217 protein-coding genes and 4 tRNA genes (1 of these 221 only partly in view) are annotated in these 214,382 nt (G+C 69.3%); 64 read left to right on the top strand and 157 right to left on the bottom strand.

The genetic code is table 11. The features are described 5' to 3' along the window. From BR31_RS0108505 to BR31_RS0108530, 6 genes are all read right to left on the bottom strand, one after another. Positions 1-511 carry the 5' end (the start) of a sigma-54-dependent transcriptional regulator family protein gene (locus BR31_RS0108505; RefSeq protein ID WP_231496424.1) on the bottom strand. The gene continues 728 nt to the left of window position 1, outside the view, so 511 of the gene's 1,239 nt are visible here — the first part of the coding sequence; the start codon lies at positions 509-511; its stop codon lies off the left edge, out of view. A 114-nt stretch (positions 512-625) separates the two neighbouring features. After that, on the bottom strand, positions 626-2,119 hold the full coding sequence (gene mftG / locus BR31_RS27940; RefSeq protein WP_051637093.1) for a mycofactocin dehydrogenase MftG: 1,494 nt from the start codon (positions 2,117-2,119) through the stop codon (positions 626-628). Between the two features lie 3 nt (positions 2,120-2,122). Continuing rightward, positions 2,123-3,520 carry a mycofactocin biosynthesis glycosyltransferase MftF gene (mftF, locus tag BR31_RS0108515; protein ID WP_027500589.1) on the bottom strand — a complete coding sequence of 466 codons (1,398 nt, stop codon included), beginning with the start codon at positions 3,518-3,520 and terminating at the stop codon, positions 2,123-2,125. Between the two features lie 25 nt (positions 3,521-3,545). Further along, positions 3,546-4,232 (bottom strand): mycofactocin biosynthesis peptidyl-dipeptidase MftE, encoded by a 687-nt coding sequence (mftE, locus tag BR31_RS0108520; protein WP_027500590.1) that lies wholly within the window; start codon positions 4,230-4,232, stop codon positions 3,546-3,548. Positions 4,233-4,319: 87 nt separating this feature from the next. Continuing rightward, positions 4,320-4,739 (bottom strand): SRPBCC family protein, encoded by a 420-nt coding sequence (locus BR31_RS0108525; protein WP_081830380.1) that lies wholly within the window; start codon positions 4,737-4,739, stop codon positions 4,320-4,322. Further along, positions 4,723-5,337, bottom strand: coding sequence for a CGNR zinc finger domain-containing protein (locus BR31_RS0108530; RefSeq protein WP_027500779.1), 615 nt, complete (start codon positions 5,335-5,337; stop codon positions 4,723-4,725). The genes BR31_RS0108525 and BR31_RS0108530 overlap by 17 nt, the downstream gene beginning before the upstream one ends. Positions 5,338-5,415: 78 nt before the next feature. On the opposite strand from BR31_RS0108530, the gene BR31_RS27945 reads away from it, so the two are divergent. Continuing rightward, on the top strand, positions 5,416-6,021 hold the full coding sequence (locus tag BR31_RS27945) for a hypothetical protein (protein ID WP_156042407.1): 606 nt from the start codon (positions 5,416-5,418) through the stop codon (positions 6,019-6,021). Between the two features lie 23 nt (positions 6,022-6,044). Next, complete coding sequence (locus tag BR31_RS0108540; RefSeq protein ID WP_027500592.1) at positions 6,045-6,614, top strand: histidine phosphatase family protein; 570 nt, start codon at positions 6,045-6,047, stop codon at positions 6,612-6,614. A gap of 6 nt (positions 6,615-6,620) precedes the next feature. On the opposite strand, the gene BR31_RS0108545 is transcribed toward BR31_RS0108540, so the two are convergent. Genes BR31_RS0108545 through mftA form a run of 6 tightly spaced genes read right to left on the bottom strand, consistent with a single transcriptional unit; the run spans position 6,621 to position 13,386 of the window. Then, positions 6,621-8,573, bottom strand: a complete 1,953-nt coding sequence (locus BR31_RS0108545; protein ID WP_027500593.1) for a mycofactocin system FadH/OYE family oxidoreductase 2 — start codon at positions 8,571-8,573, stop codon at positions 6,621-6,623. After that, positions 8,570-10,519, bottom strand: coding sequence for a mycofactocin system FadH/OYE family oxidoreductase 1 (locus BR31_RS0108550; RefSeq protein WP_027500594.1), 1,950 nt, complete (start codon positions 10,517-10,519; stop codon positions 8,570-8,572). The genes BR31_RS0108545 and BR31_RS0108550 overlap by 4 nt, the downstream gene beginning before the upstream one ends. A 23-nt stretch (positions 10,520-10,542) precedes the next feature. Next, positions 10,543-11,718, bottom strand: a complete 1,176-nt coding sequence (mftD, locus tag BR31_RS0108555; RefSeq protein WP_027500595.1) for a pre-mycofactocin synthase MftD — start codon at positions 11,716-11,718, stop codon at positions 10,543-10,545. A 35-nt stretch (positions 11,719-11,753) separates the two neighbouring features. Beyond that, a complete protein-coding gene (gene mftC, locus BR31_RS0108560; protein WP_027500596.1) occupies positions 11,754-12,971 on the bottom strand; it encodes a mycofactocin radical SAM maturase in 1,218 nt (405 codons plus the stop codon). A 41-nt stretch (positions 12,972-13,012) separates the two neighbouring features. After that, positions 13,013-13,303, bottom strand: a complete 291-nt coding sequence (mftB, locus tag BR31_RS0108565) for a mycofactocin biosynthesis chaperone MftB (RefSeq protein WP_027500597.1) — start codon at positions 13,301-13,303, stop codon at positions 13,013-13,015. After that, on the bottom strand, positions 13,288-13,386 hold the full coding sequence (gene mftA, locus BR31_RS30980; protein ID WP_072750957.1) for a mycofactocin precursor MftA: 99 nt from the start codon (positions 13,384-13,386) through the stop codon (positions 13,288-13,290). The genes mftB and mftA overlap by 16 nt, the downstream gene beginning before the upstream one ends. 110 nt (positions 13,387-13,496) lie before the next feature. Here mftA and mftR point away from each other — a divergent pair, with 110 nt between their 5' ends. Both mftR and BR31_RS0108580 read left to right on the top strand, forming a co-directional pair. After that, positions 13,497-14,117, top strand: coding sequence for a mycofactocin system transcriptional regulator (gene mftR, locus BR31_RS0108575; RefSeq protein ID WP_027500598.1), 621 nt, complete (start codon positions 13,497-13,499; stop codon positions 14,115-14,117). 169 nt (positions 14,118-14,286) lie between these two features. Continuing rightward, positions 14,287-15,342, top strand: a complete 1,056-nt coding sequence (locus BR31_RS0108580; protein WP_027500599.1) for a ferredoxin--NADP reductase — start codon at positions 14,287-14,289, stop codon at positions 15,340-15,342. A gap of 52 nt (positions 15,343-15,394) precedes the next feature. On the opposite strand, the gene BR31_RS0108585 is transcribed toward BR31_RS0108580, so the two are convergent. Beyond that, positions 15,395-16,132: a DNA alkylation repair protein gene (locus tag BR31_RS0108585; RefSeq protein WP_027500600.1), complete on the bottom strand. Its 738-nt coding sequence runs from the start codon at positions 16,130-16,132 to the stop codon at positions 15,395-15,397. Positions 16,133-16,254: 122 nt separating this feature from the next. Between BR31_RS0108585 and BR31_RS0108590 the strand changes: the two genes are divergently transcribed. Together BR31_RS0108590 and BR31_RS0108595 are read left to right on the top strand one after the other, a co-directional pair. Beyond that, entirely contained in the window at positions 16,255-16,626 is a 372-nt protein-coding gene (locus tag BR31_RS0108590; protein ID WP_027500601.1) for an SPW repeat protein, read from the top strand. A 133-nt stretch (positions 16,627-16,759) separates the two neighbouring features. Next, the gene (locus tag BR31_RS0108595) at positions 16,760-17,383 is read left to right on the top strand and encodes a TetR/AcrR family transcriptional regulator (protein WP_027500602.1); all 624 of its coding nucleotides are present in this window, start codon (positions 16,760-16,762) and stop codon (positions 17,381-17,383) included. Positions 17,384-17,401: 18 nt separating this feature from the next. On the opposite strand, the gene BR31_RS0108600 is transcribed toward BR31_RS0108595, so the two are convergent. From BR31_RS0108600 to BR31_RS0108610, 3 genes are read right to left on the bottom strand one after another with little or no spacing between them, the layout of a single operon-like run. Continuing rightward, a complete protein-coding gene (locus tag BR31_RS0108600) occupies positions 17,402-18,154 on the bottom strand; it encodes a glutamate racemase (protein ID WP_027500603.1) in 753 nt (250 codons plus the stop codon). A 57-nt stretch (positions 18,155-18,211) separates the two neighbouring features. After that, a complete protein-coding gene (locus BR31_RS0108605) occupies positions 18,212-19,042 on the bottom strand; it encodes an SDR family NAD(P)-dependent oxidoreductase (RefSeq protein ID WP_027500604.1) in 831 nt (276 codons plus the stop codon). A gap of 33 nt (positions 19,043-19,075) precedes the next feature. Beyond that, the gene (locus BR31_RS0108610) at positions 19,076-19,555 is read right to left on the bottom strand and encodes a MarR family winged helix-turn-helix transcriptional regulator (RefSeq protein WP_027500605.1); all 480 of its coding nucleotides are present in this window, start codon (positions 19,553-19,555) and stop codon (positions 19,076-19,078) included. A gap of 100 nt (positions 19,556-19,655) precedes the next feature. On the opposite strand from BR31_RS0108610, the gene BR31_RS0108615 reads away from it, so the two are divergent. Next, a complete protein-coding gene (locus BR31_RS0108615; RefSeq protein ID WP_037176043.1) occupies positions 19,656-20,513 on the top strand; it encodes an alpha/beta fold hydrolase in 858 nt (285 codons plus the stop codon). 14 nt (positions 20,514-20,527) lie between these two features. On the opposite strand, the gene BR31_RS0108620 is transcribed toward BR31_RS0108615, so the two are convergent. From BR31_RS0108620 to BR31_RS0108645, 6 genes are all read right to left on the bottom strand, one after another. Further along, a complete protein-coding gene (locus BR31_RS0108620; protein ID WP_027500607.1) occupies positions 20,528-21,631 on the bottom strand; it encodes a thiolase C-terminal domain-containing protein in 1,104 nt (367 codons plus the stop codon). Continuing rightward, positions 21,628-22,065, bottom strand: coding sequence for a Zn-ribbon domain-containing OB-fold protein (locus tag BR31_RS27950; protein ID WP_051637094.1), 438 nt, complete (start codon positions 22,063-22,065; stop codon positions 21,628-21,630). The genes BR31_RS0108620 and BR31_RS27950 overlap by 4 nt, the downstream gene beginning before the upstream one ends. A gap of 9 nt (positions 22,066-22,074) precedes the next feature. Continuing rightward, positions 22,075-23,274: an NAD(P)/FAD-dependent oxidoreductase gene (locus BR31_RS0108630; protein ID WP_037176045.1), complete on the bottom strand. Its 1,200-nt coding sequence runs from the start codon at positions 23,272-23,274 to the stop codon at positions 22,075-22,077. Positions 23,275-23,431: 157 nt separating this feature from the next. Continuing rightward, positions 23,432-24,133, bottom strand: coding sequence for an SDR family NAD(P)-dependent oxidoreductase (locus tag BR31_RS0108635; protein ID WP_027500609.1), 702 nt, complete (start codon positions 24,131-24,133; stop codon positions 23,432-23,434). A 55-nt stretch (positions 24,134-24,188) separates the two neighbouring features. After that, the gene (locus tag BR31_RS0108640) at positions 24,189-24,677 is read right to left on the bottom strand and encodes a hypothetical protein (protein WP_027500610.1); all 489 of its coding nucleotides are present in this window, start codon (positions 24,675-24,677) and stop codon (positions 24,189-24,191) included. Beyond that, positions 24,674-25,222: a hypothetical protein gene (locus tag BR31_RS0108645; RefSeq protein WP_027500611.1), complete on the bottom strand. Its 549-nt coding sequence runs from the start codon at positions 25,220-25,222 to the stop codon at positions 24,674-24,676. Before BR31_RS0108645 ends, BR31_RS0108640 begins: the two co-directional genes overlap by 4 nt. Positions 25,223-25,320: 98 nt before the next feature. Between BR31_RS0108645 and BR31_RS0108650 the strand changes: the two genes are divergently transcribed. Genes BR31_RS0108650 through BR31_RS0108670 form a run of 5 tightly spaced genes read left to right on the top strand, consistent with a single transcriptional unit; the run spans position 25,321 to position 27,805 of the window. Then, the gene (locus BR31_RS0108650) at positions 25,321-25,782 is read left to right on the top strand and encodes an Asp23/Gls24 family envelope stress response protein (protein ID WP_027500612.1); all 462 of its coding nucleotides are present in this window, start codon (positions 25,321-25,323) and stop codon (positions 25,780-25,782) included. After that, entirely contained in the window at positions 25,779-26,093 is a 315-nt protein-coding gene (locus BR31_RS0108655) for an Asp23/Gls24 family envelope stress response protein (RefSeq protein WP_027500613.1), read from the top strand. The genes BR31_RS0108650 and BR31_RS0108655 overlap by 4 nt, the downstream gene beginning before the upstream one ends. Beyond that, positions 26,090-26,269, top strand: coding sequence for a hypothetical protein (locus BR31_RS0108660; RefSeq protein ID WP_027500614.1), 180 nt, complete (start codon positions 26,090-26,092; stop codon positions 26,267-26,269). The genes BR31_RS0108655 and BR31_RS0108660 overlap by 4 nt, the downstream gene beginning before the upstream one ends. Further along, positions 26,262-27,245 (top strand): DUF6286 domain-containing Asp23/Gls24 family envelope stress response protein, encoded by a 984-nt coding sequence (locus tag BR31_RS0108665; RefSeq protein ID WP_231496418.1) that lies wholly within the window; start codon positions 26,262-26,264, stop codon positions 27,243-27,245. The genes BR31_RS0108660 and BR31_RS0108665 overlap by 8 nt, the downstream gene beginning before the upstream one ends. After that, positions 27,242-27,805, top strand: a complete 564-nt coding sequence (locus BR31_RS0108670; protein WP_027500616.1) for a hypothetical protein — start codon at positions 27,242-27,244, stop codon at positions 27,803-27,805. The genes BR31_RS0108665 and BR31_RS0108670 overlap by 4 nt, the downstream gene beginning before the upstream one ends. Before the next feature lie 194 nt (positions 27,806-27,999). Here the strand turns inward: BR31_RS0108670 and tuf are convergent, their stop codons facing one another. From tuf to BR31_RS0108755, 13 genes are all read right to left on the bottom strand, one after another. Beyond that, the gene (tuf, locus tag BR31_RS0108675) at positions 28,000-29,193 is read right to left on the bottom strand and encodes an elongation factor Tu (protein WP_027500617.1); all 1,194 of its coding nucleotides are present in this window, start codon (positions 29,191-29,193) and stop codon (positions 28,000-28,002) included. 108 nt (positions 29,194-29,301) lie between these two features. Then, on the bottom strand, positions 29,302-31,404 hold the full coding sequence (gene fusA, locus BR31_RS0108680; protein WP_027500618.1) for an elongation factor G: 2,103 nt from the start codon (positions 31,402-31,404) through the stop codon (positions 29,302-29,304). 134 nt (positions 31,405-31,538) lie between these two features. Beyond that, positions 31,539-32,009: a 30S ribosomal protein S7 gene (rpsG, locus tag BR31_RS0108685; protein ID WP_027500619.1), complete on the bottom strand. Its 471-nt coding sequence runs from the start codon at positions 32,007-32,009 to the stop codon at positions 31,539-31,541. Then, a complete protein-coding gene (rpsL, locus tag BR31_RS0108690) occupies positions 32,009-32,383 on the bottom strand; it encodes a 30S ribosomal protein S12 (RefSeq protein ID WP_027500620.1) in 375 nt (124 codons plus the stop codon). Before rpsL ends, rpsG begins: the two co-directional genes overlap by 1 nt. A gap of 300 nt (positions 32,384-32,683) precedes the next feature. Continuing rightward, on the bottom strand, positions 32,684-33,313 hold the full coding sequence (locus BR31_RS0108695; RefSeq protein ID WP_027500621.1) for a TetR/AcrR family transcriptional regulator: 630 nt from the start codon (positions 33,311-33,313) through the stop codon (positions 32,684-32,686). A 371-nt stretch (positions 33,314-33,684) separates the two neighbouring features. After that, complete coding sequence (locus tag BR31_RS0108705; RefSeq protein WP_027500623.1) at positions 33,685-34,485, bottom strand: enoyl-CoA hydratase family protein; 801 nt, start codon at positions 34,483-34,485, stop codon at positions 33,685-33,687. A gap of 2 nt (positions 34,486-34,487) precedes the next feature. Continuing rightward, positions 34,488-35,648, bottom strand: a complete 1,161-nt coding sequence (locus BR31_RS0108710) for an acyl-CoA dehydrogenase family protein (RefSeq protein ID WP_027500624.1) — start codon at positions 35,646-35,648, stop codon at positions 34,488-34,490. Beyond that, positions 35,645-37,657, bottom strand: a complete 2,013-nt coding sequence (locus BR31_RS0108715; RefSeq protein ID WP_037176103.1) for an acetyl/propionyl/methylcrotonyl-CoA carboxylase subunit alpha — start codon at positions 37,655-37,657, stop codon at positions 35,645-35,647. The genes BR31_RS0108710 and BR31_RS0108715 overlap by 4 nt, the downstream gene beginning before the upstream one ends. An 11-nt stretch (positions 37,658-37,668) precedes the next feature. Next, complete coding sequence (locus BR31_RS0108720; protein ID WP_027500626.1) at positions 37,669-39,267, bottom strand: acyl-CoA carboxylase subunit beta; 1,599 nt, start codon at positions 39,265-39,267, stop codon at positions 37,669-37,671. Continuing rightward, positions 39,264-40,412: an acyl-CoA dehydrogenase family protein gene (locus tag BR31_RS0108725; protein WP_027500627.1), complete on the bottom strand. Its 1,149-nt coding sequence runs from the start codon at positions 40,410-40,412 to the stop codon at positions 39,264-39,266. The genes BR31_RS0108720 and BR31_RS0108725 overlap by 4 nt, the downstream gene beginning before the upstream one ends. After that, positions 40,409-42,151: an acyclic terpene utilization AtuA family protein gene (locus BR31_RS0108730; RefSeq protein WP_027500628.1), complete on the bottom strand. Its 1,743-nt coding sequence runs from the start codon at positions 42,149-42,151 to the stop codon at positions 40,409-40,411. Before BR31_RS0108730 ends, BR31_RS0108725 begins: the two co-directional genes overlap by 4 nt. Beyond that, a complete protein-coding gene (locus tag BR31_RS0108735; protein ID WP_027500629.1) occupies positions 42,148-42,942 on the bottom strand; it encodes a TIGR03084 family metal-binding protein in 795 nt (264 codons plus the stop codon). The genes BR31_RS0108730 and BR31_RS0108735 overlap by 4 nt, the downstream gene beginning before the upstream one ends. Positions 42,943-44,138: 1,196 nt before the next feature. Then, positions 44,139-44,621 (bottom strand): DUF309 domain-containing protein, encoded by a 483-nt coding sequence (locus tag BR31_RS0108755; protein WP_027500630.1) that lies wholly within the window; start codon positions 44,619-44,621, stop codon positions 44,139-44,141. Positions 44,622-44,737: 116 nt separating this feature from the next. On the opposite strand from BR31_RS0108755, the gene BR31_RS0108760 reads away from it, so the two are divergent. Continuing rightward, positions 44,738-45,199, top strand: a complete 462-nt coding sequence (locus tag BR31_RS0108760; protein WP_027500631.1) for an SRPBCC family protein — start codon at positions 44,738-44,740, stop codon at positions 45,197-45,199. 104 nt (positions 45,200-45,303) lie between these two features. Next, positions 45,304-46,380, top strand: a complete 1,077-nt coding sequence (locus BR31_RS0108765) for a class I SAM-dependent methyltransferase (RefSeq protein WP_027500632.1) — start codon at positions 45,304-45,306, stop codon at positions 46,378-46,380. A gap of 77 nt (positions 46,381-46,457) precedes the next feature. Here BR31_RS0108765 and BR31_RS0108770 read toward each other — a convergent pair whose 3' ends face one another. Further along, a complete protein-coding gene (locus BR31_RS0108770) occupies positions 46,458-47,702 on the bottom strand; it encodes an acyl-CoA dehydrogenase family protein (protein WP_027500633.1) in 1,245 nt (414 codons plus the stop codon). 264 nt (positions 47,703-47,966) lie between these two features. Here BR31_RS0108770 and BR31_RS0108775 point away from each other — a divergent pair, with 264 nt between their 5' ends. After that, a complete protein-coding gene (locus BR31_RS0108775; protein WP_231496419.1) occupies positions 47,967-48,590 on the top strand; it encodes a class I SAM-dependent methyltransferase in 624 nt (207 codons plus the stop codon). A 24-nt stretch (positions 48,591-48,614) separates the two neighbouring features. On the opposite strand, the gene BR31_RS0108780 is transcribed toward BR31_RS0108775, so the two are convergent. Further along, positions 48,615-49,004 carry a hypothetical protein gene (locus tag BR31_RS0108780; RefSeq protein ID WP_051637095.1) on the bottom strand — a complete coding sequence of 130 codons (390 nt, stop codon included), beginning with the start codon at positions 49,002-49,004 and terminating at the stop codon, positions 48,615-48,617. A 178-nt stretch (positions 49,005-49,182) separates the two neighbouring features. Here BR31_RS0108780 and BR31_RS0108785 point away from each other — a divergent pair, with 178 nt between their 5' ends. Beyond that, positions 49,183-49,620: a PaaI family thioesterase gene (locus BR31_RS0108785; protein WP_027500636.1), complete on the top strand. Its 438-nt coding sequence runs from the start codon at positions 49,183-49,185 to the stop codon at positions 49,618-49,620. Continuing rightward, positions 49,617-50,555, top strand: a complete 939-nt coding sequence (locus BR31_RS0108790) for an FAD-dependent oxidoreductase (protein WP_037176049.1) — start codon at positions 49,617-49,619, stop codon at positions 50,553-50,555. The genes BR31_RS0108785 and BR31_RS0108790 overlap by 4 nt, the downstream gene beginning before the upstream one ends. Here the strand turns inward: BR31_RS0108790 and BR31_RS0108795 are convergent, their stop codons facing one another. Together BR31_RS0108795 and BR31_RS0108800 are read right to left on the bottom strand one after the other, a co-directional pair. Beyond that, entirely contained in the window at positions 50,556-51,029 is a 474-nt protein-coding gene (locus tag BR31_RS0108795) for a MarR family winged helix-turn-helix transcriptional regulator (RefSeq protein WP_081830382.1), read from the bottom strand. Next, positions 51,016-52,134: an LLM class flavin-dependent oxidoreductase gene (locus BR31_RS0108800; protein ID WP_027500639.1), complete on the bottom strand. Its 1,119-nt coding sequence runs from the start codon at positions 52,132-52,134 to the stop codon at positions 51,016-51,018. The genes BR31_RS0108795 and BR31_RS0108800 overlap by 14 nt, the downstream gene beginning before the upstream one ends. A 272-nt stretch (positions 52,135-52,406) precedes the next feature. Between BR31_RS0108800 and BR31_RS31440 the strand changes: the two genes are divergently transcribed. Then, on the top strand, positions 52,407-52,547 hold the full coding sequence (locus tag BR31_RS31440; protein WP_156042408.1) for a hypothetical protein: 141 nt from the start codon (positions 52,407-52,409) through the stop codon (positions 52,545-52,547). Between the two features lie 104 nt (positions 52,548-52,651). Here BR31_RS31440 and BR31_RS0108810 read toward each other — a convergent pair whose 3' ends face one another. Beyond that, complete coding sequence (locus BR31_RS0108810) at positions 52,652-54,175, bottom strand: DHA2 family efflux MFS transporter permease subunit (protein WP_027500640.1); 1,524 nt, start codon at positions 54,173-54,175, stop codon at positions 52,652-52,654. Further along, on the bottom strand, positions 54,172-54,588 hold the full coding sequence (locus BR31_RS0108815) for a MarR family winged helix-turn-helix transcriptional regulator (protein ID WP_051637256.1): 417 nt from the start codon (positions 54,586-54,588) through the stop codon (positions 54,172-54,174). The genes BR31_RS0108810 and BR31_RS0108815 overlap by 4 nt, the downstream gene beginning before the upstream one ends. A 204-nt stretch (positions 54,589-54,792) precedes the next feature. Here BR31_RS0108815 and BR31_RS0108820 point away from each other — a divergent pair, with 204 nt between their 5' ends. Further along, positions 54,793-55,281: a SixA phosphatase family protein gene (locus BR31_RS0108820; protein WP_027500642.1), complete on the top strand. Its 489-nt coding sequence runs from the start codon at positions 54,793-54,795 to the stop codon at positions 55,279-55,281. Positions 55,282-55,299: 18 nt separating this feature from the next. On the opposite strand, the gene BR31_RS0108825 is transcribed toward BR31_RS0108820, so the two are convergent. Next, on the bottom strand, positions 55,300-56,265 hold the full coding sequence (locus BR31_RS0108825) for an NADPH:quinone oxidoreductase family protein (protein ID WP_027500643.1): 966 nt from the start codon (positions 56,263-56,265) through the stop codon (positions 55,300-55,302). Positions 56,266-56,399: 134 nt separating this feature from the next. Here BR31_RS0108825 and BR31_RS0108830 point away from each other — a divergent pair, with 134 nt between their 5' ends. After that, positions 56,400-57,158 carry an acyl-[acyl-carrier-protein] thioesterase gene (locus tag BR31_RS0108830; RefSeq protein WP_027500644.1) on the top strand — a complete coding sequence of 253 codons (759 nt, stop codon included), beginning with the start codon at positions 56,400-56,402 and terminating at the stop codon, positions 57,156-57,158. 18 nt (positions 57,159-57,176) lie between these two features. Here the strand turns inward: BR31_RS0108830 and BR31_RS0108835 are convergent, their stop codons facing one another. The 17 genes from BR31_RS0108835 to rplJ form a co-directional block, all read right to left on the bottom strand. Beyond that, positions 57,177-58,847, bottom strand: coding sequence for a 4Fe-4S binding protein (locus BR31_RS0108835; RefSeq protein ID WP_027500645.1), 1,671 nt, complete (start codon positions 58,845-58,847; stop codon positions 57,177-57,179). Between the two features lie 218 nt (positions 58,848-59,065). Then, positions 59,066-59,269: a hypothetical protein gene (locus BR31_RS0108840; RefSeq protein ID WP_027500646.1), complete on the bottom strand. Its 204-nt coding sequence runs from the start codon at positions 59,267-59,269 to the stop codon at positions 59,066-59,068. Between the two features lie 119 nt (positions 59,270-59,388). Further along, a complete protein-coding gene (locus BR31_RS0108845; RefSeq protein ID WP_027500647.1) occupies positions 59,389-63,348 on the bottom strand; it encodes a DNA-directed RNA polymerase subunit beta' in 3,960 nt (1,319 codons plus the stop codon). A 119-nt stretch (positions 63,349-63,467) separates the two neighbouring features. Further along, the gene (gene rpoB, locus BR31_RS0108850; RefSeq protein WP_027500648.1) at positions 63,468-66,974 is read right to left on the bottom strand and encodes a DNA-directed RNA polymerase subunit beta; all 3,507 of its coding nucleotides are present in this window, start codon (positions 66,972-66,974) and stop codon (positions 63,468-63,470) included. Between the two features lie 418 nt (positions 66,975-67,392). Then, positions 67,393-68,244 (bottom strand): hypothetical protein, encoded by an 852-nt coding sequence (locus BR31_RS31445; protein ID WP_231496420.1) that lies wholly within the window; start codon positions 68,242-68,244, stop codon positions 67,393-67,395. A gap of 117 nt (positions 68,245-68,361) precedes the next feature. After that, positions 68,362-68,964, bottom strand: coding sequence for a hypothetical protein (locus tag BR31_RS0108860; protein WP_081830384.1), 603 nt, complete (start codon positions 68,962-68,964; stop codon positions 68,362-68,364). Positions 68,965-69,018: 54 nt separating this feature from the next. After that, the gene (locus tag BR31_RS0108865; RefSeq protein ID WP_027500651.1) at positions 69,019-70,266 is read right to left on the bottom strand and encodes an MCE family protein; all 1,248 of its coding nucleotides are present in this window, start codon (positions 70,264-70,266) and stop codon (positions 69,019-69,021) included. After that, a complete protein-coding gene (locus BR31_RS0108870; protein WP_027500652.1) occupies positions 70,263-71,540 on the bottom strand; it encodes an MCE family protein in 1,278 nt (425 codons plus the stop codon). The genes BR31_RS0108865 and BR31_RS0108870 overlap by 4 nt, the downstream gene beginning before the upstream one ends. A 14-nt stretch (positions 71,541-71,554) precedes the next feature. Further along, the gene (locus BR31_RS0108875; protein WP_027500653.1) at positions 71,555-72,841 is read right to left on the bottom strand and encodes an MCE family protein; all 1,287 of its coding nucleotides are present in this window, start codon (positions 72,839-72,841) and stop codon (positions 71,555-71,557) included. After that, positions 72,841-73,836 carry an MCE family protein gene (locus BR31_RS0108880; protein WP_027500654.1) on the bottom strand — a complete coding sequence of 332 codons (996 nt, stop codon included), beginning with the start codon at positions 73,834-73,836 and terminating at the stop codon, positions 72,841-72,843. The genes BR31_RS0108875 and BR31_RS0108880 overlap by 1 nt, the downstream gene beginning before the upstream one ends. Beyond that, positions 73,833-74,900 (bottom strand): MCE family protein, encoded by a 1,068-nt coding sequence (locus BR31_RS0108885; protein WP_027500655.1) that lies wholly within the window; start codon positions 74,898-74,900, stop codon positions 73,833-73,835. The genes BR31_RS0108880 and BR31_RS0108885 overlap by 4 nt, the downstream gene beginning before the upstream one ends. Then, positions 74,897-76,261, bottom strand: coding sequence for an MCE family protein (locus tag BR31_RS0108890; RefSeq protein WP_027500656.1), 1,365 nt, complete (start codon positions 76,259-76,261; stop codon positions 74,897-74,899). Before BR31_RS0108890 ends, BR31_RS0108885 begins: the two co-directional genes overlap by 4 nt. Then, positions 76,258-77,118 carry an MlaE family ABC transporter permease gene (locus BR31_RS0108895; protein ID WP_027500657.1) on the bottom strand — a complete coding sequence of 287 codons (861 nt, stop codon included), beginning with the start codon at positions 77,116-77,118 and terminating at the stop codon, positions 76,258-76,260. Before BR31_RS0108895 ends, BR31_RS0108890 begins: the two co-directional genes overlap by 4 nt. 3 nt (positions 77,119-77,121) lie before the next feature. Further along, on the bottom strand, positions 77,122-77,916 hold the full coding sequence (locus BR31_RS0108900) for an MlaE family ABC transporter permease (protein WP_027500658.1): 795 nt from the start codon (positions 77,914-77,916) through the stop codon (positions 77,122-77,124). A gap of 9 nt (positions 77,917-77,925) precedes the next feature. Further along, positions 77,926-78,972: an ABC transporter ATP-binding protein gene (locus tag BR31_RS0108905; protein ID WP_027500659.1), complete on the bottom strand. Its 1,047-nt coding sequence runs from the start codon at positions 78,970-78,972 to the stop codon at positions 77,926-77,928. A 306-nt stretch (positions 78,973-79,278) separates the two neighbouring features. Continuing rightward, complete coding sequence (gene rplL, locus BR31_RS0108910; protein ID WP_027500660.1) at positions 79,279-79,665, bottom strand: 50S ribosomal protein L7/L12; 387 nt, start codon at positions 79,663-79,665, stop codon at positions 79,279-79,281. A 120-nt stretch (positions 79,666-79,785) separates the two neighbouring features. Further along, the gene (gene rplJ / locus BR31_RS0108915) at positions 79,786-80,322 is read right to left on the bottom strand and encodes a 50S ribosomal protein L10 (RefSeq protein WP_027500661.1); all 537 of its coding nucleotides are present in this window, start codon (positions 80,320-80,322) and stop codon (positions 79,786-79,788) included. Positions 80,323-80,736: 414 nt separating this feature from the next. Here rplJ and BR31_RS0108920 point away from each other — a divergent pair, with 414 nt between their 5' ends. Then, positions 80,737-82,365, top strand: coding sequence for an MFS transporter (locus tag BR31_RS0108920; protein ID WP_051637096.1), 1,629 nt, complete (start codon positions 80,737-80,739; stop codon positions 82,363-82,365). A 62-nt stretch (positions 82,366-82,427) separates the two neighbouring features. Here BR31_RS0108920 and rplA read toward each other — a convergent pair whose 3' ends face one another. The 11 genes from rplA to BR31_RS0108975 form a co-directional block, all read right to left on the bottom strand. Further along, positions 82,428-83,144: a 50S ribosomal protein L1 gene (gene rplA / locus BR31_RS0108925; RefSeq protein WP_027500663.1), complete on the bottom strand. Its 717-nt coding sequence runs from the start codon at positions 83,142-83,144 to the stop codon at positions 82,428-82,430. A gap of 72 nt (positions 83,145-83,216) precedes the next feature. Beyond that, entirely contained in the window at positions 83,217-83,651 is a 435-nt protein-coding gene (gene rplK / locus BR31_RS0108930; protein ID WP_027500664.1) for a 50S ribosomal protein L11, read from the bottom strand. Between the two features lie 53 nt (positions 83,652-83,704). After that, complete coding sequence (nusG, locus tag BR31_RS0108935; protein WP_027500665.1) at positions 83,705-84,508, bottom strand: transcription termination/antitermination protein NusG; 804 nt, start codon at positions 84,506-84,508, stop codon at positions 83,705-83,707. Positions 84,509-84,548: 40 nt separating this feature from the next. After that, positions 84,549-84,953 carry a preprotein translocase subunit SecE gene (gene secE / locus BR31_RS0108940; RefSeq protein ID WP_027500666.1) on the bottom strand — a complete coding sequence of 135 codons (405 nt, stop codon included), beginning with the start codon at positions 84,951-84,953 and terminating at the stop codon, positions 84,549-84,551. 31 nt (positions 84,954-84,984) lie between these two features. Beyond that, positions 84,985-85,057 (bottom strand) — tRNA-Trp (locus BR31_RS0108945). 180 nt (positions 85,058-85,237) lie between these two features. Beyond that, on the bottom strand, positions 85,238-85,666 hold the full coding sequence (hadB, locus tag BR31_RS0108950) for a (3R)-hydroxyacyl-ACP dehydratase subunit HadB (protein ID WP_027500667.1): 429 nt from the start codon (positions 85,664-85,666) through the stop codon (positions 85,238-85,240). Further along, positions 85,666-86,121 carry a (3R)-hydroxyacyl-ACP dehydratase subunit HadA gene (gene hadA, locus BR31_RS0108955; protein ID WP_027500668.1) on the bottom strand — a complete coding sequence of 152 codons (456 nt, stop codon included), beginning with the start codon at positions 86,119-86,121 and terminating at the stop codon, positions 85,666-85,668. The genes hadB and hadA overlap by 1 nt, the downstream gene beginning before the upstream one ends. Positions 86,122-86,207: 86 nt before the next feature. After that, positions 86,208-86,372, bottom strand: coding sequence for a 50S ribosomal protein L33 (rpmG, locus tag BR31_RS0108960; protein ID WP_027500669.1), 165 nt, complete (start codon positions 86,370-86,372; stop codon positions 86,208-86,210). Between the two features lie 66 nt (positions 86,373-86,438). After that, positions 86,439-86,511, bottom strand: a tRNA-Met gene (locus tag BR31_RS0108965). Between the two features lie 40 nt (positions 86,512-86,551). Beyond that, a tRNA-Thr gene (locus BR31_RS0108970) sits at positions 86,552-86,624 on the bottom strand. A gap of 146 nt (positions 86,625-86,770) precedes the next feature. After that, positions 86,771-86,853: transfer RNA gene (locus BR31_RS0108975), tRNA-Tyr, on the bottom strand. Between the two features lie 152 nt (positions 86,854-87,005). Here BR31_RS0108975 and BR31_RS0108980 point away from each other — a divergent pair. Then, on the top strand, positions 87,006-87,497 hold the full coding sequence (locus BR31_RS0108980; protein WP_027500670.1) for a YajQ family cyclic di-GMP-binding protein: 492 nt from the start codon (positions 87,006-87,008) through the stop codon (positions 87,495-87,497). 144 nt (positions 87,498-87,641) lie between these two features. On the opposite strand, the gene htpX is transcribed toward BR31_RS0108980, so the two are convergent. Together htpX and BR31_RS0108990 are read right to left on the bottom strand one after the other, a co-directional pair. After that, positions 87,642-88,514: a zinc metalloprotease HtpX gene (htpX, locus tag BR31_RS0108985; protein ID WP_027500671.1), complete on the bottom strand. Its 873-nt coding sequence runs from the start codon at positions 88,512-88,514 to the stop codon at positions 87,642-87,644. Between the two features lie 114 nt (positions 88,515-88,628). Next, the gene (locus tag BR31_RS0108990) at positions 88,629-89,660 is read right to left on the bottom strand and encodes a polyprenyl synthetase family protein (RefSeq protein WP_027500672.1); all 1,032 of its coding nucleotides are present in this window, start codon (positions 89,658-89,660) and stop codon (positions 88,629-88,631) included. Between the two features lie 195 nt (positions 89,661-89,855). Between BR31_RS0108990 and BR31_RS0108995 the strand changes: the two genes are divergently transcribed. Beyond that, positions 89,856-91,064, top strand: coding sequence for a geranylgeranyl reductase family protein (locus tag BR31_RS0108995; protein ID WP_051637258.1), 1,209 nt, complete (start codon positions 89,856-89,858; stop codon positions 91,062-91,064). On the opposite strand, the gene BR31_RS27955 is transcribed toward BR31_RS0108995, so the two are convergent. The 9 genes from BR31_RS27955 to menD form a co-directional block, all read right to left on the bottom strand. After that, a complete protein-coding gene (locus tag BR31_RS27955) occupies positions 91,057-91,398 on the bottom strand; it encodes a Zn-ribbon domain-containing OB-fold protein (protein ID WP_037176055.1) in 342 nt (113 codons plus the stop codon). The two genes, BR31_RS0108995 and BR31_RS27955, sit on opposite strands and share 8 nt — an antisense overlap. Positions 91,399-91,597: 199 nt before the next feature. Continuing rightward, positions 91,598-93,913 (bottom strand): ATP-binding protein, encoded by a 2,316-nt coding sequence (locus tag BR31_RS0109005; protein ID WP_027500674.1) that lies wholly within the window; start codon positions 93,911-93,913, stop codon positions 91,598-91,600. Between the two features lie 67 nt (positions 93,914-93,980). Further along, the gene (locus tag BR31_RS27960) at positions 93,981-94,382 is read right to left on the bottom strand and encodes a Zn-ribbon domain-containing OB-fold protein (RefSeq protein ID WP_051637098.1); all 402 of its coding nucleotides are present in this window, start codon (positions 94,380-94,382) and stop codon (positions 93,981-93,983) included. Next, entirely contained in the window at positions 94,379-95,263 is an 885-nt protein-coding gene (locus tag BR31_RS27965) for an alpha/beta fold hydrolase (RefSeq protein ID WP_051637099.1), read from the bottom strand. Before BR31_RS27965 ends, BR31_RS27960 begins: the two co-directional genes overlap by 4 nt. 193 nt (positions 95,264-95,456) lie before the next feature. Next, positions 95,457-97,805: an ATP-binding protein gene (locus BR31_RS27970; protein ID WP_037176057.1), complete on the bottom strand. Its 2,349-nt coding sequence runs from the start codon at positions 97,803-97,805 to the stop codon at positions 95,457-95,459. An 87-nt stretch (positions 97,806-97,892) separates the two neighbouring features. Next, on the bottom strand, positions 97,893-98,591 hold the full coding sequence (locus BR31_RS0109025; RefSeq protein WP_027500675.1) for a demethylmenaquinone methyltransferase: 699 nt from the start codon (positions 98,589-98,591) through the stop codon (positions 97,893-97,895). A 59-nt stretch (positions 98,592-98,650) separates the two neighbouring features. Further along, positions 98,651-99,793: a glycosyltransferase family 4 protein gene (locus BR31_RS0109030; protein ID WP_027500676.1), complete on the bottom strand. Its 1,143-nt coding sequence runs from the start codon at positions 99,791-99,793 to the stop codon at positions 98,651-98,653. Between the two features lie 86 nt (positions 99,794-99,879). Continuing rightward, positions 99,880-100,326: a hypothetical protein gene (locus BR31_RS0109035; protein ID WP_037176062.1), complete on the bottom strand. Its 447-nt coding sequence runs from the start codon at positions 100,324-100,326 to the stop codon at positions 99,880-99,882. Continuing rightward, entirely contained in the window at positions 100,323-101,945 is a 1,623-nt protein-coding gene (gene menD, locus BR31_RS0109040; RefSeq protein WP_027500678.1) for a 2-succinyl-5-enolpyruvyl-6-hydroxy-3-cyclohexene-1-carboxylic-acid synthase, read from the bottom strand. The genes BR31_RS0109035 and menD overlap by 4 nt, the downstream gene beginning before the upstream one ends. Positions 101,946-102,044: 99 nt before the next feature. Between menD and BR31_RS0109045 the strand changes: the two genes are divergently transcribed. After that, a complete protein-coding gene (locus BR31_RS0109045) occupies positions 102,045-102,875 on the top strand; it encodes a siderophore-interacting protein (protein ID WP_027500679.1) in 831 nt (276 codons plus the stop codon). A 68-nt stretch (positions 102,876-102,943) separates the two neighbouring features. Here BR31_RS0109045 and BR31_RS27975 read toward each other — a convergent pair whose 3' ends face one another. The 5 genes from BR31_RS27975 to BR31_RS0109070 form a co-directional block, all read right to left on the bottom strand. Beyond that, positions 102,944-104,125, bottom strand: coding sequence for a GDSL-type esterase/lipase family protein (locus tag BR31_RS27975; protein ID WP_197023576.1), 1,182 nt, complete (start codon positions 104,123-104,125; stop codon positions 102,944-102,946). A gap of 229 nt (positions 104,126-104,354) precedes the next feature. Next, positions 104,355-104,801, bottom strand: coding sequence for a DUF6918 family protein (locus BR31_RS0109055; RefSeq protein ID WP_027500680.1), 447 nt, complete (start codon positions 104,799-104,801; stop codon positions 104,355-104,357). A gap of 66 nt (positions 104,802-104,867) precedes the next feature. Then, complete coding sequence (locus tag BR31_RS0109060) at positions 104,868-105,896, bottom strand: o-succinylbenzoate synthase (protein WP_442970207.1); 1,029 nt, start codon at positions 105,894-105,896, stop codon at positions 104,868-104,870. Beyond that, the gene (locus BR31_RS0109065) at positions 105,893-106,681 is read right to left on the bottom strand and encodes a 2-phosphosulfolactate phosphatase (protein WP_027500682.1); all 789 of its coding nucleotides are present in this window, start codon (positions 106,679-106,681) and stop codon (positions 105,893-105,895) included. Before BR31_RS0109065 ends, BR31_RS0109060 begins: the two co-directional genes overlap by 4 nt. A gap of 22 nt (positions 106,682-106,703) precedes the next feature. After that, positions 106,704-107,360: a PaaI family thioesterase gene (locus BR31_RS0109070; RefSeq protein ID WP_027500683.1), complete on the bottom strand. Its 657-nt coding sequence runs from the start codon at positions 107,358-107,360 to the stop codon at positions 106,704-106,706. A gap of 93 nt (positions 107,361-107,453) precedes the next feature. Between BR31_RS0109070 and BR31_RS0109075 the strand changes: the two genes are divergently transcribed. Then, positions 107,454-108,347: a 1,4-dihydroxy-2-naphthoyl-CoA synthase gene (locus BR31_RS0109075; protein WP_027500684.1), complete on the top strand. Its 894-nt coding sequence runs from the start codon at positions 107,454-107,456 to the stop codon at positions 108,345-108,347. 2 nt (positions 108,348-108,349) lie between these two features. Here the strand turns inward: BR31_RS0109075 and BR31_RS0109080 are convergent, their stop codons facing one another. After that, positions 108,350-109,489 (bottom strand): alpha/beta hydrolase, encoded by a 1,140-nt coding sequence (locus BR31_RS0109080; protein WP_051637100.1) that lies wholly within the window; start codon positions 109,487-109,489, stop codon positions 108,350-108,352. A gap of 188 nt (positions 109,490-109,677) precedes the next feature. Between BR31_RS0109080 and BR31_RS0109085 the strand changes: the two genes are divergently transcribed. After that, complete coding sequence (locus tag BR31_RS0109085; RefSeq protein ID WP_027500686.1) at positions 109,678-110,127, top strand: hypothetical protein; 450 nt, start codon at positions 109,678-109,680, stop codon at positions 110,125-110,127. Between the two features lie 2 nt (positions 110,128-110,129). Continuing rightward, positions 110,130-110,519, top strand: coding sequence for a VOC family protein (locus BR31_RS0109090; protein ID WP_027500687.1), 390 nt, complete (start codon positions 110,130-110,132; stop codon positions 110,517-110,519). Positions 110,520-110,628: 109 nt separating this feature from the next. Here BR31_RS0109090 and BR31_RS0109095 read toward each other — a convergent pair whose 3' ends face one another. Genes BR31_RS0109095 through BR31_RS0109115 form a run of 5 tightly spaced genes read right to left on the bottom strand, consistent with a single transcriptional unit; the run spans position 110,629 to position 116,168 of the window. Then, entirely contained in the window at positions 110,629-110,985 is a 357-nt protein-coding gene (locus BR31_RS0109095) for a hypothetical protein (RefSeq protein ID WP_027500688.1), read from the bottom strand. 2 nt (positions 110,986-110,987) lie between these two features. Beyond that, positions 110,988-111,698: an ABC transporter ATP-binding protein gene (locus BR31_RS0109100; RefSeq protein ID WP_027500689.1), complete on the bottom strand. Its 711-nt coding sequence runs from the start codon at positions 111,696-111,698 to the stop codon at positions 110,988-110,990. Continuing rightward, complete coding sequence (locus BR31_RS0109105; RefSeq protein WP_027500690.1) at positions 111,695-112,444, bottom strand: ABC transporter ATP-binding protein; 750 nt, start codon at positions 112,442-112,444, stop codon at positions 111,695-111,697. Before BR31_RS0109105 ends, BR31_RS0109100 begins: the two co-directional genes overlap by 4 nt. After that, positions 112,437-114,713: an ABC transporter permease gene (locus BR31_RS0109110; protein WP_027500691.1), complete on the bottom strand. Its 2,277-nt coding sequence runs from the start codon at positions 114,711-114,713 to the stop codon at positions 112,437-112,439. The genes BR31_RS0109105 and BR31_RS0109110 overlap by 8 nt, the downstream gene beginning before the upstream one ends. Before the next feature lie 33 nt (positions 114,714-114,746). Further along, positions 114,747-116,168: an ABC transporter substrate-binding protein gene (locus BR31_RS0109115; RefSeq protein ID WP_027500692.1), complete on the bottom strand. Its 1,422-nt coding sequence runs from the start codon at positions 116,166-116,168 to the stop codon at positions 114,747-114,749. Between the two features lie 361 nt (positions 116,169-116,529). Here BR31_RS0109115 and BR31_RS27980 point away from each other — a divergent pair, with 361 nt between their 5' ends. Genes BR31_RS27980 through BR31_RS27985 form a run of 4 tightly spaced genes read left to right on the top strand, consistent with a single transcriptional unit; the run spans position 116,530 to position 118,802 of the window. Next, positions 116,530-117,768: an inorganic phosphate transporter gene (locus BR31_RS27980; protein WP_051637101.1), complete on the top strand. Its 1,239-nt coding sequence runs from the start codon at positions 116,530-116,532 to the stop codon at positions 117,766-117,768. A 13-nt stretch (positions 117,769-117,781) separates the two neighbouring features. Then, complete coding sequence (locus tag BR31_RS0109125) at positions 117,782-118,057, top strand: hypothetical protein (protein ID WP_027500693.1); 276 nt, start codon at positions 117,782-117,784, stop codon at positions 118,055-118,057. Positions 118,058-118,088: 31 nt separating this feature from the next. Next, on the top strand, positions 118,089-118,403 hold the full coding sequence (locus tag BR31_RS0109130; RefSeq protein ID WP_027500694.1) for a DUF3349 domain-containing protein: 315 nt from the start codon (positions 118,089-118,091) through the stop codon (positions 118,401-118,403). A gap of 12 nt (positions 118,404-118,415) precedes the next feature. Further along, positions 118,416-118,802, top strand: a complete 387-nt coding sequence (locus BR31_RS27985; protein ID WP_081830386.1) for a DUF3349 domain-containing protein — start codon at positions 118,416-118,418, stop codon at positions 118,800-118,802. Here the strand turns inward: BR31_RS27985 and BR31_RS0109140 are convergent. Next, complete coding sequence (locus tag BR31_RS0109140; RefSeq protein WP_027500695.1) at positions 118,799-119,404, bottom strand: TetR/AcrR family transcriptional regulator; 606 nt, start codon at positions 119,402-119,404, stop codon at positions 118,799-118,801. The two genes, BR31_RS27985 and BR31_RS0109140, sit on opposite strands and share 4 nt — an antisense overlap. A gap of 129 nt (positions 119,405-119,533) precedes the next feature. Here BR31_RS0109140 and BR31_RS27990 point away from each other — a divergent pair, with 129 nt between their 5' ends. Next, positions 119,534-120,979, top strand: coding sequence for an MFS transporter (locus tag BR31_RS27990; protein ID WP_051637102.1), 1,446 nt, complete (start codon positions 119,534-119,536; stop codon positions 120,977-120,979). Between the two features lie 5 nt (positions 120,980-120,984). Next, positions 120,985-121,668, top strand: a complete 684-nt coding sequence (locus tag BR31_RS27995; protein ID WP_037176065.1) for an SGNH/GDSL hydrolase family protein — start codon at positions 120,985-120,987, stop codon at positions 121,666-121,668. A 254-nt stretch (positions 121,669-121,922) separates the two neighbouring features. On the opposite strand, the gene BR31_RS0109155 is transcribed toward BR31_RS27995, so the two are convergent. From BR31_RS0109155 to BR31_RS0109165, 3 genes are all read right to left on the bottom strand, one after another. Continuing rightward, positions 121,923-122,261, bottom strand: coding sequence for a hypothetical protein (locus BR31_RS0109155; RefSeq protein WP_027500696.1), 339 nt, complete (start codon positions 122,259-122,261; stop codon positions 121,923-121,925). Between the two features lie 335 nt (positions 122,262-122,596). After that, positions 122,597-124,120: an HNH endonuclease signature motif containing protein gene (locus tag BR31_RS28000; RefSeq protein ID WP_081830387.1), complete on the bottom strand. Its 1,524-nt coding sequence runs from the start codon at positions 124,118-124,120 to the stop codon at positions 122,597-122,599. A 74-nt stretch (positions 124,121-124,194) separates the two neighbouring features. Next, on the bottom strand, positions 124,195-124,542 hold the full coding sequence (locus tag BR31_RS0109165; protein ID WP_027500697.1) for a DoxX family protein: 348 nt from the start codon (positions 124,540-124,542) through the stop codon (positions 124,195-124,197). A gap of 90 nt (positions 124,543-124,632) precedes the next feature. Between BR31_RS0109165 and BR31_RS0109170 the strand changes: the two genes are divergently transcribed. From BR31_RS0109170 to BR31_RS0109185, 4 genes are all read left to right on the top strand, one after another. Continuing rightward, the gene (locus BR31_RS0109170; protein WP_027500698.1) at positions 124,633-125,091 is read left to right on the top strand and encodes a MarR family winged helix-turn-helix transcriptional regulator; all 459 of its coding nucleotides are present in this window, start codon (positions 124,633-124,635) and stop codon (positions 125,089-125,091) included. Positions 125,092-125,095: 4 nt separating this feature from the next. Next, on the top strand, positions 125,096-126,256 hold the full coding sequence (gene menE, locus BR31_RS0109175) for an o-succinylbenzoate--CoA ligase (RefSeq protein ID WP_027500699.1): 1,161 nt from the start codon (positions 125,096-125,098) through the stop codon (positions 126,254-126,256). A gap of 193 nt (positions 126,257-126,449) precedes the next feature. After that, positions 126,450-127,448 (top strand): daunorubicin resistance protein DrrA family ABC transporter ATP-binding protein, encoded by a 999-nt coding sequence (locus BR31_RS0109180; protein ID WP_027500700.1) that lies wholly within the window; start codon positions 126,450-126,452, stop codon positions 127,446-127,448. Beyond that, positions 127,445-128,278: an ABC transporter permease gene (locus BR31_RS0109185; RefSeq protein ID WP_027500701.1), complete on the top strand. Its 834-nt coding sequence runs from the start codon at positions 127,445-127,447 to the stop codon at positions 128,276-128,278. The genes BR31_RS0109180 and BR31_RS0109185 overlap by 4 nt, the downstream gene beginning before the upstream one ends. A 60-nt stretch (positions 128,279-128,338) precedes the next feature. Here BR31_RS0109185 and BR31_RS0109190 read toward each other — a convergent pair whose 3' ends face one another. Further along, positions 128,339-131,563 (bottom strand): AfsR/SARP family transcriptional regulator, encoded by a 3,225-nt coding sequence (locus BR31_RS0109190; protein ID WP_231496421.1) that lies wholly within the window; start codon positions 131,561-131,563, stop codon positions 128,339-128,341. Between the two features lie 167 nt (positions 131,564-131,730). Between BR31_RS0109190 and BR31_RS0109195 the strand changes: the two genes are divergently transcribed. Then, positions 131,731-132,600 (top strand): 1,4-dihydroxy-2-naphthoate polyprenyltransferase, encoded by an 870-nt coding sequence (locus BR31_RS0109195; protein WP_027500703.1) that lies wholly within the window; start codon positions 131,731-131,733, stop codon positions 132,598-132,600. 48 nt (positions 132,601-132,648) lie between these two features. On the opposite strand, the gene BR31_RS0109200 is transcribed toward BR31_RS0109195, so the two are convergent. Then, the gene (locus BR31_RS0109200; RefSeq protein ID WP_027500704.1) at positions 132,649-133,035 is read right to left on the bottom strand and encodes a phage holin family protein; all 387 of its coding nucleotides are present in this window, start codon (positions 133,033-133,035) and stop codon (positions 132,649-132,651) included. A 67-nt stretch (positions 133,036-133,102) separates the two neighbouring features. On the opposite strand from BR31_RS0109200, the gene BR31_RS28005 reads away from it, so the two are divergent. Further along, entirely contained in the window at positions 133,103-133,648 is a 546-nt protein-coding gene (locus BR31_RS28005; protein ID WP_037176069.1) for a GNAT family N-acetyltransferase, read from the top strand. 71 nt (positions 133,649-133,719) lie between these two features. Next, entirely contained in the window at positions 133,720-134,025 is a 306-nt protein-coding gene (locus BR31_RS28010) for a hypothetical protein (protein WP_037176071.1), read from the top strand. Between the two features lie 22 nt (positions 134,026-134,047). On the opposite strand, the gene BR31_RS0109215 is transcribed toward BR31_RS28010, so the two are convergent. Together BR31_RS0109215 and BR31_RS0109220 are read right to left on the bottom strand one after the other, a co-directional pair. Continuing rightward, positions 134,048-134,623, bottom strand: coding sequence for a Clp protease N-terminal domain-containing protein (locus BR31_RS0109215; protein WP_027500705.1), 576 nt, complete (start codon positions 134,621-134,623; stop codon positions 134,048-134,050). Positions 134,624-134,627: 4 nt separating this feature from the next. Continuing rightward, positions 134,628-134,843, bottom strand: coding sequence for a hypothetical protein (locus tag BR31_RS0109220; protein ID WP_027500706.1), 216 nt, complete (start codon positions 134,841-134,843; stop codon positions 134,628-134,630). A gap of 115 nt (positions 134,844-134,958) precedes the next feature. Here BR31_RS0109220 and BR31_RS0109225 point away from each other — a divergent pair, with 115 nt between their 5' ends. Further along, entirely contained in the window at positions 134,959-135,261 is a 303-nt protein-coding gene (locus BR31_RS0109225) for a hypothetical protein (RefSeq protein ID WP_027500707.1), read from the top strand. A 38-nt stretch (positions 135,262-135,299) separates the two neighbouring features. Here the strand turns inward: BR31_RS0109225 and BR31_RS0109230 are convergent, their stop codons facing one another. Next, positions 135,300-135,776: a DUF8021 domain-containing protein gene (locus BR31_RS0109230; protein WP_027500708.1), complete on the bottom strand. Its 477-nt coding sequence runs from the start codon at positions 135,774-135,776 to the stop codon at positions 135,300-135,302. A gap of 183 nt (positions 135,777-135,959) precedes the next feature. Between BR31_RS0109230 and BR31_RS0109235 the strand changes: the two genes are divergently transcribed. Together BR31_RS0109235 and BR31_RS0109240 are read left to right on the top strand one after the other, a co-directional pair. Continuing rightward, complete coding sequence (locus tag BR31_RS0109235) at positions 135,960-136,433, top strand: cupin domain-containing protein (RefSeq protein WP_027500709.1); 474 nt, start codon at positions 135,960-135,962, stop codon at positions 136,431-136,433. 143 nt (positions 136,434-136,576) lie between these two features. Beyond that, complete coding sequence (locus BR31_RS0109240; RefSeq protein WP_027500710.1) at positions 136,577-138,466, top strand: ABC transporter ATP-binding protein; 1,890 nt, start codon at positions 136,577-136,579, stop codon at positions 138,464-138,466. A gap of 81 nt (positions 138,467-138,547) precedes the next feature. On the opposite strand, the gene BR31_RS0109245 is transcribed toward BR31_RS0109240, so the two are convergent. Continuing rightward, the gene (locus tag BR31_RS0109245; RefSeq protein WP_197023580.1) at positions 138,548-140,200 is read right to left on the bottom strand and encodes a 2-isopropylmalate synthase; all 1,653 of its coding nucleotides are present in this window, start codon (positions 140,198-140,200) and stop codon (positions 138,548-138,550) included. A gap of 195 nt (positions 140,201-140,395) precedes the next feature. Between BR31_RS0109245 and BR31_RS0109250 the strand changes: the two genes are divergently transcribed. After that, positions 140,396-141,091: a FadR/GntR family transcriptional regulator gene (locus BR31_RS0109250; RefSeq protein ID WP_027500712.1), complete on the top strand. Its 696-nt coding sequence runs from the start codon at positions 140,396-140,398 to the stop codon at positions 141,089-141,091. Between the two features lie 33 nt (positions 141,092-141,124). On the opposite strand, the gene BR31_RS0109255 is transcribed toward BR31_RS0109250, so the two are convergent. Together BR31_RS0109255 and BR31_RS0109260 are read right to left on the bottom strand one after the other, a co-directional pair. Then, a complete protein-coding gene (locus BR31_RS0109255) occupies positions 141,125-142,210 on the bottom strand; it encodes an L-cysteine desulfhydrase Cds1 (RefSeq protein ID WP_027500713.1) in 1,086 nt (361 codons plus the stop codon). A gap of 8 nt (positions 142,211-142,218) precedes the next feature. Continuing rightward, positions 142,219-142,557: a DUF4229 domain-containing protein gene (locus tag BR31_RS0109260; RefSeq protein WP_027500714.1), complete on the bottom strand. Its 339-nt coding sequence runs from the start codon at positions 142,555-142,557 to the stop codon at positions 142,219-142,221. Positions 142,558-142,720: 163 nt separating this feature from the next. Between BR31_RS0109260 and BR31_RS0109265 the strand changes: the two genes are divergently transcribed. Further along, positions 142,721-142,933 carry a BldC family transcriptional regulator gene (locus BR31_RS0109265; RefSeq protein ID WP_027500715.1) on the top strand — a complete coding sequence of 71 codons (213 nt, stop codon included), beginning with the start codon at positions 142,721-142,723 and terminating at the stop codon, positions 142,931-142,933. 19 nt (positions 142,934-142,952) lie between these two features. Here the strand turns inward: BR31_RS0109265 and ligD are convergent, their stop codons facing one another. Next, positions 142,953-143,927: a non-homologous end-joining DNA ligase gene (gene ligD, locus BR31_RS0109270; protein WP_027500716.1), complete on the bottom strand. Its 975-nt coding sequence runs from the start codon at positions 143,925-143,927 to the stop codon at positions 142,953-142,955. 143 nt (positions 143,928-144,070) lie between these two features. Here ligD and BR31_RS0109275 point away from each other — a divergent pair, with 143 nt between their 5' ends. From BR31_RS0109275 to BR31_RS0109285, 3 genes are all read left to right on the top strand, one after another. Beyond that, entirely contained in the window at positions 144,071-144,553 is a 483-nt protein-coding gene (locus BR31_RS0109275; RefSeq protein WP_027500717.1) for a Zn-ribbon domain-containing OB-fold protein, read from the top strand. Continuing rightward, on the top strand, positions 144,550-145,755 hold the full coding sequence (locus BR31_RS0109280) for a lipid-transfer protein (protein ID WP_027500718.1): 1,206 nt from the start codon (positions 144,550-144,552) through the stop codon (positions 145,753-145,755). Before BR31_RS0109275 ends, BR31_RS0109280 begins: the two co-directional genes overlap by 4 nt. Positions 145,756-145,892: 137 nt before the next feature. Then, positions 145,893-146,096, top strand: coding sequence for a membrane protein (locus BR31_RS0109285; protein ID WP_027500719.1), 204 nt, complete (start codon positions 145,893-145,895; stop codon positions 146,094-146,096). A gap of 16 nt (positions 146,097-146,112) precedes the next feature. Here BR31_RS0109285 and BR31_RS0109290 read toward each other — a convergent pair whose 3' ends face one another. From BR31_RS0109290 to hemL, 8 genes are all read right to left on the bottom strand, one after another. Beyond that, positions 146,113-147,735, bottom strand: a complete 1,623-nt coding sequence (locus BR31_RS0109290; RefSeq protein ID WP_027500720.1) for an NTF2-like N-terminal transpeptidase domain-containing protein — start codon at positions 147,733-147,735, stop codon at positions 146,113-146,115. A gap of 176 nt (positions 147,736-147,911) precedes the next feature. Then, positions 147,912-148,967, bottom strand: a complete 1,056-nt coding sequence (locus BR31_RS0109295) for a MinD/ParA family ATP-binding protein (protein WP_027500721.1) — start codon at positions 148,965-148,967, stop codon at positions 147,912-147,914. Positions 148,968-149,068: 101 nt separating this feature from the next. Continuing rightward, positions 149,069-150,052, bottom strand: a complete 984-nt coding sequence (gene ccsB, locus BR31_RS0109300; protein WP_027500722.1) for a c-type cytochrome biogenesis protein CcsB — start codon at positions 150,050-150,052, stop codon at positions 149,069-149,071. A 16-nt stretch (positions 150,053-150,068) separates the two neighbouring features. Further along, the gene (gene resB / locus BR31_RS0109305) at positions 150,069-151,757 is read right to left on the bottom strand and encodes a cytochrome c biogenesis protein ResB (RefSeq protein ID WP_027500723.1); all 1,689 of its coding nucleotides are present in this window, start codon (positions 151,755-151,757) and stop codon (positions 150,069-150,071) included. Next, positions 151,754-152,587 (bottom strand): cytochrome c biogenesis CcdA family protein, encoded by an 834-nt coding sequence (locus tag BR31_RS0109310; RefSeq protein WP_027500724.1) that lies wholly within the window; start codon positions 152,585-152,587, stop codon positions 151,754-151,756. The genes resB and BR31_RS0109310 overlap by 4 nt, the downstream gene beginning before the upstream one ends. 5 nt (positions 152,588-152,592) lie before the next feature. Next, the gene (locus BR31_RS0109315; protein ID WP_037176073.1) at positions 152,593-153,186 is read right to left on the bottom strand and encodes a TlpA disulfide reductase family protein; all 594 of its coding nucleotides are present in this window, start codon (positions 153,184-153,186) and stop codon (positions 152,593-152,595) included. Further along, entirely contained in the window at positions 153,183-153,851 is a 669-nt protein-coding gene (locus tag BR31_RS0109320) for a histidine phosphatase family protein (protein ID WP_027500726.1), read from the bottom strand. Before BR31_RS0109320 ends, BR31_RS0109315 begins: the two co-directional genes overlap by 4 nt. 33 nt (positions 153,852-153,884) lie before the next feature. Continuing rightward, on the bottom strand, positions 153,885-155,216 hold the full coding sequence (gene hemL, locus BR31_RS0109325) for a glutamate-1-semialdehyde 2,1-aminomutase (protein ID WP_027500727.1): 1,332 nt from the start codon (positions 155,214-155,216) through the stop codon (positions 153,885-153,887). A 128-nt stretch (positions 155,217-155,344) separates the two neighbouring features. On the opposite strand from hemL, the gene BR31_RS0109330 reads away from it, so the two are divergent. Continuing rightward, positions 155,345-156,883, top strand: coding sequence for an ATP-binding protein (locus BR31_RS0109330; protein WP_156042410.1), 1,539 nt, complete (start codon positions 155,345-155,347; stop codon positions 156,881-156,883). Between the two features lie 9 nt (positions 156,884-156,892). Here BR31_RS0109330 and BR31_RS0109335 read toward each other — a convergent pair whose 3' ends face one another. Together BR31_RS0109335 and hppD are read right to left on the bottom strand one after the other, a co-directional pair. Next, complete coding sequence (locus BR31_RS0109335; protein WP_027500729.1) at positions 156,893-157,264, bottom strand: hypothetical protein; 372 nt, start codon at positions 157,262-157,264, stop codon at positions 156,893-156,895. Between the two features lie 76 nt (positions 157,265-157,340). Beyond that, the gene (hppD, locus tag BR31_RS0109340) at positions 157,341-158,549 is read right to left on the bottom strand and encodes a 4-hydroxyphenylpyruvate dioxygenase (protein WP_027500730.1); all 1,209 of its coding nucleotides are present in this window, start codon (positions 158,547-158,549) and stop codon (positions 157,341-157,343) included. A 119-nt stretch (positions 158,550-158,668) separates the two neighbouring features. On the opposite strand from hppD, the gene BR31_RS0109345 reads away from it, so the two are divergent. Next, the gene (locus BR31_RS0109345; RefSeq protein ID WP_027500731.1) at positions 158,669-159,136 is read left to right on the top strand and encodes an Lrp/AsnC family transcriptional regulator; all 468 of its coding nucleotides are present in this window, start codon (positions 158,669-158,671) and stop codon (positions 159,134-159,136) included. A 15-nt stretch (positions 159,137-159,151) separates the two neighbouring features. Here BR31_RS0109345 and BR31_RS0109350 read toward each other — a convergent pair whose 3' ends face one another. Next, the gene (locus BR31_RS0109350) at positions 159,152-159,994 is read right to left on the bottom strand and encodes an alpha/beta fold hydrolase (RefSeq protein WP_051637104.1); all 843 of its coding nucleotides are present in this window, start codon (positions 159,992-159,994) and stop codon (positions 159,152-159,154) included. A 78-nt stretch (positions 159,995-160,072) separates the two neighbouring features. On the opposite strand from BR31_RS0109350, the gene BR31_RS0109355 reads away from it, so the two are divergent. The 3 genes from BR31_RS0109355 to BR31_RS0109365 all read left to right on the top strand — a co-directional run bounded on the left by BR31_RS0109355 (position 160,073) and on the right by BR31_RS0109365 (position 162,165). Further along, the gene (locus BR31_RS0109355; protein ID WP_027500733.1) at positions 160,073-160,537 is read left to right on the top strand and encodes a MarR family winged helix-turn-helix transcriptional regulator; all 465 of its coding nucleotides are present in this window, start codon (positions 160,073-160,075) and stop codon (positions 160,535-160,537) included. Between the two features lie 63 nt (positions 160,538-160,600). After that, complete coding sequence (locus tag BR31_RS0109360; RefSeq protein ID WP_051637106.1) at positions 160,601-161,140, top strand: TetR/AcrR family transcriptional regulator; 540 nt, start codon at positions 160,601-160,603, stop codon at positions 161,138-161,140. After that, positions 161,137-162,165, top strand: coding sequence for an SDR family oxidoreductase (locus tag BR31_RS0109365; protein ID WP_027500735.1), 1,029 nt, complete (start codon positions 161,137-161,139; stop codon positions 162,163-162,165). Before BR31_RS0109360 ends, BR31_RS0109365 begins: the two co-directional genes overlap by 4 nt. Before the next feature lie 92 nt (positions 162,166-162,257). On the opposite strand, the gene trxA is transcribed toward BR31_RS0109365, so the two are convergent. The 3 genes from trxA to BR31_RS30990 form a co-directional block, all read right to left on the bottom strand. Then, positions 162,258-162,587, bottom strand: coding sequence for a thioredoxin (trxA, locus tag BR31_RS0109370; RefSeq protein WP_027500736.1), 330 nt, complete (start codon positions 162,585-162,587; stop codon positions 162,258-162,260). A gap of 70 nt (positions 162,588-162,657) precedes the next feature. Beyond that, on the bottom strand, positions 162,658-163,083 hold the full coding sequence (locus BR31_RS28015) for a winged helix-turn-helix transcriptional regulator (RefSeq protein ID WP_051637107.1): 426 nt from the start codon (positions 163,081-163,083) through the stop codon (positions 162,658-162,660). 156 nt (positions 163,084-163,239) lie between these two features. Continuing rightward, the gene (locus tag BR31_RS30990; RefSeq protein WP_081830389.1) at positions 163,240-164,508 is read right to left on the bottom strand and encodes a Ca2+-dependent phosphoinositide-specific phospholipase C; all 1,269 of its coding nucleotides are present in this window, start codon (positions 164,506-164,508) and stop codon (positions 163,240-163,242) included. 239 nt (positions 164,509-164,747) lie between these two features. On the opposite strand from BR31_RS30990, the gene BR31_RS28025 reads away from it, so the two are divergent. The 4 genes from BR31_RS28025 to fahA all read left to right on the top strand — a co-directional run bounded on the left by BR31_RS28025 (position 164,748) and on the right by fahA (position 168,927). Beyond that, on the top strand, positions 164,748-165,428 hold the full coding sequence (locus tag BR31_RS28025) for a TetR/AcrR family transcriptional regulator (protein ID WP_051637108.1): 681 nt from the start codon (positions 164,748-164,750) through the stop codon (positions 165,426-165,428). A 213-nt stretch (positions 165,429-165,641) separates the two neighbouring features. Then, positions 165,642-166,835 carry a homogentisate 1,2-dioxygenase gene (locus tag BR31_RS0109390; RefSeq protein ID WP_027500737.1) on the top strand — a complete coding sequence of 398 codons (1,194 nt, stop codon included), beginning with the start codon at positions 165,642-165,644 and terminating at the stop codon, positions 166,833-166,835. Continuing rightward, positions 166,802-167,722 carry a hypothetical protein gene (locus BR31_RS28030; protein WP_051637109.1) on the top strand — a complete coding sequence of 307 codons (921 nt, stop codon included), beginning with the start codon at positions 166,802-166,804 and terminating at the stop codon, positions 167,720-167,722. The genes BR31_RS0109390 and BR31_RS28030 overlap by 34 nt, the downstream gene beginning before the upstream one ends. Continuing rightward, entirely contained in the window at positions 167,719-168,927 is a 1,209-nt protein-coding gene (fahA, locus tag BR31_RS0109400; RefSeq protein WP_051637110.1) for a fumarylacetoacetase, read from the top strand. The genes BR31_RS28030 and fahA overlap by 4 nt, the downstream gene beginning before the upstream one ends. 4 nt (positions 168,928-168,931) lie before the next feature. Here the strand turns inward: fahA and BR31_RS0109405 are convergent, their stop codons facing one another. Beyond that, positions 168,932-169,909, bottom strand: coding sequence for a TIGR00341 family protein (locus BR31_RS0109405; protein ID WP_027500739.1), 978 nt, complete (start codon positions 169,907-169,909; stop codon positions 168,932-168,934). A gap of 88 nt (positions 169,910-169,997) precedes the next feature. Here BR31_RS0109405 and BR31_RS0109410 point away from each other — a divergent pair, with 88 nt between their 5' ends. After that, positions 169,998-171,917 (top strand): acyl-CoA dehydrogenase family protein, encoded by a 1,920-nt coding sequence (locus tag BR31_RS0109410; protein WP_027500740.1) that lies wholly within the window; start codon positions 169,998-170,000, stop codon positions 171,915-171,917. A gap of 25 nt (positions 171,918-171,942) precedes the next feature. Here BR31_RS0109410 and BR31_RS0109415 read toward each other — a convergent pair whose 3' ends face one another. From BR31_RS0109415 to BR31_RS0109495, 17 genes are all read right to left on the bottom strand, one after another. After that, positions 171,943-173,877, bottom strand: coding sequence for a glycoside hydrolase (locus BR31_RS0109415; protein WP_051637111.1), 1,935 nt, complete (start codon positions 173,875-173,877; stop codon positions 171,943-171,945). A 66-nt stretch (positions 173,878-173,943) separates the two neighbouring features. Beyond that, a complete protein-coding gene (locus BR31_RS0109420; RefSeq protein ID WP_037176076.1) occupies positions 173,944-175,233 on the bottom strand; it encodes a HAMP domain-containing sensor histidine kinase in 1,290 nt (429 codons plus the stop codon). Between the two features lie 29 nt (positions 175,234-175,262). Beyond that, positions 175,263-175,931: a response regulator transcription factor gene (locus BR31_RS0109425; protein ID WP_027500743.1), complete on the bottom strand. Its 669-nt coding sequence runs from the start codon at positions 175,929-175,931 to the stop codon at positions 175,263-175,265. 52 nt (positions 175,932-175,983) lie between these two features. After that, positions 175,984-177,459 (bottom strand): flavin-containing monooxygenase, encoded by a 1,476-nt coding sequence (locus tag BR31_RS0109430; RefSeq protein ID WP_027500744.1) that lies wholly within the window; start codon positions 177,457-177,459, stop codon positions 175,984-175,986. Positions 177,460-177,559: 100 nt separating this feature from the next. Beyond that, complete coding sequence (locus tag BR31_RS0109435) at positions 177,560-179,770, bottom strand: heavy metal translocating P-type ATPase (RefSeq protein ID WP_051637248.1); 2,211 nt, start codon at positions 179,768-179,770, stop codon at positions 177,560-177,562. Beyond that, positions 179,767-179,970, bottom strand: a complete 204-nt coding sequence (locus tag BR31_RS0109440) for a heavy-metal-associated domain-containing protein (protein ID WP_027500746.1) — start codon at positions 179,968-179,970, stop codon at positions 179,767-179,769. The genes BR31_RS0109435 and BR31_RS0109440 overlap by 4 nt, the downstream gene beginning before the upstream one ends. 11 nt (positions 179,971-179,981) lie before the next feature. Next, a complete protein-coding gene (locus BR31_RS0109445; protein WP_027500747.1) occupies positions 179,982-180,263 on the bottom strand; it encodes a metal-sensitive transcriptional regulator in 282 nt (93 codons plus the stop codon). 57 nt (positions 180,264-180,320) lie between these two features. Continuing rightward, complete coding sequence (locus BR31_RS0109450) at positions 180,321-180,566, bottom strand: hypothetical protein (protein ID WP_051637249.1); 246 nt, start codon at positions 180,564-180,566, stop codon at positions 180,321-180,323. Next, positions 180,563-181,099 (bottom strand): hypothetical protein, encoded by a 537-nt coding sequence (locus tag BR31_RS0109455; protein ID WP_231496422.1) that lies wholly within the window; start codon positions 181,097-181,099, stop codon positions 180,563-180,565. The genes BR31_RS0109450 and BR31_RS0109455 overlap by 4 nt, the downstream gene beginning before the upstream one ends. Beyond that, positions 181,092-181,523, bottom strand: a complete 432-nt coding sequence (locus BR31_RS0109460; protein ID WP_027500750.1) for a hypothetical protein — start codon at positions 181,521-181,523, stop codon at positions 181,092-181,094. Before BR31_RS0109460 ends, BR31_RS0109455 begins: the two co-directional genes overlap by 8 nt. 5 nt (positions 181,524-181,528) lie before the next feature. Further along, entirely contained in the window at positions 181,529-182,080 is a 552-nt protein-coding gene (locus tag BR31_RS0109465; protein WP_037176080.1) for a hypothetical protein, read from the bottom strand. 16 nt (positions 182,081-182,096) lie between these two features. After that, a complete protein-coding gene (hemB, locus tag BR31_RS0109470; protein ID WP_027500752.1) occupies positions 182,097-183,071 on the bottom strand; it encodes a porphobilinogen synthase in 975 nt (324 codons plus the stop codon). Between the two features lie 68 nt (positions 183,072-183,139). After that, a complete protein-coding gene (locus tag BR31_RS0109475; RefSeq protein ID WP_027500753.1) occupies positions 183,140-184,711 on the bottom strand; it encodes a bifunctional uroporphyrinogen-III C-methyltransferase/uroporphyrinogen-III synthase in 1,572 nt (523 codons plus the stop codon). A 90-nt stretch (positions 184,712-184,801) separates the two neighbouring features. Next, a complete protein-coding gene (gene hemC / locus BR31_RS0109480) occupies positions 184,802-185,818 on the bottom strand; it encodes a hydroxymethylbilane synthase (protein WP_037176083.1) in 1,017 nt (338 codons plus the stop codon). After that, entirely contained in the window at positions 185,815-187,212 is a 1,398-nt protein-coding gene (locus BR31_RS0109485; protein WP_027500755.1) for a glutamyl-tRNA reductase, read from the bottom strand. Before BR31_RS0109485 ends, hemC begins: the two co-directional genes overlap by 4 nt. Beyond that, positions 187,209-188,036 carry a redox-sensing transcriptional repressor Rex gene (locus tag BR31_RS0109490; protein WP_027500756.1) on the bottom strand — a complete coding sequence of 276 codons (828 nt, stop codon included), beginning with the start codon at positions 188,034-188,036 and terminating at the stop codon, positions 187,209-187,211. The genes BR31_RS0109485 and BR31_RS0109490 overlap by 4 nt, the downstream gene beginning before the upstream one ends. A gap of 168 nt (positions 188,037-188,204) precedes the next feature. After that, complete coding sequence (locus BR31_RS0109495) at positions 188,205-188,465, bottom strand: glutaredoxin family protein (protein WP_027500757.1); 261 nt, start codon at positions 188,463-188,465, stop codon at positions 188,205-188,207. Positions 188,466-188,613: 148 nt separating this feature from the next. Here BR31_RS0109495 and BR31_RS0109500 point away from each other — a divergent pair, with 148 nt between their 5' ends. Continuing rightward, positions 188,614-189,612 (top strand): HAD family hydrolase, encoded by a 999-nt coding sequence (locus BR31_RS0109500; RefSeq protein ID WP_027500758.1) that lies wholly within the window; start codon positions 188,614-188,616, stop codon positions 189,610-189,612. Between the two features lie 61 nt (positions 189,613-189,673). Here the strand turns inward: BR31_RS0109500 and BR31_RS0109505 are convergent, their stop codons facing one another. From BR31_RS0109505 to BR31_RS28035, 8 genes are all read right to left on the bottom strand, one after another. Beyond that, on the bottom strand, positions 189,674-192,031 hold the full coding sequence (locus BR31_RS0109505) for an arylsulfatase (protein WP_027500759.1): 2,358 nt from the start codon (positions 192,029-192,031) through the stop codon (positions 189,674-189,676). A gap of 133 nt (positions 192,032-192,164) precedes the next feature. Then, positions 192,165-193,178 (bottom strand): lysophospholipid acyltransferase family protein, encoded by a 1,014-nt coding sequence (locus tag BR31_RS0109510; protein ID WP_027500760.1) that lies wholly within the window; start codon positions 193,176-193,178, stop codon positions 192,165-192,167. After that, complete coding sequence (locus BR31_RS0109515) at positions 193,175-194,242, bottom strand: NAD-dependent epimerase/dehydratase family protein (RefSeq protein ID WP_051637250.1); 1,068 nt, start codon at positions 194,240-194,242, stop codon at positions 193,175-193,177. The genes BR31_RS0109510 and BR31_RS0109515 overlap by 4 nt, the downstream gene beginning before the upstream one ends. A 245-nt stretch (positions 194,243-194,487) precedes the next feature. Continuing rightward, entirely contained in the window at positions 194,488-194,589 is a 102-nt protein-coding gene (locus tag BR31_RS30995; RefSeq protein WP_003402602.1) for a 30S ribosomal protein bS22, read from the bottom strand. Positions 194,590-194,810: 221 nt separating this feature from the next. Then, positions 194,811-195,044, bottom strand: coding sequence for a helix-turn-helix domain-containing protein (locus BR31_RS0109520; RefSeq protein WP_027500762.1), 234 nt, complete (start codon positions 195,042-195,044; stop codon positions 194,811-194,813). Positions 195,045-195,169: 125 nt separating this feature from the next. Further along, positions 195,170-195,985: a pyrroline-5-carboxylate reductase gene (proC, locus tag BR31_RS0109525; protein WP_027500763.1), complete on the bottom strand. Its 816-nt coding sequence runs from the start codon at positions 195,983-195,985 to the stop codon at positions 195,170-195,172. A 53-nt stretch (positions 195,986-196,038) separates the two neighbouring features. Further along, entirely contained in the window at positions 196,039-196,923 is an 885-nt protein-coding gene (locus BR31_RS0109530; protein WP_027500764.1) for a thioesterase family protein, read from the bottom strand. Beyond that, on the bottom strand, positions 196,920-197,603 hold the full coding sequence (locus BR31_RS28035; protein ID WP_051637251.1) for a MerR family transcriptional regulator: 684 nt from the start codon (positions 197,601-197,603) through the stop codon (positions 196,920-196,922). Before BR31_RS28035 ends, BR31_RS0109530 begins: the two co-directional genes overlap by 4 nt. A 107-nt stretch (positions 197,604-197,710) precedes the next feature. Here BR31_RS28035 and BR31_RS0109540 point away from each other — a divergent pair, with 107 nt between their 5' ends. After that, complete coding sequence (locus BR31_RS0109540) at positions 197,711-198,127, top strand: hypothetical protein (RefSeq protein WP_027500765.1); 417 nt, start codon at positions 197,711-197,713, stop codon at positions 198,125-198,127. Between the two features lie 4 nt (positions 198,128-198,131). Here the strand turns inward: BR31_RS0109540 and BR31_RS0109545 are convergent, their stop codons facing one another. From BR31_RS0109545 to BR31_RS0109555, 3 genes are read right to left on the bottom strand one after another with little or no spacing between them, the layout of a single operon-like run. After that, positions 198,132-199,004 (bottom strand): sugar phosphate isomerase/epimerase family protein, encoded by an 873-nt coding sequence (locus BR31_RS0109545; protein WP_037176087.1) that lies wholly within the window; start codon positions 199,002-199,004, stop codon positions 198,132-198,134. Between the two features lie 12 nt (positions 199,005-199,016). Continuing rightward, entirely contained in the window at positions 199,017-200,402 is a 1,386-nt protein-coding gene (locus BR31_RS0109550; RefSeq protein WP_027500767.1) for a hypothetical protein, read from the bottom strand. Then, entirely contained in the window at positions 200,399-201,352 is a 954-nt protein-coding gene (locus BR31_RS0109555; protein WP_072750314.1) for a Ppx/GppA family phosphatase, read from the bottom strand. The genes BR31_RS0109550 and BR31_RS0109555 overlap by 4 nt, the downstream gene beginning before the upstream one ends. Positions 201,353-201,418: 66 nt before the next feature. On the opposite strand from BR31_RS0109555, the gene BR31_RS0109560 reads away from it, so the two are divergent. Then, entirely contained in the window at positions 201,419-202,210 is a 792-nt protein-coding gene (locus BR31_RS0109560; protein ID WP_027500769.1) for a DUF3109 family protein, read from the top strand. A gap of 66 nt (positions 202,211-202,276) precedes the next feature. Further along, entirely contained in the window at positions 202,277-202,621 is a 345-nt protein-coding gene (locus BR31_RS0109565; protein ID WP_156042411.1) for a hypothetical protein, read from the top strand. A gap of 61 nt (positions 202,622-202,682) precedes the next feature. On the opposite strand, the gene BR31_RS0109570 is transcribed toward BR31_RS0109565, so the two are convergent. The 3 genes from BR31_RS0109570 to BR31_RS0109580 form a co-directional block, all read right to left on the bottom strand. Further along, positions 202,683-203,372: a response regulator transcription factor gene (locus BR31_RS0109570; RefSeq protein WP_027500771.1), complete on the bottom strand. Its 690-nt coding sequence runs from the start codon at positions 203,370-203,372 to the stop codon at positions 202,683-202,685. Continuing rightward, positions 203,369-204,679 (bottom strand): sensor histidine kinase, encoded by a 1,311-nt coding sequence (locus BR31_RS28040; RefSeq protein WP_081830391.1) that lies wholly within the window; start codon positions 204,677-204,679, stop codon positions 203,369-203,371. Before BR31_RS28040 ends, BR31_RS0109570 begins: the two co-directional genes overlap by 4 nt. A 160-nt stretch (positions 204,680-204,839) precedes the next feature. After that, positions 204,840-205,607 (bottom strand): phosphoglyceromutase, encoded by a 768-nt coding sequence (locus tag BR31_RS0109580; RefSeq protein ID WP_197023583.1) that lies wholly within the window; start codon positions 205,605-205,607, stop codon positions 204,840-204,842. Between the two features lie 48 nt (positions 205,608-205,655). Here BR31_RS0109580 and BR31_RS0109585 point away from each other — a divergent pair, with 48 nt between their 5' ends. Then, on the top strand, positions 205,656-206,717 hold the full coding sequence (locus BR31_RS0109585) for a DNA polymerase IV (protein WP_027500773.1): 1,062 nt from the start codon (positions 205,656-205,658) through the stop codon (positions 206,715-206,717). A gap of 72 nt (positions 206,718-206,789) precedes the next feature. Here the strand turns inward: BR31_RS0109585 and BR31_RS0109590 are convergent, their stop codons facing one another. The 5 genes from BR31_RS0109590 to BR31_RS28045 form a co-directional block, all read right to left on the bottom strand. Further along, positions 206,790-208,382, bottom strand: coding sequence for an AMP-binding protein (locus tag BR31_RS0109590; RefSeq protein WP_027500774.1), 1,593 nt, complete (start codon positions 208,380-208,382; stop codon positions 206,790-206,792). A gap of 133 nt (positions 208,383-208,515) precedes the next feature. Next, positions 208,516-209,025 (bottom strand): type III secretion system chaperone family protein, encoded by a 510-nt coding sequence (locus tag BR31_RS0109595; protein ID WP_027500775.1) that lies wholly within the window; start codon positions 209,023-209,025, stop codon positions 208,516-208,518. Continuing rightward, a complete protein-coding gene (mshA, locus tag BR31_RS0109600) occupies positions 209,022-210,350 on the bottom strand; it encodes a D-inositol-3-phosphate glycosyltransferase (RefSeq protein WP_027500776.1) in 1,329 nt (442 codons plus the stop codon). Before mshA ends, BR31_RS0109595 begins: the two co-directional genes overlap by 4 nt. Positions 210,351-210,451: 101 nt before the next feature. After that, positions 210,452-211,276, bottom strand: coding sequence for an alpha/beta fold hydrolase (locus BR31_RS0109605; protein WP_027500777.1), 825 nt, complete (start codon positions 211,274-211,276; stop codon positions 210,452-210,454). An 88-nt stretch (positions 211,277-211,364) separates the two neighbouring features. Beyond that, positions 211,365-212,702, bottom strand: coding sequence for a serine/threonine-protein kinase (locus tag BR31_RS28045; protein WP_051637253.1), 1,338 nt, complete (start codon positions 212,700-212,702; stop codon positions 211,365-211,367). Positions 212,703-212,882: 180 nt separating this feature from the next. Here BR31_RS28045 and BR31_RS28050 point away from each other — a divergent pair, with 180 nt between their 5' ends. After that, positions 212,883-213,800 (top strand): DUF4436 family protein, encoded by a 918-nt coding sequence (locus BR31_RS28050; RefSeq protein WP_051637254.1) that lies wholly within the window; start codon positions 212,883-212,885, stop codon positions 213,798-213,800. Positions 213,801-213,863: 63 nt separating this feature from the next. Here the strand turns inward: BR31_RS28050 and BR31_RS0109620 are convergent. Next, on the bottom strand, positions 213,864-214,382 hold a 519-nt coding region (locus tag BR31_RS0109620; protein WP_027500778.1), incomplete at its 5' end, for a TetR/AcrR family transcriptional regulator.

A 214,382-nucleotide genomic window follows, 5' to 3' on the forward strand; every position in this document is an offset into this window, starting at 1 on the left:
CGCTCATCGGGTCGTGGACAGGAGCCGCGGAGCAGCTCCAGTCGTGGACCGTGCGGCTGAAGTGCTCGGCCTCGAAGATCTGCACGCAGTGGTCGAGCGCGAGCGCGGTCCCCGGGGCATTGGTGCCGACGCGGTCCTCGCTCCAGTCGGCCCCCTCCACGAAGTTCATCGCGAGCGCCCTGTCCTTTGCCTGCGAGTCACCCTCCACCCAGAGCAGGCGCCCCTCGGCATCGCTGATCGCGACGAGCAGGCCGGTGTCGGCGGCGTCGTCGACCAGCAGCTTGCGGACCACGGGACGGATCAGCGCCATCGGGTGCGCGGAGCGGTATCGCTCCAGTTCGACGCCGTCGAGGTCCACACCGTCGCCGACGGCATCGGGGTTCACGCCCTTGTTCCGGCTGCGCAGCCACGAATCGAGGACCACCGACCGGACCGGGTCGTGCCCCGCGGCCGCGGGATCGACGGGTTGCCCCTGGCCACCGTCGACGAACGACCTGTGGGCAGACGACATCAATCGCGCGAGTTGCGCGACATCATCGCCCGGCCGTACGGCAATCCAGGGGTTGCCGTGCGTTGCTCTGGTCAATCGAGTTCCTCCGTGACGTCCCACCAACTGTAACGCCGGTCACACTCTGCCACTCCCCTGGGCGTCGTGTGCGGGACTCGCGTCGCCCTCGATCAGGGCGGACACCCGTTCGGCGATCATCACCGCGGTCGCATGCGGACCGCGCGAGGTGACCACGGGCATCACCGAGGTGTCGGCCACCAGGACCCCGTCCACGCCGATCACCCGGCAGCGGTCGTCCACGACGGCGTCGCGGTCGGCCTCCGATCCCATCCGGCAGGTTCCGGACAGGTGCACGGAGGTGCCGAGGTCCTCGAAGGTCTCGGTCGGCGACGGTCCCGCGCCAGCGGCAACCCGCCCGAACGCCGCCGAGGCCAGCAACCCGCGCGCCAGATCGAGGCCGGACCGCATCGCAGTCCGGTCGGCTGCGGACGCCAGGTACCGGTACCGGACGACGGGCGGGTCCTCCGGGTCTGACGACCGCAGGGCGAGCTCGCCCCTGCTGTCCGGGCGCATCAGCGCCACCCCGAGCCGCGGGTCCGGATCCGCCACGCCGGGAATGATCTCCGCGAACGGTGCGGTGTACGGACGGATCTCGATGCCGTCCACCTCCAGCACCGCTTCCAGGACGGCGGTGTGCTCGTTCCTCGGCAGGCGCAGGCGAGGCCGGTACGCCAGCGTCACCTCGGGATGGTCACCGAAGTCGCGACCGACGCCGGGCCGGTCCGCGACCACCGGCAACCCCAGTCCCGAAAGATGTTGTGCTGAACCTATTCCCGAGTGCATCAACAGATGGGCGGTTCCGATCGCGCCCGCGCACAACACCACCTGATGGGCCGGGAGCAGGCACAGCTCACCCGCGATCTCCGCCTCGACTCCCACCGCCCGCACACCGTCGAACACCACTCGGCGGGCGACGACGCCGGTCCGCACCCGCAGATTCGGCCTGCCGAGAATCGGTTCGAGGTAGGCGGCTGCGGTGCTGATCCGGCGCCCCGCGACCGCGTTGAGCGGTACCGGGCCCGCGCCGTCCGCGTCCGGCGCATTGAGATCCGCCGAGTACCCGAATCCCTCCGTCGCGCAGGCGTCGAGGAAGGCGGAACTGACGGGATGCATGCTCTCGCGACCGATCCGCGTGACCGGCATCGGACCGTCGTCACCGTGCCACCGGGAGTCGCCAGTCCGGTCGGTCTCGAGCTTCCGAAAGTACGGCAGCACTTCGGAATACGACCACATCGCCGGCCAGCTCCGGAAGTCGGACGCGGTGCCGCGGATGAAGTACCCACCGTTGACCGCCCCGGATCCGCCGAGCACCCGGCCGCGGGCGATGGTCGTGCTGCGCCCCGGCCGCAACTCGACCGGATAGCCAACGGCGACGTCGCTGTGCGGTCCGACCGGCAGCAGGCCCAACGGCCCTGGATCGCCCGAACCGGGCCCGGCCTCGATCAGCAGCACCGCACGATCGGGGTTCGCGCTCAGGCGCGCGGCGACCACACAGCCGCTGGACCCGCCGCCCACCACGATCACATCGGCCACCGGATCGGGGGCCGGCACCGGTCAGCCCCGCAGCCGTGGCTTGAGCGCGGCCATGCTGCGCTCGGCAATCGCCCCGCGCCACAGGCCGGTGCCGTAGGCGACGTCGTCCATCCGCTTGAACACGGTGTGCCGCACCGGCCCCAGTCCGCCCGGCTCCCGGTGCGTGAACCAGTCGGCGAGGCCCTCGGCCACGGCCACCGCAAGCAAGGCGCGACGGACACGGGACGAGACCAACGCGGCCAGCAGCGTCACCGGCCAATAGTGCCTGCACATCGCCGAGGCCAGCTGCCAGACCCCGCCCGCGAAGCCCTGCGCGGCGAGGACCACCGAGATCCGGGTCGGCTGGTCGAGCTCCCGGAAGGTCCGGCGCAGGCGGATGACGGTGACGAGCTGCGCGACAAGGGACCCGGCCAGGCCGAGCCTGGTGCAGGTCGCGGCCAGCAGCACGGCCAGCAGCGTCAACGGCGACATGGCGACGGGCGGCACCAGCCCCTCGTGCCGGAGCGCGAGCGGGGCCGCGCCCGTGCCATAGAAGAGCTTGCGGCCGAACCACTTACGGAACGAGACGCGGTGATCATGGGCGACATTGGCGATCGGCTCGTAGCGCAGCCGCCAGCCCGCCGCGTGCAGCCGCCAGCAGAGGTCGACATCCTCGGCCACGTGCATCTCCGCGTCGAACCCGCCGCACTCCTCGAGCGCACGCCTGCGGACCAACATCGCCGCACTCGGCACGTAGGACACCGGGCTCCCCGCCCGCACCGCGCCCTCCTTGCGCCCCAGATCGAGCGAGGATCGAGCGTGCTCGTACCGGGCGATCGCGCCCGCATCGGGCTGGAGAGCGACGATCCGCGGTGCGGCCATCGCGACCGCCGGATCACTGAAGTGACCCAGCATCGCCTCGAGCCAGCCCAGCCGGGGCACTACGTCGGAATCCAGGAAGGCCACGTACTCCGTTGTCGCGGCAGCCATCCCGGTGTTGCGGGCGGCGGCAGGTCCGAGTGCGGTCGGATGGCGGAGCACCCGCACCTCGGCCCGCCCGTCGCAGCACGGCGGGGTTGTCACCGGATCGTCGGAACCGTCGTCGACGACGATCACCGAGAGTCCGCGCAGCGCGGGCAGCAGCCGATTGAGGCCGGCGATGTTGTTGTGGAGCGGGATGACGACCGTGACGTCCTGATTCGACGGCGAACTCATCGGCCGGGGGTTCGCCACCCCTGAATCGAGGAGATGCCGGGCAACCTGCGCGGACTGGGTGTCGACGACCTTCAGGTATCCGTCACCGATCATCGCCGCCGCGGTCGGGGCGAGCTTGAGCATCCGGGTCGGGGAACCCCCGATCAATACCCGTCCACCCGAGAAGGTGCGCACCTTTGGATCGATTCTCACCCCGAATCCGTCGGGTAGTCGAGCTTGGCGCATCAGGTGATCGTATTCGGATCTGCTCTCACCGCAACATGCCTTTGCCATCTGGTTGCCAACGCAACACGGCCGCAACACAGCGCGCCAGCATCTGCTCGAACACCAGTTCACCTTCGGCCGCACTCGCCTCGGTCGGATCGCCGAGCACCCCGTTCGCGCTGACGGACGCGATCCCGCCGGCCCGCAACCGGTCCATCAGCTCACCGATGGGCTGGGTGACGCCCGGTTGTGCCCGGTCCATCCGCACGTCACCTGGCGAAAGGTGCAGCAGCAGGGAGGTTTCAGTGCGCCCCGCGTGGGCATCGGCTCCCGGCACCGCGCAGGGCAACCAGGCGACGTCCCGGCCCTCGTAACGCAGCAGAGCGACCGCCTTCGCGAGGGTGGGTGCGTTGCCGCCGTGCCCGTTCACCAGCAACACACGCGGGGACCAGCGACACGCCGAACGCCCGTACTCGACGACCACCGCCTCGAGAGCGGACGCGCCGAGCGAGACGGTTCCCGCAAAGCCCTCGTGCTCACCGCTGGCCCCGTAGGCGATGGCGGGGGCGAGCGCCATGCCGGGCAGCGACCGCGCCACCGCGACCGCGATCCGGGTGTCGGTGTCCAGCGGCAGGTGCGGCCCGTGCTGCTCGAGTGAGCCGACCGGCACCGCGATGGCGGGCGCGTCGGCGTCGATGTCGGGCCAGGTGGCGGCAGCGAGATCCTCGGTCACCCCCCGATGCTATGCGCGCCCACCGAGGTGAACGGAAACGTTCGCCCGGACAGGTCGAACGAACGGACCATTCACTGCGCCCGAAACCTACTGGGACAGTGCCGCCTCCAGGCGCCCGAGCACGGCACGCCAGTGCTCGCGCTGCCGCTCGCGCTCGCCCTGATCCGCCAGACGCTCCTGATGGAACCGCACCACGGTCCCGGTCGCGGTCTCGCGCATCGCCACCTGGACCGTGCTGTCGTGGGTCCAGTTCCGCGGCCGCCACGTCAGCCGGATCCGGTCGTGCTCGCGCCTGCTGCGCAGTTCCCCACGGGTACCGTCGTCCGCCCGCCAGGCGCCGCCGGTGGCCTCTGGGAGCACCGCCCCGATGCCCAACCACACGGCGGGGTGCCCCGACAGCAGGCGCCAGACCGCCTCCACGGGATACGGCAGCGTCTTCGACACCCCGATCTCCCACCCCGCGTCCCTGGTCAGCCCCACCTGGCGCGCACTACTCGTCTCGGTCATGTCCGGCTTCCCTCCGTCGCCTTGTCCTTGCCTTGTCTCGGTTGCCGCAGCGCGACATGGCGCACCAGCGGCGCGCCCCCGGCCGCGAGGTGTCCACGAACACCAGGGCACAATCGTCGGCCGCGCAGCGCCGCACCCGCGCGGCGAGCGGTCCCCCGGCCAACGCGACCGCGTCGCGGGCAACCGAGGCCAGCACACGTGCCGCCGTGACCGGCGAGGCGACCGCCACCACCCCCGCCGACAGCCGGGGCGCGAGGTCTGGGCGGGCCGCGACGGCGTTGAGCGCGTCGACATCCGCTTCCGCGACCGGCTGGCCGTCGGCGAGCCGATTGATGCTGCGCCACAGCACCTCCCGCAGTGCGATCGCCTCGGCCAGGTCGGCGGGCCCCACCTCGACCCCCTCCGGCGGGACACTCCCACGGATCAGCTGGGAGGCACTCGCCCAGGCCGCGAGGTCACGGGGGCCGTGCAGGGTCTCCCACCGTGCCCGCTCGCCGAGACCACCGGTGTAGAGGAACTCGATGCAGGTGGCGCCGCCGACCACGGAAAATCTTGCGCCATCCGCGGCGACGAGGGTGACGGCATCGGTCCGACTCATTACACCACTTTAACTGGTTACCCCGACTCGTGGTCGAGAATCCGCGGGCCAACGGAATCGGCGGCCTACGATCGGCACGTGGGACAGGACCGAATGCCGCTGCGAGGCTTCGGCACCGTGAACTTCGAGCTGATGCTGCTCCGCCGGATGCACGACCACCAGCCGGCGCTGGTCGGGGCCGCCCTCAAGAACCTCGGCAAGAGCGCCACCGACCTGCGCGCCGCGCACGCCCAGTGGCAGCGCGGCCTGCGGGGCGGATTCCCCGGTGGCGCCACGCGGTACCGTCTCGCCCTCGGCAGGCCCGCCGTGGTGAGCTCACGGCTGCTGCCCGCGGTCGGCGAGCTCGCCATCGAGGCCTGGCCGATGCCGCTGTGGCCCGGACTGCAGTTCCAGGTCACCTTCGGGCCAGGAGGGGACGTCGTCGACGAGCGACTGGCCAGGATGACCGACGGGGCCGCGCCCACCATCGCCTCGGTGGCGGATCTGCGGCCGTGGCTGGTGGTCATAGACGACCTGGAGTCGACCTGCGCCCCCGTCCGCTACCGCATGTCCGCCGGGACCGTCGCCAGCCATGCGGCCGCCGTGTTCGCCACTCCGGACGGCGCCGCGTGCGAGGCGCAGTTCTCCTGGGGCCTGCTCCAATCCGCCACGGCCGTGGTTGCCGTAAACCGACGGGAGGACTGACCCTCGAAGGGCAGGATGGCCCCATGGCCAAGGACGAGGTGACGCGCGCGACGACGATCATGCTGATCCGGCATGCGGAACGACCCGAGGGCGACGAACCGCCCTTCGGGGTGGACCGGGACGGCACCCGGTGCGACGAATCGCTCACCCCCACCGGCTGGCAACGCGCAACCGCGCTCGCAGCGCTCTTCGCGCCCGACGCAGGCGAGCCGCCAGCAGGGCTGGTCCGCCCCGAGGCCCTGTTCGCATCCACACCGAGCAAGAAGGACGGCAGCAAGCGCTCACTGCAGACGATCTCGCCGCTGGCCGACAAGCTCGGCGTCGAGGTGGACACCGACATCGGGCGATCGGAGGTCAAGGCTCTCGCGAAACGGGTGCTGCGCACGCCTGGCCCGGTCCTGATCTCCTGGCAGCGCGAGTACCTCCCCGAGATCGTCGATGCGCTCGGCGAGATCGATTCGACGCCGCCCGACCCGTGGCCGGAGGACCGCTTCGATGTGATCTGGCTGCTCACCCCGGACGGTACGCGCGGCTGGGTGTTCAGCCAGCTGCCGCAACGCCTGCTGCCGGGCGATCGCGCCACCGGAATCTGACGCGCCTCAGAGCGCCACTGCGATCCGATGCCCCTCCCGCACCGCCGCGTCCGCGCGCCGAGGTGTCAGCGCGTCGCCGATCCGATGGACCTCGAACTCGCTGTCGGACAATTGCTTCCAGAGGCCGTCCTCGGGCTGCTGATGCACCGCACACACCACCCAGTCGAACTCCGGCTCTGAGGTCACCCCGGTCGGGTGGTGCAGCAGCGCGACCCGCACCGCCGACCCAGCCGCCGCGACGACCCCCATCGGCACCAGGTCCGTGAGCTGCGCGATGCCCTTGCTGTGCGCCCTGCTCTGCCAGCCCTCCATGTCCAGCGTGAGGCCCAGGTCCTGGCCGACGATCATGCCGTTGGTCGCGACGGTCACCGCACAGCCACGGTCGGCGAGCGATTCGGCGACCGACGTCGCCTGGTGGAAGCCCAGCTCGTCGATCACGAGCACACGGCCACCGGGATCGGCCCGGCCCTCGAGCACGTCCCGCACGTCCACCACCCGCGTCGACTCCCCCGCCCATCGCGGACGCTGCGGCCGGGCCCCGGTCGCGACGACCACCGCGTCGGGCGCCAGTGACCGCAGCAGGTCAGCGTCCACGTCGACACCGGTCCTGACCTCGACGCCGTACCGCGCGCATTCCGCCTCGAGATTCCGCACCAGCTCGCCGAACTCGGCCCGGCCTGCCGCACCTGCCGCGGCTCGGACCTGACCGCCGATGTGCGCGTCCCGCTCGAACAGCGTGACCCGGTGACCACGCTGCGCCGCCGTGGCCGCGGCCTGCAGCCCGGCCGGTCCGCCGCCGACAACGCAGACCCGCAGACCGAGCCGTCGCGGCATCGGCAACGGAACCGATTCCCGTCCGGCCATGGGATTCTCGACGCATCCGAGCCAGCGGCCAAGGCCGACCCGGCCGATGCACTCCTGATTGCAGGACAGACAGGTCCGGATATCGCCGGCCCGGCCTGCCGCGGCCTTGGCGGCGAAATCGGGGTCCGCGATCTGTCCGCGCACGACCCCGATCAGGTCACAATGGCCCTCCTCGATCGCGAGATCCGCATGCTCCGGGTCCGTGAACCGGCCGACGCCGATCACCGGCAGCGTCACCCGCCTGCGGATCGCATTCGGGATGAACAGGGCATACCCGCGCGGCACCGCCATGGAACCCTCGATCAGGTGCAGGGTCTGCGTCGCCATGCCGATCGAGGTGTTGATGTAGTCGACGTGTCCGCAGGCCTCCACCATCGCGGCGACCTCGATCGCCTCGTCGAGGTGGATACCGTTCTCGATCAGCTCCTCGCCGGTCAACCGCACGCCGAGCACCGGCTCTGGCCCGAGCGCCGCGCGCACCGACGCCACGATCTCGAGGAGGAACCTGGCGCGATTCGCCAGCGCGCCCCCGTACCGATCCGTACGTCGGTTGGCGTCGGGTGAGAGGAACGCCCGCACGATCGATGCCTGTGAGCACTGGATCTCGACACCGTCGAATCCGCCGCGCCTGCAGTGCTCGGCGGTGGCTGCGAAACCCGCTACGAGTTCCGCGATCTCGGCCGCGTCGACCGCCTTCGGCACCTCGCGGAACAGCGGATCGGCCACCGGACTCGGCGCGAGAACGGGCCGCCGTGAGTACATCCCGGAGCCCTGTCCGCCGTTGTGATTGAGCTGGGCCACGATCACCGACCCGTGGGCGTGCACGGCGTCGGTGATCTTCCGATAGTGCGGGACCACCTCGGGCCGGTACCCCTGGATCAGCTTCTCGTACGGCCAGTCCGACGGGTGGATGCTGTGTTCCTCGGTGATGATCAGGCCGGCGCCGCCCCCGGCGCGCGCCTCGTAGTACGCGGCGTGCTGTTCGGTTGGCAGGCCGCCGCGGGCACTGTTGGTCAGGTGCGCCGAGAACACCACCCGGTTGCGCAGGGTCAGCCGCCCCAGTGCCAACGGGGTCAGCAGGTGGCGGTAGGTCATGGTCGCCCGTCCCGGACGGCCGCCGCCCGGCCCTCCCGGATCGCTTCGGCGGCGGTTCGCGGCGCCAGGCAATCCCCGACGCGGACCGATGCGGGCCGCTGCCGGAACAGCATCTCGTCGGGAACCCGGTGCGTGCAGTCGATCAGCGTCGCCGCGGCCTGCACCCGCCGCTCGCCGGTGTAGACGTTCTCCAACAGGACCCCGTCCGCGTCGATCGAGCGAACGGTCACGCTCAGGTGGCGGGAGACGCCTGCCCGCTGCAGCCGGGCATTGGCGGCGGAGAGGTCGCCGGTTCGGCCCAACTGAACGCCGACGACCTGGTCCGGTGTCGCGATGGACACCTCGTGGCCACTGGCGGCGAGCCATTCGGCGACCGCGACGGCGACCTGATCCCCCACCGGGTCGAACACCAGGATCGGGCCCTCCCGCAACGGCTTTCCGGCCAGTACCTCCTGCGGGCCCACGATCTCGACGCTCGCGTGGCGGTCACCCGGCCATGGGTTCGGCACGCTTCCGGTCGCCAGGATCACCGCGCGGCCTGCGGATCTCGCCGCGTCGATCTCCTCGGCCGTGATCGCCCGACCGGTCTCGACATGGACGCCGAGCCGGCGACATTCGGACTCCAGCCAGTCCACCAGCGTCGCGAGCGCGGCGCGGCCGCCGCCGACCGCGGCCACCCGCAGCATGCCGCCGAGCCGGGGACCGCGCTCGGCGAGGGTGACCCGGTGACCGCGCAGCGCCAGCACCCGCGCGGCTTCCAACCCTGCGGGCCCGCCGCCGACGACCAGAACGTGACCCGGATCCTCGGCAGGCAACCCCTCGTCGGGGTCGATGCTCTCGTGCCCCGCCGACGGATTCCCGACGCAGGTGATGATCGGATTGCGCGGGTCGCGAACCTGACAGGTCTGGTTGCAGAGCAGGCACGGCCGCGGTGCGGCCTCGGCCGGCCTCCTGGGCCCGCCGCCGCTCCGCGCCTTGACCACCAGGTCCGGCTCGGCGATCTGCGCGCGGGTCATCTCCACCGCATCGGCGGCACCGTCCGCGAGCGCGCGCTCCGCCTGACCGGCCTCGATCACGCTGCCCTGCAGCACGACCGGCACCGCACCCGCAACCGCCGCACGGATCGACGCACACAGTTTCACGTTGAACACCGGTCCCGTGTGTGCGTCCGGCCGGTACGCATCCACCGACATCGGACCGCCGCGAACGACCACAAGCAGGTCGAGAGAATCCGCCAACTCGCGGGCGTGCCGTGCGGCGATCTCTGGGGTGATCCCCGCCCAGGGCGCGAGCTCGTCGCAGCTCAGTCGCAGCGACAGCACCCGGTCGGGACCGAGCTCGCCGCGGACGGCATCGATCACCTCGCGGGTGAGCCGGAGCCGGTCGACGCCGTACCCGTCCTCGCGCAGGTTGGTCAGCCCCGAGTGGAACTGCCGCAGCAGCGCCCGCGGACCCGCGTCGAGTTCGACCCCGTCCATCCCGGCATCCCTGGCCGAGGCCGCGGCAGAACGGAATCCCGCTATCAGCGAGTCGATCTCGCCCCGTTCCATCTCCATGGGCAACTCACGGGTGACGACGTCCGCGACGCGTGAGGGCCCCCACAGCGCCGACTGCGAGTTCGCACTCGAGCCCTGCAGCCCGGTGTGGCCGAGTCCGGCCAGCACCAGTGTTCCGTGCGGCCTGCACGCGGCGGCGATGTCCCGCCAGCCAGGACCGCAGTCCGTGGCGAGCGGCGCCCGCTCGTACGGCCAGTCGTCGGCGTGTACGGAGGCCACCTCGGTGACGAGGACGCCCGCACCGCCCCGCGCGCGTCGCTCGTAGTAGGCGACGTGGCGCCCGGACAGGGAACGATCGCTGCCCAGGTTCGTCTCGTGGGGCCCGAACAACACCCTGGACCGGGCGGTGCGCCCGGCCAGGGTGAGTCCTTCGGTCAACCGCAGCGTCACGACCTGCGACGCCTATTCCTGGCTCAGAGGCCGAGCGGGCGGGCGAATCCCGGCGGGATCACGATGTCCGCGGCGGTCAGGTCCTGCACGGACGAGTGCCCGAGACCCAGTAGCGCCGAATCGATTCCCCCGCGGAGGATGTCGAGCACGTTCTCGACGCCCGCCTGGCCGTTGGCCGAAAGGCCCCACAGGTAACCACGGCCGATCATCACCGCACGAGCACCGAGGGCGACCGCCTTGACGACGTCGCTGCCGCGCCGGATGCCGCCGTCGAGCAGCACCTCGATGTCGCTTCCCACCGCCTCCGCGATCGCGGGCAGCGCCCGGATCGGTGCAGGCGTGCCGTCGAGGTTGTTGCCGCCGTGGTTCGACACCGAGATCGCGGTGACGCCCGCGTCGACCGCGCGCTTGGCGTCGTCGACCCGCATGACGCCCTTGAGCATGAACGGACCGCCCCACTGCTCACGCAGCCATGCGACGTCCTCCCATGACGGCAGCGGCGTGCCCATCCACTCGCCGTACGCGCCGAAGAAGGTCGGGGCCTGCTCGCCGGGGGCGGCCAGGTTCGGGGTGGTCAGGTCCGGCACCCGGCCGGTCTTCGCGAACTCCCACAGCCACTTCGGCCGGGTGATGGCCTCCGGCGCGAACCGGACCATGGCCTTGAGGTCCATCTTCTCCGGGATCGCCGGGCTGCCCCAGTCGCGTCCGTGCGAGAACGACCAGTCCAGGGTCATGATCAGCCCGGTCGCGCCTGCCGCGCGTGCCCGCTCCATGCGCTGCAGGAGCACCTCCCGGCTGCCGACCCAGTACATCTGGAAGAAGGTCTGCGGGTTGGCCGCCGTCACCTCTTCGATCGACTTGCTCGCGAACGAGCTCAGCCCCATCGCGACGCCGCGGGCGGCCGCGGCGCGGGCGACCGCCACCTCACCGTCGGGGTGCACGGCCTGCACACCGGTCGGCGAGATCAGCACGGGCATCGAGATCGGCTGTCCCATCACGGTGGTCGACAGATCACGCTTGTCCGACAGCCCCGCGACGTGCGGGGCGAATCCGAGCTCACCGAAGGCGGAGGTGTTGTCGTCGAGGGTCAGGCCCTGCTCCGAACCGGCGATCAACGCGCCGTACACCGACTTCGGCAGCCGCTTCTTGGCCCGCCGCTGCGCCTCCGCAACGGTCTCGAACCAGGCATTCTTGGCCATCACTGAACCTTTTCTACTGAGGTGAACAAGTCTCGTTAATTCATTCCCGCGAGCGGGTTCTCGTCGCAGACCTTGGCGGGCGGGCGCACCATCAGCTGCAGCGGGACGGGCGCCCGCGGGGTGCGACGGTTCCCGGTACGGGAGTGGTCGACGCTCGACTTGGGGATCTCGCCACGGGTGCCCGCGAGCGCGGTCTCGCCGTAGCCCTGCACGCACTCGGGGTCGGGGCCGTCCATCGGCAGGCCGGTGAAGAACTTGGCCGCCATGCAGCCGCCGCGGCAGGAGTCGTAGTGGTCGCACTTGCTGCACGCGCCGCCGGTCTGCGGGGAACGCAGCTCGGCGAACAGGTCGGAGTGCTGCCACACGTGCTGGAAACCGCCGTCGGCCACGATGTTTCCCGCGAGGAACTGCTCGTGGATCGCGAACGGGCAGGCGTACACGTCGCCGACGGGGTCGATCAGGCACACCACCCGTCCTGCGCCACACAGGTTCAGGCCGGGGAGCGCGTCACCGTAGGCGGACAGGTGGAAGAACGAGTCGCCGGTCAGGACCCCTTCGCCGTTCGCGACGAGCCAGTTGTACAGCTCGCGCTGCTGCGGCTGGGTCGGGTGCAGCTCGTCCCAGACGTCGGCGCCACGGCCGGACGGACGGAGCCGGGTGATCCGTAGCGTCGCGCCGTACTTGTCGGCGAGCGCCTTGAACTCGTCGAGCTGGCCGACGTTGTGGCGGGTGACGACGACCGAGATCTTGGCGTCCTTGAATCCGGCCTCGGCCAGATTCTCGAGGGCACGGACCGCCATCGCGAAGGACCCGGGGCCGCGCACCGCGTCGTTGACCTCCGCGGTCGCGCCGTCGATGGAGATCTGCACATCGACGTAGTCGCTGGCGGCAAGCCGCGCGGCGACCTTCTTGTCGATCTTCACACCGTTCGTGGAGAACTTGACGCCGACCTGGTGCTCGGTGGCGTAGTCGACGAGCTCCCAGAAATCGGACCGGACGGTGGGCTCGCCGCCGCCGATGTTCACGTAGAACACCTGCATCCGCTGCAGTTCGTCGATGATGGACTTGCACTGCTCGGTACTCAGCTCGCGCGGATCGCGCCTGCCGGACGACGACAGGCAGTGCACGCAGGAGAGATTGCAGGCGTAGGTGAGCTCCCAGGTGAGGCAGATGGGCGCGTCGAGTCCGAGTTCGAACTGGTCGACGAGCCTGCCGACCGGGGCGGGTGCGGGGCGATCGAGCATGGAGGTCATGGGCTGTGTCCTCGAGGTGTGGGGTTGCGGATCAGGCGAGCTCAGGCCGCGGACGCGCCGGGCACGATCATCTTCGAATCGGCCAGCGTGGCGAGCGCACGGGCGTAGGTGTCCACCTGCGCCTCGTCGATACCCGCAGCGCGGATGGCGGTCCTGGCGTCGGGATGGTCGGGCAGGGCCCGCACGATCTCGACGATGGTGCGGTTCTTCAGGAACGAGAGCTTCCTGGTCCCAAAGTGGTAGAGCAACGCCCCGAAAGGTTCGGGGCGCAGCGCCACCTGCGGGTGCAGCTTCCACCCGGTGTCGAGATCCACGATCAGTACACGCCGCACATGCCGTCGATCGAGACCTCTTCCACCAGGGCCTCCTCGACGAGCTCGGTTCCGGCAACGACGCTTTCGCGATGCTCAGACATCTACATACCTCCTGTGTCAGGGTTGGCGTCAGTCACGGCGATCGGTTCGCTGTGACTCGGCTCACCACACTAATGGCATCGAGTGCACAATGAAAGGTCCGGAGGGGAAATTGACGCAGGCCGGCAGCAAACCCGCAGGTCGCATCGGTCGTCGACCGTCGACGACGCGCGATCGGATCAGCAATATCGGCATCGAACTGTTTGCCGAGCACGGTTTCGAGGAGACCAGCGTCGATCAGATCGCGGAGGCCGCCGGGATCGCCAGGCGCACCTTCTTCCGCTACTTCCCGTCCAAGAACGCGGTGCCGTGGGGCGACTTCGACCTCCATCTGGCGAACATGCGCGAGCAGCTCGCCGAGCTCCCCCGCGAGATCCCGCTGGCCGAGGGGCTCGCCTCGGCACTGCTCGAGTTCAACAGCTTCCCGCCCGACGTGGCAGCGCTGCATCGCAAGCGGATGGAGATCATCCTGCAAGCTCCCGCGCTGCAGGCGTATTCGATGGTGATGTACGACGGCTGGCGTGGCGTGATCGCCGACTACGTGGCGGACCGGATGGGCTGCCGCCCAGGAGACCACCTGCCGCGCACGATCGGCTGGATGGTTCTCGGCATCGCCCTCTCCGCCTATGAGCAGTGGCTGACCGACGACTCCCTCGAACTGCCGGATCTGCTGCGCGCCGGGAGCGAGGTCCTCTCGCACGGGCTCGGCGCCTCCGCGGCCGAACGCGACTGACCAGCCCGATCGCCGCCTCCGGGTGGCTCGGCCGACCATCCCTGAGCTGCCCCATCCCGATTATCGGGATCGCCCCTCTGCAATTTACGATCCACCTGGTTGCATGTTTTCCTGCTACATTTGGAAACTAGAACACGTTCCAGATTCACCCCCGAGAGGATCCGCCGCGATGACCACCGTTGACATGCCGCACAGCTCCAGGTCGGTTGTCCTCACTGTCTCCGGGGTCGTCGAGGAGACCTCCGACGCCCGGTCGCTGGTCTTCACCGTCCCCGACGAGCATCGCGGCAAGTTCGACTACAAGCCCGGCCAGTTCCTCACCCTGCGCATCCCCAGCGATCAGACCGGTTCCGTGGCCCGCTGCTACTCCCTCGCCAGCTCGCCGTTCAGCGACTCCGAGCCGAAGGTCACCGTGAAGCGGACCGTGGACGGATACGGCTCCAACTGGCTCTGCGACAACGTCAAGGCCGGCGACACCATCGAGGTGCTGCCCCCGTCCGGCGTGTTCACCCCCAAGTCGCTCGACCACGACTTCCTGCTCTGGGGCGCGGGCAGCGGGATCACCCCGGTGATCTCGATCCTCAAGTCCGCGCTCACCGAGGGCACCGGCAAGGTGGTGCTCGTCTACGCCAACCGCGACGAGAAGTCGGTCATCTTCGCCGACGAGCTGCGCGGCCTCGCGGCCCAGTACCCGACCCGCCTGACGGTCGTGCACTGGCTCGAGTCCCTGCAGGGCCTGCCCACGCCCGACCAGTTCGCCACGCTCGCCAAGCCGTTCGGCGGCTTCGAGTCCTTCATGTGTGGCCCCGGCCCGTTCATGGACACGGTCCACAAGGCGCTCGCCGAGGCAGGCGTCCCGCGCACCTCGGTGCACGCCGAGGTGTTCAACTCGCTGGCGGGTGACCCGTTCCAGGACGTCGAGCTCGAAGAGGTCACCGAGGAGGAGGCCGCCGACGCCGCCACCGTCGAGGTGCAGCTCGACGGCGAGACCCACACGATGAGCTGGCCGCGCAAGCAGACCCTTGTCGACATCATGCTGTCCAAGGGTCTCGACGTGCCGTACTCCTGCCAGGAGGGCGAGTGCGGCTCCTGCGCCTGCACCGTGCTCGAGGGCAAGGTCGAGATGGGGAACAGCGAGATCCTCGACCCCGAGGACATCGCCGCCGGCTACATCCTCGGCTGCCAGGCACGCCCGATCACCGACCACCTCAAGATCGAGTTCTAGGACGGCTTCGCCGCCCGTGCGCGGTTACCGAGTCCCCACGCTCGTCGGGCGCTCACGGGCGGCGTAGCCGCCGGTACCGCACACGGACGTCCGGGTCCAGGTGCTCGGTGGCGTAGCTGAGCGCCGTAGCGCCCATCCCGGCTGCGTGTTCGTCGAGGAACCCGGTGAGCAGCTGCCGGTCCACCCGTTTGCCCACCTCGCGCAGCATCCAGCCGAGCGCCTTCTGGGTGAGGTCGCGCCTGTCCTCGAGCAGCCGGGGCGCCAACTCCAGCGTGGTCGTCGCGTCGCCCCGGCGGATGAAGCCGAACGTGGTCAGCAGCGCCACCCGGCGACGCCACAGGTCGGGGTCGGCACCGAGTTCGTGGACCAGGTCTCGCGGTCGGTCGAACAACCAGCCGCCGAGCACGATCACCGCAGAGGTGTCGACCAGATCCCAGTTGTTCACCCGGCCCCGGAGCACCGCGGCCAGATAGAAATCGGCGATCCGTTCGCGCTCGGCCTCGTCGCGCTGTCGCGTCCCCGAGGCCCGCGTGAACCGGCCGTTCAGGATCACCAGAGCCGCCATGCGGTGCTCGTGCACCTCGCTGTCGAGCAAGGCGTCGACCTCGGCCAACGGCAGGTCCGCGAACCGCTTCGCCACCTGCCGGGTGGCGGGCACCCGCACCCCGATGAAGACGTCACCCTCGCCGTACTCTCCCGGGCCGGTCTTGAAGAACCGCTGTAGTTCCACGGCGTCGTCCGGGTTCGCCACCTGTGCCAACGCCCTGGTCACCGCCGCTGCATCGTCCATGCCCCGACCTTGCCAGAAGGCCGGGCGGAACGAATCCGAACCGGCCGGGCACGACTATTGATCGGCCGGTCAATCAGGGTTATACCTGAGGTAGCGGGGTTCCCTCGTCGAGGAGGCAGAAAATGAAGGCAGCAATGGCTCGGTGGCAGGATTGGGCCGCCGTGGTGATCGGCGTGGTCGTGGCGCTGTCCCCGCTGTGGATGGACACGAACGACGCCGCGATGTGGTCGATGATCGTGCTGGGTGCACTGGTGGCGGTCGCCGGGTTGGCGCACATGATGTCGGCAGAGATGCCGGCGCTCCCGTGGGCGATGGGCGTTCTCGGCGTGCTGATGTTCCTCTCTCCGTGGGTGATGGGCTTCGCCGACATGGCCGGTGCTGCCTGGACCTCATGGATCGGCGGAGTGCTGACTGTGCTCACGGCGATGGCCGCGATGCCGGAGGGCTCGAGGCTGCACATCGGACACGGAGGCGGATTGGCGACGCATCACTGACGGACAGTCGATCCCTGACAGAATCAACAACAGTCCCGGACTGGGGCGAAGGCCGACCGCCTCGCTCCATCCGGCCGGAAGCCCAGGCGCGTCGGCCGTTCGCGCCTGACGAAACACGTGTGGAGGCAATCGAATGCCAGGTCCGCGCCAGCGCCGGACCGCCAGCGTGGATGGTGACGCGAGGGAGTTGATCCTCGACGCCGCCGAGGAGCTCATCGCCGAGTCGGGTTTCGACGCGACCTCGACGGCGGCCATCGCGAAACAGGCGGGCGTGCCGAAGGGCCTGGTCTTCTACTATTTCCCGACCAAGTCGGCGATCCTGACCACGCTCATCGCCGAGCGAGTGCCCGCGGAACCGCTGGCCGACGTCGCCGGACTGGTGGTCACCGGCGAACCGGAGTCCACCCTGGTCAACCTCGAGGCCGCGCTCAACCTCAGGGACCACCACTCCTCGGTGATGCGGGTGATCATCTGGCGCGAGGCGGAGACGCACCCGGCAGTCCGCGCGCACCTGCGGCGATTTCGCACCTACCTCCACGATGCGACCGTCGAGGTCCTGCGCGCGAGTTCACCGGTGGCGGTGTCCGCGCGGGTGCTCGATTCCTGCGCGACCACATGGGTGGCCGCGATGTTCTCCGTCGCCAGCATCGACCGGCTCCGCGATCTCGACGGCACCCGCGAGCACCGCGAGGACCTGGGCGGCGTCGCCCGCGTTGTGGCCGCGGGCCTCGAGCAGCTCGGCACGGCCGGTGCATAGCCGTGCGCGTGCCGCGAACTAGCCGAGCAGGCGGCCCGCCTCGAACGCCGCCGCGCCTGCGGGCAACTCCCCCGGCCTGCCACTGAGCAGCACCTTCACCGAGCCGCTCCCGCTCGCGTCGCGGCCGAGCGCGTCGATGCGCCGGAGCGTCTGGGCGGCGACGGCCTCCGCGCTGTCGAAGAGGGTGACCCCGGCAGGCAACTGGTCCGCGATCTCCCCGGCCATCAGCGGGTAGTGCGTGCAGCCGAGGACCACCCCGTCACAGTCGGCCGGGGTACGCGCCACGGCGTCCGCGATCGCCTGCTTCGCCCGGTCGGTGTCGCCGAGGTCGATCGCCTCGGCCAGCCCGTGACACGCCACCCCGACCACGGCGGTGCCATTGGCGAACCGCTCGATCAGATCGGCCTGGTATCGGCTGGCGGTGGTGGCCGCGGTGGCCCAGATCGCGACCGAGCGGCTGGCCGCGGCCGCGGGCTTGATCGCGGGAACGGTCCCGATCACCGGAATCGCGTCGCCCAGTCGGGCCCGGACATGGTCGAGCGCGGTCACGCTGGCGGTGTTGCAGGGCAGCACGACGACCTCGGCACCCAGGTCCACCGCATGCTCCGCCGCCCCGACCACACGGTCGATGACCCACTGCTCGGGCTTGGGCCCCCAGTGCGCACCATCCGGGTCGAGTGAGAGCAGCAGGTCCAGTTCGGGGCGCAGACGCCGCAGCCAGGCCGACGTCGGCAGCAGACCGAGGCCGGAGTCGATGAGCGCAACAATCACCCGACAAATCTATCCCGACGCGGGGGCCGGGCCGTGCGCCGATCCCACCGACCCGCGTCACCCGGCCCTGCCACGCTCCTCGCTCAGGCGCCGGAACATCGCGTTGGCACCGGTCCACGCGACCATCCGCTCCGCGAAACGGGGGGCCAGCGCACCGACGGACAGCAACGGGCGGACCGGCGCTCCGCTCTCGATGACCTCGGGCAGGTCCCGCCGGATCGCCTTGACCACCTTGTCCGCCACCTTCGCGGTTGTGGTCTCGCCGATCACCCGATTGGACCGGAAACCGCGTTCGACCATCCGCTGGTACATGCCGTCACCACCGATGAAGCCAGGACACACCACCGAGAAGCCGACCGGGGACTGCCCGTACTCGGCTCGCAGGGCCTGGGTGAGCCCGATCAGGGCCGCCTTGGTCGCGGCGTAGGGCTCGCAGTACGCGAGCCCGAACTTGCCCGCCATCGAGCTGATGAACACGACGTGGCCGCGCCCGCGCGCCAGCATGCCGGGCAGCACGTGCCTGGTGAGCAGCATCGGCGCCGAGAGGTTGACGTCGACCATCCCCGTCAGCTCCTCGGGGGTGAGCGCGGTGAACGCCGCGACGTTCTCGACGCCCGCATTGTTGACCAGGACGTCGATCGGGCCGAAGGACCGCTCGGCGCGCTCGATCAGGGCCCCTGTCGCATCGAGATCGGTGAGGTCGGCCGGCACCGAGTCCGCCCGCACCCCGATCGCCCGCAGGCCCGTCACGGTTTCGTCGAGGGCATCAACCCGCCTGCCGGTGACCACCACATCCATGTCCTCGCGCGCGAGCGCGCGGGCGATGACGGGACCGAGCCCACCGGTCGCCCCGGTCACCAGGGCGACGCGGCCTCGCAGCCGTTCCATGAACCCGAGCCTTCTCCGGCCACGGACCGGATGTCAACGGCCCCCGTCGGCACCGCCTGCCGCGGAGCCGACCGCCTCGTTCATCGCCCCGAGAAATCTGGTCACCGCGGCCAGTTCTGCCTCGTCGAACTCGCCGATCGAGGCGATCATGCGCCCGATCAGCGGTCCGAAGAACGACCAGCCCAGATACTTCGCCTGTTCCTGCACCCGCAGCAGCACCCGGCGGCGGTCGCCGGGGTCCGGCGTCCTCCCGATGTGGCCCGCCCGTTCCAGCCGGTCGAGCAGGGCGGTGGTCGCCGCCGAGCCCAGGTCCAGCTGCCCGCCCAGCCAACCCGGCGTCGCGGCGATACCGGCCCGGTCGGCGTCGAGCAGCGCGATGAGCGCGCGGAGATCGGTCGCGTGCAGGCCGTTGCGGCTGGCGAACGCGGCACCGAAACGGTCCAGCTCGACCGTCAGCCTGCGCAGCTCGTGCACGAGCTGCAGTGCCGCGCCGGGGTCGTCGGTCGCGCTCACTGCCCTGCTCCCACGATCGACTCCTCGATTCACATCTCTCGATGAACAATTATCTCTATCATCGAGATTATCTGACACCGAGAGAATCCGGGGGCGGTCCATGGACGACGACACGCAGATCCGCACGAAAGGCCGGTTCGACGCCGCCTACGACGCGGTTCTCGCCCGCTGGGACGGCGTGACGGTCCTGGAGACCACCTCCGAGTTCGGCGTCACCCGCGTGCATGCCTGCGGGCCGACCGGCGCGCCGCCGGTTCTCCTGCTCCACGGCGGCGGTGCCACCTCGACCGCGTGGTCCGCGGTCGCGGCCGCGCTCGGCAGCACGCACCGGGTGTACGCCCCGGATCTGATCGGGGACGTCGGACGCAGCGTGCCCGGCGACCGGCGGCCGCGCACCCCGGCGGACCTGATGACGTGGCTCGATGCCGTACGCGCGGAGCTCGGCGTGCCGCGGGCCACGCTGATCGGACACTCCTACGGCGCGTGGATCGCCCTCGCCTACGCGCTCAGCCACCCGGAGCGGGTGAACCGGCTCGCCCTGCTCGACCCGTCGAACTGCTTCTCCGGACTGCGGACCGGCTATGTGCTGCGGGCGCTCCCGATGTTGCTGCGCCCCAACGAGAGCCGGGTCCGGCGTTTCATCGAGTGGGAGACCCGCGGGCGGTCGGTCGACCCGGACTGGCTGACCGTGTACGCGCTCGGTGCCGCGGGATCCCCTCGGCCGCGGGTCGTGCTACCGAAGCGTCCGTCCACGGCCGCGCTCGGCGAGCTGCGTGTCCCGACCCTCATCGCGCTAGCCGAGGACTCGCGTGCGATCGATACCGACCGGGTGGCCGCGGCGGCACGCGGAACCCTCTCGGACGTCCGGATCGAGGTCCTGCCGGACAGCAGTCACCACACCCTACCCGGCAACGAACCAGGTCAGCTGACCAGGATCCTCGCGGAATTCCTTTCCTAGCAACTCTTCTCGGGTCAGCGCACCAGCAGCATGCAGCCGGCGACGGTCGCGCCACCAATGCCGACGACGGCCACCTCGGGCGGGCCGTCGAGCTGGGCGCTCGACTCCCCGCGTAGCTGCGACACCGCCTCGGCGACCAGCTCCAGAGCGGCCGATCGCCCCAGCCCCAGTTGGCCGCCGTGTGGGTTGAGCGGTAGCGCGCCCGCCCGCGAGATCCGCTGACCCCCGGCGACGAACGCTCCCGCCGTCCCCGGCGCACAGAACCCGAGCGCCTCGAGCCACATCAGGGCCAGAAAGCTGAACTCGTCCTCGAACAGCGCGACGTCCACGTCCTCGGGGCCGAGTTCGGTACCTTCCCAGAGCCTTTCACCCGCATCGTGAATCGTCGTCCCCGTCAGGTCGGCGCGCTGTTCCCACAGCGGGCTCACGCTTCGCGCCGCCGCGACGGCCTCGACCGCGACCGCGGGTACGGGCAGATCCTCCGCCGTGTCGCCCTGGCTGATCAGCACGGCCGTCGCCCCTCCCGCGGGGAGCGCGCAGTCGTACAAGCACAGCGGGTCGGCCAGCATCGGGGCGTCGAGGTACTCCCGAAGCCCGATGCCCCGCCCGCCGTTTCGGCCCGCGGTCAGTGCGATCTGGGCCAACTCGACCCGGGTCAGCCCGAACGCCTCGATGTAGCTGCGCGCCGCGAGTGCGGTTGTCACCAGCCCCGTTTCGGCCCCGTAGGGTGCGTGCCACTGCGCCCATCCGGACACCGACGGCCGGCCGGAGAAACGCAGCGCAGCGGCTCGCGCCGGCGACGGCGGCTCACTCGCCTCGACACACAGCACGTGGGTGGCCAGGCCGGAATTCACCGCCGCCACCGCGGCCGAGACCGCAGCGAGTACGCCGAGCCGATCTGATTCCACTGTGCACGAGGCGAGTTCGAGCCCGAGGGCGTCTGCGACGTCGACCACGTCCGGCAGCCCGCAGGTGACGAGGCCGTCGACCACGCCGCCGGTCAGGCCCGCATCGGCCAGTGCCCCTCGCGCGGCCAGCGCGGCGACACGGACATCGGCGGGCTCGGGTCCGCGCGGCACCCGTCCGATCCCGCTGACGACGGCCCCATGGGTGATCACGACACGGCCTCCAGCCGATCCTCCGGCAGCTCCAGCTCTTCGATCTCGGCGAGCGGCAGCCAGATGTCGCCGCCGAGATGCTCGAAGTACAACCGGATGGGCATGTCGACGCGCAGTGCGCCCGGCTCGGTCCCGGTCAGCCCCAGCAGCAGCCGAATCCCCTCCTCGAGCTCGACCACGGCGACGAGGTAGGGGCTCCGCTCCTGCGCACCCGGGTCACGGACCTCGGTCCAGGTGAGCAGCACGCCCTTTCCCGTGACCGGCTCGACGGTGAAGTCGGCGGACCAACAGTGCCTGCAGCACCGCGACGGCGGGAACGACCAACGCAGGCAGCGCACGCACCGCCGCACCGACAACCGCCCGGACGCGCCCGACGTCCAGTGCGCGGCGGTCAGATCCGTCAGCTCCGGCAGGGCCCGCTGGTCATGGGCCATGCATTCACGTTAGACGCCCGCGGCCTCGAGCACCTCGGTGATCGGCACCCCGCTCGCGATCTTCGCTCTGGTCTTCATCACCGCTCCCGCGAGGCCGCCGCCGACCACGGCGACGAGAATGCCGTCGCGCTCGTAGTACGCGAGGAACTTGCGGCCGTCATCGCGGATCAGGTGCACGGTGTCCGTTGCGGACGGCTCGCCGAGCGCCTGGATCTTGACGTTGTACTGGTCGCTCCAGAAGTACGGGACCTGGCCGGGGCCCGCGGGCGCGTCGGCACCGATCAGCGCCAGCGCAAGCGCCTTGGCCTGGTCGCCCGCGTTGGTCCAGTGCTCGACCCGCCGATGTCCGTCGGCGTGGCGCCAGGCGGCGACGTCACCGACCGCCCACACGTTCGGATCGCTGGTCCGGCCGCACTCGTCGGCGAGCACACCGCCGCCAGCGCGCGGCTCGGCGACCTGCACACCCGACCCGTCCAGGAGCTCGGTGACCGGGACGGACCCGATACCGATGACCACGAGGTCGGCCGCGACCTCGGTGCCGTCGGAGAGCACGGCGCCGGTGACCCGACCCTCCCCGAGCAGGGCGGTGAGGCCGACCCCGGTGCGCAGGTCGACCCCCTCCTCGCGGTGCAGGCGGGCCACGAGGCCGCCGATCCGCTCGCCGAGCACGGAGGCCAGCGGGGTGGGCTGGGGCTCGATCAGGATGACGTTCATGCCGCGGGCTCGCATGCTCGCGGCGAGCTCGCACCCGATGAACCCGGCCCCGACGATGAGGGCGGTCCGATCGGGGGCGAGCTCTGAACGCAGCGTCATCGCGTCCTCGAACGAGCGCAGCACGTGCACGCCGCCCAGCTCGGCCAGCCCGGGGATCCGGCGCGGGACGAGCCCGGTGGCGACCACCAGGTGGTCGTAGTCGACGGTCGATCCGTCGGCGAGGGTCACCGCACGGGCGCCGGTGTCAACGCCGGTCGCCGCGACGCCGAGCCGCAGGTCGATGCGCTGCTCCTCGAAGAACTCGGCCGGCTTGAGGGTGACGTCGTCCTGCTCGCCTCGGACGACCTCCTTGGACAGCGGGGGCCGGTCGTAGGGCAGGTGCGGTTCCGCGCCGATCAGCGTCAGTTCACCGTCGAAGCCCGCCCGCCGCAGTTCCTCGGCGGTCCGCAGACCGGCCAGCCCGGCACCGACGACGACGACCCGTCCAACGCTCATCCCGCTCAACCTCTCACCCGATGGATCGTTGTGCGCCCACGTGGGCCACGCACACTTCATACCAAACTGACACGTGTTCTAGATAGCGTGCCCTAAGGGGCCGAGGAATGCCACACCCCCGAGATCGCGCCGGACGACACGGCAGACGCGATGATGCTCAGCCCACCCCGGGAACCGGGACCTGGGCACCGGTCATCGCGGCCGAGGAATCGCCGCACAGAAACGCGATCACCTCGGCGATCGCCTCGGGTGCGACCCAGCCCTTGCGGCTCGACCCGGGTTGGCTCGCCCGGTTTCCCGGGGTGTCGATCACCGAGGGCAGTACCGCGTTCGCCCGGATACCCTCGTCGCGGTACTCGACGGCCAGGGCACTGATGAACGCCCAGACCGCGGCCTTCGACGTGACATAGCCCGATGCTCCCGAGAACGGCGCAAAGGCCGCCTTGGTCGACATCGCGACCACCGACCCGCCGCCCGCGTCGATCAGGAACGGCAGCGCCGCCTGGGTGCACAGGTAGAGCGGGCGCAGGTTCAGCCGCAGCATGGCCTCGAAGTCCTCGATCGGACTCTCGTGGACCCGCGCGCCACTGGCAAAGCCGCCGACCAGATTCACCGCCGCACGCAGCGGCGCCTGCTCGTCGCCTCCCGCCAGAGCGGCCACCTCGGCGACACTCGCCGGGTCGAACAGATCGGCGCGACTGAGGACGAGGCTCGGGTGCGGGTCCAGACGCTCGACCTCCTTCTCCGCGATCCACGGAACCACCACGCGCCACCCGTCCGCGAGCAGCCTCCCGGTCACCGCGACTCCGAGCCCACCGGTGCCACCGGTCAGGAGCACGCTCCGTCCTGATTCGGTCATGATCTGAATCCTTCCAGAGTTGTTGTCGGGCTAAGCGTCTCGCGCGTGGCTCCGATCACCTCGCGTCGAACTCGGAGATCAGCCAGCGACCGTCCACCTTCCGCAGCACCACTTCGGCACCGACGCGCGTGTCGACCGGCGCCTGCCGCTCCGCCGTCGTCGTCGACTGGTCGAGGAACACCAGCACCTCCGCGCTGTCGTCGGTCATGGAGGTCAACCCGGTCGCGGTGACCGTGGCCGTCGCGGTGATCTTCTTGTCCGTAGCAGCAGGCACGATCACCCGCTGGGCTAGCTGGTCGTGATAGTCCTTGAACTCCCCGGTCAGCAGCTCGCGCGCGGCGGCCATGTCCGTGAAGACGGTCTCCGGCGTGTAGGTGAGCAGCGCCTTCGCACCGTCGGCGGCGGCCTGCTGGGCCTCCGCCCTTGCCCGATCATCCACCCGTTGGTCCGGCCGGTACTCGGCGAAGTACAGGAACACGGCCAGCGCCGCCAGCACCAGGACCCCTGCGGTCAGCCCGACCATCAGCCTTCGCTGCGCACTCACGACAGGTACTCCACCCTCGAGATCTTCGACTGTTCCCCATCGACGGTGACCCGGAGCCGCTGGACCCGTTGCTGGTCCTGAGCCCCGGTTCCGTTGCTGACCCGCGAGACGACCTGGACCAGGACCGTGGCGGAATCGGCTGCCTCCGTTTCGATGCCGGCGACGGCGGACTCACCGACCGTGGTCACCTTGGCGTCCCGCACCACCGTGATGAAACCCTGTGAGCGCCGCTCGAAATCGTCGTAGAACTCACCCGTCGCGCCGTCCAACACCCGCTGCACGGCGGCCTCGGCGTCGTTGTGGTCGATGGTGGTCAGGTTCAGCGCACCCTCCCTGGCGACCCGCAGAAAGGTCTCCCGTTGGGACTGCAGCTCCGTCGCCGAACGGTGTTGCCAGAGCATGACTCCGCACGCGGTCGCCAGGAGCACCGCGACCACGGCGAGCAGCGCCGTTCCCGCGGCGAGCGCTCTCCGCGGGCGGGATCCGGCCGCGGCAGCGGGCGACGTGACCCCCGCGGGGTCCGGCGTGCCCGGGTCTCGTGCCATCGGGTTACATCCTTCGTCGACGATGCGTGGACTGCTCCACGTTAGGTGAATCGACGCACGGGCGTCGCGGCGCGCCAGCACTCACTAGAGTTGAGTGCGTGACCACCGATCCGAACAGGGGCATCGCCCCAGTGCACTACGGCACCTCCACCACCGAACTGGTGAGCTCGCAGGGGCGCACGATCATCGCCGACGCGGTCGTGGCGAAGATCGCCGGTATCGCCACCCGGGAGATCAGCGGGGTGTTCGACGTCGGCGGCGGCACCGCCCGCGTCGTCGGGGCGCTGCGCGACCGGATCCCGGGGGCGCGCGTCAACCACGGTCAGGGCGTCGCCGTCGAGGTTGGCGAGAAACAGGCCGCCATCGACATCGGCATCGTCGCCGAGTACGGCGTCGCGCTGCACGAGCTGGCAGCCGGCATCAGGCGCAACGTGATCGCGGCCGTGGAGCGGATGACCGGGCTCGAGGTCACCGAGGTCAACATCACCGTCTACGACGTCGTCCTGTTCGACGAGAACGAGCAGCCGGGCGAGACCGACGGCAGACCGAGAGTCCAGTGACACAGCAGCGGAGTCAGCGCAGCGACCCGGAGGCCGAGCCCGCCGAGCTGATCGCCGACGCGGTGCTCGCGGTACCCGGGGTCGCCGGGCTGCACGGCGGCATGTTCGGTGAGGTCGCGACGTACCTGCCGGGCAGGCGGGTGCTCGGGGTCGCGCTCGGCGAGGACTCCTGCGCCGTCCACATCAGCGTGCGCTATCCGGCACACGTCGTCGAGACGGCGGAGCGGGTCCGCGCGGCCCTCGCCCCGATGCTCGACATCCCGGTCGATATCACGGTCGAAGACGTACTCACGGAGAGGACAGCGCCATGAACAGCACAGTCGTCGGTCTGATCGCCGGTCTACTGGTCGCGATCGCCGTAATCCTCGGCGGTTTCAGCGGTTTCGTGTTCGCAGTGCTGTTGGGTGGTTTCGGCATGGCCATCGGCGCCCACCGCGACGGGCACGTCGATCTTGGCGCGCTGTTGCGGAGCCGGGGCCGTGGCTGAGACCACGAGCGGAACAGGCGCGGCATACGGCGCGGACGCCGACCTGGACGACGAGCGCAGCACCAGGGGCCAGCTGATCATCAAGGACCGAGCGGTCTCACGGATCGCGGTGGCGGCGGCGCTCCAGGTGCCGGGGGTGGTCCGCCAGCGCGGCGGGCTGTCCCGGCTCACCGGCCGCGACCTGCCGCGAGCCGAGGTCTCGATGGGCACCGAATCGGTCGCTGTCACGCTGTACATCGCGGTCGCATGGCCGTGCCCGATCGCCCTGCTCTCCCGCGAGGTACACCGCGAGGTGGGCGATCGCATCGCCGCCCTCAGCGGCCTGCCGATGGACCAGCTACACGTCGTCGTCGCCGCGGCGGTACCGGCCGCGGCACCGGAGGGGGCCGAGGTCGACAGCCAGCAGTTCGCGGCGCCCGGCACCGCCCTGGCACCCCTTGTCCCGTCGAAGGCACCGATCACCCGGCCCGCGGCAGCCCCGGTCGCGCTGATCTTCGCCTGCGCACTGCTGGTGCTGTCGGTGCTGACCGGTCGCGAGTTCCTGATCGCGCACGAGGTCATCGCTCCCGCCGCGTGGCTGCGCAATTCGATCGAGTGGTCCGCACGTCAGCACTGGCAGCCCTGGATGGTGCCTGCCGCGGTCGCGGCCGTGCTCGCCGGCCTGGTGCTGATCTTCGTGGCTATCAAGCCGCGGATCCGCACCCATCTCCCGCTCGGCAACGCTGGATCGGCGGTGGTGTGGATGCGTCCGATCGATGTGGCGCGGATGTGCAGCGCGCACGCGCGCACCGTCGCGGGGGTCCGGTCGGCGCAGACCATCGTCGACGGCAGGCGGACCACCATCCGGATCTCCCCGGACGGTGAGGTCGCGGCCCCCGCGCTCGAATCGGCCGTACGCGACGCGGTGGAGCCGGGGCTGGCCACACTCGCCTCGCCCCGGCCGCTGCGCGTCCGGATCGGCAAGGTGCGATCGTGAGACGCCGCACGTCCGTCATCGACCGGTCGATAGCCCTCGGCGCAGGCCTCGCCCTGGTCGCGACGGGCGCACTTGCTCTCACCTGGAACATGGACCTCGATGTGTCCCAAGAGTTCTGGCGCCGATTCGACCGAGCCGAGTACGCAGCGACACCGACAAGGGACTGGTGGCCGCCGCTGCTCGGCGTGGCGTGCGTCGCCAGCCTCGTCGCCGGGGTGACCCTGCTGGTGATCAACCTCAGGCGCGGCCGGACCTCGACGGTGCAGATAGGGGAGGTGCTCGGCGAATCCGATCTGTCGGTCGACCTCGGGCCGATGGCGGTCGGGCTGGCCTCGGAGCTGTCCACCCTGCAGGGGGTCCGCTCCGTGCGCGCCGCCGCCGTGGATGATCGCGGGCTGCTGACCCTGCGGGTGACCGTGGTCGCCGATCCGGCGGTCGATATCGCCGAGTTCACCCGCGACGCGGAGTCCCTTGCCAGGTCCATGGCCGCCGCCCTGCCCGATGCCCCGGTCGCCACACAGGTGCTACTGCACCTCGACCGCGCCGATCTGCCTGTCTGACCGGCCTCTTCCCCCATCCCCCGGGTACCCCGGCCGCGCCCACAACGGCGACGGCCCGGGTACCCGCACGCCTGGGGGATGAACGATCATCCCTCGGGCCGGATGTCCCGACACAAAAAGCCGAATGGCGCCCACTCCCGAGGGAGTGAGCGCCATTCGGCTTTGGTACTGCTAGATCATCTGGTGATGCTAGATCACTTGATGATCTTGGTGACGCGACCGGCGCCGACGGTACGTCCACCCTCACGGATGGCGAACCGCAGGCCCTCGTCCATGGCGACCGGCTGGATCAGCTTGACGGACATCTCGGTGTTGTCACCGGGCATGACCATCTCGGTGCCCTCGGGCAGGGTCACGACGCCCGTAACGTCCGTGGTACGGAAGTAGAACTGCGGGCGGTAGTTGTTGAAGAACGGCGTGTGGCGGCCGCCCTCGTCCTTGGACAGGATGTAGGCGTTGCCCTCGAACTCGGTGTGCGGGGTGGTGGTGCCCGGCTTCACGACGACCTGGCCACGCTCGACATCTTCGCGCTTGATGCCACGAACCAGCAGACCGACGTTGTCGCCCGCCTGGCCGGAGTCGAGCAGCTTGCGGAACATCTCGATGCCCGTGACGGTGGTCTTGGTGGAGGTCTCCTTGATGCCGACGATCTCCACCTCCTCGTTCACGTTGATGACGCCACGCTCGATACGACCGGTCACAACGGTGCCACGACCGGTGATGGTGAAGACGTCCTCGACGGGCATGAGGAACGGCTTGTCGGTCTCACGGACGGGGTCCGGGATCGAGTCGTCGACGGCCTGCATGAGCTCGAGAACGCTCTCGCCCCACTTGGCGTCGCCCTCGAGCGCCTTGAGCGCCGAGACCTTCACGACGGGAGCGTTGTCGCCGTCGAACTCCTGCGACGACAGCAGCTCGCGGACCTCCATCTCGACGAGCTCGAGGATTTCCTCGTCGTCGACCATGTCGGACTTGTTGAGCGCGACCAGGATGTAGGGAACACCAACCTGGCGGGCCAGCAGCACGTGCTCGCGGGTCTGCGGCATCGGGCCGTCGGTGGCCGCAACCACGAGGATGGCGCCGTCCATCTGCGCCGCACCCGTGATCATGTTCTTGATGTAGTCCGCGTGGCCCGGGGCGTCGACGTGCGCGTAGTGGCGCTTCTCCGTCTGGTACTCGACGTGGGAGATGTTGATCGTGATACCACGAGCCTTCTCCTCAGGCGCCTTGTCGATCTGGTCGAAGGCCGAGGCCTCGTTCAGATCCGGGAACTTGTCGTGCAGGACCTTGGTGATCGCTGCAGTCAGCGTGGTCTTGCCGTGGTCAACGTGACCGATGGTCCCGATGTTGACGTGCGGCTTCGTCCGCTCGAACTTCGCCTTCGCCACTTGATGGCCTCCTGTTGTCTTGCTTGCGGTATGCAGCAGTGCGGTTGTTTGTTATTCGGTCGTGCTCAGCTGGTGAAAACTCGCCAGCGGTCTTGCTCCCAGCCGGTATTACTCGCCGGTCGCCTTGGCGATGATTTCCTTCGAGACGTTCGCGGGAACCTCTGCGTAGGAATCAAACACCATGGAGAAGTTCGCTCGACCCTGGGTCTTCGACCGCAGGTCACCGATGTAGCCGAACATCTCCGAGAGCGGAACCAGCGCCTTCACGACACGGGCACCACTGCGTTCCTCCATGGCCTGGATCTGGCCACGGCGGGAGTTCAGGTCGCCGATCACATCGCCCATGTACTCCTCGGGCGTGGTCACCTCGACAGCCATGAGCGGCTCGAGGATGACCGGACCGGCCTTGCGGGCGGCTTCCTTCAGTGCCTGAGAACCGGCAACCTTGAAGGCCATTTCGGACGAGTCGACGTCGTGGTACGCGCCGTCGAGCAGCGTCAGCTTGAGGTTCACCAGCGGGTAGCCGGCGAGCACGCCGTACTGCATGGCGTCCTGCGCACCGGCGTCGACGGAGGGGATGTACTCACGCGGAACGCGGCCACCGGAGACCTTGTTGTCGAAGGTGTACGGCTCGCCTTCCTCGCCGATGTACGGCTCGAGCGCGATGATCACCTTTGCGAACTGACCCGAACCACCGGTCTGCTTCTTGTGGGTGAACTCGTGCTTCTCGACCGCCTTGGTGATGGTCTCGCGGTACGCGACCTGCGGCTTGCCGACGTTGGCCTCGACCTTGAACTCGCGACGCATGCGGTCGACGAGGATGTCGAGGTGGAGCTCGCCCATGCCGCCGATGACGGTCTGGCCGGTCTCCTCGTCGAGCTCGACGGAGAAGGTCGGGTCCTCTTCGGCCAGCTTCTGGATCGCGGTGCCCAGCTTCTCCTGGTCGGACTTGGTCTTGGGCTCGATCGAGACCTGGATGACCGGGTCAGGGAAGCTCATGGACTCGAGCACGATCGGGCTGGCCTGATCGCAGAGGGTGTCACCGGTGGTGGTGTCCTTCAGACCGATCATGGCGTAGATGTGGCCTGCCACGGCCTCGTCGACCGGGTTCTCCTTGTTGGCGTGCATCTGGAAGAGCTTTCCGATGCGCTCCTTCTTGCCCTTGGTGGCGTTGAGCACCTGGGCACCCGGATCGATCCGGCCGGAGTAGACGCGAACGAAGGTCAGCTTGCCGAAGAACGGGTGCGCGGCGATCTTGAAGGCCAGGGCCGAGAACGGCTCGTCCTTGCTCGGCTTGCGCTTGAGGATTTCCTCCTCGTTGTTCAGCGCGTGACCCTCGACCTCGCCGATGTCCAGCGGGGTCGGGAGGTAGTCGATGACCGCGTCGAGCATGGGCTGAACGCCCTTGTTCTTGAACGCGGAGCCACACAGCACCGGGTACAGCTCGGAGTTGACCGTCATCTTGCGGATGGCGCCCTTGATCTCCTCGACCGTGAGCTCCTCGCCGCCGAAGTACTTCTCCATGAGTGCTTCGTCGGACTCGGCAACGGTCTCGAGCAGCTTCTCGCGGTACTCGGCGGCCTTGTCGGCCAGATCCGCGGGGATCTCCTCGATGGTCGGCTCGGCACCGGTCGGCACAACGCCGCGCCAGGTGATGGCGCGCATCTCGACCAGGTCGACGACGCCGTCGAAGTCGTCCTCGGCACCGATCGGCAGCTGCAGGACCAGCGGCTTCGCGCCGAGGCGGTCGATGATGGTCTGGACCGTGAAGTAGAAGTCCGCGCCCATCTTGTCCATCTTGTTGACGAAACAGATGCGCGGGACGTCGTACTTGGCGGCCTGACGCCAGACCTGCTCGGACTGGGGCTCGACGCCCTCCTTGCCGTCGAACACGGCAACCGCGCCATCGAGCACGCGCAGCGAGCGCTCGACCTCGACCGTGAAGTCGACGTGGCCCGGGGTGTCGATGATGTTGATCTGGTTGTTGTTCCAGAAGCAGGTCACGGCGGCAGACGTGATCGTGATGCCGCGTTCCTTCTCCTGCTCCATCCAGTCCGTCGTCGACGCACCGTCGTGCGTCTCACCGATCTTGTAGTTGACACCGGTGTAGAACAGGATGCGCTCGGTGGTGGTGGTCTTGCCGGCATCGATGTGCGCCATGATGCCGATGTTGCGGACCTTGTTCAGGTCGGTCAGCACTTCCTGTGCCACAGGATTCTTCCCCGCTCGTAGCTCGTGTCGGTCCTTCGCGGACCACGTCTTTTTGTGTTGTCAGCCGGCCCGCGAGGAACCGACACATAGTGGCAACGCCGGTGCGGCACATTGAGTGCCGCCCCGGCGCCAGATCACCAGCGGTAGTGCGCGAACGCCTTGTTGGCTTCAGCCATCTTGTGGGTGTCCTCGCGACGCTTCACGGCTGCACCGAGGCCATTGCTGGCATCCATGAGCTCGTTGGCGAGACGCTCGACCATGGTCTTCTCACGACGTGCACGCGAGAAGGTCACCAGCCAGCGCAGGGCCAGCGTGGTGGAACGGCCGGGACGAACCTCGACCGGCACCTGGTAGGTGGCGCCACCGACACGGCGGCTGCGCACCTCGAGGGCGGGCTTGACGTTGTCCAGCGCGCGCTTGAGGGTGACGACCGGATCGGTGCCGGTCTTCTCACGCGCCTGCTCGAGGGCTTCGTAGACGATGCGCTCGGCGGTGGACTTCTTGCCGTCCAGGAGGATCTTGTTCACGAGCTGCGTGACCAGCGGCGACCCGTAAACGGGGTCGTTGATCAGCGGGCGCTTGGGAGCGGGGCCCTTACGTGGCATTAGCTCTTCTCCTTCTTGGCGCCGTAGCGGCTGCGTGCCTGCTTGCGACCCTTGACACCCTGGGTGTCGAGGGAGCCGCGGATGATCTTGTAGCGAACACCCGGGAGGTCCTTCACACGACCGCCACGGACGAGCACCATCGAGTGCTCCTGCAGGTTGTGGCCCTCACCGGGGATGTACGCCGTGACCTCGACCGAGCTGGTCAGGCGGACACGCGCGACCTTACGGAGCGCGGAGTTCGGCTTCTTCGGGGTGGTGGTGTACACGCGGGTGCACACGCCACGACGCTGCGGGCTTCCCTTCAGGGCAGCGGTCTTGAGCTTCGCGACCTTGTCGCGACGCCCCTTTCGGACCAGCTGGTTGATGGTTGGCATATACCGGCTTTCTTCTGTCGGCCGGCCTGCGCTGGGCAGGCCTGGCCGGTGTGTAATTAGGGATCTAGCAGTTGGAGCAAGAAAACGCTGCTCCTCACCCGTCCCTCGACCCCGAGGTCGGGCGTGTCGCATACCCCCACACAGGCAGCCGAATGCTCGTCTCTGAGGAGAGCGCGCGCGCGGCCTTACCTTGCTAGGCACACAAATCGACCCGGGCAGGCCGGGCACGACCCACAACGATACCCGGCGGCGCGCCTTCAGGTCAAAGCGAGCCGATCGGTGGTAACGGCATGAGCCGGGTCATGGCAGGGCCACCGGTTCCTGCTCCCCCGAACGCCTGCGGTGCAGGACCGAATCGAGGTCGGCGGCCCACTGCTTGATCAGTTCGGCCCGCCGTTTGGAGTCGTCCGTCAGCACGTCGGCCAGGCCGAGTCCGCGCGCCAGGTCGAGCGTGAGCTGGACCCATCGATGCGCGATCAGGTCGCCGTCCTCGACCCCGAGCATGGCGACGGCCGTCCGGTGCGCGACCCGACCGAACTTCTCCTCAAGCGGCAGCACCCGCTCCCGCAGCGCCGGGTCCGAGGCGGCGGCGGTCCACACCTGCAGGGCCGCCTTGAACAGGGTGCCGGTGTAGTACTCCACCAGGCGCGTGACGATCGCCTCGGTGCGGCCCGGCCCGGCGGGCAGGCCGGTGGCCTCCAGGCGGGCGGCCTCCATCCGGCTGTCGAACATGAACTCGAGCGCGGCCGTGATCAGGTCCTCGCGCGTCGGGAAATGGTGCTGGGCGGCGCCGCGGGAGACACCGGCGCGCTTGGCGACCACTCCGACCGTCGTCGCGGCCCAGCCCTGGTCGGCCAGGCAATCGATGGTCGCCTCGAGCAACCGCTGTCGGGTCAGCCGGCTGCGGTCCTGTTGCGGCTCACGCATCAACCACACCCCCGTACACATGCGGACAACTCCGCGGTAACGTTATAATTTTGTTACCTTTCGCACATTTACCTTGTGCACGTCCCGGCGTCGCCGGTACGAAGGTTAGCGGTGCTACTGATGCGCCCCTATGAGAATCAACCGACACCACCAAGGAGCACATCATGGGTTCTGCAGAGATCATTCCGTTCCTCGACTTCGCCTCCGACTTCACCGGCGCGGTCAGCGACCTGACCGGCGCGCTGAGCTTCTTCGCCGGTTCCTCGGACGCACTGCCCAAGTAGTCGTTCACCGAAACCCGACAGGACCCGCGCTCGACTCCTCGAGCGCGGGTCCTGTCGTATCCGGCCACCACTTACTCCTCGACGTCCTTGCTATTCGCTCGGCGCCCAGGCAGGAGGGCGGCGCTGGAAGAAGGCGGTCATGCCCTCGACGGCCTCCGGCGATCCGAACAGTCTCGCCGACTGGGCGGCGAGCTCTTCACCGTAACGGTCGAAGTCGGCGAGCATCCGCGCGGTGGTGAGCCGCTTCGACTCGGCCAGTCCCTGCGGGGACGCCAGCGCGAGTTCCGCGCAGACCTCCGCGACGGTCACCGCGGTGTCCTCCGACGCGATGGTGATCAGTCCGAGTCGCTCGGCCTCGGCCGCGTCGAACTTCTCGCCGGTCAGGAAATACCGACCCGCCGCGCGGGAGGTCATCCTCGGCAGCACCGTGAGCGAGATGATCGAGGCCGCCAGCCCCAGCCGCGCCTCGGTGAGCGCGAAGGTGCTCGACGGTCCTGCGACCGCGATGTCGCACGCGCCGACCAGTCCCATGCCGCCCGCACGAACGTGACCATCGATCCGGGCGATGATCGGCTTCGGCAGTTCGAGGAACTCCCGCAGCAGTTCGGTCATCTGAGCCGTGCGGCCCGCCGCCAGCTCCGCCGGGTCGGCGTCCGGCGCCCCGCCCGCCTCCGACAGATCCGCACCCGCACAGAAGGTGCCGCCGGTGTGGGTGAGCACCACCGCGCGGACCGAGTCGTCGGCCGCCGCGTCCGCCAGCGCCTGCCGGAGTTCGCCGACCAACCGCGAGGAGATCGCGTTGCGGTTGTGCGGCGAGTCCAGGGTGACGGTGGCGAACCCGCCCGCGACCTCGGAGCGGACGTACGGCGCGCTCGTCTCGGGAACCGTCATGATCAGTACGACCTCGGCAGCCCGAGCGAGTGCTGGGAGACGAAGTTGAGGATCATCTCCCGGCTCACCGGCGCCACCCGCGCGATCCGGGCAGCCCCGAGCATGGCGGCCAGTCCGTACTCCTTGCTCAGCCCGGCGCCACCGTGCGTCTGGATGGCCTGGTCGAGCGCCTTGATGCTCGCCTCGGCCGCCGCGTACTTCGCCATGTTCGCGGCCTCGGCCGCGCCGAAGTCGTCGCCGCTGTCGTAGAGGACCGCGGCCTTCTGCATCATCAGCTTGGCCAGCTCCAGCTCGATCTTCGCCTGGGCGAGCGGATGCGCGATGCCCTGGTGCGCCCCGATCGGGGTCTTCCAGACGGTGCGCTCCTTCGCGTACTTCACGGCGGCCTCGATCGCGTACCGGCCGACGCCGATCGCCATCGACGCACCGAGGATCCGCTCCGGGTTCAGGCCTGCGAACAGCTGCATCAGCGCGGCGTCCTCCGATCCGACCAACGCCTCACCCGGCACCCGGACCTCGTCGAGGAACAGCGTGAACTGGTGGTCCGGCTCGATGACGTCCATTTCCATCGGCGTCTTGACGAAGTTCTCGGTGTCGGTCGGCACGATGAACAGGGCCGGCTTGAGCTTGCCGGTCTTGTGGTCCTCGGTCCGCGCCACGATCAGCACCGCGTCCGCCTGGTCCACGCCCGAGATGAAGATCTTGTTCCCGGTCAGGATCCAGTCCGCGCCGTCGCGGCGGGCCGTGGTCGAGATCTGGTGCGAGTTGGAGCCGGCATCGGCCTCGGTGATCCCGAAGGCCATGATCTTGCTGCCGTCGGCCAGGCCCGGCAGCCACTGCTGCTTCTGCTCGTCGGTGCCGTACTTGCCGATGATGGTGCCGCAGATCGCGGGCGAGACCACCACGAGCAGCAGCCCCGCGCCGTGCGCGGCCAGCTCCTCCTGCACCAGGGCGAGCTCGTAGATGCCCGCTCCCCCGCCGCCGTACTCCTCCGGCAGGTTGACCCCGAGGAAGCCGAGCTTGCCCGCCTCGTTCCACAGCTCGGTCAGCGGCTCGCCCCTGCGCGACCGCGGCAGCACGTAGTCGACGTAGTTGAAGCGCTCGCCGAGCTTGGACACCGCCGCGCGCAGCGCCTTCTGCTCGTCGCTCTCGATAAAACTCATGCCGATTCCTCTTCCGTCTCTTCAGGTTCAACAATGGCAAGGACAGACCCGACGTCGACCTGCTGGCCGACCGCAACCGGGAGCTCGACGAGCACACCGGACGCGGGAGCGGTGATGGTGTGCTCCATCTTCATCGCCTCGAGCCAGACGATCGGCTGGCCGAGGGTGACCGAATCACCCTGTGCGGCACCGAGGCGGATGACCGCGCCCGGCATCGGCGCGAGCAGCGAACCCGCAGCGACGATCGTCGCCGGATCCACGAACCGCGGGGTCGCGGTCAGTGCGACGGGTCCGAGCGGCGAGTCGACGAACACCTCGTCGCCGTACCGGGCGACGTCGAAGGTCCGGCGCATGCCCCCCACCTCCAGCACCACCGCATCCGGGGTGGAGGACACCAGCGCGACGTGCTCGAATCCCTCGGCGCGGAGGCCGCCGCGCCCGAGCAGATACCGGATGTCGTACTCCCCCGACGTGCTGGCGTACTGCTTGATCTGCGGCTGCGACGTCAGGTTCCGCCACCCACTCGGGATCCGGCCGTCGACCCGCGCCGCCGCCCGGTTCGCCGCGGCATCGGCCAACGCCGCCGCCAGCGCGGACAGCGCCTCGGCATCCGGATCGGCCAGCGGCCGCGCCAGGGTGTCGAGCCCGTGGGTGTCGAAGAACGCGGTGTCGGTGTCCCCGGCCAGGAAGGCCGGGTGCCGCAGGATGTTCACGAGCAGGTCCCGGTTGGTTCGCAGTCCGTGCAGCGCGGTGCGGGCCAGCGCCCCGGCGAGCAACTGCGCGGCCTGTCCCCGGGTCGGCGCGAACGAGATGACCTTGGCGAGCATCGGGTCGTAGTGCACCCCGACGACCGAGCCGGCCACGACGCCGGAGTCCAGCCGCACGCCCTGCCGGTCGAGGACCGCGAATTCCTCGACGGCACCGGGGATCTCGATGCGGTGCACGGTCCCGCTCTGCGGCTGCCAGTTCTTCGCCGGGTCCTCGGCATAGAGCCGGACCTCGATCGAGTGTCCGCGCAGCGCAGGGGGCTCGGCAGGCAGCGCGACGCCAGCGGCGACCTGCAACTGCAGGTCCACCAGGTCGAGGCCGGTGGTGCACTCGGTGACCGGGTGCTCGACCTGCAGGCGGGTGTTCATCTCGAGGAAGAAGAACTCGCCACGCTCGTCCGCCAGGAACTCGACGGTGCCTGCTCCCTCGTAGCCGATGGCGTTCGCCGCCAGCCGCGACGCCTCGAAGAGCCGCTCACGCATGCCGGGGGTCCGCTCGACCAGAGGCGACGGCGCCTCCTCCACGACCTTCTGGTGCCTGCGCTGGATGGAGCACTCGCGCTCGCCCACCGCCCACACCGTGCCGTGCTTGTCGGCCATCACCTGCACCTCGATGTGCCGTCCGGTCTCGAGGTACCGCTCGCAGAACACCGTCGGATCGCCGAAGGCGGACTGCGCCTCGCGCCGGGCCGCCTCCAACTCGCCCGCCAGCGCCGACAGGTCACGCACCACACGCATGCCGCGGCCGCCGCCACCCGCCGACGCCTTGATCAGCACGGGCAGGTGCGCCTCGGTGACCTCGTCGGGCGCGAGCTCGGCCAGGACCGGAACGCCCGCGGCGTCCATCAGCTTCTTGGACTCGACCTTGGAGCCCATCGACTCGATGGCCTTGACCGGGGGGCCGACCCAGGTCAGGCCCGCATCTTCGACAGCCTGCGCGAATCCCGCGTTCTCCGAAAGGAATCCGTAGCCGGGGTGGATCGCGTCCGCACCCGCGGCACGCGCCGCGTCGATGATGAGGTCGGCGCGCAGGTAGGTCTCGGCAGGGGTGTTGCCGGGGAGCCGGATCGCCGCGTCCGCCTCGGCCACGTGCGGGCCCGCCGCGTCTGCGTCGGAGAACACCGCGACGGTGCCGATGCCGGCCCGGCGCGCGGTCGCGAACACCCGCCGTGCGATCTCGCCGCGGTTTGCCACGAGGACGGACCGGATCGCCGGTCCGAGCGAAGCGATAGGGGAAGTCATCACGGTCTGCCTCACATGCGGAAGACGCCGAAGTTCTCGGTGCCTTGGATCGGGGCGGAGGCAATGGCCGACAGGCACATTCCCACCACCGTGCGGGTGTCACGCGGATCGATGACGCCGTCGTCGTACAGCCGGCCGGACAGGAACATCGGCAGCGACTCGGCCTCGATCTGGTTCTCGATCATGGCGCGGATGCCGGCATCGGCCGCTTCGTCGAACGCCTGTCCGCGGGCCTCCGCGGAGGCCCTGCTGACGATGGAGATGACGCCGGCCAGCTGCGCGCCACCCATGACCGCGGACTTCGAGCTCGGCCACGCGAACAGGAATCGGGGGTCGAAGGCCCGGCCACACATGCCGTAGTGGCCTGCGCCGTAGGACGCGCCGAGCAGGATCGAGATGTGCGGCACCTTCGAGTTCGCGACGGCGTTGATCATCATCGAGCCGTGCTTGATCATCCCGCCCTCCTCGTACTCCTTGCCGACCATGTACCCGGTCGTGTTGTGCAGGAACAGCAGTGGGGTGTTGGACCGGTTCGCCAACTGGATGAACTGGGTGGCCTTCTGGGACTCCTCGCTGAAGAGCACACCCCTGGCGTTCGCGAGGATGCCGATCGGGTAGCCGTGCAGCTCCGCCCAGCCGGTGACCAGCGAGGAGCCGTACATCGGCTTGAACTCGTCGAAATCGGATCCGTCGACGATGCGGGCGATCACCTCGCGCGGGTCGAACGGGATCTTCAGGTCTGCCGGGACGATGCCGAGGAGCTCCTCCGGGTCCGCGAGCGGCTCGATCACCTCCGCGCGGGGAGCCGGCCCCTCCTTCTTCCAGTTCAGCCGCTTGACGATGCTCCGGCCGATGCGGATCGCGTCCTGTTCGTCGACGGCGAAGTAGTCGGCCAGACCCGACTTCCTCGCATGCATCTCGGCGCCGCCGAGCGCCTCGTCGTCCGACTCCTCGCCGGTGGCCATCTTCACCAGCGGCGGGCCTGCGAGGAACACCTTGGAGCGCTCCTTGATCATCACCACGTGATCGGACATGCCCGGGATGTAGGCACCGCCCGCGGTGGAGTTACCGAATACCAGCGCGATGGTGGGGATCCCGGCCGCGGACAGCTGGGTGAGGTCGCGGAACATCCGGCCGCCCGGGATGAAGACCTCTTTCTGGGTCGGCAGATCCGCGCCACCGGACTCGACGAGGGAGATCACCGGTAGCCGGTTCTGCATCGCGATGTCGTTGGCCCGGAATCCCTTCCGCAGGGTCCACGGGTTGCTGGTACCGCCGCGAACGGTCGGATCGTTCGCGACGATCAGGCACTCGACCCCCTCGACCACGCCGATGCCGACCACGGTGCTTGCGCCGACCGGGAAGTCGCTTCCCCACGCCGCGAGCGGGCACAGCTCGAGGAACGGCGAATCCGGATCGATCAGCAGCTCGATCCGCTCGCGGGCGAGCAGCTTGCCCCGCTTGTGGTGCCGCTCCACGTACTTCTCGCCGCCGCCTGCCAGTGCCTTGGCGTGCTCGGTCTCGAGCTCGGCGAGTTTGGCGTTCATCGTCTCCACCGCGGTCGCGTACACCTCCGACCCGGTGTCGAGGGTGGACCTGAGAACCGTCATGACTGATACCCCAATCGCTTTGCCGCCAATCCGGTGAGGATCTCGGTGGTGCCTCCACCGATCCCCAGGATTCGCATGTCCCGGTATTGCCTTTCGACTTCGCTTTCCCGCATGTAGCCGAGCCCGCCGAACAACTGCACCGCCTGGTTCGCCACCCATTCGCCCGCATCGACGGCTGTGTTCTTCGCGAAGCAGACCTCGGCGATGAAATCCTGTTCCGACTCCAGCGAGCGCTCGACGAGCGCGCGGGTGTACACCCGTGCGACGTCGACCCGGCGGGCCATCTCGGTGACGGTGTTCTGCACCGACTGCCTGCTGATCAACGGCCTGCCGAACGTCTCCCGGTCCCTGCACCATTGCAGGGTCAGGTCAAGGCATCGCTGTGCACTCGAGTAGGCCTGGGCGGCAAGCGCGATCCGTTCGGTGAGGAAAGCCTGCGCGATCTGCTGGAAGCCGCTGTTCTCGGCCCCGACGAGGTTCTCCGCCGGAACCCGGGCGTCCACGAAGGACAACTCCGCGGTGTCCGAGGCCAGCCAGCCCATCTTCTCGAGCTTGCGCGTGACCTCGAATCCGGGCGTGCCCTTCTCGATGACGAGGAGCGAGACGCCTGCCGCCCCTTCCCCGCCGGTGCGGACGGCGGTGACAACGAAGTCAGCGCGGCAACCGGAGGTGATGAACGTCTTGGCGCCGTTGACGACGAAATGGTCGCCGTCCCGAACCGCCCTGGTCCGCAGGTGCCCCACATCCGAGCCGCCGCCGGGCTCGGTGATCGCCAGCGAGCCGATCAGCTCGCCTGCGAGGGTGGGCCGCACCCAGCGTTCGATCTGCCGTTCGTCGCCCGCGGCGACGAGGTGCGGCAACGCGATGCCCGAGGTGAACAGGGAGGCGAACAGCCCACCCGACCCGCCCGCATAGTGCATCTCCTCGCAGATGGTCACGGCGTCGACGAGATCGCCGCCGGATCCGCCGACCGACTCGGGGAACCCCGCGCCGATCAGCCCGAGGGCTCCCGCCTTCTTGTGCAGCTCACGCGGCAGCTCGCCGTGTCGCTCCCAATCGTCGAGATGGGGCAGCACGTCCTGCTCGGCGAATCGGCGAACCGTCTCGCGCAACGCCTTTCGCTCGTCGGTGGTCCACACACTCACAGCGTCCCTCCCAGGGGTCGGTCACCGAGTAGAAGTTCTTCCGGGATGTCGATGTGCCTGGCCCGCAACCACTCCCCGAGGCCCTTGGCCTGCGGATCGAATCGGGCCTGCGAGGCGACGCCCGCCCCGAGGATGCCCTCGATGACGAAGTTCACCGCGCGCAGCTTCGGGAACAGGTGCCGGGTCACCGGCAGCCCGGCTGCCTCCGGGAGCAGCCGCCCGAGCTCCTCCACCGTGAGCGTGTTGGCCAGCCATCGCCACTGTTCGTCGGTGCGAACCCAGACACCGACGTTGGCGTTGCCACCCTTGTCGCCGCTGCGGGCGGCCGCGATCGTGCCGAGCGGGACTCGGATCGTCGGCGTGGTCGGCAATGGTTGCGGCAGTTCGGGATCGGCCACCGTGGTCAGTTCCAGAGTCGGCCCGCTCGGGGCGATCGGGATCCGGGTGCCGTCGGGCAGGACCGCGGTGTGCGGCACCTCGGCGGCGTCGACGTAGCCGGGCGTGAACACGGCGTACGGCTGTCCGTTCGACGGCGGTGCGGTCAGGCTGAAGCCCGGGTAGCTGGCCAGCGCGAGCTCGACCGAGACGGACGAGAAGGCTCGACCGACGACGTTCGGATCCGGATCGCGAACGACGCAGCGCAGCAACGCGCTCGCCGTCTCCTCGGTGTCCGCGTCCGGATGATCGGTGCGCGCGAGGGTCCAACTCATCTCGGCTGGTTTGGTGGTCATCCAGGACTCGAACTGTGTGCGGGCGAGCTCGGCCTTCGCCTCGATGTCCAGGCCGGTCAGGATCATCGTGAACTCGTTGCGGAACCCGGCAAGCGCGTTGAGGGAGACCTTCAACGTCGGCGGCGGCGCCTCGCCCCGCACCCCGCTGATACGCACCCGGTCGGGTCCGTCGGGGCTGAGTTCGAGGGAGTCCATCCGGGTGGTGACGTCCGGTCCGGCGTAACGGCCACCGGTGATCTCGTAGAGCAGCTGGGCGGTGACGGTGCCGACGCTGACCGCGCCCCCTGTGCCCGCGTGCTTGGTGATGACCGAGGATCCGTCCGCGTGGATCTCGGCGATCGGGAATCCGGGTCGTCCCATGTCGGCGATCTCGGTGAAGAACGAGTAGTTGCCGCCCGTCGCCTGGGTGCCGCACTCGATCACGTGCCCGGCCGCGACAGCCCCGGCCAGCTGGTCGAAATCCGTTCGCCCCCAGCCGAAATGCGCCGCGGCTGGCCCGACGATCACGGACGCGTCGGTGACCCTGCCGGTGACAACGACGTCCGCGCCCGCGCCGAGGCATTCGACGATCCCCCACGCACCGAGGTAGGCATTGGCTGTCAGCGGAGCAGGCGCGCCCGGCGCCCCCGTCAAGCCCAGCTCCGCCGCCCTTGCGATCAGGTCGTCGCCCTCGACATGGGCGATGACCGCCCCGAGACCGAGCCGGTCGTTCACCTCGCGCAGAGTCTGCGCCAGGCCGGACGGGTTCAGCCCGCCCGCGTTGGCGACGATCTTGACGCCCTTGTCCAGCGCCAGTCCCAGGCAGTCCTCGGCCTGGCGGAGGAACGTCTTGGCATAGCCTCGGGAGGGATCCTTCATCCGGTCGCGACCCAGGATCAGCATCGTCAGTTCGGCGAGGTAATCGCCGGTGAGGTAGTCGAGTTCGCCTCCCTCGAGCATCTCGCGCATCGCCGAGATGCGGTCTCCGTAGAAGCCGGAGCAGTTTCCGATCCGGACGGGGGTTGTCATGCGTCCACCTTCGGGTCACGGCCGGCGCCGGGAGGACCGGCGAAGACCTGGGCGATTGCGATCCACGCGGTGGCATCGGGCCCCACTGCTGTCAGATCCAGATCCGCCGGGTTCGCCCGCTGGGTGACCAGCAGGCAGAAGTCCGCAGCGGGACCGGTGACGCGCTGTGCCGCGTCTTCGGGGCCCCAGGTCCAGACCTCGTCACCCTCAGGGGCCGTCAGCTCGAACCGGAACTCCTCCGCAGGCGGGGTCAGCTCGTTCACGGCGTATGCGAAGTCACGGGTGCGCACACCGAGATGCGCGATGCTGCGCAGGCGATTTGTCGGCGGAGCGTCCACACCGAGCGCCGCGGCGACATCTTGTCCGTGCGCCCAGGTCTCCATCAGCCTGGCGGTGGCCATCGACATCGCACTCATCGGAGGGCCGTACCAGGGCAGCTTGGTCCCGCTCGGCACCGCCGCGAGCGCCTCGGCGAGTGCGGTCCGACCGGCGCGCCAGTCCGCCAACAGTTCGGCGGGCGGCCGGGCTGCCTCGACCTCGGCCGCCTCGTCGACGAAGCCGAGGGGGTTCTTCCATGCTGCGGTCAGTGACTCGGCGAAGGCCTCGGGATCGGTCACCGCCATCAGCGAGGCGCGATCCGTCCAGGCCAGGTGCCCGATCTGGTGGGCGATCGACCAGCCCTTTGCGGGGGTCGGACTCGCCCATTCTTCGTCGGTCAGGCTCGCGACCAGCGCGTCGAGCTGCTCGCCCTCCGCCTGCAGATCGCTGATGGTGGTACTCAGATCGGCCATCGATGCTCCCTCGAGTAGTGCTGCGACCAGCATCACACCGCCAGCCATAAAAATCAAGCACGCTTGCTTGTTATTGACCCGGCCCGACCGCCCCCCGCGCCCGCCCCGATGACTTTCGCGCGATTCTCACACCTCGCACGCCTCGATGAGGTTTGATGCTCGGAAAGCAAGGCGGGCGTCCAGTTTGCTTGCGCTGACCCCGCACCCTCGGCGATGCGCGGCCGCCGCACCCCTCGGCCCCACCCTGCGCTCGACGCCCGTTAGATGATCGAACTACTTTGCGCCACAATCAATTACGCGCCCAGAACGGTCATTCGATTCCGCTCCACCGTAGGCATTCCATGCGGTAGAACTGGTGCGCGCCGAGCACTGGGGTGCACTTTCATCCATCGACCCGAGGAGACATCCATGCCCGCGATCGACTTAGCCACCCTGTTCGCCCCGCAGCCGCAGGACAACTTCACCGGCAGCACCATCGGCCTGCCCTTCGGCTTTCAGCTCCCCATCGGCAGCTGATCCGATAGCACGGGCGCCCCGCGGGCGAGGCTGAACTCAGGGAATGAGACCTAGGTCACGTTGATGCCAATTTGTGACCAGGATGAGATCTCATCCGGTAGAACTACAGCACGCGCGCAATTCTCGGCGCATGACCATCGAGAAGAACACAGGGAGCACTCATGCCGTCTTCGTCCGAACTCTCCACGCTTTTCGGCGCCCTCAGCACCATCTTCGGCATCCTCGGATCGTCGGAGACCTCGGGCGGCGGCTCGAGCAAGTAATCGTGTGAACACACTGTGGGGGCTGCCGGCGACTCGGCAGCCCCCACAGTGCTGTCTCGGGCCGATCGATCCAAGCCTCGAATTCTCACCACGGCAACGCATTTCACCGACGCGCCGAAGCAGCGGACGCGGATCACGGAATCGATCCCACACCTGGGGCGCGTGCGGTAGAACTGGACGCGCGCCCGGTTCGACGGCGCATCCCCGTACATGAGAAGAACACCAGGAGCCGAGCAATGAACCTGAGCGCGTTGATCACCACCCTGCTGGACCTCGTCCCCACCGAGACGACCACCGACGGCGGCTTCGTCGGCAGCAGCACCGGCCCCACCGGTAGCACCTTCCCCTGATCGGGACGCGCGGGTCCGCGCGGTGCGCGCGGACCCGCGCACCAGCCCGATCCGGTCGACGAGCCGATCAGTACCCGCCCCGCAGTAACCGCGGTGGACTCGGCGCCGCGATCGTCGAACCCGCGCTCCCCAGCCCGTCCAGCACGCCCTGCGACCAGGCCACCAGGCCGGCGACGTCGAGTCCGTGCGGAGGATCGAGCTCGAACCCTCGAATCCTGCCCTGGCCGCGCCGCAGCAGCGACTGGGCGCCGATGATATTGCCGCGCAACAGATGCGTCAGGCCCACCGCAAGCTGAGCAAGACCCTGCCAGAGCTCACGCTCGGAATCCGGCGCCGACTTCCACGAACCCTCGAGCACCTCGTGTGCGTGGAACGGCATCCCCGCGTCCAGCAGGCGCTGGGCCTCCGCTATCGCCTCCGCAGGCGTCAGCAGGACCTCCTCCGGCACCCGCGCGACACCCTTGGCGCCGCGTGCCAACGGCCTGCCCAACCCGTCGCGGGGGCGCGCGTTGAGCGGCCTGCCCCGGCCGTCCCGCTCACGCTGCTCCATGCTCTCAACTGTAATGAAGCCGACAGAACCCGAAGTCGAACCCATGTCCAAGTAACTGTGAAACCTAGTACCGTCTATATGTGGCCATCAAGGCCGACGTCAGTACGAGGAGAGACATGGGCACCATTCACATCACCGCGGTCGCGAAGGCTCCGGTGCACGCCGGCTTCGCCTATGTGGACGACTACAAGAATGTGCCCGCGTGGATGTTCGGGGTGACCCGCTTCGAGCCGGTCGGCGAGCAGACCCATGGCCTCGGGGCGACCTTCGACGCCACCATGCAACTCGGCCCCAAATCCCTGAACTCCAGGGTCACGATCACCGAGTGGGAACAGGACCGGCTGATCACGCTGGCCTCGGTCGACGGGATCTCGAACACATCGACGTGGCGCTTCGCCCCGGCGAGCGACGACAGCACCGAGATGACGGTGGATTTCGAGTACTCACTGCCGGGCGGACTCGCGGGCAAGGTGCTCGCGAAGATCGTCGAGCCGATCGTGGGAACGGCCATCAAACACACCGAGTCCACCCTGCGCCGCCGGGTCGAGGAGTTCGCCGGTACCGACGCCGCGGGCTGATCCCGACTCCCCCGCCTGCTCGACCCGTGACAGCGCGCCGCGAGCGGACGACGATGGTCCGGGAGGGACGCATCCGTCGTTTCTTCAGACGCGGGAGAGGGCTCATGTCCACAACGCAACCGGTCGCCACTGCCGACGCTCTCGCCCAACGCATCGTCGAAGCCGCACTCGGCACCGTCGACCTGCTGTCCATCCACATGGGCGACCGCCTCGGCTGGTACCGGAGTCTCCGGGTCGACGGCCCGGCGACGCCGGAAGAACTGGCCGTCCGCACCGACACCCACCCTCGGTACGCGCGGGAATGGCTGGAGCAACAGGCCGTCACCGGTCTGATCGAGGTGGACTCCGACGAACCCCGACGATTCACGCTGCCGTCTGCATCGGCTGAGGTGCTCACCGACGGGTCCAGCCTCGCCTATCTCGCGCCGCTGGCCCGGATGCTCTGTGCCGCAGCCGAACAGATGCCCGCGCTGCTCGAGGCGTATCGATCGGGCGGCGGGGTCGGCTGGGCACAGTACGGAGCCGACGCCCGCGAATCGCAGGCCGAGATGAACCGCCCCTGGTACGAGCGGGCCCTGCCGGAGGCACTGCGGTCGGTTCCCGACCTGGACGCGCTGCTGCGCGAGCCGGACACCCGGATCGCCGACCTGGGCTGCGGCGGCGGCTGGTCGACGATAGCGCTCGCCCGCGCGTACCCCGCGGCCACCGTGGACGGGTTCGACATCGACGCGGCCTCGGTGCGGCTGGCCTCGAGCACCGGCCAGGCGCACCCGGACACGGCTCCCCGCGTCGCCTTCCACTGCGGCGATGCGGCCCGGCTACCCGCGGCCACCTTCCGCTGCGTCTTCGCCTTCGAGTGCGTGCACGACATGCCGAACCCCGTCGAGGTGCTCGCCGCAGCCAGGCGGTCGCTGATCCCAGGAGGCCGCGTCGTCATCATGGACGAGGCGGTCGCCGGCTCCTTCGAAGCCCCAGGCGACGAGATCGAACGGCTGATGTACGGCTTCAGCCTGCTCATCTGCCTGCCGGACGGAATGAGCCACCGGCCGACCGCCGCCACCGGCACCGTCATGCGCCCGGACACGCTCCGCGGCTACGCGCACGAGGCAGGATTCACCGGATTCGAGATACTCCCGATCGACGGTTTCGGGTTCTGGCGCTTCTACCAATTGACGGCCTGACGACCTCGCCGCCGCCACCGAGGACCGGTGACAGCGGCGAGGGAGAGACGGCGGTCGCTCGCCGTCGCAACGCTGTGTCAGGCGCCGAGCAGGCCCTTCGCGATGTGCGTCACCTGGATCTCGTTGCTGCCCGCGTAGATCATCAGCGACTTGGCGTCGCGCGCGAGCTGCTCCACCTTGTACTCGGCCATGTAGCCGTTGCCGCCGAACAGCTGGACGGCCTCCATGGCGACCTCGGTGGCGGCGCGCGAGGAGTACAGCTTCATCGCCGACGCCTCGGCGAGGGTCACCTTGTTGCCCGCGGCGGTGCGCTCGATCGCGTTGAACACCATGTTCTGCACGTTGAGGCGCGCGACCTCCATCTCGGCCAGCTTGAGCTGGATCAGCTGGAACTGCGCGATCTCCTTGCCCCACAGCTTGCGGTTCTTCGCGTAGTCGATGCACAGCCGCTGGCACTCGTTGATGATGCCGAGCGCGAGCGAGGCGATGCCGATCCGCTCCGCCGCGAAGGACTCCTTGGCGCTCTCCTTGCCGTCACCCTTGGCGGGGTTCTCGGTCTCGCCGAGCAGCCGGTCCTTGCTGATCCGGACGTTGTCGAAGAACAGCTCGCCCGTGGGCGAGGAGTTCATGCCCATCTTCTTGAACGGCGGGCTCTGGGTGAAGCCCTCCATGCCCTTGTCGAGCACGAAGCCGAGCACCTTGCGGTCCCGCCGGTCCACGGAGGCGTCGCCCTCGTCGAGCTTGGCGTAGACGATGGTCACGTCGGCGTACGGGCCGTTGGTGATGAAGGTCTTCTGGCCGTTGAGGATGTAGTCCTCGCCGTCGCGCCGGACGTAGGACTTCATGCCGCCGAACGCATCCGAGCCGGAATCGGGCTCGGTGATCGCCCACGCGCCGACCTTCTCCATGGTGACCAACTCGGGCAGCCAGCGCTTCTTCTGCGCGAGGGTGCCGCGGCTGCGCAGGGTGCCGACCGTGAGTCCCAGGCTCACGCCCATCGACGCGACCAGGCCGAGGCTCACGCCGGCGAGCTCGCTGTTGAGGATCACGCCCATGCTGCCCGCACCGCTGAAGCCGCCGCCCTTCTCGCCGGATTCGGGCAGCGTTTCGCCGCGCTCCTTCGCCTCCTCCTTCGCGAACGCCTTTTCCAGTGCCTCGCTGGCCATCTCGTCCATGCCGAAGGTGGCGTACATCTTGCGGATGATCTCGAACGGGGGCAGCTCGCCGGACTCGAGCTTGTCGACGTGCGGCTTGATCTCCTTCTCGATGAAGCCACGCAGGGCGTCGCGGAACATCAGGTCGGTGTCAGACCACTCGTACATGTCGGGAACTCCCCTTGATCGGCGGATCGTGCGCAACGTGCGGCACGGAAGACGGCGCCGCGACTACGCGGACACTCACCCCAAATATAGAACACGTTCTTGTTTTGGGACAGTGTCCTGCCGTCGCGCACCCGGACAGACGGCGACCGCCTGCCCGGCCGTCGACCCTGGACAGACCGATTTTCCGGGGAGCACACTGGCACCGGCGAGAGGATCTGCGATGGCCGAACCCCGAATCGAACCAGCGGCGCCCGACGTCGACGCGTGGGGGCAGCAGAGAAGGCCGTCGTGATCGCCGGGTACCGGCTGGCCTACCGGCTCGGACTCACGCCGTGGGAGTGGGCAGGCCGGTCGATCGGCGCGCAGCTGGCGGCGCTCCTCGACGGTCAGGACGCGTCGGTGCGGCCGCCGGGGAAGGCGCTCGACGCGGGCTGCGGGACCGGCGCTCACACGATCGAATTGGCCCGCCGCGGCTGGCGCGTGACCGGAATCGACGCCGTGCCGCTGGCGGTGGCGCGCGCCCGGGCGCGCGCCGAGGAGGCAGGGGTCGAGGCGACATTCGTGCTCGGCGATGTCACCGAACTCGAGAAATCGGTCGGACGCGGCTATCGGTTCGTGCTCGACATCGGGTGCTTTCACGGTCTCACCGCCGGTGAGCGGGGCGAGTACGCCGACGAGATCACCCGGATCACCGAGCCGGGGGCGAGCCTGCTCATGTTCGCCTTCAGCCCGGGCCGAAGGGGTCCACTCCCCCGTGGCACGGACCGCGCCGAGGTGGAAGGCACGTTCGCCGGGTGGCGGATGATCTCCGACGTCGCGGACACCGGCGCGCTGCCGCCGGCAGTCCTGCGGGCGAACCCGCGCTGGTTTCACCTAGCGCGGTCCTGAGGTGGGCGGGCATCGACCGCGCCGTCAGGCCACCGCGGGCCGGTCTCGCCTGCTGCTCTTCCGATGGTGCTTGCGCCCGGTCAGCGCCCAACGCCGATCGGCCACCCTCGTCGTGCGGTGGTGGCGTTCGATGGTGAATTCTGTGATCGGTAGCCGCTCCAGCAGGCGGATGTCGGCGCACGGGTCGCCGTTCACGCCCTGCTCGAGCAGCGAAAACGCCGTGTGGTTCACCGCGTGGATCGCGAGCCGCAGCGCGTCGAGCGCGGTCGGCCTCGGCCCGAACCTGGCGAGGGTGTGCCTACCCTGCACGGTGGTTCCGACCACCGCGTAGAAGTGCCATTCCCCGGCGTACTCCGAGTCGCCCGAATCCACGGGCTCGCCTGGCTGGTGTGTGGGACCGGATACAGTGCCCATCTTGCGCCTTCTTCCGTCTTCCGGTGTGGCGTCTCTACGACGGTAACGCGGGCCACCGACACCGTCGGTGTGCCTCGCCGGTGCGGGATGCGGGTTTTCCCGACGAACCGCGGAACCGTCGACGTGGCACCATCGCATTCATGCACCGCTTGTGATTCGTCACCGACACCGGGAGTGATTGCTCGTGACCCTTTCTCTCGACGAGGCCGCGGAAACCCTGGCCGCGCAGCCGTTCAGCACCCTGGTCGGCGCCCGGTTGACGGCCTTCACCGACGGCGCCGCCACCCTCACGATCCCGATCCGGCAGGAACTGCTGCAGCAGCACGGGTTCGTGCACGGCGGTGTGCTGTCCTATGCGGCGGACAATGCGCTCACCTTCGCGGCAGGCAGCGTGCTCGGCCCGAGCATCGTCACGTCCGGGTTCACCATCACCTACCTCCGTCCCGCGATGGGTACCGCATTGCGTGCCGAGGCGACGGCGGTGAGTTCGGGCCGCAGGCAGGCACTGTGCCGCTGTGAGATCTATGCGGACACCGAGAACGGGCCGGTGCTCTGTGCCGCCGCCCAGGGCACCGCCTCGGTCATCGACCTCGGCCGGACCGGCACATCCGCATGAGCACCGAGGCCACCGTGATCGGCGGCGGTGTGATCGGGCTGACCTGCGCGCTCGAACTGGCGCGGTCGGGACACGACGTCACCGTGCTGACGGCCGATCCGATCGCCGACACGACATCCGCGGTCGCGGCCGCGATCTGGTTCCCCTATGAGGCCGCACCCGCCGACGCCGTGCTGCGCTGGTCGGCCGAGTCCGCGGCGGTGTTCGCCGGCCTGACGTCGGACCCGTCGGCAGGCGTGACCCTGCGGACCGGCACTGTGCTCGAGCGGTCCGCTGCGCCGGACCGCTGGTGGATCCCCGCCGTCACGGGGCATCGGGTGATCCCGGGCGAGGAACTGCCGTCCGGCGTGACGAGCGGGGTGCGTTGCGAGGTCCCGGTCATCGACATGGGCCGCTACCTGCCGTGGCTGGCCCGCCGGTGCGAAGCGGCGGGCGTCCGGGTGATCCGGAGACGGGTCGACGACCTCACCGACGTCCCCTGCGAGCTGATCGTGGTCGCGGCCGGGCTGCGGTCGGCCGCATTGACCGGGGACGCCCCACTGATCCCGCTGCGCGGTCAGGTGGTGCGCGTGGCCAACCCCGGGCTGACCGACTGGCTGATCGACGACGACAACCCGGACGGGATGACCTATGTGGTGCCGCGGTTCGAGGACGTGGTGTGCGGCGGCACCGCCGAGCTCGGGTCCTTCGACACGGCGGTCGATCTCGACACCGAACGAGCGATCCTCGAGCGGTGCTACGCCCTGGTGCCGGAGCTGCGGGACGCACCGGTCCTCTCGCGCGGCGTCGGCCTCCGTCCGACCCGGCCGTCGGTGCGACTGGAGGCGCTGCCCGGCGCACGCCGGATCATCTGCTGCTACGGGCACGGCGGCGCCGGGGTGACCCTCTCCTGGGGCTGCGCGCGGGAGGTCGCCGCCCTTGCGGGCGGAGCCTGACTATTCCTGCGCCAGTCGCAGTTTCGTCGTCAGTCGCTCGAGCTCCTCGAGCTCCGCACGGTCGAGCGCGGTGCCGACGTGGCGCCGGATCTGCGCGGCGTGCCGCCTGCCGATGCTGCGCTGCACGGCTCGCCCCTGCTCCGTGAGCGCCACAATGGTGCCTCGCCTGTCCTGCGGATCCGGCAGCCGGTCGAGCAGCCCGGCCCGCTCGAGTCGCTCGACCATGCGGCTGAGGGACGGCTGGGTCAACAGGATTTCCCTGTTCAGCTCGTGCAGTCGGGCCCGTGCGCCCTCGCGGCGGCTGAGCGTGAACAGCACGTCGTACTCACGGCGGCCGAGCGGATCCCATGCGTCAGCCGACTCGAACCGGCGCATCAGTGCCACCTGGGCACGGAACAACGCCTCCCATGCATCGGCGGCCAGCTCGGTGGTGCTGCGCGGCCGCCCGCCACCGGCCCGCTCAGTGGGCGGCATCGGTCGTCGCCTCGAGGGTGCCGACGCGACCGTTCCGCTGCGCCAGCAGGCTCGCGTGCGTCGGCGGGTTCTCCGGCACATGTGCCGGGCGCCGGGCCGCGAACTCGCGCCGCAGCACGGGAGCGACCTCGGAGCCGAGGAGGTCGAGCTGCTCGAGCACCGTCTTCAGCGGCAGGCCCGCGTGGTCGATCAGAAACAGCTGTCGCTGGTAGTCGCCGAAGTAGTCAGCGAAGGCCAGCGTCTTCTCGATCACCTGCTCTGGCGTGCCGACGGTCAGCGGGGTCTGCTCGGTGAACTCCTCCAGCGAGGGGCCGTGACCGTAGACCGGCGCGTTGTCGAAGTAGGGGCGGAACTCCGCGACCGCGTCTTGCGAGTTCTTCCGCATGAACACCTGCCCGCCGAGACCGACGATGGCCTGGTCGGCGCTGCCGTGCCCGTAGTGCTCGAACCGCTCGCGGTACAGGTTGATCAGCGCGATGTAGTGCTCCTTCGGCCAGAAGATGTTGTTGGCGAAGAAGCCGTCGCCGTGGAACGCCGCGATCTCGGCGATCTCCGGGCTGCGGATCGAGCCGTGCCACACGAACGGGGCGATCCCGTCGAGCGGACGCGGCGTGGAGGTGAACCCCTCGAGCGGGGTGCGGAATCGGCCCTGCCAGTTCACCACGTCCTCGTCCCACAACCGGCGCAGCAGCTGGTAATTCTCCAGCGCGAGCGGGATCCCCTCCCGGATGTCCTTGCCGAACCAGGGGTACACGGGGGCGGTGTTGCCGCGGCCCATCATCAGGTCGACACGGCCCTCGGCAAGATGCTGCAGCATCGCGTAGTCCTCGGCGATCTTCACCGGGTCGTTGGTTGTGATCAGGGTCGTCGAGGTGGACAGGATCAGTTTCTCGGTCTGAGCGGCGAGGAAGCCCAGCATGGTCGTCGGCGAGGACGGGACGAACGGCGGGTTGTGGTGCTCGCCCGTCGCGAAGACATCGAGGCCAACGTCCTCCGCGTGCTTGGCGATGGTCGTCATCGCCTTGATGCGCTCGTGCTCGGTCGGCGCCCGCCCCGTGGTGGGGTCCGGCGTGACGTCGCCGACGCTGAAGATTCCGATCTGCATGATGACTCCCTCGAGCTGGATTGAACGCGTCCGCTATTTCAATACGTTTGCATGAACTTCGAACCGCGTGGAGCTCCGGGATATTCCGCACCGCACCCCCGGGGCAGTGGATAGGGGGTGCCGGACCGATCGGGGCGGCCGCCGCCGTGCCCCGATCGACATCCCCTAATCGGCCCCTAATCCGCCGCCACTCTCGCCGATCGGCCGATCGTCCGGCGTACGAATGGGACTCGACGCCGACCGGCGTCGCTCACCACGCGACAGGAGTACTCATGTCCTTCTCTGCCCTCTTCTCGTCCCTGTTCTCCTCGGTGTTCGGTGGCCACTTCGACAGCGGCTCGCTCGGCGGCACCGTCGGCGGCGGCGCCGGAGGCGGCGCGAACGGCGGCGGCGCAGCCGGATTCGAGTCCTGATCCGCCCCGCGGCCGCGAACTAGGGCCGAGGGCACGAACGACGATGGCCCGCACTCCCCCTCGGGAGTGCGGGCCATCGTCGAATGAGTCGACTTGTCCCCGACCTAGTGAGCCATCACCTGGGTCGCCTCGACCGGCGCCGCCGGCTTGGTCCTCGGCAGCAGGAACGCCGGGATCAGCGTCAGCAGGATCAGCACGAGAGCCACCGTGAAGGTGTTGCCGAACGCGTCCGCAGCCGCCTCGAGACCCTGCTCGACCGCACCGGGCGGCATCTTCTCCGCGATCGCCGGGTCGTGCGCGGCCGCGGTGGCGGGCCCGGCCAGTGGGCGCGACAACATCTGGTTGGTGAGCACCACCGACATGGTCGCGGTACCGATGGAGCCGGCGACCTGCTGGACGATGTTCATCAGCGTCGAACCCCTCGCCACCGTCTCGTTGGTCAGGGTCTGCATCGCCGCCGTCATGATCGGCATCATGGTGCAGCCCATGCCGAGGCCCATCACGAACAGCGCACCGAGCAGCAGCACGTACGAGGTGTCGGCGCCCACCTGGGTGAACACCGCCATTCCCGCCGCGATCAGCGTGATGCCCGTCAGCACGATCTTGCCGGGACCGATCTTGTCGACGAGCGTGCCCGCCACCGGCATGGTGAGCATGGCGCCGATGCCCTGCGGCGCCAGCAGCAGACCCGCCGCCAGCGTGGTCTCACCGCGAACCTGCAGGAAGTAGCTCGGGAACAGCAGCCCGGCACCCATGAAGGCGATCACGAACATCGTCGAGGTGACGACTGCGATCGTGAGCCTTCGGTTCTTGAACAGGTGCAGATCGATCAGCGGGTGGTTCGCGCGGAGCGCGTGGAACACGAAGCCGATGACCAGCGCCAGGCCGATCACGGCCGGGATCAGCACCCGGGACGCCGCCACGGTCCCGGTTTCCGGGATCGAGGACACGCCGAACAGGAAGAGTGCGAGACCGGGCGAGAGCAGCAGCATGCCGAGGAAGTCGAAGGACTCCGACGGGCTCGGCTCGTCCTTGGGCAGCAGCACGAACGCGGCGGTCAGGGCGACGATGCCGACCGGCAGGTTGATCAGGAAGATCCAGTGCCAGCTCGCGCTCTCGATCAGCCAGCCGCCCAGGATCGGTCCACCGATGGGGCCGAGCATCATCGGGATGCCGAGCACAGCCATCACGCGACCGACGCGGTGCGGGCCTGCGGCGCGGGTCATGATCGTCATGCCGAGCGGCATCAGCATGCCGCCACCGAGGCCCTGCAGCACCCGGAAGCCGATCAGCGACTCGATGTTCCATGCCATCGAACACAGCACCGACGCGCCGACGAACAGCACCAGCGCCGTCATGTAGAGGCGCTTGGTACCGAACCGGTCCGCGGCCCAGCCCGTCACGGGGATGACGGTCGCCAGGGCCAGGGTGTAGGCGGTCATGGTCCACGCGACGGTTGCGTAGGTCGCGTTGAACTCGGACATGAACGTCGGCAGTGCCACGCTCACGACCGTCACGTCGAGGATCGACATGATGGCGCCAAGCACCACCACGCTTGCGACCTTCAGAACTGCGCCGTCGATCTTGTCCGAGGCCGCGGGGGCGCCCGGAGGTGTCGGCGTCGTCATGGGTTCTCCTGACAATTGGCTCGCAGAACATCTCCCGCGAGAATGGGTTTCAGCGACTCGTACAGCCGGTCACGGTCCGAGTCCGACAGACGGGCGGCGAAGGCTCGCAACTCGTCTTTCTTGCTGTCGATGTGGCCGGACGCGATGCTACGACCGGCCTCCGACAACGAGATCCTCTTGATGCGGCGGTCCTTGGGGTCCTCGCGACGATCCACGAGACCCTGGTTCACCAGCTGGTCGATGTTGCGACCCGCGGCCGCGACCGAGAACCGCAGTCGCTCGGCCACCTCGTTGATCGCCACGGGTTCTCCGTGTTGCGCCAGCATGAAAAGAGTTCGCGCCTGCGAGAACGACAGATCCATGGCGATCAATTTGTCCATGGATTCCGACTCCCCCACCCCCAGCAGCCGCATGATGAACTCCTCGAGCGCCTGATACAGGTCATCGGGGGAAGCGGTCACTCGCGCAATAGTAGCGTTCGTGCAACTATTGCCCAAACGTAAGGAATGTGAAGGCCGTCACGCCCCTCGATTCCCCCGGGCGATCCGATCCGATCACGGCCGCAACCGGGCGGCAAACGAATTTCCGCCCGCCGGCCGGGTCGCTACTGTCGGGACATGCACTCCCGGGTCCTGATCCTGCTTCGGCACGGCAAGTCCGCATATCCCGACGGTGTGGCCGACCACGAACGGCCGCTCGCACGGCGCGGGCAACGCGAGGCCGCACTGGCTGGTGACTGGATCCGCCTGACGCAGCCCGCCGTGGACGCCGTGCTCTGCTCCACCGCCACCAGGACGCGACTGACCCTCGAGGCGAGTGGTGTCGACGCACCCGCTCGGTACGTCGACACCCTGTACGGGGCGAGCGCGGCCGAGATCGTGCAGGAGGTCGCGAGCACCGACGAGGCCGTGCGGACCCTGCTCGTCGTCGGGCACGAGCCCGGCATCCCGGACACGGCGCTCGCGCTCGATCCGGGCGGCTCGCTCGCCGACCGGATCGCCGATCGCTTCCCCACCTCGGCCATGGCGACCCTGGCTGTGGCGGGATCCTGGGCCGACATCCTCGGCTCGGGCGCGCACCTGACCGACTTCCACATCCCACGCTGAGCGGCGCGAGCCAACCCGCTACTCGCGGACGAGCACCGCCTTGCCGAGCACCTGTCCGGCCTCGAGGTCCGCCAGCGCACGGGGTGCGTCGGCGAGCGGATAGCTGGCCTTGACCAGCGGCCGCAGACCCTTCGCGACCAGTTCGGTGAGGTCCGCGTGGGTGCGCGCCAGCGCCGACGGGTCGGTGCGCAGGAACTCGCCCCATGCCGCGCCGACGATGCTGATGTTGCGGAACAGCACCCGATTCACCTTCACGGACGGGATACCGCCGCCCGCGAACCCGATCACCAGGAGCCGGCCCTCCGGTGCCAACACCCGGACGGCATCGTCGAAGGCGTCGCCGCCGACCGGATCCACCACCACGTTCGCGCCACGGTTCCCGGTCAGCTCGCCGACCCGGGCTGCCCAGCCCTCCTCGAGTGCCACCACCTCGTCCGCGCCGAGCTCGCGGAGGAACTCCTCGGCCCCCGCCCGCCGGACCACCGCGATCACCTTCGCGCCGTGCGCCTTCGCCAGCTGGATCGCCGCCGTGCCGACCCCGCCCGCGGCGCCGAGCACCACCACCGTCTCCCCCGCCACCAGGCCCGCCCGCCGGGACAGCGCGAACTCCATCGTCTGATAGTTGATGATGAGCGAGGCCGCCTCCTCGAAGCTCAGGTCGGCCGGAATCGGCATCACCCGCGGCGCCGCGATCGCGACCCGCTCCGCGTAGCCACCGAGGTCGGACATCGCCAGCACGCGGTCGCCGACCGCGAACCCACTGTCGTCCGGCGCGGACACCACAACGCCTGCCACCTCGGCGCCGGGGATGAATGGCGGCTCGGGCCGCAGCTGGTACTTGCCGTAACTGATGAGCAGGTCCGGGAAGCACACCCCTGTCGCGCGCACGTCGATCAGCACCTTGCCCGTCGCGTCCGGCTCGGGCACCTCCTGCAGGGCCATCCCGGCGGGTCCGGTCAACTCCGAGACCACAACTGCTTTCACCACAGACCTCCGTGTTCGCGCCATCGCAACTCTGCTGCGATCCGAAGCCCTGACGCTAGTCCTTGTCTCGCCACGCCTGCGCGGGAAAGATACTGTTCGCGTCACGCCGGTGATCACCGCAGAGGAGCGCAGTCTTGGACTTCGATCAGCCGCTTGCCGTTCCCCCTGCCGACGGGCTGGGGTTCGCGACCTCCTGGCCGGTCAGGACGGGCGACGTCGATCCCGACAACCGACTACGGTTCGACGGCATCACCAGGTACCTGCAGGACATCGGCTCCGACAACCTGGATGCCTCGGACCTCACCGAACTCGACCCGCTGTGGATCGTGCGGCGGACCGTGATCGACGTCGTCCGCCCCGCGCTGTGGCCCGACCGGATCCACCTACGTCGCTGGTGTTCGGGTCTGTCGACCCGATGGTCGGCGATGCGCGTGCAGCTCACCAGCGAGAAGGGTGCGCTGATCGAGACCGAGGGCTTCTGGATCAACATCAGCCCCGACACCGGGATGCCGACCCGGATCAGCGACGAGGGCATCGCCCTGTTGTCGCGGACCACGGACGAGCACCGGCTCAAATGGCGCCCCTGGCTCGGCGGCCCGGCACCGGAGGACGACGGTACCGACGCCCGATTCCACCTGCGCTCCACCGACCTGGATCCGATGGGCCACGTGAACAACGCCGCGTACTGGCACGCCGTCGAAGACCACCTCGTCACCAGGCCCGACCTGCTGGCGTCCCCGCACCGCGCCGTCCTCGAGTACAACGCGCCCATCACCTCCGGCGAGCACGTCCACGTCCGCAGCAGGCAGGACGCCGAGTCGATGCGGCTGTGGTTCCTGGTCGGCGGCGACGTGAAGGCCGTTGCCCGGGTCTCGGGCATCGGCCACTACTGAGCCGCCGACCGGCGGAACCTACTTCTTGGCGATCGCCACCATCTCGGCGAGGTCGAGCAGCTTGACCCGCGGCCGACCGGACGCCTTGCCGAGCTCGCGCTCACGAGCGTCGATCGCCTTCCAGCCCGCCCAGTCCAGCGCCTCGGGCTGGCGGTCCGCCAGCAGCGCCTCGAGCGCCTCGCGGTCGCCCTTCGGCGCCGTCAGTCGATCCGCCGCGAGGTCCTCGATGACCAGCGCGATGGTGTCGTGCGCGCACTGCCGGTTGGTGCCGATCACGCCGGACGGCCCGCGCTTGATCCAGCCGGCCGTGTAGGTGCCCGGCATCGGCTCGCCGGACTCCGGGTACGTGACCCGGCCGCCGACGTTCGCGATCGTGCCGCGCGCGTCGTCGAACGGCAGGTCCGCGACCGGCACGCCGCGGTAGCCGACCGAGCGCAGCACCATGCGGGTCTCGAGCAGTTCGGTCTGATCCGTGCTGCTCGCCCGCAGCGTGCCGTCCGGACCCTCGACCATCTCGTTGCGCGCCACGACGACCCCGCTGACGTGGTCATCGCCCTTGATCTCGACGGGCGAGGCCAGGAACCGCAGCACGATCCGCTTCTCGTGGCCCGCCAGGGGGCGCTCCGCGTACTCGCGCAGGATCTCCATCTTCAGCCGCTTGGCCGGGCTCTGCGCGACCTCGGCCTCGCTGTGGCTGTCGAGCTCGAGCTCGGCCGGGTCGACGACCACGTCCACGTCGGCCATCTGTCCGAGCGCCAGCAGCTCCGGGCTGGTGAAGGCGGCCTGGACGGGTCCGCGCCTGCCCAGCACCACGACCTCGCGGATGGCGCTGCCGCGCAGTGCCTCGACCGCGTGCTCGGCCATGTCGGTGCGGGCCAGCTTGTCCGGCTCGGTGACCAGGAGACGGGCCACATCGAGCGCGACGTTGCCGTTGCCGACGATGACCGCGCGCGTGCCGGACAGGTCGAAGGTGTGGTCCGCGTACTCCGGGTGGCCGTTGTACCAGGCGACGAACTCGGTGGCGGCGAGGCTGCCGGGGAGGTCCTCACCCGGGATGCCGAGGTGCCGGTCGCTCGGCGCGCCGACCGTGTAGAGCACCGCGTGATGGTGCTCCATCAGGTCCTCGTGCGTGAGGTGCTTGCCGACCTCCACGTTCAGGTGCAGCCGGAAGCCGGGGCGCCGCGAGACCTCCGCGAACACATCGGTCACCGCCTTGGTCTCCGGGTGGTCGGGGGCAACGCCGGCACGCACGAGGCCCCATGGCGTCGGCAGGCGGTCGAACATGTCGACCTCGATGCCCGAGCGCTTGAAGGAGAGCAGCTCGCGGGCGGCGTAGAAGCCGGACGGCCCGGCGCCGACGATGGCGACGCGGAAGGGTTCCTGGTCCACCTTCGGGAACTTCAGGGAGGGAGCGGGATCCGCGTACTCGATCTCGGTGCCTGCGAAGTAGTCGGCGTTGATCTTCGAGTACCGCGCCATCGTCTCGGGCAGGTCGTCGTCGCGGAAGATCGCGTCCACCGGGCACGCGTCGACGCAGAGCCCGCAGTCGATGCAGGTCTCCGGGTCGATGTAGAGCATCTCGGTCGACTTGAATCCGCGCTCGTCCGGCGTCGGATGGATGCAGTCCACCGGGCACACCTCGGTGCAGCTAGCGTCGTTGCAACAAGGCTGGGTGATCACGAACGCCACTGTCGGCCTCCTCCAAAACTAGAACCTGTTCCTGCGACAATACCCGGCTGGTGCGAGCAAAGTCACAGAGGATCAGAGGATAACCGCACCGCCCGGCTCCCGACCGAATTCGTGCAGGTCGCCGGCGCCCGAACCGGCCGAGTGTGCACCTGCCGGGCAATCGCCCGAGTGCCGCGACGACACCTGCACGCTCGACGCGAAGGGACCGGGCCAGCGCGTCAGCCGAGGAACTTCTTGCCCGCCACCGCCACCGCGCCGAGCACGATCGCAAGGATCAGCGCGGTGCCGAAGCCGACGAGCCACCAGACCAGCCCGAAGATCACGATCGCGGGGGCCGCGGCGACCAGCGAGATGAGGGGGTTCTCGCGGACGACCTCGAGCGCCGACTGCGCCTTCGAACGGTCGATTCCCTTGCCTGCCATCGAATCCTCCGTGGTCGTCACCCGAACCGATGCCGGGGATGTCCCTCCAACAGTAGACGCGAAACGGCCCCCGCACCCATTGCTGGGGGCGGGGGCCGTCTCACAGACGCCGGAGTCGCTTACCGGTAATCGGTGCTGAAGCCGTAGTCGTCCAGCGGAACAGCAGCTCCAGTCCCGGTGCCGAAGCCTTCCGGGCTGTAGTACTGGTCGTCGTAGGACGGCACGGCGTACGCCGCGGCGCGCGCCTCCTCGGTCGGCTGCACCTGGATGTTCCGGTACCGGTTGATACCGGTTCCGGCCGGGATCAGCTTTCCGATGATCACGTTCTCCTTGAGACCGATCAGCTTGTCCGAGCGGCAGTTGATCGCCGCATCGGTCAGCACGCGAGTGGTCTCCTGGAAGGACGCCGCCGACAGCCACGAGTCGGTCGCCAGCGAGGCCTTGGTGATACCCATGAGCACCGGACGACCGGCTGCGGGCTCACCACCCTCGGCGACGACGCGACGGTTGGCCGCCTCGAACTCGGAACGCTCGGTGAGCGAACCGGGCAGGAACTCGGTGGCGCCGGAGTCGATGATCGTCACGCGACGCAGCATCTGACGAACGATCGTCTCGATGTGCTTGTCGTGGATCGACACACCCTGGCTCCGGTACACCTCCTGGACCTCGTTGACCAGGTGGATCTGCACCTGACGCGGGCCCATGACGCGCAGCACCTCGTGCGGATCGGCAGCGCCCTCCATGAGCTGCTGGCCGACCTCGACGTGGTCACCGTCCGCCAGCAGGCGCTCGGAGCCGTCGTCGTGCTTGAAGACGCGCAGACGCTGACGCTTGGACAGCTTGTCGTAGACGACCTCTTCGCCACCATCGTCCGGGACGATGGTGATCTTGTAGAAGCGGTCGCCGTCCTCGAGCTGCACCCGTCCGGTGACATCGGCGATCGGGGCCTTGCCCTTGGGGACGCGGGCCTCGAACAGCTCCTGGACACGCGGCAGACCACCGGTGATGTCCTCGCCTGCGACACCACCCTGGTGGAAGGTACGCATGGTCAGCTGGGTACCCGGCTCACCGATGGACTGGGCGGCGACGATACCGACAGCCTCACCGATGTCCACCAGCTTGCCGGTCGCCATCGAGCGGCCGTAGCAGGTGGCACAGACGCCGGTGCCGGTGGTGCAGGTGAGAACGGAGCGCACCTTCACGTCGGTGATGCCGGCCTCGAGCAGCGCATCGATCGCCGGGTCACCCAGGTCGGCGCCGCGCTCGACGATGACCGTGCCGTTGGCGTCGACCGCGTCCGCGGCCAGCGTGCGGGCGTAGGTGCTGGTCTCCACGTGCGCATCCCGGATCAGCGAGCCGTCGGCCTGCTTCTCCGCGATCGTGGTGACGATGCCGCGCTCGGTGCCACAGTCCGTCTCGCGAACGATGACGTCCTGCGAGACGTCCACCAGACGACGGGTCAGGTAACCCGAGTCGGCGGTACGCAGCGCGGTATCTGCCAGACCCTTACGGGCGCCGTGCGTGTTGATGAAGTACTCGAGAACGGTCAGGCCTTCCTTGAAGGAAGACTTGATCGGACGCGGGATGAACTCACCCTTCGGGTTCGTCACCAGGCCCTTCATGCCGGCGAGCGACCGAACCTGCGTCATGTTGCCGGCGGCGCCGGACTTCACGATCATCGGGATCGGGTTGTCGTCGGGGAAGAAGGCCTCCATGGCCTTTCCGACCTCGTCGGTTGCCTCGGACCAGATCTTCACCAGGGCGCTGTTGCGCTCGGTGTGGTTGAGGGCACCGCGCTGGTACTTCTTCTCGATCTGCTCGGCCTGGCCCTCGAACTTGTCCATGATCTCGGACTTGCTCGGCGGCACGAGGACGTCGGAGATCGAGACCGTGACGCCCGAACGGGTCGCCCAGTAGAAGCCGGCGTCCTTGAGCTTGTCCACGGTCTGCGCGACCACGATCATCGGGTAACGCTCGGCGAGATCGTTGATGATCGTCGCCTGACGCTTCTTCGGCATCTGCTCGTTCACGAACGGGTAGTCCGCGGGGAGCAGCTCGTTGAAGAGCACCCGGCCGAGGGTGGTCTCGGCGACCCAGCCCTCGCCGTAGTTCCAGCCGCCGTCGGGGAACAGCTCGTCCTCGATCTCGCGCGACGGGCGCTGCGTGGTCAGGCGGACCTTGATCTTCGCCTGCACCGCGAGCGCGCCGCGGTCGACCGCCATGATGGCCTCGGCGGGCGAGGAGTACACGCCGGTCTCGGCCTGGTCCTTCGACGCCGCGACGAGCTCACCCACGGCACCCTCGTCCATCCGGGTCAGGTGGTACAGACCGGTCACCATGTCCAGACGCGGCATGGCGAGCGGACGACCCGACGCGGGCGAGAGGATGTTGTTCGAGGACAGCATCAGGATGCGGGCCTCGGCCTGCGCCTCCGCGGACAGCGGGAGGTGCACGGCCATCTGGTCACCGTCGAAGTCGGCGTTGAAGGCCTCACACACCAGCGGGTGCAGCTGGATGGCCTTGCCCTCGACGAGCTGCGGCTCGAACGCCTGGATACCGAGGCGGTGCAGCGTGGGTGCACGGTTCAGCAGCACCGGGTGCTCGGCGATGACCTCTTCGAGGACGTCCCACACCTGGGCGCGCTGACGCTCGACCATGCGCTTGGCCGACTTGATGTTCTGCGCGTGGTTCAGGTCGACCAGTCGCTTCATCACGAACGGCTTGAACAGCTCGAGAGCCATCAGCTTCGGCAGACCGCACTGGTGCAGCTTGAGCTGCGGGCCGACGACGATGACCGAACGGCCCGAGTAGTCGACGCGCTTGCCGAGCAGGTTCTGGCGGAAACGACCCTGCTTGCCCTTGAGCAGATCGCTCAGGGACTTCAGCGGGCGGTTACCCGGACCGGTGACCGGACGTCCACGACGGCCGTTGTCGAACAGCGCGTCGACGGACTCCTGCAGCATCCGCTTCTCGTTGTTGACGATGATCTCGGGCGCGCCGAGGTCGATCAGTCGCTTGAGGCGGTTGTTGCGGTTGATCACGCGGCGGTACAGATCGTTCAGGTCGGAGGTGGCGAACCGGCCACCGTCGAGCTGAACCATCGGACGCAGCTCCGGCGGGATCACCGGCACGGCGTTGAGGACCATGCCCATCGGCGAGTTGCCGGTGGACTGGAAGGCCGCGACGACCTTGAGGCGCTTGAGCGCGCGCAGCTTCTTCTGGCCCTTGCCGCTGCGGATGGTCTCCCGGAGGCTCTCCGCCTCGGCGTCGATGTCGAAGTTCTCCATCAGCTTCTGGATGGACTCCGCGCCCATCGCGCCGGTGAAGTACTCGCCGTAGCGGTCCACCATCTCGCGGTAGAGGCCCTCGTCGACGATGAGCTGCTTCGGGGCGAGCTTGGTGAAGGTCGTCCAGATCTCCTCGAGCCGGTCCAGCTCGCGCTGGGCACGGTCACGGAGCTGACGCATCTCGCGCTCGCCGCCGTCCTTGACCTTGCGGCGCACGTCGGACTTGGCGCCCTCGGCCTCGAGCTCGGCGATGTCCGCCTCGAGCTTCTGGGCGCGGGCCTCGAGGTCGGCGTCGCGCTGGTCGGCGACGGACTTCTTCTCGACCTCCATCTCGGCCTGCAGGGTGGAGAGCTCGTTGTGGCGGAGCTCGTCGTCGACCGCGACGATCACGTAGGCGGCGAAGTAGATGATCTTCTCGAGATCCTTCGGCGCCAGGTCCAGCAGGTAACCGAGACGGCTCGGCACGCCCTTGAAATACCAGATGTGGGTCACAGGAGCGGCAAGCTCGATGTGGCCCATGCGCTCACGGCGCACCTTCGCGCGGGTCACCTCGACGCCGCAGCGCTCACAGATGATGCCCTTGAAGCGGACGCGCTTGTACTTACCGCAGTAGCACTCCCAGTCCCGGGTGGGGCCGAAGATCTTCTCGCAGAAGAGGCCGTCCTTCTCGGGCTTGAGCGTGCGGTAGTTGATGGTCTCCGGCTTCTTGACCTCGCCGAACGACCACTGACGGATGTCCTCAGCGGTGGCAAGGCCGATGCGGAGTTCATCGAAGAAGTTGACGTCGAGCACGTAACTTCCTTTCCCCAGAGGGATTATGGTGTGCGCTTCTCAGCGCCTACCTGTCTGCCAAATTCAAATGTGGGCTACGCCCCCGGGCCGCGGAATCCCACGGCCCGGGGACCAAACACCTAGTTCGCGAGATCGTCCACGGTCGCCGCCTCGTTCCTGGACAGGTTGATGCCCAGGTTCGCTGCCGCACGCTCGAGGTCCTCGTCGTCGCCGTCGCGCATCTCGATGGCCGCGCCGTCCGAGGACAGCACCTCCACGTTGAGGCAGAGCGACTGGAGCTCCTTGAGGAGCACCTTGAACGACTCGGGGATGCCCGGCTCGGGGATGTTCTCGCCCTTGACGATGGCCTCGTACACCTTCACGCGGCCGACCACGTCATCCGACTTGATGGTGAGCAGCTCCTGCAGCGTGTACGCCGCGCCGTAGGCCTGCATCGCCCAGCACTCCATCTCACCGAAGCGCTGGCCACCGAACTGGGCCTTACCGCCGAGCGGCTGCTGGGTGATCATCGAGTACGGACCGGTCGAACGAGCGTGGATCTTGTCGTCGACGAGGTGGTGCAGCTTGATGATGTACATGTAGCCGACCGAGACCGGGTACGGGAACGGCTCGCCGGAGCGGCCGTCGAACAGGGTGGCCTTTCCGTCCGGGCCCACCATCTGCTCGCCGTCGCGGTTCGGCAGGGTCGCGCCCAGCAGACCGGTCAGCTCGTCTTCCTTGGCACCGTCGAACACCGGGGTGGCGATGTTGCTGTCGGCCGGGGCCGAGAGCATCTCCTCGGGCAGGGTCGAAGCCCAGTCCGGACGGGTGCCGTCGCTGGCGATCTGCACGTTCCAGCCGGTCTTGCCGATCCATCCCAGATGGGTTTCCAGGATCTGACCGATGTTCATACGACGCGGGACGCCGTGGGTGTTCAGGATGATGTCGACGGGGGTGCCGTCGGACAGGAACGGCATGTCCTCCTGCGGGAGGATCTTGCCGATGACACCCTTGTTGCCGTGTCGGCCGGCGAGCTTGTCGCCGTCCTGGATCTTGCGCTTCTGGGCCACGTACACGCGGACCAGCTCGTTGACACCGGGGGGCAGATCGTCGTCGTCATCGCGCGAGAACACGCGGATGCCGATGACCTTGCCGTTCTCCCCGTGCGGAACCTTGAGGGACGTGTCGCGGACCTCGCGGGCCTTCTCACCGAAGATGGCGCGCAGCAGGCGCTCCTCCGGGGTCAGCTCGGTCTCGCCCTTCGGCGTGACCTTTCCGACCAGCACGTCGCCATCACGGACCTCGGCACCGATGCGGATGATGCCGCGCTCGTCGAGGTCGGCGAGGACCTCGTCCGAGACGTTCGGGATGTCGCGGGTGATCTCCTCGGCACCGAGCTTGGTGTCGCGGGCATCGATCTCGTGCTCCTCGATGTGGATCGAGGTCAGGACGTCCTCTTCCACGAGGCGCTGCGACAGGATGATCGCGTCCTCGTAGTTGTGGCCCTCCCACGGCATGATCGCGACGAGCAGGTTCTTGCCCAGCGCCATCTCACCGGCTTCGGTGCAGGGACCGTCGGCGATGACCTGGCCGGCCTCGACCCGGTCGCCCTCGTCCACGATCGGACGCTGGTTGGCGCAGGTGCCCTGGTTCGAGCGTGCGAACTTGCGCATCCGGTAGGTCTTGCGGCTGCCGTCGTCCGCCATCACGGTGACGTAGTCGGCCGAGACCTCCTCGATGACGCCGGTCTTCTCGCTGACGACGACGTCGCCCGCGTCGACCGCGGCGCGCAGCTCCATGCCGGTGCCGACCAGCGGCGCCTCGGAGCGGACCAGCGGCACCGCCTGACGCTGCATGTTCGCGCCCATCAGGGCACGGTTGGCGTCGTCGTGCTCGAGGAACGGAATCATCGCGGTCGCGACGGAGACCATCTGTCGCGGCGAGACGTCCATGTAGTCGACGTCCTCGGCCGGGATCAGCTCGACCTCGCCGCCCTTGGTGCGGACGAGGACGCGGTCCTCGGTCAGGCGACCGTCCTTGTCGACCGCGGCGTTCGCCTGGGCCTTGACGTGGCGGTCCTCCTCGTCGGCGGTCAGGTAGTCCACCTGGTCGGTGACCTGTCCGTCGACGACCTTGCGGTACGGGGTCTCGATGAAGCCGAACGGGTTGACCCGCGCGTACACCGACAGCGAACCGATCAGGCCGATGTTCGGGCCCTCAGGGGTCTCGATCGGGCACATGCGGCCGTAGTGCGACGGGTGCACGTCTCGCACCTCGAGGCCGGCGCGCTCACGGGACAGACCACCGGGGCCGAGCGCCGACAGACGACGCTTGTGGGTCAGGCCCGACAGCGGGTTGTTCTGGTCCATGAACTGCGAGAGCTGGGAGGTTCCGAAGAACTCCTTGATCGCGGCCACGACGGGACGGATGTTGATCAGGGTCTGCGGCGTGATCGCCTCGACGTCCTGGGTCGTCATCCGCTCGCGCACCACGCGCTCCATGCGGGACAGGCCGACCCGGATCTGGTTCTGGATCAGCTCGCCAACGGTGCGCAGACGACGGTTGCCGAAGTGGTCGATGTCGTCGACCTCGACCGGGACCTCGACGCCGTCGGGCGCCGTCATCACGGTGTCACCGGCGTGCAGGCGCACCAGGTACTCGATCGTGGCGACGATGTCTTCCTCGGTGAGGGTCGACGCGGTGATCGGCTGGCCGTGGTTCAGGCCCAGCTTCTTGTTGATCTTGTAGCGACCCACGCGGGCGAGGTCGTAGCGCTTCTCCTTGAAGAACAGGTTCTCCAGCAGGGTCTGCGCGCTCTCCTTCGTGGGCGGCTCGCCCGGACGCAGCTTGCGGTAGATGTCGAGCAGCGCCTCGTCGGTGCCTGCCGTGTTGTCCTTCTCCAGGGTGGCCATGAGGATCTCGGAGAAGCCGAAGCGCTCCGTGATCTGCTCGGTGGTCCAGCCGAGGGCCTTGAGCAGCACGGTGACCGGCTGACGACGCTTGCGGTCGATGCGGACGCCGACGGTGTCGCGCTTGTCGACGTCGAACTCCAGCCACGCACCGCGGCCGGGGATCACCTTGACGCTGTGCAGGTCCTTCTCGGTGCCCTTGTCCACGGAGTGGTCGAAGTAGACACCCGGGGAGCGAACGAGCTGCGAGACGACGACGCGCTCGGTGCCGTTGATGATGAAGGTGCCCTTGTCGGTCATCATCGGGAAGTCACCCATGAAGACCGTCTGGCTCTTGATCTCGCCGGTGTTGTTGTTGATGAACTCCGCGGTGACGAACAAGGGCGCCGCGTAGGTCATGTCCTTGTCTTTGCACTCATCGGTCGAGGCCTTGACCTCGTCGAAGCGCGGGTCCGAGAAGGACAGCGACATCGATCCCGAGAAGTCCTCGATCGGGGACAGCTCGGTGAGGATGTCCTCCAGACCGCCGGTGACGCTGCCGTCGCCGCGGGCAGCTGCCCGCTCACGCCAAGCAGGCGATCCGATCAACCATTCAAAAGAATCCGTCTGTAGATCAAGTAGCCCTGGAACTTCGAGAGGTTCGCGAATCTTCGCGAACGAGACCCTCTTCGGGGCTCCGGGGATTCCGGCATTTGCCTTGGTCTGGCTAGAGACTGCCAAGATGCGTCCTTCCAGCACCTCACGCGGGCCGCTCGTGCTGCGCGACCGCCGCTGTATCTGCTTCTTCATGTGGGGCGAATTCGCTGGTCACGACCCGAACGAAACTCGCCAACAGACGCAGGAAGCGAATGCTTCACAGGCGGTGAGGTGGAGAGATGGACAGGAGGCAGCCAGCGCAACGTCCAAAGGTACCCGAAGTCGACGCAGAATACAACTGGACAGGGCAGCCCAAACGGTGCCCAAGCCTGATGTCCGTGCAATCCCTCGCGCCCGGTGCCTCCATTTGCGCCGGCGCGATCTTGCGCGGACCCGCTCCCGCAGAAGGAGCGATCTCGCATGTCTCGCCATTAGAGTGACGCCTGAACCCCGCCGCGTCAAGACACGTCCCGGCGATTTGCCCCGCGGTCGTCGCCGGGACACCCGATCCGGGCCCGGCTCAGCGGTCCCTGATGTCCGTGATCACCCAGTTGTCGCCGGACTTCGCCATGGTCACCGAGAGCGGACCCTGGGCACTCCCCTGCGCGACACCGTCGTTGGTCGCGCTCACGTTCATGCTGGCCACGAGCTCGGCGCGGTCGTCAGAGAGCAGCTTCAGGCCGATATCGGTGACCTCGGCGTTGGTCGCCGTCTTCGTCTGGATCACGGCATCCTTGGTGACCGCGGCGGTCCGGTCGAACTCTTCGCGCATGGCGTCGTCGAGGACCGCCCGCGCCTTGTCGAAGTCCTGCTCGACCGTGTCGAATTTGTACGTGTAGAGGGTCTGGATCGCGTTCTTCGCGTCGGCGGTGACCTTCGAGGTCTCCGCGGTGTCGACCCAGGCCTGGTTCGGTACATCGGCGCCCGGCCGGAACGCGGCGACGAGCGCGAAGACACCGAGCCCCAGCGCCACCAGACCGATCGTGGTGACCCGCTTCCAGCCCGCCCTGACCGCTTCTTCGTCGACCGCGGACTCGGGAGCCGCGGTCACCTCGGCGTCCGGTGCGCCGGTCGCCCGCGGCCGCAGGGAGCTGGTCCGGTTGATCGTCTTCGGCGCCTGTTCCGGCTCCTGCGCTGCGCTATCGCCGCCCGCGTCCTCCGCTGCCGCGGCGGTGGCGGTCGCCGTGGCCTCCACGTCGGCCGCGGCCTCGGCGTCGGCTGCCGCGGGGGCCACGGGTGCCCCTGCGGGCGGGCCGGCGGCTCCTGCGCCTGCCGCCACAACCTCGGTCTCGGTCCCGGCCGAACTCGCGGGCGCGACGGTCTCGGGTTCGCTCGCGGTTCCGCGGGCCGCGCTCGACCCGGTGCCGGCCACGCGGGGGCGACGCCCCTTTGGCTGGGGCGTGCTGGTGATACGACGACGTGGGGGCACTGTTCGATACTCCTTAGCTGTTCCGCTGCCGGATTGCCGGTGGGCGCAGGACCGTCGGCCCTACTGTCCGCCGGACTCCGGAGCGGGCGCAGGGGCCTCTCCGGGCGCGGGGGCGGGTGCGGGGGCCGGTGTGCCGGGGTCCATGGCCAGGGGCTGGCCGACGTTCTCGACCTTCGAGGCCTTCCAGACGCCGCCGACATCGGTCAGGCCGATTCGCATGGTCACCTTGACCTTGCTCGTCGGCTGATTCGGCCAGGTCGTGGTCGTGGTGAGCACGACGAGCGAGTTCGCGGTGCCCTCGTCACGGCTCATCGCGGTGAGCGCGGCGTCGAGCACGTGCGCCTCGCTCTTCGCGCCCGTCTGCTTGACCTGCTCGGTCATCTGGTCCTTGGTCTCGGCCAGCGCGTTCAGCATCTCGTCGCCGGTGATCGACGACTCCATGTTCGCGAACGTCTGGTCCAGGTTCCCCGAGTCGACCGTGTTCAGGTTGATCGCCGCCTGACGGGCGCCGGTCAGCGCATCGTCGCGGGCGGCAGCCGCTGGCTTGTCCGAGAACAGGGCATGACCCCAACCGAACCCGAACCAGACGGCGGCCACGAGGGCCCCGATGGCGAGCACACTCACCGCAGCGAGAACAGGCTTCAGCAGTTTCGTGCTACGCATCACGTTTTCTACCCTACTACTTGGTAACTTCTGCTCGGCTCCGCCGGAACGGCATCACTTCGGGGTGATACCGAGCAACGGCGCCAGCTGCGTCGCGATCGGGTTGAGGTTGAGCTTGTCCGGATCGACCTTCGGCTTGTTGTCCCACGGCTGCGGCGTTGCCGGGTCCGCGTACACGATCCGGTTGGCGCTACGCACGCCGGTGACGCTGCCCAACGGCGTGGTGCAATTGGCCTTCGTGTTCAGTGGGAACTCGTCGCGGGTCGGGTCGAAGTCGGGGTTCTCCCGCTTCATCTGCGCGAGGATCTCGTACGTCCCCTCGTAGCCCTGGGTGCACGGCGGCGGGTTGTTCGTCTCCAACAACAGGCCCTGGTGCAGGGTGCCGTCGCCGGGCGCCGCTGTGCTCGCTCCGGCCGCAAGACCCGGCAGGAACGTCAGCAGGATGTTCAGCGCGAGGGTCCGCGGACCCAGTGCCGCCGTCACCAGCGCCAGGTTGTCCAGGTCGGTGGTCAGGGCCGGACCCGCCGAGTCGATCAGCGCACCGACCTCGTTGCTCGCGGCGGTGCCGGTCTCGATGAGGCGCCGCAGATCCGGATCGCTTGCCCTGAGCTGGGCGGCCACCAGGTCGAGGTCCTTGCTGAACTGGCGGATCGCCGAGGACTGCTCCGACTGGGTGTCGAGCACGGTCCTGGTGTCCCGGATCAAGGTCAGCGTCTGCGGCAGGTTGTCGATCCCGTCCTTCGAGAGCGTGTTGAGCGAGTCCACCAGCACCTGCAGGTCGTCGCCCTTGCCGTTGAACGCCTTGCCCAGCTCGGTGACCGTGGTGTTGAGCGCCTTCAACGGCACCGAACGCACCAGCGCGTTCGTGCTCGAGAGCACCTCCTCGACCGGGACAGGGGTCGCGGTGTCCTGACGAGGGATCACCGATCCGTCCTCCAGGTACGGACCCTCGTCGCTGGTCGGCTGCAGGTCCACGTACTGCTCACCGATCGCAGACCGGTTCGCGACGACGGCCTTGGCCGACGACGGGATCTCCGGGGCGCTGGTGTTGATCTTCAGGTCGACCAGCACGCCGTCGTCGGTCAGGTGCAGGTCCCCCACCGTGCCGACCGGCACGCCTCGGTAGCTCACCTCGGCGTTGGTGAAGATGCCGCCGGAGTCGGCGAAGTCCGCCTGCACCGTGTACTGGCCGAATCCGAGCAGGTTGTCGAGCCGCACGTACTTCGCGCCGACGTAGAGCAGGCCGAGGATCGCGACCAGCGCGAACGCCACCAGCTGCCAGCGCACCAGAGCCGATCTCATCGTCCACCCACCCCCAGCTTGTCGAGCAGCCCGCTGAGCGGGTTCTGCGGCGCCTGATCCTTCTTCTCCTTGACCGGCTCGGTGCCGGGCGGCACCGGGGCCCCCGGCGCGGGCGCGGGCTGCGGGACGATCGGCGGCAACGGCAGGATCGAGACCGTCGGCCAACCGGGCCGCGGGCCGTTGCCGTTGTAGTACGGGTTCGACGGGTCCACCTTCGGCACGTATCCGCCGTATCCGGGCGGCGGCGGGACGTAGACCGGGTCGGGCATACCGACACCGAGCGCCTCGAACTGCTGGCCGAGCCGCATGTCCAGCGAGAGGAAGAGGTTCATCGAGTTGCCGTGGATGACCTTCTCCGCACCGTCAGGGAACGGGAACGTCGGGACCAGCGGGAGGACGGTGACCAGGTCCTCGCTCGAGTCGGCGAGCGCCTGCAGGGTCGGCCGCAGCGCGCGCAGGTCCGCGATCAGGTTGTCCTTGGACTGCACCAGCACGTCGGTGCCCACCTGACCGAGCCGATCCAGCTGGGTGAGCATCTGGATGAACTGCGGTTCCTGCTCGTTCAGGACCTTCACCGCGGTCGGGATCTCGGTGAGGATCTTGTCGATCTGATCGGTCTGCTCGTTGACCCGACCGGTGAGGGTGTCGAGCCCGTCGAGCGCCCGGGTGATGTCGTCGCGCTGCTTGTTGAGCCCGTCGATCAGCGTGTTCGCCTGGTCGAGCAGCGAGCGTGCCTTGGACTCGCGACCGTCGAGGGCCGTGGTGAGCTCGTGGATGATCGGCTGCAACTGAGCCACCCCGCCGCCGTTGAGCAACAGCGACAGCGCGCCGAGCACCTGCTCGATGTCGGTCGCGTGCCGGGTCCGGTCCACGGGGATCGTCGACCCGTCCGTGAGCCGGGCCGCGTCTGCGTTGACGGGCGGGGCCTTGAGCTCGATGAACTTCTCACCGAGCAGGCTGGTCTGCTGCACGGACGCGAGCGCGTTCGCGGGCAGGTCGACCGCCGAGTCGACGACGACGCCGACGGCAGCCGTCCAACCGTCGTCCGGGACGTCGATGCTCTGCACCCGTCCGACGGGGACGCCGTCGACCTTCACGGTGGACTGGGGCACCAGGTCGAGCACGTCATCGAACTCGACCGTCAGGTGCATCGGGTCGCTGCCGATGTCGGCGCCACCGGGCAGCGGAATGCTGTAGATGCCCTTGGACCCACAACCCGCAACCGTCAACGCGACGACGCATGCGCCGACACCGATCGCGACCGAGCGCTTCACTGACCGCTCCTGCATCACTGGCCACCCCGCGGGATGTTCTGGTCGCTGAGGCCGGGGGCCTGCGAGTTTCCGAGTCGGGGCGAGACGTTTCCTGGAACCGTGCCCGGCTGCGAGGGCCGCTGCAGGTTGTCGCCGCTGAGGATGCCGAACGGCAGATTCAACGTCGGCGTCTTCACGCCCGCGGTCACCTGGTCCATGATCACCTTGCAGTTGTCGATGAGCGGGCGCATCTGACGACCGAGCGCGTCGAACTTCGGGTCGCCCGGCATCAGCTTGCCGAGGTCGATCAGCTTGCACAGGGTCCCGAACGGATCCTGCGTCTCCGGGAGGTTCACCCGTGAGGCCAGCGTTCCCGACTCCGCGTCGTACGAGTTCACGACGTTGCTGATGGCGAGCGGCAGGGTGGTCAACGCGTCGACCAGGTCCTGCCGGTTGTCGGCGAGGGTCTGCGTCACCTGGACGAGGCCCTCCGCGTTGCTCGTGACGGCCTCCTGGTTGTCGCGGACGAACACAGCCACGTCACCGAGCGCGAAGGAGAGCTGGTTCAGCGCGTCGCCGAGGTTCTTCCGTTCGCCGGCCAGGAAGCCGCTGAGATCGGAGAGCTGAGAGTTGAACTGGCGTACCTGCTCGTCGTTGGCCGCGAGTGCGCTGACGAAGGTCTGCAGGTTCCTGATCGTCTCGAACAGGTCGCCCCTGTTGAGGTTGAGGGTCTCCGCCGCCTTGGACAGCTCGGTGATGGTGGCGCCGAGCGCCTCACCGTTGCCGTCCAGGTTCTTGGCCGCGGTGTCGACGAACTCGGACAGCGCGCCCTCCTTGTTCGCACCCTCCGGCCCGAGCGCCCTCGCCAGTTCGTCGATGCTCGAGTAGAGCTGGTCGACCTCGACCGGGGTCGCGGTCCGCTCGCGGGGAATGGTGTCGCCGGACTCCATCACCTCGCCGCCCGTGTAGGCGGGGGCGAGCTGGATGTACCGGTCGGACACCACCGACGGCGTGATCTGCGCGGCCTTCGCATCTTCCGGGATCTTCACCCCGCGGTCGACGCGCATGGTGACCCTGACCTGGTCACCCAGCGGCTCGACCTCATTCACCGAGCCGACCTTCACACCGAGCACCCGGACGTCCGAGCCGTCGTAGATGCCGACCGACTTGTCGAAGTACGCGGTGATCTTGGTGGTGCCCGCTCGGGTGATCAGCCACCAACCGCCGAATCCCACCACCAACAGCCCCACCAGCAGCAGGGCGGTGGCCACGACCTGACGCCTGCTGAACTTCTGCATCCTCCCCGAGCTCACGCCGGTCATCAGTTGCCCCCAATGGTTCGAACGGGATCGCGGTAACCCGGGATCAGCGGGAGCGCGGGCGGCGTCAGGTTCACGACCACCTGGTCGAACCAGCGACCGTTGCCGACGATGTTCGCGTACAGCCGGGTGAACGGTGCGTACAGCTTGATCGCCTTGTCCAGGTTGTCGTTGTTGTCCTGCAGGATCTGCACGACGCCGCGGAGCTGCTCGAGCGCGGGACCGATCTGCTCCTCGTTCTCCTTGACCAGGCCGGTCAGCTGCTGCGAGAGCCGCTGGGTGCCGGTGAGCAACTGGGAAATCGCCTGCTGACGGCTGTTCAGCTCGCCGAGCAACAGGCCTGCGCTGCCGATCAGCTTGGTGAACTCGGCGTTGCGGTCGGCGAGCACCTTGGAGGTGTCGGCGGTCGCGGTGAAGAGCTTGCGCAGCTCGTCGTCACGGCTGCCGATGGTCTTCGACAGCCGCGTCACCCCGTCGAGCGAGGCCCTGATGTCCGCCGGGGTACCCGAGAACGCGTCGGACAGCGTCTCCATGGCCTGCGCGAGCTGCGGCGTGTCGATCGCGTCCAGCGTTGTGGTCGCGTCGCCGAACGCGTCGAGCACGTCGTACGGGGAGGTGGTGCGCTCCAAGGGAATTGTGTCCCTCGGGTCAAGGGTGTCGGATCCGCGGGGGTCGAGCGCCAGGTACTTCTGGCCGAGGACCGTCTTGATCTGGATCGACGCGGTGGTCTGGTCGCCGACCCAGGCGTCCTTGACCTTGAACGCGACCTCGACCTTGTCGCCGTCGAGCTCGACGGCGGTCACCTTGCCGACCTTGACACCCGCGATGCGGACCTCGTTGCTCGGCTTGAGCCCGGCCGCCTCGGTGAACTGGGCCCGGTAGGTGGCGCCGGCCCCGATCAACGGCAGGTCGTCGAGGAAGAAGGCCGACACGGTGGCGAGCAGCACCACGACGATGCCGAGCGCGCCGATGGTTGCGGGGCTACGACGTTGCTTCACTGTCCGGCCCCGTTCGCCGAGCACCGCGGTGCGGAGTTGGTGTAGATCGGCTGATTGACCGTCGGGAGCCCCGTCGGCAGGTTGAGGTACGGCGACTCGCCGGGACCCGCGACGATGTCGATGCCGCACAGGTAGAACTGGAACCACGACCCGTAGCTCGCGATGCGGGTCAGCTTGTCCAGCTTCACCGGCAGGGTTGTGAGGATCTTGTTCACCTTGTCGCTCTGCGCATTCAGCGTTCCCGCCAGCGTGTTGAGCGCGGACACCGAGCCCTGGATCGACGGCCTCGTCGGTTCGAGCACGTCCGCGGTGGCATCGGCCAGCCCGGCGAGCGAGGTCACCGCGCTACCGACGACAGCGCGATCGTTGGCCAGCCCCGTGACGAGCTGCTCGGTGTTGACGATCAGCGAGCTCAGTTCGTCGTCGTGCCTGTTGACGGTCTCGAGAACCCCGTTGAGGTTGTTGATCACGTCGCCGATCACTCGATCCTTGTCCGCGATGGTGTTGGTCAGGCTGGCCGTGTTGCGCACCAGCTCCGAGATCGTGCCGCCCTCACCCTGGAACACCTGGATGATCTGGAAGGACAGCTTGTTCACGTCGTCGGCGCTCAGCGTCTGGAACAGCGGCCGGAAGCCGTTGAACAGGGTCGTCAGGTTGACCGCGGGCTTGGTGCGCTCGATCGGGATGGTCGAGCCACCGGACATCTTCATGCCCTGCGCGCCCTCACCCTGCTCCAGCGCGATGTAGCGCTGGCCGACCAGGTTCCGGTAGCGGATCGTGGCGGTCGAGCTGGCCGGGAGCCAGTCGCGGTCGGTCAGCGAGAACTGGACCTGTGCCTCCCGCTCGTTGACGATCGCGATCTTGTCGACCTGCCCGACCCGCACGCCCGCGATCCGGACCTCGTCGCCCTTGTTGAGCGAGGCGACGTCCGTGAAGATCGCGTTGAACTTGGTGCCACCGCCACCGCTGGTGTTCGCGATGGTCAAGGCCAGCGTCGCGGTCGCCAACACGGTGACGACGGCGAAGATGATGAGCTTGATCAGGGGAGCCGCGAGACCTCTCATCGGACACTCACCTCCGTTCCCCTCAGTGCCGGCGCGCCGAGCAGCGTCGCCCAGCCCGGCACCGCCTCCGGCAGCGTGCCGGTGCCCTTGCCGTAGATGACTGCCAATGTGTCCTGCTCGAGTGTCGATCCGGTGTATGCGGCCGGCGTGTTCTGCCCGGCCGCCGGGCTCGGGACCACCGAGTACTGCGGCGCGGCAGGCGAGGGTACGAAGGACGGGCCGGGGTTGCGCGAGGGCACCTGGTAGGAGCCGTCGTTGTACGAGCCGCCCGGGTACTGACCGAACTTGTAGCCAGGTTCCGCCGGCTGGTAGCACTTGGCGCCGCGCTGGTCGAAGAGCCTGGGCTCGTCCTGGTTCGGCAGGTAGCGCCCCTTCGGGTTGGCGAACACCGTGGCCGCGCGTGCACCCGGGTGGTCCTTGAGGCTGCCGTCCGGGTTGAGGCCGAGGATGGCGCTCGCGCTCTCCACGATCGGCACGAACTGCGCGAAGGTGCATCCGAAGGTCGGCGACGCGGCAGCGAGGACCTCGAGAGCCTCCCTCGAGTCCGCCGCGATGGAGATCAGCGAATCCTTGTTGGCCGTGAGGAAGTCCGCGGTGCTGCCCGCGGTCGCGGTGACCGTGGACATCAGTGCCCGGATCTGGTTCTGCTGCTGGACCACGGTCGCGCCGGTGGTCCGCAGGTTGTCGAACGCGTTGATCAGATCGGGAGCGGCGTCCGAGTAGGTCTGCGAGAAGTCCGCGAGACCGCGCAGGCCCTCACGCAGGTTCGGAAGCTCGGTGTTGACCCCGGCGAAGATGGTCTCGAGTCGCTCGATGCTCAACCCGATGTCGTTGCCGCGCCCAGCCAGCGCCTGCGACAGCGCGCCGAGGGTGTTCGCCAGGTCCTGCGGCGGAACGGCCTGCAGCAGCGGCAGCAGCCCGTCGAGCAGTTCGCCGACCTCGATCGCGTTGCCACTCTTGTCCTGGAGCAGCGTGTCGCCCTGCGAGATCGGGGCTGCGGTGTCGCCGGTCGGCACGATCAGCGAGACGTATCGCTCGCCGAACAGGGTCTTCGGCAGCAGCCGCGCCGTCGCGTTGGACGGGATCAGTTCGGCCTTGTCGGGGTCGATCGCCAGGACCGAGGTGACCTTGCCGTCCTCGGTCGAGGCGGAACGCACCTCACCCACGATCAACCCGCGCACCTTCACGTCCGCGTGGCTGGGCAAGGAGTTGCCGACCGAGTCGGTCACGAGGTTGACCTTCACGACCTCCTTGAACGACTTGTTGTACATCCCGATCGTGAACGCGAGGAACAACGCGAGGACGAGAAAGAAAGCAAGGCCAAGAATGCGTCGGCGTAGCGCCGAACCACCGTCGGTCATCCGGCCACCCTCACTGTGGTCGTGGTGCCCCAGATGGCGAGGCTGAGGAAGAAGTCCAGCACCGCGATCGTCACGATCGCCGTCCGCACGGCCCGGCCGACGGCGACGCCGACGCCCGCGGGTCCGCCGGAGGCGTTGTAGCCGTAGTAGCAGTGGATCATGATCAGCACGAACGCGAAGACCAGCACCTTGCCGAAGGACCAGAGCACGTCCGCAGGCGGTAGGAACAGGTTGAAATAGTGGTCGTACGACCCGCTCGACTGCCCGTTGAAGACCGTGTTGATCAGCCTCGACGCCAGGTACGCGGCCATCAGACCGACGATGTAGAGCGGCACGACCGCGACGAACCCGGCGATCATCCGGGTGGTGACCAGGAACGGCACACTCGGCACCGCCATGACCTCGAGTGCGTCGATCTCCTCCGAGATGCGCATGGCACCGAGCTGGGCGGTGAAGCCACAGCCGACCGTTGCCGACAGCGCAAGGGCCGCGACGAGCGGGGCGATCTCACGGGTGTTGACGTACGCGGACAGGAAGCCGGTCAGCACGGAGCTGCCGAGCTGCTCGAGCGCCGCGTACCCCTGCAGACCCACGACGACGCCGGTGAAGCCGGACATCATCACGATGACGCCGATGGTTCCGCCGATGACGGCCAGCGCACCGCTACCGAAGGTGACCTCGGCGAGCAGCCGGAGCACCTCTCGGCCGTAGTGCGTGAGCGTCCGCGGAATCCAACCGATTGCCCTTGCGTAGAAGGACATCTGGTCGCCGGCGCGATCGAGAACGTGCAGCGGCGCGCGGGTCACCTTGCGCGCACGCATCAGTGTCCGGTCGCCGCGACCCTTGGCGATCGTCATGGGTTAAGCCCCCTTGGCAGGAACGACTTGCAGGTACACCATCGTGAGGATCAGATTGGCGAAGAACAGCAGCAAGAAGGTGATGACGACCGTCTGGTTCACGGCCTCGCCAACGCCCTTCGGCCCTGGATTGGGGTGCAGGCCCTTGTAGGCCGCGACCACGCCCGCGATGACGCCGAACACGGCGGCCTTCGCCTCCGCGATGTAGAGGTCGGGCAACTGGGCGAGCGCGGAGAACGAGGACAGGTAGGCGCCGGGGGTGCCGCCCTGGAGGATCACGTTGAAGAAGTACCCGCCCGCGATGCCGACCACCGAGACCAGCCCGTTGAGCAGCACCGCGACCAGGATCATCGCCAGCACGCGGGGGACCACGAGGCGCTGGACCGGATTGATACCGAGCACCTCCATGGCGTCGATCTCCTCACGGATGGTGCGCGAGCCGAGGTCGGCGGTCACCGCCGAGCCGGCCGCACCCGCGATCAGCAGCGCGGTCACGATCGGACTGCCCTGCTGGATCACCGCCAGCACGCTGGCCGCGCCCGTGAAGGACTCGGCGCCGAGCTGCTTGATCAGCGATCCGGTCTGCAGTGAGACCACCGCGCCGAACGGGATCGCGACCAGCGCAGTCGGAAGGATCGTCACGCTCGCGATGAACCAGGCCTGCTCGATGAACTCCCGGAACTGGAACGGCTTCCTGAACGTGTTCCGCACGACGTCGACGAAGAGCTGGAATATCAACCCGGCCTGTGTCAACGCGGCCGTCAGCGGACTGAGCAGCGTGCTCTTGGTACCCCCCATCGGCGCGTGCTACCCGCGTCCCCAGGAAGACGTCTCCATGCCGGAGCCGTCATATGCGGGAATCACCTGAGTGCTGTCCTCGGTGTCAAGGCTCTCCTGAATCGCGACCTGGGCATTGTGCGGCAGCGTGTGCATGATCCGGCGGACGCGATCCTGCCGGCGGGCGACGGCCTGACGGAACGGCATGCCGGGGGTGGCCTTCATCTGCGGGATGATGCCCTCGACGTCGTCGACGCCACCGTGGTGGTGGCCCGCATCGACCATCGCCTGCTCCTGCGCCATCTGCGCCTCGTCCTTCTCCTCGGACATGCCGATCGGGCCGAGCATGCTGCCGTTGAGGAACTGCTTGACCACCGGCTCGTCGCTGGTGAGCAGCACCTCACGGGGGCCGAACATGACGAGCTCCTTGCGGAACAACATGCCGATGTTGTCCGGCACGGTGCGCGCGAGGTTGATGTTGTGCGACACGATCAGGATCGTCGCGTCGATCTGCGAGTTGATGTCGATCAGCAGCTGGCTGATGTAGGTCGTGCGGACCGGGTCGAGACCCGAGTCGGGCTCGTCGACCAGGATGATCTCCGGGTCGAGCACGAGCGCCCTTGCCAGCCCGGCGCGCTTGCGCATACCGCCGGAGATCTCGCCGGGGAGCTTGTTCTCGGCACCGATGAGTCCGACCAGCTCCATCTTGTTCATCACGATGTTGCGGATCTCGGACTCGGTCTTCTTGGTGTGCTCACGCAGCGGGAAGGCGACGTTGTCGAACAGATTCATCGACCCGAACAGCGCACCGTCCTGGAACAGCACTCCGAACATCTTCCGGATCTCGTAGAGCTCTCGGCTGGAGCACTCAAGGATGTCGGTGCCGTCGATGACGATCGAACCGCGCTCCGGGCGGAGCAGGCCGATCAGCGACTTCAGGAACACCGACTTGCCCGTACCGGACGGGCCGAGCAGGGCCGTGACCTCTCCCGGGGGGAGCGTCAGGGTGACGTCCTGCCAGATCTTCTGCGAGCCGAACGACTTGGTGAGTCCCTCGACTACTACCTCTACTCCCACCGAAAACCTCCACGCTTTTCGACACACTGACCCAATGTGGGTTGGGTCACTCTATCGCATCGATGTGGTACCTGTGACGCTGAATGCTACTCATGAGTAGGGTTCGGGGGAAATCGGCCCCCCCCTTGTCCGATTTAGGCACTGTGACCTGCGCAGACACACCCTCAAATCACTGAACAACCGTCCACTTTTGAATCCGGCGGCGACACGGGAAACCGGTCGCTGTCGAACGCAAAAAAGGGCCGCTCCCCTTTCGGGGAACGGCCCTTTTGTCGAGCGCGAGCGCTGCGTTGTTACGCGGCGGTCTTACTTGACGGAGATGGTGGCGCCTGCAGCCTCGAGCTTCTCCTTGGCGGCGTCGGCGGCATCCTTCGCAACCTTCTCGAGGATCGCCTTCGGCGCACCCTCGACGAGGTCCTTGGCCTCCTTCAGGCCCAGGCCGGCGACGACCTCACGGACGACCTTGATGACCTGGATCTTCTTGTCGCCGGCCGACTCGAGGACGACGTCGAACTCGTCCTGCTCGGACTCGGCCTCAGCGGCGGCGGCCGGGGCACCGGCGGCGGCGACGGCGACCGGAGCAGCGGCGGTGACCTCGAAGGTCTCCTCGAACGCCTTCACGAACTCCGAGAGCTCGAGGAGGGTGAGCTCCTTGAACTGGTCCAGCAACTCTTCGGTGGTGAGCTTCGCCATGATGGCGGTCCTTCCTGTAAGTCCCATGTCGCTGATCCGCGACGAGGTGGGAGTGGTTTGTTACGTGATACGCAAGACCTTGTTCGCGCCCGCGAGGGCGCCCGTCCGGTCTCGTGCGGATCAGCTTTCGGCTGCGGAGCCTTCCGCGGCCTTCTTGTCCTGCAGCGCAGCGGCCAGACGGGCCATCTGCGAGGCGGGGGCATTGAACAGGCCAGCGGCCTTTGCCAAGTTGCCCTTCATCGCGCCGGCGAGCTTGGCCAGCAAGATCTCGCGGGACTCGAGGTCCGCGATCTTGTTGACCTCGTCCACGGACAGCGCGTTGCCGTCCATGTAGCCGCCCTTGATGACAAGCGCCTTGTTGTCCTTCGCGAAGGCCTTGATGGCCTTCGCTGCGTCAACCGGCTCGCCCTTGATGAACGCAATGGCGGTCGGTCCGACGAACAGGTCGTCAAGGCCCTCGACGCCCGCCTCTGCGGCGGCGCGCTTGACCAGGGTGTTCTTGGCGACGGAGTAGGTTGCGCCTGCTCCGAGCGCGCGTCGCAGCTGCGTCAGACTGGTCACCGACAGACCACGGTATTCGGTGATCACGGCGGCAGTCGAACCCTTGAACTGCTCAGTGATCTCCGTGACTGCGGAAACCTTTTCGGGCTTTGCCATACTTCGCCTCCTCTCGTGACATCGTGTTGGTGCACCCTCGGGATGCGGCCGTGACAATGCAAAACGCCCCGGTGCAGGCACACGGGGCGTCACGAAGAGATCCGGACCCAGCTCACGCAAGGCCCACCACTCCCCTACCTCGTCCTCCTGCGTGGGCCGTCGGGCTGTGTCCCGAACCTTCAACCAATGCCTCGCGACATCGGTGACCAACGGTCTTGGGTAGAACTTCTTGGGGTGAACTCGAAATAGATCGAACTCTTCCGGAGAGAGTACCCGAACCGGCGCGACCATCCAAAACGAGCCGCCAGAGGAACACGAATCGTGGCGGCCGTCACAAATGACCAGCCGACATGACCAACGCCTCTCCGATTGACTGTTATATGGAGTTACACATAGCTAGTAGCGTCACAACCCATGACCACGCTGGAACGCACCAACCCACCCGACAACAGGGTCGAGCTGATCTCCTCGCGCGCACGGCGATTCGCGGCACTCGCCGTGATCTGCCTCGCGGAACTGCTGGTGGTTCTCGACAACACCATCGTCAACGTCGCCCTCCCCTCGATCGGCGTCGAACTCCACACCGGCGTGAGCGGACTGCAGTGGGTGGTCGACGCGTACACCCTCACCTTCGCCGGCCTGCTGCTGGCCTGCGGCAACCTCGGAGACCGGTACGGCCGTCGCCGCATCATGATCATCGGCCTGATCGGCGTCGGGGTGCTGTCCGTTGCGGGCGCCAATGCCGAGACACTCGGGCAGGTGATCGCCGCACGGGCCGCCATGGGCGTGTTCGCCGCCGCGGTCTTCCCCGCCACCCTCGCCCTGATCATCAACATCTTCACCGACACCCGCGAACGCGCGCTCGCCATCGCGGCATGGACTGCCATGGCCGGCTTCGCCATCGCCATCGGACCGATGTCCGGCGGGTGGTTGCTCGAACACTTCTCGTGGCACTCGGTGTTCTGGATCAACGTCCCCGTCGCAGCGGTCGCGGTGATCGCGACGCTGCTCCTCGTCCCGGAGTCCAAGGCCGCCGTCGTCGGCCGACTCGACATCCCCGGGATCGTGCTGTCCATTGCGGGCATCACGCTGCTGGTCTGGTCGATCATCGAGGCCCCACGCTACGGCTGGCTCAGCCTCGCCACGCTCGGCGGCGTCGCGGTCGCGGCTGTACTCCTCGGCGCGTTCGTCTGGTGGCAGTTGCGCACCGCGACACCGATTCTCGACATGCGCCTGTTCCGGATCCGCAGATTCTCGCTGCCCGCGCTGGCGATCGCGATCGCGTACTTCTCGATGTTCGGCTTCCTGTTCCTGATCACTCAGTACTTCCAGGGAGTGCGCGAGTACACCCCGCTCGAGTTCGGGATCGCCTCGCTCCCCTTCGCGGTGAGTGTTGCGGTCGGCGCGCCCATCGCCACCCTGCTCGCGCAGCGTATCGGCACCACAGCGGTCATCGTCTTCGGTCTGCTCCTGACGGGGCTCGGGCTCTACCTCGGCGGGCTGGTCGACGTCGACAGCACCTACCTCGCCGACGTGTTGCCGTCGATGGTCTCGATGGCCCTCGGCCTTGCGATAGTCCAGGGCCCCGCCACCGAATCGATCATGTCCTCGCTCCCCCTCGACGAGGCCGGTGCCGGCTCGGCCGTCAACGACACCACCCGCGAGATCGGCGGCACCCTCGGCGTGGCAGTGCTCGGATCCATCGTCGCCTCGTACTACTCGACGAAGATCTCGCCGATCATCGACCGGGTGCCCGCGATGCTCATGAACGACGACGAGAAGGGATTCGCGCGGGCGACGGTCCTCAGCGTTCTGGAGATCCGCAAGCGCGAGATCCCGACGATGCTCGAGCCGCAGCGCGAGAACCTCATCACTGCGATGAAGTCGGCGGTACTGCAGGGCTCACACACGGCCTCCCTCGTCGCTACCGGCGCGGTGGTGGTCTGCGCGATCATCGTCGCGATCTTCCTGCCATGGGCGCCGTCGCGGGAGAACGCCGTTCTCCTCGCCTGGCGGAGGGACGAGGCCGACCCGCAGGCGTAAGGGACCGCGGACACGAAGAAGGCCGGTACGGAGATCCGTACCGGCCTTCTTGTCGAACAGTCTTACTCTGCAGCATCCTCGAGGAGGTTGCGGGTGCGGTTCGGGTCCACCGGGATGCCCGGTCCGGTGGTGGTCGTAACCGTAACCTTCTTGACGTACCGGCCCTTCGCGGAGGACGGCTTCGCACGCAGGATCTCGTCCAGCGCGGCGCCGTAGTTCTCCACCAGCTTGGCGTCGTCGAAGGACGCCTTGCCGATCACGAAGTGCAGGTTGGCCTGCTTGTCGACGCGGAAGTTGATCTTGCCGCCCTTGATGTCGTTGACGGCCTTGGTCACATCGGTGGTGACGGTGCCCGTCTTCGGGTTCGGCATCAGGCCACGCGGTCCGAGGACGCGGGCGATGCGGCCGACCTTGGCCATCTGATCGGGGGTCGCGATCGCGGCGTCGAAGTCCAGCCAACCGCCCTGGATGCGCTCGATCAGGTCCTCGGCACCAACCGCGTCCGCACCGGCGGCCTCGGCCTCGGCGGCCTTCTCGCCTGCGGCGAACACGATCACACGGGCGGTCTTACCGGTGCCGTGCGGGAGGTTGACGGTGCCGCGAACCATCTGGTCCGCCTTGCGGGGATCGACGCCGAGTCGAACGGCGACCTCGACGGTCGCGTCCATCTTCGTGGAGGAGGTCTCCTTCGCCAGCTTCGCAGCCTGCAGTGGGCTGTAGAGCTTGGTCTGGTCGACCTTCTCGGCGGCGGCGAGGTACGCCTTGCTGCGCTTTGCCATGTCTTCTGTCCTTACTAACGGTTCAGTTGTGGTTTCGGGCCTGGCCGGCCCTCCCACGCGATCTGGAGGTGCTTAGCCCTCGACGGTGATGCCCATCGAGCGCGCGGTGCCGGCGATGATCTTCGCGGCCTGCTCGATGTCGTTCGCGTTGAGGTCTTCCTGCTTGGTCTTCGCGATCTCGCGCACCTGGTCCATGGTCACCGTGGCAACCTTGGTCTTGTGCGGCTCGCCGGAGCCCTTCTGCACGCCTGCGGCCTTGAGCAGCAGTCGTGAGGCGGGCGGGGTCTTCAACTTGAAGTCGAAGGTCCGGTCCTCGTAGACGGAGATCTCAACGGGGATCACGTTGCCGCGCTGCGACTCGGTGGCCGCGTTGTAGGCCTTGCAGAACTCCATGATGTTCACGCCGTGCTGACCAAGCGCGGGACCCACGGGCGGTGCAGGGTTAGCCTGACCGGCCTGGATCTGAAGCTTGATGAGCCCGGCGAGCTTCTTCTTCTTGGGGGGCATCTTTCGTTCCTAATTTCTTGTGTGTGTCTTGCTACTGCAGTGCAAGTTTGTGGCTAGATCTTCGCGACCTGCGTGAAGGACAGCTCGACCGGCGTCTCGCGACCGAAGATCGACACGAGGACCTTGAGCTTCTGCTGCTCGGCGTTGACCTCGCTGATGCTGGCGGGCAGCGTCGCGAACGGGCCGTCCATGACGGTGACCGACTCGCCGACCTCGAAGTCGACCTCGATGAGGGGCTTCGCGACGGCGGCTGCGGCCTCGCCGGCTCCTGCGGCAGCGGCGACGGGCTTCTTCGCGCCCTCCTGCGGCATCAGGAACTTGACGACCTCGTTGATGGTCAGCGGCGACGGCCGCGAGGTGGCACCGACGAAGCCGGTGACACCGGGGGTGTTGCGGACCGCGCCCCACGACTCGTCGTTGAGTTCCATCCGGACCAGGATGTAGCCGGGCAGCACCTTGCGATTGACCTGCTTGCGCTGGCCGTTCTTGATCTCGGTGACCTCTTCGGTCGGAACCTCGACCTGGAAGATGTAATCGCCGACGTCCAGGTTCTGCACGCGGGTCTCGAGGTTGGTCTTCACCTTGTTCTCGTACCCGGCGTACGAGTGGATCACGTACCAGTCACCGGGGGCGCGACGCAGCGCGGCCTTCATCTCGGCGACGGGATCAACCGGCTCCTCGGAGTCGGCGGCGATGGCGTCGTCTGCGGAAGCGGCTGCCTCCTCGACGGGAGCGTCGGCCTCGGGAGCGTCACCCTCGCCGAGGACTGCCGCGTCAGCGGACTCCGCGGCGACCGCGTCATCGGCAACATGCTCTGCGGCTGCAGCCTCAATTGCGTCGTTCTCGGGGGTGCTCACTGGGGCACTCGCTTCCTCTCATCACGTTCGGTGTCCGGCGTCAGCCGAACAACCAACTGACGCCCTTGATGAACGCCAGGTCCAATCCACTGATGAACGCCACCATGAAGGCCACGAACGTCAGCACAACGGTGGTGTAGGTGATCATCTGCTTGCGGTTAGGCCAGATCACCTTCCGGAGTTCCGCGATGACCTCGCGGAGGAACTTCCTCAGGCGCTTGAAGAGATTCTCCTTGTGCGGCTTCTCCTCCTTGGCCTTCTTTGCCAAGGGAGTGCCTGCGACCTTCGCGGCCTGCGACTCGCTCGCGGCGGCGTGGGTACGACGTCCCGGACGCTTGCCAGTCGGCCGAGAGGCGACGGGAGCCGAATCGCTCGCGCCGGCCGCGGTGGCGTCGACGTCCGGAGACCCCGCCGCGCTGTCGGCCTTTCCGCGATCCTCGCTCACCGTCGTTCCTCTCAGTCGCTGACATCCGGGGCAGGGGCGACAGGACTTGAACCTGCAACCTGCGGTTTTGGAGACCGCTGCTCTGCCAGTTGAGCTACGCCCCTCTGGTTGACCGATGCGTCCGGATCGTCATGATCCGAACCGATCAACCTCTCCGTGACCACACAACACGCGCGCCACCCTCAGCGGCCCAATCGGGCACGTAGGGCAGCGCGCAGCGCTGGTTGATCCCAGAAATCTCAGTGTACTGCACGGTAGTCGAACAAACCGAATCGGCTGGTTACTCAGCCGAAGCGCACGGTCGCGGTGGCGCGACCGAAGATCTTCTTGTCGTCCACCTTGGCGACGATGGCGACCACGGCAGAGCGGGTCTCCTCGTCGACGGACTTCACCTTGCCGGTGAGGACGATCTCGGCACCCTTGCCGTCGTTGGGCACGACGACGGGGCTGGTGAAACGAACGCTGTACTCGGTGACCGCACCCGGATCGCCGAGCCAGGTGGTCACATAGCCGGCTCCGATACCCATGGTGAGCATCCCGTGCGCGACCGCGCAGGGAAGACCGAGCTTCTGCGCCGTCGCGTCATCCCAGTGGATGGGGTTCGGGTCGCCGGAAACGCCTGCGTACTGGACCAGGTCGGACCGGGTCAGGGACACGGTCTCCTCGGGCAGCTCCTGGCCGACGGAGATCTCCGTGAAATCGCGAACGGACATCACTCGCCCTCCTCTGCATGCCGGCCGACCAACGTGGTGTACGTGGTCTGGACCAACTGGCCGTCCTGGTCGGTGATCTCGTTGCGGGTGACGACGATGTCGCTGCCGCCCATCGTGCGGATCGAGTCGACGTACACGTCGCAGTACAGACGGTCGCCGACCTTGATCGGACGGTGGAAGACCAGACGCTGGTCGGTGTGCAGAACGCGGCTGAGATCCAGCTCGACGTCCAGGGCCTTGAAGAACTCTTCCTGCGCGAGGAAGCCGAAGACAGCAATGAAGGTCAGCGGGGCCACGAGCGTGTCGTAGCCAATCTTCTTGGCGGCCGCTTCGTCGCGGTAGACCGGGTCGTCGCTCTTGACGGCGCGCGCATACTCGCGCACCTTCTCACGACCGACCTCGTAGTAGTCGCTGAACCTGTGATGCAGGCCAACGAGATCAGAACTCAACTTCACCTGGAGGAACCTATCTGCTTGGGACGCAGCTAGGCCAGGAAGCCGGGTAACCGACCCCTACGATCTCCGCGTCGACTCGAAGAGTACTAGCGCGACTCGCGGTGCGCCTGATGCGTTCCGCAGTTCGGGCAGAACTTCTTGATCTCGAGACGATCGGGATCGTTCCGACGGTTCTTCTTGGTGATGTAGTTGCGGTGCTTGCATACCTCGCAGGCCAAGGTGATCTTGGGCCGAACGTCAGTCGAGGCCACGGGATGCCTTCTTTCGGATAAATCTGATCGGGGTCAATCAGGGTGTGTGCTATGTGTCCACTTGTGTAGCGATGGCCGGACTTGAACCGGCGACACAACGATTATGAGTCGTTTGCTCTACCAACTGAGCTACACCGCCTCGGTGCATCGGTGCCAGTCTATGGACACCCAATCCAGCGAGCCCCCTAACGGAATCGAACCGTTGACCTTTTCCTTACCATGGAAACGCTCTGCCGACTGAGCTAAGGGGGCATGCTTCCGCGCACTTCGTTCTTGCGCTGAAGCCTCCAAGAGATTACACAGCGGCGGGGCCGAGTACCAAACCCGCAGGTCAGGAGCTCTTTCCATCCGTGTAATCAACGAGCCCCGGCAAGCTTGCGCTCACCGGGACCCGGGTGTGGCAGGTGTAGGATTCGAACCTACGTAGGCATAAGCCGACGGATTTACAGTCCGCTCCCATTGGCCGCTCGGGCAACCTGCCTGGTGTCATCCAGCTCCGATCCGGGGCTTCCCGGCTCTTCACTGGCGCGGACAGAGAATACCTCTACCGGGGCGGGTAAATGCAAACCGTGTGGTTATCGTGGGGTTCTCACGCGCGAGCGCAGGCCCGCGCACGATGAACAAGGAGTTGCCGTGGCGGATTCGTCCTTCGATGTGGTGAGCAAGGTTGACCGACAGGAAGTGGACAACGCACTGCACCAGGCGGCCAAGGAGCTGTCGACGCGCTTCGACTTCCGCAACACCGGCGCGAGCATCGACTGGTCCGGCGAGGAGGCGATCACGCTGACCGCCGACACCGAGGAGCGCCTGCTGGCCGCCCTCGAGGTCTTCAAGGAGAAGTTGATCCGCCGGGACATCTCCCTCAAGGCCTTCGACGCAGGCGAGCCCGCGCAGTCGGGCAAGATCTACAAGCTGAGTGGGACCCTGGTCCAGGGCATCACCACCGAGAACGCGAAGAAGATCTCGAAGAAGATCCGCGACGAGGGCCCCAAGGGCGTCAAGGCGCAGATCCAGGGCGACGAGCTGCGCGTCAGCAGCAAGAAGCGCGACGACCTGCAGGCCATCATCTCGCTGCTCAAGGGCGAGGACTTCGGCATCGCCCTGCAGTTCGTCAACTACCGCTGATTCACCCGACTACGCCGAGAGGGGACCGTGACGGCCGCGAAGGCCGGCGCGGCCCCCTCTGCGTCGGCGGGGTCCGCCGCCGCGACGCCGTCCGGACGCGGTCCCGGATCTACAGCGAAAAACCCTGCCGCACAGCGAGATCCGTCACTCGGGCAGCCGGCGACCGGCCATCCTCTCCAGGCGGTCGATCCGATCCGCCATCGGCGGGGGGGTGGAGAACATCCGGCTCATCTTGTCGCCCGCCCGGAACGGGTTCGCGATCATCATGTGCGACTGCGCGGCGATCTTCGGCTCCGGCGGCAGCGGGGCGGCCTCGACACCGCGCTCCAGCTTGCGCAGCGCCGACGCGAGCGCCAGCGGGTCACCGCTGAGCTCCGCCCCGGACTGGTCGGCCTGGTACTCCCTCGAGCGCGAGACCGCCATCTTCACCACGGAAGCCGCGATCGGACCGAGCAACGAGACGAGCAGCAGCGCCAGCGGGTTCGGCCTGCCCTCCCCGCGGCCGCCGAACATCGACGCGAACATCGCCATGTTGGCCAGGCCCGAGATCACCGCGGCCATAGCACCCGCGACCGAGGAGATCAGGATGTCGCGGTTGTACACGTGTGAGAGCTCGTGGCCGAGCACGGCCCGCAACTCCCGCTCGTCGAGGATCTGCAGGATGCCACTGGTGCAGCACACCGCCGCGTTGCGCGGGTTCCGGCCCGTCGCGAAGGCGTTCGGCGCGGCCGTCGGGCTGATGTAGAGCCGGGGCATCGGCTGGTGGGCCGTGGTCGCCAGCTCGCGCACGATCTTGTAGATGACCGGCGCCTCGACCTCGGTGACCGGCTGCGCGTGCATCGCCTTGAGCGCCAGCTTGTCGCTGTTGAAGTACGCGTAGCCGTTCATCCCGACCGCGAGCAGGATCGAGAAGATCAGGATGCTGCGGTTGTTGAACAGCGCCCCGATGAACACGATCAGCGCGGACATCCCCACCAGCAACGCAAAGGTCTTCAACCCGTTGGAATACCGGTGCACGTTGGGTCCCTTCTCTCGCCGGACACTCAGTTAATCAACGAAAGAGCCCGGAGGGACGTTCCCCTGCACGCAGCGCGTCGGCGAGCCACCTGGACCCGAGCCGAGACGTTACCGTCAGCCGACCCGCGCGATCGTGTAATCCACCAGCCGTCCCAGCGCGTCGTTCGCCGGGCCCTGCGGCAGTTCCGCGAGCTGCGCGTGCGCCGAGGCGGCGTACTCGGCCAGCTTGGCCTTGGCCGCCGCCATGCCGGGCGAACGCTCCAGCAACGCCAGCGCCTCCGCGACGGCGTCGTCGTCGGTGACCGGCCCGTCGAGCAGCACCCGCAGCCGATCGGCGTCGGGGCCCTCCTCGCGCAGCGCGTAGAGCACCGGCAGGGTGTGCACCCCTTCGCGCAGGTCGGTGCCGGGGGTCTTGCCGGACTGCGCGGCAACCGAGGAGATGTCGATGATGTCGTCGGAGATCTGGAAGGCGGTGCCAACCGCGTCGCCGAGCCGCTCGAGGCGGACCACGTCGTCGGCGCTCGCCCCGGAGAAGGTGCCGCCGAACCGACCGCAGGCCGCGATCAGCGATCCGGTCTTCTCCCACACCACCTTCAGATAGTGCTCGACGGGATCCTGCTGCTCCTTGACGCCGATGGTCTCCCGCATCTGCCCGGTGACGAGCTCGGCGAAGGTCTCGGCGATGATCCGCACCGCCTCCGGGCCGAGCGTGGACACCAGCCGGGAGGCGTGTGCGAACAGGTAGTCGCCCGCCAGGATGGCGATGGAGTTGCCCCAGCGCGAGTTCGCGCTCGGGGCGCCGCGGCGCATCGTCGCCTCGTCCATCACGTCGTCGTGGTAGAGCGTGGCCAGGTGCACCAGCTCGACGACGGTGGCCGCGGTGACGGTCGACGGATCCGTCGGATTGGGGCCCAGCTGCGCCGTCAGCAGGGTGAACAGCGGCCGGAACCGCTTGCCGCCCGCCTTCGCCAGGTGCAGCGCCGCCTCGGTGAGGAAGTCCTCGCCATCCGAGAGCTCACTCACCAACAGGCTCTCGACCTCGGCGAGACCCCCACGCACCACCTCGGCCAGCGCCGGATCCCCCAGATCCACGCCGGCAACGACCGTGCCCATCGCTTCGCTCGTGCTCACGATCTCAGTTCCCATCCCGTCTCGCGTGATGCCCAGCAACCGATGCCATAACTGTCACGGTAGTGAACCTATCGGGTTCGCGGCCCGTCGGGCTGACCACAGCGGTCGACCCCGGCCTGAGAAGATACTGGGGTGGTGCCCTCGCCTGTCGACCCCGATCCCTCCGCCGCCCGTTCCGAGGCGCCCGACGACGTCCCCGCACACGCCGAAGTGGTGGTGATCGGCGCAGGTCCCGCCGGTTCTGCCGCTGCGGCGTGGGCGGCACGCGCGGGCCGCGAGGTACTGCTCGCCGACGCCGCCACCTTCCCGAGGGACAAGACGTGTGGCGACGGACTCACTCCGCGCGCCGTGGCGGAGCTCGTCCATCTCGGCCTCGGCGACTGGCTCGCCACCCGCGCCACCAACCGCGGTCTGCGACTGAACGGGTTCGGGCAAGAGCTGGAGCTGCCGTGGCCAGGCGGCTCACTGCCGAGCACCGGCAGCGCCGTCCCGAGGACCGAGCTCGACGACCGGATCCGGCAGGTCGCGCTCGACGCCGGTGCCCGGATGGTGCAGGGCGCCAAGGCCGTCGACGCCGACCGGGACGGAAACCGGGTGCGGTCGGTGACCCTCCAGACGTCCGACGGGCCGCGCACGGTGCGGTGCGAGCACCTCGTCGTCGCCGACGGCGTGCGCTCCACGCTCGGCAAACGCCTCGGCCGCGAGTGGCACCGCGACACCGCCTACGGGGTGGCGGCCCGCGCCTACGTCCGCTCGGCCCGCAGCACCGACCCGTGGATCACCTCGCACCTCGAACTGCGTGACCGCGAGGGAGCCCTGCAGGCCGGCTATGGCTGGGTGTTCCCGCTCGGTACCGGCGAGGTCAACCTCGGCGTCGGCACCTTGGCCACCGCGAAGCGGCCCGCGCCCGGCGCCCTGAGGCCGCTGATCGAGCTGTACGCGCAGCAGCGCCGCGACGAATGGCAGCTCGACGGCCCCGTGCGCGCGGTGGCGTCGGCGCTGCTGCCGATGGGCGGGGCGGTGTCAGGGGTGGCGGGGACCAACTGGGCGATCATCGGCGACGCCGCGGCCTGCGTGAACCCGCTCAACGGCGAGGGCATCGACTACGGCCTCGAGACCGGCTCGATGGTCGCCGAGGTGCTCGGGGCACCTGACCTCACCGAGCTGTGGCCGACCCTGCTGCGGGAGCGCTACGGGCAGGCCTTCTCGATCGCCCGTCGGCTCGCCGGCCTGCTCACCGTCCCCCGGGTGCTGCCCGCCTCCGGGCCGCTGGCGATGCGTTCGCGTGCCCTGATGACGATCGCGGTGCGGGTGATGGGCAACCTGGTGACGGACGCAGACCACGACCTGACCGCGCGGGCGTGGCGGGCGTCGGGTTCGTCCTCACTGCGGCTCGACTCCCGGCCGCCGTTCAGCTGACCTCCTGGCGGACCCGCCGAACCGCGAACACGGGGAACCGCTCCCCCGACTCCGCCTGCAGGAATTCCACCCGCACCGACCGATCCGGATGCACCGGCAGCTCGCCCTCGATCCAGGTGTAGATCCACGGGCCCTCGTCGAGCTCGACGATCGCGAGCGTGCACGGCACCAGCGCCAGCGGGAGGTCTGCGGACGAACAATCCACCACCGTCCACGACACCACGGTCCCCGTGCCCGCGGCCCGCACCCGCTCGAGTTCGTCCCGTCCGCAGGTGCTGCACGCTGTCTCTTCGGGGGCCAGCAGGGTCGCGCAGGCCTCGCAGCGCAGGATCATCAACGCCCGTCGCCGGGTCCGGACACTTCTCGCACCTGTGGACGTGCACTGCACCTCGAACATCGGGGACCTCGGCTTCCTGGGACTGACGAGACGTGTCAAAGTGTCCCTTTTGCCCGGGTCCCCTGCGACGGTGGAACCACCCGGATGGGTACCTGTTTTCGCCGCTGACCGGCCCCCGACGCGACCGTCATGGCGATCAGGTGTCGACCTGCGCCTGCTCGACGACCCACGCGGCGATCTGTGCGCGGGAGGTGAATCCCAGCTTCGCGAGGACGTGCTCGACGTGGCCCTCCACCGTGCGCGGGGCGATCACCAGGTGCTCGGCGATCGCCCTGTTCGTCATGCCCTGCGCGACCAGGTCGGCGACCTGCCGCTCACGCCGGGTCAGGGCAGGGGCGCCGCCCGCGGTCGGCACCCCCTGCGGCTGCTCGTCCAGCGCGTACGCGATTCCGTCGTCGAAGCTCATGCCCGCGCCCTGTCCGAAGGCCGCCTCGTAGGCGCGCTTGCCGAGCGCGGCGCGGACCCGGAGCTCGGTTTCGTCGTGGTACTCGTGCAGCGGCGGTATCACGACCCCGGTGCTCCCGACCGCCCGCCACAGCGAGTGGGCGACGCCGAACAGCACGGCCGCGCGCCGGGCGGGGTGCTCGCCCGCCGCGACCCACGCCATCGCCTCGACGCAGATCGCGGAGCCGAGCAGGTCGTCCACCACGCGGCTGAGCCGAAGGCCCTGTTCGAGCATGCCGGACGCCCGCCGGGGATCGCTCTGCCACAACGCGAGCCCGAGGGTGCACAGCGCGTAGCCCCGGTACACGGACTCGCCGCGAGACTGGGTGATCGCGAGAGCCTCCTCTTGGCAGGCGATCGAGCGCGAGGTGTCCCCGAGCAGCGCGCAGGCCAGCGCGAGACCGAGCACGGTCGCGAGCTCCAGCAGTGTGTTCCCGTCCGCGCGGAACGTGGTGAGGGCCGCGTCGAACGAGGTGACGGCGAGGGGCAGGTCTCCGCTGCACACCGCGAGCTGCCCGACGCCGTGGGTGACGAGTGCGCGAACCGCGGGATCGTCGAGGACCTCGGCGATCTCGCCTGCCTGCTCGATCAGAGCGGCGCCCGCCTCGATGTCGCCCTGGTTCGAGGCCAGCACGCTGTTCGCGTACAGCGCCTTGGCCCGCTCCGCGGTCGGCTGCCCGCCCTGGCGGGCGAGAGCGAGGTCGAGCCAGTGCCTGCCCTCCCCGAGCAGGCCCCTGGACAGCCAGAACAGGTAGACAGCGTTGGCGATGCGCAGGGCCGCCTCCGCCTCCCCAGGCTCGGTCAGGGAGAACTCCATGGCCTCGCGCACGTTCGACTGTTCCCGCCCCAGCCGCGCGATCCACTCCACCTGCGTCGGGCTGATCCACTCGGCCTCCGCGCGCGACACCAGCTGCTGGTACCAATCCCGGTGCCGTCGCCGCATCGACGGGTACTCGCCGGACTCCTCCAGCTTCTCGCGACCGTACTCACGCAGGGTCTCGAGAAGCCGATACCGCACCACGGCACCCGCTTCCTCCCGGATCAGGATCGACCTGTCGACCAGCGCCGCCACCACGTCCAGCAGATCGTCCGGGCTCAGGTCCCCTGCGCAGATGCCCTCCGCCGCATCGAGCTCGAAGCCGCCGGTGAACACCGACATCCGCCGCCACAGCATCCGCTCCCGCTCGGTGCACAGCTCATGGCTCCAGTCGATGCACAGTCGCAACGTCTGCTGGCGCGTCGGCGCGCCGCGGCTACCCCCGGTCAGCAGGCGGTAACGGTCGTTCAGCCGGTCCAGGATCTGCTCCGCGGACATCGCCCGCAGACGCACGGCGGCCAACTCGATGGGCAGGGGCAACCCGTCCAGCCGCTGACAGATCCGGGCCACCGCGACCCGATTGTCCTCGGTGAGCCCGAATCCGGGGACCGCGGCGCACGCCCGTTCGGCGAACAGCGTGACGGCGTCGCCCGATGACGACCCGGCGCGGGACGAGCGCCGCTCCGGATCCGGGACCGACAGCGGCGGCACCCGCAGAAAGGCCTCTCCCCCGATGCCCAACGGCTCGCGGCTGGTGGCCAGGATTCGCAGCTCGGGGCAGCGCCGCAGCAGGGCCTCGGCGAGCGACGCGGCCGCGTCGAGGACGTGTTCACAGTTGTCCAGCACCAGGAGCAGCCGCCGATCGGCGAGGTACTCCGCCAGCGAGTCCAGTGCGGGGGTTGTCGACTGCTCCCGCAGCCCGAGCGTGGCGGCGACCAGGTCGGGCAGCAGGGCCTCCTCCTGCAGCTCGCCGAGCTCGACCAGCCACACCCCGTCCTCGAACACCCTCCTCGAGTCCTCGGCGACCCGGAGCGCGAGCCGGGTCTTGCCGACCCCGCCGATCCCGGTCAGCGTCACCAGTCGCGAGACAGACAGCAGCCGCCTCGTCTCGGTCACCTCGCGGCGACGGCCGACGAAACTTGTCAGCTCGAGAGGCAAGTTCCCGATCTTGCCCCGGACAGCGGTAGCCATCGAACCGTCACTCTCAACTCGCGGTCTCCTGCAATCGACGCTACCCCCGGGGCGGGTCGCAGGGGCGTCAGGCGACTCGCACGGCCGACGCGTGTTGGCAGCCGTGGAACACCGGGTACCGCTCGTCGGAATCGAGATGGTCGAATTCGACCCGGACCGGGCGGCCGGGGCGCACCGCGATCTCACCCTCGATCCAGCTGCAGATCCATGGCCCGTCGTCGAGCGCGACGACGGCCAGCATGCTGGGCAGGGCGTCGTCGTCAGCTCCTGCCCGCATGCGGTCCGCCAGCTTCCAGGTCACCATGGACCCGAGCCCGGTCGAGGGCACTCGCGACAGGTGGTCACTGCCGCACGAGGAGCAGGTCACCGCGACCGGCGCGAGCAGCAGGTCACAGCACTCACAACGCCGGATCATCAGGGTGCGCGCCGACAGGCCTGCCCACAGGTGGGTCCCGCCCGCGGCCGTCACAACGACACCGCCGCTGGTGTGTCGGGCAGCGTCTGCTCCCTGCCGAACACGGTCGCCATCGCGGTTCCGAATCCGTGCGGGTCGTCGATCAGCCAGCCGTGGTTGCCCGCGACGGTGACGACCGTTGGATTGCGGAGCGCGGTGCGAAGGGACTCGAAGCTGGCGCGCGGGATGAACGTGTCGTCGCCGCCCCAGAGCAGCGTCACCGGGAGGCCGCGCTCCGCCAACTCGTCGAGTTCGCCGCGCAGGTCCGCGGTCCGGGCCAGGTGCGCGAGCCGCCACATCCCGAGCGGATTGCGGATCGCGTTGCCCACCGCGTCCGCCGTGATCGCCAGCAAGCCCGTGAAGGACGGCCGAATGGCAATGGCGTCGCCGGTGGCCGCCGCGCCCCAGTCCCAGAGCGGCCGCTCGCCGATCGGGCGCACACCGCCGCCTGCGGGTGCCCATGCCGCCCCGCCGACGGAGTTGACCAGCACCAGTCGTTCCACCCTCGGGCCGAGGTCGTGCGCGGACTGGATCGCGACCCCACCTCCGAACGAGTGGCCGACGAGCGTCACCGGTCCCGCGATACCGATCGAGTCGAGGAACCCGCCGAGCCAGCGCGCATACCCGGCCAGGTTCCGCTCCTGCGAGGGGAGCTCCGCGGTGCCGCCGAATCCGGGAAGTGAGGGCGCGAACACCCGAACGCCCTGAGCTGCCATCCGCAGCAGTGCGCGGTCGTACGCGCGAGGGGTGAGGGCGTACCCGTGCAGGAACACGACAGGAGCGCCTGCACCCGCGACCGCGTAGGTCGCCGCCCGGCCCTCGACGAGGGTGCTCTTCCAGCTGGTGTTCCTCGCCTCGCTGACGACATAGGGGTGGCTGGTCGGGTGCTGCAACATCGAGGGCCTCGGCTTCGCGGTCGCGGATATGACCCAGCACACATTGCCGCCTAGGCCCGTTGTCCGTCAGGGCGGAACTACCCGGGTACATACCTGTTTCTGATCAGGCTCCGCGCCGCGAGCCTGTTTCTGATCGGGCTCCGCACTGCGAGCCCGTTTCTGATCAGGCTCCGCGCTGCGAGCCCGTTTCTGATCAGGCCCCGCGCTGCGAGTCCGTCGCCTGCTCCCGCGTCCGCTCGAGATACCAGGCGGCGATCTGGGTTCGCGAGGTGAACGCGAGCTTGGCCAGCACGCGCTCGACGTGTCCCTGTGCGGTCCGCGGCGAGATGACGAGTTCCTCGGCGATCGCCCTGTTCGTGAGGCCCTGCGCGACCAGCTCGGCGACCTGCATCTCCCTCCGGGTCAGGCTCACCGGCTCCTCCACCGCGGCGGGCCCGGCCGGGCGGCGTTCACCGAGCGCGTAGCCGATCGCCTCGCGGAAATCCATCCCCCTGCCGCGGCGCCTCGCCTCCTCGAAGTCCCGCTCGCCGAGTGCCTCGCGTGCCCGCTGCTTGCACTCCGCGTGGTGGCTGAGCAGGTTGGGCAGCGTGACGGTGATGCCGCCCTCCGCCTTCGCCAACGCGTTGGCGGCCCCCAACAGGACTGCGGCCCGCTCCGGCGCGTCCTCGACCGCCGCGATCCACCCCATCGTCTCGAGGCACCACGTGGCGATGATCGGGTCGTTGACCCGTCGGACCAACCGCAGGGCCTGCGCCAGCTGCGCGGCCGCCCGCGTCGGATCGCCCTGATGCAGGGTCGCCAGGCCGAGCCCCCACAGCGCGTACGCACGATAGTAGGACTCGCCGCGCGGGGCGGTGATGGCGAACACCTGCTCATAGCAGGCGACGGACCCGGCCTCGTCGCCGAGCAGTCCGCTGGCGACCGCCAACCCGAGCAGGCAGCCGATCGCCCGTTGCAGTTCGCCGGTCGGCCTGCTCGTCTGCAGTGCGTCTTCGAACGAACGCCGCGCGGCCTTGAGATGGCCACTGAACAGTGCCTGGAAACCGGTCGCGTACCCGGCCGCCGCCAGCAGCATCGGATCGCCCAGCTCGTCGGCGAGCGCGCGACACTCGTCCACCAGGGCGGTGGCGGTGACGAATTCTTGCTGCATGCCCGTCAGAACGCTGCCCCCGAACAGCGCGAGCACCCGGTCCGCCGTCCGCCGATCGCCCGACACCGCCAGCGCGCGATCCAGCCAGCGCCTGCCCTCGCTGATCTGCCCACGGCAGATCCAGTACAGGTACAGGGAATTGACCATCCGCAGGCTAACATCGGCCTCGGCATCGCCCGGCGCCGTCAGGCTGAACTGCAGTGCCTCGCGCAGGTTGGACCTCTCCCGCTCCAGGCGGCCGATCCATGTCACCTGATTGGGCCCGATCCACTCGGCCTCGGCCGCGTGCGCCAACTGCGCGAACCAGTCCCGGTGCCGACGATGCAGCGCGTCGCGGTCGCCGGATTCCCGCAACTTCTCGCTCCCGTAGGCACGGAGGGTCTCGAGCAGCCGGTAGCGCACCGTGGGCCCCTGCTCCTCGCGGATCAGGATCGACTTGTCGACCAGCGACGACAGGACGTCCCGCAGGTCTTCCTCGGACAGATCCCCGGCACAGATCCCCTGCGCGGCGTCGAACTCGAACCCGCCCGCGAACACCGACAGCCGGGCCCACAGTGCCCGTTCCTGGACCGAGCACAGCTCGTGGCTCCACTCGATGCTGGACCACAAAGTCTGCTGACGCGTGGGGGCGCCGCGGCTCCCGAGCGTCAGCAACCGGAAGCGATCGGTCAACCGTTGCAGAACCTGTTCGGCGGTCATCGCGCGCAGCCGCACCGCGGCCAACTCGATCGGCAGCGGGAGGCCGTCCAACCGGTGGCAGATCCCGGCCACCGCATGCCGGTTGTCCTCGGTGAGGGTGAACTCGGGGACCGCGGCGGCGGCGCGCTCGGCGAACAGAGCCACCGCGTCGTACCGGGGAAGACCCTGCAACGAGGGCGCCTCGTCGCTGCTGGGGGCCGTCAACGGCGGAACCCGCAACACTGCCTCGCCGACGATGCCGAGCGCCTCTCGGCTCGCGGCCAGAATGCGAACCTCGGGGCAGGCCTTCAGCAACGACTCCGCCAAGCCCGCCACCGCGTCGACGAGATGCTCGCAGTTGTCCAGCACCAGCAGCAGGCGGCGGGTGGCGAGGTGGTCGGCCAACACCTCCTCGGGAAGGTGGGCGAGCTGGTCCCGCAGCCCGAGCGCGGCCGCCACCGTGGCAGGCACCAGCGTCGGGTCGTGCACCTCGCCCAGTTCGACGAGCCATACCCCGTCGCCGAAGGCACGCCGGGAATCCTCGGCCACTCGAAGGGCCAGCCGGGTCTTGCCGACCCCACCGATCCCGGTCAACGTCACCAGACGGGACTCGGACAACAGCCGCCGTGCCTCGGTCACCTCATGGCGACGGCCGATGAAACTGGTCAGTTCGAGGGGCAGGTTCCCGACCTTGCCTTGCGCGGTGGGCGGCATCGAAACGTCACTCTCGTCACACGGTCCCCTGCCAGTTCCACATTACTCGCAGCGATCGCGCCGACGGACGGGTTGCGGTGGGGAGGACTAGCGTTCGGCGCGGTGCAGCGCCACGACACCGCCCGTGAGGTTGCGCCACTTCACGTTCTTCCAGCCGGCCGCCTCGATCTTGAGCGCCAACTCCTCCTGCGTCGGCCAGGCCCTGATCGACTCCGCGAGATACACGTAGGCGTCAGGGTTGCTGCTCACCGCGCGCGCCACCACCGGCAGCGCCTTCATCAGGTACTCCATGTAGACCGTGCGGAACGGGCCGAATGTCGGGGTGGAGAACTCGCTGACGACGAGGCGGCCACCCGGCTTGGTCACCCGGGCGATCTCGCGGAGGCCCGCCTCGAAGTCCGAGACGTTGCGGAGCCCGAAGGAGATGGTTGCGGCGTCGAACACCGAATCGGCGTACGGCAGGGCCATCGCGTCGCCGGCCACCATCGGCACCGGCCGGTGCGCGCCCGCATGCAGCATCCCCTTGGAGAAGTCGGTGGCAACCACCCAGGCACCGGACCGGCCGAGCTCGACACTGGAGACCCCGGTGCCAGCCGCGAGGTCGAGGACCCGTTCCCCCGGCTTCAGGTCGAGCGCCGCCCGGGTCGCCTTGCGCCAGGCGCGGTCCTGCCCGAAAGAGATGATCGTGTTGGTGAGGTCGTAGCGCTTCGCGACTCCGTCGAACATGGACGCGACCTCGTGCGGGGCCTTCTCGAGTGAGGCCCGAGACCCGTGTGTTTTTGCCACGGCGTTGACGTTACAGGCGTGCGCCGAGCGCCTCGCGCCCACGTTCGCGCGCGGGCGGCTCAGGCCGAGCGCCGTGCCGGGGCACCGCTCGTCCCCGTCACGTCCGCGTAGTGGCCCAGCAGTTCGCCGCACACAGAGGACCACGTGCGGTGCAGCACGGACCGCCGGGCGGACGCCCCGAACCGGGCGCGCGTGGCCCGGTCCCGCAGCGCGATCACGGCGCTGGGCAGCAGCTCCTCGAAGCGCTCGACCGGCAGCAGGTAACCGTTGCTGCAGTGCGCGACCAGGTCGCGCGGTCCGCCCGCGTCCGGACCGATCACCGGGACACCGCTGGCCAGCGCCTCCTGCACCGCCTGGCAGAAGGTCTCGTGCTCGCCCGGGTGCACGAACAGGTCCAGGCTCGCGTACGCCCGGGCCAGCTCGTCCCCGCCGAGTTGCCCGGTGAACACCGCCGACGGCATCAGCCGCTGCAGCCGCGCCCGTTCGGGGCCGTCGCCGACGATCACCAGCTGCAGGCTCGGGTCGTCGGCCAGCACGGCCAGCCGCTCGACATGCTTCTCCGGGGCCAGCCGACCGACGAACCCGATCACCAGCCGGTCGGCGTCACACCAGCTCGCCCGCAACTCGGCGCTGCGCCGGGACGGCGCGAACCGCGCGGTGTCCACGCCGCGGGCCCAGCGGAACACCCTTGGCACTCCTCGTGATTCGAGCGCCTCGACGGCCGCCGTGGACGGGGCGAGGGTGCGGGCGGCCCCTCGATGCAGGCGCCGGGTCCACCGCCACGCGGCCCTGCTGGTCAGTCCGAGGCCGTAGCTCTGCGCGAAGCCGGCGACATCGGTCTGATAGACCGCGACGGCGGGCACGCCGAGGCGGTTGGCCGCGGCCAACCCGCCCGCGCCGAGCAGGAAGGGCGACGCCAGATGCACCACGTCCGGGTCGAAGGACCGCAGCGCCGAGATGATCCCCGGCTGCGGGATGCCGACGGGAAGGGAGCTGACCCGCGGGATCATCACGGCTGGCACGCGGTGCACGGGGAACCCGTCGTGCGAGGCGGGCGCGGCGGGACGGCCTGCGACGCTGTCCGGGGCCACGAGCAGCGCCTGGTGTCCGTGGCGCCTGAGGTGCTCGAGCACCCGGATCACCGAGTGGGTGACCCCGTTCATGTTCGGCAGGAACGATTCCGCGACGATGGCTACTCGCACCAGTCCAGTGTCCGCGCCGCGCGAGCCGGGACGGGGAGACCGAGGTGTCCTGACGGCGAAGTTCCGGCGAAACCTCGGCTACCGGATCAGCCGGGCGGGGTGAGCGTGACGAGAGGCGGCTCGGCCGCCGTGCGCCTGCGGACCAACCAGAGCGCGGGCAGCGCGATCAGCCACGTCACCGCGATCACCGAACCGGCGGGGACCAGCGCCACCCGGACGTCGCGACCGGACACCCGGACCAGGTCCGGATCGGACCTCGCGTACTCGACGTCGATCCGCTGGCCGACGATCAGCTCGGTCGGGTACAGCACGCCGAGCCGCGGGTTCTTGGTGACCCCGTCCGGGGTGACGAAGCTGATCGCCGAGCGCAGCCGGCCCGCGGAGAGCACCTCGGCCGTCGCGACGCCCTTGTCGGAGTCGATCGTGAGGTCGTTGCGCCAGGCCGCGACCACCAGCAGCACCGCAAGGACCGAGATCCCGATCGCGACGACGAGGATCCCCCGCCTGACCCGTCCCGCCACCGTCGGCGTCACAGCTGCGCCCGTACCGCGGCGTGCAGTTCGCGCAGCCCGGATCGTTCGGTGGCGACCTCGAGGACCCTGATCCCCGCGGTGTTCGGCTCGGTCAGTGCCACCGCCAACTGCTCGGGGTTCACCGCGTGGTGCTCGACCCGGTAGGCAGCGCAGAGCGCGGACAGGTCCATCCCGTGTGGGGTGCCGAACACCCGCTCGAAGACCCCCGCGTACTGCGGATCGCCCTGCTCGAGCAGCTCGAAGATGCCGCCGCCGTCGTCGTTGGCCACCACGATCGTGAGGTCGCGCGGCCGCGGTTCCCCCGTGCCGATGAGCAGGCCGGAGGCGTCGTGCAGGAAGGTCAGGTCGCCCATCAGCGCGAGCGTGCGGGTGTGCTCCCCCGGAGCGGCCATCGCCGCGCCGACCGCGGTCGACACGGTGCCGTCGATGCCGGCGACACCACGGTTCGACAGCACCCGTACGCCCGGACGTGGGTAGCTGACCAGGGCCGCGTCCCGCACCGGGTTGGACGCGCCGAGCAGCAGCTGGTCGCCCTCGCACAGTGCGTCCATCACCACCTTGGCCACGTGCAGACCGGTCGGCTTCGGGTGCGCCGAGAGCTGTTGCCGCACAGCCTTGTCCGCATGCTCGGTCAGGTGCCGGCAACGCTCGAGCCAGGCCTGGTCGGGGGCGCCGGAGACGACGGCGCGGGTGCCGGTGGCCAGCACGTTGCCGGACACGTCAGGCCAGCGCGGGCCGGTGGTGAGCGCGAACACCGACACCCGGGGATCGGCGAGCAGCTTGGCCACCGGACGGTGCAGCGTCGGCCTGCCGGTGATCACCGCCTGCCTGGGTGCCAGCTGGGACAGCGCAAGCGGATGCAGCGGCAGCCCGTGCATCGGTGCGGTCGGCTCGGCGACCGTGGGCAGTCCCGCGAGTTCCGGTCGGTGACCGGAACCGTGGCCGGAGATCACCACGGTGTCGGGGGTGAGGTCCAGCTCGAGCGGCACGTCGAGGGTCGCGTGCGTGGTGGTCGTCCACGGGGCGCCGTCGGGTCGGCCCTCCGGCACCGGGCCCTGGACGTGCGCGCCGGGAACCAGCGGCTCGCGCAGCGGCACGTCGAAGTGCACCGGTCCTGCGTTGCCCGACCTGGCGCCCCTGGCCGCGGCCAGCACCCGGCAGACCGCCGAGCGCCACTGGCTGTTCTGGTCGATGCCGTCCTCCGCGAGGCCGAGGCTGATGGTGGCCCGCACCTGGCTGCCGAACAGGCCCAGCTGCTCGATGGTCTGGTTCGCGCCCGTCCCGAGGAGTTCGTAGGGGCGGTTCGCGCTGAGCACCACGAGCGGGACCCTGGCGTAGTTCGCCTCCAGCACCGCGGGGCCGAGGTTCGCAACGGCGGTGCCGGAGGTCATCACGATCGGTACCGGGTGCCCGCTGCCGATGGCCAGGCCGACCGCGAGGAATCCGGCGGTGCGCTCGTCGATCCGCATGTGCAGCCGGATCCGGCCTGCGGTGTCCGCCGCCTGCAGCGCGAAGGCCAACGGCGCGTTCCGCGAGCCCGGGCAGAGCACCACGTCGCGCACCCCGCCACGGATCAATTCGTCGACGACGGCGGTGGCCTGGGCTGTGGACGGATTCACGGTTCCAGGGTGTCAGACGGCCACCCGCCGATGGGCGGCGGTCCAGGGACACCGTCAGTTAGGATTGCCTGAGCTAACCACCCCGCGAGGAACGAGACCATGGCCAAGCGCAGCAAGTTCGTCAAACCCGAGGACCGGCACATCACCAGGGCCCGGGTGCTCGGCAGCAAACAGGTGAGCCCCAACTTCATCCGCGTCACCATCGGCGGCGAGGAGCTGCGCAGCTTCGTCCCCATGGGATTCGATCAGTGGTTCCGCATGTTCATCCCGCAGCAGGGCCAGACCACGCTGCGGGTGCCGAGCGCGGCCAGCAACCTCTGGTACGCCCAGTACCTGGCGATGTCGAAGAGCACGCGGCCGGTGGTCAGGAACTACACGGTCCGCGGATTCCGCGGCGCGGACCAGGCGGTGTTCGGCGAGGACATCCCCGAACTCGACATCGACTTCGTCTCGCACGGCGACGCAGGACCGGCGTCGGCGTGGGCCGGCTCGGCCACCCCGGGGGACGAGGTCGCGCTGCTCGACGAGGGCCTGATCTACAACCCGACCCCGGACGCGCAGTGGCAGCTGCTGGTCGGCGACGAGAGCGCGCTGCCCGCCATCATGGGCATCCTGGGTTCGGCCCCTGCCGATCTGCGCGCCGAGGTCTTCGTTGAGATCCCGCACGCCGAGGACGCGCAGCAGGTGGCGGCGCCGGAGGGAGTGAACCTGCACTGGCTGGTCCGCTCCGACCCGCACGATCGGCCCGGGGCCCTCGCCCTCGAGACGGTGCGGCAGGCGGAGCTGCCGACGGGACCGTCGTACACGTTCGTCGCGGGCGAGAGCGACCTGTCGACGGGATTGCGGCGACACCTGGTCAACGACCGCAAGGTGCCCAAGTCCGACATCGCCTTCACCGGCTACTGGCGCCACGGCAAGTCCGCACCGTAGGCGCCACGCGCCCGTGCGCGGTTGACGAGTGCCTGGACTCGTCCACCGCGCACGGGCGGTGTAGCCGCCTATGGGCGCCCGGTCAGGAACATCCCGTTGTGGTCCTGCCCCGCCGTGTTGCGGCAGGCGTAGTTACCGCTCGGCTTGGCATACATCAGGTCGAGGCAGCGCCCGAGCGCGAGCTGGCCGAAATAGTTCGGGTGCATCGACTCCTGGAGGGTGCCCTGGGTGGACCGCCCCATGTCCAGCCAGCGCATCCACTCGCTGTTCGCCCCTGACGGCGCAGACGAGGCAGTGACCTGCTTGGCCGCCTTCGCGCAGATCTCATGTCCGTCGAAGGTGTCGCGCAGGTCGAGGAACTGCACTCCCTTCGCGGCCGCGACGGCGGCGAAGCGGTCGGAAATCTGCGGTACCAAGGAATCTCGGGCCCAGTTGGCGTCGCCGTCCCAGAGCGGACAGCCGCCGGTGTTCGCCCGCGTCCAGCCGCTCTCCGGATATCGGATGTCCACGGCGCGCGGGGTCGGCGATGGGGCGGACTGGAGTACAACGCGATAGTCCGTGGCCGCGTAGCCGGCACCGGACATCACGGCACGGATCTCGTCGATGGACTTGGCGACACCCTCCATCGCCGCATTCATCTTGCCGTCGATCGCCGCCTGCTGGTCATCGTTGCAGTAGGAGTACCAGACCAGATAGTCCTGGACGCAGGTCGAGATGACGTCGGCGAACCCGAGGTCGTTGCCGCCGATCGAGAGGGTGATCAGCTTGACCTTGTTGGCCGCGGCGACCGCGGCCAGCTGGTCGGCCTGTGGCGCCTCCCCCTTGAAGGCCTGGCCACCCTTGGCCGCACGGAAGACGTTGACGGTGGTGGCGCCGGAGCAGGCCAGGTTGATCTTGGTCTGCGCCACGGACGTGGCGCCGTTCACCTCGGCCGAATCGGAGCGGTCACAGCCGTTGGCGGCGGTGGTGCCGTACACGCGGGCGGGGTCGTAGCCGCTTCCCGTCCATGCTCGGTCGGTGCCGTCGCGGCTGCCGGAGTTGGTGAGGCTGTTGCCCTTCCAACGGCCCGCCTCCCCGGACATGTAGCTGTCGCCCATCGACACGCTCGCCGTCGGCCCGGCGGGAACCGCCCCGGCGGGCGCTGCGAACGCCGACAGACCGGCGGCGGCAAGGGGCACCGCCAGCAGGGCGGCGAGCAGTCGCCCGGCGCGGCGGCCGGCGGCGGATTTGTGGCAGGTTTCGACCAACACGGACTCCTGGTGATGGGCACACCTGTCGTACGAGGACAGGCGTGCGTTCGTGAATGGGTTGGTCGCCGGCCGGTGACGCCAGGGAGTCTGGCACGGGCCCACTTGCTACCGCCGGGTAATCGAAATCTTTGTGTTAAACACTTCGACGCCCACCCCGGCCCGCCCACAAACGGCGAGTGGGCCGGATCCCCAGGATCCGGCCCACTCGACTACCACTGCAACGTGGCGTCTAGCTCGCGTGCTTCTCGACGAGCGCACCGAGTCGCGGCAGCGCCTCGATGACGTTCTTCTTCGCCGACGGGCGCATGGTCGAGTAGACCTTCTTGATGGCGGACTTGCTGGTGCCCTCGATCTTCTCGTCGGTCACGCCGAGCAGCGCGTCCGCGACCTGCTCGCTGCGAGCGCTGAGGAAGTCACCGAAGCCGGCTCCACCGGCAGCGCCGAAGTCCTGCCAGAACGGCTCGAGGCGGGAGACGAATCCCGGCAGCAGGCCCTCGACGGCGTCCGGCACGATCGACGGTCCGACCTTCTTCACGGCTCCGTAGCCGCCCTTGACCGCGAGGCCCGAGGCGCCCGTCTTCTCCGAAACCTCGGCGTCGATCAGCTCCTGCACGTCCGCGACCACGGCGGGCAGCCGGGACGGGTCGAGAAGGGTGTCGTTCAGTGCTGCAACCACTTTCAATGCCTCCGATGTTGACTTGGGTGTCGCGCCAGACCTTATACGACGCGGAGCCAACCCGGCTTACTCAGCATCCGCCGACAGCAGCTCATGACACCGCTCGAGCCTCCCGAGCCACCACTGTGTGCGGTCCGGCGAGGCCAACAGGCCTGCCACCCGCTCCGGGTCCGGCACCACCGCCGAGGCAGGCAGCGCCCCGTCCACCATCGTGCGCGGCGCCGCGACGTCGGCCTCGAACAGACCGCCGGTGCCGAGCCCGCAGGCGTACTCCAGCTCGGGCAGCGCGGCCGCCGCCGCCAGTCCCGCACCCATCCCGACCGCGGAGTCCAGCGCGCTCGAGACCACCACCGGCACACCGTGTCCCGCCAACTCCGCGGCCAGACGCAGCAGTGCCCGCATGCCGCCGAGGGGCGCGACCTTCACCACTGCCACGTCCGCACCGCCCGCGCGCACGACCTTCATCGGATCCTCGGCCCGGCGGATGCTCTCGTCCGCGGCGACCGGCACCCGCGCGCGGCCCGAGGCCGCCGCGTGATCGGCAAGGCGCCTGCGCAATTCGACAAGTTCTTGCACGGAGGCGCACGGCTGCTCCGCGTACTGGAGCGGCCCGTCCGAGGACAGCGCCAGCAACGCCTCCTCCGCCTCGTCGAGACTCCACCCGCCGTTCGCGTCGACCCGCACATGCTCGATATGCGCACGGACCGCGGCGACCCGCGCCAGGTCCTCGGCGAGCGACTGCCCTCGCTCGGCGACCTTCACCTTCGCCGTCCGCGCGCCGGGGAACCGGGACAGGATCTCGGGCACCCGCGCCGCCTCGACCGCGGGCACTGTCGCGTTGACGGGCACCATCGCCCGCAACGGCTCGGGCGGGCCGAGCCATGCGGCCTCGATCGCCGAGCGCAGCCACGCGGCGGCCTCGGCGTCGGCGTATTCGGGGAAGGGGGCGAACTCGCCGAAGCCGGCGGGCCCGCGCAGCAGCAGCACCTCGCGGGTGGTGATGCCGCGGAATCGGACTCGCATCGGCAGACTCACCACGGCGGCGCCCTCACGTAGCTCGGCCAGCGGCGGCAGCGACATCGGTTCGCCACTCATGACGAGGCGTCCACGAACGCCTCGCCCCGCAGCAGCGGGACCACGGCACTGGTGTCGAGTTCGGCGGCGATGTCGACATCGTCGCCGAATCCCTTGTCCACGAGCTCCCTGCCGCTCGCGCAGTCACGCAGCCTCGCCTGCAGGTCACCCTCGGCCGCGGCGAAGGCCTCGGCGGCCGCGCGGGCCTCGGGCGAGGCCGCCTCCGCCTCGAGGGCCCCGAGCGCGCGCAGCACAGCGCCCGCGCCCAAGAGGTCCTCCAGGCCGGGACGGATGGCCCCGTCCGGCCAGCGCTCCCCCGCTGCGACCACCGCCACCCGGGGCGGTCCGGCCGGGCCGACCCGCGCCGAGAGCCAGCGCGCAACGGCGGTGGCGTTGCGCAGCGAGGCCCCCACCACGTCGACTCCGGCATCGGCCAGCCCGAAGCACAGCGCGGAACCGTTCGGGGACGGCAGCACCAGCCTGTTCCCACCTGCGTCGGCGAGCCCGCCGCGGCCGAAGGCGGCGCGAACCGACCCGGGCGAGAGGCTCACCTCGCCCGGCACGGCGCGCGATCGGCCGACCGCGACCGTCGCCCCCCGTTCGGCTGCGTAGCCTGCGGCGGACTCGGGGTCCCATCGGTAGGGGTAGACGCTGACGCCACAATCCAACGCGACGGTCAGCGTCGTGGTGAAGGACAGCACATCGACGACGACCGCGACGTCGCAGTCCTCGATCAGGGCCGCGGCGCCCGTTGGTCCCCAGTCGAACCGGAGTCGGTACGCACCCTGACGGTGAGCGGCAAGCATGCTGTCATCCTCGCACCCGACCTCAGGGCTGACCGGGCAGCAACACCACCATCAGCGCCTCGCAGTCGGCGAGCAGCGTGCCCTCGGCGTCGACGAGCCGGGCGCTGACGAAGGTCTTGCGGCCCTCGACCCTGTCCACCTGGCCCTCGACGGTGAGCTGGGTGTTGATCGGGGTGATCTTGCGATAGTTGACGTGCAGATAGCCGGTCCGGCTGATCGGGCGGCCGTACGCGTGCGTGACCATCCCGAAGAGGTCGTCGAAGAGCAGCGGCAGCGTGCCGCCGTGCGCGGCCCCGTTGCCGCCCATGTGGAAACGGCGGAACTCGCCGGTCGATCGCACGCCGGTCTCGTCGAACTTCTCGATGGTCCACGGCATCATCAGCAGGCTGCCGCGACCGGGCAGACCCATCGAACGCCCACCCGGCTGCTGCCCCTCGGGGACCCGGTGCGGTTCCAGCAGCGCGACGAGCGCCTCGGCCTGCTCGGCGGCCTGCCTGACGACGTCCGCTGGCGGCGCGGTCGACACACCCAGATCCTGGATCGTGCGCAGCGCCTCGACGAGCCGTCCGAAGTCCGGGCCGCCGTTGTCCTCGGCGGCCCGGTACACGGGGAATCCACCGTGCTGCTCGTAGTCGTCGACCTCGCCCCGGCCCCGGCCCCGTTCCACCTGCTCGCTCATAGCTGCACGGTAGGCCCGGCAAGGGTGCGTCGCGCCTGCCGGGGTCGCGGCCGTGCGGCCACCGCCGCCGCGCGGGGCATATCCTTGGCGATCGTGACCTTCAATCCGCAGCTGTGGCGTCCGGTTCCCGGGTTCGAGAACCTCACCGATATCACCTATCACCGGCACATCACGCAGGGCACCGTCCGCGTCGCCTTCAACCGTCCGGAGGTGCGCAACGCGTTCCGGCCGCACACGGTCGACGAGCTGTACGCCGCCCTCGACCACGCCCGGATGACCTCCGATGTCGGCGCGGTGCTGCTGACCGGCAACGGCCCCAGCCCGAAGGACGGCGGCTGGGCGTTCTGTTCGGGGGGCGACCAGCGCATCCGCGGACGCAGCGGCTACCAGTACGCCGCGGGCGAGACCGCCGACACCGTGGACAAGGCGCGCGCGGGCCGGCTGCACATCCTCGAGGTGCAGCGCCTGATCCGCTTCATGCCGAAGGTGGTGATCTGCCTCGTCAACGGCTGGGCCGCCGGTGGTGGGCACTCGCTGCACGTGGTCTGCGACCTGACCCTGGCCAGCCGCGAACACGCCCGGTTCAAGCAGACCGACGCGGACGTCGGCAGCTTCGACGGCGGCTACGGCAGCGCCTACCTCGCGAAGATGGTGGGACAGAAGTTCGCCCGCGAGATCTTCTTCCTCGGCGATGCGTACACCGCGGAGCAGATGCATCAGATGGGCGCGGTGAACAAGGTCGTCGACCACGCCGAGCTCGAGGACGTCGCGCTGGAGTGGGCCGAGAAGATCAACGGCAAGTCCCCGCAGGCGCAGCGGATGCTCAAGTACGCCTTCAACCTCGCCGACGACGGCCTGGTCGGCCAGCAGCTGTTCGCCGGCGAGGCCACCAGGATGGCCTACATGACCGACGAGGCCGTCGAGGGCAGGGATGCGTTCCTGGAGAAGCGCGACCCCGACTGGTCGCCGTACCCCTGGTACTTCTAGGCCTAGACCCCGAGCGCCTGGCGCAGCGTGGGCCACGCCTTGGGCAGCCGGTCGTTCCAGTACGCCCAGGCGTGCACGCCGGTCACCTCGTAGTCGACGGTGGCCGGGATGCCCAGCTCGCGCAGCTTCTTGTCCAGCCGCCTCGTGCACTGATTCGCCGCCGCCTCGATGCCGCCGCCGACGAAGATCCGTTCGGCGTCGGTGCCGGGGCCCTCGTGCTCGCCCACGATTCCCGTGCCGACCGACAGGTAGATGGGCTTGCCGCGCAACGCCTCCGCGTTACGGACCGTGTCGTGCGCGGCCCACTCGGGACCTCCCGGCACACCCCACATCTTGGCCGGGTCGCCGCCGCGGGAGGACACCGTGACCTGCGTGCTCAGCCTGCCCACGTCGTCGGTTGTCGAGTAGCAACCGCTGAAGACCGCGATGCCGCGGTACAGGTCCGGGCGCCGGTGCGCGAGCATCATCGCGCCCTGGGCGCCCATCGAGGTGCCCGCGATCGCGTTGACGCCGTTGGTCTTCAGCCGGGCGTTGATCAGCGACGGCAGCTCCTTGGTGAGGAAGGTCTCCCACTTGTGCAGCCCGACCTTCGGATCACGCTCGTCCCAGTCGGTGTAGAGGCTGGCCACCCCACCGTTGGTCAGGACCACATTGATGTTCTTGTCGGCGAAGAACTTCGGCGCGTCGGTCATGTACATCCAGGCGCTCTGGTCCTCGCCTGCGCCGACGCCCTCGAGCATGTACAGGGTGGGCCGGGAGCTGTCCGCGGCCAGCAGCACATCCACGCCGACCTCGCGGTGCAGCGCGGGCGAGGCGATGAGGAAGCGTGCGACCCGCTCCGAGGTGAACTTCTCCGAGACGATCGCCGGGGTGACGATGTCGTCGCGCAGTGGGGGTATCGGCCCCGGGTCGTCCTGCCACGACTCGGGCATCGTCGATCCGGAGGTGACGCTGCCCGAGTCCGAGCTGCCGAGGTCCGAGCTGCCGCCCAGGCTGCCCGAGTCCGAGCTGCCCGCGCTCCCGGAACCACTGCCCGTGCCCGGCGCCGCAACGGCCTCACCCGACCCGGCCAGTACCGCGACCGCGACCGCGACCACACCCACCGCCCTGCCCAACCCAGGACGACGACACGCGAAATTCATGGACTCCCCCAGTCTCGATGTGTTGATCGGAAACGGGCACCAGACGGCCCGGACCGCCGGACTCCCTTAGCGACGGCACCGATCGCCGAGACGGTACCGCGTTCGGCCGGGCCGCGCAGGCGAATTCGTTCCCCCCTGTCACGAATCTCTCGCCCGCGGCCGAACACGGGATCAGGCACACTGAACGCATGGGCGTCGACCGCGAAAAGCCTGCACCCGAGCACCGTCGACCGGACGGTGTCAGCGACGCCGAGGTCGCCGCCGCCGGACGGGTCTCCGAGGCCCTCGAGACGGTCGAACGGGCCCGCGGGCATCTGTACGGGTTTCACCAACTCATCGGACACGCGCACCTGCAGCTCGCCGAGGCCGTCGACATGCTGCGGGCGGCCGGCCACGGGGAGCGGGCCGACAAGCTGATGGAGGAGCTGGTCGGCCGCAACGTGCTCGCGGGCCGCTGGACCTTTCAGGTGGTCGAGGAGTTCGACGACGGCTACTGGTCGGAATTCCGCGATCAGGAGCGGGCGGTGCGTGAGGAGCTGCTCGGCGGGCGCAGGCACCTGTACGAGGCGGAGATGAAGCAGCGCAGACGGACACCGGGCAGGGCAGGGCACGAGGCCCGGCCCGCGGAGCAGGAGTGAGCATGGAGATTCTGAGCAGCCGGACGATCCTGCGGCCGGCCGACTATCCGACAACCCTGGCGTTCTACGCGCAGACCCTGGAGCTCGCGGTCGCGCGCGAGTATCCCGGCGGCACCGTGTTCTTCGCCGGGCAGGGATTGATCGAGGTCGCCGCCCACGGCGGATCCGGCGTGAGCACCCGCTTCGACGGCGCCCTCTGGTTTCAGGTTCGCGACCTCACCGCCACGCAGACGGAACTGGTGCTCAAGGGCGTGCAGATCATCCGGGAGGCACGGCAGGAACCGTGGGGCCTGCACGAGTTGTGGATCGCCGACCCGGACGGCGTCCCGATCGTGCTGGTACAGATCCCGGCGGACCACCCGATCCGGAGGGACGGCCGCCCGGCCCCCTAGCGAGGCGTCGGACCGAATCTCATGGCGCGGCAACGTTGACGGCCACGGATCGGGCGCCGCGCCGCTCCGTGGGGCGGGTCGCTCCCGCGCCCCACGGAGCGCCCGTGTCCTAGGCCGCGCGCAGTGCCTCGGCGATCTGGTCGGCCTGGGCTTGACCCTCGTACAGCTGCCGCAGCAGCCACAGCCGCAGCACCCTGGCGACGGCTCCGGCGAGATACAGCGCCGCGCCGATCACGGTGACGGCGAGCAGCCCGGTCGCCAGGATCTGGTACGAGGCGATGTTGCGCAGGTCGTCCTGGGTGAGTGAGGACAGGTAGACGACGAACGCCGCCACCGCCCCGCCGATCATCAGCACCAGGCCCAGCACCCGGGCCGCGCCGTCGCCGCGCGACCGACCGGTCTTGAGCTTGAGCTCCGCGACGTCGTTCTTGAACTGCGCGCGACGCTCCTCCGCGAGTGCGGTCATCGTCATCCTCCTAGATAGCTTGTGGATAGTTCACTGTCGATTTCGTGCGGGTCCCCGGTCCGGACCACGCGGCCCTGCAGCATCAGCGCCGCCGAGGTCGCGATCGGCAACACCGCCCTGGCGAACTGCTCGGCGACCAGGATCGAGAGCCCCTCCCCGGCGAGCTGGGCGACGATCTCGTACATCTCGGTGACCACTCGGGGCGCGAGCCCCATCGAGAGCTCGTCGAGCAGCAGCACCGTCGGTGCGGTGCCGAGCGCTCGAGAGAGGGCGAGCATCTGCTGCTCGCCGCCGGACATCGATCCGGCCAGCTGGCCACGCCGCTTCCCGAGCACCGGGAAGCGTTGGTACGCGGCCTCTTCGAGTGCCCGCAGGCTCGTCCCCGTGCCCGTCGCCACCCAGAGGTTCTCCCGCACGGTGAGGTTGGGGAAGACACCGCGACCCTCGGGGATGGTGCAGACCCCCAGCCGTGCCAGGTCGGCGGCGTCGGCACCGTTGACCACGCGTCCGGCGAGCCGGAACTCACCCTGTTCGACGGGCAGGATGCCGGAGCAGATCTTCAGCGTCGAGGTCTTCCCGCCGCCGTTGGGTCCGAGCAGCGCGACCACGGCGCCCGGGTGCAGCGCGAGGCTCACCCCGTGCAGCACCTCGATCGCCCCGTACCCGGCGCGCACGTCGACGAGCTCGAGCAGCGGCTCGGGCACGGTACTCATGCCACCTCCTCGGTTCCGATGTAGGCGGCGATGACCGCGGGGTCCTTGCGCACCTGCTCCGGGGTGCCCGACGAGATCAGTGCCCCGTAGTCGAGGACGTGGATCCGCGAACAGACCCGCATCACCAGCGGCAGGTCGTGCTCGACCAGGCAGATCGCCAGACCGTCCACGGCGAGCCGGAGAAGCAGCTCGGCGAAGTCCTCGGTCTCCTGCTCCGTCTGCCCCGACGCCGGCTCGTCGAGCAGCAACACGCGCGGCGAGGTCATCAGCGCGCGTGCCACCTCGACGACCCTGGCCCGCCCGGTCGGGATGTCCGAGACGTCGCGGTGGGCGACATCGGTCAGCCCGGTCAGCTCGAGCAGCCGATCCGTCTCCGCTTCGATGTCCGCCCTGCCGCGGCTCCCGCTGCGGTGGATGTCGCCAGCCACCCGCAGGTTGTCGCGGACCGACAGCGACAGGAAGAGCTCCAATCGCTGGAAGGTCCGGGCCAGCCCGCGCTGCGCGCGCTTGTACGGTGCCATCCGGGTGACGTCGACGCCGTCCATGAACACCGTTCCCGCGGTTGGCTTCTGCAGCCCCGTGACCGTGTTGAACAGGGTCGTCTTGCCGGCCCCGTTCGGCCCGATCAGCCCGGTCACCGCACCACGTTCGACCGCGATGCTCACGTCGTTCACGGCGACGTGACCGCCGAACCGGACCGTGACGCCGCGCGTCTCGAGCAGCGGCGTCGACTCCGCGTCAGACATGGACACTCTCCCTTTCTGCTTCGACGGCCGACCCGCTGCCCGGCCAGGGCATGGCCGCGGGTAGACCCAGTTCGCGGTCGAGCAGGTCGCGGCCCTCCTGCGTGTACGGCTCGTCGATGCCGACCGACTCCGGCGGCGGGCCCCGGTGATCAGCGGCCGCGTCGCCGAGAACCGCTCTCGGCATGACCATTTCGCCGACGACCGGCAACGCGAACACGGTGACGATGGTCAGGCTGGCGAACCACCAGTTACCGAGGGTGCCGCTCAGTGCGAGCACATAGAGCAGGGCGACCACGGCGGCGCCGCCGATCAACACCGGCTTGGCCTTGTATAGCCGCCGGTAGCCCTCGACCACCTGGTGCACGCTGCCACTCGGGTTGTGTCCGACACCGATACCGATCAGCGCGGGGCTCACCGCGGCGAGGTTGCCGAGCAGCAGGTAGAGGCCCTCGAGTTCCGGCTGTGCCTTCGCCAGGTTGTTGAACGAGACCATGATGATCGAGACCCCGACGCCCGCCATCACCCCACCGAAGAGGGCGCCGCTGACATAGCCGATGCCCGCGACCACCGTCAGCATCAACAGCGACAGGCTCAGGACGATCGTGAACGAATCACCGGAGACCGAGCCGAGGGCACTCGACATCAGGATGCCGCCGAGGCCTGCGATGCCCGCCGAGATCATGAACACGCTCAGCTTCAGCTTCACCAGGTTCTGGCCGAGCATCGCCGAGGCCGCCGGGCTGTCCTTCATCGCGGCCAGCCGCCGTCCGTATCCGCTGTTGCGCAGCGCCACCACTGCGATGCCGAGGACCGCGAAGGCCACCGTCACCGTCATCAGGAAGGTGGTCTCGTCGCCCAGGTCCAGCGGGCCGACCTGCAGCGGCGGGATCACCAGCGAGCCACCGGTGAACAGCGAGAACTTCACCCCGAACAGTTCGTGCTCGGTGGTGTCACGCAGCACCATGTTGCTCAGGAACACGCCGAATGCCATCGTCGCCAGCGCCAGGTACAGCCCGCGCAGCCGCAGCGCGGGCAGCGCAACCAGGCCGCCGACCAGTGCGGCCGCCAGTACCCCGACCAGCACGCCGACGATCGTCAGTCGCTGGGCGAGCCCGGAACCGGAGATGCCGAAGTGATAGACCACGATCGTGGCGACCGCCCCAAATGACAGCGGCGCCAGGTTCATCTCGCCCGCATAGCCGGTGAGCAGCGTCAGCGACAGCGCGACGATGGCGAAGCAGATGCCGACGGTGAGCGTGGTGATCGCGGACTCGACCATCAGCAGGCGGATCAGATAGACGATCACCACGAGGGCGGCACCCCACGCCACTGCCTTGCGGACGCTCGGCACGTGATAGCGCTCGCGGGTTCGGACGGCGGTGCCGCGCAGTCGGTCGTGCGGCAGCACGATCAACACCACGAACAGCGCGATCATCGGAAGCGAGACCCGGAGGTTCGAGGTCCACGTCCAGCTCGACGGCCCGTACCCGAGCAGATAGGTCCCCGCCAGGCCGAGCACGATCGCGCCGACGAAGGTGCGCGGGATGCTGCGCAACCGGCCGAACATCGCGGCCGCGAACGCGTCGATCACCAACAGCGTCAACATGTTCGCCTCGAGGGTGCCCCCACTGATCGGGGTGACGAGGATGCCGGCGAGCACCGCGAGCACCGAGCTCAGCGCCCACGAGAAGCCGGCGATCCGCTCCGGGTTGTGCCCGTTCATGCGCAGCAGGTCCGGGTCGTCGACGACCCCGCGCATGGTCGCGCCCATCCGGGTGCGGGTGAACAGCAGCCGCAGCCCGACGGCGATCGCGACCGCCGCGACGAGGCAGATCAACTCGTGCACGTGCACGGTGGCCCCGAGCACCGAGAACTCGGCGTCGTCGCCGAAGAACATCCGCAGGGTGCGGGGCTCCTCCGGATGCCAGAACCACTGGGAGGCGAACAGCATCCCCAGCATGATCGAGACGGTGACCACGATCTTGGTCACCTCCGCGGTGTCCCGCAGGCCCCGCATGATCAGGAAGTACAGGGCCAGACCCATCAGGGGGCCGAACACGCCGAGCACCAGTATCAGGGCGATCGGGGTCGGCAGGTTCCAGCCGTACCGGAGCTGCCAGTAGACGAACGCACCGAGCATGGCCTGCGCGCCGTGGGCGAAGTTGAAGATCCCCGAGGTGTTGTAGGTGAGTACCAGCCCGGAGGCTGCGATCGCGTACACGGCGCCGAGCACCAGGCCCAGGATCGTGAACGTCACGAATGTGTCCATGTGAGATCCCTTGGTCGAAGGTCGGGACCGAGATCAGTCCTGCGGCTTGATCACGTTCGGACCGAGGAACTTGGTCGAGATGCGGTCGGGACCCAGATCGGTGCCCCAGGTGGAGGGGTCGGTCTTGACGACGTACTCGGCTGCGCACTCGAACTCGCCCTTGTCGGCCGGGTACGCCTGGGTGTACTCGGCGCCCTTGAGCGAGACGGTCAGGCCGCACTCGGCAGGCATGTTCTTGCCGGGGTCGGTTGGGGCGTGCAGCCCGCCGCCGTCCCACTCGTGGATGTCGGCGAGCTCGTTCACCATGCACTGACGGGTCAGGTCCGAACCGCACTCCTTCGCCGCGGTGGCCCACAGCAGGAACGAGGAGGTCGCCTGCATCCCGAGCAGCGCCGTCTTGCCGCCCTTCGCGGACACCAGCTCCACGTACTTGCCGACCGCGGGCACGGAGTCGGCATGCTCGAGCATCTGGAAGGTCATGCCTGCGTTGAGGTTGTCGAGCAGGCCCGACTCCTTGTTGAACTGCTGCGCGGCGTTCCCGTACCAGGTGGCCTCACCCAGGATGATCGGGTCGATGCCGACCTGCTCGATCGCCTTGAAGAAGTTGAACTCGTTCGGCACGGGTGAGCGCGAGGTCCACAGGCCCTTGACGCCGCACTGCTTGTACTTCTCCGCGAACGGGACGTAGCTCGGCTCGCCCTGGTAGTTCAGGGTGACGCCGCAGTCCTTGAGCTTGAATCCCGCGGCCTCGGCCAGGGACCTGGACTTCGCCAGCGAGGTGATGATGGTCGGCATGGTCGACCCGACCAGGTCGAAGTCGTTCTTCAGGTCGGGGTGCATCTGGGCCATCTGGAACCAGGCGGCGGCGTTCCCGTAGTCCACCGGGAACGGCACGCCCTGGTAGGTCATCGGGCCGTTGGCCGCCTCAGGGGAGACGGTGAAGCCGGGCACCGCGGCCATATTGCACGCCACCCGGGTCTGCTCGGCGGTCTGGTCCATCGCGAAGCCGTGGCCGACCATCATGAACTCGGACCGGCAGGCCTCCTGCATGACCGTGTTCGCCTGCGTCAACGCCGCGTCGTAGTCGGTCCCGACGATCGTGCGGCCGTTGATGCCGCCCTGCTCGTTGCACCAGTCGATCATCGCGGAGACCGCGTCGGACATCTCCTTGTTCAGCCCGGGGCTCTGGGCGTAGCCGCGGTCGTCGCCGTAACCGATCCTGATCTCGGTGTCGGTGACGCCCTGATCGGTCGCGCCCTTCGCCTCGCCGTCCCCGCACGGCGAGTCGAGGGTTCCGAACGAGCCCGAGGACGCGGACGCCTGCGTGTCGCCCGACGCTCCCCCGCCTGTCGCACCGGTGACCGCATCGCCCCCGCGGTCGGTGGCACACGCGGACACCAGCGCGGCCGACATGGCCAACGCCGCCACCAGCCTGGCTGTCTTCTTTCGATTCACGATCGGTGCTCCTTCTCGGATACCCGGGGACCGGGCGGATTCCGTGGGGGGTCGGATCCGAGCGCGCGGCCACTCACCCGGGCCGGGTGAGACCTGCGTCACTCGATGCCGGGACGGTAATCAGCCGCGGGAGCGGCAATTCGACGGTTCCCGGTGAGTGAGACCCCCGGTGAGCTTCGCCACATTTCGTTCCGGGCCATGACGGTTTGCAGGCCGACAGACGTCGTTGCGCGCGCGGTTCGGGACCCTCTCCAACCGCCAGGACCTGGCCCGACGGGCGGCGGCACCGCGCGCTCGAAAGCACGCGCGAACAGCGGGTACAGACTCGACTTTTACGCGTTCGTAACGGAGGATCAAGGCCGTGAACGCGGAACTCATCGTTCTTCTTGTCGTAGTTGTCACAGCCCTCGGGTTCGACTTCACCAACGGCTTCCATGACACCGGCAACGCGATGGCGACGTCGATTGCAACTGGGGCGCTCAAACCCCGAGTCGCGGTTGCGCTTTCCGCAATCCTGAATCTGGTGGGCGCGTTCCTCTCCGTGGAGGTCGCGGCCACCGTCGCGAAGGGCGTGGTCAACCTCAGCTCCGTCGGCGGCGAGGATCTGCTGTTCATCGTCTTCGCCGGACTGGTCGGCGGAATCATCTGGAACCTGGCCACCTGGCTGTTCGGCATCCCCTCGAGTTCCTCGCACGCACTGTTCGGCGGCCTGATCGGCGCGGCCATCGCCTCCCTCGGGATGAACGGCGTTGTGTGGAGCGGCGTGCTGAGCAAGGTGGTCATCCCGGCGCTGCTGGCGCCGGTGGTCGCCGGCCTCGTCGCCGCGGCGGGCACCTGGCTGATCTACCGGATCACCCGCAGGGTCAGCGACGAGACGAAGGAATCCGGGTTCCGGTTCGGCCAGGTCGGCTCCGCGTCGCTGGTGTCGCTCGCCCACGGCACCAACGATGCCCAGAAGACGATGGGCGTGATCTTCCTGGCCCTCGTCGCGCACGGCACCATCAACGCCGACTCCGACATGCCGTTCTGGGTGAAGCTGAGCTGCGCGGTCGCGATCGCCCTCGGCACCTACCTCGGCGGCTGGCGCGTGATCCGCACCCTCGGCAAGGGCCTGGTGGAGATCGCCGCGCCGCAGGGCATGGCCGCGGAAGCGTCCTCGGCCGCCATCATCCTCACCTCCAGCCACCTGGGGCTGCCGCTGTCCACTACGCACGTCGCGACCGGCTCGATCATGGGTACCGGCGTCGGCCGTCGCGGCGCCGAGGTGCGCTGGGGCGTCGCGAGCCGGATGGCGGTCGCCTGGCTGATCACCCTGCCGTCGGCCGCGCTGGTCGGCGCCGTGTGCTGGGGCATCGCCCAGCTGATCGGCGGCCTGCCCGGCGTGCTGGCGGTGTTCGCGATCCTGCTACTGCTGTCGGGCTGGATGTATGCGCGGTCGCGCAGGCAGCCGATCGACTCGAGCAACGTCAACGCGGAATGGGACGGCGGCCTGATCCCCGCCGAGGACATCCCCGGACCGCCCGCGCCACCGAACCCCGCTCCCGCCCCCGCCCCGGCACCGGCTGTCGAGCCGGCCCCGCGCAACAACGTGACGGCCTGAGGAACTCGCAACCATGGATCTTCTCTCGAAAACCGTCGATTCGCTGTGGCAGGTCATCGCGGTCGGACTGCTGCTCGGCGCGGGCCTGCCCGCGATCTTCGCGCTCGGCCTGCGGGCGCTCGACTCCGGGTCCGCGACCGATCCCGCAACGGCGACGACCACCCGCAGGCCGGTCGCCGTCATCGCCGCGGGCACATGCTTCGCCGTGGTGATCGTCGCGATCATCACCGGCATCCTGTTCATCATGCAGGGCTTCCTCAGCCACACGTTCGGCATCGAGATCTTCTAGCGTCGGCCCACGAGTCGAGAGGCAACATTTCGTGACCTCAGCAAAACCAGCGTTCCCACTGTCCGTACTGACCTGGCTGCAGGACGGGTACCCACAGGGCGTCCCGCCAAAGGACCGCATCCCGTTGGTGGCCCTGCTGCACCGCGAGCTGACCGCCGAGCAGATCAAGGACGTGGCCGTCGCGCTCGCCGAATCGCGTGGCGAGGGCGAGGACCCGACCGTCACCCGCGCCGAGATCGGCGAGCTGATCGAACACATCACCCACGAGGCCCCGTCGGATCACGACATCGCCCGGGTCAGGTCCGTGCTCGCCGCGGCCGGGTGGCCGCTCGGCGACGAGCCGTAGGGACGCACCGCCGTGGCCCTTCCACCGTTCCTCACCTCGATACTCGGGTGGCTGCGTGCCGGGTACCCCAACGGCGTGCCCGAACAGGACTACGTCCCGTTGATCGCCCTGCTCCGTAGGCGCCTGTCCGACGAAGAGGTCCACGCGGTCACCGACGCGCTGGTCGAGCAGTTCCCGCCGCCGATCGACAAGATCGACATCCAGGTGCTCATCACCAAGGTCACGGACGAGATGCCCATCGAATCCGATGTGGAGCGGGTGCGCGCACACCTCGCGGCCGGAGGCTGGCCGCTCGCCGACGAACCCGGTGACGGCCCGAACAGCGCGGCAACACTGCGCGCGCTCGACCGGGACGCCGAGTCGGCGGCCGACGGCGACGCTCCCCCGGAGACCGACTAACCGAGCAGCCCGTCGATGATCCCCCTTGCGATCGACGCCGCCTCCGATTCCCCCATCCGAAGCGCGGTGTTGACCGCACTGAGCAGCGCTTCGATCTCGAAGGCCAGCGCAGCGGGATCCTTCCCCTGCGCAGCGCCCTGATCCTGGGCCCGTCCGATCTCGCGGATGAGCAGGTCGCGCCAGTCCCGCTGATCGGCTGCGATCGCGTCCCGCACCGGCCCAGGCCTGCTGTCGAACTCGGAGACGGTCGCGACCCGGAAACAACCACCCGGGAAGACCGGCGCGGACACGAAGTCGAACCAGCGGTCGATCAGCGCCCGTAGCCGGGGCAGCCCGCCGGGCTCTTTCAGGCTCGGCCGGACAACGTGCTCGATGAACACCTCCCTGGCCGCCTGCACCGCGGCCAACTGAAGGTTCTCCTTGGTGCCGAAGAGCGTCGCGACGCCGCTCTTGCTCAGCCCGAGATCGGTGGCGAGCCTGCCGATGCTCAGACCGGTCAACCCCTCGACAGAGGCGACGTCCACCGCGTGCCTGGCGATCGACGCGCGGGCGAGCGCCCCCTTGATCAGCCGCTGGTCGGAAGTCTGAGCCGTGTCCACCATCGCTCCATTCTCCACGAGATCTTGCCAAATTGCACGAACGGTCGTACGTTCACTATCTACACGAACGATCGTACGTTTTCTTTTGGTGCGGTCACCACCTCCGTCGGACCACCTCCGAAAGGAACCCCCATGACCGAAGTGTCCGAGCAGGCGCCGCCTTCCCCGGGTCGGGCGTCCTCCCGCATCGCACTCCTGATCGCCTGCAGCGCAACCTTCGTCGCCTTCCTCGACCTCTCCGTCGTCAACATCGCCTTCCCGGCGATCGCCAGGGACTTCACCACCGCAGCGCCGACCACTCTCACCTGGGTGGTGAGCGGCTATGCGGTGGCGTTCGCGGCGCTCCTGACGCCGGCAGGCAGGCTCGCCGACAGCCTGGGCCGTCGGCGGGTCTTCCTCGTCGCCCTTGTCGGGTTCGCCTTCACGTCGCTGCTGTGCGCGGTCGCACCGAGCGCGCCGTGGCTGATCGGCGCCCGGGTCCTGCAGGGCGCGACCGCCGCGCTGATGATCCCGGCTGCCCTCGCGCTGGTGCTGGCCACCACCGCCCCCGATCGGATCGCCGCCGCGATCGGCGCCTGGTCTGCCGCAGGCGGATTGGCGGCGGTGGTCGGCCCCGCGATCGGCGGTGCCCTCGTCGAGTCGTTCGGCTGGCGAGCCGTGTTCGTCATCAACGTGCCGATCGCGGCGGCACTGGTGGCACTCGGCGCCGGTCTCCGAACCGGTGACGCCGCGCCAAGGGAGGTCGGCGCACCGGCCGCCCCCGACATCGCGGGCACCCTCGCGGCCGCGCTCGGCATCGGCGCGGTGGTGGCGGGCGTGACCGAGGGGCAGAGCTGGGGCACGACGTCGCCCGCGACGCTGCTCACCGTCGGCGCCGGGCTGGTCCTGGTGGCCGTCGCCCTCGTCCGGTCGAGGCGGCATCCGAGTCCGGCGATCGCGGTCGACCTGTGGCGCAACCGGCGGTACGCACTGACCAATGCCACCTCGTTCGTATTCGGTGCGGCGATGTTCGCCTGGCTACTGGCCGGACCGCTGTTCCTGGACGCGATCTGGGGATACACCGTCCTGCAGTCCGCCGCGGCGCTCAGCATCGGAGCGGTGGCCGCGATGGTGACCGCCACGGTGACCGGCCGCGTGGGCTCCGCCAACGCACTGCGCCTGCTGGGGGTACTGGGCGCGTTGATGTTCGCGTGCTCGGCACTCTGGGCGAGTACCGATGCGTTCAGCGCAACGCCCCGCCTGTGGTCCGTCTGGGTTCCCGCCGGCATCCTCGGCGGCGGCGGGATCGGTTTCCTGGTCACGGTCCTCGGCACCGTCGCGGCGAGTTCCCTTCCGCCTCAACAGTTCGCGTCAGGGGTCGGAATGAACCTGATGTCCCGCCAGGTCGGTGGCGCCCTCGGCGTGGGTGTGCTCGCCGCGATCCTCGCCGCCCACCCAGGCGACGCGTTGGCCGGCTTCCACCTTCTCTACTTCGCCTGCGCGGTCACCGCGGTGGTCGCGGGGATCCTCGCAGCGACCCTGGCAGAGCGGCATGCGGCCAACACCGACACCACGATTCTCACCGAGAGCAAGGGGTAAAGACGATGAGCCACAACACCATCCGAACAGAGGCAACGGATCCGATGTGCCTCGGCGCCGACGAGATCCGCATCCTGCTGACCGACGCACCCTGGTCGCGGTTCGCCGTCATGGGTGACTCGATAGCCAAGGGCATCGGCGACCCCAGCCCCGGATACGAGACCTCCACCTGGGCGGACCGGGTCGCGGCGGGATTGAAGGCGGCGCGTCCGGACGTGTCGTACCTGAACACCGGGCGGATGGGCGCGACCAGCGCGCAGGTCCTGGACGAGCAGCTCCAGACGGTGCTCGACTTCGAACCCGATCTGGTGCACATCACCTTCGGCGGCAACGACCTGTGGCTGCCCGACGCCGACCTCGACGCGATGGCCCGCAACCTCGAGACCGCGTTCGCGGCGGTACAACGTTCCGGCGCACAGATTTCCACGATCGCGCTGGCGGACGTTTTCATCGATCGACGGATGCAACCGATGAGGGACCGGATCTCGCACCTCAACGACGTCACTCGCGGGCTGGCCGCAAAATATGACGCTGTCCTGGTGGACCTGTGGGAGCACCCGCTCCGCTTGCGCCCGGATCTGATGAGCGCAGACCAGATCCACTTCACGATGAGTGGGTACGCCGTGGTGGCGTCGGAGATGGTGCGGGCACTCCACGACCGGCTCGCACGAGCGGCGCTGCCGGCGTGATGACCTGAGACGCCCGCTGGGGTTCGTCGCGGCCGGCCGCTACGGGAGACCTTCTGCGGCCGGCCGTTTGCCTCGCCCCCGTTACCTTCTTCGCAGTCCCGCACCCGCGGGGCCACGGTCGCCAGGACGCCGCACTGATCTGCCTCGCCCGCCGACCCTGCGATGTCCTCTACGCCATGCTCAAGAACAAGGCCCTCTACCGAGTCCCTACTTCCGCCCCGGAACCCGCCGCGGCATAGGACTGTTCCGTTCGGTCAGAACGTCGCCGGATCCCACACGTAGAACCCCAAGGGTGGGTTGATGCTGCCCAGGTTGACTGTGGCCATATTGATGCGGTGCTTCTTGCCCCACGGGTCGAGCTGGTAGATCTCGGTGATCCCGTGCCATGACGCACAAAACATCTCGGCCTTGCCGAACGGGCTGACAACGACGTTCGTGGTGAGTGACGATGGCTCCCACGGGAGCCGGAACCGTTCACTGCATGGACCGTGCTGGACAGAGTTGCCGAAGTCCTGCGCGCTGACTGTCGGCGTCAGAATGCCCCCGAGGGCAACTGCCAGTGCTCCAGCTGCCGCGATTCGTGCCACCTTCATTGCGATCCCCCTCTTTTGTCGAATCGCCTGTTCATCGGATGGGCACCGGCGGGTGTTACCGCCTCGCACTGGCCCGCTCAGGAACAAAACCCTCTACCCGGCACGGACAAACTTCAGTGGTTTGACGGGAACCACAGGGACACCCCCTCGCACCCTGACCGCACCCCGCCGGTCCGCGTCGGATTCTCTGCGGGCGTTGGCCTTTCGCCTGGCACGGTCGAGAAGCTCTCGTGGGTGGTGGCGTCGGAGATGGTGCGGGCACTCCACGACCGCCTCGCGCAAGCGGTGCTGCCGGCGTGACGACCTGAGCCGCTCGGGTTCGTAGCGGCCGGCAGCTACGGCAGACCATCTGCGGCCGGCCGTTCGCCCCGGCGCTCCCCTCGCACCCTGGCCGCACCCCGCCGGCCCGCGTCGGCTTCTCTGCGGGCGTTGGCTTTTCGCCTGGCAAGGTCGAGGAGCTCCTTCGGGTGGTGGCGGTGGTTGATACGGGGTCTCTGGTCGGGATCGAGGTGCGGCGGCGAGATCCATTCGGTGCGTCCGACGTATTCGGTGCCCTCGGGTGCGGTGCGGGTGTGCCAGCCGCCGGGTCCGTCGTGGATGAGGGCGTGGCAGGCGTCGCAGCCGAGTGTGAGGACGCCGATGTCGGTGGCGCCGCCCTTGGACCAGTCGCGGACGTGGTGGACGGCGGTCATCGTGGCGGGGGCGTCGCAGCCGGGCCTGGTGCAACCGCGATCGGCGGCGATCAGGGCCAGCCGTTGATCTGCGGTGGCGAGACGCTTCGAGCGCCCGAGATGTAGCGGTCGGCCGTTGTGGTCGAACAACACCAGTACTGGATGTGCGTGCTCCGCCATTTTCAGTGCATCCCGGATGGGGAGGATCCCGCCGGACGCGGTCGTGACGATGCCGGTGGCGTGTTCGAGTTGGTCGAGGGTCATGGTGACGATCGCCGTGACCGGCAGCCCGCGATGCGAACCGAGAGCACCGGAACAGAGGAGCGTGCGTAGCGCCTCCTTGATGGCGTCGTGGTTACGTTGCGCGGCGGTGCGGGTGTCGCGGCCCGCCGCGGCGGCGAGCTTGTCGCGGTCGACGTGCGGGTGTTCGGCGTTGCCGGTGGGTGATTCGGGATCGTCGGGGTTGTTCATCCCGGGCCGTGCCCATTTCGCGAGGATCGGTTCGAGCAAGGCCCTGGTCTCGGGGTCGAGGTGACCAGAGATCGGGGTCATGAGGTTCTGGTCCTGGCGGCCGAGCCGGATTCCGCGCAGGCGCTTGCGATCCTTGTGATCGGTGAGGTCGCCGTCCGGGTTCAGGTACGCGAGCAGGTCGTGCCCGGCCTTCTCCACATCCTCCGGGGTCGCGGAACGGGCGAGGTCCGCCAGGATTTCCTCCGCGACGGCGACGTCGGAACTGCTGACCGCGTGTGGGATCTTGCGGATGACCTCGCGTACCGCGCGGGCGTGATCCGGGCCGATCGCGCCGTCTCGTTGCGCGGCAGCGGTTTCGGGCAGATCCGCGGGCAGCGACTGACCGGCGAGCGCATGCCAGGTGCCCAGCGACTTCGCCGCGGTGACCCGGGCGGAGGCGTCCGCGGCGGAGATCCGCAGCACCTCGACGAGCAGCTTGTTGACGGTTTTGTGGCCGAACTTGCCCGGCAGGGAACGCTCGACGGTTTCGACTATCAGCTTGTGCCCGACCGCCGACGCCCGCCGCAAGGACTTCTCCAGCCGGCACATGGTGTCGGTCAGCTCCCCGTCGGGGAGCCCGGTCAGATCGCTCTCACACAGTCCATCGATGGCGTCGGCGATCGCGGACAGGCACCCCCGCACCTGCCCCGCAGCCCCGACTCCATCAGCCGAACTCATGTTCGAATTCTACCGCCGGGGTCCGACACGAATCAGACGCACGAAGCGGGGCCCACGAAGGACCGCACCCCAGGTCAGGCAGTCGCGATCCGGAGCACGACTGCGGCGACGGCGGCCAGCCCGAGTACGACCGCGGGCGCGATCGCGTAATCATGCGCCCGCACGTGTGCGATGACGGCGCCGACGAAGTACAGGGCCACCCCGATCGCCGCGACGATACCGATGACCGGCACCACCAGCCCGATCAGCAGCCCAGCCGCGCCCGCTGCCTTTGCGACGGCGAGCCGAGGCAGCCAGGCATCCGGAACACCCAACTCGATGAAGCCGCCGACCAGCTTCTCGTTCCGGGTGAAGGTGAGAAACGCCGAAGTGCTCAGCGCAAGGGCGAGGACCACGGCGAGGACGGCATAGGCGATGAACATGATGGACTCCAATGATTAAACCGGAAAGATCGTTGAACCGTACCAATGATTGACACAGCTCCAAAATGGAGCGACTGATACCGTAGGGAGATGCCAGCAGCACAGGTCAACGGAGCCCCGACGGACCGTCTCGGGTTCCTCCTCGCCTGGCGCGGCGAGGCCACCAGCGCCCGGATTCGCGGCGCCCTCGCCGTCACCGGGCTGCACCCGCGCCAGGCCATGACGCTGCTGCACCTCGGCACCGGCCCGGTGAGCCAGCGCGAACTCGCCGACATGCTCGAGGTCGACCCCAGCCAGCTCGTCGCGATCCTCAACGAGCTGGAGGGCGAGGGCCTGGCCGAGCGTCGCCGGGACCCGGCCGACCGCAGGCGTCACATCGTGGAGATCACCGAGGCGGGCACGGCCGCCCTCCGGAAGGTCGACTCCGCACTGAACGAGGCCGAACGGGAGCTGTTCGCCGCCTTCTCCGAGCGCGATCTCGCGTCGCTGAGGACCATGCTCGACCGGGTCGACGTGGCGTCGGTGCAGCACGAGTGCGCGGAGGACTGAATCCGTGACCGGCACGCTCGAGGTCCTGCCCGTCCGATCCGGCCCGGCCGCCCGCGAGGCACTCCCCCGGCTCGAACGCGCGCTGGCGGGCAACGGCCCGGCGCTGCTCCCCGTGCCCGCCGACGACGACCGCGAGATCCGGCGCCTGACCGATGCCCTGCGCCCGGGTGAGCCGATCGAGGAATCGACCGCCCTGGTCGTCGCGACATCGGGGACCACAGGGACACCCAAGGGCGCCCTGCTCACCGCCGCCGCGCTGCGCGCCAGCGGCGAGGCCACCCACGCCCGCCTCGGCGGGCCGGGATCGTGGCTGCTGGCACTCCCCGCCCACCACATCGCGGGGATCCAGGTGCTGTTGCGCGGCCTGCTGGCCAGCACCGAACCCGTGATCATCGACGTCGCAACGGGTTTCGACCCCGCCCTGCTGCCGGACGCCGTCGCGGCGATGACCGGGCCGCGACGCTACACCTCACTGGTGCCGACCCAGCTGATCAAGGCGCTCGAGCACCCGGCGGCGACCGCCGCACTGGCCGAACTCGACGCGGTGCTGCTCGGCGGCGCCGCCACCCCGGCGCCGGTGCTCACACGGGCACGCGCCGCGGGCATCACGGTCGTCCGCACCTACGGGATGAGCGAGACCTGCGGTGGCTGCGTGTACGACGGGGTTCCGCTCGACGGGGTACGGGTGCGGATCGCGGACTCCCGTGTGCTGCTGGGCGGGCCGGTGCTGGCCTCGGGATACCGCGGGCAGCCCGACCATCCGGCGTTCGCCGAGCCCGGCTGGTTCCGCACCGATGACGCGGGCCTGCTGTCGGACGGCGTGCTGTCGATCACCGGCCGACTGGACGAGGCGATCTCGACGGGCGGGCTGACGGTCGTCCCGCAGGTGGTGGAGGCCGCGCTGTCCGCTCATCCCGCGGTGGCCGAGTGCGCGGTGTTCGGGGTGCCCGATGCGCGGCTCGGCCAGCGCGTTGCGGCTGCGGTGGTGCCTGCCGCAGGCACCGTGCCCACCCTCGAGGATCTGCGTGCCCACGTCGGACGGACCGTTGACTCGACCGCGGCGCCCCGCGAACTGCACCTGATGGCAGCGCTGCCACTGCGCGGACCCGGCAAGGTGGACCGCCGGGCACTGGCCGAGCAGTTCACCGGCAGCGCGACGGGATAACCCTCCCGCACAGCGCGACGCGATCCTGTCGAGTACGCGAACTCCAGGCCGCCCACCAGGGCGAAGTCGCCGCGCTTGCACCGCGAGCGCATCGATCGGTCGCGCCGTGACAGCGCCTGCATGAGCGACGCAAGGCCCGTGCAAGGGCGGCCCCGCACTGTTGTGTCATTCGAATTCCACGAAAGGACACCGCATGAACCTCTCGGTTCCCCCCGCCATCGAAGCGGTCGGGTTGGTCAAGCGATTCGGCGACGCCACCGCCGTCGACGGCGTCAGCCTCACCGTCCCCACCGGTTCCGTCTACGGCGTGCTCGGCCCCAACGGCGCGGGCAAGACCACCACCGTCCGGATGCTCGCCACCCTCCTGCGACCCGACGGCGGACAGGCCCGGATCTTCGGCCACGACGTGGTGCGCGAACCCATCGCCGTCCGCTCGCTGGTCGGCGTCACCGGCCAGTACGCCTCTGTGGACGAGGACCTCACCGCCACCGAGAACCTGATGATCTTCTCCCGGCTGCTCGGCCTGTCCCGATCGGACGCGCGCCGCAAGTCCGCCGAGCTGCTGGAGGAGTTCGACCTCGTCGAGGCCGCGACCAAGCCGCTGAAGAACTTCTCGGGCGGCATGCGCAGGCGCCTCGACCTGGCCGCCAGCCTGATCTCGCACCCGCCGCTGCTCTTCCTCGACGAGCCGACCACCGGTCTCGACCCGCGCACCCGCGCCCAGATGTGGGAGACCATCCGCCGACTCGTCGCGGAGGGTTCCACCGTCTTGCTGACCACCCAGTACCTGGACGAGGCCGACCAGCTGGCCGACCGGATCGCGGTCATCGATCGCGGCAAGGTCATCGCCGACGGCACCGCTGACGAACTCAAGGCCTCGGTCGGGATGTCCGCGCTGCAGCTCAAGCTCGTCGACAAGGCGCGCGTCGAGCAGACCCGATCGCTGCTCGCCGAGTCGCTCGGTGTCGAGGTCGCGATCACCCCGGAGGCGGGCAGGCTCACTGCCCCGCTGACCGATCCGTCGGTCACCCCCGAGCTGCTGATCAGGCTGCGCGAGCACGGGATCGCGGTCGACGAGATAACGGTCAGCAAGCCCAGCCTCGACGAGGTCTTCCTCACCATCACCGGCCACGGAACCGACGAATCCGATTCCGCCGCAGCCGAGTCCGACACCGAACGGAGCGTCGCATGACCACCGCCACCCTCGCGCCCGACACCAGGACCACCCACCAAGGACCGCCTCCCGCGGCTCGGTCGATCAGCCTGGGCCAGACCGTCGCACAGTCGATCACGATGGCCCACCGTGGCCTGATCAAGCTCAAGCACAATCCCGAGCAGCTGTTCGACGTGGTGATCCAGCCGCTGATCTTCACGGTGATGTTCACCTACATCTTCGGCGGCGCCATCTCCGGCGACGTCAAGTCCTACCTGCCGATCATCATTCCCGGCATCCTCGTGCAGACCGTCATCACGGCCTCGATCGTCACCGGCACCCAGCTGCGCGAGGACATGGACAAGGGCGTGTTCGACAGGTTCAAATCCCTTCCCATCGCCCGTATCTCGCCGCTCGCGGGCGCGCTGCTCTCAGACATGGTCCGGTATTTCATCGCCACCACCATCACCTTCGCGATGGGCCTGGCGATGGGCTACCGACCGGGCGGCGGCGTGATCGGCGTCGTCTCGGCCGGGCTGCTGGTCATAGTGTGCGCGTTCGCCATCAGCTGGATCTTCGCGCTGATGGGGGTGCTGATGAACAAGGCCTCGTCGGTGCAGGGCATCTCGATGCTCATCCTGTTCCCGCTGACCTTCATGTCCAACGCGTTCGTGCCCGCCGACACCATGCCGGGCTGGATGCAGGCCTTCGTGAACGTGAACCCGGTCTCGCACGTCGTGACCGCCGTGCGCGACCTGGCCAACGACGGCCACTTCGGCATCCACGTCGTGTGGTCCCTGCTCGGTGCCGCGATCATCGTCGCGGTGATGGCGCCGCTGACCGTCCGGACCTACATGCGCAAGACCTAAGTGATTGGGCCACCCGTGCGCGCGTTCATCCCGACCCGGAGGGACGCGCGCACGGTTGTGTCAACGCTCGCGCAGCGTCGCGAGGATCTCGTCGCGCGCGACGCGCCGCGGCATCCGCTCGACCCGAGCCAGTTCCGCGTCCACCCGGTCCGCACCGAGTGCCTTTCGCGCCGCGGCGAGGTGCCGCGACCACTGCATCGACGGAAAGTCCTGTCGGGCAGCGACCCTGGTCGACAGGGCGATCATCCGCATCCCGCCCTCGGGGTTCCTCCCGGTCGCGATGTCGAAGCTGCCAACCGCGCACGCCACCCCGCCGGTCTGTGGCAGATCCGGGTATCCGTCCGGACCGAGGTGTGTCATGACCATCCCCGCGTAGGACTCGACCAGGTCCGCGATCTCGTCCCCGCGACCGGCGAGCGTGTGCGCGGCCACCGCCGCCGCCAGCAGCATGAAGCCGAACGGATCGGGGGTCTGCCCCGCACTCTGCCAGCCGACCAGCTCCAGCGCGTGGCGGTATCCACGCAGCCCAGCGTCCACCGAGCCCTCGGCCAGGTCCACCTCCGCCATCGCCGCAGCGATGGCGCCCGCGCTCTGCCTGGCATCGCCCAGCCCGAACGTCGACCGATCCTCCGCGGCGGACAGTTCCACCTCCTCGGCGGCGGACCCGCCGGCGACCAGTTCCCGTCGAGCCTCCTCGATGCGGCCCGCGCCGACCAACGCGGCCCCGATATAGCTGCGCAGCGTGGTGCTCTCCTCGTACGCGTGCAGGTCCCAGAGCAACTCTGCGGCCCGCCGGTAGTACCCGACCGCCTCCCCGTACCGCGCGGACTGCCCGGCGAGGCTGCCGAGGTGCTGCAGGACCATGGCCAGGCCCCAGACGTCTCCGCCCGCCTCCGCGAGTTCCCTGGCCTGCATAGCGTCGGCCCAGGAGCCGTACAGGTCCCCGCTGTTCTCCCGCAGGTTGGCCCTCGCCATGTAGGCCGACGACCTCGCCGCCGGGTTCTCGGACCGGATCGCGCGAGCGAGCCTGCGGGCCAACCCCTTTCCCGTTGCGGGCATGACCACCAGCGACGCGTTCATCCGCACCGGCTCGTCGATGTCCGTCCGAGACGCCAGGACAGCCCTGAGCCGCAGCCGGGTCACGGCCAGCGACCTGCTGACGCCACCGAACGCGGTGTGGCCGACGATCACCAGATAGGTGAGCGCAAGGCAGTTCCCGGACAGCAACTCCGGGCGGTATCGCCTCGGGTCGATCTCGAGGACCCGTGGCGCGAGCGCGATCACCTCGGAATGGGCCCCGCGGAAGGACCACGTCACGCCGAGCACCGGGAACACCGTCAGTGCGCCCGGCCCGTCACCGACGGTCAGCGTGTGGCGCAGCACGGCGAGCAGGTTGTCGTGCTCGGCCTCGATCCGGAGGGCGGTGGCGATCTGATTGCCGTCGAGGAAGTCCTGCACCGCCTCCAGACAGAACGCCTTCGCCCAGGCGAGCGTGCGCGCGGCGACCTCGTCCGTCTCGTTCGCGCGCGCCAACTGCCCGTCACCGAATTCCCGCACCGTCTCGAGCATGTGGTACCGCAGGCCCGACGAGTCCGCACCCTCGACAACCGAGAGCATCGACTGGTTCACCAGTCCGTCGAGGGCATCGGCGATGTCGGTCACCTCTCCCCACTGGGCCACCTCGACGGCAGCGGCGAGGGTGAAACCTGCAGGGAACCTGCACAATCGGCGCAGCGCGGCCTGCTGGTCGGGCTCGAGCAGATTCCAGCTCCACTCGATCACGGCCCGCAGGGTCCGGTGTCGCTCCGGCGAGGTCCGGTCACCGGAGCGCAGCAGCGCGAACCTGTCGTCGAGCCTGGCGTTGATCTCTGCCACGCTCATCGTGCGAACCCGGGCGGCCGCCAACTCGATGGCGAGCGGTAGTCCGTCGAGCGTCCGGCACAGTCGCGCGACCTCCACCGGATCGAGCCGGGCCGCCGGACGCACGGCCAGCGCGCGGGTCCGGAACAGATCCGTTGCGGGCGAACCGGACTCGTCGATCACCAAGGGCGGCAACGGGTACACCGTCTCGGCGGTGATCGCCATCGGGGCCCGGCTGGTGGCGAGCACGGTCAGGTTCGCGCTGGCCGCCACCAGGTCGGCCACCACCTCGGCGACGTCGTCGATCAGGTGCTCGCAGTTGTCCAGGATCAACAGCGTCGGCCGGGCCGACAGCGCCTCCCGGAGCCGGTCGCGAGCGTCGTAGCGCCTTGCCCTTGTCAGCGCGGTGCCCGGGGTGAGTTCGGCCTCGCTGAGCCCGAGCGTGCCGCTGATGGCCGCGACCACGTCCTCGCCGCTGCGCAGGGAGGCGAGCTCGACGAGGGCGACAGGAACCCGCTCCGCTGCCCGCGAGCCGAGCGCGTGCGCCACCCGGGTCTTCCCGGTTCCGCCGGGACCGAGCACCGTCACCACCCGGGAGGTCGCCAGCAGGTCCTCGATCGCGTCCAGGTCCGCCTCGCGCCCCAGCAGCGCGTTCGGCGCCGCGCGCAGACCGACCGCCATCAGGGCAGGCCGGGGCGCTGGGCGGGTGGGCTCCGGCGCGCCCTCCCCCGAGGCCGCGCGCACCGGTAGGTCTCCGCTCAGCACAGCGGCATTGAGCCGCACCAGCCGCGGCGAGGGGTCGGTGCCGAGCCGGTCCGCCAGCCGCCCGCGGAGTCCGGCGAACACCTCGAGCGCGTCGTTCGCGCGACCGAGTCCGCACAACACCACCATCAGCTGTTCGTGCGCGCGTTCGTCGAGCGGGGCGCGCGCTGCCATCTGCTCGGCCAGCGGCAGCGCCTCGCCCAGCTCGCCGACCCCGACGAGGGCGACGACCTCGACCACATCCAGCGCGGCCAGTCGCGCCTTCCCCTCCTCGACCAACTCCCGCGCCAGGTCGCCTGCAGGCAGATCGGCACCCGGTTCCCCGCGCCAGAGCACCCTTGCCCTGCGGATCGTGTCGATCGCCCCGCGCGGATCACCCTCGGAGATCAGCTGCTGCGCCTGCTGCTCCCACATCCGCGCGAGCGTGAGGTCGACCTGCGCCCGGGTGAGGTCGAGACGGTACCCGGCGGGCCCGATCTCGATCGCCCCCTCGGGCAGCGCCCCGCGCAACCGCGAGATCTGGGTGTGCAGCGCATTGATCGGTGAACGCGGCGGAGTCTCTCCCCACACGTCCTCGATGAGGGACTGGGCGCTGCGGCTACGGCCCGGCCTGCCCGCGAGTGCCACCAGCAGGCTGCGCGCCCTTGCCCCTGGCAACGGCACCAGCTCACCGCCTCGGCGCGTCGAGATTTCGCCCAAAAGGGACACCACTATCAGTGGCCGTGGATCAGCGGTCACTGCGGAGTCGCTCGTTTCGGGTTGCACCGGCGCCAATGTTAATCGGAGCGGCGGTCCACAGCCGGATTGTGGGTAGGTGCAAGGATCGCCTCATGGCTTCTGTCTCGCAGTGGATCGAGGGTGCCCGACCGCGCACCCTGCCGAACGCGATCGCCCCGGTGTTGGTGGGTACCGGCGCCGCGGCCTCGCTCGACGGCGCGGTGTGGTGGAAGGCCGTGCTGGCGCTGGTGGTCTCGGTGGCGCTCATCGTCGGGGTGAACTACGCCAACGACTACTCCGACGGGATCCGCGGCACCGATGACGTCCGGGTCGGACCGCTGCGGCTGGTCGGCTCGAAGCTGGCCTCGCCCGCCGCCGTGAAGCGGGCCGCGTTCGCCTGTTTCGGGCTCGCCGGGGTGGTCGGGGTTGTACTCGCACTGACCTCCGCCTGGTGGTTGATCCTGGTCGGCGCGCTCTGCATCGCCGGCGCCTGGTACTACACCGGTGGCAGGAATCCGTACGGGTACAGCGGGTTCGGCGAGGTCGCGGTGTTCGTCTTCTTCGGCCTGATCGCCGTGCTCGGCACCCAGTTCGTCCAGGCGGAACGGATCGACTGGGCCGGTGCGGTCTCGGCCGTCGCAGTCGGGTCGTTCTCGAGCGCGGTGCTGGTGGCGAACAACCTGCGCGACATCCCGACCGACACCGAATCCGGCAAGCGCACCCTCGCGGTGCGGCTCGGCGATCGGGGCACCCGCACCCTGCACATGGCGCTGCTGGTGGTGCCGTTCGTCGTGACGCTGATCCTGGTGGCCCGTACGCCGTGGGCACTGGTCGGACTGCTCGCACTTCCGTTGGCCGTCAAGGCCAATGCACCGGTGCGCTCCGGTGGACAGGGCCTGGCCCTGATCCCGGCGCTGGCCGGGACCGGGCTGGCGATGCTGGTGTGGGGCGCGACCACAGCGCTGGCGCTCGGCCTGGGCTGAGGGATGCGCCAGAGGGCCGAGCCGACGAACGGCGCGGCCCCGGCGACCTCAGCGCTTCGCCGAGGGCACCACCGCGGTGAGCACGAAGTTCACGATCGAGATGATCAGCGCACCCCAGACCGCCGTCCAGAACCCGTCCACGGAGATCCCGAAATCGGTCGTCTCGGTGATCCAGGAGGTGAGCAAGAGCATCAGCGCATTGATCACCAGGGTGAACAGGCCGAGGGTCAGGATCAGCAGGGGCAGCGACAGCAACTGCACCAGCGGCTTGATGAAGGCGTTCACGACCGTGAACACGAACGCGATGAACACGACCACCAGGATGTCGTTGCCCGTTCCCCCGTCCGAGGTGGTGGCGATGTCGATGCCGGTCACCCAGGAGGCGGCCAGCCAGATCGCGATCGCATTGATCGCCAGACGAATCAGGAAAGTCATGGGTGCATGCTGGCACATCGGCGAGGCATGGGCGGCGCGGCGGCGGCCCAGCCGCTAGAAAGGACGGGTGATCCGTTCGGCCACCACCACAGACCTCGTCCACCTGCCGGCCATCGAGATCGCCGCGGGCCTGCCGTTCCGCTCGGTCGGGATGGACGCGGTGGCCGATGACGACCCACCGACGGTGAGAGAGCTGGCCGAGTATCAGCGCGCGGGCCGCGCCTGGGTCGCGACAACGGAGGACGACGTCCCGATCGGTTACGCGCTCGCCCTGGCGGTCGACGGCGCCGCTCACCTCGAGCAGGTGTCCGTCGATCCCGCCCACGCGGGGCGGCGGCTGGGGGCGGCGCTGATCGACGAGGTCGAGCGCTGGGCCGCCGAGCGGAAGTACCCCTGGCTGACCCTCACCACGTTCGCCCAGGTGCCATGGAATGCGCCGTACTACGAGCGACTGGGGTTCCGCGTGGTACCCGCCGACGAGCTGACGCCCGGGCTGAGGTCGATCCGCGAGCACGAGGCGGACCGCGGCCTCGACGCGTGGCCCCGGGTGACGATGCGGCGCATTGTGGGATCGGCACTTCCCCCGAGCCCGGGCCGGCGCGATACTGACTGAGGGAGGGCCCCGGCCGGCTCGCGCACGCGGACGACCCGGACGGCGCACCACCGGGGGCACGAGGAGCCATCATGAGCGTGGTCGTCATCCTGCATTTCGACGTCGCCGATCTGTCCGCGGCCAAGCAGTCCCTCGCCGACAACGCCGCGCTGCTCGAGGAGATCAGCGGTGAGGCGAAGGCACTCGGCGCACGCCATCACCGGTTCGCGGCGAACTCGGGCGGACTGGTCGTTGTCGACGAGTGGGACAACGCGGAGGGATTCCGGCGTTTCTTCGACGGTAACGACAAGGTCGCCAAGGTCACGGCCGAGGCGGGCGTCCAGGGCCCGCCGACGGTCGAGGTCCTGGAACCGGTCGAGGCGGCAGGCACCTTCTGAGCGGGCGGGCCGCCCCCAGGCCTTAGGCCGCGCGGTCGAGCAGTTCGAGAATGCGCCTGCGCAGGTCCGCCGGGTCGAGCTGCGTCGCCATCACCTCGCGGGCACCCGCGTCGTCGCCGCGAAGAATGCCGAGCAGGATGTGCTCGGCACCGATGTGGTCGTCCTTGCGCGCCAAGGCTTCCCGGAGTGAGAGCTCGAGAGCCTTCTTCGACGCCGCCGTGAACGGGACGTGCCCGCCGACCAGCCGCCCGAACCAGCCTCGCCGTTCGCCCGGTTCCGCACGATCGAGGGCGTTCTCGCCGAAGCCGGCGTCGAGGCTCTCCCGCACCGCATCGAGATCGATGCCGATCGATCGGAGTGCCTCGGCGTCCTCCGCGCCGAGCGCCTGACCGCTCCGCGCCTCGGCGACCGCGGCCCGCGTCGCGTCGAGAGTGAGTCCGGCATCGTCGAGCGTGTGCCCCAGCGGTGTGCCCTCCGCCGCCGCGACAACGCCGAGCAGCAGATGCTCGGTACGGATCTGCGGGGACTTGAGCGCCCTTGCCTCCGCCTGCGCGCCGATCACCGCGGTGCGCGCCTCGGTCGTGAACCGTTCGAACATGCCGCTACCTGCCCTTCCTGTTGTGTTTCTGGTGAACTGCCTGCCTGCTGACCTCGAGCGAGTCGGCGATGGCCTGCCAGGACCAGCCCTGCCTGCGGGCGTTCTGGACCTGGATCGTCTCCAGTCGTTCGAGCAGCCTGCGCAGTGCGAGCACCGCCCGCAGGCCCACCTTGGGGTCGGGGCTGCCCGCCGCGGCCGCCAGATCCGTTGCTTCGGTCATGTTTGTCAATCTAAATTGACAACCCGAGCGTGTCAAGCAGGGTTGACACAGGTGGTCACGACCGGTCAGCGGTTACCGTGGTGACGAGTTGACGTCGACCCGAGGAGCTATACCGATGGCACTGCCCAAGACCGCCGTATCCGCGCTCGCCGCAGGAGGACTCGTCGGCGGCTTCGCCGTCGCCCAGCAGACCGGCAACCGACCGCTCGGCGGCGCCGTGCTGGCCGCGGTCGGCGCCGTGTGCACCACCAGCTGGGTACGGAGCTCGGGACCCGCGCGGGGCGCCGCGCTGCTCGCCACCTACCTCGGCGCGTTCGGCGCCTCGCATCCGCTGGCGAAGAAGATCGGCGCGTGGCCGTCGGTTGGTGCCGTGGCCGCGGGCACCGCGCTCGCCTCGCAGTTGATCAGCAAGGGCTGAGTCCGGGCAGGCCCGAACTCAGCCCACCTGTGGACGGCTCAGAAAAGTGACTTCGGCTTGATGTGCGCGACGATGGCGTGGATGGTCCCGTCCGGGACCTCGAAGGTCTCGGTGATCTCGACGGTCATCAGACGCACGTCACCGACGCCGGCGTCGAGCAGATACGTGGTGGTGACCACGTCGCCGGACTCGGACATCCGCAGGTCCCTGATGCCCCGGATGACCCGGTACTGCGGGCCGTGCTCGAGGTCGCGGGTCATCTGCGGGCCGGAGAAACCGGTCTTGAGCCCGGCCTCGACCCGGGTCGCGTCGGGGGCGAACTTCACGGCGGACGCATCGTGCGAGATCAGCGCATCGATGTACGCCCTGGCCACCGCCTCGCGCTCGGTGTCGACCCGCGTCGGGTCGGCCGACACGGCCGGACCGGCGGCCGCGGGTCCCGCCGTGGCCACCACGGCCACCACGGCCATGGCGATTCCGGCGGCAGACAGGGCGAGAACTCGACTGGTGCGCATGGACGAATCGTAGCTAGAACCTGTTCCAGATGCGACGGGATCCGGGTGGACGCGCACTGATCAACCCGGGCGTTCCGTCGCGGAATCGACCGGACTGCGGGACGATCGATACAGGCGAGAGCCGTGCCGCGGGCAATCCCGCCCCGCCGCCGCCCCGGTTCTCCGAACCGAACGGATCCGGACATGACCGCCGTGACCAAGTTCGCCCGACTGGCCGCACCCACTGCCCTCGCCGCGCTGTGCGCCGTGGGCGTCGCCGCTCCCGCGCAGGCCACGCCGCCGTCGGGCGTGACCGCGGAGACCCTCGCCGAACTCGAACTCAACCCGATCCTGCTTCCGCCGCCGCCACCCGGGCACCCACCGGTCTCCGACGAGGTGGAGGGCACCCTGCGCCGGATCGTGATCGCGCCGGGCGGCAGCACCGGTTGGCACCACCACAACGGACACGTCCAGGGGATCGTGGCCGCGGGCACGCTGACCCGGGTGTTCGCCGACTGCTCCCGACAGGCCTCGCCCGCGGGCTCCTGGGTCACCGAGGATCCCGGCGGCGACCACGTCGGACTGAACCTGGGGACCGAGCCGGTGGTCCTGCTGGTGACCTACGTGCTCCCCGACGACGAACCCTTCTCCGAGGACGCGCCCGCACACTGCCCCTGAGGACCCTCGGCAGTGACAGACGAACCGGCTTGACCTCAAGTTAACTCGAGGTTCTACGGTCGGTGCAGACGGGCGGGGAATCCGGGTATGTCGGACCCCTTCCGTAGCGTTGCACCGGTCACAACAACCCCGAGAGGTCCACCATGAGCATGGAATCCGTCGCGTGGAGCTCGATGTACCGCATGATGAACTCCCACGACGAGAAGCGGCCGTTCTCGATGGCGACGGTCCGTCGAATCCTCGGCTTCGCCAAGCCGCACCACCGCAAGCTCGCCCAGTTCCTGCTGATCAGCGTCGTCACGGCCGCGCTGGCCGTCGCCACCCCCGTGCTGGCCGGACGCGTGGTCGACGGCATCGTCAACGGCTCCGACACCAGCGTCGTGATCAAACTCGCGGTGCTGATCGCGCTGATCGCGATCGTCGAGGCCGGCCTCGCGCTCTACAACCGCTTCCTGTCCGCGAGCATCGGCGAGGGCCTGATCCTCGACCTGCGGACCGCGGTCTTCGACCACGTGCAGAAGATGCCGATCGCGTTCTTCACCCGCACCAGGACCGGGGCGCTGGTCAGCCGTCTCAACAACGACGTCATCGGCGCCCAGCGGGCGTTCAGCGACACCCTCTCCGGGGTCGTCGCGAACCTGGTCACCCTCACCCTGACCCTGGTCGTGATGCTCAGCATCTCCTGGCAGATCACCCTGCTCTCGCTGCTGCTGCTTCCCGTGTTCGTATTGCCTGCCCGCCGGATCGGATCGCGGATGGCGCACCTGCAGCGGGAGGCCGCGAACCACAACGCGACCATGAGCACACAGATGACGGAGCGGTTCTCCGCACCCGGCGCGACGCTGGTCAAGCTGTTCGGCCGCCCCGCGGAGGAATCCGCTGAGTTCGCGACCCGCGCAGGCCGGGTGCGCGACATCGGGGTTCGCACCGCGATGGTGCAGTCCGCCTTCGTCACCGCGCTGACCCTCGTGTCCGCGCTTGCCCTCGCACTGGTTTACGGACTCGGCGGTTTCTACGCACTCAAGGGTCAGCTCGACGCGGGTTCCGTTGTGGCCCTTGCCTTGCTGCTGACCCGGCTGTACGCCCCGCTGACCGCGCTCGCGAGCGCGCGTGTCGAGGTGATGAGCGCGCTGGTCAGCTTCGAGCGGGTCTTCGAAGTGCTCGACCTCGAGCCGCTGATCGCCGAGAAGCCGAACCCGCTGCCGGTGCCCGACGGACCGGTGTCGGTGGAGTTCGACAAGGTGCGCTTCGCCTACCCGTCCGCGGACAAGGTGTCGCTGGCCTCGCTCGAGGAGGTCGCGCAGCTCGACAACCGCGGCGGTGTCGAGGTCCTGCACGAGGTGTCGTTCCGCGTGGAGCCCGGCCAGATGGTCGCGCTGGTCGGCTCGTCCGGCGCGGGCAAGTCCACCATCGCGCAACTCGTGCCCCGTCTCTACGACGCCGACTCCGGCGCCGTCCGGTTGTCCGGCGTGGACGTGCGTGAGCTGTCCGCCGCCTCGATCCGCGGCGCGGTCGGGATGGTCACCCAGGACGGTCACCTGTTCCACGAGTCGATCCGGGCGAATCTGCTCCTGGCCCGGCCCGAGGCGACCGAGGAGCAGCTGTGGGAGGTGCTCGGCCGGGCCCGCCTGACCGAGCTGATCGAGGCCCTGCCCGACGGGCTGGACACCGTCGTCGGCGAGCGGGGATACCGCCTCTCGGGCGGCGAGCGTCAGCGACTGACCATCGCCCGTCTGCTGCTCGCACACCCGCGGGTGGTGATCCTCGACGAGGCCACCGCGCACCTGGACTCCACCTCGGAGGCCGCGGTGCAGGCGGCACTCGGCGAGGCACTGGCAGGCCGGACCTCGGTGGTGATCGCGCACCGACTGTCCACGATCCGGGCGGCGGACCTGATCCTGGTCATCGAGAACGGCCGGGTCGTCGAGCGCGGCACGCACAACGAGCTGCTCGCCGTCGGCGGACGGTACGAGGAGCTGTACCGCACCCAGTTCGCGGACACCGACGCGGAGGCGAAGGTCGCCGCGAGCTGAGAGGTCGGGCGGGCCGCGATCGACGATCGCGGCCCGCCCGAATCCGGCGTTCGGGTCGTGCCGGCTCCTGCCGGACCGGAACTAGGCGGTCCCGGCGACCGTGGCCAGCACCGATTCCAGCGCCGACGCGGTGACCGAGGAATCGAGTCCAACGCCCCACCGCGTGCCCCCGTCGATTCGGCACTGCGCGAAGGTGATCGCCCGGCCGTCGCTGCCCTCGCCAACCGACTGCGCCGCCAGGCTCAGCACCTCCACCTCCCGCCCGTGCTCGGACAGGATCCGGGTCAGCGCCTCGACGGGTCCGCTCGCGGTCGCGGCGCCCTCGACGGGCGCGCCGCCCACCGTGGCCTCGACCCGCAGCCGATCGCCGTCCTCCCGGTGCTCGACCGTCCACCGAGCGAGCTCGCCGTGATTGCCGTACTCGGCGAACAGCAGGTCCCACAGCTGTTGCGCGGTCACCTCGACCCCGCTGTCGTCTGCGGTGCACTGGACCCGCCGCGCGAAGTCGATCTGCAGGCCCCTCGGCAGGTCGATCCCGTAGCCGCTCTGCAGCAGGTACGCGATGCCGCCCTTGCCGGACTGGCTGTTCACCCGGATCACGGCCTCGTAGTCGCGGCCGACGTCACGGGGGTCGATCGGCAGGTAGGGCACGTCCCACGGCGCATGGTCCGGATCCGTCCCCGCCGCGGCGCGGTGCCGGGCGAGGCCCTTCTTGATCGCGTCCTGGTGCGTGCCCGAGAACGCGGTGTACACCAGGTCCCCGCCGTAGGGATGACGCTCGTGCACGTTGATCCTGTTGCAGTACTCCACCGTTCGCCGCACCGCGTCGAGGTCGGAGAAGTCGATCATCGGGTCGACGCCCTGCGCGTGCAGGTTCAGTGCCAGCGTCACCAGGTCCACATTCCCGGTCCGCTCACCGTTGCCGAACAGGCAGCCCTCCACCCGCTGCGCGCCCGCCAGCACCGCCAGCTCCGCGGCGGCGACGCCGGTGCCCCTGTCGTTGTGCGGGTGCACCGAGAGGATCACCGAGTCGCGGCGGTCGAGGTGCCGGTGCATGTACTCGATCTGGTCTGCGTAGACGTTCGGTGTCGCGATCTCCACCGTCGCGGGCAGGTTGTGGATCACCGGCCGGTCCCGGCAGGCGTCCCACAGTTCGGTGAGGCTGTTGCACACCTCGAGGACGAAGTCCGGCTCGGTCAGGTTGAACACCTCGGGCGAGAACTCGTAGCGCACCCCCGCCGCGGCGTCGCCACACCGGGCCACGTCCTGCGCCGCATCGAAGATCAAGCGGTGCAGCTCGTCTCGATCGCGTCCGAGCACGACCGACCGCCAGGTCGGTGCGGTCGCGGTGTACATGTGCAACACCACGTTCGGCAGCCCGCGCACCGACTCGAAGGTCCGCTCGATGAGGTCGGTGCGGGCGGCGGTGAACACCACGACGGTGATGTCGTCGGGCACCAGTCCGAGCGTCGCCAGGTCGCGGACGAAATCGAAGTCGGTCTGGCTGGCGGAGGGGTAGCCGACCTCGATCTCCTTGTAGCCCATGGCGATCAGTTGCTCGAAGAAGCGACGCTTGCGGGCCGGGTCCATCGGCTCGGCCAGCGCCTGGTTGCCGTCGCGCAGGTCGACGGGCACCCAGAGGGGCGCGACGGTGGTCCGGTTCGACGGCCAGCTGCGCTCGGTCAGCGGCACCTGCACCCGGTCGGTGTACGGCCGGTAGCGATGCGAGGGCATCGGGGACGGGGCTTGGGGGTTCCAGTTCACGTGGGGCTCCTGTGCGGATCGGGATCGATCGACCGGCACGGCTGAACCCCGCGGCGGGGAGCCGGTCCGGTCAGACCCCGCCGCGGCGTCCGAGGAGCAGTCCGCGAATGGCCACGTCGGCTAAGCTAGACGAAACCAACTTGTCTGACAACCTGAGGAGTTTGCGTGGTCGCGGCGCCCCGTCGAAATCTGCTCGCCGACCAGACCGCGGACCTGCTGCTGGCGCGACTGGGCGCAGGCGAATGGGCGGTCGGCGCCAAGCTGCCGGGCGAGACCACCCTCGCCGCCGAACTCGGCGTCGGCCGATCCACCGTCCGCGAGGCGCTCCGGATGCTCGCCGGGCAGGGACTGCTGCGATCACGGCAGGGCGCGGGCGTGTTCGTCGAGCGCACCGAACCGCTGCCCGCCGACGGCTGGGACGGCGTGCTCCGCGCCGAGGCCATCGCCGCGGTCGTCGAGGTGCGCAACGCGATCGAGGTGGAGGCCGCCCGGTTGGCCGCGCAGCGCGCCACCGCACGGGATGTGACGGCGATGCGGCGCGCGCTCGATCGGCGGGCGGCCGCCGCGACCTCGGACCATCGCGCCTTCGTCGGGGCCGACATCGCAGTACACCGCGCGGTGGTCGCGGCCGCACACAACCGGGTTCTGAGCGAGCTGTTCGAGACCTTCGTGCCACGGCTGACCGAGGCCCTCGTCGAGATGATCGAGCTGCTTGGCCTGCGCGAGACGGACAAGGAACCGGATTCCGACGAGCACCTCGCACTGGTGGAGGCGATCGCGGCGGGCGACGAGGAGGCCGCGGTCCGGGTCAGCCGCGCACACCTGGGCGCGATGCTCGCGGCGGTCAGGACGCCCGGCTGACCGCGGCGATCGGCGGCACCGGGCGAGGGTAGGTCAGGCCGACCAGCCTCCGGTCGCCGCGAAGGACTCCAACACCGCGGTCGGCGCGGCCAGGTCGATGCCCTCGCCACGCACCCACTCGTCGTTGAAATACGTTCCCGCGTACCGTTCCCCGCCGTCACAGAGCAGGGTCACCACGCTGCCCGTCCTGCCGGCAGCGAGCATCTCCGCGATCACGCCGAAGGCGCCCCACACGTTGGTCCCCGTCGACCCGCCGACCCGTCGGCCGAGGACCTCACTGACGTGCCTGGCTGCGGCGATCGACCCCGCGTCCGGCACCGCCACCATCCGGTCCACGACCTGCCCGACGAAGGAGGGCTCGACCCGCGGCCGGCCGATGCCCTCGATCCGCGACGGCATCCCGGTCTCGTACGCGGCGGATCCGGCCTCGTAGCCGCCGATGAACGCGGAGTTCTCGGGGTCGACCACCAGCAGCCGGGTGGCGTGTCTGCGGTATCGGATGTATCGCCCGATGGTCGCGCTGGTGCCGCCGGTGCCCGCACCGACAACAACCCAGTCCGGAATCGGATGCTGCTCGAGCGTCATCTGCTGGAAGATCGACTCGGCGATGTTGTTGTTCCCGCGCCAGTCGGTGGCCCGCTCCGCGTGGGTGAACTGGTCCATGTAGTGACCGTTGCACTGGGACGCCAGCCTGCTCGCCTCCGCGTAGATCTCCGAAGGACGATCGATGAAGTGGCAGCTGCCGCCCTGCGCCTCGATGAGCGCGATCTTCGCGGGGCTGGTGCTCCGCGGCATCACGGCGACGAAGTCCAGGCCGAGCAACTTCGCGAAGTAGGCCTCGCTGACCGCGGTCGACCCCGACGACGCCTCGATCACCGTGGTGCCCTCGGTCACCCAGCCGTTGCAGATGGCGTACAGGAACAGCGAGCGCGCGAGCCGATGCTTGAGGCTTCCTGTGATGTGGGTGGACTCATCCTTGAGATAGAGCTGGATGTTCCACTCGACCGGCAGCGGATAGCGCAGCAGGTGGGTGTCCGCGCTCCGCTGGGAATCGGCGTCGATCAGCCGAACCGCGTTGTCCACCCAGTCCCTCGGCGCGCTGTGGTCGACGACCCCCATCGCGGCGGTCACTTGCGGCCGTCGGCGTCACCGGATCCGTCGCCGCGCAGCTTGGCCCGCAGATCGTCACGGTCCGCCCTGCGCTGGGCGTCCACCGCGGAGATCTCCTCGTTGACCCGGGTACGCAGCTTGCCGAACATCACCAGCGAGAGGGGCAGCGCGATGATCACCGCGAAGATCAGCGCCACCAGCAGCGGCACGTCCACGTTCACCAACTGACTGACGCCGATGATGATCGCCGCGATCAGGACGACGAGGCCCAGCCGGGCCACGGTGTACAGACCGAGATCCCGCGCCAGCGAGCGTTTGGCGTTCGACGGGGCGGGGTTCTGCGAGGAATCAGTCACCCTCCCAGGTTACCGACCCGCCGATCACGGGACTCGGGTGCCGGACTTATCCGATTTGCGAATTACCTCCGCTTTACCAAATCGGGATCGTTCGAGTACCCAGGGCACCGGGTGCCAGGATGTCCGCACCGTTCGTACCGCACAAGCGCATGGAGGATCCTCGATGAGCGCCCCGTCGTTCCGCGCCACCCAGGAATCGCTGCTGACCCCCGGTCAGGTTGCCGCCCTGTTCCACGTCGACCCGAAGACGGTCACCCGATGGGCTCACGCCGGACGCCTCGGCTCCCTGCGCACCCCCGGCGGTCACCGCCGTTTCCGTGAGTCCGAGGTGATGGAGCTGCTCCAGTCGCTGACCACGGAGGCCACCACCCGCTGACCGAGCCCGGTCCGCCGCCTCACGCCCGCTCGGGTTCCGGCGGCACGGCGGCACCGTCGCGCGCATCGCGCTCGGCCCACTCCAGCAGGGGCGAGATGTCGAAGATCGCGTCGTCGATCCCCTTGTGCAAGTCGCCGAGCTCCGCGAATCGAGCTGGCATCGTGCCGATCGTGAAATCCTCTGGCCGCGCACCCTCGATCTCGTCCCAGCGCAGCGGCGCCGACACCCGCGCGTCCGGGACCCCGCGCACCGAGTAGGCCGCGGCCATCGTGTGGTCGCGGGCGTTCTGGTTGTAGTCGACGAACAGCGCCGCCGGGTCCCGATCCTTGCGCCACCACGTCGTGGTCACCTCATCCGGCGCGCGCCGCTCGACCTCCCGCGCGAACGCAAGCGCCGCCAACCGGACGTCGCCGAATCCGTGATCCGGCGCGATCCGGACGTAGACGTGCAGGCCGCGCCCGCCCGATGTCTTCGGCCAGCCGGTCGCGCCGATCTCGTCGAGCACCTCGTGCACGACGGCCGCGACGCGGCGCACCCGGCCGAAGTCGCACTCCGGCATCGGATCCAGGTCGATCCGCCACTCGTCCGGACTCTCCGTGTCGCCGCGACGACTGTTCCATGGATGGAACTCGACGGTGCTCATCTGCACCGCCCAGGCGACGGCGGCCAGTTCGGTCACACACAGCTCGTCGGCATACCTGTCGTAGCGCGGGAAGCGCAGGCGGACCGTCTCCAGCCAGGGCGGCGCACCGCGCGGGATCCGCTTCTGGTGCACCTTCTCCCCAGCCAGCCCCTCGGGGAACCGGTGCAGCATGCACGGCCGCTCGTAGAGGGCGCGCACGATGCCATCTCCCACGGACAGGTAGTACTCGACGAGGTCGAGCTTTGTCGCCCCGGTTGCGGGAAAATAGACGCGATCCGGGTTCGAGACGCGCACCATCCGGCCGTCGACCTCGATCTCGACGGCCGGACTCCCGCCCTTTCCGGCAGCCATGGTTCACAACGTATCCGGATCGGACGCCCGCTGGGCGGGATCTCGCCCTCGACATCGCCGATCCCGTGCGATACTGCAACACGTTCTACTTCGGGACACCGGTCCCGACCGTCCGATCAGGCTCGACAGCAGATGAGGTTTGCATGAGCGACACCGCCACACAGGCCGCCGGCGACAGCGTCACACCAGCGGTAGCGGGCTGGTTCACCACCGGCCCGGCACCGGCCCTGATCGGCACCTCGTGCCAGTCGTGCGGCACGATCTCGTTCCCGCGGGAGACCACCTTCTGCAAGAACCCGGCCTGCTCGGGCGAGGAGTTCGAGGACGTCGAGCTCTCCCGCCACGGCAAGGTGTGGTCGTACACCGACGCCCAGTACCAGCCGCCTGCCCCGTACATCCCGGTCACCGACCCGTACGTGCCGTTCGCACTGGCCGCGGTCGAGCTGCCCGAGGGCCTCGTCGTGCTCGGACAGGTGGCCGACGGCTTCGGCGTCGACGACCTGAAGGTCGGCGACGACGTCGAGTTGGTCGTCGAGCCGCTCTACACCGACGAGACCGGCGTGCGCACCATCTGGCGCTGGAAGCCGACCACCACCGACACGAACGCGAACGGAGCACAGGCATGAGCGGCGCAGGATCCAACAACGACGTCGCCATCCTCGGCGTGGGGATGCACCCCTGGGGCAAGTGGGGCCAGTCGTTCGTGAAGTACGGCGTCGCGGCGGCCAGGGCGGCCCTCGCCGACTCCGGTGTGAACTGGCAGGACGTCGACTTCATCGTCGGCGGCGAGACCGTCCGCAACGGCTACGGCGGCTACGTCGCTGGCGCGACCTTCGCCCAGGCCCTCGGCTGGAACGGCGCCCGCGTCGCCACCTCGTACGCCGCGTGCGCGACCGGCGCCCAGGCGCTCGACACCGCTCGGGCCCGCATCCTGGCCGGCCTGTCCGACGTCGCCCTCGTGGTCGGCGCCGACACCACGCCGAAGGGCTTCCTGGCACCGGTCGCGGGCGAGCGCTGGGACGACCCGGACTGGCTGCGGTTCCGCCTGATGGGCATGACCAACCCGGCGTACTTCGCGCTCAACGCGCGCCGCCGCATCGACCTCTACGGCGCGACCGCAGAGGACTTCGCCGCGGTCAAGGTCAAGAACGCCAAGCACGGCCTGAACAACCCGTACGCCCGCTACCGCAAGGAGGTCACGGCTGCCGACGTGCTGGCCTCCCCCGTGGTGTCCAACCCGCTGCACCTGCTGGACATCTGCGCGACCTCCGACGGCGGCGCGGCGATCATCCTCACCTCGATGGAGTACGCCCGCAAGATGGGCATCGCGGAACCGGTTCGGATCAAGGCGATCTCGACCGTGACGCCGACGTTCCCGCAGACCATCATGGACATGCCGAACTTCTCCACCGACTCGGCCTCGGCTGTGCCCGCTCCCGAGCGGACCTTCAAGGAGTCGATCGGCTACGCGGCGTACGAGGAGGCAGGCATCTCGCCGGAGGACGTCGACGTCGCCGAGGTCTACGACCTGGCCACCTCGGTCGAGCTGGACTGGATCGAGGACCTCGCGCTGTGCAAGCGCGGCGAGGCCGAGCACCTGCTGCGTGCAGGCGAGACCACCATCGGCGGCCGGATCCCGGTCAACCCGTCCGGCGGCCTTGCCTGCTTCGGCGAGGCCGTGCCCGCCCAGGCGCTGGCGCAGGTCTGCGAGCTCACCTGGCAGCTCCGCGGACAGGCCGAGGGCCGTCAGGTCGAGGGCGCCCGCATCGGCATCACGGCGAACCAGGGCCTGTTCGGCCACGGCTCCTCGGTGATCGTCTCGGCCTGACCTCACACGCCTGTCACGAACGGGCGGTTATCGGGGCATCGGCCGAAAGGGCCTGCCCGATAACCGCCCGTTCGTGCGTCCAGACTATGGTGCCGCCGCGCCGTCACGCGGCTACGCTCGAATCAAGGAGGTGCGTCGTGATCTATCTGGTGACGCTGATAGCGCTGGTGATACTGGCGGTGCTGTTGTGGAAGGCCTTCGGTCCCGACACCTCCGCGCCGCCCGCGGGACGCGTTCTCGGTCCGGACGACGATCCGGAGTTCATGTGGCGGATGAACCATCGGACCCGCCCCACCACGGGCGAGAATCCCGAGAGCGGCCCGGTCGACCCCAAGGAGTGAGCGGGGGCGCAACGGATCAGGGAGTCGGCGGCTTCGCCATCTCCTTGAACAGCTTGCTGGTCATCTTCACGGCCTGATCCGAGCCGTCCGCGTCCTTGACGAAGACCGCGAACGCGAGATCGCCCTTCGACCCGTAGAACCACCGGTCGTCCTCGAACGAGCCGGTCATCCCGATGAGGTCGCCCTGGTCGGCCAGCATCGAGGCGGGCCCGCGGTGCACGTTCTCCCACATCATCGTGCGCAGCCGGTCGTTCACCTCCCGTGGCATCGGAGTGGGCGACTCGTCCGTGGTGGCCGGCTGACCCGCGGCGATCACCGGCACCGCGGTCGATCCGCGGGCCACCGACGCCGCGACCAGGGTCATCCCGAGGGGACTGACCTTCACCTGCTTCTCCGATTCGGGCCCCGACGCCGTCCTCACGAGGTTGGCGCCCTTGCCGTCGAGGTCGTCGGTCCGCTGTTCGAGGCCGGGCATCTCGTAGTCCATGCCGAGCCCGAGCTGTCGGCCTGCCTGCTGGAGGTCGATGTTCTGCGCGGTGGCCGCGGCCCCGACCAGGTCGAACGCCGACCCCGCCGGGAACTGCCCGGTGAACGCCACCGGCCCCATCTCTGCGGCCTGGTTGTTCTGGGTGACGGCCAGCAGCGCGCCGGTCGAGGGCTGCATCATCACGATCACCGCGGGCGTGCCGACGCTGACCACCGCCTCCTCCGCGGCGAGCTGCACCCGCGGGTCGAGGGTGGACCGGATGTCGGGCCCGGGCGGCCCCTGGAAACCGGTCTGCCGGACCGGCGTTCCGTCGGGGTCGACCGCGTTCACCGCCCAGCCCGCGGTCGCGTCGCGGTTGAGCTGCCAGACCTTCCGCATCGCGTCGACCATCGGCCCGGAGATCCTGCGGTCGTTGCTGATCAGCTTGAGTTGCTGAACGATAACGACGCCGGGGACGGCCCGCAGGTCGTCCTCGAGCACCGCGAAGTCGTCGTCGCGCAGGCTCACCGCGGTCACCCGCTGGCCCGGTGTCGCGGCCAGCTCCTGCATCAACGTCGGCCCGGTGATGAGCGGGGCGACCGGCTCGATGACCTTCGCCAGCCGGTTCGTGCTGAACACCGGGTCCGGCATGGCGGCGGGGTCGAGGGTGACCGTGTTGATCCGCTGCTCGGTCATCATCAGGTTCCCGGCGATGTCGAACACCCGCGGGGGCGCGGCGTCCGTGCGGTCGTACCGGAGGGTCCTGCCGTTGCCAAGCCCAGGCGCGAGGGTCTGCGGCTGCCACGACACCCGCCAGCCGACGCTGAGCTTCCTGACGCGGCCATTGATGTTGTACTGCCAGTTCTTTCCGTCGCCGAAGGTCCAGTCCGCGGTCGCGTTGAAGATCCCGGCGTCGTCACCGAGCGGGATGAACTGGTTGACGTCGAACGTGGCCTTCTCGGCATGCAGGCCGTCGAAGGCCTGGGTGATGGCCGCCTCGGCCGCGGCCGGGTACGAAGTCAGCTCGGCGGCCGCGCCTGCGTCGCCCTCGGTGAGGGCTGCGGTGAAGCGCTTCACCACCGATTCGGGGTCGGTCTTCGGCTCATCGAAAAACCCGCTGACCACCCCGACCGCGAGGGAGAGTGCCGTGGCCAGCGCAATACCATTCCACATCCGAAGCCTGTGCCGGACCGCGCGCATGTTCCGATCATCCGCCCGCAGACCGTTATCGCAGCGAACACGGGGTCACAAGTCCGCCACAGTTGGGTGACGGAGCGCGAACGCTGAGCCTGACGTTGAGGGTCGGATCACGCGCCGCTCACGGTCCGATCAAGATCAAATCGCTTGTGTCAGAGCCGATCCTGCATCGCGAAACTCGACATCGGGAAGTCCGAGGCGACCGCGGCGGCCAGTTCGAGCAGGGCGTTCCTGGTCTGTGGGCGGAGCCGGTCGAGGTCGATCTCGGCGCCCTCCTCCAGGTGCGGGTCGAACGGGATCAGGCGCACGGCCCGGCAGCGCTGCTCGAAGTGCTCGACGACCTTCGCGAGGTCCACCTTGCCCGAGCGCGGCCGCACGGCGTTGACCACCGCCACCGACTTGCTCACCAGATCCGCGTAACCGTGCGCGTCGAGCCAGTCCAGCGTCGCCGATGCGCTGCGGGCGCCGTCGACGGAGCCCGAGCTCACCACGACAAGCGAGTCGGCCTCCTCGAGGATGGACTGCATCGCCGAGTGCATGAGCCCGGTGCCGCAGTCGGTCAGCACGATCGAGTAGAACTTCTCGAGCATGTCGATGGTGGTCGAGTAGTCCTCGGCGCTGAAGGCCTCGGAGACGGCCGGGTCACTGTCCGAGGCGAGCACCTCGAGCCGATGGCCGCTCTGCGAGGTGTACCCACGGACGTCGCTGTACTTCTCGATGCTGTCGGCGTCGCGCAGCAGGTTGCGCACGGTCGCGGGCGTCTCGAGCGGGATCTTCTGGCTCAGGGTGCCGCGGTCCGGGTTCGCGTCGACCGCGATGACCCGGTCGCCGCGCAGCGAGGAGAAGGTGGAGCCGAGCGTCGCGGTCGTCGTTGTCTTGCCGACTCCGCCCTTGAGGCTGAGCAGCGCGATCTTGTAGCAGCCCTGAAGCGGCTGGTTGACCTGCTTGGTCAGCTCGAGGCGGCGCTGCTCCTTTGCGCTGTTCCCGACGTTGATGTACCGGCCCGACAGCTGGTACAGCGCCTTGCGCCACCCCGTTGTCGGAGCGGGCTTGACCTGCTTGAGCAGCAGCGACGTAGACAGGTCACGGGCCGAGACGACATGGTGCCGCTCGGGCGACGGCTGGGCAGCGGCCGGCCCTGCCTGCGCGAGCGGCTGCTGCGCCTCCGGAGTCACGGACTCCCACGAACCGACGTTGTTCTCCGCCACGGCGGCACTCCCCCTGTTGCTGACTTCCCCCCGAACTCGTCCAATCGCCGAGTCCGCGCTGGGACATTAGCAGGCCGCGCGGTCTGGTTCCTATCGGAGAATCAGTTCAGACCGGCGTAGGAGTGCAGGCCGGAGACCACCATGTTGATGATGAACAGGTTGAACAGCATCGCGACGAATCCGGCGATGTTGATCCACGCGGCCCTGGTGTCGCGCCAGCCGGAGGTCGCCCGCGCGTGCAGGTAGGCGGCGTAGATCACCCAGGCGATGAAGGACACCGTCTCCTTGGGGTCCCAGCCCCAGAATCGGCCCCAGGCCGCTTCCGCCCAGATGGCACCGAGGATCACGCCCGCGCCGAACAGCGGGAAGGCGATGATCGTGGTCTTGTAGGCCAGGCGATCGAGGGTCTGCGCGTCGGGCAGTCGCTCGGCGACCTTGCCCCAGAAGCCGCCGCTCTCCTCGCCCTTCGGCTGCCGCATCCGGAGCAGGAACATCAGGCTCGCGACGCCGGAGACCAGGAAGATGCCGCTGCCGGTGGCCACGATGGTGACGTGGATCGGCAGCCAGAACGACCGCAGGGCGGGCACAACCGGGGCCGCGTCGGCGTAGAGCACCGTTGCCGCGAGGAACATCAGCGGGACCACCACGACGAGCACGAACACCCAGAGCGAGCGGTATGCCTGCTTGCGCAGCAGCACCAACCCGATGAGCATCGCGGCCGCGGTCGCCATCGTGACGAACTCGTACATGTTGCCGAGCGGGAACCGGTCGGTGGCGAAGCCGCGGAGCACGATCGAGCCGATGTGCAGCGCGACGCCGACGACCAGCAGCGCGAGCGCCATGTTGCCGAGCCGTTCGGACCAGGGCTTACGCGGCGCCTCGACCACCTTGCCCGGCACGGACGGCGCCGCGGGCGCGGCGACGCCACCGGCGGCCACCAGCTCGCGAGCCTCGCGCGCCTGGACCTCGTTCGCCCGCGCGGTCGCGTACTGGGCGATCAGCAGCACGAAGGCAAGGACGTAGATCGCGAACGCAGACTCGAACGCCCAGTCGCTGTACTGGGCAATGGTCTCGTTGATCGGCATGGTTCTCTCCTGCGCCTCAGGCGCGGTTCTCCGAGGTGGTCTTCGAGGTCTCGAGGTCCGCGAGCAGACGGCTGCTCAGCCGGTCGAACTCGTCGCCCCAACCGGCCTGGTCGGTGCGGGCGAGCCCACCCAGCTCTACTACGGTACGTCGTCGATGCGGATCCAATGTATCCGACACCGTGTCGGCATCTGAATCGGCCGGGTACACCCGCACCCAGATCCGGCGCCGCTTGATCAGCAGCGACACCAGCAGGCCCGCCATCATCGAGATCGCGAACACCAGCACCCACTGCTGCGCGGGGTCGTGCGAGACCTGGAGGTTGACGAATTCCTTGGCCCCGTCGAACTGCACCTTGGTGCCGTCCGCCAGGGTCGCGCTCTCGCCCGGCCGCAGGTTGACCCGGTCCTGCTTGGCCATCCGGCCCTGGTTGACGAGCTCCTTGCTGAGCGAGAACAGCGACTGGGGGTTGCCGGTGTCGAGCCCGGTGTCGCCCTTGTAGATGTCGATCGCGACGGCCGGATCGGTCATCGCCGGGTAGCTCGACGCCAGCAGGTTGCCGTGGAACAGCGCGGTCGGCGCGAACAGGCCCTCGATGCCGATCTGGTTCTTGCGGCGCTCCGCGGGATCGGGGTACATCCCGCCGGGCGGGTCGAACCGCATCGCCCCGCTGGAGAGGAAGGTGGTCGCGTCGTCGGGGCGCCACTGCAGCGTCTCGGTTCGCGTCTCCCCGTTCGGGAAGGTCACGGTGAACGTCGGCGCGTAGCCGTGGCCCTGCAGGTACACCCGGTCGCCCGCGACCCGCAGCGGATGGTTGACCTGTAGCCGGTCCTCGCGCCAGGTGTTGTTCGCCAGGTCCTCGCCCGCCTGGTACTCGATGTTGGAGGTGAACATCTCGGCCTGGCCGTTGTCCAGGTAGTCGGCCTTGAAGTCCTTCACCTTCACGCACAGCGGAGTCATCCCGGTGCCGTCCTGGGTGTTGCCTGCCCGGAACGAGTCGAACACCGCGGGTGAGGTGGTGCAGAAGCCGGGGCCGCTGTCGGCAATCACCACGACGTTGCCCTCGTAGCCGACCAGCTTCCCGATGGCGATCGCGGCCAGCAGTCCGACAAGCGACAGATGGAAGAGCAGGTTGCCCGCCTCGCGCAGGTAGCCCTTCTCCGCCGACACCGTGACCTCGCCCGGCCTGCCCGCGCGCAGCTCGTCGCCGGTGCGGGTGACCGTGCGCCAACCGCGCAGCTGCCCGCGGACCAGGGCAGCGACGGCCTCGGGCTCGTCGGCGACGGTGACCTCGGTGTGGTGCGGCAGCCGGGCCAGGTTGCGCGGCGCCGCGACCGGCTTGGTGCGCAGGGCCTTGTAGTGCTCCCAGCAACGGGGCGTGATGCAGCCGACCAGCGACACGAACAGCAGCACGTAGACGGCGGTGAACCAGAAGCTGCCGAAGACGTCGAACAGTTCCAGCTTGTCCATCAGCGGACCGAGGGTCGGCCGGTTCGCGATGTACTCGTCGACCTTGCCCGCGTTCAGGCTGCGCTGTGGCAGCAGCGCGCCGGGGATGGCCGCGAACGCCAGCAGGAACAGCAGCACCAGCGCGGTCCGCATGGAGGTGAGGCCGCGCCAGGTGTTGCGCACCAACGCGACGCCCCGCCCGGCGAGGGATTGCCGCTGCGGCGGCGTCGGGGCCTGCCTGTCTTCTGTCACCGTCATATCGGCAACGTCACCTCCGAGATGAACGCGTCACGAACCCAACCAACGAAGACGTCCCATGCGCCGGTGACCAGGGCGACGCCCACCGCCACCAGCATCAGGCCGCCGAAGATCTGGATGGCGCGCGCATTGCGGCGCAGCCAGCCCACCCCGCGCAGCGCGCTCACCGAGCCGAACGCCAGGATCACGAACGGCATCCCGAGGCCGATGCAGTACGCCACGATCAGTGCGACGCCCCTGGCGGCGGTCGCGCCCTCGGTGCCTGCGGCAACGGACAGCACCCCGGCCAGGGTCGGGCCGAGGCACGGCGTCCACCCGAGCCCGAACACCGCGCCGAGCAGCGGCGCGCCGATCAGGCCGGACACCCGCCGCGGCTCGAAGCGCACGTCCCGCTGCAGCGCGGGCACCAGGCCGATGAACACCAGGCCCATCGCGATGGTGATCACCCCTCCGACCCGCTGCAGCACCTCCCGGTTGACGGTGAGGGCGGAGATCAGGCCGAACACCGATGCGGTCGCCAGCACGAAGACCACCGTGAACCCGAGCACGAACAGCCCGGCCGCACCCGCGACGCGCATGCGCGCGGCGGACCTGGTGTCGGTCTCGGTCTTGAGGGCGCCCGCCTCGGCCGCGGTCACCGCGGGTGCGTCCGCGCCCACGATCCCGGCGAGATAGGACAGGTAGCCCGGCACCAGCGGCACCACGCACGGCGAGGCGAAGGACACCAGTCCCGCGAGCACGCAGGCGCCGAGCGCCAGCAGCAGCGGCCCGGAGGCCGCGGTGTTGCCGAAGGTCTCACCGATCCCGGCGGCCAGGACGGCGTCGTTCATGGTGCTCACTGTTCCCGCGCAACCCTCTCCACCACCGGCTGGAGGTCCTCCGCCAGCAACGCCTTGAGGAACACCGCCGCGACCCGGTGCTCCTTGTCGAGCACGAGGGTGGACGGGATGACGCTCGTCGGGAACTTGCCGCCGAGCGCGGTCAGGGTGCGCATCGAGGGGTCGTAGACCGACGGGTAGCCGACCTTGTTGTCGGTGACGAAGTCCTGGGCCTTGTCCTGCTGCAGGTCCCGGACGTTGATGCCGAGGAAGGCGACGCCGAGGTCCTTGGTGCTCTCGTAGACCTTCTCGAGGTCGTCGGCCTCGCCGCGGCACGGCCCGCACCACTGGCCCCAGAGGTTGATGACCACCGGTTGGCCCTCGAAGTCCGACAGCGACGTGGTCTTGCCCTCGACCATGAGGTCGGGCCCGGAGATGTTGCCGATGGTGCCGCGTTCGCTCGGCGGGTCGTAGAAGATCTCGGTCTGCCCGCCCGGCGAGACGAAGTCGAACGTGCCGCCCTGCGCGACGGCGTCGGTGCCGGTGCCGCAACCGGCGGTGACGGCGGCGACCGCCAGCACCGCGGCAGCCACCCGGACGAACCGCCTCATGCCCCGGTCACCCTCGGATCGGACGCGCCCGCGGGCTCCGAGTAGACGATGTCGACCAGGGTGTCGCCCTCGTAGACCAGCGAGGTCAGCGAGGCCAGCCCGCACTGGCGGTGTCGCGGGTCGTGCCAGAGCCGCTCGCCCTGCAGGAACCTGCGCAGCGTCCACACCGGCAACTGGTGGCTGACGCACACGGCCTCGTGCCCAACGGCGGCTACGCGCGCGGTGTTGACGGCGGCGAGCATGCGGTGCGCGATCTGCAGGTACGGCTCGCCCCAGGACGGGGTGAACGGGTCGCGCAGCTTCCACCAGTGCCGAGGCCTGCGCAGCGCGCCGTCGCCGACCGAGACCTTGAGGCCCTCGAAGTCGTTGCCCGCCTCGATCAGGTTGTCGTCGGTGACGAGGGTCAGCCCGTGCTCTCCCGCGATCGGCGCCGCGGTCTCCTGCGCCCGCTGCAGCGGCGAGGCCACCACGTGGGTGATGTCGTGACCGGCGAGCACCGAGGCGACCGTCCTGGCCTGCGCCTGACCGGTCACGGACAGCCGGTAGCCGGGCAGCCTGCCGTAGAGGATGCCCTTCGGGTTGTGCACCTCGCCGTGGCGGAGGACGTGCACGATGGTGCGCGACTCGGCGGGGTCGGGCGTCGGCGTCTGCTGCAGGGTGCTCACGTGGTTTGGCTCCGTGATCTAGGGGTGCGGGGTCTAGGTGGTTGGTGCCTGCGCGGCGGCAGCCGCCTTGGCTGCGGCCGGCAACGCGGCGGCGATACGGTCGAACGCGGCGTCGTCGAGGGCCGCGGAGACGAACCAGGCCTCGAAGGCGCTCGGAGGTGCGTAGACGCCGCGGGAGAGCAGCGCATGGAAGAAGGCGGGGAAGCGCCAGGTGTCGCTCGCCTTCGCCTCCGCGTAGTTGGTGACCGGACGGTCGGCGAAGAACACGCTCACCATGGTGCCTGCAAATTGCACCTGGTGCCGCACACCCGCCTCGGTGAGGGCGTCACCGAGCAGCCTGCCGAGGGTCGCGGAGTTGCGTTCGAGGGCGTCGTACACGCTCTGATCAGCGGCGCGGAGGCTGGCGAGGCCCGCCGCCACGGCGACGGGGTTCCCGGACAGGGTGCCCGCCTGGTACACCGGGCCTGCGGGCGCGAGGTGGCCCATCACGTCGGCGCGGCCGCCGAACGCCGCGGCGGGCAGTCCGCCGCTCATCACCTTGCCGAAGGTCATCAGGTCTCCCGCGACGCCGTCGATCCCGTACCAACCGGCCGAGCTGACGCGGAAGCCGGTCATCACCTCGTCCATGATCAGCAGCGCGTCGTGGGCGGTGCACAGCCGGCGCAGGCCCTCGTTGAACCCGGGCTTCGGCGCGACGGCGCCCATGTTGCCCGCGGCGGCCTCGGTGATCAAGCACGCGATCTGCTGGGGGTTCGCGGCGAAGGCCTGCGCGACCGCGTCCAGGTCGTTGTAGGGCAGCACGATGGTGTCCGAGGCCTGCGCGCCGGTGACGCCGGGCGAGGTGGGCAGCCCCAGTGTGGCGACGCCGGAGCCCGCGTCGGCGAGCAGGGCGTCCACGTGGCCGTGGTAGCAGCCGGAGAACTTGATGATCTTGGTGCGGCCGGTGAACCCGCGGGCCAGCCGGACCGCGCTCATGGTGGCCTCGGTGCCCGAGTTGACCAGGCGGACCTGCTCGACGGGGGCGACCCGGTCGACGATCGCCTCGGCGAGCTCGATCTCGCCCTCGGTGGGGGCACCGAACGAGAGCCCGGTGGTCGAGGCCTTCTGCACGGCCTCGACGACCGCCGGGTGCGCGTGTCCGAGGATCATCGGTCCCCACGAGCAGATGAGGTCGACGTAGTCGTTGCCGTCGACGTCGGTCAGCGTGCAACCGGACGCCTTGGCGATGAAACGGGGGGTGCCGCCCACCGATTGGAAGGCCCGCACCGGGGAGTTGACGCCCCCGGGGATGACGGCGCCCGCCCGCTCGAAGAGCTGCGCGGAGGTGCTGGCGGGCTGAGAAGAGGCGCTGGTGGGAACAGTCACGGCCTCCAGTGTCCCAGTTGTCGAGATTTTGCCAACGACAGGGTGTAGGAGAGCGACCGAGGACACACCGGGGCGACCGACATCCCGGCCGATCGGACACCCGAAGTCGTGATGCCAGGATGTTCGGCATGGAACCGACGCTGGACGCCTTGCAGGACCACCGACACGAACTCTACGAACGCTTCGCGGCCGCACAGGTGGCCGTGTCCGCCGACGGCCGGGCGGTGTCCTTCATGGGCCCGATCGAGATCGGTGTCGAGGTCGGCGGGTTCGCGGTGATCGAGTTCGAGGGCGCGCGCCGCGTCGCGGTCCAGGTGCGGGAGGTCCGCATGGTCGAACGCGAGGGGCCCCAGCTCGACTTCACCGTGCGCGACCAGATGGCGGAACTCGGTGTCGTCGCGGCCAGCGTCCGACCGCTGATGCGCTCGCTCGGCGGATCCGCGACCACGCTCGGCGAGTTCGACGGCGCCTTCTTCCTGGAGCGGCGGGCGGTCGAGCCGTTCGGTGAACGCCCGATCCGGCCCGCGACGGAGGACGAGGTCGCCCTGATCGCCGAGGGCCTCACCGGGACGGCAGCCGCCATCGAGATCGGGGTGCTCAGGCAGGCGCCGAGCGTCCCGGCCAAGCTGCGATCGACGGGTTTCGCGCGACACACCTTCATGTGCGGGCAGTCCGGCTCCGGCAAGACCTACACCACGGGTGGCCTGCTCGAGCGACTGCTCGGCTCGACCGAACTGCCGATCGTGGTGCTCGACCCGAACTCCGATCACGTGTTCCTCGGCTCCTGCGACCCCGAGGACTCCTCGCCCGCCGCCGAGCGCCACCGTGAGGTCGCGTCGGGGGTGCACGTGGCGCGGGCGCGCGGCAACGGCGCCGAACACACGTTGTGCCTGGACTTCAGCGACCTCGACCTCGACATCCAGGCACTGCTGCTGCGGATGGACCCGATCCGCGACCTCGACGACTTCCGCGCGCTGCGCCAGGTCACCGCGACGCTGACGGCACCGTACTCCGTCGACGACCTGGAGGCCGCTGCCGCCGCGCACCACGACACCGAACGGCTCGCGGCCCGGATCGGCAACCTTCGGATCGGCGAGTGGGACCTGTGGCGGCGCGACGGCGAGCGCTCGGCCGTCGAGTACGACGTGAGCCGCGCGCGCTGCGTCGTCGTCGACGTCGGGAGCCTGTCGCGGCCGGACGAGCGGACCGCGGTCGCGCTGGCGATCCTCGGTAGGCGGTGGGCGGGCCGCAGGGACCGCGAGCCGGTGCTGCTCGTCATCGACGAGGCGCACAACGTGCTGCCCGCCACCACCGGGGATCCGCTGCTGGCGGCCACCGCCGAACTCGGCGCGCTGATCGCCGGTGAGGGCCGCAAGTTCGGCCTGCACCTGTTCGTCGCCACCCAGCGGCCGGGCAAGGTGCACCCGAACGTGGTCTCGCAGTGCGACAACCTGGTGTTGATGCGGATGAACGGCGCCGCCGACATCGAGGACCTGAGCACCCTGTTCTCCCACGTGCCCGCGCCGCTGCTGCACCGGGCGACCGGGTTCGGGCTCGGTCAGGCGCTGTTCGCGGGGCCGATCGCGCCGGTGCCGCTGCTCGCCCAGGTGGGTACCCGGGTCAGTCCCGAGGGCGGCGGCGACGTGCCGACCACATGGGCGGGGTGAGGGTCGGCGTCAGAAGACCGGGCTGGGGCCGTCCACGATCAGGCCGTGGCAGACCCCGGTCGGCAGGCAGACCTCGTTGATCCGGACCATCCCGATCCGGGCGCCGTCGACGAGCCGGTAGAAGGTGAAGTTCCGGCCGTCGATGCTGTGCGCCCGGACGCCGGGCAGCGAGGTGAAGTCCTTGTTGGTGTTCAGCACGTCGTCCTGGGTGAGCACCGGGTTCACCTGGTACTCGGTGTGACTGCCGTCGGCCAGCAGGGTGTACGGAGCCGACGCGGCAGAGGCAGAGGCCGCGGGCGCGGCCGTGGCAGTCGCGGCCGCACCGGCGGCGATGGCGATTGCTCCGAGTGTTCCTGCGACGATGCGGGTGACTGAGCTCATAGTTAGTCGATAGAACACGACTCGTGCACAGTTCGCCAGCGCAACGAATACCGATCCGGTCACGGGACGTTTGGGCTCAGAGGTTTCCGCGCGCCGCCTGTTCGCGCTCGATGGACTCGAACAGGGCCCGGAAGTTGCCCTTGCCGAAGCCGAGCGAGCCGTGCCGCTCGATCAGCTCGAAGAACACCGTCGGCCGGTCGCCGAGCGGCTTGGTGAAGATCTGCAGCAGGTAGCCGTCCTCGTCCCGGTCGACGAGGACGCCGCGACGTTTGAGCTCGGCGACCGGCACCCGCACCCGGCCGATCCGGGCCCGCAGCTCGGGGTCGTCGTAATAGGCGTCGGGGGTGTCGAGGAACTCGACGCCCTCCGCGCGCAGCGCGTCGACCGTGCGCAGGATGTCGCCCGTGGCCAGGGCCAGGTGCTGGCAGCCGGGTTCGCCGTAGAACTCGAGGTACTCGTCGATCTGCGACCTCTTCTTCCCCGGCGCCGGCTCGTTGAGCGGGAACTTGACCCGATGGTTGCCGTTCGCGACGACCTTGGACATCAGCGCCGAGTACTCGGTGGCGATGTCGTCCCCGACGAACTCGGCCATGTTGGTGAAGCCCATGACCCGGTTGTAGAAGCGCACCCAGTGATCCATCCGGCCCATCTCGACATTGCCGACGGCGTGATCGAGCGCCTGGAACAGGCGCTCCGGCGCACCGGGGCGGCGGACGAATCCCGAACTGCGCGGGGCGAACCCGGGCAGGTACACCCCGCCGTACCGGCTGCGGTCGACGAGGGTGTGCCTGGTGCTGCCGTAGGTGGCGATGGCGGCCAGCCGCACCGTGCCGAACTCGTCGGTGACGTCGTGTGGTTCCTCGAGGACGGTGGCGCCCTGCGACCGCGCCCGCTCGATGCAGCGGTCCACGTCGAGCACCTCGAGCGCCAGGTCCGCCACGCCGTCCCCGTTCCTGCGGTGCCGATCGGCGAGCGGGCTGTCGGGGCTGACCGCGCCCTCGAGGACGAACCGGACGGAGCCGGACTCGAGCACGAACGACTTGTGGTCGCGCTGACCGGTTTCCGGCCCCGCGTAGGCGACCAGAGTCATGCCCCAGGTGGAGACGAAGTAGTGGGCGCTCTGGCTGGCGTTCCCGCAGACGAACACCACCGCGTCCATCCCGACCACAGGGAACGGGTCGGCCGCGTCGTCGTGTTCGACCAGCCCGACGAGCCGGTGCAGATCGTTCGCGCGCAGGTGCGCGGCGCGCTCGCGCGGGGTCAACCGAATGTCCGCGATCGTCATGGATTCACTGTGACCTCGGCCCCTCACCTGCGCAACGATGAGGATTGACGCTGCTCAATATGTACAGAATGCTGGAGCGTGGCGGTGAATTGTTGGACAAGATGACCAGGAGCGCACCGATGAGCATCGATCGCCTCGACGCCGACCTGCTGGAGCTCCTGCACGCCGAGCCACGCGTGGGGGTGCTCGAGGCATCGCGCCGGCTTGGTGTCGCCCGCGGCACCGTGCAGGCCCGCCTGAACCGGCTCGAACGCGACGGCGTGATCGCAGACATGGCCCCGACCCTGGACGCCGAGGCCCTCGGCTTCCCGGTCACCGCGTTCGCGACCCTGGAGATCGTCCAGGGTCGCGGGCACCGCGCGGTCGTCGAGCACCTCGTCGCGATTCCCGAGGTGCTCGAGGCCCACACCACCACCGGCGCGGGCGACGTGCTGATCCGGGTGGTGGCGCGGACACACTCGGACCTGCAACGGGTGATCAATCAGATCGTGGACGGGCAGAACGTGCTGCGGTCGTCCACGGTGATCGCCCTGGAGAACCAGATCCCGCTTCGCCACCTGCCACTGGTGCGGGCCGCCCTGGCGTGACCGCGAAGGCCGCCGTCAGTTCAGCGCGGCGCGGAGGGCTTCGGCGTACGCGCTCGGGTGGCTCGTGTTGCCGTTGTGGCCGCCTGGGAACACGCGGACCACTTCACCTCGCAGGTCGGCCAGGGCTACCGCGCACGCCCGGTCGAAAACGGTCTCCGGAGTCGCCCGGCCGACGGCGGGGACGATGCGGGTCGGCGTTCGGCCGACCGCGGCGACGTCGAGCGTGTCCCCGATGATCGCGGAGAAGTCCTGCTCGACGAAGAAGTCGAAGTTACGGATTCGCTGCGGCGACATCGGCATCGGCGTCAGCCCCGGCTCGACCTCCGTGCTGTGCGGGTCGATGCCGAGGACCTTCGCGACGAGCTGCAGGGTTCCTGCCAGTCCCTCGGCGCGATGGACCCGCTGGATCTCGGCCAGCTCGTGCTGGTGCTCGGCCCGGCGCCCGGGCGGCAACAGTCGCGGACTGACCGGCTCGTGCGCGACCAGGGTCGCGAGTTGCTCGGGGTGGCCGACCGCGACGTGGAGTCCGATCGAGGCACCCAGGCTGCACCCGAGCATCCGGGCCGGCTCGTCGGTGACCTCCGCGAGCAGGCGGTGGACATCGTCGGCGTGCTGGACAAGGGTCACGCCGCTCTCCGGATCGTCGAGGACGCTCCGGGACAGGCCGCGCCGGTCATACGTGACCACGGTGTAGTCCGCCTCCAGCCGGTCGACCAGGTCCCGACTGCGGCCCGCATCCCCTTCCCCGCTCTGGGAGATCAGCAGGACGGGTCCGGCCCCCCTGACTTCGAAGTACAGGGATGCACCCTCCACCCGCAGTGATCCCGATCGGGTCCCCGTTCGGCTGCCCACGTTCATTGCACGCTCCTCTCGTCGATAAGCATCACAATAGATGTATCACATTTGATGCATCTATGTCGATGTAATATCGCCTGCGTGAATGGCATCGACCTGTTCCTGCTGGGGCGCACCCTGATGAAGATCGGCGAGGAGGCGCTGCCCGCCGACGGCGTCGGCCGCCACCCGACCGGCACCCGCACCGTGCTGATCGTCGCCAGCGACATCCGCGACCACCCCGGGAGCGCCGTTGGTGAGATCGCGGCGCGCACCGGATTCCCGCAGAGCGCGGTGTCCGGCGCCGTCGCACGACTGAGGGATGCGGAGGCGATCACCACGCAGCCGGATCCGGGCGACCGGCGGCGCGTGCTCATCCACCCGGCCGCGGAGGCGTCCGACCGGATGGGCGAGGTCAGGGCGGCATCGATCGAGACCGCACTGGCCGCCACCCTGGGAACCGACGACCCGCTGGCGATCGGCGAGGTGACCTCGCTACTCGAGGAATTGGCCCGCCGGCTCACGCCCGACGTCATCGGCCAGCTCCGCAAGACCCAGCCCCGATAGACCGAGGAGGGTCGGCGAACCGGCCGGCTTCCCAAAATATGTAGACCGGTCTATATTGATCCCGTGAAGAAGGGCGAGGAGACCAGGCTGCGGATGATCACGGTCATGGCGACCGCGGTCGAGGAGAAGGGCGTGGCGGCGACCGGCGTCACCGAGGTGCTCGAACGCAGCGGCGCACCGCGCGGCTCGCTGTACTTCCACTTCCCCGGCGGCAAGGACGAGTTGGTCGAGGCCGCACTCCGACAGAGCGCGGGCACGCTCGACGCACTGATGGCCGACTCCCTCGGCGGCTCGCCCGCGGATGTCATCACACGGCTGCTGGAGGCTCTCGCCGACCGGCAGGTCGCCTCCGACTTCACCAAGGGTTGCCCGATCGCGACGGTCGCCCTCGAGACGGCGGGCACCGACCCGCTCGGCGGGGTGTGCGCCGAGATCTACGCCGACTGGGAGGCCGCCCTCGCTGACCTCATCGGCGACGCCGCGCTGGCCACCGAGGTCTTCGCCCTCATCGAGGGCGCACTGCTCGTCGGCCGGGTCCGGCGGTCCCGCGAACCCATCGATGCGGCGGTGCGCGCCGTCCGGAAACTATTGGAGACCTCATGAGCACGCCCGACACCCTCGTCATCGGTTCCACCGGACTGATCGGCCGGTGGCTGATCCCCGAACTCACCCGCCAGGGCAGGCACGTCGCCGCGATGGTCAGGAACGCCGCCGAACGCGGCGACGAGCTCCGCGACTGGGTGGCCGCCCACGGCGGGAACACCGAACTGCTGACCGTCGTCGACGGGGACCTGACCGCGCCCGGCCTCGGCCTCGCCCCGTTGCCCACCGTGCGCGACGTCTACAACCTCGGCGGCCGGTTCGCCTTCGGGCTCACCGAGACCGAGGCTCGCGCGGTCAACGTCGACGGGGCCGTGGCCGCGCTGCGCTGGGCGCAGGAACTGCCGCGGCTACGCCGGTTCGTGCACATCAGCGGGTATCGCGTGGCCGGCGCAACCGTGAACGCGACGCTCTACCGCGACAAGGGCGCCTACGAGGCCAGCAAGATCGAGGCCGACCACGCCGTGCGCGATCACGCCGAGGCACACGGCATCCCGTACGCGATCGTCAACCCGTCGACGGTCATCGGCGACTCCGGGACCGGCGAGACCACCCAGTTCATCGGCCTTGCCGCGATGGTCCGCGACCTCCACCGCGGCAGGCTCCCCGTCATCCCCGGCGGCAAGGACGTCTGGGTCCCCGTGGTCACCGCGGACTACTTCGCCCGGTTCCTCGCCGCCGTGCCCGAGCACGCGGAACCCGGTGCGGCACTGTGGGTTCTCGACGAGGACACACCGCTGCTCGGCGAGCTGCTCCGCGACATCGCAGGGACCCTCGGCGTGCGGGCCCCTCGATTCCACGTGCCGGTCGGGGTGATCCGCAGGTTGCCCGCGAAGCTGACCGGCGCGGACCCGGAGACCCTCGGCTTCCTCTCCGCCGACCGGTACCCGACCGATTCCGCACGGGCGCTCGCCGAGCGGGCCGGACTGACGTTTCCTCCCCTGCCGCAGGCGATACGGGCGTGGGTGGACTACCTGGTCGCGACCGACTTCGGGCAGCGCATCCCGGCTCGAACACCGGTCCGCTAGTCCACCAACCACTTTCGCCGAGTGTGCACCTCCCGACACTCCCACTCGGGCGATGCCCCGACAGGTGCACACTCGGCGATCCGCGCGCGGGGTCAGGCCTCCGGCAGATGCGGCTCCAGCGCCCGCATGATCGCCGCGCGGGGCTTGGCGCCGACCATCGTCGTGACCATTTCCCCGCCGATGAACAATGCCATTGTCGGCATGCCCATCACCTGATATTCCCTGGCCGTCCCTGGGTTCTCATCGACGTCCAACGCGATGACGGCGAGGCGACCGGACTCCTCGTCCGCGATCTGCTCGAGGACCGGCGCGACCATCTTGCACGGAGGGCACCAGCTCGCGGTGAACTCGACGAGGACCGGCGTCTCGGACGAGAGGACGTCGGCGGCGAAGGCGGCATCGGTGGTGGTGGCCAGGGACATGGAGCACTCCTTTGTCTCGGTACTTGCTGTCTCGGTACTTGCTTTTGCGATCGAGCGTCGGACGTCGGGTTCAGCGATTGACCTGGGCGATGACGCGTTCGTGCACATCCGCATCCCCGCCGCATTCACACACCAGGCGCGCGGTCACCCGGCCGCCGCATCCCGTGTGCCGGTAGACCACCTCGGGCACCCCGCCGTCGGCGAGATGCTTCTCCCCCCAGTCGGAGAACGCGGCCAGCACCGGCAACAGGTCGAGACCCGCCTCGGTGAGGACGTACTCCTGCCTGGCCCGACTGCCGGGGACCCGGTAATCCCTTGTGGTCAGCACGCCTGCGGCGATGAGGCGCTGCAGGCGGTCCGACAGCACCCCGCGCGGCGCGCCGGTTGCAGCCCGGAGCTCGTCGAAGCGGCGGAGACCGAGGGCGACCTCGCGAACGATCAGCAGGGCCCAGCGCTCACCGATCACGGCGAGGGTTTCGGAGAGGGTGCACGTCACGGTTCTGAGTCTAGACTCAGGACTTAGATGCTGTCGAGGACCTCCACCGAGCCGGACGCGTAACCACGCGGAACGGCCCCCACACCCGAAGGCGCAGGGGCCGTGAGCACGACCGGGACGGACGCGCGCCGTCGGCCGGGACGCGCTTCGACCGCGCTAGCTACCGAACAGCGAGCTCCCCACATCGGAGCTTCCGCCGATCGACGAGCCACCGCCCGGCGGGACGTGCAGGAAGGCAGGGTTCTCGATGTCCTGCGGCCTGCAGTTCGCGGGCGCATTGACCGGGTTGCAGCGAGCCGGGGTGCCGCCTGGGACCTGGACCGAGTAGTTGTTGCCCAGCCTCGGATCGGGCTCCGGGTAATCAGTACTGACGAATTGCGCACCGGAGGCGAACGCCGCGTCCCGGGCGGCGGTGCTGTTGGTGCGGGCCTCGATGGTGTTGACGTCGGAGCGGGTGCGCACCAGGTAGCCGGCCTCGACCAGCTCGCGGATCCGCGCGGCGTTCTGGACCGAGTCGTCCGCCAGGATCACCGCGGCGTCCGGGTTACCCGGCTGCGACGTGGGGAACATGACGCGCCCGGCCAGGCTGCCATCCGCGCGCAGGTAGTCGCGACGATGCCGGTCACCCGCAAGGCAATTGCAGTTCACGAACAGGAACTTGCCACGCGACTCGGCAAGGGTCGGCCACTGCTTGTCCCGGACCGCGGCCTCCAGAGTGGGGTAGCCGCCCTTGACGTCATCCGGGGTGATGAGCTGGTCGTCGGTAAGGACGGACCGAACCTCCGCGTCCACGCGGTCGTAGTCGGCGGGCCCCCATTGCGGCATCGGGGGATTCGGGTAGGTCCGGAGGATGTCGATGTCCTTGAACTCGACGAAGACCATGATCGGCAGGTGTCCGGGGTTCAGGGCTGACCATTGCTTGAGCTCACCGAGACACGCCGTGAACTTCACGCAGGTGGTCCGCTGGTCCGCCTGCGGGACGTGGAAGACCTTGAGCCCGGGATCGGCCCACGCGGGGTCGGCCATGCGCGTCGGGGCGCCCACCTCGGCGAGCATCGGGGCCTCCGCGAAGCGGCCACCGTCGGGGTCGGCGTTGACGTCGAGCTCGACGTGCCGGACCCCGAGCCTGCTGAGCTGCTCGGTCAGTGGCTTGTGCTGATAGTCCAGGCCCATCTTGATCTGCTCGATCGGATACTGGGCGCCGAGCGAGGGCGGCAGCCCCTCCGGGATCAGCCCGGGGTGATAGCTGTTGTGCGTACCCATCGCCTGGATCTGGTTCAGGCGCAGCGTGCCGTCGAGGGGGTACGGCTCACCTGCGCCCGCCGAGGGAGTCGCGACGGACGCGACAAAGCAGGACGACAGGGCCGCGAGAACGGCGGCTCGCGCGACTGAGCGCAGCCGCGACCGATGCTTGGGCAATCTCATGGACAACTCTCCATTTCGGGATGTGGACGTATAACCGCAGGTCACCGCGGCCTCCGTGATTGTCAGCTGCCTTTCGAGGGAGAATACTAAGTGGCCACTAAGCATTTGTGAATAGGACCATGAAGCGATGACGGTCCAGCGGCGCACCCTGTACGGACATGAGGCATCGGGCGAACGGGCGAGGCGAGCCAATAGGCTCCACACCCGGTAGTCACTCGCTAGATGAAGGGAAGGTCCGGATGGCGCCCGAACGGACAGACTCGCCGGACGGCACATCCCCATCCCGACGGAGACCTCGGCCGCGGCGGCGGTATGCACCGGGCGAGGACACCCGCGAGCGGATCCTGACCGCCGCGGTCGACCACTTCTCCCGCTACGGCTACACCAACACGTCCATCGCCCGGATCGCCACGGATGCCGGTATCAGCGATGCCGCCGTCATCCACCACTTCGGAACCAAGAAGGAACTGTTCCTCACCGCCGTCGACGTGCGCGAGCAGCCATTCGTACCGGTCGTCGCGCAGTCCGGATCGGCGCGAGAGTTGTTCGAGCAGTTCGTCTCATCGGTCCGCGAGAGCATGGCGCACCCGGAACTCGTGCGGTTTCGTGCGGTGCTCAACGGGGAGGCGCTGCTCGAGTCGAACCCCGCAAGCGAACGGCTGCGGAGCAATATGTCCAGGATCCTCGCTGCGCTCGTTCCGGTTCTCGAGCGGGGCATCGCCGACGGCGAGCTCAAGCCGGACACCGATGCGCGGCAAGTGATCCTCGAGCTCCTGGCGCTCAACGACGGAGTGCGATCGCAGTGGGCAACCCTGCCCGACGAAATCGACCTCCCCGCAGTCTTCGCGACGGCGGCGGACGCCCTGCTGGCGCGGATATCCGTTGACGGGAGAGGACTGTCCCGAGATGGACAGCAATGATCGCCGAGTCGGCGCAGGTAGGGCGCGATTGCGGGGCGTGTCGATTATGCAGGCGGATATCGGCGCGATCGTCGGTGGCTGACACAGCCCGGGCAACTGGTTTCCGTACCGAGCCGGCGATATCTGGCACGGCGATATAGTGGCAACTGATGTGATCCGCATCACATCACGGGCCGAGGGGGCGGACCGGAGCTCGACGCCGGGAGGAACGCCATGCCCTTCTACCGCCAGGTCGGTCAGGTACCGCCGAAGCGTCACACGCAGTTCCGCGCGCCCGGCGGCGAGCTCTACCGCGAGGAGCTCATGGGCGAGGAGGGGTTCTCCTCCGACTCCGCGCTGCTCTACCACCTCGGCACCCCCTCGGCGATCGTCGACTCGACGGCATGGGAACTCCCCGACCAGTCGCTGACCCCCAATCACCCGCTCAGGTCACGGCACCTCACACTCCACGAGCTGGTCCGGAACCCCATGGACACCGACCCCGTGACCGGCCGACGCCTCGTGCTCGGCAACGACGACGTCCGGATCTCGTACGTCGCCGCGCAGCAGGATTCGCCCCTGTACCGGAACGCGGTCGGCGACGAATGCGTCTTCGTCGAGGCCGGATCCGCCACCGTCGAGACCGTGTTCGGGGCGCTGGGGGCCCGTCGCGGCGACTACGTCCTGCTTCCGCGTGGCACCACCCATCGATGGCTGCCGAACCCCGGTGAACCGTTGTGCGCGTACGCGATCGAATCGAGCAGCCACATCGGGCCGGTCCACCGGTATCTGTCGCGGTTCGGGCAGCTGCTCGAGCACGCGCCCTACTGCGAGCGCGACCTGCACGCGCCGACCGAGCCGCTGCTCCGCGACGGCACCGATGTCGAGGTGCTGGTCAAACACCGCGGCAGCACCGGACTCGTCGGTACCCGCCTGGTCTGTCCCACCCACCCGTTCGACGTCGTCGGGTGGGACGGTTGCCTGTACCCGTTCACCTTCAACGTCGCCGACTTCGAACCGATCACCGGCCGAGTGCACCAGCCCCCGCCCGCACATCAGGTGTTCGAGAGCACCGGGTTCGTGATCTGTAATTTCGTGCCGCGCAAGGTCGACTACCACCCGCTCGCGATTCCGGTGCCGTACTACCACTCCAATGTCGACTCCGACGAGGTCATGTTCTATGTCGACGGCGACTACGAGGCACGCAAGGGCTCCGGCATCGGCCGCGGCTCGATCTCCTTGCACCCCGGCGGCATCGCGCACGGACCGCAGCCGGGGGCGGCCGAGGCCAGCATCGGCGCCGAGTTCTTCGACGAACTCGCCGTCATGGTCGACACCTTCCGGCCCCTCGCGCTCGGCGAGGGCGGGCTGGCCGTCGAGGATCCCTCCTATGCGTGGTCCTGGTCGGGCCGGGGGCCGTCGTCATGACCGCGCTGCTCGCGCACCTGGTCGACGACGCCGGCCTGTTCGAACCCGCCGCGCTCGACATGGCGGCGGCGGTGGCACGCCACCGCCGCGACCTCGCGTCCGGTCAACCGATGCTCACGCACCGGTTCGTGTGCCCCGCGTCCCGGGTACCCGAGCTGCTCGGTCACCTCGACGCCGACGACCGCTTCGCGGTGCTCGTCATCGCGGACGTGCCCGCGCTCGCGGATGCCGTCGCGGCACTGCACCACTCCCCCGGTGCCGAGTTGGTCGGCATCGAGTCGACGCTGACGCCGGCACAGGGAGGATGGCGCGGCGCCCTCGACGCGCTGATCGACGCCACCGGGGGCGGGCCCGCTTCGGTGCCGTTGTTCGTGGAGCCTGCGACCGTCGCCGACGCCGCCGGGGTGATCGCCGCGCTGGCCGAGTGTCGGGCCGAAGACGGGGCGCCGCTCGGAGTGAAGCTGCGTTGCGGCGGGACCGGGGCCGAGCTGTTCCCGACGCCGGACGCCCTGGCCGCCGCGCTGGTCGCGGCCGCGGGCGCGGGGGTACCCGCCAAGGCCACCGCCGGGCTGCACCACGCGATCCGGCAGACCGACCCGGCGACCGGCATCACCCATCACGGCTTCCTCAACCTGGTGCTGGCCGCGGACGCCGCGCGATCCGGATCGGCTGCCGAGACCGCCGCGATACTGGCCGACGAGGACCGGGACCGGCTGCGCTCGACGGCTCGCGCGCTGCACGACCCGGTGCCCGCCCGGTCGGTGCTGACCTGTTTCGGGTCGTGCGACACCGAGACCCCGATGCTCGAGGCGGTGAGGCTAGGCCTGGCGCCCACCCGATCGGACTGCGGGCCAGGCACTTTCGGACTGGGAGGGGCGCAGGCATGAGCAACGGTGTTGTTTCGAGCGACCTGCAAGCAGTCGCAAGCGGTCTTGATCTCCTCCCCTACGGCGTGTTCTCCACCGGCGCCCTGCACCGGCACATCGGCGTTGCTATCGGGGACCACGTGCTCGACCTCACCTCCGTCGTCGACGAGGCCGCACTGCGCTCGACCACCCTCAACGCCTTCCTCGCCCTCGGTCGCGCGCGCTGGGCGGAGGTGCGCACCGAGATCACCGAGCTGCTGTCGGACCCGGCGCACCGACAGCGGGTCCAGCCCTATCTGCACCCCCTGTCCGAGGCGCAGATGCACCTGCCCTTCGACGTCGCTGACTACGTGGACTTCTACGCGTCCGAGCCGCACGCCACCAACCTGGGCCGGATGTTCCGTCCCGGCCAGCCGCCGCTGCCGCCGAACTGGAAACACCTGCCGATCGGCTATCACGGCCGCGCGGGCACCGTCGTGCCGTCGGGCACCGCCGTCGTGCGACCCACCGGACAGCGCAAGGCCCCGGACGAGCAGGCGCCAACCGACGGTCCGACCCGCAGGCTCGACTTCGAGGTCGAGCTCGGTTATGTGGTCGGCATCCCGAGCGATCTCGGAACCTGCGTCCGCACAGATGATTTCGCCGATCACGTCTTCGGCGTCGTCCTGCTCAACGATTGGTCCGCCCGCGACCTGCAGTCCTGGGAGTACGTGCCGCTCGGCCCCTTCCTCGGCAAGTCCTTCGCCACCTCCATCTCACCGTGGGTGGTGCCCCTGGCCGCGCTGGAGGCGGCCCGGCGGCCCGGCGCCGCTCAGGACCCGGGGCCGCTCGAGTACCTGCGGGAGACCGAGAACTGGGGCCTGGACATCGAATTCGAGGTCGAACTGAACGGACAGGTGATCTCCCGGCCGCCCTACCGCGGGATGTACTGGTCGCCCGCGCAGATGTTGGCGCACCTGACCGCCAACGGCGCCCGCCTGCGCACCGGTGACCTGTTCGCATCGGGGACCGTCTCCGGTCCAGGACGCGATCAGGTCGGTTCGCTGATCGAGCTGACCGACGCCGGCAGGGAACCAATCACCCTGTCCGACGGCAGCACCCGCGCCTTCCTCGAGGACGGCGACGTGGTGACCATCGCGGCCACCGCGCCCTCCCCCGCAGGCGGACGGTTCAGGCTCGGCGAGGTGACCGGGACGATCCTGCCCGCGGTGCCGCGCACGAGGTGAACCGCTACCGGTCGGCCTCGACTCGCTGACCGACGGTGTGCTGCACCACAACTGTCGGGTTCCAGGGGACGATCTCGTCGACCGAGCCCTGGAGGTCGTCGATCGGTGGGAGGTCGCCAGGGCTCGTGACGTCGACGAGGACGGTGTCCGACTGGATCGTCACGGTGCCGATCTCTGCGGACGGGGTGTCACCGAGCCACTGCTGCGCGGCATCGCGCACCTGGCTCGCCCAGAGACTCGAGAGCGAATTGAGCACCATGGGGACCGCCACGACGACGAAGGTCGCGGCGATGGCGAGGTAGGCGCGGGTACGCCGAGCCGAACCGTAGGTTTCGGCCGCGTCACGCGCGTAGCCCGCGACCATGAGAACCACCGTGCACGCGGTGATGAGGGCCAGCACGTTCGACAGGAACAGCACCAGCGCCCCGGCGGCGAGGGACGGCGCACCCGACCCGAGGCAGACGCCGACGACTCCCAGCGGCGGAACGAGCGAGATGGCGATCGCGACACCGGGGAGCACGTCACCGACGTCGCGGCGGGCCATGGCGATCGAGCCGGCGAAACCGGTCGCGATCGCGGCCAGCAGATCCATCAGGGTCGGCGAGGTACGCCCCGTCACCTGCGAATTGGTCAGCACGTTGGTGGGATTCGGGAGAAACTGCACGATCAGCGCGCCGAGCGCGACGACGGCGATGGCGCTGACGAGGACGTACAGCATGCTCCGGCCCACCGCGCCTGCCCGCCCGGTGACGATGCCGAGCCCGATGCCCAGGATCGGGGTCGAGAGCGGGGCCACGATCATCGCGCCGATGACGGTGGCGGTGGAGTCGCTGATCACGCCTGCGACGGCGATCGTCGCGGACAGCAGCAACATCAGCCAGTAGGCCGACCGTTTGGCGGTGACGTCGCCGATCTCGAGGTCCAGGCGATCGCCGAGCTCGTCGAGGGTGCGGCGTTGGTTGTCGGGTATCAGCGTGATCATCGTCGTCCTCGCGCTTTCGGCATCCGGGACCTGACCTGGCCAGGTCAGCATAGGGCGGCGACGGCCACCGCTGCGCTACCGTCGGACCATGGCCACCACAGCGGACCACCTGCGGACCACTCTCGACGGGCAGTGGCGGGAGGTGCGCGAGAAGGTCCGGGTGGACCTGACCCGCGAGGAGTTCGCCCCGCACTTCACCCCGGATCTCGAGGCCGCCCGCGCCAAGGCACTCGAGCAGATGCGGATCCTCGCCGAGTCCGGCTACGCGGCCAACGGCTTCGCCGCCGCGCACGGCGGCACCGGCGACGTGGGCGCCGCGGTGACCAGCATCGAGATGCTCGCGATGTCCGATCTGTCGCTCATGGTCAAGGCAGGCGTCCAATGGGGGCTTTTCGGCGGCGCCATCGAGAATCTCGGCACCGCACGCCATCACGCGGCCTACGTCAGGCCGCTGATCGACCTCGACCTGCTCGGCTGCTTCGCGATGACCGAGACCGGCCACGGCAGCGACGTCCAGGCGCTGGAGACCACCGCGACCTACGACCCGGCCACCCAGGAGTTCGTGATCGACTCCCCGACGCCGTCCTCCCGCAAGGACTACATCGGCGGCGCGGCCCAACACGCCCGGATGGCGGCGGTGTTCGCCCAGTTGATCACCGCGGCACCGGGCGAGGAGCCCGAGTCGAAGGGCGTGCACTGCTTCGTGGTGCCGATCCGCGGCGAGGACGGTGCCGACCTGCCCGGGGTCACCACCTCCGACTGCGGCCACAAGGGCGGCCTGCCCGGGGTCGACAACGGCCGGATCGTCTTCGACCGGGTGCGGGTGCCGCGGGAGAACCTGCTCAACAGGTACGCCGACGTCGCGGCGGACGGGACGTACTCCTCCCCGATCGAGAACCCGAACCGGCGCTTCTTCACCATGGTGGGCACCCTGATCCGCGGTCGCGTCACCGTCGGCGGCGCGGCGGGCGCGGCCGCCCGGGTGGCGCTGAGCATCGCGACCCGATACGCGTTGCAGCGCAGGCAGTTCGACAAGCCGAAGAGTGACGACGAGGTCCTCATCATGGACTACCTGGTGCACCAGCGCCGGCTGCTGCCGCTGATCGCGAAGTCCTACGCCCTGCACTTCGCGCAGAACCAGCTGGTGACCAGGCTGCACGAGATCCAGACCGCGGACGAGGTGGACCCGCAGGAACAGCGCGAGCTGGAGGCAAGGGCGGCCGGGCTCAAGGCCGCCAACACCTGGCACGCCACCCGCGCGATCCAGGAGTGCCGCGAGGCCTGCGGCGGCGCCGGGTACCTCACCGAGAACCGGCTCGTCGCGCTCAAGGCCGACACCGACGTGTTCACCACCTTCGAGGGCGACAACCACGTGCTCACCCAGCTCGTCGCGAAGGAACTGCTCACCGCGTACGCCGAGGAGGTCCGCGGCATGAGTCCCGTCGAGTGGATGCGCTTCGCCGCCACCACCGTCTCCGACGTGGTCAAGAAGCGCACCGCCGCCCAGCAGATCATCCAGACCATCCTCGACACCCGGCAGGACAACGAGGAGGACGGCAGCCTGTTCAACCGGGGCACGCAGCTGACGATGTTCTCTGACCGCGAGGAGTACCTGCTGTCCACGGCGGCCCGGCGGCTGCAGGGCGCGCAGAAGCGCGAGGACGATCCCTTCGATGCCTTCAACACCGTGCAGGACCACGTGCTGCGGGCGGCCGAGGCGCACATCGACCGGGTGGTGCTCGAGGCGTTCGTCGCAGGCATCGACTCGTGCGAGGACGAGGCGGCCGCCGACCTGCTCGGCGATCTGTGCGACCTGTACGCGCTCACGGTGATCGAGGAGGACAAGGCCTGGTTCATGGAGCACCGGCAGCTGTCCGTCGAGCGCGCGAAGGCGGTGACCCGCGGGGTCAACGAACGCTGCCGCACGCTGCGCCCGCACGCCCTGACCCTGATCGAGGGGTTCGCGGTGCCGGAATCCACGCTCGGCGCGGCGATGCTGGGCGGCTGATCGGCGGCCCGGCGACAGCATCTCGTCAGGGACACAGCGTCGTCACCTCGCCGCCGATCGAGGCGGCCACGCAGCCGGGCTGCACGGCCCCGAGGTCGGCATCCTCGAAGGCGCGCTCGCCGAAGTTCGCCGTCACCTCGAGCGCTCCGTCGCCGAAGGTGGTGCGCTGCACCGTGCGATCATCGGTCAGCCACCGGAAGTCGTTCATCGGCTCGGTTCCTGCGGCCTCCTGGATGGTGGCGAAGAACTTCTGCATGGTCGCCATCCGCGGCCCCTCCTCGGCGATGGTCTGCGCATTCAGGGTGTAGTTCAACGGGGTGTTGTAGAGCATCGCGAGCAGCGCGCGGGTGGTCTGCAGGGATGGCAGCTTGTTGAAGGACAGCTCCCAACGATCCGTGCTGACCACCGAATCGTGCAGCACGGTCTCGTACAGCGGCACACGGTACTTCGGGTCGAACATCCCGGCGCGCAGCTTCTCGGGCAGCTCGACCGGCTTGAAGAAGGTGGCCGGTCCGTTCTTCCCCCAGTACGCACCCCACGTCGCCTTGTCCCGTTCCAACTTCCAGAGGTCGTTCATGACGGGGGTGCTCGAGCCGTGGCTGAAGGACACGACGCCGTTGGCCCAGGACCCGACAGTCTCCGAGCCCAGCACCAGGTCCTCCCCGATCACGCCCATGCGATCGAGGCGGTTCTGCCGGTCCCGGAACTGGGTCATGGGGTGGTCGGGGCTGTGGTCGTCGAAGACTTCGCCCGTCGCATCGACGTCGAGGAAGTAGCTGTTCGCGCCGTTGTCCACCTTCCCGGCGACCCGGCTCGCCAGCAGATCCGGGCGCGCCGCCAGCGCCTGCGAACTCAGGTAGCAGCCCCTGCCGCCGAATCCGCTTTCCCGCTCGCCGTTCTCGTCGACGACGCAGTCCCCCGGCCACACCCCCTCGGGCCACCGGGAGGACGGATTGTCGACCTCGCCGGACGGGTCCTGCGCGTTGCCGAAGGTGTCGTACGGACCGACGAGATAGCCTGCGTCCTTTGCCGTCTCGACGGACTCTCGGGTCATCGGCTGGTCGTCCGAGTCGTAGCCCAGCCACAGTCTCGAGAGGCCGAGGTCCTCGAGCTTGCGCACCGACTCCGGGGTGCGACCGTCGCCCCACAGGTAGGCGTGGAAGGCACCGACGAGCTTTTCGGTGTCCGGGTTCGCGGCGATCTTCTGCGTCAGGGTGCGCAGGCCGCCCTGCTGCTGCAGCAGCGCGCGGTAGTCCTTGGCGGCGGCCACGGGCGATCCGTCGGTGAGCGACAGCGCAACGGTATAGGTGCCGGTGCCCCTGGCCTCACTGAACTCGTGCACGGAGGTGCCGCGCAGCCGGCCGTCGACCGAGCTGAACCCCAGCGTGGTGCCGATGTCGGTCGGCACCAGGTAACTCGCACCGACGGCGCCCGCGCTGTACCCCCAGAACGGCATGGTCAGGTCCTGCAGCCGCTCGCCCTCCTCTCCGACCAGACCGGTGTCGGGGTCGTTCCAGAAGGCGTCGTCGACCGGGATGCTCAGCCCCTCACCGCGCGGCAACTGCAGGTCCCGCGCACCGGTGCCGGTGACCGGCCACGCCAGCTCCTGCTCGCCACGGCCGGTCATGTCGACGAGGAGCCGACCGTCGCGCGCGGTCGCGGTGACGTCGAGACCGCGTTCGGGATACGACCAGTGCGCGCGGGTGGCCTCCACCGAGATCTCCCCTGGTGCGCCCAGGTCCGTCGCCGCCGCGGCGGACAGCTCGACGGGACCGCGGACGCTCAGGTCGTTCACGTCGACCCGCACCTCGCCGCCGTCGATCGGCACGATCACCGTGTTCCCGTCCACGCGGACGGCCGAATCCGACTGCTCTGCAGAACATCCCGTTGCCGCGAGCGCCAGCGCCACGGCTGCGACCGTTGCCGTGGCGAAAGCTCGAGTCGATTTCAGTGCTCTCATGACGAGCGACGGTAGGCACCGAACGTTAGAGGAAGATCAGAGCACCGCGCCGAGCCGCAGACGGGCTCACCGGGAGGGTGGCAACCGCACAGTGAAGAGCGCACCGCCGTCGGGTGCGTTTGCCGCGGTGATGACCGCCCCGTGCGCTCGGGCGATCTGCTGCGCCATGGCGAGACCGAGCCCGGACCCCGCGGTGCCCCGCGAGCGCGCCGATCGGTAGAAGCGCTCGAAGACCAGGCCCAGGTCCGCCTCGTCGATGCCGGAGCCGTGATCGCGCACCGTGAGGACGCCGTCCGCCAGGGTGATGTCGACAGCGCCACCGGCCGTGCTGAACTTGGCCGCGTTGTCGACCAGGTTCGAGACGAGCTTCGCCAGCCGTGCGCGGGTCCCGTGCACGGTGTGCTCGCCGACCGAGACCCGGAAGTCGATCTCCGGCCAGTGTGCGCGGGCGGCCTCGACGACCTCCACCACGACGTCGTCGAAGGCCACGTCCTCGGTCGCGATGTCCGGTTCGGATCCCTGTGCGAGATCGACGATGTCGTCGATCAGCGTGCGCATGTCGGCGGTGCTGCGCGCCAGCGCCGCCCGTACCCTGGTGCGCTGCTCCTCGGTCAACCCGTCGCCTCGCGCCAGCAGCTCGGCGTTCGCGATGATCCCCGTCAACGGCGTCCGCAGCTCGTGCGAGGCGTCGGAGACGAGCTGACGCTGAGCGCGGAGGGAGTCGTCGAGGGCGCGCAGCATGGTGTTCATCGATTCGCCGAGTCTCGCCAGCTCGTCGGACCCGTCCACGACGATCTCCCGGCTCGGATCCCGTTCCTTCGCGACCAACTGCGCCTCCCGGGAGAGCCGGGTGACCGGACGCAGCGTGTAACGCGCCACCGCGTAGCCGAGCGCAGCGCTGATCACGATGCCTGCGCCGCACAGCAGCGCGAGAAATCGGGCGATCCGGTCCAGCGCCCGGAATTGCTGATCGGCGCGGACAGCGACCAACAGAGCACCGCCGTCCAGCAGCGGGGTCACGTACATCCGACCGGGAAGGCCCATGAGATCGATGTTCGTCAGGAAGGGATCCGCCTCGCCTCTGATGACCGCATCCACGCCCTCCGGTTCCGGCAGCACGACAGGCTTCTCGTCCACGGTGTCGAGCACCTCGAAGCACGCCGGTGAGGCGAGGGTCGCGCATTCGGTCCCGTCACCCAGGTCCTTGCCCGCGTGCAGCTGCAGCTGCAGTGCGCTCGCCTCCCGGATCAGCCCGAGGTCCAGGCTCCGGTACACCTCACGGGAAGAGATCCAGTAGGCCCCAGCCGCACAGGCGAGCACCACCGCGGCGACGGCGACCGACGTGACGATCGCCATGCGCGTCCTGATGGGCAGGCGACCCCGCGTCACGGCGGCGCCAGCCGATAGCCGAGTCCGCGGACGGTGTGGATGATGCGCGGCTCACCGCCCGACTCCAGCTTCGTGCGGAGGTAGCTGACGTAGACGGCGAGCGAATTGGACTGGGATCCGAAGTCGTGCCCCCAGACCCGATCGGTGATGACCTCCCGCGTCAGCGTCTGACCGGCGTTGGCCATCAACAACTCGAGCAGCGCGAACTCGGTCTGCGTGAAGTCGATGCTCCGACCCGAACGGATGCCGCGGCGGGTCTCCGGGTCGATGGTGAGGTCCCCGAATTCCACGGCAGGCTCGGGGGGCGCCGCCCTGCGCAGCAGCGCCCGCACCCGGGCCGCGAGTTCGTCGATGTCGAAGGGCTTCGGCAGGTAGTCGTCCGCGCCCGCGTCGAGCCCGGCGATCCTGTCGCCCACCTCGGAGCGGGCCGTCAGCACCAGGATCGGGATCCGATCACCCCGCGCGCGCAGCAACCGGCACACCGACAGTCCATCGATTCCCGGCATCGTCACGTCGAGCACCATCGCGCCAAAGGCGTCCTGCCCGAGTGCCGCCAGCGCGGCGCTCCCGTCGCCGACCGATCGCACCTCGTGTCCGTCGAGTTCGAGCGCGGTCACGACCGCCTCGCGCACCGAGGGATCGTCGTCGACGACAAGGATCATCACCCCATCGTGCCCGACATCGGACCGCCCCGGCCAGGACCGGAGTCCGCCGACCTCAGAGGAAGTGGTGGTCGCGCCTGCTCACCCGCCGGGTGCGCAACCAGTACTGCCACGAGAATCCGGGCCACACAGAGTGATTGGTTCCGTTGGCGTCGACATACCAGCTCGAGCACCCGCCCGTGCTCCAGACCGCGGTGGCCAGCCGCGCGTGCAGGTCGTCGTGGAAGGCCGCCTGCGCGTCCGCCCGGACGTCGAGCGCACTCGCGCGCTCGCGATCGACCAGTTCCATCGCCCGCAGCGCGTACCGCACCTGCGACTCGATCATGAACACCACCGAGTTGTGCCCGAGGCCGGTGTTGGGCCCGGTGAGGAAGAACGCGTTGGGCAGGCCCGAGACCGAGATGCCGAGGTGGGTCCGGATCCCGTCGCGCATCCACCGCTCCTGCAGGGTGACCCCGTCGCGGCCGGCGAGGGGAAGTCGGGCCAGCGAGCCGGCGATCCGGAAACCGGTCGCGTACACGATGACGTCCGCCGCACGCCTCGTCCCGTCCGTTGTGACGATGCCCTCCGGCGTGATCTCGGCGATCCCGTCCGCGATCAGCTCCGTGCCCGGCCGGGCCAGCGCCGGGAAGTACTTGTCGGAGCGCAGAATTCGCTTGCAGCCGATCCGGTAGGCCGGCGTCAGCTTCGCCCGCAGGGCAGGGTCCTCGACCTGACGTCGCAGGTGCCGCTTCGCCCGCCACTCCATCGGCCGGGTCAGGGCGTGGCGCCCGTTGAGACCGACGGCCAGGAGTTCGGCGTTCCAATAGGTCAGGCTCCGGACGAGGCCCCGGAGTAACGGCACCCGCCCGACCGTGCGCGCGACCGGCCCGGCCTCCCGGCGCGGCAAGACCCAGGGCGGGGTGCGCTGATACAGCTGGAGTGAGCCGGCAACGGCCGCGATCTCGGGCACCATCTGGATCGCGCTGGCGCCGGTGCCGATGACCGCGACCCGCTTGCCGGTGAGGTCGACGGTGTGGTCCCATCGCGCCGAATGAAACGCGGCGCCGCCGAAGGACGCGGCGCCAGGCGTCTTCGGCACCTTGGGCAGATGGAGGGCTCCGGTTCCGACCACCAGGAACTGCGCCACGAACTCCCGGCCGGTGGTGGTGAACAGGTGCCACCGCCCGTCGACCTCGTCCCAGTGACCGCGCTCGACCTCGACGCCGAATTCGATCTTGTCCCGGAGGCCGTATTTGACGGTCACCTTGCGCAGGTAGCGGAGGATCTCCGGCTGCGACGCCCGGAGGTCGCCCCATGCCTGTTGTTCGAACGAGTACGAGTACAGGGACGACGGCACGTCGCATTCGCAGCCGGGGTAGGTGTTCTCCCGCCAGGTGCCGCCGACGTCCTCGGCCTTCTCCAGCACGACGAAGTCGTCGTGACCGGCGCGGGCCAGGCCTGCCGCCATGCCTAACCCGGCGAAACCGGCCCCGATCACCACCACCCGGGTGTGCCGGACGTCGCCACGACCTGTCCCTGCCTGCTTCACCGATCTCCCTGCCCTCACGCCAACTTGAACAGTGTTCAAGTTGGCGTGGGGTTCACGCAAATCGGCGGGCACCCGCCGAGGCCGGGGAAGGATCCGGCCGTCAGCGGAATCTGCGCAACCGCAGACTGTTGCCCACCACGAACACCGAGGACAGCGCCATCGCCGCGCCCGCGATCATCGGGTTCAGCAGGCCGAGCGCCGCCAGCGGGATGGCCGCGACGTTGTACGCGAACGCCCAGAACAGGTTCGCCCTGATGGTGCCGAGGGTGGCCCTCGACAGCCGGATCGCCTGCGGCACCGAACGCAGGTCGCCGCGCACCAGGGTCAGGTCGCTCGCCTCGATCGCGGCGTCCGACCCGGTCCCCATCGCGAGGCCGACGTCCGCCGTGGCGAGCGCCGCCGCGTCGTTCACCCCGTCGCCGACCATGGCGACGACGGCGCCCTCGCGCTGCAGTCGCGCCACGTGCGCGACCTTGTCCTCGGGCAGGACCTCCGCGATCACCCGGTCGATGCCGACGGTCCGCGCCACCGCGTGCCCGACCTCGGCGCGATCACCGGTCAACAGCACGGGGGTCATGCCGAGCGCCACGATCTGCGCGACCGCCTCGGTGCTGGTGGGCTTGACGGCGTCGGTGACCGTGATGGCGCCGCGGATCGCGCCGTCCCAGGCCACCGCGACGGCGGTACGTCCGGCCGCGAACACGGACCGCAGCTCCGGCGGGATCGGGCCGTCCGGCCGCCCGACGCTGACCCGGACCCCGTCGACCAGTCCGACGACGCCGAGGCCGGGTCGGTTCTCGAACTCCGCCACCGGATGCCGGGAGCCGCCCGCGGCCGCGATGGCCCTTGCCACCGGATGCTCCGACGCGCCCTCGACGGCGGCCGCCAGCGCCAGCACGCGATCGGGGCTCTCGCCGCGCGCCACGACCACCTCGTCGAGCGTCATCCGCCCCGTGGTGACGGTGCCGGTCTTGTCCAGTACGACGGTGTCGATCCGCTTGGCCTGCTCGAGCACCTCGGGCCCCCGAATCAGGATGCCGAGCTGAGCGCCGCGACCGGTGCCGACAAGGAGCGCCGTAGGCGTGGCCAATCCGAGCGCGCATGGGCACGCCACGATGAGCACCGCGACGGCGGCGGTGAAGGCCTCCGTCGCGGCGTGCCCGGTGACCAGCCAGCCCGTCAGCGTCGCCGCCGCGATGACCAGCACCACCGGGACGAACACCGCCGACACCCGGTCCGCGAGCCGCGCTACCGCGGCCTTGCCGTTCTGCGCCTCGGTGACGAGCGCGGCGATGTGGGCCAGCTGGGTGTCGGCGCCGACTTTCTCGGCCCGCACCACGAGTCGCCCGTTGGTGTTCACGGTGCCGCCGACGACGGCGTCACCGTCGGACACCTCGATCGGCACCGACTCGCCGGTGACCATCGACGCGTCCACGGCCGCGGCGCCCTCGAGCACTCGCCCGTCGGTGGCGATCTTCTCCCCCGGCCGCACCACGAATCGCTCACCGACCCGCAACTCGCCCACCGGGATCCGCCGCTCGGCGTCGGCCCGCAGCACCGCCACGTCCTTGGCACCGACCTCGATCAGCGCCCTCAGCGCGGCGCCCGCGCGGCGTTTGGCCCGCGACTCCGCGTACCGGCCCGCGAGCAGGAAGACGGTGACCGCGGCGGAGACCTCGAGATAGATCTGGCCCGACGGGTCGTGCGCGCCCAACCGCAGTGTGAACTCGTGGGTCATCCTGATGTGCCCCGCGGTGCCGAACACCAACGCCCACACCGACCATCCGTACGCGGCGAGGGTGCCGAGCGAGACGAGCGTGTCCATCGTCGAGCTGCCGTGCCTGGCATTCGTCAGCGCCGCCCGGTGGAACGGGTAGCCGCCCCAGAACACCACGAGCGTGGTCAGCGCGAGCGCGATCCACTGCCAGTAGTCGAACTGCAGCGCCGGGATCATCGACAGCGCGACGACCGGGGCGGCGGCGATGGCCGAGATCGCCAGGCGCCTGCCGAGGTGATCCGGCGCCGGTTCCGCTGGCCCGGCAGCGGCGGGGCCCGCCGGCCTCGACACGGCCGCGGAGTAGCCCGCCGCCTCGACCGCGGACACCAGGTCGGCGGGCTGCACGTCCGCCGGATAGCGCACGTGGGCCCGCTCGGTGGCGAAATTGACGGTGGCGCGGACGCCATCGATCTTCGCGAGCTTTCGCTCGATCCGGTTCGCGCAGGAGGCACACGTCATCCCGCCGAGATCGAGGTCGAGCTCCCGCTCGTCGACGGCGACGGCATCCAGCGCATCGGGGCCGGCGGCGATCATGGCGCCAGCTCGTAGCCCGCCTCTTCGACCGCCTCCGCGACGGCCTTCGGGTCGAGCTCGCTCTCACTGGTCACGCGGACCGCCCCAGTGGCCAGGTCGACCTGCACGTCGGTGACCCCGGCGATGGCCCCGACCTCCTCGGTGACCGAGGCGACGCAATGCCCGCAGGTCATGCCCGTGACCGTGTATGTGCTCTGCATCCGCGCGCTCCCTAGGACCGAACGAGGCGGGCGATCGCGTCCGAGGCCTCTTTGACCTTGGCGTCGGCCTCGGGGCCGCCCTTCTTGGCCGCCTCGACCACGCAGTGCGCGAGGTGCTCGTCCATCAGCTTCAGTGAGACCGACTGCAGCGCCTTGGTCGCCGCCGACACCTGGGTCAGGATGTCGATGCAGTACCGGTCGTCGTCGACCATGCGGGAGATGCCCGCGACCTGTCCCTCGATGCGACGAAGGCGCTTGAGGAGGTCGTCCTTCTGCGGGGAGTATCCGTTCATGCCCTTACCATACCCCCCGTGGGTACTAGCCGCCAGGTAGGGCCGCTGTTCGCCCGGTCACTGCGGACCGCCGCGATCCCGCCTCCTGACCACGTCGATCACCAACAACCCGGCCACGATCACCAGCGCGGTCGCCGCCCCGATCCAGGTGCCGGAGTAGTGCGTGCCGGTGAAGGCAGGGGCGCCGTCCATCGCGGGCGCGAAGTCCGAGGTCTGCACTCCCCGGTTCCAGCACCAGACCGCCGTCGCGATCGCGAGCACCGCCAGGCCGAGCTCCACGATCCGCGTCATCCGTTCGCTCATCGCTCACCGTCCTCCGCCTCGTCCGCCTCCGCCTCGTCCGCGACGAGCCGCTCCAATTCGGACCGCAGCCCGTCGCCGTCCCGCGCCCATGCCCGCACCACCGAGCCGTCCCGCAGCCGCAACCCGATCCCCGTACGGCGCCGGGGAACCCCGGACAGCTCGCCGAGCGACGGGGCGCTCTCCCACGGCTCCAGATCCTCCGCGAACGGATCCGCCTCCGGCAGGATCTCGGCGATGTCGGCCACCTCCAGCGTCTCGGCGCCGTTGCGCAGCACCGCCGGGGTGAGCAGCACGCTCGCGTGTCGTCGCGCAGCCACCACCTGAAGGGCGACCAGGCCGGCCAGCAGCGCGGCGAACAGCGTCAACCCGAGCCAGTGCACACCCGAACCGATGATCGCCTCCACCACGAGCACGACCAGGCACAGCGCCGGGCCGAGCGCGACCAGCGACCACCGTCCGCCCGGTTCCTCGAACAGCACCCGCTCGGCGGTGTCGGCCGATCCGGCGTCGCCGTGCGGCCGATCCTCACTCACCGGCAAACCACGCCGCCGAGGACCTCAGGTAGACGAGCGCGCTCGCCACCAGCGCGAGCACCGAGACAATCAGCGTGGGCACCTGACCGAGGCCGGTCGCGATCAGCGCGAGCTGCAGCAGGGCGAACACCGCCGAAAGCGCGACGACCGCCCGCCGGAAGCGCGGATCCCCCGCCCTGGTCGGCCCAGCCATCAGCCCGACCCCGAGCCCGGTGAGCAGCGAGACGGCTCCGGAGCCACGCAGCAGCACGATGAACTCGTCCACGCTGTCGGGGTTCGCGCCGCGCGCCACCAGTTCCTCCCGTATCGCGGTGCCGGGAGACGTCAGCGCGAGCAGTCCGAAGAGCACAAGCAGCGCGGCGCAGACCAGCCACAGCCAGTACGCGATGTCGACGGGGCGAGGACGGGCCTGCGCGTCACCCACGACGGCTACTGCGCCTTCGGCCCGGGCACGAAGTACCGGTTCGACTCGCTCCGGTGCATCAGGATCACCGCGCCGACGGACAGCACCGCCTGCAGGATGCCGGCCCCGCCCGCGACCATCCCGGCCACGCCGCCACCGGCGCCGAGCCCGAACAGCGCCGGGATCGCGAAGAAGACCATCGTCACGCCGATCATGGTCACCAGCATGCGGGCCCAGTTCCTGCCGCTGCGCATCTTGAACACGAACAGCAGGTACAGGCCGGTCAGCGCGAGCCCGAGCAGCGCGGTGACACCGAGCCCGACCAGCAGCAGCCCCTCGGCCGCCGAGGTGCTGATCTCGACCGACGGGTCCTGGGCGTGCACGTCCTTGATCAGCTGATCTGCGAAGGTCTTCCGATCCGCGGCCACCATCGCGAGGGTGGCGAACAGGTTCACCACACCGAGCGCGGCGACCCCACACAACAACTGGAAGGCGGTACCCACGTCGACGGGCGGCACGCGTCGCGCGTCCTGCGCGACGGGGCCGGTCGGGGGCGCTGGCGGCCAGGGGGCGGTCATGGCACCACCGTAACCATCACAACCGGGCGGCGAACTCGGCAGCCCAATACGTCAGCACGATGTCCGCACCCGCGCGTCGGATACTGAGCAGCGACTCGAGCACGGCGGCGTCGCGGTCGATCCAGCCGTTCTGGGCGGCCGCGGTGATCATCGAGTACTCCCCCGAGATCTGGTAGGCCGCAACGGGAACCGTGGACATGTCGGCGACCTCCCGCAGCACGTCGAGGTACGACATGGCCGGCTTCACCATCACCATGTCCGCACCCTCGTCCAGGTCAAGGTCGACCTCGCGCAGCGACTCGCGACGGTTGGCCGCGTCCTGCTGGTAGGTGCGCCGATCCCCGGACAGCGACGACCCGACGGCCTCGCGGAAGGGGCCGTAGAAGGCGGAGGCGTACTTGGCGGAGTAGGCCAGGATGCCCGTGTCCTGACGACCGACGTCGTCGAGACCCTCGCGGATCGCGGCGATCTGTCCGTCCATCATTCCGCTCGGCCCGAGCAGGTGCGCCCCCGACTCGGCCTGCGCGACCGCCATGTCGACGTAGCGGGTCAGGGTCGCGTCGTTGTCCACCCGGCCGTCCGCCGCGAGCACCCCGCAATGGCCGTGATCGGTGAACTCGTCGAGGCAGGTGTCCGCCATGATCACGGTGGAGTCGCCGAGCTCGTCGCGGAGCACGCGGAGGGCCCGGTTCAGGATGCCGTCGGGATCGGTCGCGCCCGAACCGTTGGCGTCCTTGTCCTCGGTCCTGGGGACGCCGAAGAGCATCAGCCCGCCGACACCCGCCGCGACCGCCTCCGTGGCGGCGCGGGTCAGGGAGTCGAGGGTGTGCTGGAACACGCCGGGCATCGAGCTGATCTCGCGCGGCTCGTCGATGCCGTCCGCGACGAACATCGGCAGCACCAGATGCCGTGGCTCCAGCGAGGTCTCGGCGACCAGTCGACGCAGCGCCGGGGTGGCGCGCAGGCGCCGGGGACGTTCGGCGGGAAAGATGGATGCCCTCCTTCGTCGGGCCTGTGAGTCCTTCTGGCCCGCCTGGGGACCAGAAGGACTCACGGGCGTCAGCGCCTGCGGGACTTCTTACGCGGGGGCGGCAGCGCTCCCTCGGCGCGCAGCCGGGCGGCGTGCTCGGCGAGCGCCTCCACCAGCGGGCCGACCTGAGCGGTCTCGGGCTGCACGTCGACCCGGAGGCCGAACTCGATCGCGGTCTCCGCGGTCTTCGGCCCGATGCACGCCACCAGCGTGCGGGCGTGCGGCTTGCCTGCGATGCCGACCAGGTTGCGCACGGTCGAGGACGAGGTGAAGCAGACCGCGTCGAACCCACCGGTCTTGATCATCTCGCGGGTCTCGGCCGGCGGCGGCGCTGCCCGGACGGTGCGGTAGGCCGTGACGTCGTCGATCTCCCAGCCGCGCTGGCGCAGGCCCTCGGCCAGGGTCTCGGTGGCGATGTCGGCTCGGGGCAGCAGCACCCGGTTGACCGGGTCGAACACGTCGTCGTACGGCGCGAACTCGGCCAGCAGGCCCTCGCTGGACTGCTCACCGGACGGCACCAGCTCGGGGTTGATGCCGAACGAGCGCACCTTGTCCGCGGTGGCCTCGCCGACGCAGGCGATCTTCACGCCGGAGAACGCGCGGGCGTCGAGCCCGAACTCCTCGAACTTCTCCCAGACCGCGCGCACCGCGTTGGTGGAGGTGAAGACCACCCACTGGTAGCGACCGTCGACCAGACCCTTGACCGAACGCTCCATCTGCGCCGGGCTGCGCGGCGGCTCGACCGCGATGGTGGGCACCTCGATGGGGATGGCGCCGTGCGTGACGAGGCGATCGCTCATCTCGCTGGCCTGCTCCTTGGTGCGCGGCACCAGGACGGTCCAGCCGTACAGGGCGCGCGACTCCCACCAGGACATCTTGCTGCGCTGGCTGACCACCTTGCCGACGGTCACGATCAGCGAACCGACCAGCTCCGAGCCCGCCTCGTTCAGCGTCGCGAGGGTGGCCTCGACGGTGCGCTGCTGGCAGGTGGTGCCGCGAACGGTGATCGCGGCGGGCGTCTGCGGGGCAAGGCCGTTCTCGACCAGCTCGCTCGCGGTCTCCGCGAGGTGGCCGGCGGTCGCGTGCAGCACCAGCGGTCCCGGTGCCGCGGCCAGCGCGGCCCAGTCGACCTCGCCGCGCACGTCGACCTCGGTGTGACCGGAGCCGAGCGGCATGCCCGCGTAGCTCGGGACCGCGGATCCGGCGGGCAGGCCGGGCAGGATCTCGAACTGCACCTGGGTCCGCGCCACCGCGGTGACCTCGGCGATGACCGAATCGGTTGTGAGCGGGTCGCCGGAGACCAGGCGGACCACGTCGTGCCCGTTCTTGGCCTCGGCCACCAGGGTCTTGGCGACCTCGGCCGGCTCGCCGAGCGCGGGGCGCACCTCGAAGGGCGGGTTCTCGGGGTCGATCTCCTCGCCCTTGCCCAGCAGGCCGGTGCCGACCAGCGCGGTCACGCCCTTGTCGACGTCGGGGTCCGTGAACGCCAGGGTGGCGGCGGCGAGGACGTCCCTCGCCCGGACGGTGAGCAGCGCCGGGTCGCCCGGGCCGGAGCCCACGAACAGGATCCGTCCGGGGGTGTTCTTGCGGACTCGGCTCATCGGTTGTTCTCCAGTGCGTTCATGTGTCGAGCAATGTCAGGGACGTGGGAAATGGCGCGCGGTTTCGAGGAGCGCGCCGGAGGAAATGGCTCACTCATCGGTTGGGCCGCCCTCCATCTCGCGTTCGGTCGCCGCGCCCATCAGGGCGCGGGCGCCCAGGTCCAGCAGTTCGCGGGCCACCTCGCGGCCGAGCTCCTCGGCGCGGTCCGGCGGTCCGACCGTCGAGGCCCTGATCGAATCGGATCCGTCGAGCGCGGCGGCACAGCCCCGCACCGACAGCTCGTCGAACACCCGGCCGTCGTCGTCGATGGACTCCACGATCTCCGCGATCGCGCCGACCGGGGCCGTGCAGCCTGCCTCGAGTTCGGCCAGCAGCGCGCGCTCCGCCGTGACGGCGGCGCGGGCGCCTGCATCGTCCAGCTCGGTGAGGATGGCGATCAGCGCGGTGTCACCCGCGCGGCATTCGACGGCCAACGCGCCCTGCGCGGGGGCTGGCAGCATCTGCACCGGCTCCAGCGACTCGGTGATCACGTCGAGCCTGCCGATCCGCGAGAGCCCCGCCCGCGCGACCACGACCGCGTCGAGCTCGCCGTCGGCGACCTTGCCGATCCTGGTGTCGAGGTTGCCGCGCAACGGCTGGATGTCCAGGCCGAGCCCGAGGGCGCGCAGCTGGGCGATGCGCCGCGGCGCGGAGGTCCCGATCCGGGAGCCGGCAGGCAGCTCACCGAGCACCATCCCGTCGCGTGCCACCAGCGCGTCGCGCGGATCCTCGCGTCCGGGCACGGCGGCGATGACGACGCGCTCGTCGGGCGCAGTGGGCAGGTCCTTGAACGAGTGCACGGCAATGTCGACGTGTCCGGCGGCGAGCTCCTCGCGCAGCGCGGCGGTGAACACGCCGACGCCGATCTTCTCGACCGGGCCGGAGAACTGGTCGCCCGCGGTCTTGACGATCACCAGCTCGGCGGGGTGGCCTGCGGCGATCAGCGCGTCCCGGACGGTGCCGGCCTGAGTGGTGGCCAGCAGGCTGCCCCTCGTGCCGATGCGCAGGGTGGCCGCGGGGGTCTGCTCCGCGGTGGTGTCCCTGGTGGATGCGGCGGTTGCACTCATGACTGCATCCCCTTCCATACGTCCATCGCCTCGGCCTGGTGGCCTGCTGTGAAGTCGTCCACGAGCTCGACCGTGCGCGTCTCCATCGGTGTCGCGACGGCCTCGGCGGACCCGGGCGTCAGCTCGAACAGCTCACGCAGCGCGGCCGCGTAGGAGTCGCCTCCCGGCGCGCTGGCCAGCTGCTTGACCCGCACTGTCGGCGCGTGCAGCAGCTTGTCGACGACGCGGCGCACGGTACGCGCGACCTCGTCGCGTTGCGGATCCTCGAGCCCGGGCAGTCGGGAGTCGAGCCGCAGCAGCTCGGCCTCCACCACATCGGCGGCGCGCTGGCGAAGGGCGGTCACGGTCGGGGTGACCTCGGCCAGACGCTGTCCGGCCAGGTAGGTGGCCAGCTCACCGGCGACGATCTCGCGGGCGGCGTCGGCATCGGCTGCGGCCGCACCGGCGGCCGGATCGCGCTGCAGGGCCGCCATGTCGAGCAGGCTCACGCCGGGCAACCCGGCCACCGCGGGCTCGACGTCGCGGGGCAGGCCCAGGTCGCAGATCACCAGCGGCCGCTGCGCGGAGTCCCGCTTCGCCAGCGCGAGATGCGCATCGGCGAGGGTCACCACGGCACCGACCGCGCCGGTACAGGTGACCATCACGTCCGCCTCGGCGAGCGCCGTGGAGAGATCACCCAGCTCGACGGTGTCGGCGGCGACCCCTGCGGCCCGCGCGGTCTCGGCAAGGCGCTCGGCCCGCTCCCTTGTGCGGTTGGCGACGATGATGCGACCGATCCCGGCCCTGGTCAGGTGCGCGACGGACAGCCCGCCCATCGAGCCTGCGCCCAGCACCATCGCGGTGCGCCCGGCGAGCCCGTCGCCGAGCAGGGCCGAGGCCTTGTCCAGCGCGACCGAGACGACGGACGCGCCCGCCCGGTCGATGCCGGTCTCGGAGTGCACCCGCTTGCCGACCCGCAGCGCCTGCTGGGCCAGCTCGTGCAGCACCCGGCCCGCGGCCTGCTGGTTGTCGGAGGTGGCGTACGCGGTCCGGATCTGGCCGAGGATCTGCTGCTCACCGACCACCATCGAGTCGAGCCCGCTGGCGACCGCGAACAGGTGCTCGGCGGCCGCCTCGCTGTAGCGCACATACGCGTGCTTGGTGAGGTCAGCGAGGTCGAGGCCGGAATGCGTGGCGAGCAGCTCCCCCACGTCGGCGAGCGCGCCGTGGAAGGCGTCGACCACCGCGTAGATCTCCACCCGGTTGCAGGTGGAGACGATCATGACCTCGGAGATGTGATCGGAGGCCACCATCTTGTCGATCAGCTTCGGCCGATCCGTGTCGCCGACGGCGACCCGCTCGAGGATGGAGACGGGAGCGCTGCGATGCGAGATCCCGACCAGGAGAACACTCACGGTGCCATCACCGATCCATTCGTTGTCGAACCCGAGCCTGACGAAGCCGAGCGTGCCGTGCGGAGTCCCACCGCCGCCGATGCCGCGGCCGGCTCGGTTTCGGCGTTGCGGGCGCTGTGGAAGGACAGCACCTGCATCTCCACGGCGAGATCCACTCGGCGGATCTCGACGTGTTTCGGGACATCGAGCGGCGAGGCCGCAAAGCTCAGGATGCAGCGCACACCGGCATTCACCAGCAGGTCGCACACCTCCTGGGCAGATTCGTCCGGGGTCGCGATGACCCCGATGGTGGCGTCCAGCTCGCGGCACGCGGCCTCGAGCTCGGCGACGTCGCGAACGGTCAGCGCGTCGACGGTACTGCCGATCCGGTCGGGATTGCGGTCGAACAGACCGACCATCGTGAATCCGCGACGGCCGAACCCGCCGTACCGGGCCAGGGCCTGCCCCAGGCTGCCGACGCCGACCAGCACCACCTGGTGGCCGCGGTCCAGCCCGAGCGCGGCCTCGATGCGGGCGCGCAGCTTGGTGACGTCGTATCCGACGCCGCGGACCCCGTTGGGGCCGAGGAACGAGAGGTCCTTGCGCAGCTTCGCGGAGCCGACACCGGCCGCGGTCGCGAGTTCCTCGCTGGAGACGATGAGGGTGCCGTCGTCGGCCATCACACCGAGCACCCGCAGATAGGTGGCGAGCCGGGTGACGGTGGCCTGCGGCAGGTCCCGCACCGTCGTGTCCGCGCGGGCGACCTCGGCACCAGGACGAGACGTGTTCTCAGCCCCTGCGACGCCACGGGCAGAGAACCCATGCGGCTGGTGCTGTTCGGTCACGTTGGTGGCTCCTCGTCCGGCCATGCACATGGCCGGTTCTCACGCTGATCCGGGGGGACTGTTCACACCACGGTAACTGCTTGTGAACCCATGCACAAAGTCGCCGGATTCCGAATTCACCCGCTGCGACCTGCGAGGTGTCCGGTTGCGGAGGGGGTCAGGTCGGCCTCAGATTGTCAAATCCGATCGCAGCCGAGGCTCGTCGACCTCCCAGTAACTGTGCTCACGGCCGTCGAGCAGCACAACGGGCAGCCGGTCGCCGTACTCGGCGCGCAGCTCGGGATCGGTCGCCGCGGCCACGTCGACGTCGACCGATTCGAGTTCGAGGCCGAATTCCTCACACAGTCGCAGCAGCTGTGTGCGCGCTACGTCACAGGAGCCGCAGCCGGCCCGGGTCAGCAGGGTGATGGTGTGTGCGGGGTCGGTCATGGGTCCACTGTGCCACCGTCACCTGCGCCTTCCGCCGGCCACCCGCGGAGACGCAAGTCACAGCGGCCACGCGGGCGGCGATCCACCGGGTGCGCCCTCGATGCTGGGGATAGGGTGGGCCGCAGTTGGACGAACACAGGAGGTATGAGTGCCTGGTCGATCTGGTCCGACCGGCTCGGGAGTGGGCGCCGGATGGCTCGACGCCAAGCGTCCCCGCCGACGCGGCAGGAACCCCTTGGGGCCCAGCGACGCCCAGCTGCGGGCCAGCCTCGCGGGTGAGGCCAGCGCGGACGCGGCCATCGCGTTACACGAGGCGGCGACGAGCGAGGCCGAGGCAGGCGGCGAACTCGGCGCCCGCGAGACCGAGGGCGGTGTGCCGCTCGACCTGACCGCGGCGGCGTTCTTCGACGTGGACAACACCATGGTCCAGGGCGCCTCGATCATCCACTTCGCCCGTGGCCTGGCCGCCCGCAAGTACATCTCGCTCGCCGACATGGCCAGGTTCGGCTGGCAGCAGCTCAAGTTCCGGGTGACCGGCAAGGAGAACAGCGACGACGTCGCCAGCGGCAAGGAACGCGCGCTGGCCTTCATCGCGGGCCGCGAGACCGCGGAGTTCTCCCGCCTCGGCGAGGAGATCTACGACGAGCTGATCGCCGACAAGATCTGGCCGGGGACCAGGGCGCTGGCGCAGATGCACCTCGACGCAGGCCAGCAGGTGTGGCTGGTGACCGCGACCCCGGTGGAACTGGCCCAGGTCATCGCGAAGCGGCTCGGGCTGACCGGCGCCTTGGGAACCGTCGTCGAGAGCGAGGACGGTAAGTTCACCGGCAGGCTGGTCGGCGACATCCTGCACGGCGCGGGCAAGGCGCACGCCGTCCGCACGCTGGCCGTGCGCGAGGGCCTGAACCTCAAGCGGTGCACGGCGTACTCCGACAGCCACAACGACGTGCCGATGCTCTCGCTCGTCGGCACCGCGGTCGCGATCAACCCGGACGCCGACCTGAAGGAACTCGCCCGCAACCGCGGCTGGGAGATCCGGGACTACCGCACCGGGCGCAAGGCGGCGAAGATCGGGGTACCGACCGCCCTGGCGCTCGGCGCGGTCGGTGGCGCGCTGGCCGCCGTGATCAGCCGCCGCAAGCACTGAAACAACTGTGCGCGATTCGTACCCCGGTCGGGGTACGAATCGCGCACAGGCGGCGCAGCCGCTACTCCCGGGACAGCATGGCGGCGGCCGCGCGTTCGAGGTCGACGTATGTCTCGCCGCTGACGTCCACGACCACCCGGTTCAACGTGCCGCCTGCGAAGGCCCACGGGGCCGCACCCGGATAGTCGTCGGTGACCGGCTCGCCGTCGTCGCGACCGATGGTGAGCCCGGTGCCGCCCAGCCCGAACACGCCCGGCTGGGTCCGGATCCGACCCTCCCCGACCTTCCGGTCGCCGTGGTAAAGGCTCAGCAGACCGCGCGCGGTGCCCGGCGGGTCCTCGCCGTCCTTGTCGAACGAGGCGCCGAGGATCACCCGGTCGCCGATCGGCAGCTCCTCGGTTGCGCTGATCAGCTGCTGCTCGCTGCCGAGGAAGTTGTAGACGTAGTGCAGCCGGTTGTCCCGCACGTACAGCGCGTGCCCGCCGAAGCGACCGCCCTGCGCGAACAACACGCCCGACGCACCGCGCTCGGGCAGGGCCACCAGCGCCCCGAGCGAGTACGAGCGGTTGCGCACGGCCACCGCCACCGACTCGGGCACCGCGGCGCCGCCGGGCCGGTACACGTAGCGGGTGCGCAGCGGGGCAGGCCGCGGTCGCGGCGTCATGAGGATCTCGACCGGATACCGGTCGTCGAGCGGCAGCGCCCTGTTCGCGCCCGCCTCGTGGAACCACAGTCCGATCAGTTCCGCGAGCCTGCCCGGCTCGGTGTCGGCGAGGTCGTGCAGCTCGGTGCGGTCGACGTCCGTGTGGTAGAGCTCCCAGGTGTCGTCCTGGAAATGACCCCAGCCGCTGATCGCCGGGTGGGTGGTGACGGCCTTCCAGCCGTCGTGCCAGATGCCGCGGGTGCCGAGCATCGAATAGAACTGGGTGTGCCGGGCGCTGGGGATCCCGGCGGTGTCGAAGCTGTAGCGCATGCTCACGCCCTGGATCGGGTGCTGGGTGTAGCCCTTGACCGTCTCCGGCATCTCGATGCCGAGGCAGTCGAGCACCGTTGGCATCACGTCGATGGCGTGGTGGTACTGGTCCCGGATCTCACCGCGGGCGGCGATCCCGGCCGGCCACGAGATGACGCACGGATCGCAGGTACCGCCGTTGAACGAGTAGCGCTTCCACATCTTGAACGGGGCGTCGAGAGCCATCGCCCAGCCGTTCGGGTAGTGGTTGTAGGTCCGGAAGCCGCCCAGTTCGTCGAGCATGGCCATGTTCTCGGCCAGGTCGTCGGGCACGCCGTTGAAGAATTTGTTCTCGTTGACCGAGCCGTTCGGGCCGCCCTCGCCACTGGCACCGTTGTCGGAGACCAGCACGACGATGGTGTTCTCGAGCTGCCCGATGTCCTCGAGGTAGTCCAGCAGGCGCCCGATCTGGTCGTCGCAGTGCGAGACGAACCCGGCGTAGACCTCGGCCATCCTCGTGAACAGCCGCCTCTCGTCGTCGGAGAGCGTGTCCCATGGCCGGGTGTGATCGAGCATCGGGAACGGCTGGCCGTCGGGTCCGCGGCGGGACTCGGGGGTGCCGATCGGGTTGAGCGGCGGCAGCTCGGTCTCGGGCGGGACCAGGCCCATCTCCTTCTGCCGGGCCAGGATCTCCTCGCGCATCGCCTCGTAGCCGCCGTCGAACCGGCCGCGGTAGCGGTCCGCCCACTCGCGCGGCACGTGGTGCGGAGCGTGCGCGCAGCCCGGCGCGTAATAGAGGAACACCGGCCGGTCCGGCGCGATCGTCTTCACGTCGTCGATGAACTCGATGGCCCGGTCGGTGATGTCGACCCCGAGGTGGTAGCCCTCCTCCGGCCGGGCGGGCGGTTCGACCGGGTGGTTGTCGTGGACCAGGTCCGGGTGCCACTGGTTGGTCTCGCCGCCGAGGAAGCCGTAGAACCGCTCGAAGCCCCTGCCGATCGGCCAGCTCGCCTTGCTGGAGGCCAGGTTCATCTCGTCGGCCGCGCACAGGTGCCACTTGCCGACCATCGCGGTGCTGTAGCCCCGTTCGACGAGCACCTCGGCGAGGGTGGCGCATTCCCCTGGGACGTGGGCGTTGGCTCCGGGGAACCCGATCGACGCCTCGCTGATGCAGCCCATGCCGTTGACGGTGTGGTTGCGGCCGGTGAGCAGGCAGGAGCGGGTCGGCGAGCACAGGGCGGTGGTGTGCCACTGGCTGTAGCGCAGCCCGCCCGCCGCGATCCGGTCGATGTTCGGCGTCTCGATCGGGCCGCCGTAACAGCTCAGCGCCCCGAAACCCAGGTCGTCGAGCACGATGTAGAGCACGTTCGGTGCGCCCTGCGGCGCCCTCGGCTGCTCGTACGGGCCCCAGTCGGGAACCGAGTCCCGAATGTCGAGGTTGGTGATACCGCGGAATGACCTGGCCATGGCGTGGCTCCCTGTCGAGGCCCCTTTTCCACCAAAGCACAATGGCCGGGCGATCACCAGGTCCGATCCGGGGATCCGGGACCGCGACGCGGGTTCACCTGCCGGGCAACCGATCCCGGACGATTCCCGCCGATCAGCCCAGGAACACGTTGCGCCGCTTGGCGAGCAGCCGGTACAGGGTCTGCTGAATCGTCTCCCTGACGTGGTCGGTCAGCTCGAAGGTCACCATCGGGTCCTCCGCGCACACCGCGTCGTAGGAGTCGGTCGGGATCGGCTCGCCGAACTCGATGTACCACTTCGACGGCAACGGGATCAGCCCCAGCGGACCCAGGTGCGGGAAGAACGGCGTCACCGGGAAGTACGGCATCCCCAACAGCCGCGCCAGCGACTTGAGGTCGCCGATCTTCGGGTAGATCTCCTCCGAGCCGACGATCGAGCACGGCACGATCGGGGCGCCGGTGCGCAACGCGGCGCTGACGAACCCGCCCCTGCCGAAGCGCTGCAGCTTGTACCGCTCGCTGAACGGTTTGCCGATCCCCTTGAATCCCTCGGGGAAGACCGCCGCCACCTCGCCGGTCCGCAGCAGCCGCTCGGCGTCCGGGTTGCACGCCAGGGTGTGTCCGGCCTTACGCGCGATGTTTCCGACGACCGGCATCTCGAAGGCGAGATCGGCCGCGAGCATCCGCAGCGGGCGATGGGCCGGATGGTGGTCGAACATCGCAACCGAGGTCATCAGCCCGTCGATGGGGACAACGCCCGCGTGGTTGGCGACGACCAACGCCCCGCCCTCGGCGGGCACGTTCTCGATTCCGCGCACCTCGACGCGGAACCAGCTCTCGAACAGCGGCCGGAGGATCGGCAGCCAGACGTTCTCGGTGAAATGCGGGTCGAATCCGAACTCGTCGACCTGGTAATCGCCGGTGAGCCTGCGACGGAGGAACTCCGCGATCGCGACCACCGGGTCGGCGACCAGGTCCCTGGCCGACTCGAGCACCACAGCGGGCAGTGACGGCGACGCCTGCTGCGGCACGCCGAACAGCGGGCGCGGCTCGGGCAGGGACTCGCCTCCCTGCTGCCCGGCTGGCGCGGGCCGGGCACGCCGCCCTGCCGCGTCGTGCAACGGGATCACCTTGGCCACATCGCTCATCGCTGCTCTCCCCCGACTCCGACCAATTGCTGTACCCGTGATTCGACCGACCGCAGCCAGTCCTCGCTGACCATCGGGCTGATCCCGGCCCCGTTGATCAGATCGTCCAGTCCCTGCATCGTCGTCCACCGCGGCTCGAAGCCCAGTTCCGCCCGCATCCGGCCGGTGTCGAATCCACACCCGAAGTGGAAGTAATCGAGCTGCTCCTTGGTGAAGTCCCGCATCGAGGGCCCCATCAGCGCCCGCCCGAGGGTCCGGAACAGCTGCGAGGGCACCGGCACCGCGAGACCACCCGCCCGCCTGACCGCCTGCGAGAGCATCACGACGCCGTCCGCGGCGATGTTGAAGGTTCCCGCGGGCCCGGAGACCGTCGCGAGCTCGAGCGCGGCCAGCGCGTCCTCCTCGTGCAGGAGTTGCATCCGGGGGTCCCGGCCGAGGACCGTCGGCACCACCGGCGAGTTCAGGTACCGCGACACGGGCCCGCTCATCCGCGGACCGATCAGCGGCGCCATCCTGAGCAAGGTGACCGCGATCTCGGGCCGCCTGCGCCCGAGGCTGCGCGCGTATCCCTCGATCTCGATGATGTCGCGCGCGAAGGCGCCGCGCGGGGGCGTGCGGGCGCTCATCTCCTCGGTGAACTTCGCCGGGTCCCGCGCGCTGCCGCCGTAGACCGCGCCGGACGAGCGCACCACGACCTTGCGGACGTCGGGGGACTTCTGGCACACCGCGAACAACTGCATGGCGCCGAGGACGTTCATGTCCTTCATCGCGGCCCGGCTGCCGGACTTCGGGGCCTTCGGGATCGAGGAGGCGTGCACAACGGTGTCGACCCTGGCGTTGCGGATCACCTTGCCGATGAGCGGGTTCCGGATGTCGGCCCGGACGAACTCCGCGCGCCCCATCCGCCGCAGCATGTCCTTGCTCGGGGACACGGCATCGACGGCGATGACCCGCTCGATGTTCGGATCCTGCGCGAGCCGGGCCACCAGGTATCCGCCGAGGAACCGGCTCGCGCCGGTCACCAGGACAACACCAGGCGGCTGCACTCCGCGTTCGCTGACCACTACCTCCACACCCCACCCCTGCCTGTCGGGTCTCACCTGCGAGCCTAGCCACACCCGGCTCGGACCGCACGGTTCTTAACGAGTCCGAAACACCTGTTTACCTGCAATTTTACGGCTGACAGTGCAAGATATTCACCCACCCGATGCTGGACGTACGCCTAGTCCACCCCGAATGCAGCGATGCCCGCCACCTGTCGGTGACGGGCATCGGAGGGACTGGGTCCCACACCTGCGAACTCGGCGACTTACTTACCGAGCTTCCTACGCTGCACTCGCGTCCTGCGAAGCAGCTTGCGGTGCTTCTTCTTCGACATGCGCTTGCGTCGCTTCTTGATCACTGAACCCATAGCGGGTGTCCCTCACGTTCTTCTCTAGCGGTCCTGCGCACGCCGGTTACGTACGCGTGCGTTACGAATCTGGCGCTCGGCCTCGTATCTGCTAACCCAGCGCCTGATGACACCGGCTGGCTGGCACGACAAGTCATCATCGTACCGGTGCGGCCTCGCTCCGCAGAAACCGAGCTTCCATTCGCCCCCGGACACCGCGTCCGGGAGGACGTCCGGACCGGTCAGCCCGCGTCGAAATACGAGGTTTCCAGGTAGTCGTGCACCGCCTTCGCATGCACTCGGAATGACCGGCCCACCCGCACCGCGGGCAGCTCGCCGTTGTGCACCAACCGGTACACCGTCATCTTGGAGACCCGCATCAGCGTCGCCACCTCGGCGACGGTGAGAAACTGCGTGCCGCCGACCATGGGTTGACCGTCGGGGTTGGACCCCTTCGACTTACTTGTAGACACCATTAATCCACATACCTCCGGCACGTCTCGCGCCGCCGGCTTCCCCTCCGGCGGAACAGACACGCACGTGCTGTAATCAGCTTAGCGGGACAGATGGGGTTACAGCGACGGGTGTGGAGTACCAATATCTATTCGGTACCCCCGCCGAGAACGGCGGACCTGCTCTTCGCCGCCACCAGCGCCTCGTAGAAGGCGGTCCTGACCCCGCCCCGCTCGAGCTCGCGGAGCGCGGCAGCGGTGGTGCCACCCGGCGACGTCACGGCGGCGCGCAGGTCCGTGGCGGACTCGCCGGACCGGTCGAGCATGGCCGCCGAACCGACCATCGTCTGCACGACCAACTCGGTCGCGGTCGCCCGGGTCAGGCCGATGCCGACACCCGCGTCGACCATCGCCTCGGCGATCAGGAAGAAGTAGGCGGGCCCGGACCCGGACACCGCGGTCACCGCATCCATCTGCGATTCCGGCACCGCGACCACCTTGCCGACCGACGCCAGGATGTCGGTGACCAGCGCGAGGTGCTCCGGCTTCGCGTAGCGCCCGCCTGCGATCGCGCTGACGCCCTCGCCCACCAGCATCGGCGTGTTGGACATCACCCGCACCACAGGGAAACCGGCGGGCAGCTTGGCCTCGTAGCGGGAGGTCGGCAGGCCCGCCGCCAGCGTGACCACCAACTGCTCACGGTCGCCGTCCAGATCGACCGACGCCAGCTCGGCCATCACGGAATCGACGTCGTTCGGCTTGACCGCGATGACCACGACATCGGCACCCTCGGCGGCATCCGAGATCGTGGTCGCCCTGATCCCGAACAGGGCCGTCAGCTCGGCCGCCCGCGCGGCGAAGGACTCCGCGACCACCAGGTCCTTCGGCGCACGACCCGACTGAAGCAGACCCGCGATCAGCGCCTCGCCGATCCTGCCGCCACCGATCACTGCAATTCTCGTCATGCCCGCAAGCCTGCCATGCAGCCGTCGGGGGGCACCTGGGAGGTCGGCCCCGGTCAGCCCTTCGGGATCATGGCCAGCTGGCGGCTCTGCACCACGGCCTGCCCGGCCTCGTCGAGAACGAGATGGTCCTCCTCGAACCAGGTGTCGCCCAGCACGGTGGCGCTGGCCATCACCCGCAGCCACCCCGGCGAGGGGAGCCGGCGCAGATAGGTGGTCAGCTGGACGGTCGGCGCCCACCCGAACATGCCGCGGTTCATCGTCACGGGGGCGCTGATGTCCCCGGTCATCAACGCGAAGAGCACCGCGACGTCGGTGTCGACCTCGTCCTCGGCGAACGGGCGCACCCACATCCGGTTCACCGGGTCACCCTGCTGCCCGGACAGGAACAGCGCGGCGGACGGATCGACACGCAGGTCGCAGCCCTTCGCGACGTGCACGATCTGCCCCATCGGATGATCGGGGGTGATGTGGACGGCATCGGCAGGCGGCACGGCGGGCAGATCGGCGAGCGCGAGGGGCTCCTGGTGCCGCGGGTCGCCGACGTCCGGCACGCCGAGCGTCACGACCGCGGACACCGCGACCTTCTCGCCCTGCATCAGGTCCACGTCGACCAGGCACACCTGGCGGCCGCGCTTGCGCACGGTGGTGATCAGCCGCACCTCCCCCGGGTCGGGTGCGTTGAGGTAGCTGGCGCTCACCGCGATCGGCTGCATGGCGCGCGTGTCGACGGGACGGGCCGTGCCCGACTCCTCTTGCGGCGCCCGGATCACCTCGCGGGCGGCGGCGGCACACAGGGCCATCATGCAGCCACCATGCACCTTCGGGCCGATGGTCCAGATCGGGTCGATCAGCGCGGCGTACGCGCCGCCGCCCAGGTCCGTCAGCGTGGTCAGGTCCGCGAACGGGCGGATCGAGGTGAGGGTGGCGGGCTGGGTCATCGGGATTCCTCTCGGGGGTCCTGCATACTCGCTGAAATGTCTCGAGCCGGCAGAGCGATTCCGGCCGGCTGGAAGCTTCTGGACGCGATGTCCTGGTGGGCGAGCCTGCGCATCGCGGCGATCACGGGCTCGTAGATGGCGGTGCCGAGCACGGCGTACTCGACGGCCGCCTGGGTGGACCCGGTCGGCATCAGCGCGAGGTCCACCTCCGCGATCCCCATGATGTGCCTGCCATAGGCGTCGATGCGTTCGTCGGTCATCGGGATGCCCGCGTCCTCGACCGCCTTCAGCGCCCGCTCGAGCTGACCGACCGCGGGGAAGGCCGGGTCGTATACCTGCCCCAGCCGTTCGAGCAGGCGACGGGCGCGGGGATGCTCGCGCGCCTCGGTGTCCGCGGCGTCGTCCGGATAGGGCGGCAGCATGGCAACCGCCCGACCCAGGGTGTCGTACAGCCCGTCGACGGGCTTGTCGGTCAGGCGGATGATCTCGCGGATCTTGTGGATCGGCAGCCCCGCCCCCGCCAGCGCCTTGATCAGCGCGAGGCGCCGCAGGTGCGGCGGGCCATAGCTGGACTGGGTCGCGCTGGTCGGTTCACCTGGCATCAGGACACCCTCGCGCAGGTAGTACTTGATCGTCGCAAGCGGGAGACCCGACCGCTCGACGAGCTCGGAGACGCGCATCGGTCCTCCCGGTTGACGGACACATTGGATACTTCTACTATCCAATACATTGGATAGTAACGCTATCCAGACCATTCGAGAGTACCCCCCGACCCAGGAGAGCCGCTATGGACCCCATCCTCACGATCGTCGTCGGCGTCACCCTCCTCACCGTCGTCGGTATCGCCTTCGGAGGCACGTTCATGCTCCGGATCGTCAGCGGGAAACAGGGTGCCAACGCCCTGCAGAAGACGATGTTCCGTGCCGGGCACGCACATGCCGGGGTCCTGGTGACCCTCGGACTCGTCGTCGCACTGCTCACCCAGGCCGCGGGCGTCTCGCCGGGGTGGTCGGCCTCGGGTTCGATCCTCGTGCTCTCGTCGGCGATCTTCGTTCCCGCCGGGTTCTTCTTCTCCGTGATCGGCGCGGATCCCGTCCGCCCGAACGCCTGGATGCGATCGGTGTGGATCGGGTTCGGGGTACTCGTCGCCGGGCTGATCGTCGCCGGGATCGCGGTGATCACCGCAGGCGTCGGCGCGCTCTGACGGCCTAGGGCCGCGCACCCACCGCCAGGTGCTCGCGGGCAAAGGCGAGCGACTGCGCGAGCATCGACGACCGCTCCGCCGTGGTGCGCGCGTTCTGGGTGTTGATCTCCAGCACCGCCTGCCCGTCGAAGCCGCTGTCGACGAGGTGCCTGCACAACTGCGCACACGGCTGATTGCCGTGCCCGGGGATCAGGTGCTCGTCGACCGAGGCCCCCCGCCCGTCCGCCAGGTGCAGGTGGGTCAGGCCCGAACCCATCCGCCGAGCCAGTGCGATGGCATCCATGCCCGCCGTCGCGGTATGTGAGAGGTCGAGCGTGTAGTGCGCGTGACCGCTGTCGGTTGGGTCGTAGGACGGCGCAAAGGCGGACACCCCAGGACCGGGCCCGCCCCGCTTCTCGAGCCGTTCGGCCGACTTCCCGCGCTTGCCCCAGAAGCGATCCGCGCGCATCGGGAACATGTTCTCCACCGCGACCGCGACGTCACTGCGTTGCTCGAGCTCGCGCACCTGGTCGGCGAACCCCTCGGAGTACTTGCGCTGCCAGCGGAACGGCGGGTGCACCACCACGGTGCGCGCGCCGAGCGCCTCGGCGGCGCGGACCGACTTCTCCAGTTTGGCGGCCGGGTCGGCCCCCCACACCCGCTGCGAGATCAACAGGCACGGTGCGTGCACGGCCTGCACGGGGACGGCGTACTTGCGGACCAGAGCCTTGACGGCGTCCAGGTCCTGGCTCACCGATTCCGCCCAGACCATCAACTCGATGCCGTCATACCCCAGGTCGGCGGCGTACTCGAACGCCGCCTCGGTGTTCTGCGGATAGACCGACGCCGTCGAGAGTCCGACGAGGATCTTGCGTGTCCCGGTTCGAGTGCCGTCCATCGCCACCCTCGGTCAGGTCGTGAGCAGGAAGGCGAGTGGACCGATCGTCACGAACACACCGACGATGATCGCGATCAGCAGGCTCACCAGGTCGTCGGTCTGCCGCAGGATCCGGACCACCGCCACCAGGCCGGCGATCACCAGCACCGCGAGGATCAGCGCCACCCACGGCAGCACGTCCCACAGCTTCTCGAAGCCCTTGAACAGCAGCCCACCGACCAGCAGGGCGACGATGCCCTGACCGATCAGGACCGCCCACTCCCGGGCCGCGTGCTTGTCGTCTCGATCGGAGGGCGCGTCGTCGACCGCTACCTCCGGCTCCCGATCCTCCAGGTCCTCCGGCTCCGCGGACCCGGGAATCGCGCTCTCGCGCACCGACTGCTCGGGCGCCGGTTCCCTGAGTGCCTGTTCCTTGAACGTGGACGTCTTCGGCACCACGATCCGCGGGATCTCGCCGGTGACGTGCACCAGCGCCCTGGCCTCCTCCAGCGTCTCCCGGCGGGAGGTGCCTGCGGCCCTGGCCTGCCGCATGAGGTCGCCCTCGACCGTCGACCCGGACAGCAGTCCCGGCTCACGGATGGGGGTGTACGGGACGAAGGCGGGCCGTGGGGCGGGCGGAACCTCGGCGACCGGCATGGCCGCGGTCTTCGGCTGCTCCGCGATCGGCGCGCGCATGGAGGTCTCGGGCCTGGCCTTCGGCTTCTCTGCCTGCGTGGGCTGGGCGTCGACCCGATCGAAGGCGCCGGACCGGTACTGCGGCGGAAGGGCGGCAGCGGTGGCCGCGGGCGTGACATCGGGCGCGGCGCTCGCGCGGTACTGCGGCGGCGTCACGGCGGTCGGCGGCGCGGGGACCGGTGTGACGGGGGTGGATGGGGGTGAGACTCGTTCGAAACTCGGCGTCTCGACCTTCGGCAGCTCGAACTTCGGCGCCTCGACCTTCGGCAGCTCGAACTTCGGTACCTCGGTCCTCGGCGCCTCGACCTTCGGCGGCTCGGGGATCGGCGGGATGGTGGGGCGCTCCCGCTCGGGGACGGTGTACCGCGCGACGACCGATGGCACCGGCGTCCGGTCGGCCCGCCGGGACCGGGGCTGTGCGGGCGGGGACGCGGTGGCGGCCGGCGCGGGCGGGGTGACCGGTTCGGGCGCGGGGGGTGCGACGGGTTCTGGCGGTGCGACGGGCGCGGGCGGCGCGAGGGATACCTCGGGCACCTCGGGGATGTGCCGCGAATCCTCGGGCGCCCTGACGACGGGGATCTCGCCGGTCAGTTCGGCGACGCTGATCCCGCCACCTGCCACTCCCCGACGCCGGCGTCCACCGCGGGACTCGACCTGCTGGCCGTTCCTGGCGAGCAGCTCGGCAACTGAGACCTGTCCGGTGTCCTCGGATCCTTCGCTCATCGCGTACTCACCACCAGTTCTCCACCCATCTCGGTATCCAGCTTCCGCAGGATCAGCCCCTCACGCAGAGCCCAGGGGCAGATCTCCAGCGAGTCCACCGACATTGCCCGCATGCTTGCCTCCGCAATCAGTGCGCCCGCCACGATCTGCTGCGACCGATCCGAGCTCACACCCTCCAATTCTGCGCGGTCCGACATCGTCATCCTAGAAATGAACGCGATCAGTTGGCGCAGACCGCTGGCAGTCAGTGTCCTCTGCACCCGGGGTCCTGCGGCGGAGGGCGCGGCCCCGGTGAGTCGCGCCAGCGACCGGAACGTCTTGGACGTCCCGACCACCCGGTCGGGCGCTCCGGCGGCACGCAGGGCCTTGGCCGGCTCGACCAGCTCGGCGTCCAGCCAATCGCGCAACACCGCCACCCTGCGCTTGCCGGGCGGGTCGGCCTGCAACCAGTCCCGGGTCAACCGTCCGGCACCGAGCTGGAGGGAGAACGCGACGTCCGGGTCCTCGTCGCCGCCCGCGGTCAGTTCCAGCGAGCCGCCGCCGATGTCGAAGTTCAGGATCCGGCCCGCGCTCCAGCCGTACCAGCGGCGCACCGCGAGAAAGGTCAGCCGGGCCTCGTCGACGCCGGACAGCACCTCGAGCGCGACCCCCGTCTCGTCGCGGACGCGGGCGAGCACCGCCTCGGAATTGTTGGCGTCGCGGACCGCCGAGGTGGCGAAGGCCATCAGCTCGCCGCAACCGGAAGTGGTGGCGATGCTCGCGAAGTCCCGCACCGCCGCGACCAGCTTGTCGGCCCCCGACACCGTGATGTCCCCGCGGTCATCGGTGTTCTCGGCGAGCCGCAGCGTCGACTTGGTGGAGCTCATCGGCGTCGGGTGAGCGCCCCTGTGGGCATCCACCACGAGTAGATGAACCGTGTTGCTTCCGACGTCGAGTACCCCTAACCGCACGTGACCACGGTACTGGGTCTACCGTCGAGACTTGTGACAGCAGGCAACACCACGCCCGATTCGAAGATGGAACCCACGCCGGAAGTCGACCCCGACTTCCCCCGCGAGTGGATCGAATTCGTGGACCCAGCCAACGCGGAACATCTCGTGGTGGCGGACCTGACCTGGCTGCTTTCGCGCTGGACCTGCGTGTTCGGCACCCCCGCATGCCAGGGCACCGTGCCGGGTCGTCCCGACGACGGCTGCTGCTCGCACGGCGCCTTCCTCTCCGACGCCGACGACAAGGCCAAGCTCGACCGGTCAGTGAAGCTGCTCACAAAGAGCGACTGGCAGTTCATGGAGAAGGGTCTCGGCAAGAAGGGCTACGTCGAGGAGGACGACCTCGACGACGAGCCCGCGCTGCGCACCAGGCGCTACCAGGGTGCCTGCATCTTCCTCAACCGCCCCGGCTTCGAGGGCGGGATCGGTTGCGCGCTGCATTCGATGGCGCTGCGCAAGGGCATCGAGCCGCTCGAGGTCAAGCCCGACGTCTGCTGGCAGCTGCCCGTCCGCCGCACCCAGGACTGGGTGGAGCGGCCGGACGGCGTGCAGATCCTCAAGACCGTGATCACCGAGTACGACCGGCGCGGCTGGGGTGAGGGCGGCGAGGACCTGCACTGGTACTGCTCCGGCTCGCCCGACGCACACGTGGGCTCGAAGCCGGTGTGGCAGAGCTACGCCCCCGAGCTGACGGAGCTGCTCGGCAAGTCCGCCTACGAGGAACTGGCCAAGCATTGCCGTCGCCGCGCCGGGCTCGGCCTGATCGCCGTGCACCCGGCGACCACGGCCGCGCAGGCGAAGGCGGCCGGCCAGCAGTAACGGCAGGCCGCCGCCACTCGATCCACCACACAGGTACCGATGACGGGACCGATGAGGGGAGCGATCATGAACCGACTGCTTGGTGCGGCCGCGGTGGCCGTTGGAACGATGTTGGCGCTGGCACCGATGGCGTCCGCCGATTCCCCGGATGATCCGTACGGCTTCAACGCGGTGCGCGACCGCACGGACTACTTCGTCGCGCCCCTCGATGCAGGCGCGCTGATCGGTCCGAACACCTACAAGCCCATCATCCTCAGCCCGTACGGCGCCACCCGCAAGATCGAGTGCCGCGGCGACGGCCACTACTCACAGATCCACGAGTGCAAGCAGTACGACACGAACAACGTCGCGCACGACCTCCAGCTGCTCGCCAACCCGATCCGCCCGATCTACGTCTACAACCCGTTCTAGCCGTCGGGTCCGGGCGCACGGACCGGCACCGTGCGCCCCGACTCGGCCGCACGGCCTGGCGTCAGCCCTCGAGCTTGTACCCCAGCCCGCGCACGGTGACCAGATGTTCCGGCTTGGCCGGATCGGCCTCGATCTTCGACCGCAGACGCTTGACGTGCACGTCGAGGGTCTTGGTGTCGCCGACGTAGTCCGCGCCCCACACCCGGTCGATGAGCTGGCCGCGGGTGAGCACCCGGCCGGAGTTGCGGAGCAGGTACTCGAGCAGGTCGAACTCCTTGAGCGGGAGCATGACCGTGTCGCCGTTGACCTGGACGATGTGGCGCTCGACGTCCATCCGCACCGGGCCCGCCTCGAGCACGCCGTCGTCGGCCGAGTCGTCGGAGTCGTTGTCGGCGCCGCGCCGCAGCACCGCACGGATCCTGGCGATCAGTTCCCTGGCCGAGTAGGGCTTGGTGACGTAGTCGTCGGCGCCCAGTTCCAGGCCGACGACCTTGTCGATCTCGCTGTCGCGGGCGGTGACCATGATCACCGGGACGCCGGAGCGCGCCCGGAGTTGCTTGCACACGTCGGTGCCGCTCATCCCGGGGAGCATCAGGTCGAGCAGGACGATGTCCGCGCCGGACCGGTCGAACTCGGCGAGGGCGGACGGTCCGTCCCCCACCACCGTCGCCTCGAACCCCTCCTTGCGGAGCAGGAACGCGAGCGGGTCGGCCAACGACTCCTCGTCCTCCACGATCAACACATTCGTCACCGGTTTGCCTCCAGACTCGGCGCAGCCTCGTGCTGCGTCATTTCGTGATCGATCGATGCGGTCTTGTGGGCTGCGGACGTCTCGTCCGCAGCGGGGCGTGCGTCCGTGATCGGCGCGGACCTGAGCTGGGCAACCGGACCCGAGATCGCGCTCCTCACCGGTGCGTCATCGGAGAGTTCCTCGTGCGCCGGGATGTGCAGCGTGAAGGTGGACCCGGTGCCGACCTTGCTCCACAGCGTGATGGAGCCGTTGTGGTTCGCCGCCACGTGCTTGGCGATCGCGAGACCGAGCCCGGTGCCACCGGTCGACCGGGACCGCGCCTTGTCGACCCGGAAGAAGCGCTCGAACACCCGCTCCTGGTCCTCGGTCGCGATACCGATCCCCCTGTCGGTGACGGCGATGGCGACCTTGTCCCCGCGCCTGGACCGGCTCACCGACACCGGCGACCCCTGCGGCGAGTACGCGATCGCGTTCTCCACCAGGTTCGACAGCGCGGTGATGAGCAGGGTCCGGTCGCCGAGCACCTCGAGTCCGCTCGGCCGGTCGGCGGTGACCGTGATGCCCGCCGCCTCGGCGGTGAGCCGCGAACGGCGCATGGCCTCCTCGACCACCTCGTCCACGTCGACCACCTCGAGGTCGGGCAGCTTCTCCGCGCCCTGCAGGCGGGAGAGCGCGATGAGTTCGCTGACCATGTTCCCCAGCCGCTTCGACTCGCTGAGTACCCGCTCGCCGAAGTGCCGCACGGATTCCGGGTCATCGGCGGACTCGAGGAGCGCCTCGGCCAGCAGTCCCATCGCGCCGACCGGGGTCTTGAGTTCGTGGCTGACGTTGGCGACGAAGTCGCGGCGGGTGGCCTCCATGCGGACCTGCTCGGAGTCGTCGTCCGCGAACAGCACGACGAATCGGCGGTCCTGCTCGCTGAGCAGCCGGGCCACCCCGCGCACCGCGATCTTGTTCCTGCCGCGGGCCGGGTTCTTGATGCTGAGGTCCATCTCCACCGGCACCCCGGTCGTCAGCACCTGATTCGCTGCCTGCCAGGCCCGTTCCTCGACGGTGCGGTTACGCACCAGGCCCAGCTCCTCGGCGCGCGGATTGAAGAGCACCACGTCGTGGAACCGGTCGACCACCGCGATGCCGCTGTGGGAGGCGAGCACGATGAGGTCGAGGACCTGGGACATGGTCAGGCCGGCCTGTTCGGCCTCGCGCCTGGAGAATCGGTTCCTCAGGAACGGGACCAGTACCCCGCCGACCAGGTACCCACCGAACGCGGCAACCACGGCCAGGAGCACGGCCTGAACAACACTCACAGCGCAATCGTACGGTCGCGTAAAGCCTGGCGGCCGCAGGGTGGAGGCATTTCACCGCACGTCATGGCCCCGCGGCGCCCCGTTTTCCGGCTGTTCACCCGGCGTTGGCCCGGGATCCCCGTCGTGATCGCGACGAGGTCCCGGGCCGACATCGGAACCGCTACTTCGCGCCCTGGCTGGCGACCGCGGCTGCGCCTGCTGCAGCGGCCTCCGGGTCGAGGTAGGTGCCACCCCTGTTGAGCGGGGTGAGGCTGCCGTCCGCACCGACCTCGAGGTCGTAGCGCAGCGGGATGCCGGTCGGGATGTTCAGCCCGGCGATGTCCTCGTCAGAGATGCCGTCCAGGTGCTTGACCAGGGCGCGCAGCGAGTTGCCGTGCGCGGTGATCAGAACGGTCTTGCCCGCCTTGAGGTCCGCGGAGATCGTCTCCTCCCAGTACGGGATGAGGCGCTTGACCACGTCGAGCAGGCACTCGGTCAGCGGGACCTCGTCGAGGCCCGCGTAGCGCGGGTCGGCGTCCTGGCTGTACGCGGTGCCGGCCTCGATCGGCGGCGGCGGGGTGTCGTAGCTGCGACGCCACAGCATGAACTGGTCGTCGCCGTACTCGGCCTTGGTCTGGGCCTTGTTCTTGCCCTGCAGCGCGCCGTAGTGCCGCTCGTTCAGACGCCAGTCCCGCACGACCGGGATCCAGTGCCGGTCGGCGGCGTCGAGGGCGATGTTCGCCGTGCTGATCGCCCGGCGGAGCAGGGACGTGTACAGCACGTCGGGCAGCACGTCGTGCTCCTTGAGGAGCTGGCCGGCCCGCTTGCCCTCCCCGATGCCCTTGTCGGTGAGCGGCACGTCCACCCAGCCGGTGAACAGATTCATGGCGTTCCATTCGCTCTCGCCGTGGCGGAGCAGCACAAGGGTTCCGGTACTCATGCCCACAATCCTGACATGCGCCCCACACGGGGAAAGCTCCGGACGCAGACTGAGTGAATGGGCACACGCACGCGGTGGGTGCTACACGTCGACCTCGACCAGTTCGTCGCTGCCGTCGAGGTCCTGCGACGGCCGGAACTGCGGGGCCTGCCGGTGATCGTCGGCGGGCGCGGCGACCCCACCGAGCGCGGTGTGGTGTCGACGGCCTCGTACGAGGCCCGCGAGTTCGGGATCGGTTCGGGCATGCCGCTGCGCGTCGCCGCCCGCAGGCTCGCCTCGCGCGGCGTCACCGACGCGGTGTTCCTCCCCGTCGACGGCGCGGCGTACACCGCCTCCTCACAGCGGGTGATGGACACCCTGCGCAGCCTGGACGCGGTCGTCGAGGTGCTGGGCTGGGACGAGGCGTTCCTCGGCATCGACACCGACGATCCGGTGGGCTTCGCCCGCGCCGCCCAGTCCGCGGTGCTCGCGGCGACCGAGCTGCACTGCTCCGTCGGCATCGGCGACAACAAACTGCGCGCCAAGATCGCGACCGGCTTCGGCAAGCCGCGGGGCGTGTACCTGCTGACCGCGGACAACTGGTTCGAGGTGATGGGCGATCGTGGCACGGACGCGCTGTGGGGTATCGGCAACAAGACCGCGAAAAAGCTTGCCGCCCTCGGCATCCACACCGTCCGCGGGCTGGCCGACGCCACCGACGGCGAGCTCGCCGCCGCCCTCGGCCCGACCACAGGACCGTGGCTGCACCGGCTCGGCCTCGGCCTCGGCGGCGAGACGGTCACCGCCGAGCCCTACGTGGCCCGCGGCCACGGCCGGGAGACGACATTCCAGCACGACCTCACCGACCCCGCGCGGGTGGCGGCCGAGGTGCGCCTGCTCGCCGAGCGGGTCACCGAGGACCTCCGGGCGGAGGGGCGGGCGGCGGTGCGGATCACCCTGAAGGTTCGGTACGCACCGTTCGACACCCACACCACCGGGGCGCCGCTGGCCGAGCCGACGCTGGACCCGGTGGTGATCGCGGACGCCGCCGCGGCACTGACCGAGCGACTCGATCCGGGCCGCAAGGTCCGGCTCCTCGGCGTCCGGCTCGAGATGACCCCACCGTCGACCGATAGCTGACCGGCGCCGAGAACACGACATGCGCGCGGCGGCAACGAGTGCCACCGCGCGCATGTCGCGACAATCCTGCGTCTAACCCCGCGTACCTTCGCTCGCACGCAGGTCCTTGCGGAGGATCTTGCCCGCCGCCGACTTCGGCACGGCGTCGATGAACTCCACGATGCGGACCTTCTTGTGGGGCGAGACCCGCTCCGCGACGAACGCGATGACCTCGTCCCCGGAGAGCTCGACATCGGGCTGTCGGACGACGAACGCCTTCGGGACCTCCTCGCCCTCCTCGTCGAGCACCCCGATCACGGCAGCATCGGCGACCTGCGGGTGGGTGAGCAGCAACGCCTCCAACTCGGCTGGCGGCACCTGGTAGCCCTTGTACTTGATCAGCTCCTTGAGCCGATCGACGATGTACACCACGCCCTCCGCGTCGACGGTGGCGATGTCACCGGTGTGCAGAAAGCCGTCCGCATCGAGGGTCTCGGCAGTGGCCGCGTCGTTGCCGAGGTAGCCGACCATCACGTTAGGACCCTTGACCCACAACTCGCCGGGCGCGCTGACACCCGCGGACGGGAGCTCGACCTCCTCACCGGTGGCCGGGTCGACCAGCTTGTTCTCGGTGTTCGCGATCGGCTTGCCGACCGAGCTCAGCGGGACGTGGTCGTCCTCGAGCGCGATCGCGTGGCTGACCGGGCTCAGCTCGCTCATGCCGTAGCCCTGGCGGACGCGGCAGTTCAGCCGGTTCGCTACCGCCTTGCCCAGCTCCTCGTCGAGCGGCGCCGCACCGGAGAAGATGGTGTGCACGGTGGAGAGGTCGTACTGGTCGACGAGCGGATGCTTGGCCAGCGCGACCGCCACCGGCGGTGCAACGAAGATGTAGGTGCACTTGCGCTCGGAGGCGTTGCGGAGGAACTCGACGAGGTCGAACTTCGGCATCGTGACCAGGGTGGCGCGCTCGTACAACGCCGCATTGAGCAGCACGGTGAGTCCGTAGATGTGGAAGAAGGGCAGCACGGCCAGGATCCGGTCGTCGGCGCTGATGCCCATCCGCGGGTGGATCTGGCAGACGTTCGCCACCAGGTTCCTGTGCGTCAGCATCACGCCCTTCGGGCGGCCGGTGGTGCCCGACGAGTACGGCAGCACCGCGAGGTGGGTGGCCGGGTCGAAGCTGACCTCGGGGGCGGGGGCACCCTGGGCGAGCAGGTCCCGCAGCGACGGATGCCCCTCGGCGCCGTCGAGCACGATGACCCGGTCGGCGGGGATGCCGACCTGCTCGGCGGCCGCCCGCGCCTGCGGCAGCAGCGGCGACACGGTGAAGAGGAAGCTCGCCCTGGAGTCGGTGAGCTGCTTGGCGATGTCCTCGGCGTTGTAGAGGGCGTTGACGGTGGTGGCCGTGCCGCCCGCACGCAGGATGCCGTGCAGCACGGACGCGAACGCCGGGACGTTCGGCGAATGCAGCGCGGCGACCTCGCCGACGGCCAGTCCGCGCGCCGCCAACGCGCCCGCGACGGCGTCGATCTGACCGATGAGCGCGCGGTAGGTGGTCTCCGCGCCCGAGCCGCCGTCGATGAGCGCGGGTCGGTCCAGGTCGGCGTCGGAGACCTGACCGAACAGGAAGTCGTAGACGCTCAGGTTCGGGATCTCGACGTCGGGATAGGGGCTCTTGAAGCTCACGGGGGCCTCTCCTCGATTGGTACGGCGACAGGACTGGCGAACCAGATAACTGTGACAGATAGAAACAGTTACCACACCTGTGACAGCCGTCACAGGATCGGCGAAACCCTACCCCGAACCGGGGAGCCCCGCCTCAGTCCGCGTCGGCCGCCCGGACCTGGTCAGCGGACATCAGGTGCACGAACGGCTGGAGATTCGCGAGCGACTCACCGCGCGAGACCCGCCAATCCCATTCCCGCCGAATCGAAGTGGCGAACCCGAGCTCGAGCAGGGTGTTGAAGTCGCCGTCCGCGGCCTCGAGCACCTGCCCGAGCACCCGGTCCAGTTCCGAGCCGGTGACGGCGTGGGTGGAGACCTGGCCGAGCAGGTAGATGTCGCCGATCTTGTCGATCGTGTAGCTCACCCCGTACAGCCGCCGGTTGCGACGGAGCAGGTACCGGTAGACCCCCTCGAAGTTCTCGTCGGGCTTGCGACAGACGAACGCCTCGACACGGACGCCGTGCGCCCCGACGGTGAGCAGGCAGGTGGTCTTGAGCTTGCGCTCGCCCGGCAGCTCGACGATGAACTGGTCCTCGCCCTTGCGGGTGTACTCGAGTTCCCGCTCGGTCAATTCGGCGTCGATCAGCTTCGCGATGTCGTTCACGTCCGCACTCCCCCCATTCGGCGCAGCTTCCACAATCCCCTGCCGCGGCGCGGCGTGTGCTCGGGCAGCCTGCGGAAACTGGCGTTCGCCCGCTTGTAGCTCTCGAGCAGCCCGTCGGCGGTGTGCTCCCAGGAGAAGTTCTCCGCGTGCCGCGGCGCGCGGAGCGCCATCTCGGCCAGCCTGCCGGGATCCGCGAGCAGCGAGTGCAGGGCATCGGCCCAGTCGTCGGTGCGATGACCCGGCACCAGCAGCCCGGTCTCGCCGGACCGCACGGCGACCCCCAGTCCCCCGACGTCGGCCGCGACGACCGGGGTCCCGCAGGCCTGCGCCTCGATCGCGACCAGCCCGAAGGACTCCGAATAGCTCGGCACCGCAACCAGATCCGCCGCGCGGTACACCTGTGCGAGCCGCTCGGGCGGCTGCGGCGGCAGGAACGTCACCCTGGCGGTGATGCCGAGCGAGGCGGCCAGGTCGATCAGCGAATCGGGCCGGTCCAGCCCGGTGCCCGATGGCCCGCCGACGACCACGATCCGCAGCGGCAGCGCGGGCTCGCGCTCGACAAGGGCGGCCGCGGCGCGCAGCAGCACGTCCGGCGCCTTGAGCGGCTGGATCCGGCCGACGAAGGTCACGATCAGCTCGTTCGGGTTCAGCCCCAGCTCGGCCCGGGCTGCGGCCTTGTCGCCGGGCCGGTACCTGGTCAGGTCCGCGCCGGGGGCCACCACGTCGATCCGTCGGGGGTCGGCGCCGTAGATGTCGACCAGCTGCCCGGACTCGTCGGCGGTGTTGGTGATCAGCCGGTCGGCCTCGGCCACCACCTGCTGCTCGCCGATCTGGCGGGCCGCCGGCTCCGGGACGTCCCCGTCCGCAAGGGCGGCGTTCTTGACCGCGGCGAGGGTGTGCGCGGTGTGCACCAGCGGGACGCCCCAGCGGTCGCGGGCCAGCCAGCCCACCTGGCCGGAGAGCCAGTAGTGCGAGTGCACCAGGTCGTAGTACCCGGGCTCGTGGTGCGCCTCCTCGCGGAGCACGCCCGCGGTGAACGCGCACAGCTGGGTGGGCAGGTCGTGCTTGTCGAGGCCCTCGAAGGGGCCCGCGACGACGTTGCGGACCAGCACCCCCGGCGCGGCCTCGACCACCGGCGCGTCCGCGGAGGAGGTGGCCCTGGTGAAGATCTCCACCTCCACACCCCGGCGGGCGAGCTGTAGCGCGCTCTGGAGCACGTACACGTTCATGCCACCGGCGTCACCGGTCCCCGGCTGCGCCAATGGAGAGGTGTGGACCGAGAGAACGGCCACCCTCCGCAACCGATGGTTCTGCGCTGGGGTCACGGGTCCATCTTGCCCTGTGGCGACCACGCGCGACGAAGCCGACCTGAGCACGTCGGCGGCGACCCGGCCGTCATCGGCCCCGGGCCCGTGCCCTGGCCGCGTCACAGCCCGTCGACGAATTCGCTGACCTCGGCGACGAATCGTTTCGGGTCCTCGACGAACGGCCCGTGGTCACAGCCGTCCCAGTACGACGCGGTGGCGGCCGGGATCAGCTCGGCTGCGTGCCGGGCGGCAGAGACGTCGACGACGGTGTCCGCGGTGCCGTGCAGGATCAGCGCAGGGACGGTCAGGCCCGTGAGCAGGTCGTCGTGCCCGACCGCGCGGCTGAACAGCGCCGCACGCACCCGCGGCGGCGTCGAGAGGCTGGCCCCGAACAGCGCCTGCGAGGCGACGCCCTTGCCCTCGGCCGGGCCGGTGAGGGCGGTGCCGAAGCTGCCGAGCGCGCGGATCGACTCGCGTGGGTCCTCGGACATCGCGGCCGGGATGGCCGCGCGCATCGCCGATCCGACGCGGCCGCCCTTCTGCCCGGGACCGATGCTGGTGATGGCGCCGACCAGCACGATCGCGTCCACCGCGGCCTCGCCGAACTCGGCGAGGTAGTCGCAGATCACCAGGCCGCCGTAGGACCAGCCCAGCAGCACCGCTCCGGACTCGATGCGCTCCGCGGCGAGCACCGCCTCGACATCCGACGCCCACACCTTCGGGTCGTCGTACCCGTCGGCGGGTGCGCCGGAGTAGCCGTGCCCGCGCAGGTCGACGGCGATCACGCGGTACTTGGCGGACAGCGCGTCGAGCACGCCGTCGCCCCAGCACCGCAGCGACTGCGCCCAGCCGTGCAGCAGCACGAGCGGACGGGCGGCGGCGTCACCCTCGACGCGATAGACGATGGACGTGCCGTCCACACTGACGGTTTCCCGGATAGCCATGCCGGCCATTCTGCGCCTCCCGAGCGAAGTGCGACCGTCCGCCCTTGGGCGCGCCTCGCGACCACGGGAGACCGCCCTGCGTCGCAACCTATTCGGGGTAGTAGGAGTCGGAGTGCGGGTCGGCGTAGTAGGGATCGTCGAAATAGGGGTCGTCCGGCGATGCGGACGTGGGCAGGCCGCCGGGCGCGGGAACCGGGTCGGATTGCCTGGTCGGATTCGTGGGGCGCGGGCTGGCCGGTGCGCTCGGCGGAGCGGGTGTGTGCGTGGCCGACCAGGTCGGGGGTCGAACCGGTTCGAGGGCGTCCGCCGGCCGTGCGTTGGCAGGCGTGGTCGGCGGCGGGGCGTCGACGGGCGCGTAGCCGACGGCGACCGCACCCGCGGCAGCGACGGCCACCGCCGCCGCGAGCAGGCAGGCTTTCCGTTTCGTGCTCGCCCGCCGAACCCGGGTCGGCGCCGAGGCCTCAGCATCACCGCCCGGTTGTGCAGACGTGTCCATCCCCTGGTGCAGCATCGCCGTCGGCAACGAGCGCGGTTGTCGTTGGCTGCCGATGAGCTCGGTCCGGGCAGTCCCTGCGCCGATGACCACGGTGGTCGCGGCATTCGGGCGCGGCTCTGTGGTGAGGGCGCGTTCGGCGGCGGCAGCGAGACCCCCGGGGGTGAAGTAGCGGTCGTCGGGGCTCTTCGCCATGCCCTGGGCGATGACCTGGTCGAACCCGGCGGGCACCCCGGGCCGGACCTGGCTGGGTCGCGGCGGGGCCGCGGTCAGATGCCCGGAGATCTGTTGTTCGAGACTGTCCCCCGGGTAGGGGTATGAGCCGGTCAGGCATTCGTGGAGCACGCACGCCAACGCATAGACGTCGGACCGTGCATCCCCCTGCCCGGTGGTGAATCGTTCGGGGGCCATGTAATGAAAGGTGCCGATCGTCGCCCCCGTGCTGGTCAGACCCTTGTCCTGGGCGGAGCGAGCGATACCGAAGTCGATGAGGTAGACGAAATCGCGGGCACTGACCAGCACGTTGGAGGGTTTGACGTCGCGGTGCACCAGGCCGGCGGCATGCGCGGCGTCCAGTGCGGCCGCCACCTGTTCGACGACGGAGACGGCCACGGCCGGGGGCATCGGCCCGTGCAGGGCAAGGAGGGTCTTCAGGTCGGCGCCCTCGATCAGGCGCATGTCGAGATACAGCCGGCCCTCGATCTCCCCGTAGTGGTGGATGGGAACGACATGAGGCTCGCTCAGACGGGCAGCCGCGTGTGCTTCGCGGCGGAACCGCTCCCGGAACTCGGGGTCCGCGGCGGTGTGCTCGTGGAGCACCTTCAACGCCACGATCCGATCGGTGAGGGTGTCGTAGGCCTTGTGGACCTTCCCCATGCCGCCCTCGCCGATCAGTTCCTGCAGGCGGTACCGCCCAAACGAGGTTCCATCCACGTACTTTTCTCCCTCTCGATGAACGCCCCCCAGCGGCGCCCTTCAGACCCCCGCATTCTTGACTGAATTTTCAGTCTAGATCAGAGGGTAGCAGCGAGCCGGGTCATCGCCCCTCGACACCGTGCGAGGATGAGGGGCACGACAACTGTCGCCGGAGCATCAAATGCGGAGAACCTGGCCATGCGGACGAAGCAACCGCCCTCGGGTCGCAGAAGCCTGTTCCTGCCTGCAGTGGCCGCCGCGGCGATGGCCGCCGTAGCCGCCGGAGTCTGGCTCCAGATCGGCGAACGCCAAGACCTGGACACCGTCCACGACTCCGGAACATCCGAACCCGCCGACAGGGTCGACATCGAGGCCTCGATACAGCGGGTGGACGCGGCCGCACGAGAACTCACACTGCGAGTCCTCGTCACTCCACGTGGCACACTCAGCGACGACGGCGGACTCAGCCCGAACGAGGACCTCACCCTCCTGACCTCACCAGATATCCAGCAAGACTTGATATTTCGGGCAGACACACGAATCGCTACCGTCGAGGTCCCGGTCGCACTGTCAGGCGGCTCCATCACCGACTACCCCTTCGACAGCTACCGGGCCGACATCGAGTTCGCCGCCAGGCAGGGCGATCACCCGGTCCCGGTCGCCGCGACACTGTCGAACCGAGATGCCCTGTTCCATCCCACCGTCGAGATCGCCGACACAGCCGATACCGCCGCCTTCGAGGTCAGCGTCAGCCGCTCGAACGGCGTCTTGATCTACGCGATCTTCATGATGGCCGCCATGTGGGCGCTCGCGATAGCCGTCGTGATCGGCACCCGGTTCCTGACCTCCCGGCGACTTGGCCTGGTCTGGCCCGCCCTGGGTTGGATGGCTGCGACCCTGTTCGCCCTCGCCGCCTTCCGTAACACCGCGCCCGGAGCCCCGCCCATCGGGTCATTGCTGGACTACACCGCCTTTCTGTGGACCGAGGCGATCATCGCGCTCTGCGTTATCACCACCGTCATCGCGGGCGCACGAGCAGAACCACCCGCCGCGCCGCCCGGCGCTGATCCGACCTCGCCGCCACCCGGCCCGGCCGAGGTCCGCCCCGGCGGGTGACCCCATCGACGACGGCCACCCACAGCGCGACCCCGCCTCACCGACCCGCGACTCCGGTGGTGGTCACGAGGCGGCTGGGCCGAGTTCCACGACGATCGCGCCGGCGAGCAGATGTCGCGCCCGTTCAAGGGTCATCGAGCCGCTCAGCCAGCGTTCGCTCAGGCCCTCGACGAGTGCGGTGAGGCGCTCGCCCGCGTCGGCCGGGTCGACCGTCGGGCTCGCCTGACCCACGGCCTGCGCCTGCCGGATGAGGGTTTCGGCATCGCGTGCCCACGCCTCCGTCGTGGTCCGTAGCGGGTCCCGCAGGTCATCGGAGAAGACGGCGCTCGCCCGGAGCTCACCCCAGGCGATGCTGTTCTCCCGGACCTCAGGGATGCCCCGGATCTCGAGCAGGAGCATCTGCTCGAGTTGCGTTCGGGGGTCGGAGGATTCGAATGCCTCGTCGGAATAGCGCTCGGCCCTGTCATTGATGTGGTCGAGGGCGCTGCGCAGTACCCCGGACCGGTCCTGGAAGTGGTAATAGATCAGGGCGGTCGAGACACCCGCCTCGGCAGCGAGCTTCTCCACCCGCAGGCCGCGCAC

The sequence above is a fragment of the Rhodococcus sp. UNC363MFTsu5.1 genome, assembly GCF_000686785.1.
GTDB classification, from domain to species: Bacteria; Actinomycetota; Actinomycetes; order Mycobacteriales; family Mycobacteriaceae; genus Rhodococcus_G; species Rhodococcus_G maanshanensis.

Excerpts from the sequence above, each read along its gene's own strand:
- mftF (WP_027500589.1), bottom strand. The coding sequence starts at position 3,520 with ATGCGCCAAGCTCGACTACCCGACGGATTCGGGGTGAGAATCGATCCA.
- BR31_RS0108525 (WP_081830380.1), bottom strand. The coding sequence starts at position 4,739 with ATGACCGAGACGAGTAGTGCGCGCCAGGTGGGGCTGACCAGGGACGCG.
- BR31_RS0108530 (WP_027500779.1), bottom strand. The coding sequence starts at position 5,337 with ATGAGTCGGACCGATGCCGTCACCCTCGTCGCCGCGGATGGCGCAAGA.
- BR31_RS0108540 (WP_027500592.1), top strand. The coding sequence starts at position 6,045 with ATGGCCAAGGACGAGGTGACGCGCGCGACGACGATCATGCTGATCCGG.
- BR31_RS0108545 (WP_027500593.1), bottom strand. The coding sequence starts at position 8,573 with ATGACCTACCGCCACCTGCTGACCCCGTTGGCACTGGGGCGGCTGACC.
- mftD (WP_027500595.1), bottom strand. The coding sequence starts at position 11,718 with ATGGCCAAGAATGCCTGGTTCGAGACCGTTGCGGAGGCGCAGCGGCGG.
- mftC (WP_027500596.1), bottom strand. The coding sequence starts at position 12,971 with ATGACCTCCATGCTCGATCGCCCCGCACCCGCCCCGGTCGGCAGGCTC.
- mftA (WP_072750957.1), bottom strand. The coding sequence starts at position 13,386 with ATGTCTGAGCATCGCGAAAGCGTCGTTGCCGGAACCGAGCTCGTCGAG.
- BR31_RS0108580 (WP_027500599.1), top strand. The coding sequence starts at position 14,287 with ATGACCACCGTTGACATGCCGCACAGCTCCAGGTCGGTTGTCCTCACT.
- BR31_RS0108585 (WP_027500600.1), bottom strand. The coding sequence starts at position 16,132 with ATGGACGATGCAGCGGCGGTGACCAGGGCGTTGGCACAGGTGGCGAAC.
- BR31_RS0108590 (WP_027500601.1), top strand. The coding sequence starts at position 16,255 with ATGAAGGCAGCAATGGCTCGGTGGCAGGATTGGGCCGCCGTGGTGATC.
- BR31_RS0108595 (WP_027500602.1), top strand. The coding sequence starts at position 16,760 with ATGCCAGGTCCGCGCCAGCGCCGGACCGCCAGCGTGGATGGTGACGCG.
- BR31_RS0108605 (WP_027500604.1), bottom strand. The coding sequence starts at position 19,042 with ATGGAACGGCTGCGAGGCCGCGTCGCCCTGGTGACCGGGGCGACCGGT.
- BR31_RS0108615 (WP_037176043.1), top strand. The coding sequence starts at position 19,656 with ATGGACGACGACACGCAGATCCGCACGAAAGGCCGGTTCGACGCCGCC.
- BR31_RS27950 (WP_051637094.1), bottom strand. The coding sequence starts at position 22,065 with ATGGCCCATGACCAGCGGGCCCTGCCGGAGCTGACGGATCTGACCGCC.
- BR31_RS0108630 (WP_037176045.1), bottom strand. The coding sequence starts at position 23,274 with ATGAGCGTTGGACGGGTCGTCGTCGTCGGTGCCGGGCTGGCCGGTCTG.
- BR31_RS0108635 (WP_027500609.1), bottom strand. The coding sequence starts at position 24,133 with ATGACCGAATCAGGACGGAGCGTGCTCCTGACCGGTGGCACCGGTGGG.
- BR31_RS0108645 (WP_027500611.1), bottom strand. The coding sequence starts at position 25,222 with ATGGCACGAGACCCGGGCACGCCGGACCCCGCGGGGGTCACGTCGCCC.
- BR31_RS0108660 (WP_027500614.1), top strand. The coding sequence starts at position 26,090 with ATGAACAGCACAGTCGTCGGTCTGATCGCCGGTCTACTGGTCGCGATC.
- rpsG (WP_027500619.1), bottom strand. The coding sequence starts at position 32,009 with ATGCCACGTAAGGGCCCCGCTCCCAAGCGCCCGCTGATCAACGACCCC.
- rpsL (WP_027500620.1), bottom strand. The coding sequence starts at position 32,383 with ATGCCAACCATCAACCAGCTGGTCCGAAAGGGGCGTCGCGACAAGGTC.
- BR31_RS0108705 (WP_027500623.1), bottom strand. The coding sequence starts at position 34,485 with ATGACGGTTCCCGAGACGAGCGCGCCGTACGTCCGCTCCGAGGTCGCG.
- BR31_RS0108710 (WP_027500624.1), bottom strand. The coding sequence starts at position 35,648 with ATGAGTTTTATCGAGAGCGACGAGCAGAAGGCGCTGCGCGCGGCGGTG.
- BR31_RS0108715 (WP_037176103.1), bottom strand. The coding sequence starts at position 37,657 with ATGACTTCCCCTATCGCTTCGCTCGGACCGGCGATCCGGTCCGTCCTC.
- BR31_RS0108720 (WP_027500626.1), bottom strand. The coding sequence starts at position 39,267 with ATGACGGTTCTCAGGTCCACCCTCGACACCGGGTCGGAGGTGTACGCG.
- BR31_RS0108730 (WP_027500628.1), bottom strand. The coding sequence starts at position 42,151 with ATGACAACCCCCGTCCGGATCGGAAACTGCTCCGGCTTCTACGGAGAC.
- BR31_RS0108735 (WP_027500629.1), bottom strand. The coding sequence starts at position 42,942 with ATGGCCGATCTGAGTACCACCATCAGCGATCTGCAGGCGGAGGGCGAG.
- BR31_RS0108755 (WP_027500630.1), bottom strand. The coding sequence starts at position 44,621 with ATGGAGCAGCGTGAGCGGGACGGCCGGGGCAGGCCGCTCAACGCGCGC.
- BR31_RS0108760 (WP_027500631.1), top strand. The coding sequence starts at position 44,738 with ATGGGCACCATTCACATCACCGCGGTCGCGAAGGCTCCGGTGCACGCC.
- BR31_RS0108765 (WP_027500632.1), top strand. The coding sequence starts at position 45,304 with ATGTCCACAACGCAACCGGTCGCCACTGCCGACGCTCTCGCCCAACGC.
- BR31_RS0108770 (WP_027500633.1), bottom strand. The coding sequence starts at position 47,702 with ATGTACGAGTGGTCTGACACCGACCTGATGTTCCGCGACGCCCTGCGT.
- BR31_RS0108780 (WP_051637095.1), bottom strand. The coding sequence starts at position 49,004 with ATGGGCACTGTATCCGGTCCCACACACCAGCCAGGCGAGCCCGTGGAT.
- BR31_RS0108790 (WP_037176049.1), top strand. The coding sequence starts at position 49,617 with ATGAGCACCGAGGCCACCGTGATCGGCGGCGGTGTGATCGGGCTGACC.
- BR31_RS0108795 (WP_081830382.1), bottom strand. The coding sequence starts at position 51,029 with ATGCCGCCCACTGAGCGGGCCGGTGGCGGGCGGCCGCGCAGCACCACC.
- BR31_RS0108800 (WP_027500639.1), bottom strand. The coding sequence starts at position 52,134 with ATGCAGATCGGAATCTTCAGCGTCGGCGACGTCACGCCGGACCCCACC.
- BR31_RS31440 (WP_156042408.1), top strand. The coding sequence starts at position 52,407 with ATGTCCTTCTCTGCCCTCTTCTCGTCCCTGTTCTCCTCGGTGTTCGGT.
- BR31_RS0108810 (WP_027500640.1), bottom strand. The coding sequence starts at position 54,175 with ATGACGACGCCGACACCTCCGGGCGCCCCCGCGGCCTCGGACAAGATC.
- BR31_RS0108815 (WP_051637256.1), bottom strand. The coding sequence starts at position 54,588 with ATGCGGCTGCTGGGGGTGGGGGAGTCGGAATCCATGGACAAATTGATC.
- BR31_RS0108820 (WP_027500642.1), top strand. The coding sequence starts at position 54,793 with ATGCACTCCCGGGTCCTGATCCTGCTTCGGCACGGCAAGTCCGCATAT.
- BR31_RS0108840 (WP_027500646.1), bottom strand. The coding sequence starts at position 59,269 with ATGGCAGGCAAGGGAATCGACCGTTCGAAGGCGCAGTCGGCGCTCGAG.
- BR31_RS0108860 (WP_081830384.1), bottom strand. The coding sequence starts at position 68,964 with ATGCGTAGCACGAAACTGCTGAAGCCTGTTCTCGCTGCGGTGAGTGTG.
- BR31_RS0108865 (WP_027500651.1), bottom strand. The coding sequence starts at position 70,266 with ATGAGATCGGCTCTGGTGCGCTGGCAGCTGGTGGCGTTCGCGCTGGTC.
- BR31_RS0108875 (WP_027500653.1), bottom strand. The coding sequence starts at position 72,841 with ATGACCGGCGTGAGCTCGGGGAGGATGCAGAAGTTCAGCAGGCGTCAG.
- BR31_RS0108885 (WP_027500655.1), bottom strand. The coding sequence starts at position 74,900 with ATGAGAGGTCTCGCGGCTCCCCTGATCAAGCTCATCATCTTCGCCGTC.
- BR31_RS0108890 (WP_027500656.1), bottom strand. The coding sequence starts at position 76,261 with ATGACCGACGGTGGTTCGGCGCTACGCCGACGCATTCTTGGCCTTGCT.
- BR31_RS0108895 (WP_027500657.1), bottom strand. The coding sequence starts at position 77,118 with ATGACGATCGCCAAGGGTCGCGGCGACCGGACACTGATGCGTGCGCGC.
- BR31_RS0108900 (WP_027500658.1), bottom strand. The coding sequence starts at position 77,916 with ATGGGGGGTACCAAGAGCACGCTGCTCAGTCCGCTGACGGCCGCGTTG.
- rplL (WP_027500660.1), bottom strand. The coding sequence starts at position 79,665 with ATGGCGAAGCTCACCACCGAAGAGTTGCTGGACCAGTTCAAGGAGCTC.
- rplJ (WP_027500661.1), bottom strand. The coding sequence starts at position 80,322 with ATGGCAAAGCCCGAAAAGGTTTCCGCAGTCACGGAGATCACTGAGCAG.
- BR31_RS0108920 (WP_051637096.1), top strand. The coding sequence starts at position 80,737 with ATGACCACGCTGGAACGCACCAACCCACCCGACAACAGGGTCGAGCTG.
- rplA (WP_027500663.1), bottom strand. The coding sequence starts at position 83,144 with ATGGCAAAGCGCAGCAAGGCGTACCTCGCCGCCGCCGAGAAGGTCGAC.
- rplK (WP_027500664.1), bottom strand. The coding sequence starts at position 83,651 with ATGCCCCCCAAGAAGAAGAAGCTCGCCGGGCTCATCAAGCTTCAGATC.
- hadB (WP_027500667.1), bottom strand. The coding sequence starts at position 85,666 with ATGTCCGTTCGCGATTTCACGGAGATCTCCGTCGGCCAGGAGCTGCCC.
- BR31_RS0108990 (WP_027500672.1), bottom strand. The coding sequence starts at position 89,660 with ATGGGAACTGAGATCGTGAGCACGAGCGAAGCGATGGGCACGGTCGTT.
- BR31_RS27955 (WP_037176055.1), bottom strand. The coding sequence starts at position 91,398 with ATGATCCTGCGCTGCGAGGCCTGCGCGACCCTGCTGGCCCCCGAAGAG.
- BR31_RS0109005 (WP_027500674.1), bottom strand. The coding sequence starts at position 93,913 with ATGGCTACCGCTGTCCGGGGCAAGATCGGGAACTTGCCTCTCGAGCTG.
- BR31_RS27965 (WP_051637099.1), bottom strand. The coding sequence starts at position 95,263 with ATGTTGCAGCACCCGACCAGCCACCCCTATGTCGTCAGCGAGGCGAGG.
- BR31_RS27970 (WP_037176057.1), bottom strand. The coding sequence starts at position 97,805 with ATGCCGCCCACCGCGCAAGGCAAGGTCGGGAACCTGCCCCTCGAACTG.
- BR31_RS0109045 (WP_027500679.1), top strand. The coding sequence starts at position 102,045 with ATGGCCAAGCGCAGCAAGTTCGTCAAACCCGAGGACCGGCACATCACC.
- BR31_RS0109060 (WP_442970207.1), bottom strand. The coding sequence starts at position 105,896 with ATGAGTGGCGAACCGATGTCGCTGCCGCCGCTGGCCGAGCTACGTGAG.
- BR31_RS0109065 (WP_027500682.1), bottom strand. The coding sequence starts at position 106,681 with ATGCTTGCCGCTCACCGTCAGGGTGCGTACCGACTCCGGTTCGACTGG.
- BR31_RS0109070 (WP_027500683.1), bottom strand. The coding sequence starts at position 107,360 with ATGAGCGAGCAGGTGGAACGGGGCCGGGGCCGGGGCGAGGTCGACGAC.
- BR31_RS0109080 (WP_051637100.1), bottom strand. The coding sequence starts at position 109,489 with ATGAATTTCGCGTGTCGTCGTCCTGGGTTGGGCAGGGCGGTGGGTGTG.
- BR31_RS0109085 (WP_027500686.1), top strand. The coding sequence starts at position 109,678 with ATGGGCGTCGACCGCGAAAAGCCTGCACCCGAGCACCGTCGACCGGAC.
- BR31_RS0109090 (WP_027500687.1), top strand. The coding sequence starts at position 110,130 with ATGGAGATTCTGAGCAGCCGGACGATCCTGCGGCCGGCCGACTATCCG.
- BR31_RS0109095 (WP_027500688.1), bottom strand. The coding sequence starts at position 110,985 with ATGACCGCACTCGCGGAGGAGCGTCGCGCGCAGTTCAAGAACGACGTC.
- BR31_RS0109100 (WP_027500689.1), bottom strand. The coding sequence starts at position 111,698 with ATGAGTACCGTGCCCGAGCCGCTGCTCGAGCTCGTCGACGTGCGCGCC.
- BR31_RS0109105 (WP_027500690.1), bottom strand. The coding sequence starts at position 112,444 with ATGTCTGACGCGGAGTCGACGCCGCTGCTCGAGACGCGCGGCGTCACG.
- BR31_RS0109110 (WP_027500691.1), bottom strand. The coding sequence starts at position 114,713 with ATGGACACATTCGTGACGTTCACGATCCTGGGCCTGGTGCTCGGCGCC.
- BR31_RS0109125 (WP_027500693.1), top strand. The coding sequence starts at position 117,782 with ATGGATCTTCTCTCGAAAACCGTCGATTCGCTGTGGCAGGTCATCGCG.
- BR31_RS0109140 (WP_027500695.1), bottom strand. The coding sequence starts at position 119,404 with ATGGTGGACACGGCTCAGACTTCCGACCAGCGGCTGATCAAGGGGGCG.
- BR31_RS27990 (WP_051637102.1), top strand. The coding sequence starts at position 119,534 with ATGACCGAAGTGTCCGAGCAGGCGCCGCCTTCCCCGGGTCGGGCGTCC.
- BR31_RS27995 (WP_037176065.1), top strand. The coding sequence starts at position 120,985 with ATGAGCCACAACACCATCCGAACAGAGGCAACGGATCCGATGTGCCTC.
- BR31_RS0109155 (WP_027500696.1), bottom strand. The coding sequence starts at position 122,261 with ATGAAGGTGGCACGAATCGCGGCAGCTGGAGCACTGGCAGTTGCCCTC.
- BR31_RS28000 (WP_081830387.1), bottom strand. The coding sequence starts at position 124,120 with ATGAGTTCGGCTGATGGAGTCGGGGCTGCGGGGCAGGTGCGGGGGTGC.
- BR31_RS0109165 (WP_027500697.1), bottom strand. The coding sequence starts at position 124,542 with ATGTTCATCGCCTATGCCGTCCTCGCCGTGGTCCTCGCCCTTGCGCTG.
- BR31_RS0109170 (WP_027500698.1), top strand. The coding sequence starts at position 124,633 with ATGCCAGCAGCACAGGTCAACGGAGCCCCGACGGACCGTCTCGGGTTC.
- BR31_RS0109180 (WP_027500700.1), top strand. The coding sequence starts at position 126,450 with ATGAACCTCTCGGTTCCCCCCGCCATCGAAGCGGTCGGGTTGGTCAAG.
- BR31_RS0109185 (WP_027500701.1), top strand. The coding sequence starts at position 127,445 with ATGACCACCGCCACCCTCGCGCCCGACACCAGGACCACCCACCAAGGA.
- BR31_RS0109195 (WP_027500703.1), top strand. The coding sequence starts at position 131,731 with ATGGCTTCTGTCTCGCAGTGGATCGAGGGTGCCCGACCGCGCACCCTG.
- BR31_RS0109200 (WP_027500704.1), bottom strand. The coding sequence starts at position 133,035 with ATGACTTTCCTGATTCGTCTGGCGATCAATGCGATCGCGATCTGGCTG.
- BR31_RS28010 (WP_037176071.1), top strand. The coding sequence starts at position 133,720 with ATGAGCGTGGTCGTCATCCTGCATTTCGACGTCGCCGATCTGTCCGCG.
- BR31_RS0109215 (WP_027500705.1), bottom strand. The coding sequence starts at position 134,623 with ATGTTCGAACGGTTCACGACCGAGGCGCGCACCGCGGTGATCGGCGCG.
- BR31_RS0109220 (WP_027500706.1), bottom strand. The coding sequence starts at position 134,843 with ATGACCGAAGCAACGGATCTGGCGGCCGCGGCGGGCAGCCCCGACCCC.
- BR31_RS0109225 (WP_027500707.1), top strand. The coding sequence starts at position 134,959 with ATGGCACTGCCCAAGACCGCCGTATCCGCGCTCGCCGCAGGAGGACTC.
- BR31_RS0109230 (WP_027500708.1), bottom strand. The coding sequence starts at position 135,776 with ATGCGCACCAGTCGAGTTCTCGCCCTGTCTGCCGCCGGAATCGCCATG.
- BR31_RS0109235 (WP_027500709.1), top strand. The coding sequence starts at position 135,960 with ATGACCGCCGTGACCAAGTTCGCCCGACTGGCCGCACCCACTGCCCTC.
- BR31_RS0109240 (WP_027500710.1), top strand. The coding sequence starts at position 136,577 with ATGAGCATGGAATCCGTCGCGTGGAGCTCGATGTACCGCATGATGAAC.
- BR31_RS0109245 (WP_197023580.1), bottom strand. The coding sequence starts at position 140,200 with ATGCCCTCGCATCGCTACCGGCCGTACACCGACCGGGTGCAGGTGCCG.
- BR31_RS0109255 (WP_027500713.1), bottom strand. The coding sequence starts at position 142,210 with ATGGGGGTCGTCGACCACAGCGCGCCGAGGGACTGGGTGGACAACGCG.
- BR31_RS0109265 (WP_027500715.1), top strand. The coding sequence starts at position 142,721 with ATGAGCGCCCCGTCGTTCCGCGCCACCCAGGAATCGCTGCTGACCCCC.
- ligD (WP_027500716.1), bottom strand. The coding sequence starts at position 143,927 with ATGGCTGCCGGAAAGGGCGGGAGTCCGGCCGTCGAGATCGAGGTCGAC.
- BR31_RS0109275 (WP_027500717.1), top strand. The coding sequence starts at position 144,071 with ATGAGCGACACCGCCACACAGGCCGCCGGCGACAGCGTCACACCAGCG.
- BR31_RS0109280 (WP_027500718.1), top strand. The coding sequence starts at position 144,550 with ATGAGCGGCGCAGGATCCAACAACGACGTCGCCATCCTCGGCGTGGGG.
- BR31_RS0109290 (WP_027500720.1), bottom strand. The coding sequence starts at position 147,735 with ATGTGGAATGGTATTGCGCTGGCCACGGCACTCTCCCTCGCGGTCGGG.
- ccsB (WP_027500722.1), bottom strand. The coding sequence starts at position 150,052 with ATGCCGATCAACGAGACCATTGCCCAGTACAGCGACTGGGCGTTCGAG.
- resB (WP_027500723.1), bottom strand. The coding sequence starts at position 151,757 with ATGACGGTGACAGAAGACAGGCAGGCCCCGACGCCGCCGCAGCGGCAA.
- BR31_RS0109310 (WP_027500724.1), bottom strand. The coding sequence starts at position 152,587 with ATGAACGACGCCGTCCTGGCCGCCGGGATCGGTGAGACCTTCGGCAAC.
- BR31_RS0109315 (WP_037176073.1), bottom strand. The coding sequence starts at position 153,186 with ATGAGGCGGTTCGTCCGGGTGGCTGCCGCGGTGCTGGCGGTCGCCGCC.
- BR31_RS0109330 (WP_156042410.1), top strand. The coding sequence starts at position 155,345 with ATGGAACCGACGCTGGACGCCTTGCAGGACCACCGACACGAACTCTAC.
- BR31_RS0109335 (WP_027500729.1), bottom strand. The coding sequence starts at position 157,264 with ATGAGCTCAGTCACCCGCATCGTCGCAGGAACACTCGGAGCAATCGCC.
- hppD (WP_027500730.1), bottom strand. The coding sequence starts at position 158,549 with ATGACGATCGCGGACATTCGGTTGACCCCGCGCGAGCGCGCCGCGCAC.
- BR31_RS0109345 (WP_027500731.1), top strand. The coding sequence starts at position 158,669 with ATGAGCATCGATCGCCTCGACGCCGACCTGCTGGAGCTCCTGCACGCC.
- BR31_RS0109350 (WP_051637104.1), bottom strand. The coding sequence starts at position 159,994 with ATGAACGTGGGCAGCCGAACGGGGACCCGATCGGGATCACTGCGGGTG.
- BR31_RS0109365 (WP_027500735.1), top strand. The coding sequence starts at position 161,137 with ATGAGCACGCCCGACACCCTCGTCATCGGTTCCACCGGACTGATCGGC.
- trxA (WP_027500736.1), bottom strand. The coding sequence starts at position 162,587 with ATGTCCCTGGCCACCACCACCGATGCCGCCTTCGCCGCCGACGTCCTC.
- BR31_RS30990 (WP_081830389.1), bottom strand. The coding sequence starts at position 164,508 with ATGAGATTGCCCAAGCATCGGTCGCGGCTGCGCTCAGTCGCGCGAGCC.
- BR31_RS28025 (WP_051637108.1), top strand. The coding sequence starts at position 164,748 with ATGGCGCCCGAACGGACAGACTCGCCGGACGGCACATCCCCATCCCGA.
- BR31_RS0109390 (WP_027500737.1), top strand. The coding sequence starts at position 165,642 with ATGCCCTTCTACCGCCAGGTCGGTCAGGTACCGCCGAAGCGTCACACG.
- fahA (WP_051637110.1), top strand. The coding sequence starts at position 167,719 with ATGAGCAACGGTGTTGTTTCGAGCGACCTGCAAGCAGTCGCAAGCGGT.
- BR31_RS0109405 (WP_027500739.1), bottom strand. The coding sequence starts at position 169,909 with ATGATCACGCTGATACCCGACAACCAACGCCGCACCCTCGACGAGCTC.
- BR31_RS0109410 (WP_027500740.1), top strand. The coding sequence starts at position 169,998 with ATGGCCACCACAGCGGACCACCTGCGGACCACTCTCGACGGGCAGTGG.
- BR31_RS0109415 (WP_051637111.1), bottom strand. The coding sequence starts at position 173,877 with ATGAGAGCACTGAAATCGACTCGAGCTTTCGCCACGGCAACGGTCGCA.
- BR31_RS0109420 (WP_037176076.1), bottom strand. The coding sequence starts at position 175,233 with ATGGCGATCGTCACGTCGGTCGCCGTCGCCGCGGTGGTGCTCGCCTGT.
- BR31_RS0109435 (WP_051637248.1), bottom strand. The coding sequence starts at position 179,770 with ATGATCGCCGCCGGCCCCGATGCGCTGGATGCCGTCGCCGTCGACGAG.
- BR31_RS0109440 (WP_027500746.1), bottom strand. The coding sequence starts at position 179,970 with ATGCAGAGCACATACACGGTCACGGGCATGACCTGCGGGCATTGCGTC.
- BR31_RS0109445 (WP_027500747.1), bottom strand. The coding sequence starts at position 180,263 with ATGAACGGATACTCCCCGCAGAAGGACGACCTCCTCAAGCGCCTTCGT.
- BR31_RS0109450 (WP_051637249.1), bottom strand. The coding sequence starts at position 180,566 with ATGAGCGAACGGATGACGCGGATCGTGGAGCTCGGCCTGGCGGTGCTC.
- BR31_RS0109465 (WP_037176080.1), bottom strand. The coding sequence starts at position 182,080 with ATGACCGCCCCCTGGCCGCCAGCGCCCCCGACCGGCCCCGTCGCGCAG.
- BR31_RS0109475 (WP_027500753.1), bottom strand. The coding sequence starts at position 184,711 with ATGAGCCGAGTCCGCAAGAACACCCCCGGACGGATCCTGTTCGTGGGC.
- hemC (WP_037176083.1), bottom strand. The coding sequence starts at position 185,818 with ATGAGTGCAACCGCCGCATCCACCAGGGACACCACCGCGGAGCAGACC.
- BR31_RS0109495 (WP_027500757.1), bottom strand. The coding sequence starts at position 188,465 with ATGACCGACCCCGCACACACCATCACCCTGCTGACCCGGGCCGGCTGC.
- BR31_RS0109505 (WP_027500759.1), bottom strand. The coding sequence starts at position 192,031 with ATGGCCAGGTCATTCCGCGGTATCACCAACCTCGACATTCGGGACTCG.
- BR31_RS0109510 (WP_027500760.1), bottom strand. The coding sequence starts at position 193,178 with ATGAGCGATGTGGCCAAGGTGATCCCGTTGCACGACGCGGCAGGGCGG.
- BR31_RS30995 (WP_003402602.1), bottom strand. The coding sequence starts at position 194,589 with ATGGGTTCAGTGATCAAGAAGCGACGCAAGCGCATGTCGAAGAAGAAG.
- BR31_RS0109520 (WP_027500762.1), bottom strand. The coding sequence starts at position 195,044 with ATGGTGTCTACAAGTAAGTCGAAGGGGTCCAACCCCGACGGTCAACCC.
- proC (WP_027500763.1), bottom strand. The coding sequence starts at position 195,985 with ATGACGAGAATTGCAGTGATCGGTGGCGGCAGGATCGGCGAGGCGCTG.
- BR31_RS0109530 (WP_027500764.1), bottom strand. The coding sequence starts at position 196,923 with ATGACCCAGCCCGCCACCCTCACCTCGATCCGCCCGTTCGCGGACCTG.
- BR31_RS28035 (WP_051637251.1), bottom strand. The coding sequence starts at position 197,603 with ATGCGCGTCTCCGAGCTCGTCGAGCGGTCGGGTCTCCCGCTTGCGACG.
- BR31_RS0109540 (WP_027500765.1), top strand. The coding sequence starts at position 197,711 with ATGGACCCCATCCTCACGATCGTCGTCGGCGTCACCCTCCTCACCGTC.
- BR31_RS0109545 (WP_037176087.1), bottom strand. The coding sequence starts at position 199,004 with ATGGACGGCACTCGAACCGGGACACGCAAGATCCTCGTCGGACTCTCG.
- BR31_RS0109550 (WP_027500767.1), bottom strand. The coding sequence starts at position 200,402 with ATGAGCGAAGGATCCGAGGACACCGGACAGGTCTCAGTTGCCGAGCTG.
- BR31_RS0109560 (WP_027500769.1), top strand. The coding sequence starts at position 201,419 with ATGGAACCCACGCCGGAAGTCGACCCCGACTTCCCCCGCGAGTGGATC.
- BR31_RS0109565 (WP_156042411.1), top strand. The coding sequence starts at position 202,277 with ATGAACCGACTGCTTGGTGCGGCCGCGGTGGCCGTTGGAACGATGTTG.
- BR31_RS0109585 (WP_027500773.1), top strand. The coding sequence starts at position 205,656 with ATGGGCACACGCACGCGGTGGGTGCTACACGTCGACCTCGACCAGTTC.
- BR31_RS0109605 (WP_027500777.1), bottom strand. The coding sequence starts at position 211,276 with ATGGCTATCCGGGAAACCGTCAGTGTGGACGGCACGTCCATCGTCTAT.
- BR31_RS28050 (WP_051637254.1), top strand. The coding sequence starts at position 212,883 with ATGCGGACGAAGCAACCGCCCTCGGGTCGCAGAAGCCTGTTCCTGCCT.